At 46.4% G+C, this 230,686-nt stretch carries 187 protein-coding genes and 2 tRNA genes (1 of these 189 only partly in view); 94 read left to right on the forward strand and 95 right to left on the reverse strand.

What is annotated here, in order from left to right; translation table 11 throughout:
• The first annotated feature begins 124 nt into the window (after nt 1-124).
• Nucleotides 125-1,759 (forward strand): gliding motility-associated C-terminal domain-containing protein, encoded by a 1,635-nt coding sequence (locus MYF79_RS15840; protein WP_247814941.1) that lies wholly within the window; start codon nt 125-127, stop codon nt 1,757-1,759.
• Between the two features lie 183 nt (nt 1,760-1,942).
• Nucleotides 1,943-2,824, forward strand: coding sequence for an FkbM family methyltransferase (locus tag MYF79_RS15845; protein ID WP_247814942.1), 882 nt, complete (start codon nt 1,943-1,945; stop codon nt 2,822-2,824).
• A 68-nt stretch (nt 2,825-2,892) separates the two neighbouring features.
• Here the strand turns inward: MYF79_RS15845 and MYF79_RS15850 are convergent, their stop codons facing one another.
• Nucleotides 2,893-3,525, reverse strand: coding sequence for a class I SAM-dependent methyltransferase (locus tag MYF79_RS15850; RefSeq protein ID WP_247814943.1), 633 nt, complete (start codon nt 3,523-3,525; stop codon nt 2,893-2,895).
• A complete protein-coding gene (locus MYF79_RS15855) occupies nt 3,476-4,393 on the reverse strand; it encodes a polysaccharide deacetylase family protein (RefSeq protein WP_247814944.1) in 918 nt (305 codons plus the stop codon). Before MYF79_RS15855 ends, MYF79_RS15850 begins: the two co-directional genes overlap by 50 nt.
• Nucleotides 4,394-4,685: 292 nt before the next feature.
• Between MYF79_RS15855 and MYF79_RS15860 the strand changes: the two genes are divergently transcribed.
• Nucleotides 4,686-5,303 carry an acetyltransferase gene (locus MYF79_RS15860; RefSeq protein WP_247814945.1) on the forward strand — a complete coding sequence of 206 codons (618 nt, stop codon included), beginning with the start codon at nt 4,686-4,688 and terminating at the stop codon, nt 5,301-5,303.
• Nucleotides 5,304-5,420: 117 nt separating this feature from the next.
• Here MYF79_RS15860 and MYF79_RS15865 read toward each other — a convergent pair whose 3' ends face one another.
• Nucleotides 5,421-5,768, reverse strand: coding sequence for an SWIB/MDM2 domain-containing protein (locus MYF79_RS15865; protein WP_247814946.1), 348 nt, complete (start codon nt 5,766-5,768; stop codon nt 5,421-5,423).
• Between the two features lie 183 nt (nt 5,769-5,951).
• Between MYF79_RS15865 and MYF79_RS15870 the strand changes: the two genes are divergently transcribed.
• On the forward strand, nt 5,952-6,731 hold the full coding sequence (locus MYF79_RS15870; protein ID WP_247814947.1) for a ThuA domain-containing protein: 780 nt from the start codon (nt 5,952-5,954) through the stop codon (nt 6,729-6,731).
• 1,149 nt (nt 6,732-7,880) lie between these two features.
• Here MYF79_RS15870 and MYF79_RS15875 read toward each other — a convergent pair.
• The 4 genes from MYF79_RS15875 to MYF79_RS15890 form a co-directional block, all read right to left on the reverse strand.
• Nucleotides 7,881-8,573 carry a response regulator transcription factor gene (locus MYF79_RS15875; protein ID WP_247814948.1) on the reverse strand — a complete coding sequence of 231 codons (693 nt, stop codon included), beginning with the start codon at nt 8,571-8,573 and terminating at the stop codon, nt 7,881-7,883.
• A 317-nt stretch (nt 8,574-8,890) separates the two neighbouring features.
• Nucleotides 8,891-10,171 (reverse strand): nucleotide sugar dehydrogenase, encoded by a 1,281-nt coding sequence (locus tag MYF79_RS15880; protein ID WP_247814949.1) that lies wholly within the window; start codon nt 10,169-10,171, stop codon nt 8,891-8,893.
• 10 nt (nt 10,172-10,181) lie between these two features.
• Entirely contained in the window at nt 10,182-10,949 is a 768-nt protein-coding gene (locus MYF79_RS15885; RefSeq protein ID WP_247814950.1) for a tyrosine-protein phosphatase, read from the reverse strand.
• 24 nt (nt 10,950-10,973) lie between these two features.
• Nucleotides 10,974-11,453 (reverse strand): GAF domain-containing protein, encoded by a 480-nt coding sequence (locus MYF79_RS15890; protein ID WP_247814951.1) that lies wholly within the window; start codon nt 11,451-11,453, stop codon nt 10,974-10,976.
• A gap of 309 nt (nt 11,454-11,762) precedes the next feature.
• Here MYF79_RS15890 and idi point away from each other — a divergent pair, with 309 nt between their 5' ends.
• Together idi and MYF79_RS15900 are read left to right on the forward strand one after the other, a co-directional pair.
• Complete coding sequence (gene idi, locus MYF79_RS15895; protein ID WP_199656259.1) at nt 11,763-12,278, forward strand: isopentenyl-diphosphate Delta-isomerase; 516 nt, start codon at nt 11,763-11,765, stop codon at nt 12,276-12,278.
• Nucleotides 12,279-12,310: 32 nt separating this feature from the next.
• Nucleotides 12,311-13,276, forward strand: coding sequence for a (-)-gamma-cadinene synthase (locus MYF79_RS15900; RefSeq protein WP_247814952.1), 966 nt, complete (start codon nt 12,311-12,313; stop codon nt 13,274-13,276).
• Nucleotides 13,277-13,514: 238 nt separating this feature from the next.
• Here MYF79_RS15900 and MYF79_RS15905 read toward each other — a convergent pair whose 3' ends face one another.
• On the reverse strand, nt 13,515-14,552 hold the full coding sequence (locus MYF79_RS15905; protein WP_247814953.1) for a hypothetical protein: 1,038 nt from the start codon (nt 14,550-14,552) through the stop codon (nt 13,515-13,517).
• Between the two features lie 166 nt (nt 14,553-14,718).
• Here MYF79_RS15905 and MYF79_RS15910 point away from each other — a divergent pair, with 166 nt between their 5' ends.
• Nucleotides 14,719-16,410 carry a sodium/sugar symporter gene (locus tag MYF79_RS15910; protein WP_247814954.1) on the forward strand — a complete coding sequence of 564 codons (1,692 nt, stop codon included), beginning with the start codon at nt 14,719-14,721 and terminating at the stop codon, nt 16,408-16,410.
• 99 nt (nt 16,411-16,509) lie between these two features.
• On the opposite strand, the gene MYF79_RS15915 is transcribed toward MYF79_RS15910, so the two are convergent.
• Nucleotides 16,510-18,036 carry a S8 family peptidase gene (locus MYF79_RS15915; RefSeq protein ID WP_247814955.1) on the reverse strand — a complete coding sequence of 509 codons (1,527 nt, stop codon included), beginning with the start codon at nt 18,034-18,036 and terminating at the stop codon, nt 16,510-16,512.
• A gap of 335 nt (nt 18,037-18,371) precedes the next feature.
• Here MYF79_RS15915 and MYF79_RS15920 point away from each other — a divergent pair, with 335 nt between their 5' ends.
• Nucleotides 18,372-19,256: an inositol oxygenase gene (locus MYF79_RS15920; RefSeq protein ID WP_247814956.1), complete on the forward strand. Its 885-nt coding sequence runs from the start codon at nt 18,372-18,374 to the stop codon at nt 19,254-19,256.
• Nucleotides 19,257-19,331: 75 nt separating this feature from the next.
• On the opposite strand, the gene MYF79_RS15925 is transcribed toward MYF79_RS15920, so the two are convergent.
• Both MYF79_RS15925 and MYF79_RS15930 read right to left on the reverse strand, forming a co-directional pair.
• Nucleotides 19,332-22,262, reverse strand: a complete 2,931-nt coding sequence (locus tag MYF79_RS15925; RefSeq protein ID WP_247814957.1) for an FAD-binding and (Fe-S)-binding domain-containing protein — start codon at nt 22,260-22,262, stop codon at nt 19,332-19,334.
• Nucleotides 22,263-22,415: 153 nt separating this feature from the next.
• Nucleotides 22,416-23,324, reverse strand: coding sequence for a DUF72 domain-containing protein (locus MYF79_RS15930; protein ID WP_247814958.1), 909 nt, complete (start codon nt 23,322-23,324; stop codon nt 22,416-22,418).
• Between the two features lie 308 nt (nt 23,325-23,632).
• Here MYF79_RS15930 and MYF79_RS15935 point away from each other — a divergent pair, with 308 nt between their 5' ends.
• The 3 genes from MYF79_RS15935 (at nt 23,633) to bshC (ending at nt 28,307) form a co-directional block, all read left to right on the forward strand.
• Nucleotides 23,633-25,069, forward strand: a complete 1,437-nt coding sequence (locus MYF79_RS15935) for a glycogen synthase (protein WP_247814959.1) — start codon at nt 23,633-23,635, stop codon at nt 25,067-25,069.
• Between the two features lie 18 nt (nt 25,070-25,087).
• Nucleotides 25,088-26,362 (forward strand): glucose-1-phosphate adenylyltransferase, encoded by a 1,275-nt coding sequence (locus MYF79_RS15940; RefSeq protein ID WP_247814960.1) that lies wholly within the window; start codon nt 25,088-25,090, stop codon nt 26,360-26,362.
• A 349-nt stretch (nt 26,363-26,711) separates the two neighbouring features.
• On the forward strand, nt 26,712-28,307 hold the full coding sequence (gene bshC / locus MYF79_RS15945) for a bacillithiol biosynthesis cysteine-adding enzyme BshC (RefSeq protein ID WP_247814961.1): 1,596 nt from the start codon (nt 26,712-26,714) through the stop codon (nt 28,305-28,307).
• On the opposite strand, the gene MYF79_RS15950 is transcribed toward bshC, so the two are convergent.
• Complete coding sequence (locus MYF79_RS15950; RefSeq protein ID WP_247814962.1) at nt 28,291-30,531, reverse strand: FUSC family protein; 2,241 nt, start codon at nt 30,529-30,531, stop codon at nt 28,291-28,293. The genes bshC and MYF79_RS15950 overlap by 17 nt on opposite strands.
• 380 nt (nt 30,532-30,911) lie before the next feature.
• On the opposite strand from MYF79_RS15950, the gene smc reads away from it, so the two are divergent.
• Together smc and MYF79_RS15960 are read left to right on the forward strand one after the other, a co-directional pair.
• Entirely contained in the window at nt 30,912-34,442 is a 3,531-nt protein-coding gene (gene smc, locus MYF79_RS15955) for a chromosome segregation protein SMC (protein WP_247814963.1), read from the forward strand.
• A 39-nt stretch (nt 34,443-34,481) separates the two neighbouring features.
• On the forward strand, nt 34,482-34,880 hold the full coding sequence (locus tag MYF79_RS15960) for a DUF4259 domain-containing protein (RefSeq protein ID WP_199656272.1): 399 nt from the start codon (nt 34,482-34,484) through the stop codon (nt 34,878-34,880).
• Between the two features lie 87 nt (nt 34,881-34,967).
• On the opposite strand, the gene MYF79_RS15965 is transcribed toward MYF79_RS15960, so the two are convergent.
• Nucleotides 34,968-36,230, reverse strand: a complete 1,263-nt coding sequence (locus MYF79_RS15965) for a NupC/NupG family nucleoside CNT transporter (RefSeq protein ID WP_247814964.1) — start codon at nt 36,228-36,230, stop codon at nt 34,968-34,970.
• Nucleotides 36,231-36,318: 88 nt separating this feature from the next.
• Between MYF79_RS15965 and MYF79_RS15970 the strand changes: the two genes are divergently transcribed.
• Complete coding sequence (locus MYF79_RS15970) at nt 36,319-38,598, forward strand: c-type cytochrome (RefSeq protein WP_247814965.1); 2,280 nt, start codon at nt 36,319-36,321, stop codon at nt 38,596-38,598.
• A 30-nt stretch (nt 38,599-38,628) separates the two neighbouring features.
• On the opposite strand, the gene MYF79_RS15975 is transcribed toward MYF79_RS15970, so the two are convergent.
• The 4 genes from MYF79_RS15975 to MYF79_RS15990 all read right to left on the reverse strand — a co-directional run bounded on the left by MYF79_RS15975 (nt 38,629) and on the right by MYF79_RS15990 (nt 44,189).
• Nucleotides 38,629-40,035 carry a sigma-54-dependent transcriptional regulator gene (locus tag MYF79_RS15975; protein ID WP_247814966.1) on the reverse strand — a complete coding sequence of 469 codons (1,407 nt, stop codon included), beginning with the start codon at nt 40,033-40,035 and terminating at the stop codon, nt 38,629-38,631.
• Between the two features lie 293 nt (nt 40,036-40,328).
• The gene (locus MYF79_RS15980; RefSeq protein ID WP_247814967.1) at nt 40,329-40,856 is read right to left on the reverse strand and encodes a DUF192 domain-containing protein; all 528 of its coding nucleotides are present in this window, start codon (nt 40,854-40,856) and stop codon (nt 40,329-40,331) included.
• 10 nt (nt 40,857-40,866) lie between these two features.
• Nucleotides 40,867-42,048 carry an aminofutalosine synthase MqnE gene (gene mqnE, locus MYF79_RS15985; RefSeq protein WP_199656277.1) on the reverse strand — a complete coding sequence of 394 codons (1,182 nt, stop codon included), beginning with the start codon at nt 42,046-42,048 and terminating at the stop codon, nt 40,867-40,869.
• 5 nt (nt 42,049-42,053) lie between these two features.
• The gene (locus MYF79_RS15990) at nt 42,054-44,189 is read right to left on the reverse strand and encodes a M43 family zinc metalloprotease (RefSeq protein ID WP_247814968.1); all 2,136 of its coding nucleotides are present in this window, start codon (nt 44,187-44,189) and stop codon (nt 42,054-42,056) included.
• A 269-nt stretch (nt 44,190-44,458) separates the two neighbouring features.
• Between MYF79_RS15990 and MYF79_RS15995 the strand changes: the two genes are divergently transcribed.
• The gene (locus MYF79_RS15995; RefSeq protein WP_247814969.1) at nt 44,459-47,569 is read left to right on the forward strand and encodes a gliding motility-associated C-terminal domain-containing protein; all 3,111 of its coding nucleotides are present in this window, start codon (nt 44,459-44,461) and stop codon (nt 47,567-47,569) included.
• Between the two features lie 190 nt (nt 47,570-47,759).
• On the opposite strand, the gene trxA is transcribed toward MYF79_RS15995, so the two are convergent.
• Nucleotides 47,760-48,077: a thioredoxin gene (gene trxA, locus MYF79_RS16000; RefSeq protein WP_110051685.1), complete on the reverse strand. Its 318-nt coding sequence runs from the start codon at nt 48,075-48,077 to the stop codon at nt 47,760-47,762.
• Nucleotides 48,078-48,247: 170 nt separating this feature from the next.
• A complete protein-coding gene (dnaE, locus tag MYF79_RS16005) occupies nt 48,248-51,892 on the reverse strand; it encodes a DNA polymerase III subunit alpha (protein WP_247814970.1) in 3,645 nt (1,214 codons plus the stop codon).
• A gap of 102 nt (nt 51,893-51,994) precedes the next feature.
• Here dnaE and MYF79_RS16010 point away from each other — a divergent pair, with 102 nt between their 5' ends.
• From MYF79_RS16010 to MYF79_RS16030, 5 genes are all read left to right on the forward strand, one after another.
• Nucleotides 51,995-52,873 (forward strand): hypothetical protein, encoded by an 879-nt coding sequence (locus MYF79_RS16010; RefSeq protein WP_247814971.1) that lies wholly within the window; start codon nt 51,995-51,997, stop codon nt 52,871-52,873.
• A 294-nt stretch (nt 52,874-53,167) separates the two neighbouring features.
• Nucleotides 53,168-54,034, forward strand: a complete 867-nt coding sequence (locus MYF79_RS16015; protein ID WP_247814972.1) for a hypothetical protein — start codon at nt 53,168-53,170, stop codon at nt 54,032-54,034.
• 408 nt (nt 54,035-54,442) lie between these two features.
• Nucleotides 54,443-55,084: a C40 family peptidase gene (locus MYF79_RS16020; protein ID WP_247814973.1), complete on the forward strand. Its 642-nt coding sequence runs from the start codon at nt 54,443-54,445 to the stop codon at nt 55,082-55,084.
• Nucleotides 55,085-55,158: 74 nt separating this feature from the next.
• A complete protein-coding gene (locus MYF79_RS16025) occupies nt 55,159-56,043 on the forward strand; it encodes a glycosyltransferase family 2 protein (RefSeq protein ID WP_247814974.1) in 885 nt (294 codons plus the stop codon).
• Nucleotides 56,044-56,054: 11 nt separating this feature from the next.
• Nucleotides 56,055-56,855, forward strand: coding sequence for a glycosyltransferase family 2 protein (locus MYF79_RS16030; protein ID WP_247814975.1), 801 nt, complete (start codon nt 56,055-56,057; stop codon nt 56,853-56,855).
• Here the strand turns inward: MYF79_RS16030 and MYF79_RS16035 are convergent, their stop codons facing one another.
• Complete coding sequence (locus MYF79_RS16035) at nt 56,856-58,352, reverse strand: oligosaccharide flippase family protein (protein WP_247814976.1); 1,497 nt, start codon at nt 58,350-58,352, stop codon at nt 56,856-56,858.
• A 117-nt stretch (nt 58,353-58,469) separates the two neighbouring features.
• Between MYF79_RS16035 and MYF79_RS16040 the strand changes: the two genes are divergently transcribed.
• The gene (locus MYF79_RS16040; protein ID WP_247814977.1) at nt 58,470-59,474 is read left to right on the forward strand and encodes a glycosyltransferase family 2 protein; all 1,005 of its coding nucleotides are present in this window, start codon (nt 58,470-58,472) and stop codon (nt 59,472-59,474) included.
• A gap of 35 nt (nt 59,475-59,509) precedes the next feature.
• Here the strand turns inward: MYF79_RS16040 and MYF79_RS16045 are convergent, their stop codons facing one another.
• Complete coding sequence (locus tag MYF79_RS16045; RefSeq protein WP_247814978.1) at nt 59,510-60,445, reverse strand: glycosyltransferase; 936 nt, start codon at nt 60,443-60,445, stop codon at nt 59,510-59,512.
• A 73-nt stretch (nt 60,446-60,518) separates the two neighbouring features.
• Here MYF79_RS16045 and MYF79_RS16050 point away from each other — a divergent pair, with 73 nt between their 5' ends.
• The gene (locus tag MYF79_RS16050) at nt 60,519-60,800 is read left to right on the forward strand and encodes a hypothetical protein (protein ID WP_247814979.1); all 282 of its coding nucleotides are present in this window, start codon (nt 60,519-60,521) and stop codon (nt 60,798-60,800) included.
• A complete protein-coding gene (locus MYF79_RS16055) occupies nt 60,801-61,583 on the forward strand; it encodes a queuosine precursor transporter (protein ID WP_247814980.1) in 783 nt (260 codons plus the stop codon).
• Nucleotides 61,584-61,593: 10 nt separating this feature from the next.
• Here MYF79_RS16055 and MYF79_RS16060 read toward each other — a convergent pair whose 3' ends face one another.
• From MYF79_RS16060 to MYF79_RS16075, 4 genes are all read right to left on the reverse strand, one after another.
• Entirely contained in the window at nt 61,594-62,037 is a 444-nt protein-coding gene (locus MYF79_RS16060; RefSeq protein WP_247814981.1) for an NUDIX hydrolase, read from the reverse strand.
• 3 nt (nt 62,038-62,040) lie between these two features.
• The gene (locus tag MYF79_RS16065) at nt 62,041-62,979 is read right to left on the reverse strand and encodes a magnesium transporter CorA family protein (protein WP_199656292.1); all 939 of its coding nucleotides are present in this window, start codon (nt 62,977-62,979) and stop codon (nt 62,041-62,043) included.
• 27 nt (nt 62,980-63,006) lie between these two features.
• Nucleotides 63,007-63,792, reverse strand: a complete 786-nt coding sequence (gene dapF, locus MYF79_RS16070) for a diaminopimelate epimerase (RefSeq protein WP_247814982.1) — start codon at nt 63,790-63,792, stop codon at nt 63,007-63,009.
• A gap of 137 nt (nt 63,793-63,929) precedes the next feature.
• Nucleotides 63,930-64,808: a nucleoside phosphorylase gene (locus MYF79_RS16075; protein WP_247814983.1), complete on the reverse strand. Its 879-nt coding sequence runs from the start codon at nt 64,806-64,808 to the stop codon at nt 63,930-63,932.
• A gap of 93 nt (nt 64,809-64,901) precedes the next feature.
• Between MYF79_RS16075 and MYF79_RS16080 the strand changes: the two genes are divergently transcribed.
• The 5 genes from MYF79_RS16080 (at nt 64,902) to MYF79_RS16100 (ending at nt 70,419) form a co-directional block, all read left to right on the forward strand.
• Nucleotides 64,902-64,972: transfer RNA gene (locus MYF79_RS16080), tRNA-Cys, on the forward strand.
• A 290-nt stretch (nt 64,973-65,262) separates the two neighbouring features.
• On the forward strand, nt 65,263-65,703 hold the full coding sequence (locus tag MYF79_RS16085) for a hypothetical protein (protein ID WP_247814984.1): 441 nt from the start codon (nt 65,263-65,265) through the stop codon (nt 65,701-65,703).
• The gene (locus MYF79_RS16090; RefSeq protein WP_247814985.1) at nt 65,703-66,005 is read left to right on the forward strand and encodes a hypothetical protein; all 303 of its coding nucleotides are present in this window, start codon (nt 65,703-65,705) and stop codon (nt 66,003-66,005) included. Before MYF79_RS16085 ends, MYF79_RS16090 begins: the two co-directional genes overlap by 1 nt.
• A gap of 192 nt (nt 66,006-66,197) precedes the next feature.
• Nucleotides 66,198-68,627 (forward strand): ABC transporter permease, encoded by a 2,430-nt coding sequence (locus MYF79_RS16095; RefSeq protein ID WP_247814986.1) that lies wholly within the window; start codon nt 66,198-66,200, stop codon nt 68,625-68,627.
• Between the two features lie 238 nt (nt 68,628-68,865).
• The gene (locus MYF79_RS16100; protein ID WP_247814987.1) at nt 68,866-70,419 is read left to right on the forward strand and encodes an MFS transporter; all 1,554 of its coding nucleotides are present in this window, start codon (nt 68,866-68,868) and stop codon (nt 70,417-70,419) included.
• Here MYF79_RS16100 and MYF79_RS16105 read toward each other — a convergent pair.
• Entirely contained in the window at nt 70,394-70,579 is a 186-nt protein-coding gene (locus MYF79_RS16105) for a hypothetical protein (protein ID WP_247814988.1), read from the reverse strand. The genes MYF79_RS16100 and MYF79_RS16105 overlap by 26 nt on opposite strands.
• Nucleotides 70,580-71,173: 594 nt before the next feature.
• On the opposite strand from MYF79_RS16105, the gene MYF79_RS16110 reads away from it, so the two are divergent.
• A complete protein-coding gene (locus tag MYF79_RS16110; protein ID WP_247814989.1) occupies nt 71,174-73,741 on the forward strand; it encodes a BamA/TamA family outer membrane protein in 2,568 nt (855 codons plus the stop codon).
• Nucleotides 73,742-73,907: 166 nt separating this feature from the next.
• Here MYF79_RS16110 and MYF79_RS16115 read toward each other — a convergent pair whose 3' ends face one another.
• The 3 genes from MYF79_RS16115 to MYF79_RS16125 form a co-directional block, all read right to left on the reverse strand.
• A complete protein-coding gene (locus tag MYF79_RS16115) occupies nt 73,908-74,705 on the reverse strand; it encodes a hypothetical protein (protein ID WP_247814990.1) in 798 nt (265 codons plus the stop codon).
• 458 nt (nt 74,706-75,163) lie between these two features.
• On the reverse strand, nt 75,164-75,739 hold the full coding sequence (locus MYF79_RS16120) for a GNAT family N-acetyltransferase (protein WP_247814991.1): 576 nt from the start codon (nt 75,737-75,739) through the stop codon (nt 75,164-75,166).
• Between the two features lie 197 nt (nt 75,740-75,936).
• Nucleotides 75,937-76,662: a DUF92 domain-containing protein gene (locus MYF79_RS16125; protein WP_247814992.1), complete on the reverse strand. Its 726-nt coding sequence runs from the start codon at nt 76,660-76,662 to the stop codon at nt 75,937-75,939.
• Between the two features lie 534 nt (nt 76,663-77,196).
• Between MYF79_RS16125 and MYF79_RS16130 the strand changes: the two genes are divergently transcribed.
• The 9 genes from MYF79_RS16130 (at nt 77,197) to MYF79_RS16170 (ending at nt 88,303) form a co-directional block, all read left to right on the forward strand.
• Nucleotides 77,197-78,597, forward strand: coding sequence for a hypothetical protein (locus tag MYF79_RS16130; RefSeq protein ID WP_247814993.1), 1,401 nt, complete (start codon nt 77,197-77,199; stop codon nt 78,595-78,597).
• A gap of 20 nt (nt 78,598-78,617) precedes the next feature.
• Nucleotides 78,618-79,601: a hypothetical protein gene (locus MYF79_RS16135; protein WP_247814994.1), complete on the forward strand. Its 984-nt coding sequence runs from the start codon at nt 78,618-78,620 to the stop codon at nt 79,599-79,601.
• Between the two features lie 42 nt (nt 79,602-79,643).
• Entirely contained in the window at nt 79,644-80,648 is a 1,005-nt protein-coding gene (locus MYF79_RS16140) for a hypothetical protein (RefSeq protein WP_247814995.1), read from the forward strand.
• Between the two features lie 140 nt (nt 80,649-80,788).
• On the forward strand, nt 80,789-81,469 hold the full coding sequence (locus MYF79_RS16145) for an RHS repeat domain-containing protein (protein WP_247814996.1): 681 nt from the start codon (nt 80,789-80,791) through the stop codon (nt 81,467-81,469).
• 10 nt (nt 81,470-81,479) lie between these two features.
• Entirely contained in the window at nt 81,480-84,827 is a 3,348-nt protein-coding gene (locus tag MYF79_RS16150) for a DUF6443 domain-containing protein (RefSeq protein ID WP_247814997.1), read from the forward strand.
• Between the two features lie 5 nt (nt 84,828-84,832).
• Complete coding sequence (locus MYF79_RS16155) at nt 84,833-85,909, forward strand: RHS repeat-associated core domain-containing protein (RefSeq protein WP_247814998.1); 1,077 nt, start codon at nt 84,833-84,835, stop codon at nt 85,907-85,909.
• The gene (locus MYF79_RS16160; protein WP_247814999.1) at nt 85,900-86,373 is read left to right on the forward strand and encodes an SMI1/KNR4 family protein; all 474 of its coding nucleotides are present in this window, start codon (nt 85,900-85,902) and stop codon (nt 86,371-86,373) included. Before MYF79_RS16155 ends, MYF79_RS16160 begins: the two co-directional genes overlap by 10 nt.
• A gap of 314 nt (nt 86,374-86,687) precedes the next feature.
• Nucleotides 86,688-87,257 (forward strand): TetR/AcrR family transcriptional regulator, encoded by a 570-nt coding sequence (locus MYF79_RS16165; RefSeq protein WP_247815000.1) that lies wholly within the window; start codon nt 86,688-86,690, stop codon nt 87,255-87,257.
• Between the two features lie 158 nt (nt 87,258-87,415).
• On the forward strand, nt 87,416-88,303 hold the full coding sequence (locus tag MYF79_RS16170; RefSeq protein ID WP_247815001.1) for an SDR family NAD(P)-dependent oxidoreductase: 888 nt from the start codon (nt 87,416-87,418) through the stop codon (nt 88,301-88,303).
• Nucleotides 88,304-88,514: 211 nt separating this feature from the next.
• On the opposite strand, the gene MYF79_RS16175 is transcribed toward MYF79_RS16170, so the two are convergent.
• The 3 genes from MYF79_RS16175 to MYF79_RS16185 all read right to left on the reverse strand — a co-directional run bounded on the left by MYF79_RS16175 (nt 88,515) and on the right by MYF79_RS16185 (nt 90,839).
• Nucleotides 88,515-89,123 (reverse strand): DUF416 family protein, encoded by a 609-nt coding sequence (locus MYF79_RS16175; protein ID WP_247815002.1) that lies wholly within the window; start codon nt 89,121-89,123, stop codon nt 88,515-88,517.
• Between the two features lie 84 nt (nt 89,124-89,207).
• A complete protein-coding gene (locus MYF79_RS16180) occupies nt 89,208-89,897 on the reverse strand; it encodes an enhanced serine sensitivity protein SseB C-terminal domain-containing protein (RefSeq protein WP_247815003.1) in 690 nt (229 codons plus the stop codon).
• Nucleotides 89,898-90,005: 108 nt separating this feature from the next.
• Nucleotides 90,006-90,839 carry an AraC family transcriptional regulator gene (locus MYF79_RS16185; protein WP_247815004.1) on the reverse strand — a complete coding sequence of 278 codons (834 nt, stop codon included), beginning with the start codon at nt 90,837-90,839 and terminating at the stop codon, nt 90,006-90,008.
• 85 nt (nt 90,840-90,924) lie between these two features.
• Here MYF79_RS16185 and MYF79_RS16190 point away from each other — a divergent pair, with 85 nt between their 5' ends.
• The 9 genes from MYF79_RS16190 to MYF79_RS16230 all read left to right on the forward strand — a co-directional run bounded on the left by MYF79_RS16190 (nt 90,925) and on the right by MYF79_RS16230 (nt 102,388).
• Complete coding sequence (locus tag MYF79_RS16190; protein ID WP_247815005.1) at nt 90,925-91,983, forward strand: SDR family oxidoreductase; 1,059 nt, start codon at nt 90,925-90,927, stop codon at nt 91,981-91,983.
• Between the two features lie 25 nt (nt 91,984-92,008).
• The gene (locus MYF79_RS16195; RefSeq protein ID WP_247815006.1) at nt 92,009-92,911 is read left to right on the forward strand and encodes a helix-turn-helix transcriptional regulator; all 903 of its coding nucleotides are present in this window, start codon (nt 92,009-92,011) and stop codon (nt 92,909-92,911) included.
• 48 nt (nt 92,912-92,959) lie between these two features.
• Complete coding sequence (locus MYF79_RS16200; RefSeq protein ID WP_247815007.1) at nt 92,960-93,394, forward strand: ester cyclase; 435 nt, start codon at nt 92,960-92,962, stop codon at nt 93,392-93,394.
• Nucleotides 93,395-93,660: 266 nt separating this feature from the next.
• Nucleotides 93,661-94,167: a GNAT family N-acetyltransferase gene (locus MYF79_RS16205; protein WP_247815008.1), complete on the forward strand. Its 507-nt coding sequence runs from the start codon at nt 93,661-93,663 to the stop codon at nt 94,165-94,167.
• Nucleotides 94,168-94,472: 305 nt separating this feature from the next.
• Nucleotides 94,473-95,036: an RNA polymerase sigma factor gene (locus MYF79_RS16210; protein WP_247815009.1), complete on the forward strand. Its 564-nt coding sequence runs from the start codon at nt 94,473-94,475 to the stop codon at nt 95,034-95,036.
• A gap of 90 nt (nt 95,037-95,126) precedes the next feature.
• Nucleotides 95,127-96,173, forward strand: coding sequence for a FecR family protein (locus MYF79_RS16215; protein WP_247815010.1), 1,047 nt, complete (start codon nt 95,127-95,129; stop codon nt 96,171-96,173).
• Between the two features lie 115 nt (nt 96,174-96,288).
• The gene (locus MYF79_RS16220) at nt 96,289-99,546 is read left to right on the forward strand and encodes a SusC/RagA family TonB-linked outer membrane protein (protein WP_247815011.1); all 3,258 of its coding nucleotides are present in this window, start codon (nt 96,289-96,291) and stop codon (nt 99,544-99,546) included.
• Between the two features lie 20 nt (nt 99,547-99,566).
• On the forward strand, nt 99,567-101,327 hold the full coding sequence (locus MYF79_RS16225; protein ID WP_247815012.1) for a RagB/SusD family nutrient uptake outer membrane protein: 1,761 nt from the start codon (nt 99,567-99,569) through the stop codon (nt 101,325-101,327).
• 143 nt (nt 101,328-101,470) lie between these two features.
• Nucleotides 101,471-102,388 (forward strand): metallophosphoesterase family protein, encoded by a 918-nt coding sequence (locus MYF79_RS16230; protein ID WP_247815013.1) that lies wholly within the window; start codon nt 101,471-101,473, stop codon nt 102,386-102,388.
• A 292-nt stretch (nt 102,389-102,680) separates the two neighbouring features.
• Here MYF79_RS16230 and MYF79_RS16235 read toward each other — a convergent pair whose 3' ends face one another.
• From MYF79_RS16235 to MYF79_RS16245, 3 genes are all read right to left on the reverse strand, one after another.
• Nucleotides 102,681-103,982: a Gfo/Idh/MocA family protein gene (locus tag MYF79_RS16235; protein ID WP_199656327.1), complete on the reverse strand. Its 1,302-nt coding sequence runs from the start codon at nt 103,980-103,982 to the stop codon at nt 102,681-102,683.
• 150 nt (nt 103,983-104,132) lie between these two features.
• The gene (locus tag MYF79_RS16240; protein ID WP_247815014.1) at nt 104,133-105,632 is read right to left on the reverse strand and encodes a sigma 54-interacting transcriptional regulator; all 1,500 of its coding nucleotides are present in this window, start codon (nt 105,630-105,632) and stop codon (nt 104,133-104,135) included.
• 42 nt (nt 105,633-105,674) lie between these two features.
• The gene (locus tag MYF79_RS16245; RefSeq protein ID WP_247815015.1) at nt 105,675-106,775 is read right to left on the reverse strand and encodes a vWA domain-containing protein; all 1,101 of its coding nucleotides are present in this window, start codon (nt 106,773-106,775) and stop codon (nt 105,675-105,677) included.
• Nucleotides 106,776-107,082: 307 nt separating this feature from the next.
• Here MYF79_RS16245 and MYF79_RS16250 point away from each other — a divergent pair, with 307 nt between their 5' ends.
• Together MYF79_RS16250 and MYF79_RS16255 are read left to right on the forward strand one after the other, a co-directional pair.
• Nucleotides 107,083-107,934, forward strand: coding sequence for a sugar phosphate isomerase/epimerase family protein (locus MYF79_RS16250; protein WP_247815016.1), 852 nt, complete (start codon nt 107,083-107,085; stop codon nt 107,932-107,934).
• A gap of 330 nt (nt 107,935-108,264) precedes the next feature.
• Nucleotides 108,265-109,020 carry a DUF2310 family Zn-ribbon-containing protein gene (locus MYF79_RS16255; RefSeq protein ID WP_247815017.1) on the forward strand — a complete coding sequence of 252 codons (756 nt, stop codon included), beginning with the start codon at nt 108,265-108,267 and terminating at the stop codon, nt 109,018-109,020.
• A gap of 826 nt (nt 109,021-109,846) precedes the next feature.
• Here the strand turns inward: MYF79_RS16255 and MYF79_RS16260 are convergent.
• The 3 genes from MYF79_RS16260 to MYF79_RS16270 all read right to left on the reverse strand — a co-directional run bounded on the left by MYF79_RS16260 (nt 109,847) and on the right by MYF79_RS16270 (nt 115,145).
• On the reverse strand, nt 109,847-113,068 hold the full coding sequence (locus MYF79_RS16260) for a DUF2723 domain-containing protein (protein WP_247815018.1): 3,222 nt from the start codon (nt 113,066-113,068) through the stop codon (nt 109,847-109,849).
• A 187-nt stretch (nt 113,069-113,255) separates the two neighbouring features.
• Entirely contained in the window at nt 113,256-114,077 is an 822-nt protein-coding gene (locus MYF79_RS16265; RefSeq protein ID WP_247815019.1) for an S-adenosyl-l-methionine hydroxide adenosyltransferase family protein, read from the reverse strand.
• A 267-nt stretch (nt 114,078-114,344) separates the two neighbouring features.
• Nucleotides 114,345-115,145 carry an SDR family oxidoreductase gene (locus MYF79_RS16270; RefSeq protein ID WP_247815020.1) on the reverse strand — a complete coding sequence of 267 codons (801 nt, stop codon included), beginning with the start codon at nt 115,143-115,145 and terminating at the stop codon, nt 114,345-114,347.
• Nucleotides 115,146-115,302: 157 nt separating this feature from the next.
• On the opposite strand from MYF79_RS16270, the gene MYF79_RS16275 reads away from it, so the two are divergent.
• A tRNA-Lys gene (locus MYF79_RS16275) sits at nt 115,303-115,375 on the forward strand.
• A 157-nt stretch (nt 115,376-115,532) separates the two neighbouring features.
• On the opposite strand, the gene MYF79_RS16280 is transcribed toward MYF79_RS16275, so the two are convergent.
• From MYF79_RS16280 to MYF79_RS16290, 3 genes are all read right to left on the reverse strand, one after another.
• On the reverse strand, nt 115,533-116,294 hold the full coding sequence (locus MYF79_RS16280) for a hypothetical protein (protein WP_247815021.1): 762 nt from the start codon (nt 116,292-116,294) through the stop codon (nt 115,533-115,535).
• A gap of 81 nt (nt 116,295-116,375) precedes the next feature.
• A complete protein-coding gene (locus MYF79_RS16285; RefSeq protein WP_247815022.1) occupies nt 116,376-116,750 on the reverse strand; it encodes a hypothetical protein in 375 nt (124 codons plus the stop codon).
• A gap of 89 nt (nt 116,751-116,839) precedes the next feature.
• Nucleotides 116,840-117,709 (reverse strand): DUF5677 domain-containing protein, encoded by an 870-nt coding sequence (locus MYF79_RS16290; RefSeq protein ID WP_247815023.1) that lies wholly within the window; start codon nt 117,707-117,709, stop codon nt 116,840-116,842.
• Nucleotides 117,710-117,817: 108 nt separating this feature from the next.
• Between MYF79_RS16290 and MYF79_RS16295 the strand changes: the two genes are divergently transcribed.
• The 7 genes from MYF79_RS16295 (at nt 117,818) to MYF79_RS16325 (ending at nt 122,102) form a co-directional block, all read left to right on the forward strand.
• A complete protein-coding gene (locus tag MYF79_RS16295) occupies nt 117,818-118,255 on the forward strand; it encodes a hypothetical protein (RefSeq protein WP_247815024.1) in 438 nt (145 codons plus the stop codon).
• On the forward strand, nt 118,252-118,668 hold the full coding sequence (locus tag MYF79_RS16300; protein ID WP_247815025.1) for a hypothetical protein: 417 nt from the start codon (nt 118,252-118,254) through the stop codon (nt 118,666-118,668). Before MYF79_RS16295 ends, MYF79_RS16300 begins: the two co-directional genes overlap by 4 nt.
• A gap of 78 nt (nt 118,669-118,746) precedes the next feature.
• Nucleotides 118,747-119,466, forward strand: coding sequence for a hypothetical protein (locus MYF79_RS16305; protein WP_247815026.1), 720 nt, complete (start codon nt 118,747-118,749; stop codon nt 119,464-119,466).
• 99 nt (nt 119,467-119,565) lie between these two features.
• A complete protein-coding gene (locus MYF79_RS16310) occupies nt 119,566-119,904 on the forward strand; it encodes a helix-turn-helix domain-containing protein (RefSeq protein WP_247815027.1) in 339 nt (112 codons plus the stop codon).
• Nucleotides 119,905-120,339: 435 nt separating this feature from the next.
• On the forward strand, nt 120,340-120,702 hold the full coding sequence (locus MYF79_RS16315) for a plasmid mobilization protein (RefSeq protein ID WP_247815028.1): 363 nt from the start codon (nt 120,340-120,342) through the stop codon (nt 120,700-120,702).
• Nucleotides 120,692-121,465: a relaxase/mobilization nuclease domain-containing protein gene (locus tag MYF79_RS16320; RefSeq protein ID WP_247815029.1), complete on the forward strand. Its 774-nt coding sequence runs from the start codon at nt 120,692-120,694 to the stop codon at nt 121,463-121,465. Before MYF79_RS16315 ends, MYF79_RS16320 begins: the two co-directional genes overlap by 11 nt.
• A 37-nt stretch (nt 121,466-121,502) precedes the next feature.
• Complete coding sequence (locus MYF79_RS16325; protein WP_247815030.1) at nt 121,503-122,102, forward strand: hypothetical protein; 600 nt, start codon at nt 121,503-121,505, stop codon at nt 122,100-122,102.
• 142 nt (nt 122,103-122,244) lie between these two features.
• On the opposite strand, the gene MYF79_RS16330 is transcribed toward MYF79_RS16325, so the two are convergent.
• Nucleotides 122,245-123,039 carry a hypothetical protein gene (locus MYF79_RS16330; RefSeq protein ID WP_247815031.1) on the reverse strand — a complete coding sequence of 265 codons (795 nt, stop codon included), beginning with the start codon at nt 123,037-123,039 and terminating at the stop codon, nt 122,245-122,247.
• 155 nt (nt 123,040-123,194) lie between these two features.
• Complete coding sequence (locus MYF79_RS16335) at nt 123,195-123,614, reverse strand: helix-turn-helix domain-containing protein (RefSeq protein WP_247815032.1); 420 nt, start codon at nt 123,612-123,614, stop codon at nt 123,195-123,197.
• Nucleotides 123,615-123,796: 182 nt separating this feature from the next.
• Between MYF79_RS16335 and MYF79_RS16340 the strand changes: the two genes are divergently transcribed.
• Entirely contained in the window at nt 123,797-124,279 is a 483-nt protein-coding gene (locus MYF79_RS16340; protein ID WP_247815033.1) for a hypothetical protein, read from the forward strand.
• 11 nt (nt 124,280-124,290) lie between these two features.
• Nucleotides 124,291-124,953 carry a hypothetical protein gene (locus MYF79_RS16345; protein WP_247815034.1) on the forward strand — a complete coding sequence of 221 codons (663 nt, stop codon included), beginning with the start codon at nt 124,291-124,293 and terminating at the stop codon, nt 124,951-124,953.
• Nucleotides 124,954-125,081: 128 nt separating this feature from the next.
• On the opposite strand, the gene MYF79_RS16350 is transcribed toward MYF79_RS16345, so the two are convergent.
• Nucleotides 125,082-126,191 (reverse strand): tyrosine-type recombinase/integrase, encoded by a 1,110-nt coding sequence (locus MYF79_RS16350; RefSeq protein WP_247815035.1) that lies wholly within the window; start codon nt 126,189-126,191, stop codon nt 125,082-125,084.
• A gap of 533 nt (nt 126,192-126,724) precedes the next feature.
• Here MYF79_RS16350 and MYF79_RS16355 point away from each other — a divergent pair.
• From MYF79_RS16355 to MYF79_RS16365, 3 genes are all read left to right on the forward strand, one after another.
• Nucleotides 126,725-127,681, forward strand: coding sequence for a hypothetical protein (locus MYF79_RS16355; RefSeq protein WP_247815036.1), 957 nt, complete (start codon nt 126,725-126,727; stop codon nt 127,679-127,681).
• A gap of 145 nt (nt 127,682-127,826) precedes the next feature.
• Nucleotides 127,827-128,186: a hypothetical protein gene (locus MYF79_RS16360; protein WP_247815037.1), complete on the forward strand. Its 360-nt coding sequence runs from the start codon at nt 127,827-127,829 to the stop codon at nt 128,184-128,186.
• Nucleotides 128,187-128,548: 362 nt separating this feature from the next.
• On the forward strand, nt 128,549-128,968 hold the full coding sequence (locus tag MYF79_RS16365; RefSeq protein ID WP_247815038.1) for a hypothetical protein: 420 nt from the start codon (nt 128,549-128,551) through the stop codon (nt 128,966-128,968).
• Between the two features lie 290 nt (nt 128,969-129,258).
• On the opposite strand, the gene MYF79_RS16370 is transcribed toward MYF79_RS16365, so the two are convergent.
• Complete coding sequence (locus MYF79_RS16370; protein ID WP_247815039.1) at nt 129,259-131,085, reverse strand: T9SS type A sorting domain-containing protein; 1,827 nt, start codon at nt 131,083-131,085, stop codon at nt 129,259-129,261.
• Nucleotides 131,086-131,602: 517 nt separating this feature from the next.
• Here MYF79_RS16370 and MYF79_RS16375 point away from each other — a divergent pair.
• Entirely contained in the window at nt 131,603-132,976 is a 1,374-nt protein-coding gene (locus tag MYF79_RS16375) for a beta-lactamase family protein (RefSeq protein WP_247815040.1), read from the forward strand.
• Between the two features lie 74 nt (nt 132,977-133,050).
• Here MYF79_RS16375 and MYF79_RS16380 read toward each other — a convergent pair whose 3' ends face one another.
• The 6 genes from MYF79_RS16380 to MYF79_RS16405 form a co-directional block, all read right to left on the reverse strand.
• Complete coding sequence (locus tag MYF79_RS16380) at nt 133,051-134,025, reverse strand: hypothetical protein (RefSeq protein WP_247815041.1); 975 nt, start codon at nt 134,023-134,025, stop codon at nt 133,051-133,053.
• A 367-nt stretch (nt 134,026-134,392) separates the two neighbouring features.
• Nucleotides 134,393-135,208, reverse strand: coding sequence for a CPBP family intramembrane glutamic endopeptidase (locus MYF79_RS16385; RefSeq protein WP_247815042.1), 816 nt, complete (start codon nt 135,206-135,208; stop codon nt 134,393-134,395).
• Nucleotides 135,209-135,355: 147 nt separating this feature from the next.
• The gene (locus MYF79_RS16390; RefSeq protein ID WP_247815043.1) at nt 135,356-136,279 is read right to left on the reverse strand and encodes a hypothetical protein; all 924 of its coding nucleotides are present in this window, start codon (nt 136,277-136,279) and stop codon (nt 135,356-135,358) included.
• A 56-nt stretch (nt 136,280-136,335) separates the two neighbouring features.
• Nucleotides 136,336-136,875: an NUDIX hydrolase gene (locus tag MYF79_RS16395; RefSeq protein WP_247815044.1), complete on the reverse strand. Its 540-nt coding sequence runs from the start codon at nt 136,873-136,875 to the stop codon at nt 136,336-136,338.
• A gap of 95 nt (nt 136,876-136,970) precedes the next feature.
• Complete coding sequence (locus MYF79_RS16400) at nt 136,971-137,411, reverse strand: hypothetical protein (RefSeq protein ID WP_247815045.1); 441 nt, start codon at nt 137,409-137,411, stop codon at nt 136,971-136,973.
• A 260-nt stretch (nt 137,412-137,671) separates the two neighbouring features.
• The gene (locus MYF79_RS16405) at nt 137,672-138,046 is read right to left on the reverse strand and encodes a hypothetical protein (protein ID WP_247815046.1); all 375 of its coding nucleotides are present in this window, start codon (nt 138,044-138,046) and stop codon (nt 137,672-137,674) included.
• A 314-nt stretch (nt 138,047-138,360) separates the two neighbouring features.
• On the opposite strand from MYF79_RS16405, the gene MYF79_RS16410 reads away from it, so the two are divergent.
• Complete coding sequence (locus MYF79_RS16410) at nt 138,361-138,684, forward strand: cupin domain-containing protein (protein ID WP_247815047.1); 324 nt, start codon at nt 138,361-138,363, stop codon at nt 138,682-138,684.
• A 4-nt stretch (nt 138,685-138,688) separates the two neighbouring features.
• Here the strand turns inward: MYF79_RS16410 and MYF79_RS16415 are convergent, their stop codons facing one another.
• Nucleotides 138,689-139,243 (reverse strand): GNAT family N-acetyltransferase, encoded by a 555-nt coding sequence (locus MYF79_RS16415; RefSeq protein ID WP_247815048.1) that lies wholly within the window; start codon nt 139,241-139,243, stop codon nt 138,689-138,691.
• 40 nt (nt 139,244-139,283) lie between these two features.
• Nucleotides 139,284-140,348 carry an alpha/beta hydrolase gene (locus MYF79_RS16420; protein ID WP_247815049.1) on the reverse strand — a complete coding sequence of 355 codons (1,065 nt, stop codon included), beginning with the start codon at nt 140,346-140,348 and terminating at the stop codon, nt 139,284-139,286.
• A gap of 148 nt (nt 140,349-140,496) precedes the next feature.
• On the opposite strand from MYF79_RS16420, the gene MYF79_RS16425 reads away from it, so the two are divergent.
• A complete protein-coding gene (locus MYF79_RS16425; RefSeq protein ID WP_247815050.1) occupies nt 140,497-140,790 on the forward strand; it encodes a helix-hairpin-helix domain-containing protein in 294 nt (97 codons plus the stop codon).
• A gap of 23 nt (nt 140,791-140,813) precedes the next feature.
• Here the strand turns inward: MYF79_RS16425 and MYF79_RS16430 are convergent, their stop codons facing one another.
• The gene (locus tag MYF79_RS16430) at nt 140,814-142,880 is read right to left on the reverse strand and encodes a hypothetical protein (RefSeq protein WP_247815051.1); all 2,067 of its coding nucleotides are present in this window, start codon (nt 142,878-142,880) and stop codon (nt 140,814-140,816) included.
• A gap of 199 nt (nt 142,881-143,079) precedes the next feature.
• Here MYF79_RS16430 and MYF79_RS16435 point away from each other — a divergent pair, with 199 nt between their 5' ends.
• The gene (locus tag MYF79_RS16435; protein ID WP_247815052.1) at nt 143,080-143,976 is read left to right on the forward strand and encodes an NAD(P)-dependent oxidoreductase; all 897 of its coding nucleotides are present in this window, start codon (nt 143,080-143,082) and stop codon (nt 143,974-143,976) included.
• A gap of 31 nt (nt 143,977-144,007) precedes the next feature.
• On the opposite strand, the gene MYF79_RS16440 is transcribed toward MYF79_RS16435, so the two are convergent.
• From MYF79_RS16440 to MYF79_RS16450, 3 genes are all read right to left on the reverse strand, one after another.
• Nucleotides 144,008-144,388 carry a winged helix-turn-helix transcriptional regulator gene (locus MYF79_RS16440; RefSeq protein ID WP_247815053.1) on the reverse strand — a complete coding sequence of 127 codons (381 nt, stop codon included), beginning with the start codon at nt 144,386-144,388 and terminating at the stop codon, nt 144,008-144,010.
• A gap of 233 nt (nt 144,389-144,621) precedes the next feature.
• Nucleotides 144,622-145,188, reverse strand: coding sequence for a thioredoxin family protein (locus tag MYF79_RS16445; protein WP_247815054.1), 567 nt, complete (start codon nt 145,186-145,188; stop codon nt 144,622-144,624).
• Between the two features lie 319 nt (nt 145,189-145,507).
• Complete coding sequence (locus tag MYF79_RS16450; RefSeq protein ID WP_247815055.1) at nt 145,508-146,704, reverse strand: serine hydrolase domain-containing protein; 1,197 nt, start codon at nt 146,702-146,704, stop codon at nt 145,508-145,510.
• A 670-nt stretch (nt 146,705-147,374) separates the two neighbouring features.
• Between MYF79_RS16450 and MYF79_RS16455 the strand changes: the two genes are divergently transcribed.
• The 4 genes from MYF79_RS16455 to MYF79_RS16470 are packed head-to-tail and all read left to right on the forward strand — an operon-like array spanning nt 147,375 to nt 149,206.
• Nucleotides 147,375-147,698 carry an ArsR/SmtB family transcription factor gene (locus MYF79_RS16455; protein ID WP_247815056.1) on the forward strand — a complete coding sequence of 108 codons (324 nt, stop codon included), beginning with the start codon at nt 147,375-147,377 and terminating at the stop codon, nt 147,696-147,698.
• Between the two features lie 6 nt (nt 147,699-147,704).
• Nucleotides 147,705-148,172, forward strand: coding sequence for an SRPBCC domain-containing protein (locus MYF79_RS16460; RefSeq protein WP_247815057.1), 468 nt, complete (start codon nt 147,705-147,707; stop codon nt 148,170-148,172).
• A 5-nt stretch (nt 148,173-148,177) separates the two neighbouring features.
• On the forward strand, nt 148,178-148,579 hold the full coding sequence (locus MYF79_RS16465; RefSeq protein WP_247815058.1) for a DoxX family protein: 402 nt from the start codon (nt 148,178-148,180) through the stop codon (nt 148,577-148,579).
• Between the two features lie 51 nt (nt 148,580-148,630).
• Complete coding sequence (locus MYF79_RS16470; protein WP_247815059.1) at nt 148,631-149,206, forward strand: DUF4256 domain-containing protein; 576 nt, start codon at nt 148,631-148,633, stop codon at nt 149,204-149,206.
• 69 nt (nt 149,207-149,275) lie between these two features.
• Here the strand turns inward: MYF79_RS16470 and katG are convergent, their stop codons facing one another.
• Nucleotides 149,276-151,549, reverse strand: coding sequence for a catalase/peroxidase HPI (katG, locus tag MYF79_RS16475; RefSeq protein ID WP_317233117.1), 2,274 nt, complete (start codon nt 151,547-151,549; stop codon nt 149,276-149,278).
• Between the two features lie 291 nt (nt 151,550-151,840).
• Entirely contained in the window at nt 151,841-153,157 is a 1,317-nt protein-coding gene (locus tag MYF79_RS16480; RefSeq protein WP_247815060.1) for a sulfatase-like hydrolase/transferase, read from the reverse strand.
• Nucleotides 153,158-153,655: 498 nt separating this feature from the next.
• Between MYF79_RS16480 and MYF79_RS16485 the strand changes: the two genes are divergently transcribed.
• Complete coding sequence (locus MYF79_RS16485) at nt 153,656-154,141, forward strand: hypothetical protein (protein WP_247815061.1); 486 nt, start codon at nt 153,656-153,658, stop codon at nt 154,139-154,141.
• 73 nt (nt 154,142-154,214) lie between these two features.
• Here MYF79_RS16485 and MYF79_RS16490 read toward each other — a convergent pair whose 3' ends face one another.
• Nucleotides 154,215-156,683 (reverse strand): hypothetical protein, encoded by a 2,469-nt coding sequence (locus MYF79_RS16490; RefSeq protein WP_247815062.1) that lies wholly within the window; start codon nt 156,681-156,683, stop codon nt 154,215-154,217.
• 44 nt (nt 156,684-156,727) lie between these two features.
• The gene (locus MYF79_RS16495) at nt 156,728-157,651 is read right to left on the reverse strand and encodes an SMP-30/gluconolactonase/LRE family protein (RefSeq protein ID WP_247815063.1); all 924 of its coding nucleotides are present in this window, start codon (nt 157,649-157,651) and stop codon (nt 156,728-156,730) included.
• 219 nt (nt 157,652-157,870) lie between these two features.
• Between MYF79_RS16495 and MYF79_RS16500 the strand changes: the two genes are divergently transcribed.
• From MYF79_RS16500 to MYF79_RS16515, 4 genes are all read left to right on the forward strand, one after another.
• Nucleotides 157,871-158,293: a DUF6010 family protein gene (locus tag MYF79_RS16500; RefSeq protein ID WP_247815064.1), complete on the forward strand. Its 423-nt coding sequence runs from the start codon at nt 157,871-157,873 to the stop codon at nt 158,291-158,293.
• A gap of 85 nt (nt 158,294-158,378) precedes the next feature.
• On the forward strand, nt 158,379-158,906 hold the full coding sequence (locus tag MYF79_RS16505) for a GNAT family N-acetyltransferase (protein WP_247815065.1): 528 nt from the start codon (nt 158,379-158,381) through the stop codon (nt 158,904-158,906).
• A 180-nt stretch (nt 158,907-159,086) separates the two neighbouring features.
• A complete protein-coding gene (locus MYF79_RS16510; protein ID WP_247815066.1) occupies nt 159,087-161,099 on the forward strand; it encodes a serine hydrolase in 2,013 nt (670 codons plus the stop codon).
• A 54-nt stretch (nt 161,100-161,153) separates the two neighbouring features.
• The gene (locus MYF79_RS16515; protein ID WP_247815067.1) at nt 161,154-161,999 is read left to right on the forward strand and encodes a VOC family protein; all 846 of its coding nucleotides are present in this window, start codon (nt 161,154-161,156) and stop codon (nt 161,997-161,999) included.
• 113 nt (nt 162,000-162,112) lie between these two features.
• On the opposite strand, the gene MYF79_RS16520 is transcribed toward MYF79_RS16515, so the two are convergent.
• The 3 genes from MYF79_RS16520 to MYF79_RS16530 all read right to left on the reverse strand — a co-directional run bounded on the left by MYF79_RS16520 (nt 162,113) and on the right by MYF79_RS16530 (nt 164,474).
• The gene (locus MYF79_RS16520; RefSeq protein ID WP_247815068.1) at nt 162,113-163,195 is read right to left on the reverse strand and encodes a DUF2652 domain-containing protein; all 1,083 of its coding nucleotides are present in this window, start codon (nt 163,193-163,195) and stop codon (nt 162,113-162,115) included.
• A gap of 144 nt (nt 163,196-163,339) precedes the next feature.
• Nucleotides 163,340-163,930 carry a hypothetical protein gene (locus MYF79_RS16525; RefSeq protein WP_247815069.1) on the reverse strand — a complete coding sequence of 197 codons (591 nt, stop codon included), beginning with the start codon at nt 163,928-163,930 and terminating at the stop codon, nt 163,340-163,342.
• Between the two features lie 97 nt (nt 163,931-164,027).
• The gene (locus tag MYF79_RS16530) at nt 164,028-164,474 is read right to left on the reverse strand and encodes a YqgE/AlgH family protein (RefSeq protein ID WP_247815070.1); all 447 of its coding nucleotides are present in this window, start codon (nt 164,472-164,474) and stop codon (nt 164,028-164,030) included.
• 90 nt (nt 164,475-164,564) lie between these two features.
• Between MYF79_RS16530 and MYF79_RS16535 the strand changes: the two genes are divergently transcribed.
• The 4 genes from MYF79_RS16535 (at nt 164,565) to MYF79_RS16550 (ending at nt 166,066) form a co-directional block, all read left to right on the forward strand.
• Complete coding sequence (locus tag MYF79_RS16535) at nt 164,565-164,729, forward strand: hypothetical protein (RefSeq protein ID WP_247815071.1); 165 nt, start codon at nt 164,565-164,567, stop codon at nt 164,727-164,729.
• Between the two features lie 72 nt (nt 164,730-164,801).
• The gene (locus tag MYF79_RS16540; RefSeq protein WP_247815072.1) at nt 164,802-164,966 is read left to right on the forward strand and encodes a hypothetical protein; all 165 of its coding nucleotides are present in this window, start codon (nt 164,802-164,804) and stop codon (nt 164,964-164,966) included.
• A gap of 121 nt (nt 164,967-165,087) precedes the next feature.
• Nucleotides 165,088-165,519, forward strand: coding sequence for a hypothetical protein (locus tag MYF79_RS16545; protein ID WP_247815073.1), 432 nt, complete (start codon nt 165,088-165,090; stop codon nt 165,517-165,519).
• 157 nt (nt 165,520-165,676) lie between these two features.
• A complete protein-coding gene (locus MYF79_RS16550; protein WP_247815074.1) occupies nt 165,677-166,066 on the forward strand; it encodes a GreA/GreB family elongation factor in 390 nt (129 codons plus the stop codon).
• Nucleotides 166,067-166,078: 12 nt separating this feature from the next.
• On the opposite strand, the gene MYF79_RS16555 is transcribed toward MYF79_RS16550, so the two are convergent.
• The 6 genes from MYF79_RS16555 to MYF79_RS16580 all read right to left on the reverse strand — a co-directional run bounded on the left by MYF79_RS16555 (nt 166,079) and on the right by MYF79_RS16580 (nt 175,055).
• Nucleotides 166,079-167,464 carry an efflux transporter outer membrane subunit gene (locus MYF79_RS16555; RefSeq protein ID WP_247815075.1) on the reverse strand — a complete coding sequence of 462 codons (1,386 nt, stop codon included), beginning with the start codon at nt 167,462-167,464 and terminating at the stop codon, nt 166,079-166,081.
• A complete protein-coding gene (locus tag MYF79_RS16560) occupies nt 167,461-170,574 on the reverse strand; it encodes an efflux RND transporter permease subunit (protein WP_247815076.1) in 3,114 nt (1,037 codons plus the stop codon). Before MYF79_RS16560 ends, MYF79_RS16555 begins: the two co-directional genes overlap by 4 nt.
• A gap of 25 nt (nt 170,575-170,599) precedes the next feature.
• Nucleotides 170,600-171,709 carry an efflux RND transporter periplasmic adaptor subunit gene (locus MYF79_RS16565; RefSeq protein ID WP_247808765.1) on the reverse strand — a complete coding sequence of 370 codons (1,110 nt, stop codon included), beginning with the start codon at nt 171,707-171,709 and terminating at the stop codon, nt 170,600-170,602.
• 180 nt (nt 171,710-171,889) lie between these two features.
• A complete protein-coding gene (locus MYF79_RS16570) occupies nt 171,890-172,381 on the reverse strand; it encodes a hypothetical protein (RefSeq protein WP_247808766.1) in 492 nt (163 codons plus the stop codon).
• 482 nt (nt 172,382-172,863) lie between these two features.
• A complete protein-coding gene (locus MYF79_RS16575; RefSeq protein ID WP_247808767.1) occupies nt 172,864-173,682 on the reverse strand; it encodes a helix-turn-helix domain-containing protein in 819 nt (272 codons plus the stop codon).
• A 356-nt stretch (nt 173,683-174,038) separates the two neighbouring features.
• On the reverse strand, nt 174,039-175,055 hold the full coding sequence (locus MYF79_RS16580) for an SDR family NAD(P)-dependent oxidoreductase (protein ID WP_247808768.1): 1,017 nt from the start codon (nt 175,053-175,055) through the stop codon (nt 174,039-174,041).
• Nucleotides 175,056-175,586: 531 nt separating this feature from the next.
• Here MYF79_RS16580 and MYF79_RS16585 point away from each other — a divergent pair.
• A complete protein-coding gene (locus MYF79_RS16585; protein ID WP_247808769.1) occupies nt 175,587-177,914 on the forward strand; it encodes a T9SS type A sorting domain-containing protein in 2,328 nt (775 codons plus the stop codon).
• 69 nt (nt 177,915-177,983) lie between these two features.
• Here MYF79_RS16585 and MYF79_RS16590 read toward each other — a convergent pair whose 3' ends face one another.
• The 8 genes from MYF79_RS16590 to MYF79_RS16625 form a co-directional block, all read right to left on the reverse strand.
• Nucleotides 177,984-180,173, reverse strand: a complete 2,190-nt coding sequence (locus tag MYF79_RS16590) for a peptidase domain-containing ABC transporter (protein ID WP_247808770.1) — start codon at nt 180,171-180,173, stop codon at nt 177,984-177,986.
• Nucleotides 180,167-181,045 (reverse strand): hypothetical protein, encoded by an 879-nt coding sequence (locus MYF79_RS16595; RefSeq protein ID WP_247808771.1) that lies wholly within the window; start codon nt 181,043-181,045, stop codon nt 180,167-180,169. Before MYF79_RS16595 ends, MYF79_RS16590 begins: the two co-directional genes overlap by 7 nt.
• Before the next feature lie 3 nt (nt 181,046-181,048).
• Nucleotides 181,049-181,930, reverse strand: a complete 882-nt coding sequence (locus MYF79_RS16600) for a hypothetical protein (RefSeq protein ID WP_247808772.1) — start codon at nt 181,928-181,930, stop codon at nt 181,049-181,051.
• 23 nt (nt 181,931-181,953) lie between these two features.
• Nucleotides 181,954-182,838: a hypothetical protein gene (locus MYF79_RS16605; protein WP_247808773.1), complete on the reverse strand. Its 885-nt coding sequence runs from the start codon at nt 182,836-182,838 to the stop codon at nt 181,954-181,956.
• Between the two features lie 3 nt (nt 182,839-182,841).
• Nucleotides 182,842-183,684, reverse strand: coding sequence for a hypothetical protein (locus tag MYF79_RS16610; RefSeq protein ID WP_247808774.1), 843 nt, complete (start codon nt 183,682-183,684; stop codon nt 182,842-182,844).
• Nucleotides 183,681-184,934: a radical SAM protein gene (locus MYF79_RS16615; RefSeq protein WP_247808775.1), complete on the reverse strand. Its 1,254-nt coding sequence runs from the start codon at nt 184,932-184,934 to the stop codon at nt 183,681-183,683. Before MYF79_RS16615 ends, MYF79_RS16610 begins: the two co-directional genes overlap by 4 nt.
• A gap of 67 nt (nt 184,935-185,001) precedes the next feature.
• A complete protein-coding gene (locus MYF79_RS16620; protein WP_199656399.1) occupies nt 185,002-185,211 on the reverse strand; it encodes a hypothetical protein in 210 nt (69 codons plus the stop codon).
• A gap of 133 nt (nt 185,212-185,344) precedes the next feature.
• Nucleotides 185,345-187,753, reverse strand: coding sequence for an outer membrane beta-barrel protein (locus MYF79_RS16625; RefSeq protein WP_247808776.1), 2,409 nt, complete (start codon nt 187,751-187,753; stop codon nt 185,345-185,347).
• Between the two features lie 227 nt (nt 187,754-187,980).
• Here MYF79_RS16625 and MYF79_RS16630 point away from each other — a divergent pair, with 227 nt between their 5' ends.
• Nucleotides 187,981-188,547: a dihydrofolate reductase family protein gene (locus MYF79_RS16630; protein ID WP_247808777.1), complete on the forward strand. Its 567-nt coding sequence runs from the start codon at nt 187,981-187,983 to the stop codon at nt 188,545-188,547.
• 204 nt (nt 188,548-188,751) lie between these two features.
• Here the strand turns inward: MYF79_RS16630 and MYF79_RS16635 are convergent, their stop codons facing one another.
• On the reverse strand, nt 188,752-189,999 hold the full coding sequence (locus MYF79_RS16635) for a hypothetical protein (protein WP_247808778.1): 1,248 nt from the start codon (nt 189,997-189,999) through the stop codon (nt 188,752-188,754).
• Between the two features lie 410 nt (nt 190,000-190,409).
• Between MYF79_RS16635 and MYF79_RS16640 the strand changes: the two genes are divergently transcribed.
• Nucleotides 190,410-191,804 (forward strand): right-handed parallel beta-helix repeat-containing protein, encoded by a 1,395-nt coding sequence (locus MYF79_RS16640; protein WP_247808779.1) that lies wholly within the window; start codon nt 190,410-190,412, stop codon nt 191,802-191,804.
• Nucleotides 191,805-191,912: 108 nt separating this feature from the next.
• Nucleotides 191,913-192,278 (forward strand): VOC family protein, encoded by a 366-nt coding sequence (locus MYF79_RS16645; protein ID WP_247808780.1) that lies wholly within the window; start codon nt 191,913-191,915, stop codon nt 192,276-192,278.
• 54 nt (nt 192,279-192,332) lie between these two features.
• Here MYF79_RS16645 and MYF79_RS16650 read toward each other — a convergent pair whose 3' ends face one another.
• From MYF79_RS16650 to MYF79_RS16710, 13 genes are all read right to left on the reverse strand, one after another.
• Nucleotides 192,333-192,749: a VOC family protein gene (locus tag MYF79_RS16650; RefSeq protein WP_247808781.1), complete on the reverse strand. Its 417-nt coding sequence runs from the start codon at nt 192,747-192,749 to the stop codon at nt 192,333-192,335.
• A 76-nt stretch (nt 192,750-192,825) separates the two neighbouring features.
• On the reverse strand, nt 192,826-193,398 hold the full coding sequence (locus MYF79_RS16655; RefSeq protein ID WP_247808782.1) for a Crp/Fnr family transcriptional regulator: 573 nt from the start codon (nt 193,396-193,398) through the stop codon (nt 192,826-192,828).
• An 8-nt stretch (nt 193,399-193,406) separates the two neighbouring features.
• Nucleotides 193,407-194,537: a serine hydrolase domain-containing protein gene (locus MYF79_RS16660; protein ID WP_247808783.1), complete on the reverse strand. Its 1,131-nt coding sequence runs from the start codon at nt 194,535-194,537 to the stop codon at nt 193,407-193,409.
• Nucleotides 194,538-194,583: 46 nt separating this feature from the next.
• A complete protein-coding gene (locus MYF79_RS16665; protein WP_247808784.1) occupies nt 194,584-194,838 on the reverse strand; it encodes a winged helix-turn-helix transcriptional regulator in 255 nt (84 codons plus the stop codon).
• A gap of 99 nt (nt 194,839-194,937) precedes the next feature.
• On the reverse strand, nt 194,938-197,172 hold the full coding sequence (locus MYF79_RS16670) for an alpha-N-acetylglucosaminidase (protein ID WP_247808785.1): 2,235 nt from the start codon (nt 197,170-197,172) through the stop codon (nt 194,938-194,940).
• 149 nt (nt 197,173-197,321) lie between these two features.
• Nucleotides 197,322-198,941: a RagB/SusD family nutrient uptake outer membrane protein gene (locus tag MYF79_RS16675; RefSeq protein WP_247808786.1), complete on the reverse strand. Its 1,620-nt coding sequence runs from the start codon at nt 198,939-198,941 to the stop codon at nt 197,322-197,324.
• Nucleotides 198,942-198,964: 23 nt separating this feature from the next.
• Nucleotides 198,965-202,234 (reverse strand): TonB-dependent receptor, encoded by a 3,270-nt coding sequence (locus MYF79_RS16680; RefSeq protein ID WP_247808787.1) that lies wholly within the window; start codon nt 202,232-202,234, stop codon nt 198,965-198,967.
• A gap of 310 nt (nt 202,235-202,544) precedes the next feature.
• Nucleotides 202,545-203,711 carry a FecR family protein gene (locus MYF79_RS16685; protein WP_247808788.1) on the reverse strand — a complete coding sequence of 389 codons (1,167 nt, stop codon included), beginning with the start codon at nt 203,709-203,711 and terminating at the stop codon, nt 202,545-202,547.
• Nucleotides 203,712-203,778: 67 nt separating this feature from the next.
• Nucleotides 203,779-204,342 (reverse strand): RNA polymerase sigma-70 factor, encoded by a 564-nt coding sequence (locus tag MYF79_RS16690; RefSeq protein WP_247808789.1) that lies wholly within the window; start codon nt 204,340-204,342, stop codon nt 203,779-203,781.
• Between the two features lie 105 nt (nt 204,343-204,447).
• Nucleotides 204,448-205,275: an AraC family transcriptional regulator gene (locus MYF79_RS16695; protein WP_247808790.1), complete on the reverse strand. Its 828-nt coding sequence runs from the start codon at nt 205,273-205,275 to the stop codon at nt 204,448-204,450.
• A 70-nt stretch (nt 205,276-205,345) separates the two neighbouring features.
• On the reverse strand, nt 205,346-206,371 hold the full coding sequence (locus tag MYF79_RS16700) for an SDR family NAD(P)-dependent oxidoreductase (protein WP_247808791.1): 1,026 nt from the start codon (nt 206,369-206,371) through the stop codon (nt 205,346-205,348).
• 120 nt (nt 206,372-206,491) lie between these two features.
• Nucleotides 206,492-206,719 carry a helix-turn-helix domain-containing protein gene (locus MYF79_RS16705; RefSeq protein WP_247808792.1) on the reverse strand — a complete coding sequence of 76 codons (228 nt, stop codon included), beginning with the start codon at nt 206,717-206,719 and terminating at the stop codon, nt 206,492-206,494.
• A 2-nt stretch (nt 206,720-206,721) separates the two neighbouring features.
• A complete protein-coding gene (locus tag MYF79_RS16710) occupies nt 206,722-207,261 on the reverse strand; it encodes a hypothetical protein (RefSeq protein ID WP_247808793.1) in 540 nt (179 codons plus the stop codon).
• A gap of 248 nt (nt 207,262-207,509) precedes the next feature.
• Between MYF79_RS16710 and MYF79_RS16715 the strand changes: the two genes are divergently transcribed.
• Complete coding sequence (locus MYF79_RS16715; RefSeq protein WP_247808794.1) at nt 207,510-208,223, forward strand: SMUG2 DNA glycosylase family protein; 714 nt, start codon at nt 207,510-207,512, stop codon at nt 208,221-208,223.
• A gap of 135 nt (nt 208,224-208,358) precedes the next feature.
• Here MYF79_RS16715 and MYF79_RS16720 read toward each other — a convergent pair whose 3' ends face one another.
• The 3 genes from MYF79_RS16720 to MYF79_RS16730 form a co-directional block, all read right to left on the reverse strand.
• The gene (locus MYF79_RS16720; RefSeq protein WP_247808795.1) at nt 208,359-208,739 is read right to left on the reverse strand and encodes a hypothetical protein; all 381 of its coding nucleotides are present in this window, start codon (nt 208,737-208,739) and stop codon (nt 208,359-208,361) included.
• 4 nt (nt 208,740-208,743) lie between these two features.
• Complete coding sequence (locus tag MYF79_RS16725) at nt 208,744-209,013, reverse strand: hypothetical protein (RefSeq protein WP_410688237.1); 270 nt, start codon at nt 209,011-209,013, stop codon at nt 208,744-208,746.
• Nucleotides 209,014-209,453: 440 nt separating this feature from the next.
• Nucleotides 209,454-210,377, reverse strand: a complete 924-nt coding sequence (locus MYF79_RS16730; RefSeq protein WP_247808797.1) for an alpha/beta fold hydrolase — start codon at nt 210,375-210,377, stop codon at nt 209,454-209,456.
• Between the two features lie 696 nt (nt 210,378-211,073).
• Between MYF79_RS16730 and MYF79_RS16735 the strand changes: the two genes are divergently transcribed.
• The 10 genes from MYF79_RS16735 to MYF79_RS16780 form a co-directional block, all read left to right on the forward strand.
• A complete protein-coding gene (locus tag MYF79_RS16735) occupies nt 211,074-214,190 on the forward strand; it encodes a SusC/RagA family TonB-linked outer membrane protein (protein ID WP_247808798.1) in 3,117 nt (1,038 codons plus the stop codon).
• A gap of 46 nt (nt 214,191-214,236) precedes the next feature.
• A complete protein-coding gene (locus tag MYF79_RS16740; RefSeq protein WP_247808799.1) occupies nt 214,237-215,697 on the forward strand; it encodes a RagB/SusD family nutrient uptake outer membrane protein in 1,461 nt (486 codons plus the stop codon).
• 30 nt (nt 215,698-215,727) lie between these two features.
• Nucleotides 215,728-217,566: a sulfatase-like hydrolase/transferase gene (locus MYF79_RS16745; RefSeq protein WP_247808800.1), complete on the forward strand. Its 1,839-nt coding sequence runs from the start codon at nt 215,728-215,730 to the stop codon at nt 217,564-217,566.
• A 142-nt stretch (nt 217,567-217,708) separates the two neighbouring features.
• On the forward strand, nt 217,709-217,870 hold the full coding sequence (locus MYF79_RS16750; RefSeq protein ID WP_247808801.1) for a hypothetical protein: 162 nt from the start codon (nt 217,709-217,711) through the stop codon (nt 217,868-217,870).
• 46 nt (nt 217,871-217,916) lie between these two features.
• Nucleotides 217,917-218,834, forward strand: a complete 918-nt coding sequence (locus MYF79_RS16755; protein WP_247808802.1) for a sterol desaturase family protein — start codon at nt 217,917-217,919, stop codon at nt 218,832-218,834.
• Between the two features lie 99 nt (nt 218,835-218,933).
• Entirely contained in the window at nt 218,934-222,893 is a 3,960-nt protein-coding gene (locus tag MYF79_RS16760; protein WP_247808803.1) for a two-component regulator propeller domain-containing protein, read from the forward strand.
• A 133-nt stretch (nt 222,894-223,026) separates the two neighbouring features.
• Entirely contained in the window at nt 223,027-226,131 is a 3,105-nt protein-coding gene (locus MYF79_RS16765; RefSeq protein WP_247808804.1) for a SusC/RagA family TonB-linked outer membrane protein, read from the forward strand.
• Between the two features lie 18 nt (nt 226,132-226,149).
• Nucleotides 226,150-227,823, forward strand: coding sequence for a RagB/SusD family nutrient uptake outer membrane protein (locus tag MYF79_RS16770; protein ID WP_247808805.1), 1,674 nt, complete (start codon nt 226,150-226,152; stop codon nt 227,821-227,823).
• A 2-nt stretch (nt 227,824-227,825) separates the two neighbouring features.
• The gene (locus tag MYF79_RS16775; protein ID WP_247808806.1) at nt 227,826-229,304 is read left to right on the forward strand and encodes a glycoside hydrolase family 30 protein; all 1,479 of its coding nucleotides are present in this window, start codon (nt 227,826-227,828) and stop codon (nt 229,302-229,304) included.
• Between the two features lie 13 nt (nt 229,305-229,317).
• On the forward strand, nt 229,318-230,686 hold the 5' portion of the coding sequence (locus MYF79_RS16780; RefSeq protein WP_247808807.1) for a glycoside hydrolase family 35 protein. 458 nt of this gene lie beyond the right edge of the window; the window shows 1,369 of its 1,827 coding nt (coding positions 1-1,369); it begins with the start codon at nt 229,318-229,320; its stop codon lies beyond the right edge, outside the window.

Below are 230,686 nucleotides of genomic sequence, written 5' to 3' on the forward strand. Positions count from 1 at the left end.
TATTTAATAGTCTGAGGGGATACTTGTATAATAATTTTTATATATTTGATTGAGACAATTATTCCAGACTAATTAATCGTTCTTACCACGCATTGCGGTAGTAAGAGACCTATCCTATGAACCTATGAAAGTTTTTGTCCGTTTGTCCCGGCAATGGAGCACCGTGTGCAGACGCTGTTCATTCCTTGTTGGAGGAAAAAGAATAACCCGTACCGGCCTGCAATTTCTCTGTTGTCTGTTTATTGCCGGAGTATCGGCCCATTCTGCTACTGCGCAGGATATACCACTGACCAATCCTTCGCTGGAAGATAAGCCAAAGGATAATAAAGCACCTAAAGGCTGGCTGATTGCCGCACAGACGCCGGATGTACAGCCCGGTATGTATAAGGTCTTCGTGCCACCTACCGATGGTAATTCATATGTCGGCCTTCACAGCGGGCCCGGATACCTGGAAGGTATTGCGCAGGAACTGGCAACAGTGATGCGGGGAGGGCGATCTTACACAATGTCATTAGATCTTGCTTACTACGCCGCTTATGTTTACAGGGGATGTTATGGGAACGTATCTGTTTACGGCGGTAATACCCCTTCAGATACAGCTGAGCTGTTATGGAATTCCGGCGATTTCTATCATACCGGCTGGCAACGTTATGCTGTTAGCCTGAACCCATCGGCCGATTATAAATACCTGTCCATCTATGCCACGGTATCTACCGCACCATGTACCAGTAAATATGGGGTAGTGGCATTGATAGATAATCTGTCTCCACAGCTGAGCGAGGCGCCACAGATCAGTATTGCAGCAACAAATACCTGCAAGGGTGGTAATACAGGAAATATATCTGTAAATGTAACTGCAGGAACGGCACCCTTTACATATCAGTGGCTGCCGGGCGGTGAAACAGGCAGCCGGCTGTCGCACCTTGCCGCAGGGGATTACCAGGTAACGGTAACGGCAGCAAACGGTTTGAAGGTATCAGGAAAGGTGAGCATAGGCGAGTCTGACCTGGAGAGTGCTTTTACGGTGACCGGCGCACTATGTAATGGCGATGATCAGAACCTTTTGCAGATCCATACAACAGGCGGACAGCCACCCTATCGTTATTATCTGAACAATGCTGATCAGGGCGTCAGTACACCTCTATTTTATCATCTGCGGGCAGGCAATTATACGGTAAAAGTGGAAGACGGGAACGGTTGTTATAACAAGCTGGAAAACATCCGCGTTACTGAGCCGCCTGCACTTTCCCTGCAGCAGGTTTCAATAAAGAACACCAGCTGTGGGAATGTGCAGGATGGCCGGATCATACTGATGGCGGAAGGAGGAACACCTCCCTATTTATATAGTATTCCGGCAAAACATATCACCCAGGCCGACAGCATACTGCAACAGCTGGAAGCAGGCTGGTACAGGTTTGCCGTATCCGATAGTCATGGATGTACTGTTGAAGGACAGGCTGGTATTGAGATGGAGTCGAGGGATTGTGCTGTGTATATTCCCACTGCTTTCAGTCCGAACAGGGACGGCATCAATGACGTGTTCCGTGCGAAGGTAAATGATGCTGTAACGGAATTCAGGCTGGCTGTGTACGGGCGTTGGGGGAATCTTGTATTTGAAACGAATGACCCCGATACAGGCTGGGATGGTGCACAGAAAGGGACCTTTCTGCCGGTAGGCAGTTATGTATGGATGCTGACATATACTGATAGCAGGAAGCAAGGGATAAAACAGCAGGGCACACTTGTATTGATCAGGTAATAGCAGAAGGGATTGTTACTGAGTTGGAAAAAATTTTCCGGTTCGGAAATTTATCGTAGTTTAAAGACGGAATGCAGTTTTTCTGAGAGAATGAAGGATTACTATCCTGAGAAATAAACCACACGAGAGGATTGTTATATTTTGTCTTTTTACCCCGTTTAATTCCATATTAGAACCAATCCCATGAGTCTTCTTAACACACTGAAGTTTCTGACGAACCATCCGTTAAGTTCAGATCGCAAGTTCCAGACCATCTGCCGTTTTGTTGGCTGGCAGATATCGTCAAGGCTGATGCCATATCCTGTTATTTACCCCTTCACTGTAAAATCGAAACTGATTGTACAAAAGGGAATGTCCGGGGCTACAGGCAATTTATATTGTGGTCTTCATGAATTCCACGACATGGCCTTCTTACTGCATTTACTGCGGCCGGGCGACCTGTTTGTGGATGTAGGCGCAAATGTAGGCGGATATACAGTGCTGGCTTCCGGCCACGTGGAAGCAGAGACGATAGCCATTGAGCCGGCTCCTGCAACGTATGCAAAGTTGCAGGCGAATATCCGCATTAATGATATGGCAGACAGGGTGCATGCATTAAATATAGCATTGGGATCTGCTGCAGGAGTAGTGAATTTTACCACTTCGCTCGATACTACCAATCATGTGGTAGTAGGAGAAGAAGCAGCCGACACAGTAGAGATCAGCATAGACACGCTGGATAATGTCCTGGAAGATCAATCGCCCATCCTGTTAAAGATCGATGTGGAGGGCTTTGAAACGGAAGTGCTGAAAGGTGCAAAAAAAATATTGCAGCAGCAAAGCCTGAAGGCTATTATTATTGAATTGAACGGGTTGAGCGAGCGCTATGGCGTGGAGAACAGGAAGAACCATGAAGCCTTGCTGGGATATGGTTTTCTGCCTTACACGTATGATCCGTTTAAAAAAGCGCTGCAGAAATGCGCAAGCTTCGGTGATTTTAATACAATATACATCAGGGATATCGATTTTGTAAAGAACAGGTTAGTAACTGCAGATAAGGTCTATCTCAGGAATCAGGCCATCTGATACGCTGAGGCAATAGTATTGAAGCCCGCACGGTAATTACCGTGCGGGCTTTATCATGATCAACAGCTTTATTTTTTCCTGGCAACGGTTACCCAACCTCCGCTGGTAGGTATTATTTCAATGTGTTTGATGTTGCAGCTGGCGTGCAGGTCGCGTATACTTTTTTCACTGTAATGATAAACAGAACAGGTGTAGCGATACCGGCGCAGCACCATTCTGAGCCCATTGCTGGGCCATGATATCACAAATGCCTTGTTGGTAACAGCGGCCATTTTTTTGATAAATGAGCGGGCATCTTCAATATAATCGAATACGCCTGCCGCTACTGATACATCGAAGGTACGGTTGTCCAGATTGTGTTTCATGAAATCGCCTTCGATGAATTTGCAACGATCGGCAACACCTTCTGCGGCTGCATTTTTTCTTGCATATTCATTCATCGATTCTGCGAAATCAATTCCTAACAGGAAAGAAGCATCTGAGTTCTTTAACCAGGTAACACTATTCACCCCCGGTCCCGAGCCTATGTCCAATATGGTAGGTCGATTGTACTCCTGGATCGTTTTTAAAGCCACTGCCGTACGGGTGTAAACCGCCTGCCTGAATAGTTTGTCGAAGAGCGAGGGTTTCTTGTAGTAATTGGCAAATAAGTCACTGCGGACATCCCAATACTGTTGGGCTGTGTGTATGTTTCTTGACATTCTCAGCTTTTTTTAAACAGGTAATGAAATTATAACTTTGAAGTAAAGCGTTTATTTTCGGTCTGATGGAATTTCTGAACAGGTTCCAGCGCATGTTTGCAATGAAGGTTCTGGTTTTGGAGTAGCTGGTGCCTGGGGGATAGTTCTCACTGCAATTGATATACTCTGTGTCAAATTCGTAGGGATGCATGTACAACATTACATTCTGTTGCCGCTTGCTTAGGTCCCTGAAAACACGATCTAAATAAAACTTGGGAAGGAGTCGCATATAACCACCCCCCGCTACCGGTATTTTCTTCTGCTTCCAGTCTATTACCGTCAGTGGAAGTTCAACCAGCGATCTGCCGTTAGGTAATTCGTACAGCATATCGCTTGTATTGAAATTGGCGATGCCATACCGCCTGAGCTTCATGGGAAAGATACTGCTGTCATAGATAAGTCCCATTTCAGACAATATTTCCAGCACATACAGGTTGCTTTCATCAATTGAAAAATAAGGCGCCCTGTACCCGTGTATGGGGGCGCCAATAATGTCTGTTATAAGATTATAGGAATCTGACAGGTCTTTGTGGGCTTCCTTTCTGCTGAGGCGGCGCATGTTTACGTGGTGCTGGCCGTGCATGGCAATTTCGTGTCCCTGACTGGCGATCTTCATAACGAGATCGGGACGGTATTGCGCCAGCATGCCCAGTATAAAGAAAGTCGCCTTTTGATTGGTCTCTGATAAAGTGTCGAGAATAATATTGGTTTGCCTGTCGATCGTTTTAAGTGGTTGTGTAATGAGCGAGCAATAGTCTCTGCATAAAATCTGACCGAAATCCTCCCAGTCGATGGAGAGCGTGAATGTGGGTGTACAGCTGTCTTTCATAAATATTTTGAGGTTAGGTGGAATTATAAATATGTCCTGCTGAATTCAGGATATGGTAAATGATGGTGGTGGTAGCGTTTGGTTTTTAGATGTTAGTGTCCTTAATACGGCGCTGATAATTCACATAAAGGCTGATGCTTGCAAAGGAAATTTTTTTTTCTTAGAAAATGGTTAATGCCATGTTAATGAGTGAAAGAGAAAAGTGCAAATTTTTTGGGAAAGGTTTTATTCAATATATTTAAACACGCTGCCTTTATGGCAAGGCAGGCAGACGTTTAAAACAGCGATGAGCATGCATAACCCAAAAATTTTTATTCGAGGAGCCGGTAGCCAGGCAAAAGTGATCCTGGAAATACTGGAAGTACTAAAACAGGAATGCGCCGGCATATTTGATGACAACCCTGATATAAAGGAAGTACTGGGTTACCCGGTATTAGGCAGGTGGGATCCTTCGATGATAAGTGAAGATGCCAGAATGATCTTAGCCGTAGGTAGCAACATGATCCGGAAAAAAATGGCAGAAACAATGGGATGTGAGTGGATCAGTGCTGTTCATCCTTCCGCTAACATTTCGACGCGTTGCACCATTGATCCCGGAACGGTGATAATGGCCGGCGTAAGTATCAATACCTGTGCAACTATCGGCAGTCATGCGATCATCAATACCAATGCATCTGTTGACCATGATTGCAGGGTGGGTGACTTTGTGCATATATCTCCCAATGCGGCCTTAGCGGGACATGTTACTGTGGGAGAGGGCACACATATCGGTATAGGCTCATCCATCAAACAGGGGGTGAAGATCGGCAAGTGGTCGGTGATAGGCGCCGGAACTGTTGTAATAAGAGATGTGCCTGACAATGTGGTAGTAGTCGGTAATCCTGGCAGGATCTTAAAAAACAATGTATAGCGCGGAGGGTACAAACAACACATTACTATTGATAGGTTGTTACCTGCACTGCAGTGTAAGTAACAACCCATCAAAACAACAAGGAACCCTCGTATTAATCAGATAAGGGGTTGACAATTATTTCACGTGTTGATTCATCTCTTTAGCCAGTTCAAACATAGAGATCTGGCTCTTGCCGTTAAAGACCTTCTTCAGCTTGTCATCAGCATTGATCATGCGTTTGTTCTTGGCGTCCTGCAAATTATGCTCCTTGATATAATCCCAGATCTTCTTCGTCATTTCAGTTCTGGGCAGCGGATCGCTGCCAATAACAGCTGCTAACTCCGGACTTGGCGTCAATGGCGCTTTGAGTCCTTTGCCTCCGGCGTCCTTGGCTGGTTTCTTAGCCGCAGACTCCTTAGCCGGAGCTGTTTTTGTAGTACTTTTTGCTGCTTGCTTTGCTGTTGTTTGTTTTGAAGTAGGCATTTGTAAACCTTTTTTATGATTGTAATAATCAAGGCAACCCCAAATACTATGCCCCAATTGCAGGGATACGAGGCAGATCCCCGAAGGGAATAGCCGGAAACAGCCGGGGAACCATATTGCGCAGGTATAGCATTATTGGGAGGGATGTGTTATTTTGTAAAGATCACATTCATCACAATAACCATGTTTCAACGTATTTTCAGGAACTTCATCCGCTTCATTCCCATTATGGCAGGCCTGTGCACCCTGCTGGCCATGCAACCTGTCAGGCCCCGTTTCCGCGTACTGGCCCTGGCGGAGAACGGCGGGCATCACATCGCCTATTCCAGGACAGCGAAAGTTTGGCTGGACAAACTGGCGGCCGACAGCGGTTTTGCTGTTGATTACATTGACAATACCGATAAGATAGACAGCGTTTTCCTGGCGCAATATCAGCTGTTCATCCAGCTGGACTATCCTCCCTATGCCTGGAAACCGGCAGCAGTAAAAGCATTTGAGGAATATATATCTGAAGGGAAAGGTGGCTGGATAGGGTTCCATCATGCTACATTGCTGGGTGAGTTTGACGGATATGGTTTATGGCCCTGGTTTTATGACTTTATGGGGAAGATCCGCTTTAAGGACTACATCGCAGGTTTTGCGTCAGGGGATGTGCATGTTGAGGATGCTGCACATCCGGTACTGAAAGGCGTACCGGCGGTATTTAATGTAAAGACGGAAGAATGGTATACCTACGACAGGAGCCCGCGTCCCGATGTACATGTACTGGCCAGTGTGGACGAAAGCTCGTATAAACCTGCCTCTGGAAAGAAAATGGGCGACCATCCGGTTATATGGACAAATACGGCGTATAAGGCCCGGAACGTCTATATTTTCATGGGGCATTCGCCGGATCTGTTTGAGAACAAGGCCTATCTTACTTTATTCCGCAATGCCATTTTCTGGGCAGCTGCAAAGCCGTAAAGATTCGGGAAAACGTCATTTACAGCCGGAAAGACCGGCATTGCATGGTAGTGAGGCGGCAGTATTGAGAGCATACAACAGCTTTTAGGCTCCATAATGCCCGTTGTTCTGTCAGCGTATTGTAAGTTTTTACGGTTTTCCGGATATTATTTACGCAAAAGCGATGATTGCCCTGCGCTGAAAAATCAAACTAAGAATGTATTGACGATTGCGGGAACCGTTAGTGTTTAAAAAGGCCGGAAGAGAAAATATGCTGTAAATCTGGTAAAAAACTATCATGCATATTCACGCAGTCCTTTGACAGGGATTTCCGCTATCCAACAAACGTGTCACCCCGTAGAATGAAGATGGTGCAAGAATAAATTTTCGTTAACCAAGGATTAACAACTTTCTAATTAACAAAGTCTTAATATTGCATTAACAATCCTTGTGAGGGTAGCCCCAGTTACCAGATACCAAAGGGATTCGATAACTGGGGTTAACAAACAATGGATGAAAGACCGGCTTTCCATTCATGGTTGGCCGTTTTTTTTTGTACCTATATCCCCAGTCGATTTTGTGGTGAAGTAGACCGCAGATATATCGGACTCCGAGCCGTGGTTTTATACCAGATTACAAACGCCGGACATCGGAATTATAACGCCGGTCTCACCGGGTTACAAACACCCCGGGGTTGCACCCCGGGCTACAAACACGCAGCTCCTGACGGAGCTGATCAAAGCGACGGAGCTTAATATTCCTCTGCATAAAAACGAGTGTTCATTGAACGCTCGTTTTTTTTGTCGTTATATACTGTCTTATTTGCCTGATAGGAAGCGTCTGACCTTATTTCATTGTTTATGGACGTCGGTTGAAAGACCGGGGAACGGTTGTATCATTTGCCCCGTCAGGGGCAGCGTGTTTATAGCCCCGGGTTTTTAACCCGGGGTACGATTGACCCGTGGGGCGCATTGACCCCGTGGGTACGGTCGAACGCGGGGTACGATTTAACCCGGGGGTACGATTTAACCCGTGAACGATTGACCCGTGGGTACAATTTAAACCGTGGTACGCATCGAATCCGTGGGTATGATTGAACCCTTGGGACGCATCGAACCGCAAACCCATTAAACGGGCATCACATCTTTAAATCATATTTCTCGCAGGAAATTACCGGGTATGTGTTCCTCCGTAACCGATCGCAAATTTGACAAGGGCGTTAGGACCTGAGAGCTGTAGCTTTTTGGTGATATTATGCCTGTGATTATCCACGGTGCGGACACTGATGCATTTAAAGGAAGCAATGTCCCTGCTGCTCATGCCCTTGGCTATCATGTCCAGGATTTTGGCTTCTGTCTTACTCAATCGTTCATTGATCACAGTACCCCTGCCATCAGCGTGAATAGGGGGGATTATTGTTTCTTTAACGGGGCCGAGGGTTTCCCTGATGTGATGATATCTGCTCAGGCGGGATTGAACGCTTTTCAGTAATTCTTCACCGCTGAAAGGATATACCAGGTAGTCGTCTGCACCCAGGTTCATGCCTTTTCTGACATTGGGCGTGACATTGAGCCGGTTAAAGAGAATGAAGGGCAGATGTTTCAGACTGGGATCATCCCGGAGGGTAATCAGGAACTGATAACCGGAAGTATCGGTTACCAATACATCACACAGGATCAGATCTGGTCGTTGTTTGTTCGTCAGTTGGACGCCTTCTGCAACGGTGTTGGCCGTTATCACATCATAAATTGGCATTAACTGCTGACGGAATTTGCGCAAAATAGCTGCGTCTCCTGTTACCAACAGGATTTTCGATGGGGGGGCCTCATGTGTACCAGAGGCTGCTGGGTAAGGTGTATTCATGGTACATGGTTTATCCCCGGGTAAAACGACATTGCTGGCCATTCTCCGGGAATGCTTTATTAGGTTAATGACTCGTCTTCTAATGGTTTAAAAAATTGGCTAGCCCTTTAAGCCTTGCATGATAAGGTCGAATAGTAATAATAACAATCTGTCGAAGGCTTTGGAAAAAAGATACGGGATTTTTTAGGTCCCTGATAAAAGCAGCGGGACGTAAGTAAAGTTAAACAAATCTTTTTACAACTGATTGATTTAGTATATAAAAAAGGCAATACCACCCAGATATTGCCTTTTTTTATTGTGTGATGACTGCAGCCCCATTACAATCTTGCGTCAACAAGATCGCGGTCTATACAGGCTTTTGTATCAAAAATGACTGCATTGTTGCGGGCATGTTTTTTAAAATCAAATTCCAGGAATTCCCGGTGCGCTACTGCTATGACTATCCCGTCATACACTTCGTCTCCGCGTAATTTCGTTGTAACGGGTATGCCATATTCCTCTTTTACTTCCTCCGGATCGGCCCACGGATCGTATACAGTAATGTCCAGCCCGTACTGTTTCAGTTCATGATAGATATCTACCACACGGGTATTCCGTACATCGGGACAATTTTCCTTAAAGGTAATGCCCATGATCAGCGCTTTGGCGCCTTTGATCTTATGGTCTTTTTCGATCATCAGCTTAACTATCTTATTGGCCACGAAATAACCCATCTGATCGTTGACCCTTCTGCCAGACAGGATCACCTGCGGATGGTAGCCCAGTGATTCCGCTTTATGCGCCAGGTAGTAAGGATCCACGCCTATGCAATGCCCGCCCACCAAGCCTGGTTTATAACGCAGGAAATTCCATTTGGTGGCCGCCGCTTCTATTACATCGTTGGTGTCAATACCAATACGGTCGAAGATCAGGGCCAGTTCGTTCACAAAGGAGATATTGATATCGCGCTGCGCATTTTCTATCGCTTTGGAAGCTTCCGCCACTTTGATGCTGGGTGCCTTATGTGTGCCTGCCGTTATGATAGACGCGTAAAGCTGGTCAATACGCCCGGCTATTTCCGGTGTGGAGCCGCTGGTCACCTTTTTGATCCTGGTCAGTGTATTGACCTTATCGCCCGGGTTAATACGCTCAGGAGAATAGCCTACGAAGAAATCTTTGTTATAGCGCAGCCCGGACGATCTTTCCAGTACCGGCACACAATCTTCTTCTGTACAGCCGGGGTAAACGGTAGATTCATAGATCACTATATCGCCAGGCTTGAGGATGCTGCCCAGCATAGCAGAGGCGGCCAGGAGGAAAGTGAGGTCTGGCGACTTAAACTCGTCAATGGGCGTAGGGACGGTAACGATAAATACCTGGTATTGCTGCAGTTCGCTCTTATCGGAAGAAAAGCGTAGCCCTGTAGTGCTATGGGCCTGCGTGCCTTGCTGAATGACGGCTTTCAGGTCTTCTATATTGGCTTCACGGGTTTTGTCCTGACCATTGCTGAGTTCCTTTACCCGGGTCTCGTTGATATCAAATCCCAGCACCTTGTATTGTTTGGCAAACTCAATGGCCAGCGGCAGGCCAACGTAGCCAAGACCAATAACTGCTATCATGTATAGGAAATTATTTTATAGCCTGGGAGCTTTTCGTGAGCGTATTGTTTTTAAACGGATAGGTTTCCAGCAGTTTCACCAGCTTCTTGTCTTTGGCAATGGCTCTGATTGCCTGAAGATGCTTCTCATGGTGAAGATCTGTACCGATGAAGTCAACCAGCTGGTTGTCTATCAGCCACTCAGCTGCTTTCTGGATATGTTTGCCATAATAACCGGCAAGCGACAGGAGGTTGACCTGCAGGTAGCAGCCCCGTTGTTTAAAGGTCATGTACTCATCCGTTTGCTGGTGGTAATAGTTATAGCGTTCAGGATGGGCCAGTACAGGGCGGTAACCTTGTGCCGATAGTTCAAACAGCCATTGATGCAGCTGGGGCGGTGCGCACATGAAAGAGATTTCTACCAGCAACAGCTCTCCGCTAAGGGTCAGCAGGCGGGAGGAATTCATCAGCTCCTCGAAATATTCATCCATGTAGTACTCTGCCGCATGGTGATAGCTTACCGGGCAACCTTTGGCCTTCAGGGCTTCCTTCACATCATGGAAAGGAGCCGCCAGGGTTTCTGCGGAGTTCGGATAGCGGTCTATAATGATGTGTGGAGTGGTAATCACTTTCTGAATACCCAGTTCATGTAATGCTTCAATGAACTGGACAGCCGTCTCCACATCCTGCACGCCATCGTCTACACCTGGTACCAGGTGTGAATGGATATCGGTCTCAATTCCTGCCAGGAATGGAATATTTGCAGTAGCGTTATCAGCTTTTTTACGGAAAAAGAACATAATCAGTGGATCTGGTCTGTGAAGTTACACTTCAAAGTTGAGGGATGCTACTATCTCTTCCAGGAAAACCCGGTCAGTTTCATCAAAATGGTCAAGGTGCTCGCTGTCCACATCCAGCACGCCAATTACCTGGCCATTACGGATGATGGGAACAACGATCTCTGATCTTGACAGGCTGCTGCAGGCAATGTGCCCCGGAAAAGCTTCTACATCAGGCACAACCAGGGTACGGGCTTCTGCCCAGCTGGTGCCGCATACACCACGTCCTTTTTTAATACGTGTGCAGGCTACCGGGCCCTGGAAGGGGCCTAATACCAGCTCATCGCCTTTTACGAGGTAAAATCCTACCCAGAACCAGCCAAACTGCTCTTTCAACGCAGCTACCGTATTGGCCAGGTTGGCCACCAGGTCAGGTTCACCGCTTACCAATGCATCTATCTGCGGAATGATAGACTTGTATTCTGCTGTTTTGTCTCCTTTTATTATACTCAGATCTTCTGCCATAGATGCAAATATAGTGAAACTTGAAAGGAGCTATGCAAGGGGGCTGCAGCAGTAAGATAAAATGAACAAACGCAAAAGATAAAATGAACAAATAAATGCGTAATTTGAAGTTATAAGTTTTAACCCGCCGCTGCCTTCAGCAATATCCCTATTGAAAATCCAGCAACCAGAATTTAAGAGTCACCTTAAAAGACACCTGTTATGATGAGCATCCACTCCCCACCGGGCGACGCTATGTTGCTGCTCTAAGTGTACTTATGCCAACCGGAATTCGTTTACATAAATTATGAACCATATATTTGTCATTGTATGAAAGCACAGGTTATATTGGTGAATGAGCTGGATCAGGAAACAGGATTGATGGAGAAAATGGAGGCACACGAGAAAGGATTGCTTCACAGAGCTTTTTCCGTGTTTATTTTGAATGATCAGGGTGACATGCTGTTACAACAGCGGGCGCTCGATAAGTATCATTCCGGCGGTTTATGGACAAATGCCTGCTGTAGTCATCCGTTGCCCGGCGAAACCGTGGAAGCCGCAGCCCATCGGCGTCTTTCAGAAGAAATGGGATTTGACTGTCCCTTACGGGAACTATTCCAATTTACTTATCGCACAGAATTTGACAATGGTCTTATTGAACATGAATACGACCATGTATGGGCAGGCACTTACAACGGTGCTATTAACCCAGCCCCCGAAGAGGTGCATGCATATCAATATTTATCCGTAAACGAAATTATCAGGTTAATGGCAGAGGTGCCGGAGCAATTCACCAGCTGGTTCAGGCTGGCTTTTCCGAGAGTTATTGATCAATTAAGGGTCTGATGGCCCTATTCACCTCTTAACCATTTTTTACTATGCCAACGATCACCTTGCCACGGATAGCCTATCCGTTCCCCTCTTCTATTAACCAATTTGTAACAGCAGCTCACGAACAGAACCGCCAATGGGTACAATCCTTCGGATTCATTACAAGCCCCGAAGCCCTCGGCCGGTTCGACAGATCACGCTTCGCCTGGCTTGCCGCCCGCGCCTTTCCAAATGCCAACTTTCATGAACTGTGCATCATTGCCAACTTCAATACCTGGTTGTTCATGCTGGACGACCAGTGCGACGAAGCACAACTGGGCAGGAAAGCGATTTCCCTGGAACAGGTTACAGACGGCTTCATGAACATTCTGAAACATAACACACCTATTGACACAATTCTGGGCAGGAGTTTTACCGACATATGGGATCGTATGCAGGCCATTGGAGACACTGCATGGCAGGCAAGATTTATCCGCAGTATGGAGGAGTACTTTACATCCTGCCATTGGGAAGCAGGCAACAGGGCCGCTGGTGTTACGCCTACCGTTGCAGAATACGTCACCATGCGCCCTTACACCGGAGCATTGTTCGCTGATGTGGAGGCCATAGAGATCATCGAAAAAGTATATCTGCCAGCCCACATCCTGCAGCATTTTATCGTACAACGTCTTGTACTGGCCTGCAACAACATTGTGTGCTGGGCCAACGACATCTTCTCCTGCGCGAAGGAAGCCCGGCAGGGAGATGTACACAACCTTGTTTTAGTACTCAGGCACGAACGTAATATCACTTTACAGGAAGCCGTAGATGAAACTGTGCGCATGCACAATGAAGAAGTAAAACTGTTTACTGCCCTCGAAAAATTGCTGCCTTCCTTTGGCGCTGAAATGGATAAGGAACTGGAAAGATTCCTGTCTGTACTGCGTTCCTGGATTACAGCCAATTATGACTGGAGCTTCCATGATACCGGCAGGTACCAGGTGAGAGAGGTCGAAGTGCTGGCAGAGAAATAGATTGCTATCACATTCCCGTTTCAACATGTGGCCCTGGGTTTTCACCCGGGGCTGCAAATACGGGATTCCCATAATAATACCTGGTATATACTATGATAGCATCGGGCTATTTGCAGCATTGAGATCATAAAGTGGTTTCCAAACATCTTGTTACCCTGCACCAGGTGACATGGGACCTGTAATTGTAACCGGGCCGCATGGCTATAGATAGCGCATGTTGTGCCTCCCGGGTCGTCTTTCAGCCCTGGCTCCTCGCTTTTCTCATTCTCTTTTCCAGCAGTTTACCGATCCACCAGAAAGACAAGGCCAGGATAGTGAAGAAGACGCCTTTATGCGTGCGGTCCCAGAGGTATTCAAAATACCGTGTATACAGGTCCAGCAGCAGAAATAAGACCGCCATATCCCTGATCATGGCATCATGTTTTTTTATACCCCAGATCAGCACCAGCACGCACAATACGGTGAATGCCGCCACCCACCAGAGTAACTGTACCTGCCTTACCTGCTGCCATTGCTCCCAGGACGCAGCGTTGCCGAAAATAGAGATCATCCAGCCGGAAAGCAGTAATAGGAGCCAGCTTCCCGTCCAGGTAATATCTCTTACCTGCTTGTATAAACGATTGTTGCGGAACAATTGGTGAAGGCCGGTCATGAGCAATGCCAGCAATATGGTCCGGCAGGGAAGGTTCATGCCCAGGAAATAGTCGCCCGCCGACAAATAATAGGTCAGTTTTACATAAGCAGGTATCAGGCATATCAGCGTGGCCGTCCAGAGCAGGCGGGAGGACAACAGGATGCCCAGCACGCCGTAGGTAGCGGTAGCCAGCAGCCAGAATACGCCATAGTTGCCGTTCAGATATAGTAATGTTTTTCCCAGGTATACGACGCTGACGCCGACACTGAGCACCGGCAATAACCAGAATAGCTCCCTGTTCAGGGAATATTCCGGATGCTTATGCTGGCGGCGGTAGCCATGAAAGCAAAGGAATATGGTCAATGCTGCGAAAAGGGTGGAGATAATACCATCGGTAAGGGAAAACTTCAGGCGCAGGACCTCTATCCACTTTTCGTCCAGCACCAGGGACCCGAAGGCCATCAGGGCGCAGGAAATGGCTGCAATGAAGATATATAGGGTCACCACCTGCCAGTCGCCCTCCCTGATCCGCCAGGTCTCTTTCAGCCTGCCAGCCTGCTCGGGCGTGATCAGCGATTCGGATTCCCATTGACGGATAGCCTTCTGCAAAAGGTGCGCTTCCTTTTTGTCTACTTCTAACATACGGGTAAATATATACAAAAATAGTCCACCGGTTCGGGGGCATAATATCATTTATACAGGCAGACTATTGAAATAATGCTTATTTGAGTATCTTGCCCCGTTTTAAATACTATCTAACTTAATGCCACGGTCTGCAGGGAATTATCTGCGCCTTTAATTTCCAGATATGAATCAATTGACTGATACACATCACTTAAAGTACTGGGATTACCTGGTATTCCTGATCTATTTTGTTATTGTGGCCGGCTATGGTTACTATATCTACCAGCGTAAGCGGTCAAAAACAGCCAGTACGAAAGACTTTTTCCTGGCAGAGGGCTCTCTTACCTGGTGGGCGATAGGCGCCTCCCTGATCGCATCCAATATTTCGGCAGAACACTTTATAGGACAGTCGGGCTCGGGGTTTGCCCTCGGACTGGCCATTTCCACCTATGAATGGATGGCTGCCGCCACGCTTATCATTGTGGCGGTATTTTTTATTCCGGTGTATCTGAAGAATAAGATCTATACCATGCCACAGTTCCTGTTGGAGCGTTATAACTCCACTGTGAGTACAATTATGGCCATTTTCTGGCTGCTGGTATATGTATTTGTGAACCTCACATCCATCATTTACCTGGGAGCACTGGCCATTACAGCTATTTCTGGCATACCATTCCTCTGGTGCATAGTCGGCCTGTCTGTTTTTGCCGTGATAGTAACCCTGGGAGGCATGAAGGTGATCGGGTATACGGATGTGATACAGGTATTTGTGCTGATCGTCGGCGGACTGGCCACTACTTATCTGGCTTTACGCATGGTATCCACTCATTTCGGATATGGTGAGGACATCCTGAAAGGATTGTCGCTGGTGCGTGAAAAGGCAGATTCACATTTCCATATGATCTTCTCAAAAGAACATAATTATTATAAAGACCTGCCCGGGCTGTCTGTGCTGATAGGAGGGATGTGGATCAATAACCTGAACTACTGGGGATGTAACCAGTATATCATCCAGCGGGCTTTGGGTGCTGATCTCAAAACAGCCCGCAGCGGTATCCTGTTTGCAGCGTTCCTGAAACTGCTGGTACCTGTGATAGCCGTATTGCCGGGTATTACGGCTTATGTACTGTTCCAGGAGGGTGTGTTTAACCAGGAGCTCCGCGATGCAGCAGGAGTGATAAAACCGGATCAGGCTTATCCGACCTTAATGAACCTGTTGCCGGAAGGCCTGAAAGGATTGGCCTTTGCAGCCTTGACAGCAGCGATCGTAGCCTCGCTGGCAGGCAAGGCAAACAGTATCTCTACTATTTTCTCACTGGATATCTATCACCGTTATTTCAATAAAGAAGCCACTGAAAAGCAACTGGTGAGAGTGGGCCGTATCACGGTGATCGTGGCCATGGTGATAGCCAGCCTGGTGGCTCCGGCCCTGACAACGCTGGACCAGGCCTACCAGTTCATACAGGACTATGTAGGCTTTATTTCTCCCGGCGTACTTGCCATCTTCTTACTGGGCTTCTTCTGGAAACGGGCCACCTCAAAAGCTGCGCTGACGGCAGCAGTGCTGACAATACCATTGTCGACCGTACTGAAATTCCTGCCTTTATGGGTAGATCTGTCCCCCCTGTACAACCTGGGACTGGCAGTGCCGAATGAAAAAGGCGTCTATGAAATCCCGTTCCTCGACCGTATGACCATAGTGTTTGTGGTGCTGGTGGCATTGATGGTTATCATCACACTGACAGACAGCAATAGCAAATTGCAGAAACGTGTGATAGAGATTGACAGGTCATTGTTCAAGAGCTCTCCTGCCTTTATTGCCGGAAGTGTGATCATCATGGGAGTACTGGCAGCTTTGTATACTGTATTCTGGTAGTCGTTAAACAGATCGTAGTTTATAAAAAAGGCGTTTTGGTACACTTACCAGAACGCCTTTTTTATAAGGAGATTGGTCTTAATTAACAACTACAGTTTTTTAATAATCCACCGCCTTCCCCGCATTCACCTGCCCGTAACCGAAATAGGCATCTTTACCTGAACTGCCATAATCATCAGCAGATCGTCTGAGAATAGCATCTACGATCAGGGCATTGGTTCCCGGATGTTTACCATATATCAGGGCTATGAAAGCTGCGGCATGGGCGGTTGCCAGTGCAGAACCGTAGGCCCAGGAATCGTAATACACTTCAGTATCAGGCACCCAGAAGCCGACATTGTAGATATAATTGAACAGGTATTCCCAATTGCCAAAACCTTCCACTTCCGCAACAGCGGTTGGATCTGTCAGCGGACCATAATTGCCGCCGGGCGCACCGAAGCGGATGTACGACCTTCCATAATTGCTGAAGGAGGACGGTACGTATAAAGTGGTGTCCTGGTTAAAGCCCCAGCCATTAGGTCCGTTGGAGCCAATGCAAAGTACACCCAATGCAGCAGCGGGGTAGATAGTAAAATTCTTCTCCACATCAAAATTGTAGGGGTGTTGCGGATTATCGCCCGCCGGGGCTACCAGCGTAGCGCCCATCAGGTTTGCATAGAGTGTAGCCCGTGTTAGTGCAATAACGAGGTCACGGACATCGCGGTTGTATTCCACTACATAGTCATCACCGGGATAGTTGGGCGTACCGTTATCATCAGTGTAGGTCTTACGAGGCAGTTTACCGGCAACGTTCATCTCGATCACTTTCGCACCACGATTCACGGCGTAAAAAATGCCATCTATCAAACTGCTCCAGGGGGCTTCATGGGTCATATCAGAGATCACTTTGATCAGTATGAGCTGGGTCTGGGGAGCGATGCCCACCACCCGTTTGCCATCGTGGGCTGCTGCAATGATACCTGCAGAAGCAGTTCCCTGGCTGAAATATTCTCTTTGTCCCTGGGGAGCGAATGGCTCTATTGTTTCATCAGGAATAAAGTTGTGGGTATCGACAATCTGGCTCATGATCTCGGGTTCGCGTATCAGGAAACCGCCGTCCAGTATAGCTACTTTTGCGCCATTGCCAAAATAGCCCTTGGCCCATGCCTGGTGGGCCTTTACGGATTGAAGGTCCCATTGCAGCACTCCATACGGGTCTCCTGAAGGCACACCGATGGCTTTTGCCGCCGTATTGCGGATGGCAGGAGACAGGTCGGCCCGTACCGCTTTGACAGGCACTTCCCAGTTAGTGGAAATGTCTATCACTACGGATTGTACGCCAGCAATCTTCCGGGCCTTTGCCGGAAATGAAGGATCGGGTGTTTGTACATGAATAAGGCCCAGTTCCGGAATGATGTTTTTTACCTTGTACCCTGCGGCCTGCAGTTTTTCCAGTTTATCAGTAATGGGATCGAGTTGCTTTCCTTCTTCAGCAATGACAATAAAGCATCTGTCCTGCTGTTTGACGGGAACAGCTGTCTTCTCCTGCACAGGAAGATCTTTCACCTCTTTTTGGCAGGCGCTGACAACGAATAATGCCACCATCAGGATGACAACAATTGGCAATAGCGGCTTGTTTCTCATGGTAGTTCAATTGAATGGTAAATGAATGGTAAAGAATGAGGATAGATAATGAAATGTTGGGCTGGTAAGTTGCTGTATGGATCGATGTTATGCTACCGGGGTAATTTTCGCTCAATATTATTGAGAATAAATCAATAAACCTAGTTTACTATATGACGATAATGTTTCCTTTTAACTTTCTACTGAATTGAGTAGTGGTATCCGGATTCGCCCAGCTACTTCGCGGTAGAAAAGCAACCCATATTTCCCCCACATATTATTTGCGGAAATCGATTGAAATTCGTAATTTGTATGTGCAGACTAGCTATTATTCTCCAACATTCAATCCACGAATTATGAACTCGAACAACTTTTCCGGTGAAGAATTAAATCCCTTGCAGAGCATAGAGCAATGGGAAGACGATGTGGTATTGCGCTATCCCGAGCCAGGGCTGGCGGAAACAGCCAAATCGAAAGAGGAATACAGGAATTATGACAATCCCGGCAGGGACACAGTACGCGAGTTCTACCGCTTGAATCATAAGTACCAGACTTATGACTTCGTGCAGGAAAAGAAAAAAGAATTCCTGGCTTTCAGCAGAAAGGAAATGCCTGTATGGGGGGCGATGGAGTTCCTGAACACACTCGTGGATGATTCTGATCCCGATATTGAACTAGACCAGTTGCAGCACCTGTTGCAGACGGCGGAGGCGATCAGGGCCGATGGTCATCCTGACTGGTTCGTGCTGACCGGCTTTATTCACGATATGGGCAAGGTGCTTTGCCTGTTTGGTGAACCGCAATGGGCAGTAGTGGGAGATACCTTCCCGGTAGGTTGCCAGCACTCTGATAAAATAGTATATCCTGAATTCTTTGCTGACAATCCTGACGCAAAGGATGAACGTTATAATACAAAGTACGGTGTATATAGTCCCAACTGCGGATTGAACGAAGTAGACATGTCATGGGGACATGATGAATATCTTTACCAGATGGTGAAAGATCATATGCCTGAACCAGCATTATACATGATCCGCTACCACTCTTTCTATGCACAGCATCGCGAAAACGCTTATGCGCATCTGATGAATGAGCATGACCATGCCATGTTTGAATGGGTAAAGAAATTCAATCCGTACGATCTCTACTCAAAGAGTCCAAAACCTCCGGTTATAAGCGAATTAAAGCCATACTATGAGGATCTTATAGCAAAGTATTTACCTGCTACGATCAGGTTGTAAATTGCCATTTGTGTTTAAAAACGGAAAGGCAGACCTGTTATGGGTCTGCCTTTTATTGTTTGTGATAATGTTCAGTTAAGTCAAAGCATCATACAGGATCTCTACAGGGTGCATAGATTTGCGGCCGGTACCGTCTTTAACCTGGTGCCTGCAACTGGTGCCCGGTGCTGCAATGATCGTTTCCTCTGCAGCATTACGTACCGCGGGGAACAATACCAGCTCACCGATCTGCATGGACAGCTCATAATGCTCTTTCTCATATCCGAAAGAACCGGCCATACCGCAACAGCCGGAAGGAATGATCTCCACGGAATAGTTGGCAGGTAATGAGAGGATATTTTTACTGTGCAGTGGTGTGGACAATGCCTTTTGCTGACAATGACCATGCAGTTTGATCTGCCTTTTTTCGCTGGTAAAGAGCGTTGCAGGTATATTGCCGGCAGCGGCTTCCTTACTCAGGAATTCGTCTATCAGGAATACGTTGGGCGAAAGTTTTTTTGCCTTTTCACGCAGTTCCTCCCTCACCAGGTCAGGATATTCATCCCTGAAACTGAGAATAGCAGATGGTTCTACACCCAACAAAGGCACATCGTTGCCGATCAGCTCACTAAAGATGCGAACGTTTTCTTCCGCAAAGTTGCGGGCTTTGCGCAGCAATCCTTTTGACATCCAGGCGCGGGCGCTTTCAGGATGTTCGGTCATCTGTACATCATAGCCCAGTCGGTGCAACAGTTTAACGGCTTTGATACCGATATGCGTATCGTTGAAATTGGTGAACTCATCGCAGAAGAGATAAACCTTTTTCTTAACGGCGGATATTGGCGTCTTTTCGCGGGGCCACTGTTTCTTAAACCAGCTTCTGAGCGTGGTGGACTGCAACTCCGGCAGGGAGCGTTTCAGCGCGAAGCCGGAAGTTTTCTTAATCAGCTTGCCTGTAAGCGGCGTATTCACCATCCAGTTATAAATGCCCGGTGCTATAGTGGCAAGGCCATTCAGGCGGGTGAAATTACTGATCAGTTTTGCCCGGAACGGAACGCCGTTGGCATCGTGATAATGCTGGAGGAATTCCATTTTCAGCTTGGCCATGTCCACGTTGGAAGGACATTCTGATTTACAGCCTTTACAAGCCAGGCAGAGGTCCAGTACTTCGTAGATCTCTTTATGATCGAAACGGTTCTCTTTATTGGAATGTGTCAGGAACTCACGCAGGATGTTTGCCCTGGCACGTGTCGTATCTTTTTCGTTGCGGGTAGCCATATAGCTGGGGCACATGGTACCGCCGCTTTTCTCGGTCTTACGGCAGTCGCCCGAGCCATTACATTGCTCCGCATGCTGGAGGATGGTCTGCTGCGGGAAGTGGAACACGGTCTTCAGCTGAGGGGCTTTCTGTCCGGGCTCATACCGCAGCATGCTGTTCATGCTGGGGGTATCAACGATCTTATTGGGATTGAAGATGTTTTCCGGGTCCCAGGTATATTTCAGCTCACGTAAGAGGGCATAGTTTTTCTCCCCGATCATCTGGCGGATGAATTCACCACGCAGGCGGCCGTCGCCATGTTCTCCGCTGAGTGAGCCTTTATATTTCTTTACAAGGGTGGCTATTTCTTCTGCGATCTTCCTGAACAGGAGATTACCTTCCGGCGTTTTCAGGTTGATGATAGGGCGGAGGTGTATCTCACCGCTGCCGGCATGCGCATAGTGAACGCTGTAGAGGCCATATTGCTTCAGGATCTCGTTAAAATCGCGGATATAGGCCGGGAGGTCATAGATGTCGATAGCGGTGTCTTCGATCACGGGAACGGCCTTTTCGTCGCCTGGCAGGTTACTGAGCAATCCCAGGCCGGCTTTACGCAGCGTCCAGATCTTTTTGGTGTCGTCGCCAAACAGCAGGGGGAAGTGATATCCCAGTCCGGCTGCCTGCAATTCTGCAGTGAGGCGGTTGGCCACTTCGGTGATGGCATCCCGGTTGTCGCGGCAGAACTCCACTACGAGGATGGCACCGGGGTCGCCTTGTACGAAGAAGCGGTTTTTGCTCTGTTCAATATTGTCTTTGGTACATTCCAGGATGTAGTGGTCGATCAGTTCACTGGCGCTGGGTTTATATTGCATGGCAATAATATTGGCGCGCAGGGATTCATCGATGCTGTTGAAATGTATGCAGAGCAACCCGGTTTCTTTGGGTGGCAGTGGAGATATGTTCAGTTTGATCTCTGTCAGGAAGGCCAGGGTACCTTCAGAACCGGCAATCAGTTTACAGAAGTTGAAGTCTTCTTTACCCGCAGTGAAGGGCGCTGTTTCCAGCAACAGGTCGATGGCATACCCCGTGTTACGGCGGGTAATGCTGGGTTTGGGAAATTCCCGGCGGATCTCTTCCTGGTTGCTGTGGTTGCCCAGCAGGGTACGGATCTGCCGGTATACGGTCGTTTCCAGGCGGCCGTCGTTCTTTTCGCAGCGGGCATGGAACTCGTCTGTTGAAATGGTATTGAAGACCACGTCCGACCCATCGCTGAGGATGGCCTTTACTTCCAGAAGGTGTTCACGGGTACTGCCGTACACGACGGAGTTGGAACCGCAGGAGTTATTGCCGACCATTCCCCCGATCATCGCCCTGTTGGCGGTAGAGGTTTCTGGTCCGAAGTAGAAGCCATAGGGTTTGAGGAACATGTTCAGCTCGTCTCTGATAACGCCTGGCTGCACCCTTACCCAATGTTCTTCTGTATTGATTTCCAATATTTTAGTGAAAGTTCTTGAAACATCTACTATAATCCCGTTTCCAACTACCTGTCCTGCGAGAGAGGTACCGGCAGTACGGGGAATGAGCGAGGTTTTATTGGCGCGGGCGAAGGCGATCAATGTTTTGATATCCTGTTCATTTGCCGGAATCGCCACGGCCAGTGGCATTTCACGGTAGGCTGATGCATCGGTGGCGTATAGGGTACGCATGGTGTCATCGTCATATAGTGTACCCGTCAGATCACGGGCCAATCCCCTAAGCTTATCTCGCATATTATTAAACTTCCCTTTTCAGAGAGTAAAATTAATATTTAGAAAATTGGGACACAACTACAATTCGAATTAAGTTCCATTGCCGCCGCGCGCCGGCTGCAGGAAAAACCGGCTATTCTTTGCCTGACTATCGTCTTCGACGCGTCGGTCGCATCAGAACAAGCTATTCTGCTGTGCAATGAAGGTCGGTTTCTGTAATTGTATACCGCATACCTCCTTGAACTTGTCCACCAGGTAGACGGTCAGCTCGGGCGAATAGGCCTCGTCATGCATGTGCATGAAGAAATACAGCTCTTTCAGGCCATGTTGCAGCCAGTAGTGCATACGGTTCACCCAGTCGTCGATGCGGACATAGTCGGTCGGGTGCAGGCTGTTGCCCACAAAGCGGATAAAAGCTTTCGGAATGGGCATGTGCATGTGCGCACAATCGCGCCGGCCGGAAGTATCGGTGATGATAGCGCCTACATTGAGTTTATGCAGGGTGCTGAATAGTTCCTCTCTTGTGGTGGCGTCGCTGAACCAATCAGGGTGACGTACCTCGAGGAAGAACTGCAGGTCTTTCGGCAGGCTTTCCAGGTAACGGAACAGGTTGTCCTTTCTTTTTGGAGAATATTTATCGCTTACCTGCAGAAAGATAGGTCCCAGGTGCTCGCCAAAGGCAAGAATACCTTCCAGGAAGGAGGTAGTCTGGAGGCTGGCATCTATGAGGTTGCTGTAATGACTGATAGACTGCGGCACTTTGGGGCAGAACTTAAAATCTTTGCCCCGGGCACGAATATCCCATTTTTCGATAGCGTCAGGGCCATAGATCTTATAATGAGTGGCGTTGAGTTCAATGCTGTTGTAATGATGTACATATTCATCCAGGAAATTGGCCTCCTTGGTGCCTTTGGGATAGATCTTGCCGATCCATTCCTTGCGGCCCCATTTAGCACAACCCAGGTAGATCTTCGGTTGCTTAACTGGGTTTCCCCTGAGGGCTATTTTATTAAAGGCCGGTTCTGCCGGCAGTTTGAAATCTATTTCATCCAGCAGGGCCGGATCAACACGACCAAAATCCATAGTGAAGTGAATCTTTCTCCGAAGGTAATGCATTATGCTTTTATATGCAGTATTCCGCATTCCGGGGCCTGCCTGCCCCATATGAGGGAAGAATGGGACAATAACAGGAGCCTAACTGTAACGGGGGGATTAAAAAAACGCCTGTTCAAATATGACGTTATATAAAGAGATTGGTTTAAATTACGCCACACTTCAGGATTTAAATCAGCAGCGTATTGCAGGACGGGCGCACTTAAATAAAGTTTGGAGAATCCTTTGTAATATGCTTTTTCCAAGGTAATTTAAAAGAACAGTTATAATCGTTTAGCATGGAGATTTTACACGTTAGCGCGGAGTGCTACCCTGTAGCCAAGGTAGGAGGTTTGGCAGATGTGGTTGGGGCATTGCCCAAGTACCAGTTCCAGGCAGGGCATATAGCCAAGGTGGTGATGCCTGCATACAATACCCGTTTCTTTCACACACACGAATTCGAGCTGGTACACCAGGGAGGTTGCTGGTTAGGACACAATTGGTACCACTTCAATGTATGGAGGGAGGTAACCAACCTGCTTGGATTTGACCTGTACATGATCGATATCCCAGGGCTGCTGGACACAGAAAGAGTATACGGTTATTACAATGATACAGAACGTTTTCTCGCCTTCCAGGTAGCCGTACTTGACTGGCTGAATGAATGGCAGCATCAGCCGGATGTTGTGCATGTGCACGATCATCACACCGGATTGATCCCATTCATGATGACCCACGCCTACAAGTATGAGCGTTTAAGGAATATAGCTACTGTTTTAACGATACATAATGCGCAATACCAGGGACAGTTTGGCTGGGACAGGTTGTACCAGTTGCCGGGCTTCGACCTCTGGAAAGCCGGATTGCTGGGCTGGGATGGCGCCATTAACCCACTTGCCGCAGCTATAAAATGCGCCTGGCGGTTCACCACGGTATCGCCCAGTTACCTCGAAGAATTGTATAACGGTGCCAACGGCCTGGAGAATTTACTGAACTATGAAAGGGGGAAAGCTGTTGGTATATTGAACGGTATAGATACTGTAGTATGGGACCCCGCTACAGACCCTATGTTACCAGTCAACTATGACAAGCAGACATTCATAGAAGGAAAGCGCGACCTAAAGCAACAATTATGTGCGCAATTCAACCTCAATCCGGAACTCCCGCTGATATCCTTTATTGGCCGTCTCGTAGGGGAAAAAGGTGCAGATCTGCTGCCGGAAATCATTGGCAGATCTATCTATGAGCAGAAACAACAGGTGAATTTTCTCTTGTTGGGAAGTGGAGACCCACATGTGGAATGGTCATTGCAACAAACAAGAATATACACCGAAGCCAATTTTAATGTGCAGTTTGGATATGACGAGGCACTGTCACATAGAATATACGCAGGCAGTGACTTTTTGCTGATGCCAAGCAGGGTGGAACCATGCGGATTGAACCAGATGTATGCATTGCGTTACGGTACAGTTCCCATTGTTCGTAGTGTAGGAGGATTAAAAGATACTGTGACAGACTTCGGTGACCCCAACGGATTTGGCATCCGTTTTATACATGCAGCGGCATGGGATGCCTGTCTCGCAGTAGGTAGAGCTGTTGAGCTATATGAAGACACTGCAAAATTGCATGATATCTGCGAAACCATTATGCAGCTTGACCATTCGTGGGACACTGCGGCAGCGGAATACCTGCAATTATACAGCTCAATAGTACATAAACCAGCACCCAAAAACTGAAACAAAGAATCGTAATATATGTCTAACGCAGTTATCTCCCTTATCTTAGGCGGCGGCTCCGGTACCCGCTTGTATCCTCTTACGCGCAAGCGATCAAAGCCTGCCGTACCTGTTGCCGGTAAATACCGCCTGGTGGATATTCCCATTTCGAATTGTCTGAACGCAGATATGAACCGTATTTTCGTGCTGACCCAGTTCAACTCTGCGTCGCTGAATAAGCACATCAAAAATACCTACCATTTCAGCCACTTCAGCAAGGCATTTGTAGATATCCTGGCTGCGGAACAAACGCCCGACAACCCAACCTGGTACCAGGGTACTGCCGACGCTGTGCGCCAGTGCCTTCACCATATTGACAACTACGAATTTGAATATGTGCTCATCCTTTCGGGCGACCAGCTCTACCAGATGGATTTCCGCGAAATGCTCCAGCATCACATAGAAAGCCAGGCAGAAGTTTCTATTGCCACCATACCGGTGAATGCAAAGGATGCGTCTGACTTCGGTATCCTGAAAACGGATGATAAGGGGATGATCACTTCTTTTACAGAAAAGCCCAAACAGGATGTATTGTCTCCCTGGGCCTCGCCGGTAAGCGAGGAAATGCAGCAGGAAGGCAGGGTCTACCTGGCCAGCATGGGTATCTACATATTCAGCCGTCAAACGCTATACGACCTGCTGAATGGCCAGGAAGCAGCCACCGATTTCGGTAAGGAGCTGATCCCTTATGCTATCAATGCCGATATGAAAGTAGTGAGCTATCAGTATACCGGTTACTGGACAGATATCGGTAATATCAGCTCTTTCTGGGAAGCCAATCTCGGCCTGACGGATGAGATACCAAAATTCAACCTCTTCGATGAATCCCAGATCATCTATTCCCGCGCGCGTATGCTGCCGCCTGCAAAGATCTCAGGTACCCTGAAGAATACCGTCATCTCCGATGGTAGTATCATTCTGGACAGTCACCTGGAACGCTGTGTTGTCGGTATCAGGACCCGCATTGGCCGGAACTCCGTTATTACCAACAGCTATGTGATGGGAAGTGATTTCTACCAGACGCTGGAAGACCTGGAAAAGGCCCAGGCCAAAGGGCATCCGCCAATGGGAATAGGAGATAACTGCCGTATCAATAATGCCATTATAGACAAGAACTGTAGTATCGGGAATAACGTGTCGATCAATGTGAGTGGCAATGTGCTGCCCGATGGCGACCATGAGCTGTACGCTGTGAAGGATGGTATTGTGGTGATCAAGAACGGCATGGTATTGCCGGATGGATTTGTGATCTAGCATAACGATGTATATAAAATAAAAAGCCTCCGGGAGTTACTTCCCGGGGGCTTTTATATTTAGCAGTGTCGCATGATTCAGCATGAGATGTCCGTCAACGCCTTTCTGAATGTTGAACGGGCCTTGTCAGGTGAATACAGGTCAGCGCGGGATTAAATACTGTCAGGGGCACCGAGAGCTGAAGGTTCGTCGTTTCTATCTGAACTTATGTTGTATCTGCAACTAATCAGGCCCTTATCTTTTCATGACGTTTTCCGCTCCTTCCATATTTTAACCATTCGTAATTCGTAATTGATGATTCGTGATTCATTCCCTACCTTCGTGCATCAAAAGAATCAGCGCTTAGCGTATGGAGCAACCTGTAAGTCATATCCCGTATGGTAAAACCGGGTATTTCAATCAATTGGTAATAGATTTTCTGGCCGAGCATCCTAATCTCCGACCTTTTTATAAATATTCTCCAGTACATCCTGATTTTGAGGCAGTTATACAGGCGAAAAAGCTTTTCCCACAACAGCGGGAAGTCCTGGTAGCAGCCCTGCAGGAACAATACGAGGGGCTGGACATTACTGATAGTGTTCGCAACAATATCAGCAGCCTGCTGGACCAGCAAACCTTCACCATCACCACTGCACACCAGCCGAACATCTTCACCGGTTATTTATACTTCGCTTATAAGATATTGCAAACCATTAAGTTAGCTAGTCAGCTCAGGTCGCAATATCCGCAGTACAATTTCGTGCCCGTTTACTACATGGGCAGCGAAGATGCTGACCTGGATGAACTGGGCCACATCTATATCGACGGTAAGAACATCGCCTGGCCAACCGACCAGCAGGGAGCTGTCGGACGGATGCAACCGGAAGGTTTTGAGGAATTGATCGAAAAGGTGAAAGCTGCATTGGGCTATGGCGAATATGCTGAAGAACTGATAACGCTGTTGAAGAAGGCCTACCTGGGCCATGCAAATATCCAGGATGCCACCCTTTACCTGGTCAATGAATTGTTTGGCCGCTATGGACTGGTGGTACTGGTACCGGACAATCCGAAGCTGAAAAAACTCTTTGTACCCGTTATGAGGGACGAGTTATTCCATCAGCATTCCTACCGGATCGTTAACGAAACAATTGAACAACTCTCCCAACATCATAAAGTACAGGCCAACCCGAGGGAAATAAACCTGTTCTATCTCACAGCAACGTCCCGCGAACGTATTGTACAGGTGGGGGATGTCTGGAAGGTATTACACCTGCCGGTCGAATTCACTGCCGCCAGCCTGGAGAAAGAGCTGGAGGAACATCCTGAGAGGTTCAGCCCCAATGTGATACTGCGCGGCATGTTGCAGGAAACGATCCTGCCTAATATTGCTTTCATTGGCGGTGGCGGAGAAATTGCCTACTGGCTGGAGCTACAACAGTTATTTAACCATTACAGGGTGCCGTTCCCTGCACTGATACTACGTAATTCCTTCCTGCTGACGGATGCGGCCTCACAGGAGCGCCTGCGGAAGCTGGGACTGGCCGTTACCGATCTTTTTGAAGATACAGAGGAACTGGTGAACAGGTTCGTAAAAGAACATACCAATGCGGCACTGGTACTGAAAGATGAGTACGCAGCAGTAGAGAAACTGTTTGATGAGCTGGCAGAGAAGGCGAGGGAAATTGATGTGACCCTGGTGGCTGCAGTAGCGGCAGAGCGTACCCGGGCTGTAAAATCCATCGGAAAGCTGGAGCATAAGTTCCTGAAGGCAGAGAAGAAGAAATTCGGCTGGCAGACGGAGCAGATCCGTAACCTGAAGGCGAGATTGTTCCCGGCCAATTCTCTGCAGGAGCGGAAGGAGAACTTTATGCCCTGGTACATACACCAGGGGCCGGCCTTCTTCGATGTAGTGCTGGAGCATATTGATCCGCTCTGCGACCAGTTCGGTATTATTTATCAGCAATAGTCTTATCGATCGTCTTCTTCATATCTTTCAACAGGGAAAGCATGGCGTGCAGCTGGTCGCGCACCATCTTCGTTTCCAGCATTTCTTCCCGGACAGGCGTCTCGCCCTTGCCCTGGTTGATCTCTTCCTGTCGCCGCTGGTAGAGGTTTTCCAGTTCCACATCCAGCGTCTCGAAGGCTTCGAGGCTGGCCGGTAGCTGGGCCGATTGCCAGGCCGGGTCTTCCAGCAGTTTTAAGATGCAGTCAAAATGCTGGTGCATCTGCTGGTTGATCAGTTTATATTCCGGCTTGGGGAAATGAACGCCATGCAACAGTCCATAATTGGCCAATGCGGCAATATGCGACATCATAGAATGGCTCAGTACCACGAAATGGTAGATCTCCGAGCCATGTATCTGTTTACTTTTAGGTTCAGACAACATCCGCTGAAACGCTGACATCAGGTTGGCCGCACTCACATTGGTATCCTTTCTTGCCAGTTTATAATCATTCATGATAAATTCCTGCCCGGTGTACAGGCGCATTACCTGGTCGAGGTAACGGGCATTGTCCTGCACCATTTTCGTCATATAGTTCGGCAGGTAGTTATGCTCCCAGCTGGGCCACAGCAGGAGGCTTGCCAGGAAGGCGATACTGACGCCTATAAAGGTGTCCAGCACACGCAGCTCTGCGTTCTGCAGGTGAGCAGGATGCAGGAAGTGCAGGAGGAAAATGACAAAAGGCGTTACAAAAAATACACTGAGCGTATACTGATGCGTCATGAAGCTATAGGCGCCCAGGATGCAGATCAGCATGAGGATGAAGATGATGGTGGGATTGCTGGTCAGGAACAATACGCCTGCGGCGAATAATGCCCCGGTAATGGTGCCGATAATACGCTGATAGCTCCGGGTCTTACTGATACCGAAGCCCGGCTTCAGGATGACCACGATGGTGAGCAGTACCCAATATACCCTGTCCAGGTGGAACACCTGTCCCAGGAGATAGCCGGTCACGGCGGCGATGCTGACGCGCAGTGCATGCCTGAAGATGTGCGACTGGAAGGTCAGGTTGTTCAGCAGGGTTTCCAGGTCATAACGGTTGCGGGTAGTGAAACTGGAGAGCTGTATGCGCGGATCGATGATCTCATCTTTCACCCTTTCCAGCCTGGTGAGCCGGTGCAGATTGTAGATACGCTGGGTCATATCCTGGAGATTGTGCAGGATGTTGGTCAGCGTAATAAGCTTTGTGCGTTCTTTGAAGGTCGGCAGGGCTCTCCGGATATCTGCGATAGCATGTTGTACTTTTTCTATCTCGTAACGGAGATTGGTCTTGGGAAGGGAGCGCTGGCCGGCGGCAACAGCGGTGCCGATCAGTTGTAACTCAGCCGCAAACCGGAGGATCAGGGTGTGGAATTTTTCCAGTATCTCCATGTCGCCGAAATCTTTATGCAGCGCCTGGTAATCTGTCTGAGACGCCATGATCTGTTCCTGGAGGTCTACAATATCCAGGAAAATGAGTACCATGCTTTTATTGATGCTGGTAGAGCCCTGCTGGGAGGAACGGCGTTTCAGGAGCAGCTCGCGCACGGCCTCCTGTTTTTCGCTCACCACCACCTGCTGGGCCAATACCGATTTATAGATCTCATCAAAGTCCTTGTCAGCGCCCTTTTCGTAAAAACCTGCTCTTTCTTCCAGGTAGCGGGCGGTTTCCATGATACATTCCGACAGCATCTGCTGTACGCTCAGGTAGGGACGGATCTGCCAGAGCAGGAGGGCGAGAAAGCCGTACCAGACGCTTCCCCCGAGGATAAGCAGGCAATGGATAATGGCCTCCCGGGGGCCAACAGGCGTTTCCCCCAGTATGGACACCATCACCAGCAGACAGGCGATGCCGATATTACCTCCCCGGTTACCATATACCAGCAGCATGCCGTTGGCGAAGCAACAGGCCAGTATCCAGCCGGTCATCAGGATGGGGTAGGGCGCAATGAGGCTGGTGCCGACCGCAGTAAAGAATATAAATGCAATAGCGGTCAGGATGCCGTTCCGTTTGTGGAGTGCAGTACCCGGAACATCTGAAAGGGCGGTAGCCAGTGCACCAAGCGATACCACTATACCCATTGGCAGGTCGCCCATCATGGAGAATGCTACAGAAGGCACTACCACACTAATGGTAGTACGTAATCCTGTACTGAAATGATAGCTGTAAATGAAATTCCTGACTTCCTGAACCCAATGCCGCATCTGGAAAATTTAATATATGCAAAGTTATTTAAATCGCTGATAAGCAAAAAGAATGCTGGTTTGGGCGTATGGCTTCCGCTGTTCACGATATGCCGGCTAAATATAATACTACAGCAGCAAACCGCTGATCAATCATTCTATGCAATTTATACACAACTGTGTATAATTAAATTCTAACCGGGACATGGTTGTCTGATAAATTACTGTTTTCTTTGGAAAAATAAAGCTAAGAAGCCTGGATTAAGATACTGATTATCAGAAAAAGGAGATAAATAGTCTGGTAAAAATGCATTATTATGGTATGATTAGGCAAATCCTGGTCATAAATCAGAGAAATCATAGTTATCTTTGACGGCTTAAAAAAACAAAGCAAAGCAATTGTGCGTTTAAAGACATTAGAAATCAAAGGCTTCAAAAGTTTTGCTGACAAAACCGTATTACACTTCGATGAGGGGGTAACCGGGGTCATTGGCCCCAACGGATGTGGCAAAAGTAATATCATTGACTCTATCCGCTGGGTGATCGGGGAGCATAAGATCAGTAACCTGCGTTCTGAGAATCAGTCAGGGCTGGTGTTTAATGGCTCCAAAACACGTTCTGCCAGTGGTATGGCCGAAGTGAGCCTCACGTTCGAGAACACCCGCAATGTATTGCCAACCGAGTTCACTACTGTTACCATTACCCGCAAGTTTTACAAGAACGGTGATAGCGAATACCGTCTGAATGATGTGGCCTGCCGCCTGAAAGATATCCATAACCTGTTTATGGATACCGGTGTCAGTACCGATTCTTATGCTATCATTGAGCTTGGGATGGTGGACGACATTATCAAGGATAAAGAGAACAGCCGCCGTCGCATGCTGGAACAGGCTGCCGGTATTTCCATCTATAAAACGCGTAAGAAGGAAGCCAAATCCAAGCTGGATGCTACGGAGGGAGACCTGAACCGTATTGAGGACCTGCTGTTTGAGATCAATAACAACTTAAAGACCCTGGAATCCCAGGCACGTAAGGCCGAACGCTTTTACGAGGTGAAGAAAGAATACCGCGAGATCAGTATCGAACTGGCCAAAGCCGCCCTGGAGGGATTCAATGTCACTTTTAAAGAACTGACAGACGAACAGCAGGCGGAAAGTGATAAGAAGATGGCCCTGGAAACGGAGATCTCCTCTGCAGAAGCCAGTGTGGAAGAAGATAAACTGCATTTTGTGGCCAAGGAAAGAGAACTGCAGGTGCTGCAGAAATCTTTCAACGAACTCGTATCCACCATCCGTACGAAGGAAAACGATAAGAACCTCGCCAGCCAGCAGCTTACCTACCTGAAAGAGCGCGAACGCAATATCAGCCAGTTCCTCAGTAACGCCGAAGGGCAGTTACAGGGCCTGACAGATTCCATCGCTTTCACCGAAACACAGGTGGAAGAAGAACAGGAAGCGTTTGAAAGCCTGCAGGACCAGCTGGAAGGATTGCAGGAGATGATGGACGAGAAGAAGGAAGCCTTCAACCAGAAAAAGTTGTCGCTCGAAACCCTGCGCCGTGACCAGCAACAATGGCAGCGGCAACAGTTCGAAGCAGAAAAGAAAGTGGCGGTAGCCGATACTTCCGTACAGAACCTGCAACGCAGTATACAACAGTTACAGGACGAAAAAGCCGCCCGTCAGCTGCAGATCACACAACTGGAAGAAGAGAAAGTGGCGCTCCAGGAAACGCTGCAGGACCAGAAAGCAGACCTGGAAGATATGATCGCTTTCCAGGAAGAGACCAAGGGAAAGATCCTGGCCACCCAGGGAGAAATAGAAGGACTGCGCGATAAGCTGGTAGACGAGAACCGTGCGCTGGACCAGAAGAAGAATGAATACGACCTGTTAAAATCCCTCGTGGACAGCCTGGAAGGTTATCCTGAAAGTATCAAGTTCCTCAAGAAAAATACAGAGTGGAATAATAGTGCTCCTATCCTGAGCGATATTTTCTTCTGTAAGGAAGAATATCGTACCTGTGTGGAGAATCTGCTTGAACCTTATCTTAACTACTATGTTGTAAATAATGCAGCAGAAGCAGTGCAGGCCATCCGTTTACTGGATGATAACAAGAAAGGTAAAGCAAACTTTTTTATCTTGGATCAGTTCCACCAGCAGGGTGGAAGCCTGTTCACCCCTCCGGGCGCCATTCCGGCCCTGCAGGTGGTAGAACTGGAAGAACGTTACAAGGGACTGGGCAACTACCTGCTGGGTAAAGTATTCATTACCGACGATATCAGCAACCTGGAGTTCAGCCAGCTGGCAGACCAGGATATACTGGTGATAGAAAAAAGCGGCAGGATGAACCGCGGCAGGTATAGTTTCAGCGGCGGTTCCGTAGGACTGTTCGAAGGAAAGAAACTGGGACGTGCCAAGAACCTGGAGAAACTGGATGAAGAGATCAGGGCGCTGGAAGATGTAGTGGCTAACCTGCGTCAGCAGATCCAGGAGAAACATAACCAGGTATTGGGTTATAACAGTCAGCTGAATGAGAACAATATCAATACCGCCCGCGAGAAGATCAACCAGTTGAATAACCAGGTGTTCGGATTGCAGAACCGTATTGAGAACTTCCGTCACCTGGTGGAATCGGGCGAAAAACGCCTGCTGGAAATGCAGGATTCCCTGGCAGCGAACCAGGAAAGTATTTCCGGTGTAAAGGAAGAACTGGATGACCTGAATGATAAGGTGCACGCTTTGCACGATAGCATTGTGGCAGCAGAACGGGCAGCAACAGAGGCAGAGCAACAGTTCAACCAGGCCAACGTACAGTTCAACAACCAGAACCTGCAGCACACGCGCCAGCAGAGTAAGGTGCAGGCCCTGAAGCAGGAACTGGAATTCAAGCGTAAACAATTATCAGATCTGCATACGCAGATCACCAGCAATAAATCTCAGCTGGAAGATGCAGTAGCAAATATTGCCGCTGCGGAAGACAAGCTGGGAGCCGCAGAAGACGGATTGATAGACCTGTTCCGCCGTAAAGAGGAAGAAGAGAAGGAGCTGAATGAGAAAGACCAGGAATATTATAATTTCCGTAACCAGTTGCAGGAGAAAGAAAGCAGTCTGCGTGCGCGCCAGCGTGCCAAAGAACAGCTGGAACAGGCGCTGACGGTGATCAAGGACAAGGTGAACGAACTGAAATTGCAGCTGGCCTCCATGAAGGAAAGGTTGAGCGTAGAGTTCAAAGTGAACCTGGACGAGATCATTGACGAGCAGCGTAGTTCAGCACTGCCGGTAGATGAATTGCAGGCAGGCGCCGAGCGACTGAAGAAGCGTCTTGAAAATATGGGGGAGATCAACCCCACAGCGATCGAGGCCTACCAGGAAATGAAGAAACGTTATGAGTTTATACTGGAGCAGAAGAATGACCTGGTAACCGCGAAAGAGTCGCTGATGGCAACGATCCAGGAAGTGGAGGCAACAGCTAACCAGAAATTCCTGGATACCTTCAACCAGGTGAAGGAAAACTTCGTACGTGTATTTAAGGCATTGTTCACCGAAGAAGACCAGTGTGATATGATATTGAACGATCCTGAAAACCTGGCAGATACCGGTATAGAGATCATTGCCAAACCGAAGGGTAAGCGTCCGGCAGCCATTACACAGCTGAGTGGAGGTGAAAAGACACTGACGGCAACAGCCTTATTGTTTGCCATTTACCTGATCAAACCAGCGCCATTCTGTATCCTCGATGAGGTGGACGCGCCGCTGGATGATGCCAACGTAGGTAAATTCACCAATATGATCCGTAAGTTCTCAGACAATTCGCAGTTCATTATTGTAACGCACAATAAGCAAACAATGGCGGCTGTGGATGTGATCTACGGGGTTACCATGCAGGAGCCTGGAGTGAGTAAGCTTGTACCGGTGGATTTCAGGAGTCTTAACTAAGTTAATCATCAATAAAGCAAACCAAAAAAACTACATATCATGGGCACATGGGGTACCAGAAACTTCGAAAATGATGGCTCGCAAGACTGGGTATTTGAAATGATGGACAACAAAGATGGCGGCATGGTAGCCGACACATTGCAGTTCACGCTTAACAAAGATGGCGTATTGGATATATCCGAATGCGAAGACGCCTTGGCTGCAGCAGAAGTAGTAGCTGCGCTGGCTGGTAAAGCAAGTGAAGATTTTCCGGAAGATCCGCTGGATAACCTGGATTCACTGCAATTGCTGGCTACACCAGCACTCCGTAAACTGGCTGCTAATGTTGTTGAAAAGATCAGGACTGCATCCGAAATGAAAGATGTAAGAACTGAAGAAGGACAGCTGGATAGCTGGGACGGCGTACTGGCCGATCTGATAAAGAGATTAGGTCACTGATCAATACTATAAAAGAGCTCCGCCTTATCATCAACCCTGTATGGGAAGATGATAAGGCGGATTTTGTTAGTATTCGTTTGTGCCTACTTAAATCAGTATTCCGGCAATGGTTGCTGATAAATAAGATGCCAGCGTTCCGCAGAAGAGCGCCTTTAAACCCAGGCTGGCAAGATCGCCGCGCCTTTCCGGTGCAAGCACGCCGATACCGCCTATCTGCATACCTACACTACTGAAATTAGCAAAGCCACAGATCGCGATACTCACGATCAGTAATCCCTTTTGTGTTAACACAGGCACTGTCTTATCGGTGAGGTTCTTGAAGGCGATAAATTCATTGATACTGAGCTTTTGTCCCAGCAGGGTAGCCACGCTGTTCACATCCTGCTCAGGTACGCCCATTGACCAGGCAACAGGGTAGAAAAGCTTTCCGAAGATCCAGTTTAAGCTCAGTGCAAAATCCAGGTGCAGCAACTGACCTATTTTTAGTAATCCCCAGTCCAGGAAAGCGATCAGCGCCACAAATCCGATGATCATAGCGATCACGTTCATGGCTATTTTAAAGCCATCGCCTGCTCCATGGGTGATGGCGTCGATCACATTCACATACTGGCTTTTCACTTCCAGTTTTACCTTTCCCATGGTCTGGGATTCTTCTGTTTCCGGAAAGACGATCTTGGAGATCACCAGTGCGCCCGGGGCGGCCATCAGGCTGGCTGTGATCAGCATAGGAGCGATGTCCATACCTGCTGCTTTGCCCATGTTGGAATAAACAACCAGGATACCCCCGGCTATACAGGCAAGGCTTCCGCTCATAGACGCCAGCAGTTCACTCTTGGTCATATAGGGCAGATAAGGACGGATCATTACCTGCGCCTCGATCTGGCCTACAAATGCACTGGCCACATTACTCAATGCTTCCGCACCGCTCACCCGCATAATAAAGTTCATAGCCCTGGCAATGACCGCTACAATGCGCTGCATCACGCCAAAGTGATACAGGATAGCTACAAGTGCACACACCAATATGATCGCAGCCGTGATATTGAACGCAAATACGAAGCCGCCGGTCAGGTAATTCCCTATTGTGCCGGGCGATTTTTCCACCGCTATGCCGCCGTACACGAATGCGGCGCCCTGACGGGCAAAATCTTCCAGCTTGCCCATAGCCTTGCCAATACCCTGGAAGAAGCGGAAAACAAACCCTACTTTAAAAATGAGTAATGCAATGAGTATCTGCAGGCCCATGCCGCTGACTACCAGGCGGATGTTGATCTTTTTTCTGTTGTTGGAAACCAGGTATGCCAGTCCCAGGATAAGGATAATCCCGAAGATTCCTTGGAAACGTCCCATAAGCGCGTTAAAATGGTATAAAAAACGAAGATAATTCCAAATTCCTAATTTAATTTATATTTTGGGCTTAACAATCGATTTACAAGAAATGCGTTACAGGTTTTATCTTTTAGGGATCGGCTTCTGCCTGGCAGCATGTAACAATGGCGACAACACGAAGTCGTCAAATGCATCAGACTCACTGGCTATCCGTCAGCAATACGCTGTCTCGCCGGTGCTGGATGCAACAACCGCTATCTCGCATATGGAAGTGGAGAAAGGCCTGGAAGTGCAGCTGGTAGCGGCAGAACCATTGGTAACGGTGCCGGTGGCCATGACATTTGACGAAAAAGGACGTATGTGGGTTGTGGAGATGACCGGTTATATGCCTGACACCGTTGGTACGGGAGAAGATGTCCCTAACGGAAAGATCGTGATCCTGGAGGATACAGACCACAACGGGGTAGCCGACAAACGCGAAGTGTTCATGGACTCGCTGGTACTGCCCAGAGCTATCTGCCTGGTCGAAAACGGGATCCTGGTAGCCGAACCACCTAAGCTGTGGTTTGTAGAGATCAACAATGACAAACCCGGCAAACGCACGCTGGTAGACGATAAATATACCGAAGGCGGCAATGTGGAGCACCAGCCCAACGGTTTGCTGCGGGCCATGGATAACTGGATCTACAACGCAAAATCAGATAAACGCTACCGTAAAATGGGTGGCAGGTGGCTGAAAGAACAAACACATTTCCGCGGCCAGTGGGGAATTACACAGGACAACTACGGCCGTCTCTTTTACAATAATAACTCAGAAAATGTGCTGGGCGATTACTTCCCGCCAGGACTGGGCGCCCATAACCAGCAACAGAAGAATGTAGCGGGTTACGACGAGAAGATCGTGCCCGATACGCGCGTATATCCCATCCGGGCTACTACCGGCGTGAACAGGGGATACATGAAAGGCGTGCTGAACGACAGCCTCCGCCTGCGCAATATGACAGCTGCCTGCGGTCCCCTGGTGTACAGAGGAGCGCTACTGAGTAAGGAGTACGATAACAATATTTTTGTGGCGGAGCCCTCCGGCAACCTCATTAAAAGGAACCTGGTAAAAGACAGCGGTTATATCGTGAAAGGGCAGCAGGCCTATCCCGATCATGAATTCCTGGCCAGTACAGACGAGCGTTTCAGGCCGGTAAGCCTCTATGATGGTCCTGATGGCGCGCTCTATATAGTGGACATGTACAGGGGAATTATCCAGCATAAAACCTACCTGACGCCCTATCTTAAAAAAGAGATCAGCAGCCGTAACCTGACCAATCCGCTGAACTGCGGGCGTATATATCGCGTAGTGCCTGCCGGGACTAAACCATCGCCGGTATTACCAGAAAATGAGCCAGGTAAACTACTGGCCTTACTGGATCATCCGAATGGCTGGGTAAGGGACAAGGCGCAACAAATGATCATCGATCATCACTATACTTCACTGGCGCCGGCACTGAAGGAACGCCTGCACCGGAAAGATAGTCTCAACGGACAGATCCATGCCTTGTGGACGCTGGAAGGCCTGGGCGCATTACAGCTGGCAGATGTGATGGTAATGCTTCATCACCCCAACCCATATGCCCAGGCAGAAGGCCTGGCAGCCCTGCCGGCAGTGCTTACTGCCACCAATGGCGGGGAAGTGCTGAAGCAACTGGCGGGCATGGAGCAGAATGTCTTTCTGGCGCCTTACGTTGCCTTATTGCTGCCTGCCTTTCCTCCACAATTGCAGCAGGCGGTAGATATGCTGCAAACGCAGCTGGTAGAAAAGTATGCCAACGATCCATATGTAGCGGATGCTATCATCAGCCGGATGGCAGGTAAGGAAACGGCTTTATTGCAACAGCTGGCTGCATGGAATCCGGATACGACATTGGTGCTGCACAAACATCTGAAAACTGTATTGAAAGATATTGAGAACCGTAAGAAGGCCAGTATGGATGAGGGCTTGCAGAAGACCTATCCAAGAGGAACGGTGTTATTTAAAACAGTTTGTCAGACCTGCCACGGAGCAGACGGGGACGGTATACAATCACTGGCGCCACCGTTGAACCAGTCGGAGATCGTAACGGGAGACAAACATCGCCTGGCAGCCATCGTGCTGTTCGGACTAACAGGGCCCGTGAATGTTGCAGGCAAACAATATAAAGCGCCGGAAATAAGCGGCGATATGCCCGGAATTGGCAGCAATGACGAGTTCTCCGATAAGGACATTGCGGAGGTCCTCAGCTTTATCCGTGGCGCCTGGAGCAATCATGCCGCTAAAGTGACGGAAAAAGATATCCAGGACGTCAGGAAGCAATATAAAGGAAGGCAGAAGTCATTTACCATGGAAGAGCTGAAATAAGCGGACAACAGCATGCCGATGCTTTGCTGCTTACAGCAGTATATTCAGTGTGTGCAGTTTGTTGTAAAGCGTTTTACGGTCTATGTTCATCAACCTGGCGGCCTGCGATTTATTGAAGCGGACCTGTTGCAGCACATCCAGTATTTTCTGGTATTCTGCCTGGCGGGTTACATTCTTCAGATTCTCCTCAGTGCCGGGGATAGCTGACATTGCCAGTTCCCGGGATACAGGATGTAATTCCTCCGGGAGCGATTCCATATTGATAGGAGCTTTCTCTGTTGACAACAGGCAGATGCGTCGCATCACATTTTTAAGTTCCCGGATATTTCCCGGCCAGGGATAATTGTAAAAGGCAGCAAGCACTTCATCAGACAAAGGACCGCATTCTCTTTCCAGCTCGTCTTCGACGGCCTGTTTGAACGTAGATACAAACAAGGGCAGATCTTCCCGGCGTTCACGCAAAGGAGGTACATTGATGGTGAATTCGTTCAACCGGTAATAGAGATCGTCCCGGAACCTGCCTTGCAGAACGGCCTGCTGCAGATCTTCATTAGACGCTACAATGATGCGGATGTCTACATGTACTTCCCTGGCACTGCCCACCGGGCGTACTACTCTCTCCTGAATGGTTCGTAGTAAGGCTGTTTGTACTTCATAGGAAAGATTCCCTATTTCATCAAGGAACAATGTGCCTCCGTCCGCTTCCTGGAACGCCCCGATCCTTGCCTGGATGGCGCCGGTGAAAGCTCCTTTTTCATGCCCGAACAGCTCACTGCTGGCCAGCTCGCGCGAGAGGCTGCCACAGTCAATGGCCACCAGGGGTTTATCTTTCCGTCTGCTCTGGCTATGTATCAGTTGCGCCACAGATTCTTTGCCTGTGCCGGTCTCGCCAAGAATGATAACACTATAATCAGTAGGTGCGATCAGTTTGATCTGCGTATGCAGTTCCTTCGAAGTATTGCCGTTGCCATAAACAAACTGACTGAGCTGCCCCCTGTGAGATACATAAGTAGAAACAGGATCGGCTGTCAGATGCATGGCTGGTGGTAATTGTTCCTTTGACAATACAGCCTGATGGAGCAATGCCTTCTGCACCAGCAGAATGGCCTGTGAAGCATTTAATGGTTTAACAACATAGTCGTAAATGCCTTGTTTGATCAGTTGAATGGCTATCCGCACATCCGGATAACCGGTCATAACGATGATGCTGGTGGCAGGGCTCATTTCCCTGATCCTGAGCGACAGAATACTGCCATCTATCTCTTTATCTTTGAGACGATAATCGCAGAAGATCACATCATAACTTTTTTCTTTAATCATCTTCAGCGCCATGGTGCCGGAAACGCTATGATCTACCTTGTATCCTTCTTTGGTAAGGATGGTGGTAAGCAATGTGCAGATATGGATTTCGTCGTCGACAATCAGGATAGTTTTCACATGTTAAGATTAAGAGGTGAGTAAATTAGTTTCCTAATGACACGAACACTACGACTTGACCTTTAAAATAAATGATTGTTGGCAGCAGGGGATAAATAGAAAACGAAGTAAGGTACTTTCAATATTCAGACTGCAAAAGGAGTAGACAGTTTAATTTCCTATATGCAGATATTTACAAGCACATAAATGCTATGTCTGGCATAAAGGTATCGAATTAATGAATGCAAGCAAAAAATAAAGACCGTTCCACCGAGGATGGAACGGTCTTTATTTTTTATAGTAATATCAATATCCTATTTTATTTCCTTATAGCTGATTCTATCACCATATGCGATATGATACTTATCGCAGAATCCCGCATTCACTTCAAGCACGAACTGTGCTTTTTTGAAGGAGGGCAGGCTTTCTTCCGAAAGCGGAGTGGTATATTTCTGAACAGATACGATCTCTTTCTTTTCATCGATATATATGATGTCGAGAGAAATGTAGGTGTTCTTCATCCAGAATGACTGCTCCTCTGCATGAGGAAAGATAAAGAGCATACCCTGTGTGTCCTTCATGGATTTACGGTCCATCAGGCCCTGCGCTCTTTCCTGGTCATTGGTAGCCAGTTCAATATCGATCTGGCGGAGCGTATCATTGTTGACCTTACTGAGAAAATAAAGAACGCCTTCCTTTTTGAACTGCGGTTCTTTATCAGCAGTGATGGTGGCAGCTGTTTCAGAAGATGAAATGTTGCTGACCTGGCTGCGGTTGTTGTGACATCCGGCAATATAAAGACAGAGTCCAGCATTGAATAACAACCATCTGCTAGCAGACATAAATGTGATTTTAACGTGCCATCAATTCTTCCTCTGAAAATACAACATCAGTATAATCTTTGATCTCATTGTAAACCGTATCCCTTTCCACCGGTCTTCTGCCGGCCTGTTTGATCAGCATGGCCAGCTGGGCGGTGTTCATGGATGGGTTCTGTTCTTCCGAACCTGCCATGGAATAGATCTTGGTGGTATCATCAATGGTACCGTCCAAATCGTTTACCCCAAAGGAAAGTGTCAGTTGTGCTGTATTTCTGCCCAGCATAGGCCAGTAAGCCTTCAGATGGGGGAAGTTGTCCATGTAAAGACGGGCAACCGCGTACAGTCTGAGGTCTTCCACAACAGAAGTCTCCGGTATATGCGCCATCTCGTTGTCCTTATTGCGGAACTTCAGCGGGATGAAGGTATTGAAACCTTTGGTTTCATCCTGAAGGCTGCGCAGGCGTTCCATGTGGTCAATACGATGCCAGAACTGTTCCAGGTGGCCGTACAGCATGGTTGCATTGGTATGCATACCCAGCAGGTGTGCTGTTTTATGAATGTGCAGCCAGCCATCTGCATCTACCTTATCATGGCAGATCTGGGCACGGATGTCGGGATGGAATATTTCAGCGCCACCGCCCGGCATGGATTGCAGTCCTGCCTCATGCAGGATGCGCATACCTTCCTCCACGGAAACCTTTGCTTTGCGGAACATATAATCCAGCTCCACAGCGGTAAATCCCTTCAGGTGAAGGTCGGGTCTGTGTGCCCTTATTTTCTGCAGCAGCTCCACAAAGAAGTCGAGGTTCATTTTAGGATGCACGCCGCCTACAATATGTACTTCGGTAACGGGTTGGCCATCATACTTCTTAACGATGTCCAGCATCTGGTCAATGCTTAATTCCCAGCCTTCCTCACGATTTTTGTACAAACGGGAGTAAGAACAGAATTTGCAGGTAAAAACGCAAACATTGGTTGGCTCTATATGGAAATTCCGATTGAAATAGGTTTTATCACCATGCATACGCACTCTCACCGCATTGGCCAGGGCGCCCAGGTATCCCAGTTCTCCTTTCTCAAATAAAAGCAGGCCCTCTTCGGGTGTCAGCCTTTCTGCTGACAATACCTTTTCACCAATGGTTTTCAACCCTTTATCCAATCTTGTATCTTGCAGTAATGTTGCTACGGCAGGATGATCATTTCTGGTCGTCATCTCGCTTAATTCACTTTAGTTATCTTAATAGTCTTGACGTTATTCCTGTATATTAATTTTACAAAATAAATACCATTTGGCTCATTTACCAAATCAAAGATAAAACGGTTGCTACTGTTGACGGACGAGCCGGGTTGTTTGGTGACGAGCTGTCCTAAAGTATTGTAGATCGCGATGTAATCCAGATCTTTAGGCGTCTCCAGGAAGGTGATGAACAGCTGGTTCACCACCGGCACCGGCCCGACTACAAGACCTTTCTCCTTTAGATACGGAAGAGTATTCTTCGTTACGATATTGATATTATCCAGGTAGATATTGTTTTCCGCATTGCTGATGTTCCGGAATACCACCCTGAACTGGCCTTTTTTAATGATCGGGGTCAGGTTCACAGAATCCCGGCGCCATTCGGCCGCGGTTGGTATGAACTCGGTGGTTACAGGCTGTTTGCGGGTCAGGAATGAGGCGCCACCCTTTTTATAGAGGCTGTCCAGGGTCTTACCGCAGTCGGAAGTGGTAAAGATCTGGAGACTGTCCCATACCGTATTCGAACCATTTACGCTGGAGAAGGCGGCCGCAGCCACGTCGAAGAACAGGAACACCGAATCATGCCCTGCCGGGTTGAAGGTCGGGCTCAGAATGTCGTCAATAGCATCGTTGGTATTGTACGCCAGGTTATGCATCACGATAGACTTTGTGCCTGAACTGGCCGCGTCGGAAGTGATCTCCCAGGTATAACTATCGTCATAATTCTTTATTTCCCAGCCTGTTGGAGGGAAGGTGCTGCTTTCAAAGCCTTCCGTATAGGGGAAGCTCGCGTCAGGATAATACTGGAAGGTGGTCCAGGCAGTATCGTTTGTCGGATCGTCATCGGCAATACCATTAGGAGACAACGTATAGGCCTTCAGAATATGCGCACCATCTTCCGAGGTACTGGAATCCAGTTGTACGGTAGTCGTTTTCAGTGCTGTCAGACTGCCCGTCCAGTTATAGGTTCTGAGCCCGCCACCGTCCACAGTGTAATTGATCTTTACAGCAGTAAGTGTATTCTTACCCTGGTTTTTCAATACAACGGAAGGAGCGATATAAGGTTCACAGATCTGTCCGAAAGGCGAAGTAACACTCAGCACCTGTGCATCGTTATCCAGAAGGTTCAGCGGTACGCAACCGTTGGACGACAGTAGGGACGCCCTGTCTTCGCTCAATGTCAGGCGCATTCTGTCTACCTGGTCGGAGGTAAACAGCAGCATACATGCATCATCCGAATAATCCATGAAATTATTGAACATGATGCCGGGTGAATCGACAGAGCAGGCGTCGGTAAGCGGGAACCTGGGGCAATTGTAGGTGTAGGTGCCTTGTAAAGGCGTATCGTCAATGCCATCGTCTACCGCACAGGCAGATTCATCGCCCCAGATGTGACGCAGGGAAAAATAGTGGCCTACTTCGTGTACGGTAGTACGTCCCATATTGAAGGGGGCTACGGCGCTGCCTGTAGTGCCAAACCCTGTGTAGGTGATCACTACGCCTTGTTCATTGGCCGGATAACCGTCAGGGAAGGTGGCAATACCCAGGTAATTGTCAGAGAGGCTGCAAACCCAGATATTGAGGTAATTACTGCTGTTCCATGCATCGGCCCCGCCACTGGCAACATGTTTTACTGCGGACGCAGAATTGGATACACTAAAAGAGGTCCGGGTGGTGGTAACGCGTTCGATCCCGTTAGTGGGATTGTCGTCCGGCGTACGCTGCGCCAGGCAGAATTGTATCTGGGCATCGCCAATACGCGGTTTCCATGCATTCGGAACACTGGATATATCGGAAGCGCTGGCGCTGTAATCACGGTTTAATGCGTCTATCTGCGACTGTACCTGCTCGTCTGTTACCAGGCTGGGATTTTTCAGCACGATATGTACTACTACAGGGATGGTCACGGTAGGATAGACGGTTTTCATCTGCGCCCTTGACTGCTTAATGGTACGGGTCATTTCCTGGAGGCGGGCCTCCTTTCTTTCACGGATCTTCTGAAATGCCGGGTTGGACGCAATGAGTTGTTGCATAGCCTCTTCCGTACCGCACTTACGTTGGGCAAAGGCAGGTATAACATAGAGGCTGACCAGGATAAAAAGGGTAAAATTGCGCAATGTTCTAGTTTGAATGTTAAAATACAGCTTGTCCTGTTATTTTTCCAGGAAAAGTTACAACCTTATAGCTATAATGCAGGTAGTGAATCTGCGAAAAGCGATATTCTCCGGTTAAATTATGATTCTTTCATATTATAATCATTTCGTAAATTGCCGCCTGTTTTATTTGGGACAATGCAATAAGTAAACGCATTTTGTGACAATTTCTTACACCAGTAATCGAACCCTTACCCTTTAAACAGGTTCATCCCGGTTTATCCAGGTTATCTATGAGAGCATTCTTACTGTCAGGCTGTATTTTAGTTATCTCGTTATTAAGTATGCCGGTACTGGCGCAACAGGCCAGTTTTACAGCACCGGATACGGTTTGTGTGAATGAACAGGTAAATGTGACCAATACTTCCACCGGCGGAAGTTCCTATTATTGGAACTTTTGCGCAGGTAACCTGTTCCAGGACCCCGCGGGCGTTAACCTTGGTAATCCGGGCAACGCTTTCAGCATCCCGACATTCCTGGATATGGCGAAGGAAGGGAACGACTATTACGTATTCGTTACTAATAATAGCCGTTCTATTGTACGTATGTACTTCGGCAATAGCCTGCTGAATACACCAGTTGTTACTAACCTTGGCAATGTAGGCGGCAATCTGCCGCCACAGACAGAGGGCTTACAGATCATACAGGATGCAGATGGCTGGCATATCATCGTTGTTGGTGGAGGGTTGGTCAGCAGTCCCGAGATCGCAAAACTGGACTTTGGCTCAAGCCTGAACAATACGCCCACCTGTACGAACTGGGGCAATATCGGTACCCTTGCCTTTCCCGTGGATCTGTACATGTTCCAGGACGGAGGTACCTGGCATGGGCTCACAGTCAATGCCGACAACAGCACGGTTACCCGTTTTGATTTCGGTACTTCCTTTAACAGTCCGCCAACAGGAACCAACCTGGGGAACCTGGGCAATCTGAATTTTCCCACCGGCATTTATACCGTGAAGGATAACGGTAACTGGTATGTGTTCATTACCAATGGCAACAACAATACTATTACCCGCCTTGATTTCGGCAATTCATTGCTGAATACACCAGTAGCCACCAATATGGGCAATCCCGGCGGCCTCCTGAATGTTCCCCGCGATATCAGCATCGTAAGGGATTGTGGTGGCATATTCGGTGTTGTGGTCAATGGAGATGGAAATGACGTGCTGAAACTGGAGTTTGAAGGTGGTAGTATCACTGGCAATATTACAGCAACATCATATGGTAATGTTGGCGGTCTTGATTATCCGCATTCATTGTCTACCGTCTTTAGAATAAAGGACGACCTGTACACCTTTGTGGCCAGTGCCCGGAACAGTACTGTTGCCCGGCTGAAATTCAGCAGCTGTACCAACAGTAGTATACCATCATCCACACTGGTTAATCCACCGTCCTTCACTTACGATAAACCAGGTACATATACCGTCAATATGATCATGGACGAAGGACTTCCGAGTCAGCAAACCACCTGCCGGAACATTGTGGTGGTAGCGCCTCCCGTGGTAGACCTCGGCCCGGATGTTACTACCTGTAATGGTTTGCCGGTATTACTGAACGCTGGTCCCGGCTTCAGTTCTTACAAATGGTCTGACAACAGTGGCGGCAATACCCTCACAGTTAATACAAGTGGTACCTATAGCGTCGTAGTAACGAATGGCGGAAGCTGTACGGCTACGGATAATGTGTTGGTGAATATAAGTCCGGCAATGGACGCCACGTTCAATACTACCATGATCGATTGCCGGAACAGTACGGGCAGCATTGTGGTGAGCCCCAGCGGTGGCACTCCGCCATTCACCTATACACTGAATGGGACAGACAAAGGAGCACAGAACAATTTTACCCAACTGATAGCAGGTACATATACCATTGATATAAAGGATAACCTGGGTTGTAGTATCAGCAGACAGGTAACCATCAATACAATGCCGCCCCCCGTGGTAGACCTGGGATTGGATGTGACCACCTGTAATGGTACGCCGGTCCTTTTGAATGCCGGAGCAGGGTTCAGCGCCTATAAATGGTCTGACAACAGTACGGGCAATAGTCTTGTTGTAAATACCAGCGGTACTTACAGCGTGGAAGTAACAGACGTTAACGGTTGCATAGCAACGGATGATGTAGTTGTCAATATCAGCCCCGTATTGGATGCTACGTTCAATATAACAATGATCGACTGCCGGAACCAGACAGGGAGCATTGTAGTGACGGCCAGCGGAGGTATTGCACCGTTCACGTATACACTGAATGGTATAGACAGGGGATCACAAAACAGTTTCACACAGCTGATTGCAGGTACTTATACGATCGGCATAAAAGATAACCTGGGTTGTACAATCACAAGGCAGGCACAGGTCGGTGTAGATCAGGCCAACATGATCGATTTTTCCGCGGCTGCGCAATCGCCCAGTTGTGACGGTGTTGCCGATGGAGCGATACGAATGACGGTGGTATCAGGACAGCCGCCTTTTGAATTTGCGATTGATAATCAGCCATACCGGGCTGCTACCACCTTCAATAATCTTGGCGCGGGCACTTATAAGATCTATGGCCGTAACAACTATTGCCTGGATAGTACCACTATCACACTCACAGCTCCTACTGCCATTGACCTGGCAATCACACCTATTGATGAAACCTGCACCAGGGGCAACGGAGAGCTGACCATAAATGCAAATGGAGGGGCTACACCATATACCTACGCCGTCAATGGCGTACCAACATCATTTACGCATCTGACGGGGCTCTCAGCAGGCAACTATAATGTTATGGTAACTGATGCCAATGGGTGCCTTAGCAGCAGCGATGCAGAACTGAAGGATATTGATATACCTGCAGTAACCATCACCAACAACGATACAACTATCAGCCTGGGTGACCAGGTGCAGTTGCACGCCATCAATGCACCGGACTACGCCTGGACGCCTGTGGAAGGATTGAGCTGTGTGGATTGCGCGTCGCCCGTTGCTCAGCCGATGCAGCGGACCACATATGTAGTAACTACTGTTACAGGTCTTAACTGTATAAAAGAAGACAGGGTAACGATCTATGTGGATACCCGGCGATACCTGTTCGTTCCTACCGCCTTTACGCCTAACAAAGACGGAGTGAACGATGTATTACGGGTAAGGGCAGGAGGTGTAGCTGTTTTCAGAATGTCTGTCTACAATCGCTGGGGGAATCTGATCTTTAGCTCGAGCGATCTCCGTAAAGGCTGGGACGGTACTTACCAAAAGGAACTGCAGCCAAATGGAGTTTTTGTGTATATGATCGAGTATGCCTATTATGGAGCGGAAGATAAATTGTATTTACAGAAAGGAACAGTAACCCTGATCAGGTAACGTGAACACCGGTAAACTCATGGGGGAAAAACGGGAAACAATATGCCGTAGACTCCGTCAGGAGTCCCGGTGTTTGTAGCATTCACAACAGGACATTTGTAACTCCCTGAACCACTGAAACACATTGCTCCCAATAACAAAGCCGGCCCGTCTGAGACGAGCCGGCTTCTTTTATGATGTCTTTACTCTATTAGAGGTTGGACTGGATCTTCTTTTCCAGAACAGATCTTGGAGCAGCACCTACCTGTTTGTCAACTACCTGACCATCTTTGATGAACAGGATAGCAGGAATGCTGGTGATACCGTAGTTGATAGACAACTGAGGGTTCTGGTCTACGTTTACTTTACCCACGTTAACCTTACCCGCATAGTCTTTTGAGAGTTCCTCGATTACCGGACCGATAGCGCGACAAGGACCACACCACTCTGCCCAGAAGTCAATTACACTCAATTTATCGGAGCTCAATACTTCCGTCTGGAAGTTCGAATCTGTGAATTCTAATGCCATGATATTTAAAGTTTATGAAATTATATTAATCAAAGTTCCTGAATAAATTTATAAATGCAAATATATACATTCAATTTTCAAACCGGATGCAAATTACTGCTTTTTTGACAGCCGGTATTCTTTTGTAAAAGGCGCCGTTTGACCATGCAAATTAGTGCATTTTAAGACCCTTACTTATTGATTGTATCTATATACACATCGATATCTGGTTGTTTAGACAAGAAGTGCGCCAGTTCATCGTTCATCTCAATATGTTTATTGAAAGTATGCAGCTTGACCGTCATTTGATCATCACGATCAATGAGTTGCAGGAAGAGCTCACTGGCGCCCGGATATTTGGCAATATTGTCTACCAGGAAGTCTACCAGCTCCCGGGTGATGAATTTAGGCATGGTAACGAGGGTCACCTTCTTGGTATGCGTTTTCTTCACCTCCTGTAACAGCTGTATACCGTTTACCTTGAACTCGTATTCCGCATCATTGAAGCGCTTGGCCTTGAAACCACCGTTAATAAACAGGCAGAGGCCCGTTTTGAGGTAGGGGGCGAAACGGATGAAGTCTTCACTCCACAGGGCAAATTCAAACTTGCCTGTGTAATCTTCGATCGTCATTATGCCAAACTGGCGGTTATTCCGGGATATCCTTTCCTGCGCGCCCGTCACATAGACAGCCAGGCGGAAATTACGTTCACGGCCGGCGCGGGCGTTACCTGGCGTTACCAGGTCGGCCTGGTATTCAACCAGTTCCTGTACCGTATTCATATGGTAGTGCCGGCTTTCGAAACGGTAATCGTCCAGCGGATGGCCGGAGATATAGATACCGGTCACCTCACGTTCGTTGTTCAGTTTCAGGATAAGCGGCCATGGATCGCAGGGTGGGATCTTGGGCGGTTCAATGTCGGGCATATCTTCCGCACCAAAGAGGCTGCTCATGGAAGTGGCTGCTCCGGCAGATACCTGCTGACCGAATTTCACGATCTTGTCCAGGCCGGTAGTAGTATCATTTTCAGGTTTATGGAAGTACTGGGCACGGTGCAGTTCGGGGAAACAGTCAAAGGCGCCCGACATGGCCAGGGCCTCCAGCGATTTCTTGTTCACCGCACGCTGGTTCACACGTTTGATCATCTCAAAGATGTTCTTGTATGCACCTCCCTTTTGTCTTTCTTCCAGGATATTTTCCACCGCAGCTTCACCCACACCTTTCAGACCAGCCAGGCCAAAACGGATCGCGCCCTGTTTGTTCACCGCGAAACCTTTGAAAGACTCGTTCACATCCGGCGGCAATACGTCTATTCCCATGCGTTTTGCCTCTTCCATGAAGAAGGTGATCTTTTCAATGTTGCTGGCGTTGTTCAGTACCGCCGCCATATATTCCGCAGGGTAGTGGGCTTTCAGGTAAGCGGTCTGGTAGGCCACGAAGGCATAACAGGTGGAGTGGGATTTGTTGAACGCGTAGGACGCAAATGCTTCCCAGTCTGTCCATACTTTATCGCATACTTTCAGGTCGTGCCCGTTGGCCGCACAACCCTCCATGAATTGTTTCTTCATTTTGTCCAGTACGGCCTTCTGCTTCTTACCCATGGCTTTACGGAGTACGTCCGCATCTCCTTTGGAGAAGTTGGCCAGTTTCTGGCTCAGTAGCATTACCTGCTCCTGGTATACCGTAATACCGTAGGTATCGTTCAGGTATTCCTCCATTTCGGGCAGGTCGTATACGGTTTCTTCCAGCCCGTGTTTACGACGGATGAACAATGGAATGTACTCCAGCGGTCCCGGACGGTACAGGGCGTTCATCGCAATAAGGTCGTCAAAACGGTCAGGTTTCAGCTCGCGGAGGTATTTCTGCATACCGGCAGACTCGAACTGGAACGTGGCGTTGGTTTCGCCTTTCTGGTACAGTTCATATGTTTTGGCGTCATCCAGCGGGATGTCGTCAATACTGATCTCTATCCCGTGATTGGCCTTGATGAGTTCCAGAGCGCCCTTGATGATGGTGAGGGTCTTCAGACCCAGGAAGTCCATCTTGATTACACCGGCGCTCTCAATGATACTACCTTCAAACTGCGTTACCAGCAGGTCGGAGTCTTTGGCGGTAGATACCGGGATCAGGTCGTAGAGGTCTTTCGGTGCAATGATGATACCTGCCGCATGGATACCCGTATTACGTACGGATCCTTCCAGTACGCAGGCCTCTCTGAGCACTTCTCCCTGCAGGTCCTGTCCTTTGATCAGCTCGCGCAGGCGCTTCACGTTTTCCAGGTCTTCAGGGCCCAGGCCCTCTTTTTCGGCCAGGCTCTTTTCCCCTTCATCGATCGGAGCGTTGAATATACGGTCCAGCTGGATGCCGGGCTTATCGGGCACCATTTTGGCCAGCATGTTGGATTCTGCCAGCGGCAGGTCCATTACACGGGCCACGTCCTTGATACTCATCTTGGCGGCCATGGTACCGTAGGTAATGATCTGGGCTACCTGGTTCTTACCATATTTCTGCACCACATAGTCAATTACCTTCTGGCGGCCCTCATCGTCGAAGTCCGTATCAATATCGGGCATGCTCTTACGTTCCGGGTTCAGGAAACGCTCGAACAGGAGATTATACTTGATAGGGTCAATATTCGTGATCCCTATACAGTACGCCACCGCAGAACCGGCAGCAGATCCACGGCCGGGGCCGATGAATACCCCCAGGTCACGTCCGGCCTTGATAAAGTCGGATACGATCAGGAAGTAACCCGCGAATCCCATGTTCTCAATTACCTGCAGTTCGAAGTTCAGACGTTCTTCTACTTCAGGTGTAACTTCCGTATACTTTTTGTGGGCGCCTTCCATAGTGAGGTGACGCAGGTACTGGTCCTGTGTCAGGAAAGGCGGTGGAATAGGGAAGTTGGGCAGGAGGATATCCCGCTTCAGGTCCAGCAGTTCCACTTTATCCACGATCTCGTTGGTATTATCTATCGCCTGTGGCAGATCATGGAAGAGTGCGCTCATCTCTTCGGTTGTCTTGAAATAGAACTGGTCGTTATAGAAAGCGAAACGTCTGTTCTTCATCGACACGTCATCGTCAGAGAAATCCTTCATGGTAGGCGTGCTCTTTTTCTCGCCTGTGTTGATACAGAGCAGGATGTCGTGCGCATTGGCGTCGGCCTGGTCCACATAGTGGGAGTCGTTGGACGCAATGATCTTTACATTATGCTTGGCGGCAAACTTGATGAGGGATTCATTCACTTTCTCCTGTTCGGGAATACCATGGCGTTGTAATTCAACATAATAGTCCTCACCGAAAATGTCCAGCCACCATTTGAATTCTTCTTCACCCGCTTCTTCACCCTTTTTCAGGATCGCCCTGGGCACGGAAGCACCCAGACAGCAGGTAGTGGCAATAAGCCCCTTATGATACTGGAGGATCAGTTCTTTGTCAATACGGGGATATTTACCGTACAGGCCTTCCATATAGCCCAGTGAGCATAATTTGATGAGGTTACGGTAACCTTCATCATTTTTGGCCAGCAGCACCTGGTGATTACGGATATCTTTTTCCTCACGGGTAAAGGCGCGTTTGAAGCGATTTTCCACCACGTAGAACTCGCAGCCAACTATCGGTTTTACCTTGAGCCTTTTATCCTTCGGATCTTCCGGATTCAGCTTGTTGTTATAAGCTTCAGCCACAAACTGGAACACGCCGAACATGTTACCATGGTCCGTGATGGCCAGGGCCGGCTGATTGCTGGCCATAGCTTTCTTGTACAATGATTTGATGTCTGCTGCACCATCCAGCAGAGAATACTGTGTATGAACGTGTAAGTGGGAAAAGATCATTTGGCAAAATTCCGACTCTTCCGCCAGAATATGAATAAAAGGTTATGAAAATTTATGCACACTACTCAATTTAATATTGAGTACATTCTATATATTTGCTATATGAATAAGCTATTTTCCCTTCTATCCCTATGTGCAGTCGCCTTTTTGGCCACCACATCCACATCATGCGAAACGGACGAGAATCCGAAACCCATAGATACCGTTAAAATTCCCGTTGATACTATCGTATTAAGCGAGAAAGGAAAGATACTGACAGATACGATCTGGAGGTATTATGAGTATTACAAGAATTTCCAGACCTCCGGTTCTACGCTGATCTGGAAATCCAACCGTTCAGTGAACACACTGGACCTGCACCTGAACAAGGTAAAGTTCAATAAGGATGGTTCCTACTGGGAGATCACCGAAAAGGGAGACTCACTGAAAGGTACCTGGCATTTCACCAACAATGAAACGCAGATCGTGGTGAACAGTACCACTACCTTTACATCAGACATCCGTGTACTGACTGCAAACCAGTTCGAATGGGAAGTGGTGAATGGTACTACCTACGGTGTAATGATGAAACGTTTCCCCGAGTCAGACAAGACTAAAACAGTGACCCAGTTGCTGACAGGAAAGAAATGGAAGTATGAAACATATTTCTATAACTTCTCACTGGCATCTGCAGACCTGGTATGGCGCATCGGTAAACCAAACAATACCTTCACTGCAGTTGATCAGCTGACGGTGGAGTACAAAGCTGACGGTACCACTGTTGAAACTTATAAGAACGGTACAGTTGTAAACGGTACATGGCATCTGAACGCAGAAGGTACGCGTATTATAGTAACGCCTGACGGTGGCATCAGCTTTGAAGCTGATATCAAAGTGCTGAACGCGAATCGCTTCGAATGGAATCGTGTGGACCAGAATTATTACTATTATGGTGAGCAGATCCCTGCCGACAGTTCAATCGGCAGCGCTTCCCGCTACTAATAGACAAACACTTATATACAATGGCCTGGCTGAAAGAGATACTGTCTTCCGGCCAGGCCATCGTCATTCCTGCATATTCGTATGCCTGTTGCCGTTAACACCTCTGTCGTGCGTTATTTGCTGTGTAGAGACCCTGCAAACGCAATGTCATAGCGTCTCAAAAAGATCATTATCACGGAATAGCCTAAATGATGTTTTTCTAATACAAAAAAATATTTAATGAGTAGAAAAGCAGCATCTTTGTGCTGATAAAACATTTGTTAACTTATTCATTTTTCAATTACCCTTTACATTATGAGAATTGTTAGTAAAACCCTGCTGCTTGCGGCAAGCGTGGCCCTGTACCTTACATCCTGCAAAAAGACGGAAACACCCACAGAAAAACTACCATTAAATGCAGTAGGCCTTGTTGACAGCACAAGCACAGACAGCCTGATCGCACGTAGAACAAAATTGCTGACAGACAGTACCTGGCGGTACTATGAGTATTTCGTGAATTATTCCCAGGATTCTGCAAAGCTGGTATTTAAGCGTGGTAAAGCCGCAAATACTATCAACCTGAACCTGAACCAGACAAAATTCAATACAGACGGCACCTGTCGTGAGATCACCGAAACAGGTCAGCAACTGAATGGTACCTGGGCACTGTTGAACAACGGTACACAGATACGGGTAACAAACTCCTATGGTACATTTACCTCAAACATTAAGGAACTGACTGCCAACAATTTCGAATGGCAATCAGTTGACGGTGCTACCTATGGCGTAGAGATGTCTGTGTTCCCAACTACCGATTATTCCAGGACTGCTACTGCCAAGATCACCGGCAGAACATGGAAATACCTGGCGTACTTCACTAATTATCCTTTAGCTTCTGCCAACCTGGCGTACCGTTCCAACAGGACTTATAATCCTATCCTGAACCTGAGCCTGAACAGGATCAATTTTTACACCGATGGTACTTACAAAGAGGTTTCCGAAACCGGAGCTGTTTCCTATGGTACCTGGTACCTGTCTAACAATGATACCAGGATCACTGTACAGCAGAATGGTAACTATCCTGCGTTTACCGCATTGATCACTGTACTGACAAGCGACAGGTTCGAATGGAATCGTCTGGACAATAATTACTACTACTACGGTGAGCAGGTAGCACTGTAACATAAGAGCCATATAAAATCTTTTCAGGGCCGGCCGGGGAACAAGTGTTTCCCACCGGCCCTGCATCTTTTAGATACAAGCAACACTGAACAACTCCAGGATGATCCGCCGGCCTCTGAACCTTTTTACGATGATGAACAAGCACCGTGATCATCTGCCAGCCGCTAAGCTTTTTACGATCTCAGCACCAGTGAGCATGTACCGTCATCATCCTCCGGCCTTAAACCTTTTACGGCGCCGGCATTACTGAATAAACAGCGGGATCATCTGCCGACCGCTGATGGCCTCCAGCTAAATCCTGTCTGTTGCAAGCGATATCTCATTAGTAATCATTACAACTGAACATGTTAAAAACATTTATTATAAATATTATTAGTAAATTAGTCCCGATTTAACCAACGGGCGCTTATGATCGGCAACAAAAGTATTTTATGGATGATGGCTATGTTTTGCGTGTTGGGACTCGCTGCCTGCTCTTCCACAAAACAGGGAACAACAAAAAGAACGGGCAGTAATGGGCGTGGCAATGTGGAATTCCTGGACGGTCTATCCATTAATGGAAATAATTATACGGCCAAAAGTAAAAGCACATTGAAATTCACCGCTTCAAGTCCGTCGATAGAAAATGCGCCGCTCTGGCAGTTCAAATATGCCCAATTGCTGGACGTTCGTGTAGAAAGCGTGTTGAATACCAACCTCTTTGCATTTATTGAAGAATGGTGGGGAACGCCTTATGTATACGGCGGCAAAAACAGGAATGGCGTAGATTGTTCCGGTTTTGCCAATAACCTGCTGGTAGGGGTTTTCCGCCTGAATAGCTCAGGTAGCTCAGCGCAATTATATGAAAAGGCCCGAAAATTGAGTAGATCAGAAATGAGGGAAGGTGACCTGGTTTTTTTCAAAACTGATGGAAAATCAATCTCTCATGTGGGTGTATACCTGAATAATAATAAATTTGTGCACGCTTCAACAAGCCTCGGTGTCACCATCAGTGATCTTAGCGAGACTTATTGGGCAAGATATTATGCCGGGAGTGGCAGAATAGAGTAAACCGGAAAAAGAGAAAAGATTTCATGAGTAGTCCTGCAGTTTCAATATGTATACCGGCATATAAGCAACCCGAGATGCTGAAACGCTGTCTAGACAGCATCCGCCAACAGACATTTACCGATATAGAAGTGATCGTAACGGACGATAGTCCGGGCGACGAAGTGGAGCGCCTCATCGATAGCTATAAAGACATTCTTCCCATCCGTTATAAACATAATCGTCCTTCACTCGGTACGCCGGAAAACTGGAACGAGGCCATCCGCCAGGCAGGAGGGAAGTACATTAAACTCATCCATCACGACGACTGGCTGGCAAGGCCCGACGCATTGCAAAAGCTGTATGATGCGCTGGAAGCCGCACCCGGGAGCGATTTTGCCTACGCAAGAGCGCTGCTGGTGTATGATGACGGCAAAGAATGGCTGCTTCCCATGAAGATTGAACACTTAGACCGTGTGCGCCGGGAACCTGAATATGTGATGGTTGTAAAACCGATCTCCACGCCCAGTGTTACGCTGTTCAGGCATAAATTCATGTACGACAACCGCATGAAGTGGATGGTGGACATTGATGGTTATATCCAGGAGCTTTACCGGAATCCTGCCATCGTATGCGTAAATGAACCACTCGTGAAAGTAGGTATCCATGCCGATCAGGTGACGCAGGAATGCGAAGACAATAAGGAAGTAGATGTGAAGGAACATATCCAGCTGCTGGATAAGCTGCGCCCCGGAACATTGAGAAAGTGGTTATATTATGATTATTTCTGGCGATTATTACGGCGCTACAATATTCGCAGCGGCGCGGAACTGACCGCCCTGGCAAAGGGTTTCCCGGTACATCCTGCACTTTACCGCATGGCTGCCTTCCAGTCAAAACTGCCGGCTTCTTTGTGGACAAAGGGCATTATTTCAAAAACTGGCATGTTTCTTTGTTATCTGACATCACTATTAAAAAAATAATCTGATCCATAATGTTGAATGAGCTGATCTCTGTCGTAATTCCGTGTTATAATGATGGCGCCTACCTGCATGAAGCAATTGCTTCTATCCGCAGGCAGGATTATCCCAATTATGAGATCATTGTGGTCAATGACGGCTCTACTGATGCAGCTACTTTAAAAGTGCTGGATGAAGTGGTGGCCCCGGATGTGCAGGTGCTGCACAAAGAGAACGGCAGGATGGCCTCCGCAAGGAACTATGGTATCAGGCATGCAAAAGGAAAGATCATTGCTGCATTGGATTCGGACGACTACTTTGGCGATACCTTTTTTAAGAAAGCAGTGGCCATACTGGATGCCAACAAGGAAGTAGGTGTTGTGACCTCCTATATCCAGTTGTTTGGCGCTGAAAAGCTGGTATCCAAACCAAGGGGCGGAACAGCGGTTAATTTTCTTTTCGGCAATCAATGCCCCGCATGTGCCATATACAGAAGAGAATGCTGGGAAGATATCGGCGGCTTCGATGAGGCTATGAAACTGGGATATGAGGACTGGGAGTTTTATATCCGCGTAACCCGCCAGGGATGGAAGATAGAAGTGATCCCCGAAAGACTGCTGTTCTACAGGCAAACAAAGAAATCGACCTACCGTAATGATACCCGCCCGAATGTAGTGGAACTGGTGGATTACATTGTCAACAAACACCAGGATTGGTACCTGGATATGATCAAACAACTGATCGTACGTCGCGAGGTGATCTATACTGAAAGCAGGATCTCCTATCAGAACATTTTTAAAATGCTGAAGAACAGGCTGCTGGGCAAGTATAAATAGTTATCGTCTTCCTATCTTGCTGCCAACAAGCGAGATGCCTTTTTTATACAGGATGGTAATATCTTCTGAGAGGTTCAGCCTGATCACCAAAAATCCGTAAATGCTGCCAAATACCAATGTCCGGACAATCATATTCAGGAGAGGTACAGAGATATTGATCAGCCGGCTTACAATAAAGTACAGCGAAAGCGTCAGTATAACTGAATACAGCGTTTTCCTGGTAAACGGCTGCATATTATAGTTCTTCAGCAGGAAGATGTAACGGATGCCATTGTAGATAGTCAGGGATATCAGCTGTGCAACACCTGCTCCCATAATACCATATGTTTTTACAAAATAATAGTTCAGCGGCAATGTTAAGGCCAGCAGAATAAGGTGCGACTGCAATTCGAAACGCCAGCGGGGAGACGTGGAGATCACCTGCGAGTTTAATCCCGTGCCGAGTTCAATGATCTTCGTAATGCCTAATATAAGTACCAGCGGTTTTCCCTCATGGTAGATGGCCGGCAGGTTGAGGAAATCAAAGGCATCGTCCAGGTTCAGCCAGATCATAGAGAATATAAAGGAAGAAAAGATCAGCAGATTGATTGACGATTTCGTGTAGACATTGGCAATGTTGGCCATATCATTGTCCTTCCACGATTGAGCGATGATAGGCACTCCTATACTGATCATACTTCTTTGAGGTACATCTATTACCGTACAGATATAAGTAGCCAGTGTAAACACGGCGGCGAATTCCAGCCCCTTGAAACTCGAGATGAGAATAGAATCAATGGTCAGGCTGATGATGGTGATCACATTGCTCGCAAAGATAAATGCGGTAAAACGCAGCATCTGTTTGCCCAGGTCTTTGGTGACCTGGCTGGGAAGTCTGCCCAGGGGTAATTGTTTCTTATACCAGAAGTAAAAGAATAATCCGGAGAATGTTACAGCATATGTACATGCGAAGAAGTTCATGAAGGTATGGAAGCGGATCAGGCCGAAGATGAAGGCCAGCACTATAACAGAGTGAAACACGCGGAATACGACCTCCTTCATGAAGTTGGAAAGAATGGTCTTATGCTGGTTCCATGCATGCACTTCCATGATCTGGAAGCCCAGGAAAAAAAAGACAAGCGGGTAGCTGATATAGAAATATTCCACCAGCAAAGGCGATTTGCCCGAGAACTTGCGGATGATCAGCGGTTCCAGGAAGTAGGAAGCTGCAAATACGATCAGTACGCCTATGCCTCCCAGGGTGAAAGCAAGGGTGAGCAGATCCATTTTCTTTTGCGGCAGTGCTTTATAATAGGGATAATAGCGGGCTACCAGGGTCGGAATGCCCAGGCAGGCAACGCTGGTCATCAGGGTGGAGATCTCGAAAAGGGTACGGGTAAGGCCATTTTCTGCGGGCGCGAAGTATTTTGTCATCAGGTAGATGTTGATCGCACCCAGAATGAATCCAAAATATGTATAAAGCGAAGAAATGAGGCTCTTGGTCCTTACAACACCCATATAACACTAGTCTGTTTGACCCACTAAGATATTTATATTTTTAGATTAAGGACAGCTTTCATATAATATTGCCGCATATTTTTTATCTTGGGCGCTTACTTTATTTTCACCCTGCATATGGATTTGTCTGTCATCATTGTGAACTATAAGAGCAGCCGTCTCATACTGGATTGTATCAGCACCATTGTGGCAGAGACAACCGCTATCAGCTATGAGGTGATTGTAGTGGATAATGCTTCGGGCGATAACAGCGAGCAACTGATCACATATGCCTTCCCCTTTGTACAGTTCCTGCAGATGGGCTATAATGCAGGGTTTTCCCGCGCCAACAATATGGGTTTACGTGCTGCGAAAGGCGATTACCTTTTACTGCTGAACCCTGATACACTGATCCTCGATCATGCCCTGGACCGCTGCGTACAACGGTTTGCTGAAAGCAAACTGGTGGCCTGTGGTGTACAGCAATTAAATGCAGATCGCACACTGCAGATATCGGGCAACTACTTCATGAAGGGCGGGCTTAATCACCTGCTACCCTTACCTTACTGGGGAAAAGTGATCCGCTGGATAGGTTATCAGCTGAAAACCAAGGTGCCTAATGTACAGGAAGCCAGTACGGAACACCTTGTAGACTGGATCAGCGGTGCTTTCCTCATGGTGAAACGTAGTTCGCTCGAAAAGGCAGGATATATGGATGAGGATTTCTTCCTGTATGCGGAAGAAGTGGAGTGGTGCAGCCGCCTGCGTAAACTGGGTCCCCTGGCTATTTTTGGCGATATCAATATCATACATTTACAGGGAGAAACCACCGGCGATGTATTCGGTTCTGAAGAAAAGGGATATTACGGATTGTATGACAGGAAAGGATTACAGCTGATGTTGTCCAATCATGTAAGGGTGCGTAAGCAGTTTGGTGTGCTGTGGTATTTTATACTCCTGCTCAACTATTCATTCGCCGTGCCGGTATTTTTCTTCGGCAGCATACTGGAGAATCTTTTCAAAGGACGTAATCCTTTTAAATATATGCCACTGGTCTGGGGGCTTGCGAAAAACGTCTTCCGCCTGTGGGTAATGACACCGACAATTGTTAGGAACAAGCCGCATTTCTATAAGGTGTTGTGATGCTGCCGGTGATAGTGTAATGTGTCAATTAGCATTTACGAATGCACTTCCTGCTTATGCACAGGCTCCCAATATCCTTTCAGGACATCGATCCTGAACTGTATTACCGGCCATGATTTGGCAGGTTTTCCCTGCAGCAGGTAATAGCCGCCGATCACCACAGAGGCGCCCAGTTTAAACAGGTATTCCAGGCTTTTCTTATGCACCGCCATGCCGCCTTTGGCTACCATCCGCACTTTTTCTCCACGCCCAATACCGGACGCGACACGGTACATATATTCTGATGTCAGTTTTTTTACCTCTACCACGTGGTGTACGACTACGGAAGGATCGTAATAAATGATCCCGCCTCTTTCTATCAGCTTGTAAAAAAATTCCTTGCCTTCACCACCTACGCGCAGGGTGCCTTTCACTCCCGGCAGACTGGTGTTAAAACCACCCACGGCAAAGAAGTCGTCGCGGCGCACTATCATATTGGATTCCAATGGATAGCGGCCGTTGTCGAAAGGTTTGGCAACAGGGCTGTAGTCGAAATTGCCCACCAGTGAAGAAACGTAATGGGACATCCATTTCGGTTCTGACGGAATATAGCGGGGAATGATACGGCCTCCGAGGCCTGTAGCATCCGGATGCTGTTCGAAGAAGGTGATGATATTCTGCAGATAACCCGGCATGGCCACCGCATCGTCATCCATGCAGCAGATCAGGGCGCCGCTGGATCTTTCTGCACCGGTGTTCCGCGCATAGGAAGCTCCCTGGCGGGTTTCCAGGTAATAATACAGTTGCATGTCAGGATGTTCGGCGATATATGCCTTTACCTTGGCGGCGGTATTGTCTTTACTGTTATTATCCACCACGATCACTTCATAGCGTTGTTTATCAATATCCTGTTTATACAGACTATCGATGGCCTCAATGATATAGGCTTCTCTGTTATACGAACATATGACTATTGATATTGCTATTTGCATGAATCAGTTTCCTTTTTAATTAAATTCCACACAGGGAAAGCAAAATAACTGTAATTTATCCGAAATTTCAATAATGGGGCGCTTACGATTCTTTTTAAAGGTGGCATTTATCTGTAACATCTGTTTCCTGTTGGCAGAGGCGTCGTATTATATTGACTTTAAGGGCACTACGCCCGAGATGTTGAGATACATACTATTGATGGGCATCGTGGTCTCTTTTCCGCTGAACCTGCTCGTATTGTTCGTGGCCGCTATTATGTTGTACCGGCGTAAAATAACCTGGGCAGCGCTTCCTCCTTACGTATTTATTGTGAATGCTATAATTTTAATCATGCAATTTATTTTCCTATTCTAAATGGTACACAACATTCTAAAAGACAGACCAACTAAACTTTTCATCTTCTTTTGCAGCTTTTTCGTTGCCAATGCGCTGATAGCAGAATGTATCGGCGGGAAGATCTTTTCGCTGGAGAAACTGTTCGGGCTACCCGTACATACCTTCACGGTGTTTGGTCAAAGCGGACTATCCTTTAACCTTACCTGCGGGGTGTTATTATGGCCCCTTGAGTTTGTGATGACAGACATCGTTAATGAGTATTATGGGCCGAAAGCAGTAAAACGGATCTCTTACATTGCGGTGGCTTTGATCAGCTATGCATTCATCATGTTCTACGTAGCGCTGTCCGTGCCGCCGGCCGATTTCTGGATCGGCACCGGTGCAGACAAAGGTATTCCGAATATGCAGGCTGCTTTCGGAGGGATCTTTGGCCAGGGTATGTGGATCATTATTGGTAGCATCACGGCATTCCTGGTAAGCCAGCTGATAGACGTAACGGTGTTCCATCGCATTAAGCGTGCTACGGGCGAAAAACATGTATGGCTGAGGGCAACCGGATCAACGGTGGTGTCCCAGCTGGTAGACAGTTTTATCGTATTGTATATTGCCTTTAAGCTGGGGAATAACTGGAGCTGGCAGCTGGTACTGGCTGTATGCCTGGTGAACTATGCCTATAAATTCACCGTAGCCATATTGCTGACGCCTGTGCTCTACCTCATCGAGGGACGTATAGAAAGTTATCTGGGTAAGGAGACCGCGGCCCGTATGAAAGCAGCCGCAATGGGCAAGGCCGCCGAATAATACATTAGTTTTAGTAGCGCAACTTCACAATATCTGCCACTACTTTATCAATGGGAAGGGTCACTGCTTCGGCGGAAAACTCTTCCCAGTTGATCCACCTGGCGCCTTCCACATCTGTTTTATCTTCCGGGATAGGAAAGTCAAAAGGCTTATCCAGCACAGAGAAATTGACTTCCGATAGTGCTCTTACGAGATAGTAAATAGAGATGATCTGGGAATTGTCACCAAAAGCAGAAAGCTGGAAGAAATCGGTGGTATAGATGTGTTCTATGACTTCCACTTCAAGTCCCAGTTCTTCCTGGAATTCACGCACCACACATTGCAGGGTGCCTTCTCCGAATTCGAGTCCGCCGCCGGGGAACTTGGTATAATATCCGCCACGGATATATTCATCGGTAACGAGCACCTGTTTCTGCTCATTCATCATGATACCGTATACGCGAACATTAAACATTGTTTAAAACCATTTCTTCTTCATAAAATACCAGCTCATGATCACGGAGATCACGATCGAGAGTATGACCGGAATATAGAATGCGTGTGCCGAATGGGCAAACGGTATTTCTACGTTCATACCATAGATACTGGCTACCAATACGGGGAAGGTCAGAACGATGGTAATGGACGTCAGGCGTTTCATGACCAGGTTCAGGTTGTTGGAGATGATGCTGGCAAAGGCATCCATTGAGCTGCTGAGGATGTTGGTATAGACATTGGCCATTTCCAGCGCTTGTGACGTGTCTACGATCAGGTCATGCAGGAATTCCTTCTCGTCTTCATTCAATCCCAGGAAATTGGTGCGCTCAATCTTCATGAGCAGCAGTTCATTACTGCGGAGGGCAGTCAGGAAATACACCAGGCTTTTCTGGATCCGCATGATGTAAAGTAACTCCTCGTTACGGTTACTGTCATACAGTTTCTGCTCCAGGATATTCCTGCGCTGGTTGATCTCTTTCAGGTAATCCAGGAAGTTCATGGTCACTTTTTCGAAGATCTTCAGCACCATCATATTCCTTTTTTCAGGATGACGGTTATGGAAAGTATTCAGGAAGCGGTTGATGGCTGCGTTGTCGAATGAGTTGACAGTCAGGATCTGGTTGTGCGTAAGAATAATCACAATGGGGATCGTGATGTAATAGGCATCGCTTTCATTGATGGAATTATTCTCAGTAGGCGTTTTGATAACGATCAGCTTTACATTATCCTCCAGTTCGTAACGTGACTTCTCATCGATATCGAGTGAGTCGGTAAGGAAGTCCAGGGGAATATCCAGTTCTTCTGACAGTTGTTCAAATTCAGACTGTTTCAGGGGCGGGGTAATATTCACCCATGCCCCATTTTCAGGACTTGATATTTCTACCGTACGCGCATCTATATTTTTGAAATATTGGATCATCCGGCCGCAAAGGTAGATTAATTAAAGTTACGGTAATGTGATATTTCCCTCAAAAACAAGGGTTGCAGGTCCGCAGAGCCAGATATTATTGTAGGACCTTTCGCCGGTTTTAGTAAAACGTACTTCCAGGTTTCCGCCCAATGTCTGTACGGGTATAACATATTCTTTTTCTTCCGGGCCTGCCGTCATCAGGGCAGCAGCAGTGACGCCGGTACCGCAGGAATAGGTCTCATCTTCCACACCGCGTTCATAGGTACGGACGAAGATGCCTTTATCGAGTGGCTGAACAAAGTTGACGTTGGTGCCTTCTTTCGCAAAGCGATCGTTATAGCGGATCTGTTTTCCTTCGGTGTAAACATCTACTGCCTGTACATCTTCCACAAACTTCACGAAGTGAGGAGAGCCGGTGTTGAGATAGGAATAGAGGGAGCCTAATTCCACACCATTTACGTCCTGCATTTTCAGGTTCACCCAGTTATCTCCTTTGAGCGTAGCTTCATGAGGCCCATCTACCGCCAGGAAGCTGAGTTTTTCGCTGTTGAGCCCCATTTTACGGGCAAAGGCTACCAGACAGCGGCCACCATTACCACACATACTGCTTTCGCGGCCGTCAGCGTTGTAATATTTCATGCCGAAATCATAACCTTCCTGTGTGTTGAGAAGCATCAGTCCATCCGCCCCGATACCGAAACGGCGGTCGCACAGAAAATGTACCTGTTCTTCCGTCAAAAAGTTATACTCGCCTTTCCGGTTGTCCATGATCACAAAATCATTGCCGGTTCCCTGGTATTTGTAGAAATGAATTGCTGACATAATGCGCAAAAGTAAGTCATTTAAATGACAGTCAATAGCCCATACGCAACAGGCCCGGGTCTTCATTACCAGGGCCTGTTGATTGACATGGTCAACTGTTGATAGCTGACGCAGTCAAATGTAAGGAGGGCTGATTATCAGATCTTTTCAATGATGGCCAAAGACTGTTTGATGAGGTTCTCCACCACCAGTGCGCCATCTTTGGTAAATTCCTGCCTGATGCGGTTGGCCACGATAGCGCTGATGGAGAGACAATCATGTCCCAGTACGCGGCCAAGGCCATAGATACCGGCCGTCTCCATCTCGAAGTTGGAAATGTAATGATTGTTGTGACGGAAAGCGGTAAGCTGTTCCAGTAACTGGGGGTGGGAGAGCGGTCCTCTCAGTGCACGTCCCTGGGGCGCATAGAATCCGGGGCAGGTGATGGTGATACCACTGATATATCCCTGGGTAAAACGCATTGCGAGGTCATTAGCCGCACTTAGCAGGTACGGATTAGCACTGCCGGGGCGCAGGTGCACCTGTTGGCTGAAAGCGTTCAGGAGGTCTTTCTCCTGCGGCGTATTTTCAAATTCATACCAGGGCAGCAGGTTGTCGAGCCCTACGCCATGAGAAGAAACCACGAAGCTGTCTACCGGCACATTTTCCTGCAGGGCGCCGGAGGTACCCAGGCGGATGATCTGCAGCCGGGTAAGGGCGGGTTTTATGGTGCGGGAGCTGAAATCAATATTCACCAGTGCGTCCAGTTCGTTGAGCACGATGTCGATGTTATCAGTTCCGATACCGGTAGACACGACAGTGAGTCTTTTTTGTCCGATATATCCGGTGTGGGTCACAAATTCTCTGTGCTGATGGGTACTTTCTGTACGATCGAAATGTTTGCTAACTTCGGGTACGCGATCGGGGTCGCCAACCGTGATAATAGTCGTGGCAAGCTCTTCCGGCCTGACATCCAGATGATATACAGCGCCCCGGCCATTTAATATCAGTTCAGATTCTGCAATACGTTTATTCATGGTTATCTGATAAAATTGTGAAATAAGATTTGGCAAATATCTAAAATTTACTACTTTTGCAATCCCATCGAACGGATGGGGACACAAAAATAAGGTTTCGTGGCCGAGTGGCTAGGCTGAGCTCTGCAAAAGCTCCTACAGCGGTTCGAATCCGCTCGAAACCTCGGAAAGGACTACAGAAATGTAGTCCTTTTTTTGTTTTGGGCTAATGGAAAATTGCATAATGAGCACATGCGCATCCTGGAAGCTGCCTGGCGACTATATTGTTAACCGCTATATCTTACCTGATAAAAAAGCGTCTCTTGTAAGCGTATCCCTGCTGATATTCTTTTTTTGAAAATGTGGTTGATAAAAGAGTGAACAGCGCGAGGAGAGAAATTAAGGAATGAACAAAATGAACTGAAATATCCCGAAAGGTGCTTCGTACATTCGTTGCTGTAAAAAATTACGCATTATGTTGAACATTGCAAATGATCGCTCCCTGCCTATTATGCAGCCAACGGCCCTGAGGGCAAAAGCTGAAACCGATCTCGTTAACACCGATCAGAAGAAGGGTAAAAACAAAGTAAGTAAAGTTGTTGCATTAAACAAAAAACAATCAGTTATGGCATCGTATTCTCCCAACACTATTATTTCCGCGCATAGGACATATTTGCTCTATGCTCCTTTGTCTTCTACACTGAGCCAGGAAGAAGGCTACTTTATGATTGAGAATGAGATGTTAGGGATAGTCGCTACCGGTAGAACCGAAGCAGAGGCCGGGAACGACTTTGCGCAGGAGTTTGATTTTATCTACCAGCGGTATAATGAATTACCCGACACTCAGTTATCCGAGAGAATCAAACGGATCAAATCACTGTTGAATACTATCGTTAAAGCAGTAAATTCTAAATAATGGCAGCGCTACAAGCACAGAAGACAATCAGCAACCTTTTAAGTAAAGGGTTCGTAAAGGCCGCCGGCGATCATCAGTATCTGGAGTTCTGGCACAATGGCAAGTATGTTCTGCAGACCTTTTGTAGTCATAATGGTGAGGATATAAATGACCACCTGATAGCAAAAATGAGGAAGCAGTGTCATCTCGGGAAAGATGATTTCCTTGATCTGGCCAATTGTCCCTTATCAGAAGAAGCATATGTAAAAAAGCTGATCGATAGCGGCACTATAGCTGCCACTGATCTGTTGAGCAGAAGCTAATATCAATTAGCCGCGCAAATTGTTTACCCCTCTTGATATTTCTCTCTTCAACATGCCCCATGTCCAATAATGAACATTTCGGTTTCAAAACTGAACGGATTTGCAAGTTTTGTTGTTGTTAACTATTTCATTTGTAATTAGTTAATAACTGGCATTCCATTAGTTTTAATAAATGATTCAACTAATGCCTTTATGATTAGAAACTTCCTCAAAATTGCATTCCGCAATCTGGCGAAAAATAAAACATTCAGTGCAATCAATATTATTGGTCTGGCAATAGGCACGCTTTGCTGCATCTACATTGTGATGTATGTTTCTGATCAGTATAGCTACGATAAACATCATAACAGGGCAGGAGATATCTACCGGGTTAATTCCTGGACTTCGGGAAACGGGAATGAAAGCAATAATGCTACCGGCTCACCGCCTGTTGCTCCTGCAATGAAGAACGACTTTGCAGAAGTAGAGCAGTATACCCGTCTTGTACCTACGGACCGACTGGGCGCAAAACAGCACCTGTTATCATACCGGCAGAAAAGTGTCTATGAGAAGAACGCCGTCTACGTTGATTCCACGTTCTTTGAAGTTTTCAATTATCATTTTGTATATGGAAATGGCAGCGACGCATTGAAAGAGCCTAATGCTGTCGTTTTGTTAAAACCTGCCGCTGAGAAATTATTTGGTCAGGAGAACCCTGTAGGTAAGCTTATACAGGTCGATAATGCTTATGGGAAACAAAGTTTGAAAGTTACCGGCGTCATAGATGAAAGCCTGGGCAAATCACACATACAGGCTAATATGTTCATGTCAATGAACAGTGGCGGTATGGGAAGTTTTACATACACCAGCACTGCCTGGGCTGCTTACAACTACGCGCTTTCTTATATAAGGCTCAGGCCCAATGCCAATGTTGCCGCATTGGAGAAAAAGCTGCCGGCTTTTTTAGCGAAGTACGGCGCTGAACAGCTGAAGGAAATGGGCATGCAGAAGCGATTGACCTTACAGCCAGTAAGCTCCATACATACCACTCTTGGCTACAGGAATGAATTGAGTAAAACAGTAGACAGCTCTTTTTTGAATATGCTGTTACTCATCGCAGCCCTTGTTCAGATCATCGCATGTATTAACTTCATGAACCTGTCGACCGCACGCGCATCCCGCCGTGCAAAGGAAGTAGGTGTAAGAAAGGTGATCGGCGCCAGGGTAAATGACCTGGTTAAACAATTCCTCTGCGAGTCCATGATGCTCTCCATGCTTGGATTATTGGCGGCCTTGCCCGCGTTGGTGCTTGCACTGCCTTACCTGAACCGGCTGACGGGGGCAGATATCAGCTTGTCTTTTCTTACCAGTTATAAATTCTGGCTTTTGCTGGCAGGTACGGGCATATTCACCGGATTGCTGGCAGGCAGCTATCCTGCATTTTATCTTTCAGCGTTTATGCCCATAAGAGTACTCAAGGGTAATTTCAGGAGCCATTTGTCCTCGGTGGGTATACGACGTTCCCTGGTGGTATTCCAGTTCGCTTTATCTGTAATATTTATCTCTGCCATTATTGTCATTTATAGCCAACTGAATTATATCAAAAATAAAGACCTCGGGTTCGAAAAAGCACAGAAGATCGTTTTCAGCTTTTATACGGATGACATAAAAAGTAAAATTCCTGCTTTTTCCAACGACCTGCGACAGCTCGCGGGGATCGATGCTGTGAGTCAGGCGGATAATTTTCCCAGTCAGCTGGTAAGCCATGACTGGCCTTATTTCCTGGAAGGCAGTAACGGCGCCGCGGGGGCGGATGTACAGTTTATATGGACTGATCAGCATTATGCAAAAGCTTTGGGTATCAGGCTGGCAGGCGGTCGGGACTTCCGGGCAAACGATTCGGGTAAAGTGCTTATCAACGAAGCCTTTGCCAGGAAACTGGGTTTAGATCCTTCATCCGCGCCGGGCAAGCGTTTATATCCGCAGGAAGACGGTGGTCCGGTAAGCTTTGTGGAAATAGCAGGCGTGATGAAAGACTTCAATTACAATTCCCTCCATAACGATGTAAAGCCTTTAATGCTGCGGTATAATCCGGCACTCGCTACAGACGATATCATCGTCAGCGCCAACACTACCGATTATAAGGGACTCCTCGAAAAGATCGGGCTGATATGGCAGCGGCAATTTCCCGCGGTTCCTTTTGAATATGCGTTCATCGATGAAGAGGTGCAGAAACTATATGAAACGGAGCTGACCCTGTCCGGCATCATCAATTCCTTTACTGCCATCGCTATCTTCATTTCCTGCCTGGGTTTGTTTGGCCTGGCTGCCTTTAATGCAGAGCAGAGAAGCAAGGAGATCGGTATCCGGAAAGTATTAGGGGCAAGCTTGCTTGGCATAAGCACTTTGTTATCGAAAGACTTCCTGAAGCTGGTTGGTATCGCCTTCGTCGTTGCTACCCCTATAGCCTGGTGGGCCACAGATAGATGGCTGGATGCTTTTTCTTACCGTATCACACCGAGTTGGTGGATGTTTGCACTTGCCGGAAGCCTGGCAATGCTCATCACCTTGTGCACTGTGGGTATTCAGGCCTTTAAAGCGGCAGTGGCTAATCCTGTAAAGAGCCTGAAGATGGATGGATAATGAGTACAGTCGTATAACACAGCAGTTACCAATCCTATATAGAGTCTGAAGACGGAAGGGTAATGAGTCCAGCCGCATAACACTGCAGTTACCAATCTTATTAAGAGCTTAAAGACAGATGGATAATGAGTATAGCCGCATAGCACTGTAATCACTAACCCTATTAAGAGCCTGACGGATGGGGGATGCCTGAAAACGGGGTGAGGTTATGCGTCCTTTTTTGTCCTAACTTTCCTGCATGGCAACAGTCTCTCTCTCCAGTGCGGCCGGCAAATGGATCATGGTATCGACCATCATGGCCTCGGCGATGGCGTTTATTGATGGTACGGCCCTGAACGTGGTCCTGCCCGCTATTCAGAAAAGCATGCATGCTTCCGGCACAGACCTGTTCTGGCTGCTGAACGCATACCTGTTAATGCTGGCGTCGCTGATGTTGATCGGCGGTTCGCTGGGAGATAAGTTAGGTCGTAAAAAGATCTTTATTACCGGCATTCTCATATTCATCATAGGCTCGACCGCCTGTGGAATGGCGGGCAACGTTACCCTGCTGATCCTTTTCAGGCTCGTACAAGGTGTTGGTGGCGCATTGATGATACCCGGCAGCCTCTCACTGATATCCTCTTCTATAAATGAAGACGAACGGGGTAAAGCTATAGGCACATGGTCGGCTTTTACCACCGTCGTAACCATCGGCGGACCCATACTGGGCGGTGCACTGGCCGACGCCGGCTACTGGCGGTATATCTTCTTCATTAATGTGCCTATAGGCGTGGTAGCAGTGCTCATCCTCTGGCGAAAAGTAAAGGAAAGTATTGCAAATGATGATGATAAAACACTGGACTTCCCGGGCGCGGCAGCGATTGCACTGGGATTGGCCGCGATTACCTTTGGTTTCCTGCGCATCCCGGAGATCGGCTTTTACAACTGGCAGGTGCTGGCCTCATTAAGTGCAGGGCCATTACTACTCACCGCCTTCATCTTCATAGAAAAGAAAAGCAGGCACCCGATGATGCCGCTGTCCTTGTTCAGGAACCTGACATTTTCCGGCGCCAATCTGTTGACACTCTTTCTTTACGCGGGTTTAGGAGCCGGCATGTTGTTTCTTTCCCTTAATCTTGTCCAGGCACAGGGATACGATCAACTCCAGTCAGGACTTACCTTCCTGCCATTTACCATCCTGATGGTGTTTGTAGCCCGCTTTGCAGGTACCCTGGCCGATAAGTATGGCCCGAAGTTGCTACTGACCATTGGTCCGGCAATAGCAGGAGCAGGGCTGCTGATGTTATCTTTCGTCGGACAAACACCCGGACCATCCGCCTATTTCAGCACTTTCTTTCCCGGCATTCTGGTTTTCGGGCTTGGGATGTCTTTTACCGTCGCTCCCCTTACGGCAACGGTCATGGGCGCTGTGAGCGATCAGTTCTCCGGAACAGCTTCCGGTATCAACAACGCTTTGTCGCGCATTGCAGGGGTATTTGCCAACGCCATCTTTGGGGCATTGGCGGTCCTGTTTTTCTCTAGTGCACTGAAACAGGAACTATCTGCCCTGCCCTTGAATGCTACCGGTAAACAGGCGGTTATGCAACAGGCAAATGAACTGGGAAATGCAAAAGCTCCCTCCTCACTCCATGATGCAGATAAAGAAAAAGTAACCCGTCTGTATCATAACAGCTTTATATCAGCATATCAGAAGATCCTCCGCATATCGGGTTTCCTGGGCTTCCTCGGGGCGCTCATGTCTGTTCTTTTTATCCGGAATAATGCTGTCAGGGCCGGCCCTGTACCGGAATAGAGAACACTGTTCCGCATCCCCCGTTTTGGGATATTCGTTTGCCATTCACCTGGTCAAAACCCTGGGCTACAAACACGGAATCACGGATACCAAGGTTAAAACCATGGGCTACAAACATGGAATCACGGATACCCAGGGTCACCCCCTGGGCTATAAACATGGAATCACGGAATACCCAGGGTTAAAACCCTGGGCTACAAACATGGAATCACGGGATACCCAGGGTTAAAACCCTGGGCTATAAACATGGAATCACGGGATACCCAGGGTTAAAACCCTGGGCTACAAACAAGAGGACTCCTGACGGAGTCCAACGCTCTTCGGGAGCTTAATTTGTTGCCGGATCCCGCGCAGGTGATGATACCGCCTCCGGGGCGATAATCTTGCTTATACCTTTGCCTGCACATCATTGGTGAACAATGTCCGCTAAAAAACCGAATCAGTATAAGAACGAGTAGCAAAAGAGCGAGCCGCAAAGGAACAAACGGCAAAGGAACAAACAGCGAAAGAACAGGCAGGGAAGAACAATGTATCTCTTATACATGTTTTGCATAAGACGGACTTTAATGCTGGTTACGCGGCAGAATCTTTTAAATATATTTTTGCGCCTTCTTGGAGGAGTCATTTTCATTTTCGTATTTTTCATGTTTCTTCTGAAGGTTATCCGGTAGCACGGCATAAACATTGATATTTAAAGGGCAGGCTGGGGCAGCTACGTTATCCAGATAACTAATCAATCCGACAAAACAACCGCATGGGCCTAAACAGACTTTTTACTACCCTGGCAATCCTGGTAATTTCCACGGCGCAGGCACAAACACCTGCCCGCGATAGCATTACCGTAGCTATTTCTCCCGCTTATGATAGTGTAAGTGGCCTGCACCGTATGTTGTTCGGGGAGAGTTACCGCAAGCTGTGGGCCGCTCCCGTAAAGATGAAGGTGTTCTACCTGGAAAAGGAAAAGGGAGGGCTGGCCATCGAACAAAGGGGCGGCGGACTGCAAACCAAGTCTTTAAGGCTGAAAGACCCCAGCGGACAGGAATGGGTGTTGCGTACCATTCAGAAATATCCGGAAAGGGGGCTTCCCAAAAATCTGAGGGCCACCATTGCCAAAGATATCCTGCAGGACCAGGTGGTGACCGCGCATCCTTATTCCTCTCTAACCGTTCCGCCACTGGCGGAGGCCCTGGGCATACCACATGCCAATCCACAGATCGTATATATACCCGATGACCCTGCGTTGGGCGAATACCGTAAGGACTTTGCCAATGCCGTATTCCTGTTTGAGGAAAGGGAGCCGGAAGACGCCAGCCGTACCGACAATACAGAAAAGACACAGCGCAAGCTGGAAGAGGACAATGATGTGCATCTTAATCAACAGATCGTGCTGAGGGCCAGACTGCTGGATATGTTACTGGGCGACTGGGACCGCCATGAAGATCAGTGGCGCTGGGAACGGGAAAAAAATAAGAAGAAAGTGACCTATACACCGGTACCCCGCGACAGGGACCAGGTGTACTACAATACCACCGGTCTGTTTCCCTGGATCATTTCCCATCAATGGCTGAAATCCAAGTTCCAGGGTTACCATGACCATATCAGGGATATCAAGGGCTTTAACTACAACGCCCGTTTTTTCGACCGGTATTTCCTGAATGGGTTGAGCGAGGACGACTGGCGGGAACAGGTGCATTATGTGCAGGCGACGCTGACAGACAGTCTTATCCGTGAGTCAGTGAAGCTTATGCCGGACACCATTTTCAGGTTGTCGGGCGAGCGGATCGTCAGCGCCTTTATTGCCCGCAGGAACAAACTGGAAAAGGAAGCGATCAGTTATTATAAATTCCTGTCTATCTACGTGGACGTACCAGCTTCGGACAAACAGGAACTGCTGGACATCCGGCGACAGCCACAGGGGAAAGTGGACGTGTCTATCTACAAAGTGAAAAAGGACGGTACTACAGATGACCTCTTGTATAAACGCTTATTCGATCCGGCAGTGACTAAAGAAATACGGCTGTATGGCCTTGATGGGCATGATGTTTTCCGGGTAAGTGGTAGTGAAGGTTCTCCTATTCGTATACGGATGATAGGCGGGAGCGGAGTGGATAGCTTTTCAGTGGCAGATGAGGTGCCACGTAAAGGAAGGTTATATGTGTACGACCGCTCTGACGAAGAAAATCATATACCACCGAAAGGCGACGCAAAGATCAGAACGGCTGCCGATACAGTTGTCAACAGTTATGATAAACGCAGTTTCCTGTTTGACAGGTTGGGCCCCTTATTCTCTGTGCAGTACAACCCTGATCAGGGGCTGATGTTCCGTGCCAATATGATGTATGAGAAGCAGGGTTTCCGCAAAAAACCTTATGCGCAGCAGCATCAGCTCATTGTGAGTTATGTGACCGGCAGGCAGGCATTCCTGTTGCAATACCTGGCAGACTTCAAGCAGCTGATTGGAAAAAATGACCTGCGTATCAATATCCTTTCCCGCGGGCCCCATAACCTGAGTAATTTCTTCGGTTTGGGGAATGAATCCGTGTTTGTGAATGAAGATGATAAACAGATCTCGTACTACCGTAACCGCTACGACCTGGTGAATGGCGATGTAAGGTTATACCGTAGTATCGGCTACCATATGACGGTGAGCGGAGGTATAGCAGGACAGTTCTATACCAGCCGTGAAGCCAACAATAGTCACAAATTCCTGGGAACATACAATACTGCTTTCCCGGGAGAAAGGGTATTTGATGACCGCATTTATGCCGGCCTGGTTACAGCTATCGAGGCAGATACCCGTAACCCGGGTATGATGCCGCGTAAGGGGATCAACTGGCATACAGAGTTGACCGGCATGCAACAGACGAACAGGGAACATAAGAGATATGGCAAACTGACGTCTGACTTTAGCTTTTATGTTCCCCTGATCGGCGATTCCACGCTGGTGATGGCCAATCGTATAGCTGCAGGTACCACTTTTGGCGATCCTGCCTATTTCCAGATGATGTCTATTGGCGGTACACAGGTCCTTCGTGGTTTTCATACCAACCGCTTCGTCGGAAAGACCGCTGTGTATCACAACTTTGAACTGCGCCTGAAATTATTTGACTTCACCTCTTACCTGCTGCCGGGAAGTGTAGGGCTGATCGGTTTTAATGACCTGGGCCGCGTATGGATGCCTAATGAATCTTCCGCCAGATGGCACGATGGTTATGGCGGCGGCATTTATATCATACCGATGGAACTGTTCCTGATACAGGCAGCGGTGGGCGTCTCCGAAGAGGGCGCACTGCCGTATATTACAGCCGGTTTCAGGTTTTAGGGCGCTGTGTTTCATTATGCCTGCGTTCCCATAGTGTATCCTTTATTCCGGCCTTATTTTCCTGTTGCCAACATACTTCAGCCATGTACATACTTAATCCGCCCGATCGCTGCATTCGGCGACCGGCGTACCTGCTATGTCGATGATATAACTGCCCGGGTTTTTACTAGCCTGTAATCAGGATCTTTCCGCAGCCGGCATATTTTTTTACCCGCTCTATCACTGCATCGGAAATCAGTGTGCCCATTTCAATACCTATGGATACTACCAGGATGTCATCGGCCTCCAGTTTTTGAGGTGTATCCGGCTGCAATACGATGGTTTCGCCTTTATAGGTCTGTGCCGCCAATCGCCAGGCCGTAGTGAAGGGTTGATTGATCAGCATGGGAATGTTGGCTGGCGTCTTACTATCAGTACCCCATCCATCGGAGATTATTCCTATCGAAAGCACGATCCTGTACATGGGATACTGCCAGGGCAATGACAGGTTAATGCCTGGTATCAGCTCCGGGAGTTGAATGGTAGCAGTGGCAGTGTCCCGTTCTATGGTACAATAGATGGGAGGCTTTACCACATTGTTGAAGGGATACCGTCTGTTGAGATTAAATCCGTCCAGCAGATGATGGTATGCGGAAAACCGCATCACTCTGGTACCAAGCGCCCCTTCGGCGTCGAACCTCATAATAGACCTGCATAATGCATTCAGCGGAGGCGTGAAATTATAGTCTGCCAGGTGCCGGATATGAAATATTGCCTGGCGGATGGCACAACCTCCTTTTGCTGCGCCTCCAAATTCATCATTGTTGAGACGGGTCAGCGCAAAGTTCGGCGATTTCTGGATCTGTTTCCTGGTAGCGCCACCTTTGGTGCGCGCAATGATCTTGTCGGAATCTTTTCGTTTGTAGAAGCTGAACATCCCTAAACTTCCGGTGATGTCGAGCAGCTTGTTGTTGATAATGGCCATAAGGGAATTAACAGTTTTTTAAATGGTTATAATTAAGGGATTACCTGAGTTAACATGCTTTAAGCATACTGCTAAATTAAGGAATTCCCACTTATAACTCATCAATAAACTATTATCAACCCATATATAACCCATATATAATCCATACCTCTTAAATATGGCTTATATATGGGTTATATATGGATCATATATGGCTTATATATGGGTTATATATGGGTTATCTCCGGAAATGCACTATGGTAGGAAATTTACAAAGACTGCAGGAAATAAGTACTGTGTAAAGAACTGTCTGACTGTTTCTTAACGTATTTAAATGGATTGGTATGTGTTGTTTTCAGGCATAAAAAATCCCGTAAACAAGTCAACCTGGTTTACGGGATTTTTTATAAAAGGAGGAATCATTTAGCAGCAAACGGTATCGTAAGCCGGAGATTAAGGCGATCAGTGAACGCGTTTTATCATGCCTCTCCGTCTGACCGCAGGAGGGAGAACATTAGCATATCATAGTGCTTATCATCCCAATAATGCCATTGTCTGAGCATACCTTCCTGTTTGAAGCCCACCCTATGCAGCACTTCTATGGAGGGGCCATTGCCATCCATTACTTCAGCCTCAATACGGTTGATATCCAGCGCGAAAAATCCGAAGCTGATAACTGCATACAGGGCTTCAGCAATAATGTCTTTATTCCAGTGAGAAAAATCCAGGTCGTAACCGATATTGGCCCGGTGTTTTTTGGTGAAGTGGTTGAACCCAACGGTGCCAATGATCCCGTTGTTGTCGTTAAGCTGGATACCCCATCTGATGCCTGTTTTTGACTTGAAGCGTTCACGGAAATAATCGATAAGCCGCTGGCAGTCGTTTTCATCTTCCGGAGGAAGGAGGTTATAGTATTGGCTGACCTGTTTATCGCACAATATTTTAAACAGGTCGTTGGTATGTTTCTCTGTGATCTGGACAAGTTCCAGGTGTGGGGTGCGCATGGCGGGGAACTTATCGAATACTGTGGTTTTATGTTCAGTAAACGTGGACATGATAAAGCTGTTTGGTGTGAGGATGCTTGCTCATAATGAATTTAACGAAAAAAAAGATAAGTTGAGCTATAGCAGCCCCATCTTAGGAAAGCAATATGGTTGTCCTTTTGAGGATACATGTTAGCGCCGGTATCCTGTTCAGTTTCCCCGGGGAACAGGCATTTGAAGTATATGAACAATAGTTGTCAGCGGCTTTGTCAATGGCACACAAGCGCATAACACGCTCCTGCGAAAATAGCGGCGAACAATGTATTCAGGAAGTTCACTGAATCATTCCCAATACGTTTATCGCGTTCCAGTGTTGCGCCAAGTACAGAGTCAAGGAGATTGCCTAAGATACCCGCCAGCAGGATGATAATTCCCATTTTATCAAAGCCGCCATACAGCAGTGCCATGAGGCCTGCGCCTGCAGCGCCGATCAGTGTTCCCTCCAGGCTGACAACGCCATCAAGGCCTTTAGGTTCTTTTTTGAAACTCCGGATATTGTAGAAATTGCGGCCGTATACCATGCCCAGTTCAGAAGACAGCGTATCGGCAAGGGCAGAGGCAAGACTGGCGGCCACCATTAACACGTAAAGTGGCAGATGAGAGGGATCGAGGATGGCAATGAAAGATACAATACCGGCTACTCCTCCATTGGCAAATACCTGGCTCGCCTTCCGGCTTTCAGGATGTATGCCTTCGGGCGTTATCTTCGCCTTCAGCTCTTTCCGGTGGGAGGTGGCCCAGACGCCCAGAATAAAGAACAGCAGAAGCGAAAGCAGGCCGGTCCAGCCGGTACCGAGAAAGGTGGCGGCGCCGATGATACCCGCCAGCAGGGCACCGGGAATCGTTAATTTTTTTTTCCTGATACAGATGAACATAATACCGCCTAATATCAGCAGCATGAGCAGCTCAGTGGCGCCCAGGGGAAGTGTCGTCATAGGGGTGTAAAGCTAAATAAATAATTCGTGCGGATATTAGTGAATGAGCTTTCTTGTTATTTAGCGGACAAGATGGCTCGCGTTGTTAGAATATGGTTGTCTATGTAAAACTTATGTGCTGTCTCTGGAAGTGTATCGTACAATGGCGCGAGCGGCATTTCTTAATTTACATTATTGTCGGGAAAATGTATCTTGCTTGTCTTGCGGCTCTTGTTTCCTGCATCGAATTCAGTAAGTCTTAAAGGACTGGTGTGTTTTTTTTGCAGCGGTTTTTACAAATCATCCCAGCGCATATACGATGCGTAGCCCTTGTCTTTCTTTGTGATGGGATCAGCTTTGTGATTTACAATAAGCGTACAACGAATGTGGTATGAAATTTATCAAATCGTTTCATGACCTTTGCCGCAGTTGAAATTTGATGTTGCCCAAAAACTTGTTTTATAAATTTATACTTTGTTCGAGCATATTCACAAATCTCAATTTAGATCTTAGCCTATAAATATGAATAGTTGGATTGTTATAAGTCTTCTTATAATGAATCTGCATCATCCTGTTGATACCTATCGTACTGATACGACTGTTACAGCCCGGGATAGCAGTTCTATGAAAGCACCAGCATTACCTGCGAAATATTTGTCTGAGGTAAAACATAAATCAATGCGCGTAGAGCAGCAGGTGAATAAGCGTGCTGACAAAGCCCTGAGCCGTTTACTCAGGCAGGAAAAGAAAATGAAGGCCCGCCTGTGGAAGGTAGACTCTGTGGCTGCAGGTAATATTTTCTCCAAATCTATCGACAGCTTGGGCAGCCTGAAGGCGGGACTCAAAAACAAGGTTAGCGGTAAACTACCGCTGGGCAACGGTTATCTCGATTCACTGGGCAGTTCCTTAAAGTTCCTGGAGGGCAAAGGCGATCTGCTAGGTGCGTCCAAAGGTAAGCTGGCTGGCGTTACCGGCAATATTGAATCGCTGCAGGGAAAACTGCAACAGGCGGAACAGATCAAGGCGTATATCCGTGAGCATAAAAAGCAGTTGAAGGAACAGTTATCACATTACGCCGGTTTTACCAAAGATCTGCAGAAGATCAATAAAGAGGCGTATTACTATGGTCAGCAGATCAACGAGTACAAATCTGTACTGAAAGATAAAAAGAAAGCAGAGGCGAAGGCAATGGAATTGCTGAAGAAGATGCCCGCCTATAATGATTTTCTCCGCAAAAACTCTCAGATAGCCGGTTTATTTAACCTTGGAACTGCGGGGAACAGTACTGCCCAGAGCCTGGAAGGCCTGCAAACCCGTACACAGGTGGAGCAGCTGATACAACAGCGACTGGGGAATGATCCCAGCGCGAGACAAGCGGTAAGTCAGCAGATGGACCAGGCCAGGTCACAGTTGAATGAATTGAAAAATAAGTTCCCGGATCTGGATAATGCGGGGGATATGCCTGACTTCAAGCCGAACCCTATGAAGACAAAGAGTTTTATTCAACGCCTGGAGTTCGGTGGGAATATCCAGTTCCAGAAATCCAGCCGTTATTTTCCGACAACCAGTGATATAGCCGGCCAGGTAGGGTATAAGTTCCATAAGAACGGGACGGCCGGTATTGGTGCGTCTTATAAACTGGGAATGGGCACCGGATGGAACGATATCGCGATCAGTCACCAGGGAGTTGGATTACGGTCTTTCGTAGACTGGAAACTGAAAGGGACCTTTTTCGTGAACGGCGGCTTTGAGCAGAACCATGTATCGACCATTGCTCATGCGGATCAGTTGAAGAACTGGAGTGGCTGGCAGGGGAGTGCTTTGCTGGGGATCAGTAAGAAGTATAAGGTGAGTGCGAAAATGAAGGGGAATATTATGGTGTTGTACGATTTTATGGCAAAGGGGAATATGCCGTCGACAAGTCCGGTTAAGCTGAGACTGGGATATAATTTTTAGAGAAAATATGTAATCAGAATATGAGAAATTTTTTTAAAGCAGGAATCATTCTTTTTAGCATTGCAGGCATTTTGAGCGTTACGTTTGTAAACAGCGCAAGAGCGCAGGTTTCAGGTACTATTACAGTAAACGGAGATATTGACAAATATTATCCGGTGACATTCAAGGATGGTGCAGCCCCTTCTGATCTGGCCACAGAATTGGAAATAGGCAGGTCGAATGTTCATCAGGACAGCTCATGGCGTGGATCTTTGATCGCAAAGTTCAGGTACCATGTCAACAACTGGGGAATGGGATCAGAATTTATAGACGCGGATCTCAGAGAGGCTAATAGCCACGTATCTGCTTATAGCTCTTTTATTGCCGGCTGGACAGATGCATCTTTCGGTAATAATTCTGCAAATATAATCATCTGGCTGCGGGGTAAAACGACATACAAATACTATTCTAATTACGCCGTTGCACCAGTTGTTTATGATGGTGTGCAGAATCCTGCTACCTATACGCCTGTTGCGGGAGGAACAATATATAGTGTAAGGTCGGCTGTAGATAATATTATAAACATGTATGGGATGACCTATGGTAACATTGCATACTTCAATGGTGTTGGTACCAATTATTTCGGTGGTAATCTTGGTATTGGCACAAGGAATACGGGTACGAGCAAATTAGCGGTGGAAGGCACTATAGCCGCCAGGAGGGTCAAGGTTACGGCGGCGACAACGTGGCCGGACTTTGTATTTGACGCCGGATATAAATTGCCGTCGCTGCAGGAAGTGGAAGCGTATGTAAAAGCGAATAAGCATCTTCCAAATGTACCATCGGCGGTTGAAGTGGCGAAGGACGGGCAGGATGTTGGAGAGATGAATAAGATCCTGTTGCAGAAGATAGAGGAGCTGACCTTGCATTTGATAGAGCAGGAGAAACAGAATATCGCACAACAAAAGCAGATTAAATTGTTGACTGAAGATGTTGAAAGGCTGCGGGAAAAGGTTGATCGCTAATTTTTAAGAATAGGTTATAATTTAAAATAGAAGAGTACAAGAATGAAAAAACTGGTAAAAGGCGCTGGTATATTTGGGGGGCTAATGTGCATTTTAGCTGTGAAGACAGCAACTGCGCAAAATGAATATATTCAAGTTAATCCCACACAGGCGCAGACAGCCAATTTCTGGATAACTGGATTGGGGAAATTGGGCAATGGCATTGTATTGCCGAAAGAAGGATCAGATGCTATACTACTGGGGCTTCGTTTTACGAATTTAGCAGAAACAAGAGGGGCCAATATGCAGTTAACCGGAGGCCCCAATCCGGGGCTGGCTACATGGATACATGATGGAACCAGTTGGGTGGAAAGAATGAGAATAACGGCTACCGGTTATGTTGGAATTGGAGTTAATGCGCAGGCGCCTGCCAAAAGATTAGATATCGCCGATACCTCTACCGTCGTTTACAGTCCCATTGGTACCGGAGCGCTGCCATATGGGGGCATTTTGCAGATCAACAACAATTCAGCTGTGGATGGTTCTGGCGCGCATTTTTTGATGACTGCAGTAAACGCCAGTGGTTATAGAAATGCGGCATATATAGGTATTACATCTAACAAGGGGACAGCACCGGCACCGGATATTGTTTTTGGTCAGCGGATATCCGGGGGCGCCTGGGGAGAAGCGATGAGGATCAGGGCGAACGGCAGCGTTGCAATTGGTACGATTGATCCGGGTACGAGTAAACTGGCGGTCGAAGGAACGATAACCGCAAGGAGAATTAAAGTTACACAAGCGACAACATGGCCAGACTTTGTATTTGATGCGGAATATAAGCTGCCGCCATTGCATGAAGTTGAGGCCTATGTAAAGGTGAATAAGCATCTTCCGGGTGTACCATCGGCTGTTGAAGTGGCGAAGGATGGACAGGATGTTGGTGAGATGAATAAGATCCTTTTGCAGAAGATAGAAGAGTTAACCTTGCATCTGATTGAGCAGGAGAAAAAAATTGCAGCGCAGCAGGAGCAGATTAATCTGCTGATTGGAAAAGAGGCTAAAAATTGATTTCTGAATAATAGTTATACGCCGTTGTTTTTTTACCCTGAATTTTTTGAAGTTAAATATAATAGTTGCCAGTGTTGTAATAACTGGTACAGCCGGAGCTTGCGATAGCTTATTAGGAATATGATAAATACGGAAACATTTTGCAATTGGCGGAGCGGAGCGGGATTACAAGTAGTTATGGTTGGAGTGCAGATAATTCATATCCTGTATCTCAGACAATCGGAGCGGGGAGTACTTCCGTATTGTATGATGGATTTGAAGATGCTGGCAGCAGGGCGGGTGTTGTCCGTGATAATGGACAGGCGAGAACCGGACGCTATGCAGGAATGATCACAAATGCAGGTAATTATGTTAATCAGCGTTGGATGAGCGTATCCTTCTCAGTGGCAATGAAATTTAAGTATTCCGGTTGGATGTATAGCAACGGTCCCGGTGCGACGATTAATCTGTTGATGAAAAGGGGGGGAGAGACTGGCGCATATTCATATATTGATAATATATCCATTTCCCAGTCAGGTAAATGGATATATGTTGAGAAGGAGTATTTAGTACCGGCAGACGTTAAGAGTATGAGTATAAGATTAGATAATAAAGGAACCGGAAAAGTGTGGTTCGATGATATCAAGCTGCGGCCTTCTATTTCTCAGATGAACAGTTTTACTTATCTCCCTTTAATTGGTTTAACCAGCAAGACGGATGATCAGAATCATACATTGAAATATGAGTATGATGGCCTGGGTAGATTGAAGATAATCAGAGACCAGGATGGAAATGTCCTGAAGCAAATTGATTACCAGTATCAGGCGCCGCTCACGAAATAACATTGTACCTATGAATTTTATAAAATATACGTTATATATAAGTGCATTGGCTGCAACTTCTGTTATTGCGGAGGGAGCCTTTGCTCAAACCAACAAACCGGGAGGAACACGCAGTACGGCAACGGCGGTTGCAGTTCCTTCGGCATATACTAATACGTCCCTTAACTATATCAGGACATGGGAACCCGATATGCCGCTGACAGATACAGCTGCCGTTATCTCTGCAGTTAGAAAGGTAAGGGAAGTGAAACAAACCACTCAGTATTTTGATGGTCTTGGCCGTCCGATACAGACAGTTTCAAAGGGAATCAGCAGTGGTGGAAAAGACCTCGTAGCGCCGGTGATATACGATAATTATGGGAGAGAACAATATAAATACCTTCCATATGTGCAGCAGTCGGGTAATTTGAGTGATGGTAAATTTAAAACTGACCCTTTTAATTCCCAGAAGGTATTTTACCAGAATGGTGTACTTAACCCAGGGGTGACAGGTGAGAATATTTACTACAGTCAGCAGGAGTTCGAGCAGTCGCCGCTTAACAGACCGCTTAAAAGCTATGCAGCAGGTAATAGTTGGGCTAATCGTCCGGTCGAGACACAGTATCTTGTCAATTCGGCGTCCGATTCGGTCAGGTCATGGAATATAGGGGCAGGTTTACCTACAAGTACCAGTACTTATGGTGCTGGACAGTTACAAAAGAATGTGACTATCGACGAACAAGGAGGCCAGGTAATTGAGTTTAAGGACAAGCAGGGCCAGATAGTATTAAGGAAAGTACAGATAGCAAATACACCCGGGGCTGCACACGTAGGTTGGCTGTGTACGTATTATGTGTATGACGATCTTGGGAATCTCCGTTTTGTGATACCACCCTTGGCTGTGGACGCTATCAAAGGCCAATGGACAATAAGTACGGCAGTCGCTAATGAGTTGTGTTTCCAGTATCAATATGATGGGCGGCAGCGTGTTGTGGTAAAAAAGATTCCAGGGGCAGGCGGTGTATTTATGGTGTATGATGTAAGGGACCGGCTTGTATTCACTCAGGACTCAGTTCAACGGGCAAAATCGCCTATGGAATGGCTGGCTACGTTCTATGATGACCTGAACCGTCCTACCATGACGGCTATTTACCAGGGAACTGCTACAAGAGACACCATGCAGGCAAGGATGAACAGAGCCTCAGCGGCACAGGTTATTTCTTATGCAGCACCAGCAGAGGCGAATCTGGCCTTGTATAATCATGATGGAAGTCCTTTGTATACGGCTACTAACAGCATTACCATGCTCGATGAGTTTGATACAGGAAGCGGTGGAGAAACTGAAGCTAAAGTTGATCCTGCTGCAGCGGGGGATACTACCGTGATTACAGCTACGAATCCATTGCCTAATATATCTGCCTCGGCACTGACGCCTCTGACATATACTTTTTATGATAATTATAATTATTCCGGTAAGCTGTCTTTTACTGGAACAGATATAGGCAAGCTATTAGCCGCGGATACGCTTTATCCCGAAAAGTTACCAGTAAGTAATATGACCACTGGCTTGGTGACGGGCAGCAAAGTAAGGGTATTGGGAACTAATAAGTGGTTAACGACAACGACTTATTACAATGATAAAGGCCGAGCCATTCAGGTGATAAGTGAGAATAACCTCGGAGGAAAAGATATAGTGACAACACTATACAATTTCAAAGGGGCGATTCTGGCAACTTACCTCCGCCATCAGAATCCCAAAAGCATTACACCGCAAAGCACCTTGCTGACAAATATGAGTTATGATCAGGGCGGGAGGTTAATTTCGATCAGGAAACGGTTGAATGATAATATCAGCCAGGAAAGGCTTATAGCGGCAAATAGTTACGATGAATTAGGACAATTGAAGCTTAAACGTCTGGGAGTAACATCTTCCGGAAGTGTACTCGACAGCCTGAATTACACTTACAATATCCGTGGCTGGATGAAGGGCATCAACAAGAACTTTGTGAACAGCGGGAATAGCGCTTCGAACTGGTTTGGACAGGAGTTGAGTTACGACTATGGGTTTGATTCCAGCCAGTATAACGGGAATATTTCCGGTGTTAAATGGAAAACCCGTGCAGATAGTGCCTGGGCATACGGTTATAGCTATGACAAGGCCAACCGCCTGACAGGAGCTTACTTTACCCAGAAAAATGGCGGTAGCTGGGCACAGGATAAGAAAGATTTCAGCGTCAGCAATCTGACCTATGACGCCAATGGGAATATCAAATCCATGTGGCAGAAGGGTATGATTGGGACAAAGATAGATACAATAGACCGTCTGGCTTATGCATATTTAGCTAACAGCAACAAACTTGCAGCGGTGGCAGATCCTAATCCAGCAAAAACAGCTTCAGCTAAACTGGGGGATTTTATTGACGGGACTAACAGTGGTAACGATTACTTCTACGACGGGAATGGTAATATGGTGGCTGATTCGAATAAGCATATCAGTTCCATTGTGTATAATCACCTGAATCTTCCTGCTATAATTACCATTGCAGGTAAAGGAACCATTACTTATCAGTATGACGCCACGGGGAATAAACTGTCCAAGACTGTTTTAGATAATACTGTCAGTCCTTCGAGAACAACAGTGACAGATTATGCGGGCGTATTTGTATACAAGCAGGACAGCATCGAGTTGATCAGTCATGAAGAAGGGCGTATTCGTCCGGTATACAAAACGGGTGATTCTATCCGTTATGCGTATGACTATTTCGAGAAGGATCACCTGGGAAATGTTCGGACTGTTCTGACCGATCAGACTGATTTTACTATGTATACGGCCACTATGGAAACAGCAGTGGCAGCTCAGGAAGTCGCATTATTCAGTAATGTGGAAGAGACGCGTGCAGAGAAGCCTTCTGGCTATCCGGAAGACAAGACAACTGAGGAGAACAAGTTTGTAGCGAAGTTGAATGCCAAGTCAGGGGGTAAGAAGATTGGTCCTTCATTGGTGTTGCGGGTAATGGTAGGTGACACCGTTCAAATTCATGCAAAGGCGTTTTATAAGTCCCAGGGGCCTAATGATAATAAGGAGAAGGCTCCTGTGGAGGATATGATTGCAGGCCTGGTGCAGGCTTTTGGTGGCTCCGCAGGCGAAAATGGATCGCATGCATCGGAGGCAATTTCTGACAAAACTCCTTTCAACGCGGATTTTTATAACAATAATTATCAACGTTTAAAGGAGAAGGCTCAGGACAATGGACAGCGAAACCGGCCGAAGGCTTATTTAAACTTTGTTTTATTCGATGATGATTTTAAATTAGTGGAGTATAATAGTGGGATAAGGCAGGTAAAGGAGAGGCCGGATGAGCTGCAGGATTGGGTGTAGAGAAGATGGCTGTTGAAAAAAGTGGCTTTCTGTATGTGTATACCAGTAATGAGAGCCAGCAGGATGTGTTCTTTGATAATGTAGTTTTGGGAGTGAATAGCGGGCCGTTGCTGGAGGAAACGCATTATTATCCGTATGGGTTGACGATGGCGGGGATATCTTCCAATGCACTGTTGGGGAGTAGCTATCCGGAGAACCGGATCAAGTATAATGGGAATGAACTTCAAAATAAAGAGTTCGCAGACGGTAGCGGCTTGGGGTGGTATGATTACGGTGCGAGGATGTATGATCAACAGATAGGAAGGTGGCATGTAATTGATCCCATGAGTGAAAATTCTCCTGAAATAACGCCGTTCCGTTATGCCTACAATAATCCGATTAGTTATATAGATATTTTAGGTTTAACAGAAGGGTGGTATAATGACGAGGATAATAATATAGTTTACGATGCCAATGTCAATAGTCAACAAGATCTGAATAATAGTGCGACTACTGGAACTTATTTAGGGCAGGAAGGATATGCGGTTGATGAATCTTCAGGCCAGGTTAATCATTATAATAGTGACGGTACGATTACACAAGGTCCAATTACTTTACCTGAAGTAACGGTTAGTCCCGGACTAAAAAATGGTTTTCCAGCGGAAATGTATGCAATGGCCGGCCGCGATTACTATAAGGGGAGCCATACGGCGTTCCAGGATGCAATAAAGAGCCAAGACCGGTCATTTAAGTTTATCAATAATTACTTTTCTCCATTAGTAACAAGCGTCGTAGCAGGAGGATTTGAAGGAATTGCAGCCGGCGGTATAACTCCAGCCATAAAACTTACATCGGGTCAGATGGGAAAGATAATTGGGTGGGGTGAAGGTCAACAAGCGGTACAACAGACAATCAATGTGACACAGAATCTAACTAAGGCTCAAGTTAGAAGAATGGCTAGGCAAGGATTACTTAAGGAATGGGTAGAGGACCAATTGGTAAAATATACTCAATCAATAGCGAAAGGTGGGGATAAACTTAAGAATACTCAACTTTTACATCGAAAAGAGTTAATGGAAAAAATACTTAGTTTATGGGATTAGAAATATTGAAATCAAATATTAACAGGTTAATAGATTATTGGAAAGAACAAGGGCTTGCGATTACCCCAAATTCATTGCGTAGTATTGATGCGTTTGAGTCTAAAAAACACATTCACTTGCCAGATGACTTCAAAGAGTATTTTTCCATGGTGAATGGGATGTCTTCTTACTATCCTAATGACATAGATAACGAGGGATTTTTATTTTATCCTTTAGAGGAGCTTGTGACTCTACAGGAAGAATTTTCCACGGAGGTTGTTGTTGATTGTAATAGTTGCATTTTAATATTTGCTGAATATATGCACAAAAGTTGGTGGTATGGGATACGGTTGAATAATATAAGTGGAACTTACGAGATTGGTATTATTCCTGATAAAGAAAGGTTTAAGTCAATTACCACATCATTGTCCACTTTTATTGATCTATATCTTCAGAATGCATCTGCGCTTTATCAATATGAATAATAAATAAAGCTATGCAGTAAAGCCGCAGAGAATGCCAGCGGCTAAGGGCATAGTATAGATATTTAGATATGAGGTCGCGGGTAAAGAGTATACATGTAGCGGTGGTTGGGATAAGCCCCCTGCAACCTGGCGAAGGGCGATTCCATTGCGCTTAAATATGCACTTGATGAAGAGCTAGTGATTACAGAATTGGACAATCAATATTAAACACATTAGAAAGATTCATTTGATGAACACGCAACAATAGGGTTCAAATTAAATTTGGAAACCTACCTACAAGTAGGTATATTTGCCTTATCAAAGCGCACTTTACGATGAACACAGCACAAAACACCAGAGACAAAATAATAGAACTTGGCAGGGATTATATGCAAAGGATTGGTTACCATTCCTTTAATTATAAGCAGATCTCTTTGGAGCTGAACATTAAAAACGCTTCCATTCACCATTACTTCCCATCTAAGGAAGACCTTGGTCTGGCGGTAATAGAAAAAGACCGCCAGGACTTCATCTTTCTTACGCAAAAGGTCAGGAAGGCAAAGGCAATGGATAAACTGGAGGCCTTAATATCCAGTTATCAATATTATTTTGAACAGGGCAAAAAGCTTTGTGTCATCAGCACTTTCAGCACATCATTTAACGAGATTACAGAAAGAATGCAGTTAGCTGTGTCACAGTATGCAGAGCTGGTAACGGCCTGGTTGGTGGCTACGCTGAAAGAAGGGCTGGAATCAGGTGAGTTTTCCTTTAAAGAGCCGGTGGACGAACTGGCTGAGGTTTGGATGGCTACGATGCCAGGCGCGTTGCTGGTGGGCCGTACAGGAGGGAAAACGGTTTTTGATAAAGTGATCAACTCACTGAGGCAAACGGTTAAATCCTCATGAGGGATTTTTTTTGACCATAATACCTACCTGTATGTAGGTAGTTGTAAATATCGACGCCTTTTATGGGAAAGGCTTTTTTTAGGCACTTTAATCTTACCTGTATGTAGGTAGATGATCTGATAATAAAATCAAATATTCAACTAACAATTAGACCAACAATGAAACACATTATTTTAACCGGCAGCGCCAGTGGATTCGGACTGAAAGCAGTAAAAACACTCGCATTACAAGGACATACAGTATACGCTACCATGCGTAATGTAAAATGGTTATCCGGTGCGAACGCCAAAGTGGCCAAGGAATTGAAAGAATGGGCTACAGAGAACAACGCAAAGGTAGAAGTCGTGGAAATGGACGTTGCAAGTACTGCTTCTGTGAACAGCGCGGTTGCCGAAATAGCGAAAAAATCGGGCGGAAGAATTGATGTGCTCATCAACAACGCGGGTGTTACCTACTATGGATTGGGAGAAGCCCTGACCATTGAACAAACAGAACAAATGTACCAGGTAAACACACTGGGGCCCGAACGTACGATGAAGGCAGTATTGCCATATATGCATGCGCAGAAAGATGGGCTGATCATCAACGTAACCAGTGTGCAGAGCAGGAACCTTATCCCAAGCCTCAGTACTTACAATGGTACAAAAGCAGCCCTGGACGCTGTGTCAGTAGGATATCACTATGAGCTGAAGTCGGCAGGTATCGATGTGGTGACCATCCAGCCGGGCGCTTATCAGACTACTGATATTACCAATAAGAGCATCGTCGGAAAAAATGAAGTCGTGCAGGCGCAATATGGTGACGATGCAATGGCATTCAAACGCGCATTGCTGCAATACTTTGTGCCGACTCCAGAAAGCGGTGATCCGCAGGAAGTGGCTGATGCCATGCTGAAACTGGTGGAACAGCCTAAAGGGGAAAGACCACTCTGGACTATCGTCGGTGGCGGACCAATGGCGGAGAAATTCCAGGCAATGAATCAGGCTATCAAAGAGATTGTTGAGTTTAACATCAACATTTTGCCACAGCTCTTTCCTGCGCAGTAAGTGAGATGCCCGGAAGGAGAATGAGGGTTCACCGGCGATAACCGGTAAGCCATCATTCAAGGTGAATTGTCGCGGTGTACTACGGTACACTTCTGACAAAGCAAATAGCTGAAGTTTTATTCCCGATAAGCAAAGATCATTAGAAAGACCGACAACAAGTAAGCCCTTTCCCATAACAGGAAAGGGCTTTTCTGCCGGCGCAATAATATCCTTACTGCTGAGGAATACCCAGCATCTCCAGGTTCAGTAATGTTACAAACTCAGACCTGAAATTGGCAGCTTTCCCGTTTTTCAATGCCTGAATAGCTTCCCTTTGTCTCGTTATTTCATGTTGATACAAGGGATGGCTTTCGATATCTTCTTCAGATGGATACACATCATTACCATGCTCTGCGCTATACTGTGTACTGATCAGGATATCCAAAGTATTCCTGATGATGTCTGCAGTGTCCATCGCTGCTATTGTCGGTTCTGTCGCCAATCCGCAGATGGCCATCCACACGCCCGTGGCCGCATTCTGTGCGGCAGAGGCCAGGGTTGTGCGCCAGGCGGATTCAAAGATATCCATGAAATTGTCCAGGTCGGGGATCTGATTTTTGGCAGCCTCTTCCAGCTGATCGACCGTAGTATCTTTTAGTTGACCGGCTACCAGTAACCAGGCCTTATCAAATATGTCTGAAGTAATACTGATGTCTCCACCGAATTCTTTGGCGTAAATATTCCTGAAGCTTAACCACAGGGTTTCCGCACCTGCAAGGCTAAACCTGGAAACATCATTGGGATTCAGTTCGGAAAGGAGTTCTTCCAGATCTTCTATCATGTGCTGTATGCTACCGGTTTATCACTTTACCTGTTGAATTAACCATTAACGGCAAAGACGGGTAGCGGCTGCAAGATAGCACTTTTACACACGTAGTTCCACTTCGAAAGGTGTACCGGGGTTCAGTATAAAGAATTGCTCCCGGCGCAGCATTTTCAGGATCATCTCAAAGGGAAGCTGCACTGCCAGCCGTCCTGTGGACACCTGGCTGATCCCGCTTTTGGCGATCATGTCCTGGTTACTGAACAAGGGAATAAATTCACCTGTATCCCTCACATAGGTAGTGAAGGTGAAGCGGTCGGTCGATTGCTCATATTCATGAGCAAGTGTGAAAATACTCGATGCTTTAAGCGTTTCTATCAGCTCTTGTTTATATTTCTTTACATCGAACCATTGCTTCATAACCTTTTGCTGCAACAAGGCGGAATTGTCTTTATGATAAAAGGGGGGATTATGCTGGCTCACATATTCCAGCATATCACTGCTGCGCGTTGATGAAGCATACTGAATGTCGGTATCGCTCATATGCACCGACTTGATCATCCCAATACGATTTGATATGAGCTCGGCTTCACCTTCATGATCTACCGCCAGGCACAGGTGATACTGCTTTATATCGCTATTGTAGGCAAAGCCGAAATAAGCAGCCGTAACTTCCGGTTGCGTACTGAAATAACTTACCAGGTCGTCTACAAAGTTGCTGTCGCCGGCCGGCGATGGCACAGGCCCAATGGCTGTTGAGGGTTTTTTGCTGAAGCGATCAAAAAGTTTCATAGGATGAAGGATTTTAGAATAGTTGGCTGACACCTATATGCTGTCAGTCATAGCTCGAACAAGTCATAAGACAAATATAATATTTTTATATACATAGACAAAGGAGAGTTATTTCTCCCTGTATTCGGATGGATTTATGCCGTGATGCCCCTTAAAAAACTTATTGAAATGACTCAGATCGGTAAAGCCGAGTTCTTCGCTGATCTCCTTTAAGGATAAGGAACTGTACTTCAGCCTGTTTTCAATAATATGCAGCTTATACTGCTGGATATAGTCACGTAATGAAACCTGCATCTGCTCTTTAAAGAAGGCGCCTAAATGTTTCTTCGAAAATCCGAAGAATGCCGCCAGGTGTTCCTGTCTCGTATAGCTCACGTCATAGATATGCTGGTGGATATAATGTACGATCTGTGTGATCTTTTCCTGCTGTTTGACCGGCGCATCTGCTGATGGATGCATGTTACGCCGGATGATGGACATGACAGTCTGTAACAGAAAGAAAATTGTCTCACTGGTTTCATTGGTAGTTTCCTGCCATTCGGTTACCAGTAAACGGAGCAGGGCATCAATTTTATCCGCGTCAGCAGCAGATCTGAGAATGGGTAACTGTTGCCGGCGACTGCACAACAGCAGTTCATCCATGTTCCTGTTCCAGTGATGTTCCGCAGGAAGATGGCCTACCTGTGTGATATAGGCACTGGTGAACTTGATGAAGGTAAATGTAGTAGGACTGCTTATTTCAAAACTGTGATAATCCGCCGGGTGAAGTAAGAATACCGCTCCGCCGGTGTAAGGATATTTTATGCCTGACAGGCAGTGAAAGCCTTTACCCTCGTGTATAAAGATCAGTTCAAAATGATTATGGTTATGCAAAGGATGTGGCCATTCTCCACAGGTGAAATGAGAGACCTTTAAAAATTCATGTTGAACATATCGCTGCATATAGCGCAAAATACAAATAATCCCAACCAATGTACAAATGCCAGCCTGACTCACGCTGCTAATTTTGAGACATAGAACCGACTGTATGAACGAACAACGCAAAGTAGCACTTATTGCAGGCGCACATGGCGTCATTGGCAGGAGCCTGGCAGCACATCTGGCCACATTGAACGACTGGGAGATTATCGGATTGTCAAGACGGGGAGGAAACGCGGATGGGCGTATACGATATATTGCGGTCGACCTGCAGGACAGGAAGGATACTTATGACAAGCTGCATCATCTCACGAATGTCACCCATATTTTCTATGCCGCATATGTAGATGCCCCCACCTGGGCCGCACTGGTGCCGCCTAACCTGGCAATGCTGAGAAACCTTGTGGAGGTAGTGGAACCAGTAGCCGGTAAGCTGCAGCATATCAGCCTGATGCAGGGCTATAAGGTATATGGGGCGCACCTGGGACCCTTCAAAACGCCTGCAAGAGAATCAGACGCCGGGCATATGCCACCGGAATTCAATGTAGACCAGCAGGATTTCCTGGAACAGCAGCAGGCGGGTAAACAGTGGACCTGGTCAGCATTACGTCCTTCAGTGGTGGGTGGATTCGCATTGGGAAATCCCATGAACCTGGCCCTGGCAATTGCCGTATATGCGGTTATTTCGAAGGAATTGGGCCTGCCATTACGTTTCCCCGGTAAACCAGGTGCTTACGATAAATTGCTGGAGATGACAGATGCAGGTCTGCTGGCCAGGGCAACCACCTGGGCTGCAACGGCAGAAAAGGCGGCAAATGAGGCCTTTAATATTGTGAATGGAGACTTGTTTCGCTGGAATGAGATGTGGCCGGAAATAGCCTCGTATTTCGATTTAAAGGTGGCTCCGCCCTTACCCATGTCCCTGGAGGTGATCATGGCGGATAAAGCCCCATTGTGGGAAAAGATGAAGCAGCAATACGGGCTGGCGGATGTCAGTTATGAGGAGTTGTCTTCCTGGCGTTTTGCCGACTTCGTGTTCAGCTGGGACTACGATATGTTTGCAGATGGTTCCAAAGCACGCAGGGCTGGTTTCCATGAGTACATAGAAACAAAGGAAATGTTCTTCCGGATCTTTGACGATTTCAGGAAACGTGGCATCATCCCGTAAGCATTTTTTTGTGATCTTTGCAGGAATGCAAGTCATCAATCTTCCCCAGGACCTGAACCCGGCGCAATACCGGGAAGAGGACCACATCCTCATCAGACCTTTTACTTCCCTTTGCAAGACGAAGAAGAACAGGGTCATCCTGCACAGGAATATGATCCACCTGTTGATCGAAGGCCGTAAGACGGTAATTTACGGCGGACAATCCACCACTGTCAATGACGACGCTTTCCTGTTCCTCGCAGCGGGGAGCTGCCTGACCACCAGCGTCTTGTCTGACAAGGGCGATTACCAGGCCATCCTGCTTTATTTCAGCGATCATGCCTTATTGGATTTCTATATGAAGTATGATCGCCTGGTGCAGCAGCACCGGCAGGGGAAACAGTTACAGGAAGCATCGTTCATCACTTTTGAGAAGGATGTCTTCCTGCGTAACTATATAGAATCCCTGCGACTGATGCTGCAACTGGGACAGCCATTGCCGCAGGAAGTCTGTATACTCAAGTTCGAAGAACTGCTGTTTTACCTCTTACAAACAGCACCGGATACCCTGCTGCAGTTTAAAGTCAATAATACCGGCAGCATGCAGGATTTCGAGATACGGAAAGCTGTGGAGGGCAATATTACCCGCCCGGTAACGGTAGAGGAACTGGCCTTTCTGTGCAGTATGAGCCTGTCTACCTTCAAACGTCGTTTTACAAAGATCTATGGCACATCTCCCCAGCGATGGCTGCTGGAACAGAAGATGCAGGTAGCCGCCCGCCTGCTGATGGACCGGCAGAACAAACCAGGGGATGTATACGATAAAGTAGGCTATGAAAGCCATTCCAGCTTTACCAAATCATTTCGCCAGGTATTTGGCGTGACGCCTTCTGCCTACCAGGAACAAAATATGAACGTCCAGGTACAAAGGCTGAACGCGCAGGACTAACACGTCCCTTACCGCACTACCTAATTTTGCTGTATAAAATCACAGATCATGACAGCAACAATTGAACAGAACAAGGCCATAGTAAGACGTTTCAACAAGGAGATCATTGAGGAAGGCAATCAGGAGAGCTTCCGTGAAATAGTAGATCCGGCATTCATCAATCACACTGCAGCTAAAGGAATGGACAAAGGCCCTGCTGGCCTGATCCACACGTTTGAGAACATACTGCGACCCGCATTTTCTGATCTGAAAGTAACCATTCATGAACAGGTGGGAGAGGGCGACAAAGTAACCACCCGCAAGACGATCAGCGGTATACATACCGGTAGCTTTATGGGGGTACCTGCTACGCATCAGCCTGTAATGATCCAGGTAATGGATATGGTTACCATAAAGGACGGAAAGTACTATGAACACTGGGGTGTGAATACAATGATGGCCCTGGCGGCGGAACTGAAAGCACTACATACAGGTGGTAAATAGGACTTAAAGTATTTCTTTCAACAGCTGTGCTTTTTAAGTAAAATTCCTTATATTTGTTTCCCCCCTAAGAAAACAGGGAGGTGAGCAGTAAGGCTGAATTAGTGAAGTTGTGAATGCTGACAATGAGTTAATTTAAAAATTATATCGTTTACAGTAAGAGTTCAGGACAGGGACTACGTAAAACAAACATATTTCCAATCCGGAACAAGAAAAAGCCTTCTGATGCTCAGGAGGCTTTTGTGTTTTATATACTAAAATGATGCGGTATGTTAGAAATTGTAGAAGTAAAAAAAGATGATCTGAAGTTACTGGAGCAGGTAAAAGCACTCTTTCGCGAGTATGCCAACTGGTTGAGTGTAGATCTTAGTTTTCAACGGTTCGAAGAAGAACTGAGCAGTTTACCTGAGCCGTCTTATGTTGCGCCTGAAGGTGCGTTGTTTCTCGCGCTGGTAGATGGGCAACCGGCAGGCTGTGTAGGTGTACGCAGTTTTGAAAACTCCACCTGCGAAATGAAGCGACTTTTTGTACGTGATGCTTTTAAGGGTCATGGCGTTGGCAGGGCATTGGCCGCCAGGGCTATAGAAGCAGGCAGGGAGCTGGGTTATAAACGTATGTTGCTTGATACCCTTGCTCACATGCGTCCGGCCATAGAATTGTATACGAGCCTGGGTTTCCAGCCCATCGCTGCATATTACGACAATCCGATCAGTGATGCCGTATACCTGTCCATGATGCTGGAACAGGAAAATGAAAATGCCGGAACAGCTATCTGAATGCCGCTGTGTTGACTTTCTTTGTGCTGTTGCCAGGCGCCTGATTAGAATATTGATAATTTGTACTGAAAGATGTCAAACATCTTGTGTGCAATTTATGGTGCGAATGCGCGATCTTTCCTCATTACATATATTTTTCCTCAACCCCGGATTACTACTGATAATAACAGGATGTTGCCCCATATTAAGAGACGCGAAGTGTGGCTTTGGCGTGGGGCTTCCGTATGAGAATTAATAAGAAGGTAATATATCCCGCATTTACATAATTATAACTTTGCCTGGTCCCATGATGTAAGGGATGAGTCATGAACCATACAATTGAAGTACAGCGTCTCCGACAGGGCAATGAGAAAGCCTTTGTTGAAATGTACCATTATTTTAAGGGCAAGGTCTTTAACTTTTTAGTGAAGAAAGTCCGCGATGCCGAAGTGGCCAAAGAGCTGACGCAACAATGTTTTATCCGTATCTACCAATACCGCGAAAGCCTGTCAGACGAGCACCCGCTGGAAAAACAGGTGTTCATCACCGCCAGGTCAGTATTACTGAACTATCTCAGGATGGAAGACAGGAAGAAAGCGCGGGAGCTGCAATATACACAGCAGCAATTCCCCGAAGGAGAATCCACCACCTCCGTTACAGGTAACTTTGAGACAAATGATCTCCTGGAAAAGATATTGCTGCATTTATCTCCTGTCCGTAAGCAGGTAGTACTTTTGAAACTACACAGGGGCTTGTCCAACAAAGAAATTGCAGCAGAGCTGTCTATCTCCGTAAAGACAGTTGAAAATCACATCACAAAGGCACATCACCACATGCGGGAGATCGCTGCCGGTCATTTCCTTTTATTACTATTCCTGCTTCGTTTGTAAGCATCCTTTGTTAAGGAATTGTTACCGGTAGGGGCATACATCCCTTGGCGGTGTACATATATACGATACACAAGAAAATTAGTGCAGTGCATGAAGCCTGATAAAGCATTGATAGAAAAATTTAATAACGGCCACTGTACGCCGGAAGAGGTGAAGGCAGTAATGAACTGGTTGCTGGTAAATGAAGAGGATGAGGATGCGGGGGCTGAATGGGAAAAGGCTTGCTGGAAAGGAACTTATCCCGAAGAATATAGTAAAGAGATGTTGTCTTATATCCAGGCGAATACTTTTGGAGAAAAGGCGAGGACCAGAAGACTACCCTGGAGCAGTATAGCTGTAGCTGCCAGCATATTGCTTGTAACGGGTATGTTCCTCTGGCAATATTTTCTGCATCGGCCGGGTAAAAAAGCGCCTGGTATTGCCTTGCAGCAGGGCGTGCATTCGGAAGCGGGCGAATCCTGGCTGGTATACCAGGCAGTTAAGCAGCCGCTTTATTTAAGACTACCCGACGGCTCGGCGGTGCGACTGTTTCCCGGAGCAGAGATCCGTTTCGATTCAGCGGCCTATAATGTAAATAGTCGTGCGATCTTCCTGAACGGAAAGGCGGAATTTGATGTAGCGGCTGTAGCCGGAAAGCCATTCAGTGCTACTGCCAGTGGGTTTACCACTACTGCGCTCGGCACCAGGTTCCTGGTAGCTGCGGGGAAGGATAAGCAAGTGCTCGTGCATTTATATTCAGGTAAGGTAGTGGTAAGGAAGACAGAGAAGCAGCAGTATGCGATGACTGATGTATACCTGTCGCCCGGCGATGAATGGCGATATTACCAGGATACACATAGACATATGCTAAGTCATGCGGGAGAGAAGAATACTATACCACAGCAGCATGTCAATTCGGGAACGATACAGGTGAATGAAGACAATGTCGTGTTTGAGAATACACCTTTACATGAGGTGATCGATTTTCTGCAACAGCAATATCATGTCACGATCAGCTATCAGCCGGAGGACTTTAAGGACGTTTATTTTTCAGGGAAGATACTTCCCGGAGATTCCCTGAAGATGGTACTGGGCAATATTGCAAGGGTCAATGAACTGACGCTGGCAGCCGAAGATGGTGTGTTCATCATCCGGTAAATTTCAACATACTTATTCCAAAGTTCTTCATAAGAGAACAGTTGTTATCTGCATAGGCAATATGCAGATACGGGGAAGCTATATCTGTAGTAAAATAATTAAATCTTGATCAAAAATGGGAAAAGCAAAAACGCTGTTCAGGGGCATCTCATGCCTGCTGCTCATGATGCTTATGAAACAGGAGATCCGGGCGCAGGAGGGAAGCTCTGACGTACATGGCACTGTAGTCAGCACCAAGGGAACTGCATTGCCCGGCGTGACCGTACAGGCAGTAGAAAAGGGCGCCGGCACAAAGTTCAACACGCTTACCGATGCCAATGGCGACTTTGTATTCAAAAGATTTAAAGTGGGCAGTCAGTATGATTTCCAATTTACCATGGTGGGGTATGAGAAAGGAGAATATCCGGGTTTTACAGTAAAGAATAATGGTAAAAACGTATTGCTGATACGTCTTAACGAGAAGAGTATCGGATTGGGGGATGTTGTGGTAGTGGGGTATGGTACCCAGAAGAAGGTAAACCTTACCGGCGCTGTGAGCCAGGTAAGCGGTGATGTGTTTGCTGACCGGCCGGTGAGCAGTCCTGCACAGGCCTTACAAGGCGCGGTACCTAACCTGAACATCAATTTCGGGGACGGACATCCGGGAAGCACCGGTACTTTCAATATACGCGGGTATGCATCTATCCAGAATACCAGTGGTTCTCCGCTGATCCTGATAGATGGTGCTCCGGGTAATATCGATATGCTCAATCCGCAGGATATAGAAAGTCTTTCTGTACTGAAAGATGCGGCTTCCTCCGCGATATACGGTTCCAGGGCTGCTTTCGGGGTGATCCTTATTACGACAAAGAAGGCAAAGAAAGGAAAATTGAATATGAACTACGGCGCCAGCTACAGTCTGCAGAACATGACCACCCGTTCCGATTTTATTACGGACGGTTTTACACAGGACTCCCTCGTGGATGCTGCATTCTCCCGCAATGTCGGCAACAGCTATACGGGTTTTAATGCAGATGATTATGCTGAGCTGAAACGCAGGCAGACCGACAAATCATTGCCCTCTGTGGTATTGCAGAACCGTAACGGGCAGCCGCAATATGTTTATTACGGCAGCACCGACTGGTGGCATTTCCTGTTCAGGAAAAGTCAGCCGGGTATGGAGCATCACTTTAATATGACGGGAGGTAATGATAAGGTAGATTTCATGATGTCGGGAAGGTATTATCAGCAGAAAGGCATGTACCAAACCTATCTGCGGCAGGATGTCTACAATGCTTATAACTTCCGTGCGAAGATCAATGCACATGTAACAGACTGGCTGACTATCTACAGTAATACCCAGTTCGGCGCTAACGACTATACATGGCCGGGTTATGGCGCTAATCTGACGGGACTGTACAATCACGCTATGGCGTCTTATGTGCCTAAAAATCCGGACGGGACCTTCACCTTCCGTACCAATCTCAATAACTATGGTGCATATGAGTATGCAGACCTGCAACACAGGAAGTCGCACGGTGGGAATAAAAAATACAACCTGACGAACATGGTAGGTTTTGAAACACATTTCCATGGCGGATTCTCGCTGGCAGGTAACTATACCTATGAACTGGCGCCTTCTTCAGATTATCAGCGTAATACACTCATTCCCTGGTCAGTAAATCCGGGTATCATCAATACAGCGGGTTACGATCAGTATAATGAAAATACCTACCTCGACCAGCACCATTCGGTGAACCTGTTTGGTACCTATGAGAAAAGCATTGGCAAGCACAATCTGAAGGTGACCGCAGGTTATAACCAGGAGCTGCAGAAGTATAAAGTGAATATGGGCATGCGTACCAATCTGCTCTCGGAAGACCTGAACCAGATAGACCTGGGCACGGGCGCACAACAGTCAGGTGGTAATGCCCGTGAATGGGCCTTGCTGGGATATTTTGCCCGTGTGAACTATGATTATAAAAGCAAATACCTGCTGGAATTGAATGGCCGGTATGATGGCAGTTCCCGCTTCCCGAAAGATGAACGTTTTGGTTTCTTCCCTTCTGTTTCCGGCGGATGGAGAGTGAGTGAGGAACCGTTTTTCGAGGGGGCCAGAAATATATTGCCCGAGCTGAAGTTAAGGGCCTCCTATGGTTCACTGGGAAACCAGGATGTGGGTAGTGGCAACCTGTATCCGTACATTCCTGTAATGAGCAGCGGCTTGTCTAAATGGATCGTGGGAGGCAACCAGGCACAATATCTGGGCGCTCCGGATCCTGTTACACCTCATTTTACATGGGAGAAATCGGCCTCACTGGACGGTGGCATTGATGCGGCATTCTTCAGAAATAAGCTACAGATCAGTTATGACTGGTATCGCCGTACCACTACCGACATGCTGATACCCGGTAAAACAATGCCGGGTGTATTTGGAGCGCCTTCTCCAACACAGAATGCGGGCGACCTGGTGACGAAAGGTTTTGATCTCTCTGTGAAATGGCAGGATAATGGAAAGCTCGCCGGCAAGCCGTTTACGTATAATGTAGGTTTTGTACTTTCTGATTACAAAGCGAAGATCACCCGGTTTGATAACCCCAACAAATTACTCAGCAATTTCTATGAAGGACAGCAACTGGGAGAAATGTGGGGATACAGCATTGATGGCTATTTCAAGTCGGAAGATGAGGCGAAGAACTGGACTGTGAACCAGGACTATGTGGACAGGGATCAGCGTGTGACCTCTCCCGGCGAATGGAGCAAACTGCATGCCGGTGATATGAAGTTCATCGACCTGAATGGCGACAACGTGATCAATGATGGAAAGAACACCTTGGCGGAGCATGGCGACCTGCGCAAGATCGGTAATTCATTACCCCGCTATTCTTTTGGTATCACAGCCGGATTTAACTGGAACAATTTCGACCTGTCGGCCTTCTTCCAGGGCATAGGCAAACAGAACTGGTATCCGGATGTGGAAGCCGCGAAATTCTGGGGAGTATATGGCAGGCCTTATACCTCTTTCCTGCCGAAGGATTTTGTCAGCAAAGTATGGAGCCCTGAAAACCCCAATGCTTATTTCCCATTGCTGAGAGGATATGCTGCCTACCCCGGTGGAGAGCTGGCGGTGAAGAATGACAAATATCTGCAGGACCTTGCGTATGTCCGTTTGAAGAACCTGACAGTAGGCTATAACCTGCCAGCCGCACTGGTGAAGCGCTGGAAGATACAACGCCTCCGTGTATACTTTACCGGTCAGAACCTGTTCACTTTTACGAAGATGGACAATAAATATATAGACCCTGAACAGGTGGGGCCTTACAGCAGTGATATCGGCGGAAGGAACTATCCGTTTTTCAGACAATATACTTTCGGTTTTGACACCACTTTCTAAATGCTAAACTGTTTAACGCAATGAAAAGAATATTAGGGTTTGTAGCAGCTGGCCTGATAATATTATCGGGGTGTTCAGATTTTCTTGACAGGGAGCCGCTTTCCCAGATCTCGCCTGTGAACGGCTTCAATTCGGAAAGCGAGTTAAGATTGTATGTGCGTTCTTTCTACGATAAGATGCTGCCCAATGCAGATAATGAAGATAACGGTTTTACCAGCCTGTATACAGAGACGGCCAATAACATAGTTGTGAACAGCTTGTCGCCACAGATAGCAGGCAATCGTACAGTGCCTGTAGCCGGCGGTGGCTGGGACTGGACGGACCTGCGTAACGTGAATTATTTCCTGCAGAACTATATGCGGGGCAATCTTGATACCACTATCACCTATAAGTATGTAGCTGTAGCAAAATTCTTCCGCGCCTATTTCTATTTCAGTATGGTAGCACGCTTTGGCGATGTGCCCTGGTATTCCCGGCCTATTGAAGCCGATGATACCGCCAGTCTGAATAAGAAAAGAGACCCGCGTACACTCGTGATGGATTCTGTGGTGAATGACATTGATTTTGCCATTGCGCATCTGGGTGCTGGAAAAGATGTAGCGGAAGTAACGAAATGGACGGCGCTGGCATTAAAGTCACGCATCTGTTTATTTGAAGGAACTTTCAGGAAATATCATAAGGAGTTTGAATTGAAGGATGCAGACCGCTTCCTGCAAATAGCTGCTGATGCGGCGGGAGAAGTGATCAGGGGAGGGGCTTATGCTATTTATAAAAGTTCCCCCGATAATGCTTACAGGGATCTGTTCTCTTCACTGAGCGTCGTTCCGGAAGAGATCATCCTGGCCAGGCAATACAGCGCCAACCTGCAGATCTTCCATAATGTGAATTATTATACCACTGCGCCCTCTTTCGGTAAACCGGGACTGGAGAAAAGCCTGGTGAACAGTTACCTGATGAAGGATGGTTCCAGGTTTACTGACAGGCCGGGATACGACAAGATGCAGTTCTTCGAAGAGATGCAGAACAGGGACCCACGATTGGGGCAGACGGTGCGTGCGCCGGGATATAAACGTATTGATGGCAATACGGTGCTGCCTCCTTCCTATGCAGGTACTGTAACAGGGTATCAGCTGACTAAGTTTGTCACAGCAGCAGCGAATGATGCATTGGGCAAATCGCCCAATCCGCTGCCAGTGTTCCGGTATGCAGAGGTACTGCTCAACTATGCCGAGGCAAAAGCAGAATTGGGGACCATTACACAGGCAGATCTCGACCAGTCTGTTAAACTTTTAAGAGACAGGGTTGGAATGCCTGCTATGGACCTTGCAGCCGCAAATGCGGCTCCTGATCATTACCTGGCAGGACAGTATACGCAGGTGAGTGGGACGAATAAGGGTATTATACTCGAAATACGCAGGGAAAGGAGGATTGAACTGGTGATGGAAGGATTTATGTGGAATGACCTGATGCGCTGGAAGGAGGGACATCTGCTGGCGATACAGTTTAAGGGCGCTTATTTCCTCGGGGCGGGCAACTATGACCTGGATGGCGACGGCACCCCGGATCTGGCCATCTATACCGGTACTCCGCCTGCGATTCCGAATATCCAGTTGTTGAAACTGGGAACCGATGTGGTGCTGGAGAATGGCGCATCTGGTGGCAATATTATCATCAATGGCGCCATTCCGAAAACCTTCCGTGAAGACAGGGATTACCTGTTTCCGATACCGGCACAGGAGCTCCTGTTAAATCGGGCCTTGCAGCAGAATCCTAACTGGTAAGATATCCCATAGCGTTGCAGAACGAACATATTGTTAAATCTGTTGCAGGCGCTGATATTCGTGTAACAATATTATTATTTTAACCCTTGCTATCCGTACCTGTTCAGGGCACGGATAGCATTTTATTGTCAAAAAGAATGTTTATGCAAAGAAGATCATTGTTCAAAAAGCTCGGCGGATTGTTGTTGGCTCCGGCTATTCCATTTGGCACGATTGCAGCGGCTCCCCGTATCGATAAGCCTGTATTACGGATCGCACATCTGACGGATGTACATCTGTATGACAGGTTGGAGGCCCCTGATCATTTCAGAAAATGCCTGCACCATGTACAATTGCAGGAGCCTAAGGTGGATATGATCCTTAACGGGGGAGATATCGTATTTGATATGAACAAAGAAAATCTGTCCGCTATTGATGCGCAATGGAAACTGCTCCATACTATTATGAAGAGCGAGTGCAGCCTGCCTGTATATTATACACTGGGCAACCATGATATCTGGTGGCATGAGAATAGCAGAGGAGCGGCCGCATATGGTAAGAAATACTCCATGGACCAGCTACAGCTGGCATTGCCCTATTACAGTTTTGTGAAAGCCGGCTGGAAGTTCATTGTGTTGGATAGTGTACACCTGGATATTGATGATACCTGGTATATTGGTAAACTGGGAGAAGAGCAGATGCATTGGCTGGAAAAGGAATTGCAATCGACAGATCCATCAATGCCGGTATGTGTGCTGTCACATATTCCCATCCTGACGGCAACGTTGATGGTGGAAGATAATGTTGTGAACCGCTGGCAGATGCTGGGAGGGGATATGCATACGGATGTAGCGAAGATCGTCCGCCTGTTCTACCAGCACCCCAATGTGAAGTTGTGTTTAAGCGGGCATATTCATCTGAAAGATAAAGTTGTGTACAATAATGTGACCTACCTGTGTAACGGAGCGGTAAGCGGGGCCTGGTGGAATGGCAACAACCGGGAGACAGCGCCGGGCTATGGATTGATAGAATTGTTCGCCAATGGCGATTTTACAGAAAAATACGTTAATTACCAGGTATAGTGAAGAGCCGTTTTATAGGAAGTATACCGGTTATCGTACATAGTCAGGGAGAAGGTTGTTGCGGGAAGTCCATAAAACCGGATGTAGCGGGAAGACATTTTGCGGAGAAATATATCAACCGCTATGTATACAATAAGTCCTGGGAAAAGCCTGTCAACTGACAGGTGTAGTGAAGGCAGGTTTTCGCAGAAGCGTACGTTACGCTATCTGTGAGGGGATGTTTTGCAAGAGAGAAAGTCATATGAAAAAAGGGTGTCCAGTTTTTCTGAACACCCTTTTTCCTGTTTATACATTAAGCTTTCGGGAGCTTGTAACCATTGTGATATTCTGCAGCGAGGAACTTATTGGCGGCTGTATCATCGAATTGTTCTTTGGCGCCATTCCAGTTTAGTTTCCTGCCTGTTTTATAGGCGATATTTCCCAGCTGGGCCACCCTTGCTACATGCGCACCCGCCTGGATAGGGGTGTTAAGGTCTTCCAGTTTACGGGACTTGATCACATCGAGGAAATTGATGGCGTGTTTGTCCAGGCCATTGTCTACGGATTTAGTACGGGGTACTGCTTCCATCTTTCCTTTTTCAGGGATCACCTCCCAGCCACCACGGTCGAGTACCAGTGTACCGTTGTTGCCGATGAAGGCAATGCCATGATCACGGCCATAAGGGCCACCGTCGATGCCGATAGCGTGTTCCCACTGAATATTGAAACCATCGAACTGGTATACCGTCGTGAGTGTATCTGGTGTTTCAGCAGCATCGTCAGGATAAGCGAATTTACCGCCTGCAGCCATAACAGATACAGGGTGCTGCGCTTTCATACCGAGGAGGGCATAGTCCAGCAGGTGAACGCCCCAGTCGGTCATCAGGCCGCCCGCATAATCCCAGTACCAGCGGAAGTTAAAGTGGAAGCGGTTAGGATTGAAAGGTCTCTTTTCAGCAGGGCCGAGCCAGGCTGCGTAGTCTACGCCAGCAGGCGGATTGCCGTCTGGTTGTTTGGGAATGGAATGCATCCAGCCCATATATGCCCAGGCCTTTACCAGGCGCACCTGGCCAAGCTTCCCGGAATGTACGAAAGCTACCGCGTCTTTAAAATGTTGCTGGCTGCGTTGCCACTGGCCTACCTGTACTACCCGTTTGGTGCGTTCCTGGGCGGCTACCATGGCGTTGATCTCGGCAATGGAGTTCCCGATAGGTTTTTCCACGTATACGTCCTTTCCGGCAGATACAGCGTCTGTCATCTGAAGGCAATGCCAGTGGTCCGGCGTACCGATGATGACAGCATCGATCGTTTTATCTTCCAGCAGCTTGCGGTAATCGCTGTAGGTAGCCACTTTCTGACCTTTCTGCGCCAGTTCCCCGGCCCTTTTATCCAGCACGTTCTTATCGACATCACATAAGGCTACGCATTGTGCATAAGGGTTCTTCAGGATGGCGGTGAGGTCTGCCCATCCCATGCCGTTGATACCGATAGCTGCAACATTAATCTTGTCACTGGGGGCAACAGCGCGTAAAGAGGCGGGTAACGCGCTGACCAATCCGGCTCCTGCCATCAATGTGGAGGCAGAGCGGATAAAGTGTCTTCTTGAGTTGTTCATAACTGTGAGTTGATATAGTGTTTTTCAATGAGCGCGGAGCATGAAATGCAAAACGCGGAATACTGAAAGATAGCTACTTCAATTGTAAGATGCAAGCCCCAATTTAAGCAAATATCGTCCGGTATTCCGCGGTGTATTACGGAAGTATGTTTAGAATTCTTCGTTCTCTTCTTCAGTGCTGTTACCGAAGTTCATCATGGTACCCAGCAGATCGCTGAAGCGGGTCTCATTTTCCACTACCTTTTTACTGATCAGGGAGTAGGAGGCCAGGCCATGCAACACAAATTCCATCAGCAGTAATTGTTCCTTGGCATTTGCATGCGGGAATTTGCCCTTTATAAGCTCTTTAAGGCCTTCTACCTTCAGCAGGGAGGTCTCATATTGCTTATCGTTCACATCCTGCAACAGCTGCACCGCATTGCCTTTATCGAACCATTGTATCACCGCCCTGTAAGGATTCTCTCCGGCAGCGCTCTGTTTACGTTTTTTGAAGGAATCAGGGTTAGGGAAGTATTGGGAGAAGACGCTGCGGATAGATTTATCCAACAGGTTAACTGCTACCTGCAGCGGACCTTCCTGTTCACCTTCGTATACCAGTTCGATCTTACCTGTGATGGCGGGAATAATACCCTGCAGGTCAGCTATACGAACGTAGGTGCTCTTTTCCTTGTTAATGATAGCCCTGCGTTCGCCGGCGCTCACTGCATTCTCGTAAGCGGCAATGGTGAGACGGGCGGAAACGCCGCTTTTCTTGTCGACATATTCGCTGTTACGGGCTTCAAAGGCTACCTGTTCGATCAGGCGTTTGATCATATCGCTGATGTGTATATGCTGCTGATCGTCATGCACATTGGCTTCCTGTTCAGTGATAAGCAGGGAGTTTTCTATGCTCTTCGGATAGTGGGTGATGATCTGGCTTTCTATACGGTCTTTCAGCGGCGTAACGATAGAGCCACGGTTGGTATAGTCTTCCGGGTTGGCAGTGAACACAAACAGGATATCCAGCGGCATACGTACTTTGAAACCGCGGATCTGGATATCGCCTTCCTGCAGTATGTTGAAAAGTGATACCTGGATACGGGCCTGCAGATCGGGCAATTCGTTGATCACGAAGATACCCCTGTTGGAACGGGGAATGATACCGAAGTGGATCACTCTTTCGTCTGCATAGTTCAGCTTCATATTCGCCGCTTTGATAGGATCGATATCGCCCACCAGGTCGGCAACGGAAACATCGGGCGTAGCCAGTTTTTCACTATAGCGCTGTTCGCGGGAAACCCAGGAGATCGGCGTAGCGTCGCCCAGCTCAGAGACCATGTCGCGGGCATAGCGTGACAGTGGTTCAAAAGGGCTGTCGTTGACCTCGGAACCTTCTACGATGGGAATGTATTCATCCAGCAGGGAAACCATCTGCCGGGCCATACGTGTCTTAGCCTGCCCGCGGAGACCGAGGAACAGGATATTATGACGGGAGAGCAGGGCTCTTTCTGTATCAGGAATGACGGTATCTTCATAGCCTATGATACCCGGGAATGCATTTTCTTTATTCTGAAGTTTGCGGATCAGGTTTTGTCGGATCTCTTCTTTAACAGATTTGGGTTTATATCCACTCTTCTTTAATTCACCTAACGTACTAATATTAATATTCATGTTGTATTAATGGATTATCGATGATATGATGCTGCGATGCTCTCAGAGCATTTTTCTTTTTCCATTCTCGAAGTCGAAGAACAGGAATTGTCCCAGTTTATCCAGACCGGAGAAGAAGGCTTTCCCGTTGTTGGTTTCTGTAAACTCTGTTACGAATTTTTGCAACCACGGGTCGGTAGCTACCATAAATGTAGTGATTGGAATCTTTAATTTCTTGCACTGAGCAGCGAGATTGAGTGTGCGGTTGAGGATCTTGCGGTCCAGGCCGAAACTGTTCTTATAATACTCTTTCCCGTTCTTGAGGCAGGTGGGCTTACCGTCGGTGATCATAAAGATCTGTTTGTTCGGATTGCGCCTGCGGCGGAGGATATCCATTGCCAGTTCAAGTCCAGCTACGGTATTGGTGTGGAAAGGGCCCACCTGGAGATAGGGAAGATCCTTGATCTCTATCTGCCAGGCATCGTTGCCAAACACAATGATATCGAGCGTGTCTTTCGGATAGCGGGTGGTGATCAGTTCACTGAGCGCCATGGCTACCTTTTTGGCCGGTGTGATACGGTCTTCGCCATAGAGGATCATAGAGTGGGAGATATCGATCATCAGTGCGGTAGACGTCTGTGTTTTGAAGTCTGTTTCCTGGATCTCAAGATCATCCTGCTGTATGGAAAAGCTGTCAATGCCGTGATTGATCTGCGCGTTGCGGATGGAAGCGGTCATATCGATCTGCTCCAGTGCATCGCCGAATTGGAATGGACGGGTGTCTGCGTTCAGCTCGTCTCCCTGGCCTGATTTGCGGGTATTGTGATTACCAACCTGGCTGGATTTTTTAAGTTTACCGAAGATCTCTTCCAGCGCGCGTTTGCGGATGTTCTGTTCGGTCTTGCCGGTTATCTGGATGGTTCCGTTCTCTTCATTTTCGCGGATGTATCCTTTGTCCTTCAGCTCCTGTATAAAATCTCCGATGCCATAATCCTCATTCGTAAGTTGGTACTCTTTGTCCAGTTCGGTCAGCCATTGCAGTGCCTCACTAACATCTCCGCTGGTATACGTCAGCAGTTGCGTGAATACATCCAGTAGCTTCTCAAAGGGCGATTTTCCCTGCTGCTCATCGGGTTCAAATTTGGAAAAATGTATGCCTCTCATAATAATTCTAAAATTAGCGAATTTAGTTGGATGATGTGAGCATATAGTCCACAGACGGCAATCTGAGGGAAATGTAACGAAAAATATCGATAGAATATAAGCTATTATGCATGTGTTATATTTTAATGTGTGTGTGGATGTTGATTTTTGGGCCGTATTGAGTTGTTTTGCAGCGGTTATTTACCGGGAAACTGATCCCTTTACTGGTAGTATAATGACCGGTTAACCATCATAGTTTGTTTTCTTCATGGAAAGCTGTTATTTTTCGCGAAGGTCTTTACTGATTATCAAATTAAAACTATAGCAGATGATTAAAAAATTGAGCAGCGTGCTGTTACTGGCTGGTATGCTGGCTGGTACGACGATGACATCCACGTTAAGTTTTGCGCAGGGGAAAGCAGATAAACTGGGTTGGAAACTGGGTGCACAGGCATATACTTTCAACCGTTTCACCCTGGCACAGGCGCTGGACAAAATGGACAGTGTCGGTGTACAATACGTTGAATGCTACAATGGTCAGACCATTGGCAACGGCATTGAAGGCAAATTTGACTGGAGAATGGATGCTGCAAAGCAGGCACAGGTAAAAGCGCTGCTGAAAGAAAAGAAGAAGAAACTGGTGGCTTATGGTGTGGTATCGCCTGCCAGCGAACAGGAATGGCAGGAGGTATTCCAGTTTGCGAAGGCAATGGGCATCCAGGTGATCACTGCAGAGCCTAAGCGCGAACATTGGGACGCAATTTCCCGTCTCTGTGACAAGTATCAGATCAAAGTAGCCATTCACGATCATCCCAAACCAAGTCATTACTGGCATCCGGACAGCGTACTGGTTGCTATCAAAGGCCGGAGCAAACTATTTGGCGCCTGCGCTGACATTGGTCACTGGGTACGTTCCGGTATGGAGCCCGTGGAGTGTATTAAACAGCTGAAAGGACATGTATTGCATCTGCACTTTAAGGACCTGAACGAGAAATCGCCTGAAGCACACGATGTTATCTGGGGAAATGGCGTCTGCAACATGCCGGCTGTACTGGCAGAGCTGAAAGCGCAGCACTTCAGGGGTATGTTCTCTGTGGAGTACGAATACAACTGGGATAACAGCGTGCCTGACGTGAAAGAGTGTGTGAAGTTCTGGTGGCAGGAAGTAGGTAAATTATAATAGTGTATTATGTTTGATAGGAACTCCCGCGAAAGCGGGAGTTTTTTATTTTTAATATATTCTTATGCTAACCCTTATCAAAGGAGATTTGTTTTAATAAATTTAGAAAGGCGACCCCGTCCTTCTCAAAACAGGGGAGGTGCACATCATGCCATGGCGGTTGACAATGATAATTATGGACGATCTCCCCGCTTAATTACAAACCGGAGTGGATGGATAATTGATATAAGCCCCGAACGATTTTCCGGAATTGAAATATTTTATTATATTTAATGTAATCCCTGTTTCAGGCAGCCTTTCTATTGGCTGTCATTTACTTAATTCTGTCCTATGTTCATCTATCAAATCCTTTTTCAAAAAGCCGAATGGCCGAAGCCGGATATGGAATCATTCCTGCATGACGCCGATTTTTTCGTCAGGTCTTTACGTTCCAATGGCCAGCTGGTATCCCAGAATGACGTTTTTGTGTTCCAGGAAGGCAGGGTTGGGCTGCATGTCCAATGTCTCCGGAAAGACTCCCTGGATGAGCGGTTTAACAGCGATTATGTCAACCAGTGGACTTCCGTTCTCATGGACCGTTATAACGTAAGCATTTCCTATGAATATGTTGGCGAACACCTGGTGGCGGTTCCAACAGCGGATGTCAACTCATCGAGCTCGCTGATATTGTATTGGGGTGGGGCTTCGCCCATCAGATCGGGTGATAACTTCGGGCAAATACCCTTATATCACTTCCCTTATACGAATACACGGCAGCGGAGTTATGAGGATATAAATTCGTGGTCAAGGAGCTATGAGGAGATTGACGGACTCTGGTTCAGAGGGTCAATGGGGGAAAAGAGGTTCAATCACTATCTGTCTGATATTAAGAGCCCGCTCACAAAGCAGGGAAGGAGTATCTGTAACAGGTTGGAAGCGCTGACGGGGAAACCCAGTTATTACTACCTGTTTAACTATGATAGTAAGAAAATGGAGCAAAGCTGTCCCTCCTGTGGCGGACATTGGCAGCTGGAAAGTAAACTGCTGGAGAAGTTTGATCTGAAATGTGATCATTGCAGGCTGGTGTCTGAAAGGGTGAAGGAGTAAGATTATTTGACGGGCAAACGATGTTGTATACCCGATAAAATATTCATGCAGCATTGGCGATTGAAAATTCCGGCAGATCCGCGGATTGGAAACGGGGACAAATCCCCGGGTTCAAGACGGGGTGCAAATCGCGGGTTGAAGAATGGGATACAGATCCGCGGTTGAAAATGGGGGTCAAATTCGCGGTTGAAAATGCGGTACCACAAATTCGTTGGTTGAAATGGGCACAACAAATCCCCCGGGTTTTCAACCCGGGGCTACAAACACGTGACTCCTACGGAGTCGCATCGCAATGCCCCAAATGTATTGTAAGGTTTATTTTTCCCAGTGAGCCAATTGACACCAGGCTCCGTAGGAGTTACGTGTTTGTAGCCCGGGGTGATAACCCCGGGGACAATGACCAGAATGCCCCGTGATAATGATCGGCCCCCGAACAATGAATGGAATCCCCGGTGATCATGATGGGCGCCCGGGGACAATGACCAGAATGCCTCGTGATAATGATCGGCCCCCGAACAATGAATGGAATCCCCGGTGATCATGATGGGCGCACGGACAATGACCAGAATGCCCCGTGATAATGATCGGCCCCCGAACAATGAATGGAATCCCCGGTGATCATGATGGGCGCCCGGGCAATGACCAGAATGCCCCGTGATCGGCCCCGGAATAATGATCAGAATCCCCCGTGATCATTATAGACGCCCAGCGCGGCCATGGAATAATAACCGGCATACCGGGCGTTGAATGGATCATCCATCTATGACAAATAAAAACGGGGCGCTTCACTATGAAGCGCCCCGTTTTTATAAGATATCTATGCTTTTTATCGCGGAGAATCAACTGCCTGACTCTGGGAATCAACCTCAAATTGGTTGTTTTCCAGGCCTTGCTGGCGGCGTTCAGGATGAGTGAAATCTTCCTTCATACGCTGCAGCAGGGAAATAAACTGTTCAGACATGTCCGTATCACGCTTGAGACCATCCTGTTTGGACAGTGGCAGTGAGCGGAAATACTGTATCTGTTGTGTACAATCCTTGATGATCTTCTGGGAGATCTCATCTGCTTTCTTGAAATCGCCTGCCAGGTAGTATGCATATACGGTCTGCATAGAGCTATAGTTATGCATCTGGCCCGGAGTGGTCATTGCGTATGGGAAATTGCTTTCAAACAGGTTCTTGTCAGCCTTGTTAAGAACAGCCAGTGCAGAATCTTTCTTTCCTTCCAGTGCAAGGGCTGTACCCAGTCTGGTGTAGGAGTTCCTGATGTATTGCAGCAATTTACGGTTAGGCTCGTCGAAGTAAGTACCGTTTACATTTGCGCCACCGAAAGCGAACTTGGTCATCAGGTTCTCGTACATGGCCGGAATGTTTACATTCTTCTCTGCACCCATCGGATCATTGCTTTCTTCTTTTCTCATCGGTACCAGGCGGTAGGTCAGACCATCCATGCGGAGGTAGTCATTCAGACCGAGGTCGGTAGGGCTGGTAAAGTAGATCGGACGTTTCCAGTCGTTGGCAGCGATGATATCGTATACTGCCAGGTCGTTTTTCAGCAGGTAAGTTTTATTGATCTGGAAAGGCAGCTGGGGCAGCACTCTGGCGCTGTCATGGATATCGACAGTACCGTTTTTGATCGCTTCAGCTACGTTTACAGGTATAAAGAGCTTTTTAGCCGGGAGGTAGTTGATCTGGGAACCATCTGTAGTAGACAGTTTCGCACGTGGATCATCTGATCCCATAAAGCCCATTACTTCTTTCAGGTTGTAGAATTTATCCTGTGGGAAGTTACCGCCGTCGTAGTATTGGATGTAGTTACGATTTTCACCCTGGTATTTGTCAGGTGTCCAGTTCATTGGAACAGCAGGACTCTCGTTCACCCTATGGCGTTGCTGATCGATATACCAGTCAACACCGAGGAGGCTGAGGTTGATCACACGGACGTCAGGACGGATGCCTTCTACTTCCTGTGCATACCACAGCGGGTAAGTATCGTTATCGCCTACGGTGAAGAGGATGGCTTCTTTAGCGCAGGAGTTCAGATAGTCGGCAGCTACGTCGCGTGCGATAGTTTTGGTAGAACGGTCGTGATCGTCCCATTCCTGGAAGCCCATCAGTACCGGAACAGCCAGCAGGCACACAACAGTTGCCACGGGCGCTGAGATAGCTGATTTGGTTTTAGTTTTCAGGAACTGGTAGATGGACAGTACGCCCAGACCGATCCAGATCGCAAACGCATAGAAGGAACCAACGTATGCGTAGTCACGTTCACGTGGCTGGTTACCGGCCTGGTTGAGGTACAGGACGATAGCGAAACCAGTGAAGAAGAACAGCAGACCTGCTACGAGGGCATCTCTGCGGTGGTTGTTGTAATGATAAATGAATCCGATCAGGCCCAGGATGAAGGGCAGCAGGAACAGCGTGTTATGCGCCTTGTTATTTTTCAGGCTGTCTGGCATTGCAGACTGATCGCCATAAAATATGTTATCGATAAAAGAGATACCAGTGATGAAGTTACCGTCGCGGACGTTACCATAACCTTGTGTATCGTTTTGTCTGCCGGAGAAGTTCCACATAAAATAGCGGAGGTACATGAAGCCTACCTGATATTTTACGAAGAAGCGTACGTTATCGGCAAAGGAAGGTTTTTGTCCATCAGCGAGACCGAGGAAATCGCGATAGTAATCTGCGTGTCCCTGATCGTTGCTGGCATCCCATACACGTGGGAAGAGCATTTTATCTTCCGGAGCGTAAACAGGTACCTGTTTCTTACCTGCGATCAGGTATTTGTCTTTACCACGGGCGTAGATATTGCCTGCATCTTCGTAGCTGGTAGGACGGGCGGTAAATACCTGTCCGTAGATCAGCGGGAAGTCGCCATACTGTTCACGACCCAGGTAACCTACCAGGGATATCGGGTTGTCCACATTGTACATATCCACAGATGGATTAGCGGTAGAGCGTACCATGGTGGTGATGTATGTGGAGTAACCTAATAAGAGGAAGAGGATGGAGTAAATGGTCACCTTAGTAAAGTGGTGGAAGTTACCGGTGTTTACGTTGGTGCCAAATTGCTTCATGAAGTAAGGTATTGCTACGATAGCTGCAGCAACGATGATCTTCAGGATCTTTATTCCTGTACCTGTAGCATCGTTAAAGGAAGGAATCACGATAACGGAGGCTACCAGGATCAGTGGCGCATAGAAGCCGAATTTAGGATTTTTCAGACCATACAGCAGTATAGCAGCCAGTACTATGAAATAGAAGGCGAAACCGGTGTAGAAAGGAAGACCGAGAGAGTTTACAAAGAAAACGTCCATCAGTCCGGAAGCTTTGATCGTATCCTGGATAACGAACTTCTGTACCATACCGGTAAGGGCACAACCGATGATAAACGCCCAGAAAGTACCTACCGGGGTAACTTTGTAGCGTTTAAAGTAGTATACCATTACGATAGCCGGTATCGTCAGGAGGTTCAGGAGGTGGACACCGATAGAGAGACCCATCATAAAGGCGATGAATACGATCCAGCGGTCGGCGTATGCTTCATCTGATTCGTGTTCCCATTTCAAGATAGCCCAGAAAACGATCGCGGTGAAGAGGGAAGACATAGCGTATACCTCACCTTCCACAGCAGAGAACCAGAAAGAGTCGGAGAATGTGTAAGCAAGAGCACCTACAGCGCCTGCACCCATGATAGCGATCATTTGTTCGCGGGAGATAGGCTCTCCGTTTTTCACCATCAGGCGGCGGGCAAAGTGGGTAATGGTCCAGAAGAGGAACAGAATGGTAAAACCACTGGACAGGGCGGACATGAAGTTCACACCCAGGGCTGCCTGTGAAGGGGACAGCGGGATAGTGAACAATCTACCTAACAGCACAAATAAAGGAGCTCCAGGAGGGTGCGGAACCTGTACCTTGTAGGCACTGGAAATGAATTCGCCGCAGTCCCACAGGCTGCCGGTGGCCTCCATAGTCATAATGTAGACAGTGCAGGCAATGATACAGATAACCCAACCTACAATGTTGTTGGTCCTTTTAAAATTCATAAGGATGTTTTAGGTCCGACAAAAATAGAAAAAGTGGCAAATTATGATAATTAGCGATAACAGTTTTAACTTTTTCTTTAATAAGTAAAATTTTTTGTAGATGGAGGGGGAAAATGCGGGTCAGGATAGTAATTGATTAACAGGAATTAGTGAAGAAGCGGGGAAAAGGAGGGAGCTTCGGCTGGTTTTAGCCGAAGATGATGCGAACGGTCTGGTAGAAGGACAGTTTCTGGTATCCGGAGGTTAGCTGATCGCGGGTAAAGCCCTGCAAACCAAAGAGGCCGGCAGCGTTTCCTTTATTGATAGCTATTTCCAGATAGCCGGCGGCGTTGAAGAGGGCCAGTTTATGCCCTTCCGGTACGTCGGCATAGGTTTCACAAAGTTGTGTAATCACCTCGTCACGGCGGAAATAGATGGAGAATGGCCTGTTCTGGCGGTGTTCATCAAACTGCTGACGGGTAATATTCACGACTACGTTTTCGAAGTTGTCGATATGAATGATCTGTCCGTCGATATAATCCTGCCCTGTCATCGGCTGGAGGTTATTCTTGATGATGTATCCGGAGGCTGGTTCGCCCAGTTCGGTCAGCGATTTACCGTTCTGTAATTCCCTGTAGGCTTCAGCAAAGCGTTGGAGAATAGAGAAGGTATCCCTTGGCTGTGTCTTATGTAAAGGGAGCTTAATGACCTTTGCCGGCGTTCCGCCTGCAATCATAGTAATCAGTCCGTTATCGGCACAGGCTATATATTGTCCGTTGTGTTCCGCCAGCAGTACGTGATCTACTTTACGGTCGAAGAGATTAATCAGTACAATATGGAATGTGCGTGGCGGATAATATGAAAAGGAGCTCTTACAAATGTAAGTTGCCTGTGGCAGATTAAACGGAGAAATCTGATGAGTGATGTCCATAACAGGAGCACCAGGACAGTGTTGCCACAGCTGCCCTTTGATGGCGCCTACCAGGTAGTCCTGCAAGCCTATATCTGATGTTAATGTTATTACGGACATGTTTACTAATAAATACCAATTACCCAAAAAGAATGCCATTGGGGCATTGGCGTTGTTTTGTAATGCAAAGAAATATAAAATCTGCATGTAGCTGTGACTAAACAGCCAATTACTTGTTCAGATGTGAATAACTATAAAAGGGCCGGGGTCGGGGCTTTGGGGCGCTTATAAGCAAAAAAAAATAGAATAAAAAGTAAAAGATTTAAGTTAAGCTGTTCTTGCTAATCGCCTTGTAATCAGCCATTGGCGCAGAACAGCTTAACATCATTATTTAAGCGGCGAACCCGGTTCTTTTTTAAAATGATTATATACTATTCCATCGAGCAGTCCGGGAAACAGTTTGCTAAGCAATACTGTTAACTTTCCCTGGCCGGTAAGTACAAGTGTGCGTTTCCGTTTGGCGACCGCTTTCAGCACAGCATCAGCTACTGTTTCAGCGCTCATCAGCTTTGCTTCATCTAATGGTGTTTCTGCCTGGCTGCGTCCTTCTTCGTTTAAGGCTGTATTACGTATGTTGGAACTGGTGAAGCCGGGGCATACCCACATTACGTTGATGCCTGTATGCAGATTTTCGGTACGTAGTGATTCCAGGAAGCCCTGCATAGCGAACTTAGATGAGGAGTATCCGGTACGGCCGGGCAAGCCTCTGTAACCTGCTATAGAAGATACACCTACAACTGTCCCTTTGTTCGCCAATATAGAAGGTAATGCATATTTTGTACAATAAACGGTCCCCCAGAAGTTAATGTCCATCACCTGTTTCAGGACATTGAGGTCTACATCGCGGAATAAGGCACGCATAGAGATCCCTGCATTATTGATGAGGATATCTATTTTACCCAAACGGGCGATGACCTGTTCAACGAAGTTTTTACAGTCTTCTTCCTTACTTACATCGGCAGCATAGGTATAGAGATTGCCGGAAGCCAGTTCTTTTTCGAGCGTCTGCAGTGTTTCGGGCTTTCTGCCACAAACGGCTACTTTGGCGCCTTCACGGAGAAATGCTATTGTCAGCGCTTTGCCTATTCCGGAAGTGCCTCCGGTGATAACTACGACCTTATCTTGCATTATGATTTTTTTTCAAATGCAAAAATAGGGCTAATTGGGATATGATGTTTTATTTTGTCTGTGGCGGGTTTTGTGAAATTGTTTGAAAAAAAGTTGTCAAAAAGTTGGAATGAATAAAATATTTTATACCTTTGCAATCCCAATCACAAAAAGGGATGATTCCGTAGCTCAGTTGGTAGAGCAATACACTTTTAATGTATGGGTCCTGGGTTCGAGTCCCAGCGGGATCACAGACAATTTTCAAAACCTGCGCTAGTCGCAGGTTTTTCTTTTTTAGTTGACTGTTTAGTCGAGTTCCGATTGTATAACCCCGATTTCTTTCCTGTACTTTATACAGGTTAATCAGCTTTTACTAAGATAAGAAATATTCGTTTCGTTTTTTCTTGATTAAGGCTTGATGATTATTTGAACTTCAAATTCTGGTTCCTGTTTATTTAGATCATTTTCTAATCCCTTGGGGTTGGTTATTCTTTCATCGGGGTCGTAAGTAAAACAAATTAATTTTTTGCAGTCTGGGTGAGCTTTGTATCTTTCCTTGTCCTCTATTAGTTGTTTCCCGAGTTCTTTGTCACCAAGACCTTTTCTCGTTTTTTTTACTTCAATTACTATCTTTTCCTCTTTTAAAAGAAAGTCCATTCTTGAGGAACCACCGGCATAACTTGGGGTCCATTCTTCATTTCTGATATCTGAAAAGTGTAACCTCAAAAGAGCATGTAGCAAATCTTGTACGTCGTATTCATCGTCGATATCGATCGTAGCTCTGTTATTGTATCTATTTCTTAGTTGCTTGACTACTAAATGAAATTTGTTGAAGAGATTGGCTAATTCCACTTCTTTGTTCCTATTAATATTGATCTGCTTAGGGCTTATTCTTAAACACGATTTTAAAGCTGAAAGAACAATATTTCTTTCTTCTTCAAAAGTATCTGCAAGATTTCCATCTAGTTTTTTTCTGTTAAAGTGTGCGAATACTCCCCATGGGGAACTATCCTTTCCGTAATTATTCGCTAGAAAATCTTCAACAGTGGCAATCCACGTTTGCATTTCAATGCTTGGTCTGCTATATGTACCATGCTCAACACGATAACAGTTGTTTTGAAAAGTATAACTATGGCCTTCTTTGATTAGGTCATTGATTTTTTCCGTCATAATTATTTAGAAAATTGTGTCTAATGTTTACTTTGTATGTTAAGTGACTTTTGACTGACCTTAATACTCCCAAGCTTTTCTCTACATATCAAGGAACCCGTCTGGCATGACGCTTTGTATCAATCGGGATAACTCATTTTCTCTTTTAGTCCAGTATTTGGTTTCAAGATTAATTGATATTGCATTAAATCGAAAAATATCACCATTCGGATTAGGGTAAGAATCCCCCATTAAATCACCAAATTCACCAGATTCACCAGATTGAGTATAGGTTATCAACGAAGCTGTTTCAGACACATTCGCTGTTTCCTCCTGAAAGCTGATCTTTTCGCGCATTGTTAATTCTATCAGATATTCACCTTTCGGTAAGTTTTTTATTCTTACAAACTTGTTGTTTATGCCTAAAATAGTTGTGTTTTTCCAATTATTGAGGGCATCTTTTAATTCTTGTTTCATAGAGTAACTTTTAATGAAGATAAGTCAAAAAAAAGGATGATTTTCATTTCTGAAATTGTCAATATACCGATCTTGAAGTTTAGGCATACCTATTCGAATCCAGTTCTATACGTGGCTCTAATTTCCTGCGAAGGAGGCTCAAGGTTCAAATGATAAAACGTTATCAATTCGGGCCAGTCCAAATCCTTATAAACTTTTTCTAAAGAGTCTAATACTTCACTAACAACATTGGGCAACTTTAATGTCGGAGAAAATGCCTTTGTTTGCTTGATGAATAGATAACTAGAGTAAAAAAAAGTGAAAGTAAAATAATGTTTGTAATCATGCTGATACGAGAAATTGGGCCTTAAAGTTTCATTTTCCATATCTATTTCTCCCCATCCTGTTGATAATAAAGTGAAAATATCGAAATGAACCGCTTTGGAAGTTGCGTGATATAAAAATCGATATAGGTCAGCTAATCCTGTTAACTCTGCCATTTGGAATACTGTGGGCAACTTGGCTTCCTGCAAGACAAGTCCTGAATTTCTATAGACGGCTAAAATGTTCTCAAAACTAGTATTATAAATTAGTGGAGGAATAATTTGTTTGGGGTTGTATTTGTCGAAGAAATCTTTTTGTGCCTTCGATGATTTTTTCATTTCATCGAATCTTTTTTTAGCCAAAATATAGTTTTGAACTTCTATACTTTGATCCATGATATAAGATAAAGTTATTAGGTCTTCACATATCCCCCTTAACATAGGTAACTGAAAAAAAGCGTGCTGCAAATCTCTCAATTGGCACAGATAAATCATGAAGTCGTATGTTTTTACATATGCACTTTTTATTAGCTCGCTTAAGTTTATATCCGTAGGCTTCATTGGTGTACCTTGACGAATTATATTTATTTGAGATTCGAATGCTTTGTAAATTTTTTCTGTCTCCTTGACAAAATTTGGTCTACTATCTTCTAGCATCTTCTTGTTAGTTGGGGATTAATTAATTATTTTCACTATAAGTAATTGCAGTGATAAATTACTGAATTTATTTATAGGAAAGTTTTTTTATCAAACAAAATTTAGTTGATGTCCCCAACAATACAGGTTGCAATAATTTCCGCTGCGGGTAGTTTAATTGCCGTGGCTATTACTTTTATTTTGAACAAACGCGCTGAAAGGAGAGATTCTCTGCACTTGCGGATATTGAATCATTACAAAGAGCTATTATCTGCTATTTCGGACTTAGCAGTTGATGATGTAGACAAAGAAGAAGCTAACAAACAATTTGCAAAGGCAGTTAATACAATAGCCCTTGTAGCTCCTCAGTATGTCATAGACGCCCTAATGGAATATCATAAAGAAATTGCGCCTTCCAATCAAAATAGAACATTGGCCAATCATGATAACAAATTACGGATATTGGTTTTAGCAATCAGAAGAAATCTAGGACTGCCATTTAAAGATAATCCTGACACATTTAATTTTCATTTAATTGGGTCAAAGTCGCCTAAATATATTCCATGATCTACCAAAATATTATCTCCGCACTTGGGCTGATTGGTCTGGGCGCTATACTTAAAAGCATTATTGATTCTCTTTTAAAGGCAAAAGAGCTTCAGCGACAAAAGCAAAATGACTTTAAAGAGGTTCGATATAAAGCTGTTATTCTTCTAATGCACGGCATGTTAGATTTTGAGAAAAGCCGACCTGAATTTGAAAAACACGGTAGGCAATTCAATACTATTACAGACTTGCTTGAAGAGATTAAAATCGAAAGAAATAATATGATTTTATATGCTTCGGATAAAGTGATCCTTGCAATAACCGAGTTTATTAACCAATCAACGGAAGAGAATTATTTTAGGGTAGCATTTGCAATGAGAAAAGACTTGTACGGATTGAATACAAGGTTATTGCCAAGTGACTTAAATATGTAAGCCTGTTCTTATTCTTATCATGTATTTCCTTGTCATAAATATTTGTATATTTATATAAGTATATAAAATGATTGTGATATGAAGAGTTTGAAATTGAAGCAGTTGAAATCATTTTTCACCTTTGACCTCCCCGTGAATTATAGTTACATTTATTCCCGCTTTTGCAAAACGCATAAGGGACAGCGTGACATTTACGCTAGTTGGCCCGCAGAAGCAACACGCCGCCAGTTGATTAATGAGTATTGGAATAATGCACTTTGGCATTATTTGCTTTTGGTTGTTGTAGCCGCTGTTATTGTTTGGTTTTACAATGGCCAATTGAATGGTATGTATATGCTTGTCGGCGTGACGTTGGGGATAGCGGCGTATCTGCCATTGTATTTCATTCTTTATCGGCCCATCTTTACCGGTGATTTTTTGCCAAAACTGGAAACGGTGATAGCAGCGTATGAAGGCCGTGAACGTGCATGGCTGGAAAAGTGTAAACAAGACCAGTTAACAAACCGTGCTTTGGTACTTTTTTTCTACGCATTTGACAAAGCGAGCAAAGCCAACTACCTAACCCCCAGTGATAAATGTGCAGACCTGTTGCACAAAATTTTTGGGTCCAGCCCTGATGGAATCAAAAAAGCACTTGACCTGATCTTTAAGAAGGATAAAAGAGCCAAATTGGAACATCGCCATCTTGTAGAAGTGGGCAAAAGTTTTGAAGAAGCCTATGTTATTTTAGAAGCAATGCAGTTTGATGAGGGTATCCAACGGCTAAAGCAGTTGGAGCAACAATTTCAAAGGCCGTAATATCATAAGGCCAAACCTTTCCTTTTTCCGCGAGACAAGTATACTTAGCCTGTTTTCTTCTTCCTGAGCAACCATATTTGCCGTCTAAATCGGTATAATATGGAAAAGAGAGAAAGAAATGTGCAGACAGCAGCGCCAATGTTGTTTCCGATTGAACCGGAGCAGTTTTGGCAGATATTGCGTGTATTGGTGCGTGAAGAAGTCAGCCAACTGGACAGGCAGCCGGTACGATCCCCCGCGTATGATACCCCCGGCCTCACCTATAAGCCCCTCTTTAAAATTGGAGAGGTCTGTCAGCTATTTCAGGTTACAAAGCCTACTATTTATGATTGGATTAAACATGGCAAGCTAAAGCCTTACAAAATCCGGTCAAGGGTCTATTTTCTTTGGAATGACATACAGCAATTATTGCAGCCCGGACAGCAACCAAAACAATGACAGGGAGCGTTGCTGCCGTCGCGGAGATTGGGCAGGGCCGCTCCACGCAGGCCTTAGTCCGCGAAGATCGAACGGGCCACCTTTGGCACCCGTTCACGGAGAATGTACAGGCGGCGTTGCCACCTGCACGCGGAGATCGGGCAGGCTGCTCCACGCAGGCCCTCCCGCGAAGATTGAACAGGCCGCCTTCAGGCATCCTGTTCGCGGACTCGAACGGATCTTCGCTCCGTTAGCAAGCGGTGTTTTTGCTGCGCAAAAACCGCTTGCCCCTCGCTCCCGATGGTCGCAAGGGGGAGGTGCGGAGATCTTAGCGTAGAATGACGGGCAGCTACGCTACCCGTCTGCGGAGAAAGTCCAGGCAGCGTTGCCACCTGGACGAGAAGATCGGGCAGGGCAGCAAAGCTGCCAGCCCTCAATGATTAAAACGTAGGAGATATGGAACAGACGCAGGAAAAGAAGAAGGGTAAAGGCGGCAGGCCGCCTAAAGCAATAAGGAAGGAAATCTGCACAGGCGTGCGGTTTACCAAGACAGAATACTTTATTGTGAGAGAAAAGGCCATCAAAGCAGGGCTGCGCTACACTGTGTACGTCCGTCAAATGGCATTGTTCGGCGGCGTTATAGCCCGTTTAAGTAACGATGAACGGACATATATCAAACAATTGATCGGTATGGCAAATAATATCAACCAGGTGTCAAAACAGGCACATAAAGAGGGTATGTTGAATGCGATGCTACTTTTTGAAAGCTACCGTAAACAGATTGACCGTCTTTTAAACCGGTTAAGACGTGATAAGTAAAGTAATAACCGGTAAAACCTTTTATGGCTGCTGCCGCTACGTTTGTGCAGATGAACAGCGGGCGGAAATACTGGAAGCAGAAGGGGTAAGAGATTACAGCTACAGGCATATGGGTAATGATTTTGAAATGAGCAGACAGCAGTTACCAGATAAGCGAAAGGCTGTTTTTCATGGCATTCTTAGCTTTTATCCTGGAGAACAGTTAACTAATGAAGTGTTGACGCAGATAGGACGGGAATACCTCGAAAAGCTAGGCATAACTAACACCCAATATGTGATAACAAAGCATACGGATACCAATCATTTGCACATGCATATCATCGCTAATTTGGTTAACAACCAGGGAAGGGCAATCCGTGATAACTGGATAGGGTTACGCGGGAAAAAGGCCGCGCAACAGCTTACGCAAAAATATCAGCTTATTCCAGCCATCGAAAAGAAAATAACTCTTACCAATCTGGAAGCCCTTAATTATGAAGAAACGGTCCGTTATGAAATTTTCCAGGCGATAGAAACAGTATTGTCCCACTGTAAAACCTTACTGGCGCTGGAAAAGGAACTGATTAAAAAAGGGATAGAAGTACAGTATAAGTACAAAGGGAATACCCAACAATTACAGGGCATTAGTTTCAAAAAAGGTTCGTATGCTTTTAAAGGCAGCAACATTGACCGCAAATACTCTTTAGCAGGCTTACAAAAGGCAATGCAGCAGGATATAACGAAGGCGTATAGACAATCAAACAGGGGCGGATTACGCCTGTAACAGTAAACTTATTTAAGAACGAATTAAACTATGTATTATGAATGAGTTGTTATTGCAAACAATTGTTGATAAGTTAAATAAAGTTGATGAAGGCATCCGGCAAATAAATAGCGCAACGCCGCAAATGCCGGACTACACAGAACAGTTAAAGAGTGTCGGTACTTCCTTAGAGCAGATAAAGGCAGATGTAACAGGAATGCCTGAGCGGATAAAATTCCCCACAACAGCCATTTATAAGCTATCAGAATATCTTCAAATAAATAACGATCTGCTGAAACGTCCACCTATAAGGGAGGTCAAGCATCATCATCATGTAAATGCGGGAGTGATCGTTTCCGCTTGCCTGTTTCTGCTCCTTGCTTTAGTGTGTGTGTGGCTATTCAACACGCGCTCAATGCTGCAGGCTTATACAGCTAGAGATATAAAATATCGTTATATACAGCTACAGGCGGGAAAACAACTACGACCGTTCTTGTCCGAAATAGATAGCCTGTATCGTGCACACCCGCAAGTCTTTCGAGATAGCGTTGAACAATGGGAGGAACAAAGACAGCAGATCGCATCTATGTTGGTAGAAGCACAGGAAAAGGAGGAAGAAGCAATTCGGCTAAGGAAGAAGGCCGGAAAAATCCGGTAATATCTATTTGTCCGGGGGAGGCGCTGCCGCCGCGCCATCCCCCGCACCCCCTCCCGGCGGGAGTTTCAAACAATGGTGCGATTGTGTTTTGCTGTTAATAAAGACATCAGTAACTAGAATATCTACTACCAGCCATGCGATACTAACCGCGTATTATGAATTCTATAAATTTCTCGCCAAATTCGGTAATTGTCATGTAAACAAAAGGGCTACCACCTACAGTTGCGCCTGTATAGTTATCTGCAAGCAATCCCTTTGACAGTAATATTTGTTTCTGATATAAAAAGGCATCTTCATCCATATTGTAATACGACGCTGCATTTATAGCGTTTAGCGCGTCAATTTCTGCTTTTATTTTTTTTATTTCAAGATCAGTGTCTAAGCGTTGCTGATTGACAAAATCGAAGTTATTCGCTAGTCCCTTTTCTTTTAAGGTAGATTCGGCTACCGTTTTCCCGTTTAATATTGGTAAATCGTATTCCAGTCTACGCAATTTCGTATTTTTATCAACAAAATTTCTTCTTAGAATCTTGTGCTGCTTTAGTATTATTATTGCAGGGTCGCTCAAGTCATTAGCTAAACCCAAGAATATCTCTGCTTCATCAATTTCCATACTCGGATTTTCAATAAAGTTTAGCAAGATATCTCGAAACCTATTATGCTTTTCGGCTGATTTAGTGGAAACAACGCGTCTGATTACGGCTTCAAACAAATCATCAAAGTCTTCATTATTTAAGTCAGGATTGGCCTCAATGTTGTTGCTAGTAAGGTATTCTGCAAATTGAGAGATGAAATTATTGAATCGTTCCTGTTTAATTCTACTACGAAATTCGATGTATTCATTAAGGAACCCACCACCTGGAGTAACGGAGAGTATAGATTTTAACAATGTTAAGCCAGCTTCTTTGGCAACTAATTTATCTTCTAGTTTGAACATGTGAAAAAGTATTTATATAAATGACGACTAGTACCGATTGAAAAATGAGAAAATGTAGTATATCGTTTGGCCCACAACTTTGCCGATCCCATAGGATACAAGAAAGCCACTGTCTCTAAAACAGTGGCTTTCTTGTATTTGATCGTTATAGTATTTTATTTTCCACCCTTCTTTTCATTCAACAATCTTTCCAGTATTTCTATTTTTTCTCGCTCACTTTTCAACAGCTCTTTATAAAGCTGCTCATTCTTCTCCATAGCATCGACCCATTTTTCAAATGGGTTGATAGTGCATTTATAGTATTGTGCGTATGCAACAGATTCATCCGAAAATGTATTTGAGATAATGTTTACTGCTGCTTCTTCACTAAAGTTCCTTATGGCTTCAGGTGACACCTTTAATATTTTTGCAACTTGATCTAAAATATCAGATTCAATTTTCTCTTTTCCTTCAAGCAAGGAAATTTTCTTTTGCGTCCAATCATCACCTAGATCAGCCGCCATCGCTTCTTGGGTTATGTTCAACATTTCCCGGAATCGCTTGATATTCCGGCCTTCATGGATGCTTTTGTTCATAGTAGTAATGCTCATTTAACAAATATAAGATTTTTCTACTGCTAAAATATGCCTTGATCCTGGATAATTTACCATGTAAAATACTTGATTATCCCCATAAACTATGCTAATAACGAATTGATTATGATTTTATCACATCTGATCTTGCATCCATCTTTAAATAACTTTCAAAATTTAATTCTATGGAAGAAATAGAAAAGATTCGCCTAAATCCGCCATTTAATGAAGATGAGTGGTTAAGGCTGGTTTTCCTACTTAGCGACACGCAAAATTGGCTGAATGAACTGGTCAATGCTGCCATGTTCAGCGTACCCATAAAAGACAGGAAAAAATTATTCCGTAAGTCTTATTATATCACTGTAGGGGCGCTTACTCATATTATGGAAAGGCATTATTTTAAAATTCCGAGACACCCGAATGTCAGTAAATTCACTATTCCAGTAGTTGAAATATTGGCCTTACTTCGGGATGCCAACATAGAGCCGGTTGAACAGGTTACCGGCACCATTTACCTTAAAAGGGTGATTGACACCGGAAAAATAATAGGTCACGACTTTAACCAACTACCCACGAGCCTTTTGACCGTTTTGACAGATAGCGGAGGGCGCATCCTTACTGCCTTTCCCGGTTGCATGAAGTCACAAACCAGTATTTCTAACTTATAAATCTGCCGTTTATGTTTTTCAACAGTCCCCGCCCGTGGGATAATCTCCCCCTGCGCTTGTCAGTCGAGGAAATACGAGACCCTCACGAAGCCATACACGAATATTTTTCATCATATGACATGCCCGGGGCAAGGCAGATCATAAACCAATGGTTTGGTTCAACGAGTAAGAAAAGGCCAAGCAAAATATCGCCATCGGGACTTCAGTTTTTTTATGATAGGACGGAATCATTCATTGAAGCAGCTTTTTTGGTGGCACAATTAGACAACCGGGAGAGAAAGGGGATTATTGTTCCCTGTAATGATGAAGAAATTGACGTGATGAATCCCATCTTGTTTTGTGCATGGATTAAAGGGATAGAAGGGAAAACAATATCCGCCCGCGAAGCATGGGACACATTCCCTAGAAATCTTTCTTATAAAGAGTTTTTAAACCCTTATTTGGCTTTTGAAAAGTTTTTTTCTTTTCTCACATTGGGTGAATGGCGGGAAGCGCTTCGCGAGTTGCTTGGTATGGGTATGTCTCGTAGAACCTTCCTAGATGAAACAATAGATTTTGATCTGCTGGGTATAAAGAAACGTCTTGAAAAATTGCTCGAAGCCGGTCACCTGATTGATGTTCGGGAATATCGTCAAGTATTTTATGATAGTATAACTGGTAAAGACAGAGAGTAAAGTCTGGAGAGGGGATTAGACGAAAAAGGGTGTTTGAAATTTCCAACACCCTTTTGTTTTTTTTATTAATCCATTTGTTTGCCCACCCCGACAGGAGTGGTGCGGCGCCAGCGCCACCCCCTCATTGGCTACCCTACATTTTGTAACGCGGCAGCGGATATACCTATATCGCCTCTTTTTTCCCATATTTCCCTGATCTTTTGACCTGCCTCCTCAGGGGTAATCCTGATATACCTGTAAAAATCACGGTGGTTTTTATGGCCGCTTATCTTCATTATCAGATCTACGGGAGTTCCAGCCAAAAATTCATTGGTACAAAAGGAACGGCGACAGGTATGGGAGGTTATCCATGCGTATTTGGGTTTTACCTGTACTATGTCTTTATTGCCTTTTTTATGAGAGAATTTAATTAACTCGCTAATACCCGCCAGTTGTGCCACTTCTTTGATATGACGGTTAAATTCAGGATTGCTCACAATCGGAATCTGGCGTTTAAAGCACCTGATTAGTATTTCCTCAGCCGTATCCCTTAATGGTATAACAACCCAATGATCTGATTTTTCCTGCTTCTTATATAATGCCCCTTTCCGCACGTCCTCTGGCTGGATGGACGAAAAATCGGAGAATCTTAACCCGGTCAGGCAGCCGAGAACAAACAAATCCCTGTATTTAACCAGGTGCGGGTGTTCGGAAAGATCTGTTTGATATATCCGGGCGATTTCTGCCCATGTCAGGTACACCGCGTCCGCTTCTTCGTCCAGTATTTTGAAATCGGATAAATCTATAGGGGGGATGATCTTACGGCGCATCCTATCCCGCAAGAATATGCGTAGTTGTTTAATGGTTTTCCCTACAGTGGAGGTCTTTACTCCCTGTATTGGCTCCCTCTTGCCGTTAATTACTTCCGATCTACGGCGCTGCACATAGTTGTAAGTCAGGAAGTTAACTAAGCCTTCATAGAGGTTAAAATCGAAAGAATCAAATGTGATGGGGATTCCCCGATGCTCCTGGAAGGCTGTCATATGGTCTTTCATGTTCTTATACACGTTCAGCATACCCGCCGAAACCTTATCTCGCTTGCATTTGATATAGTCCTCTATTTGAAAAATCAGGTCAAGGTTGGTTTTTGAGTTGAGGGCGGCCGCCTGTTGGGTTTTTTCTTCCAGTGTGGCCGTATCAAATGCCGGGTGAAAGGTTTTCTTTACAAATGCAGGTATGTCCCAAACTTTCTTTTTCACCGCATGGGTGATAATGTCGCTTGCCTTTCGTAATAGGGCCGCCAGTTGGCCGTTTAGGTCGTCCGCAGCTCCATATATGGCGGGGATGTCGGGGGTAATACGGTGGAACTTCCGGTTCCAGTATTTAGGGGGAACGGCGATTTCCGTGTTCAGGAGGACGGTTTTATCCCCGCAGTATTGGATAAAGATAATACAAGTACTATCTTTGCGCACTTTGCCCTTTGGGCAGATTAGTTTGATTGGTAACAGCATACTTAAAAAATTTTAGTCGAGTTTTTAGTCGAGTTCAATGCTGTTAACCGTTATAAAGGTAGGACTTTGAAAAATTGGTCGGTGTTATAAAATATTGAAAATCAACTGATAAAAGTAAGGCTAAGTAAAGTTGTGTAAGGCTTTTCCTGACTTCTGTAATCCCAGCGGGATCACCAGACGCGACTTCTCTTTGAGGTCGCGTTTTTTCTTTCGCTTAAGTGCCTGACACTTTTACCCGCTACGCTCATTTTTGTATCTTAGCTGACAAGTCTTCTCTTCTGATGAAATATTTTTTACTTTGTTGTTGCTTGCTGTTGCAAGTCGTTACGAAAGCGCAATTGCTATACCCCTACAAGGATACGGTTCATAGATACACAATAGGTATTCCTGAAAAATGGAGATATTGGATCAGGAATGATGGTACTCCTATCAAGCTACTGGTTTACGGTATCGACAAAGATTCTACAAAGCGAATTGCAGACAATTTCAATTTGTCTGTCATTGACCAGCCAGGTATAGATGTTGACAGCGCATTTCAGCTGGTGGCTTATTTCACTTCCCAGACACGCCTGCAGGTGCAGGATACTGGTAGTTACATGGTCAATGGAAAAAGAATGTTATGGTTTGATGATGTTCATTTAAGTGAGAGCCGAAAGGATACACTTTGTGCAAGTGACTTTGTAGTATACCACGATAGTAAAGTTTATGTGATCACCTGTACGACCACCCCATCACGTATGTCAAACTCCAGGGAATTGTTTCACCGGGTAGCACAGACATTCAAAGTAGCACTTCCGCCAATGTATGAGACATTGAAAATAGATTTCCCTACAGATAGAAAATGGAAGATCCAGAGTGAAACTGATGATTCAACTATGCACTTCATGCAGGTCCTACCTACCAATGAAACAGCAGAACACTGGACTAACGTTATAAATTTTATAACATTTAAAGGAAGGATAGCACAAAGTGTTGATGAAACACTTTTGAGCTATAAAGCTCAGATAAAGGAGGGAGATAAGGGCGCCAAATTTACTCAATTGTCGAAAGGTGACAATTGGGTGTTGTTTAAGGTTGAGAGTAACCATCCTCCGGCAGCAGCCACATTGTACTATGTCTTGCAGACCAATTCAGCTGTGCATACGGTCAGTATCACAGTTTCCCAACCTACTTTATCAGATGACATAGCAAAAGAATGGGCAGATATCTTCCGGAAGGGGAAATTAGTGACGGAATAACATATGAAGTGCCTATGGCAAGCATATTAAGACCTGCCGCACCTCTTATTGCAATATACACAGAGGTAGTGTCGGAGTCAGTTCCCGCAGGGCATGACCCAAATAGTTAATCGCTATGGACCATTTAGATAAATGATGTTATATTATGAGGAGATTGTTTTTTTATATTTTTGTAATTGTCTTATTGTTTGGCTGCGTTGATAAGCGAAGTAAAAAGGAATTTAATACTAGCTTTAAGACGTGTGATAGCCTTTACATTGAGTTGTATAGAGTGTATGGCAGTGGGGCGCTTGGTGGAGATTTATTGTCCGCATATCTTACAGATTCGACAAGTTTTAGAAAGTATCTGGGCACGTTTGATGATGCAGATGGTGGGTATTATTGTGAGTGTAAAGGTGATTTAATCGTTGTTGGTAAGGTGTCTAAAAAAGACCCTTATTTTAAGACAAGGCAAGTTGGTTCTTTTAGCTTGAGTGAGCTTAAGAAGAAAGGGGAATATGAATAGCCCGCTTAACTTGTTTGAGATGATTTAGCTTTCGTTAGTTAAGAAAAAGCCGCTTAATTCTCTGGATTTAAGTGGCTTTAAATTTCATTGATTTCTTCCGTGACCTCAGGTATTGGAAACTCGAACCCAATTGTTGATGATTTAACTAAGATTTGCCTCCTTTAAACCTAAATGGAACAACATAATATGATAAAAGTTTGAGGAAACTTTTGGGTTGTTGGATGTAAACGTATGTACAGAAATGAAGTCAGGGAATAAAACCGTAAATTTTTCTGTCTGGTTTAGAATAGGCGGGTTTTGAAGAAAAAAATATTAATAATATTACCTGACTGCCTGGTCAATCGGAGCTATTTCAATTAAACATGAAGTACACTGTTATAATTTTCTTCACCCTATCAGTATTGATGAACATTGGCTGCTCTTACGATGGTAATGTTCAAACTACAGTTACACAATTACCGAAGAAAGAAGGTGATTCGGCAGTTTATATAAAAAAAACAACGTGGGGATTTTCAGGTGATGAACGTACAGTTGTTATATCCAATAATCCGGCGGAAGAGTTATCTCCAGAGCCCTCAAGTGAATATGTTTATGAAGGTCTTTTTACTATGTTTTATAAAACGGTACAAGATACTCTCTACGTTTATACACCTATAGTTGTGACTGTTCCTAAACGCTTTAAATCGATTTATGTCGTTGTTCAAAAGCAACTTAGTAATCCTGAAATGATGGAATTGCTTGATAGCGGAAATTACAAGAAGCTAAACTTGGTCGAGCTTTAGCGGATCAAGTTTAGCTTTTTGAGATGGTTTAAAAAAGTTGTTTTATAGTTTATTAAAGAGCAACGAATTGGATCATACGCCTGGCTGTTTTTTTATAAGATAGATCGCTCAAAGGATATGGTGGAAATTTACAAGGCTGACAGATTGGTATAATTGATTGTCCGCGTGTAATCATATCGGCAAGGAACGCTGCTGATATTTGTAAAAGGAAGGTACCGTTGTGAAGTAAGCAAAAAAGTGTATATTTTTTGCGCTTCACAAAGGTACCTTCTTTTATTATCAGGCGATCCCTAGTTTTTCAATATCTTAAAGATCTCGTGTTTACTATTATCCCCCACTTCTATAAAATATAAGCCGGATGGGAGGCCATCCAATGACAACATTTTCCTGCTGTTGTCAGTGATCTCCATAGTTTTCAGCAGTCGCATATCGCTACCAAACACTTTGGCTAACACTTTAGAGGTGATAGGTTTGCTGTATTTTATAAAGACATAATTGCTGGCCGGGTTGGGATAGACACTCACAGTTTCTGAGCTGGCTACCGATGCGAGTTTGTTGAGTGCTATAGTTGATGCGGTTGTCTTTTGTTCTATCACGCCGCTGTTAAGTGCATCATATGGGTTGACTTTGAACTGACCGCAAAGCAGTTTGGGAAATACTTTCTGGAACAGGATATATTTTTCTGCGTAAGGTTTGAAGGAAAGTGCTATCGGCGATGCCGTCAGTTGTTTAGGACTGAGGTTGATGATGTTTACCGGCGGCTGGTGTAATTTGATACATTGCTGGCTGGTACTACTGAGGTCGCGGAGAAGTACATTGGTGAATGCACTGGGATTGCCGGTGCTATTGATGATGTAGTTGGCATTGGCCAGTATCGCGAACTTGTCTTTACCGGCAGCTTTTATTTCGAGGCCATATCTTTCTGTGTAGCTGGCCGTCTGTGGAAAGGTGCTGAATTCCACGAGTCCCAGTGAACCTGGCACGTAACGCAGTTGCAGGTAGAACACTTCTTTGCTTACGGCAGTGTAATAACTGGTAGTGAAGCCTGTGAGATACAGGATGTAGTTTTCGTTGCCCAGGTTGCGGATAACAAGGTCGTTGGATTCTTCTGTACCGCTGTCGCCAACATGGAAGGCGCCTATGATGGCGCCGCTTTCCCTTACGTCAAGTATTAGTACCTGCCTGTTAGGTGCGCCTGTAGGGGCTGTAACATCTGTGAAACCGGAGATGAAGAAGGCGTCGTTGCCTGCAATGCTGGTACGTTTTACGATCTTGGTGCCGGCAGACTCAGTGGTGGCGCCGAGATAGGCGAAACCAATAACAGGAGTACCGGTAGGCTGAAGACGAAGGAAAAGTACCTGGCGGGGGCCACCAAAGCCGCTGGTGCACAGCTCCACGTAGCCCGTCAGTATGATATTGTTATCGGTGGCTTCTGTCAGGGCCAGTGCATTAGCGTTGCAGGTGAAGTTGGTGGAGTACTGGTAATTCCATACGATGGCGCCGGCGCTGGTGAGGCGTGTTGCCAGTATGTTGATCTGTTGACCTGCCGGCGTGGGACTATAGCGACCCGCAATGATCACGTCGCCGTTAACAGCTTCAATAAGATCATTGTACTCAATAAGTGTGTTGGCGTTGGCGGTGCTAACCGCGGAAAAGTGTAGCTTTTGTACCCATACAGGGTTCAGTTGCTGGTCCAGGCGGATGAGTATTGGTGTGGAGTACACAGGGATGCCATTGATCAGGTTAGGGGACTGGATCACGTAGCCTAGCAGATAGTAACCTTTACCGCTTTTCATGCGGATGATTTTCTTTGGCAGCAGCGAAGGTAATAGCTTGCCTGGTTGTGGTACCACATGTTCGGAAATGAAGTTGCCGTTGGCATCAAATTGGTCGAGCGACAAAGAGCTTTTCGTGGAATCCTGGTACACGTTGGCGCTCCATAACAGAAAGGCTTGTGGGGCAGTTGATACGAATGGCGTGTCTACGACGAAACTTGTTGCTTTGTAGTGGAATTGCAATGCGAAAGTGTTGTAGTACTGTTGATCCGCATTTTGTGCCTGGATAGTGCTCAAACCAATAAGCCAGGCAATAATAGCCAGGTATAAATGTTTGTTCATGGGGGAATGTTTTAAGTTAACAAAAGGGTTATTGTTATTGGGGTGACAGAATATCAGTGAAAAGATAAGGACACCGGCCTGTAACGGACATGCAGTCGATGGGACTGTTCGGATAAATTTCCAGGAAAAGTATAGAGAATGCTGTAACAATGATGCAGTTTGTTATGATTGCTTATGCCCCGGGGATTTTTACCGTTGGTATTCCATTAATTAATGTGACTTTTCGGATTTGGTACCGGGGAGATATGGACAGATGAAATGACAAATATGGATTATGGTAAATATCCATTGATCATCTGCCGTTCTTTGCTTTTTTGATGTTGAATAAGGCTCTCAAACTTCCTAATACTTATTATAGAATAAATTCTATATTTATGACCCTTACCTCAACACTTTTCGAATGAAATTTAGAAGATTAACGCGTTTTTCCTTTTTACCACTTTGTTTAATAACAGCATTCGCCGGAGCCCAATCTCTTTCGGCCTCTGATAGCATAGATGTCTTTGTAAAAAACAAAATGCAGCAGCGTCATATTCCTGCTTTGCAATTAGCTATTGTACGGGACGGCGCAATCGTCAAAAACACAACTTATGGCATTGCCAATCTTGAATATGATATCAGGGCGACTGATCAAACGATCTTTTCTATCAATTCCATTACCAAAGCTTTTGTGGGGGTCGCCGTTATGCAATTGGCTGAAGAGAATAAGCTGAAAATTACAGATCCGCTATCGCGTTATCTGGATAGCCTACCTGATACCTGGAAGAGTATAACCTTGCAGCAGGTACTGACCCATATTTCCGGATTGCCTGATATCATGGATGAGGAAGAGCAGGTCATGGGACATGGAGATGAACAGGAAGCCATGCAAAAAGTAAAGACATTGCCGGTTGAGTTTAAACCGGGTGAGAAGTTCCGGTATAACCAGACAGGTTATGTATTGCTGGGACAAATAATCACGAAATTGAGTGGCATGCATTTTACACGGTTTATAGAGGAAAGGCAATTTAAGCCTGCCGGCATGGTGCTGACCCGTTTTGGCGATTCATATGATGTAATACCCAATTATGCTGGTGCATATACGATGACGAGGCAGGTAGGAAGCCGCTTCATTAGAAACAGTGTACCGGGAAACAGCTATATGCAGTTCCCTGTATTTTTCAGAACCGCTGCAGGTATACAATCCACGGCTACGGAGATGGCTAACTGGGTGATAGCCCTGAAAGCCGGGAAATTACTAAAACAATCGTCCAGTATTGATCTCTTGTGGACACCGGCAATACTTAATAACGGGAAAACTGGCGGTTTTAATATCTTAACAAACGGATATGCATTGGGTTGGCCAACAGTAACCAGGGAGGAACATCCTGCTGTTGCTCCTGTAGGCGGCGGACGATCTGCGCTGTTCGTGTATCTGAAGGATGACCTTTCCATTATAGTACTGACAAATCTGATGGGAAGCAATCCTGATCAGTTTATTGATGAAATAGCAGGCTATTATATCCCGGATATGCATGAGTCGAATGGTTTCGGATTGTCACCAAATCTAAAGAAACTGAGAGCAGGACTGTTGATGGAGGGTTTTGACAAGGCTGGCGCCATCGCAGCTCGTTTGAAAAAGCAGGATCCGGCGTTTCAACTGGATGAAAATGAATTGAATAAATGGGGCTATCAACTCTTCGCTCAGAAGAACATCACAGCTGCACTGGCGATTTTCAGGCTGAACGTAACGCTGTACCCTCAGAGCGCAAATACCTACGATAGCCTCGCAGAGGCGCTGGAGGCTGCAGAACAGACTTCAGAAGCCCTTGCGAACTATAGAAAAGTGATCGCATTGGCACCACAGAATAAGCACGCTGCCGCGAGGATACAGGCCCTGTCAGCCAAATAGATATTGAATAAAGTGAAAACTGAACACAGAAAGGCTATCAAAGTAGCCTTTCTGTGTAACAGGCCCAATGCTTCTTATCTGATCACCATCCCGTTTATTTTCCCCATTATATCACTCAACATTACCGGCTTTTCGTTTTTCCAATATGTGGCGATACCGTCAAGATATCCTGCCAGATAGATGTCGTTACCCGCGAGGGCAATGGTCTTTACCCCGGCGCCAGCTGTTTCTTTCCCACTGGTTAGTTTGACGGCTTTCCCATTCTTCCAGCAAACAATGATATTAGCTCCTGCTTCATCCCGGTCAATACCAGCTACATATACGTTATCACCGGATACAGCTATAGCGTTCGCCCTGCAACCATCCGGAAGGATTACAGGCGCGCCGTTTTTCCAATACATGGCAACTTCTTTCCCCGCTGCATTGACTGTAAAACCCGCCACATAAACACCATTTCCGGATATGGCAATAGCATTGGCCTCCGCATTGCTTCTGCCGTCTGTCAACGCTGCTGCCTGTCCATTTTTCCAGCAGGTGGCAATATATAGCCCTTCTTCATTGGCCTGGTAACCGGCTATATAAACATCATTTCCGCTGACAGCGATAGCCGATAATTGAGTGTTCTCTCCATAGGAGGTGGCTTTCCCATTCTTCCAATACACAGCCTGCCTGCCATCATTTCCGATTATATGTACATCCGGACCGGATACGCTAATAGCAACTGCTTTTGCTGATGTTTGTCCATCCGTAAGAGTGATTGGCAGCCTGTTTTTCCAGTAAGTGGCAACAGGTTCACCTGCTGCGTTATATTGGTAACCGGCAATATATTCATCATTGCCGGATACCGTAATTGCTGACGCCCCGGCCTCTGCTTTACCATCTGTCAACTGGATTATTTCCCCGTTTTTCCAATAAGTAAGGCCTGGTCTTTTACCGGAATAGTCATCATATACCAATAGCAGTGAAGGCGGGGACTGCGCCTTAATAGTGGTGGTAGCAATCAATAATAATAACAGTGGGCCAGCGAATTGGTTAAGCTTTGTGATCATTTACTTTTTTTTTTGTTCAGATTCATTAAACGAAAGGAATGCCTCAAAGATATGTGCCGGTCCAGGTTTTCGTATTTTTAAAACAACTACACACTTACTACATTCACATTGTGATGTGTCTACAAAACGTCTACATATCCAGGTTACTACAATTCTTCCGCGGCCCACTCCGCCATTATTGGTCGGAAGGCAAGGAGTCGAACCTGAACGAAATGGTGAGATGTTACTCAGCATGAATATCGACCGTCAAGATTCATCGGGTAGATGGAGAATATTATAGCGTTTCGACCTCTGTCAGTGATGAGAAATATTAAGGTGAGACATCGGAGAACAGCGCGAAAGAAGTTGGACATGCATGTTTGGCTAACTACTGCCTTATTCTTTCCGACCTGGATAAGTTATTGGGCTTGAAAATGATGATAATGGCGATGCCCCATATTGTAATCAGCATACCCATATAATTGGTGATATTTTTATCGGCAAAGTCGGCCAGAAATGCAATGTCAATCGTTGAATGAAAAACAGCACAGGCAAAAAGACTGGCTCTTGAGGAATTGTACAGCCAGGCTAGTAATACACTACCTGTAAGCAGGCTAAACACCCATCCGAAAATGCCAGCTACGTCCATACTTGTATAACCCGGGCGATACAGAAAAAGCGGCCAATGCCAAACGGCCCAAAATAACGTCAATATAAGGCTGGCCCATAAAGCATTATACCTGGCCTGCAGGCGGGGTAAGGCAAAGCCTCTCCAACCCACTTCTTCACCAAATCCAAAGAAAAGCAGGTTGTATAACAGGAAGCTGAGAAAGCTGTATTCCGGGAACTCCTTTGCTTTCAATAGGGCTGACAGATTAATGGGCGTATGATCGAGTAAGTTGCTGATAATTGAAGCTATAGCGGCCAGTATGATAGGGCTTATTAAAGCAATTAAAAGATAGGATAAGGGTTTTACTTTGAAAATTTGTCTAAACAGCTTTTCAATGCCTTGCTTTCCTTCAAAAATAGCACTGGTAATGAATGATGCGATAAGCGGCCCGAGTCCACCGATGCCATGATGGAACGGCAACACCGGCAGACCTTTGATGCCAAAAGCATGGGCATACAGTGGCAGCCATATGATCCAGCTGATAAGATATGCTAAGGTAAAATAAACAACCAAAGGGGATACCTGATTCTTCATGGGGGATTAAATTTCAGTATAAGTTGCTAATTTTCATATAATACTCAGGGTATATTGTCTCTGCTATAAGTCGCTTTGACGTAGTAAGTTTGTGAAGGTAGCTGCTATGTCATATGCCGGGTGATTCCGTCCTGATGCTCCCTTCAGTTAACTATTGTTTTTATCGTTTTTTAGTTTGGATATTTCGTTTATTCCTGCCTTGTCGCCCAGCCACGTAAAGCATTTTTCCAGGTCGGCTATTACTTCCTGTGTAATATATTTTAAATGCTTTTTTCTGTTTTTCTTAAATTCAAATGAACATAAAAGCCGGCCAAGCCCTTTTCTGGTTTTATAGTTCCTGTCAGATAGTATGTACGTTTCAATAATATCCTTTATTTCAAATGTGCAAAGTATCTTTTTCGGTAGTTCCTCGTAACTGGGATAGGCTGTCCAGAAATTATCGGTTTTACCGAATGTTTGAAGCAACGCAATAATCTGTTTTCGCTTGTCCGGAATTTCCAGATTTAAATCACTTATGAGCGAGGGATAATAGTCCTCGTCCAAGCCATTGATTTGCTCCCGGTATTTACGGAAGCATTTTGGAGCCACCTCAAGCCATTTCCTTTCCGCAACACGGTCTGGCTCCATGTTTCTTTTTGCTTCGATTCGTTCTGCCAGTGGTGCTGTGAATCCCTGCTCTGCAAGAAAGGTTAGCAGGTTATCGATTTTTGCAAGTTCGGCATCGCCATTCCATTTATAGTAACGAATAGAAACGCCATGATGAAACCCGATGGTGGCTTTAAGATTATTATGGCTATATAACTCAATGGCATATGTACCTAAGCACATACAGTAAAAACCGGTCTTCTTTTCATTGATTTCCATTAGCTGGTGAAACATCCGGACTTTATCAGCCTGGTTAATAGTTAACAGCACATTGTTATACATAGCTTTGTCTTCGTATACGCCTCCGTCTTTGATGATAACCATGTCCACATCAGCAAACAGCTCTTTTAAACCGTCATTCGAAGGTTTAGGAAGCTTGTTTCGTTCTTCCCAGGGTTTTCTGTTTGTATAATCCAGTATTGGCATAGTAGTACATTAAGATAGCGGCCAAAAATACTCTTTTATTTGACGATAATTCCGGCTTAGTTCATCCTGTAGAAACCGGATATCGTTTCATACTTCCAGCCTTGTGACGGATACAGCCGGAATGCACCGCCCCAAACAGCCTGGGGGTCGGATAGCACCTGCTTAATGATTGCCCTGGAATTCGGATAAGCGACAGCTTCAAGGCCAGCTGGGACAGGAAACCATTTTACCTCGTTGGGTCCTGCCCCCGGCTCAGGTTTCCCGGTGTCCAATTTTGCGGTGTAGTAACTGAAGATCGCGGGATATTTCCGATCATTCATGTAATAAGTAAAAAGTCCCGCCAGTTTGGGTTGCTTGATATTGATCCCAAGCCGGGCTGCGAGATCATTCAGGAATTCATTAATAGGCTTAACCACGGCACTATCGCCATATTCGGCGCCCGGAACTTCCCAGTTGCCTTTCCATTTAATCAGAAGGAATTCATTACGCTCATTGGTGATCAATAGCTTAAATCTGTTAGTTACTGTTGGCGCCTCCTGGGACTTTACACTGACACAGGCTAACAGGAGAAATAGTATGAGTGTGATTTTTTTCATTTATAGGTCGATATTTTAACGTTATTTCTGAGATCTGTTGGGTGTGGTCTCTTCCTGCCATTGGGATTAACAGGATCCAGCATCAGATTATAAAGCTAAATAAAAATAAAGGCGATGCAAAGTCCCATGAGTACGAGCCAGAACAATACCATGGATGTTCTTGACGGGCTTATGTAAAATTTTGATTTTTTGCCTTCATTATTTAACAGGCTTTCCCATCCCAGGTAACCAAACTCCGTTTTAAGCACTTTGGATTCGTAGCAATTTTCGATGTACTTACTTATTTTATTAAGCTGAAGATGTTGAGCGGACGCGCGTAGTCCAAAAAGAAACACTGCTGTAAATGGTAATACTTTCAAAATGCTATAATATCCCTTAATTGCCTCATGGGGTACAACAAGGAAAGAGCAAATAGCGACTGCGCTGACAACAGCGTAACGGGCCAGCTGATTTATTTCATCCTGGATAGTTGCAATCTCCTTTGAAAGGCGATCATATTCCATCCTGGCGATTTCCTGGGCGAGATTATTATTCATAGGGGAATCTTTTACCAGGAATTTACGAAAAAATATACAGGGTAATACTATTATAGAGTAATCTGGATCAGGAAAACTACTTCGGCTTCATCGCCCTGATCTCCCATTTTCCGTTTAGAGCGTCGCTATGAGCGCAATCAATATTAAACCGGATTTTTGTCAGTAGTGGCAGGAAACAAGGCCGCCGGGAGCCAACTACTTCGAAGAGTAGGCAAGGGAACAAGCCGGCGACGGCCAGGCTTGTTCCCTTGATTGATTTGTTAACCGCGTACAATAGAAGACTCTTTAACAACCTGCCATTTTCCGGATAGATATTCCCAGATTACAGTTAAGAACTTTCGACTTGGTTTTCCATTAAGCTCTAATTCGCGGGTGATGACCACCATTCCCATATTTCCATCGCATACCGCGTAATGATATTCGGTCTTGGTGGAAAGCGGTGCAATATTCGCATGCTTGTTTCCCTCGACAAACCCCACGAGCTGTTCTTTGTTCATGGTTTCCACTGCGCCTTCCTTATCCACATTAACGATCAGGAATTTATCTGCATAAACTTCCTTAACGTATGGCACATCAAAATGCGTCGCATGATAAATGAGATCTTTGGTTAGTTCAATTAATTCCTGGCTGTCCATTTTTTAACTTTTTAATGATTATTATGCTTTTGTATTTCGCAAGAGATACACCGGCAATAGCCGGGACCTGTTGCTGCTTTGATGTCAACGAATGCACGAAGAATTGCAACACCTGTGCCGGTGAGTAAATAATTATTAATCAGTTGTTTATAGCACTGCTGAGGAGGAATGTCCACTGAATGTCGCCAAGGCTTCGGTTAGATCGCGAAATAAAGTGAAGCGATTGTCTGGCAGTTGACACTAATGGCTTAAATTAAATTAATGGTTAATCCGGTACATTTATATAACTTTTCGCTGCAAAACGAACCGTTAACATGATAAATTTAGACGATATCACCGCCCGGCAGATTATACCTGGTTTTTCAGCAAAATTTGTTCACACGCCTTCTATGACGCTAAGTTACTGGGATGTAAAAAAAGGAGCAGTGCTTCCAAATCACAAGCATGTGCACGAGCAGGTAACACAGGTAGAAGAAGGGGAATTTGAATTAACGATCGAGGGTCAAACAAAGGTCTATACTAAAGGAATGGTAGCGCTTATACCTTCATGGGCAGAGCATAGTGGTGTAGCGCTTACAGATTGTAAGATATTTGATATTTTCACTCCTGTGAGGGAGGATTATAAAGCGATACAGTGAGGTGTTATACCAGCCTTTCCAGCATATAGACATACTCCAGGCCATCTGATTCATCAAGCACTTCATCTACTTTTATAAAGCCAAGAGACTGGATAAGTGTAAGAGATGGGAGGTTCTCCGGCGAAACCGAAGCAATGAAACGGCGCGTGGAGAAGCAGTCCGCGGCCCAGTTAATGATGTCAAAGATCGCCTCACGCGCATATCCTTTTCTTCTGTGGTTTGAAAAGATCTGGTATCCAAGTTCTACCGCTCCTTTCATATACTGTTTGTCTGCATAAGGAGATGGGCTGTTGTGAAAGCGTATCAAACCAATCATTTTCATTTCACTTTTCAGAATGATCGCTCTGGATGCCCATGGTTCATAAGCGGGATTCTCCTGCAGGCGGAGGCTGTCGTTTTGAAGACTGCAAAGGTCGTCAAAGAATTCCTCCGGAATAGCAGCGTCTAAAAGATCCTGAGCGACTGCAAGGCGGTTGTTAAGACAGGCATTAGTCACCTCGTTCCCGAATAGCCGGAGTATCAGGCGTGAAGTAACGATATCATTTAAAGGCTCAGGCATAATCTTGGTTTTACTGTATGCAAGAAGTTACAGGCGGCTGCTATTTAAATGCTAAATTCTCCGAAAAGAATCCCAGCATTTTCTTGCTGATCCTTTCAGCAACACGGTTAATATGGTCGCCCTCATAGATTTCAAAGGAATGTTTGATGCCATATTTGTTTAATTCGCTATCCAGTGTCCTGATGCTCTCTGCAATGTTTGTATCTTTTGTCCCTGCATCAAAGCCAATAGCGGTTAGTTTTTTAATATTGAAGATATATTGGTCAAGGTTATTCAATGGTCTGTTGGCATCCCATTTTTGCAAAACCATTGGCTGCAGTTTCCCGTCCTTTACGGGCAGGTCAATATAGAAAGGAGGATTGGCCGGATTGGGAGACCAGGCCGCTGCTGAAGCAAAGAGCGCCTTTGTAAAGAAATCAGCTTTTTGCATTTCTTCCGTCGTTTTAATGCTGTCTGCACGCAAAAAAGGTGCTGGTACAGATTCAGCGGAAAGAGGAGAGGAATTCAGGCAGCAGGGGCTTAACAAATATATTGTAGAAAATACATCCGGATTCTTTTCTCCGATCCGCAATGCCCCGTACCCCCCCATAGAATGACCACACAAACCACGGCCTTCTTTTTTTGCAATGGTGCGATAGTGGCTGTCGATATAAGTTACCAGCTCTTTTGCCACAAAGTCTTCCCAGTTACCCGTTGTGATGGAATTGGAATACATACTTCCCTGGAAAATGGTATAGGCATCCGGTGTAACGACAATCATTTCGTGAGCTGCATCACTGGCAAAGACGGTGTCTAAAATAGGCGGCAACACCATCCAGTGCTTCGTAAATCCATAAAATTTTGCATCGTTGTCGGTATAGCCATGCAGGAAATAGACAACGGGATACCGTTTTGTTGAATTGGTGTGATAGCCTGGAGGTAAGTACACTGACACATAGCGATCGGCGCTGTCGCCGCTTAGGTTCCCTTCCAGCAATTTTCCGTGTACCTTTATTCGTTTAACTGTGCCTTTAGCTATTTGTTTTTGCTGGCTACATGCCTGTCCTGAGAACAACAGCAATGAAAAGATAAGAATAGTCGTGAAATGGAACCTGTATTTTTTCATGACAGTAATTTAAAAATCCCTGGTTTAAGATAAGTAAAAAGGTTGATAAGAAGAATTCCGGTACCTGATGCAACAGAGAACCGGTGACCGGATGTATGAATCTGCGCTTCAAATTGTATACTTTTGACCTAAATAATGCTCATGTTACATGACAAAGCAGGAAACGATAAAAGACCTTAGCCAGATTCCAGGTGTTGGTAAATCTTTGGCTACTGATCTTTGGAATATTGGTATTACAAGGGTATCTGACCTCAAAGGAAAAGATCCTGAATTGCTTTATGACCTTTCAAATCGTTTCGCGGGTACGGTACAGGACCGATGTGTGTTGTATGTTTTCAGATGTGCAGTATATTACGCTGATACACCGAAAGAACACCATGAGGCAGAAAAATTGAAATGGTGGAATTGGAAAGACAAAATGCCGGACAGGGCCCGTCGGTAAGGTCGCAGCCAGATCGAAGCACGTCATCGCAACCAGAAGGTCTGACTGAATGCGCCATTCGCTGCTACATCCCATGCCTCCACACGTACCCATTTTCTACCGCTTAGCTTAGTGGAAAAACGGAAGCTTTTTTCTCCGAATGCTTCTGTGTTGGTCAGTGACATGCTTTCGCGGTATACTTTTTTACCATCTCCGGAAATGATCTCAACGAAATTCATGGGGAAGGTCCATTGGAGTTTCAGGTCGATAGTAGCAATACCTGTGGCGGGAAGCTGTAAACTATCTCCGGAAATATGACCGTTGATCTTCAGAAGTGGTATTAAAACCTCGCCGGTGCTGGCGAAGAACCGTCCGCGTTGCATAGCATCCAGAACAGGAAGCCAACTGCCCTTGTAAGATGGTAGTTTATCCAGCATGAGATAGTTAACGTTCATGTGTGCATACATCTCGTTATGCTGTGTGATGCTAAACAGGTCTGCTTCAGATATGACAGTCTTTTTCGTTCCCCAGTTGTTCATGTCATCCATGAGATCAAGCACTCTCTTACCGAGCCGGGGTTGGGAAAGATCTGCGGGCATCGCCTTCCATGCGGCTCCCATAAAGCGATCGGATAAAAAGAAGGGCTCATGCCTGTAGCTATCAGGCGTGTTAACCGATCCTTTCGTCCTGGGGTGTGCCGTCCATGCAAGTCCCCGTTCATCTTCGAGCAATTTCAGCATCTCCTCTTTATTGCCTATATGATAGACTTTCCCATAACCGGATCTTTCCTCCACGTAGGACTGACCAGGTTTACGGGACATTACCCAGTACACCGGCCGCGGAAAAAGATCCAGCCAGTGGCCACCAAAAAATTCATTTGGTTCCTCGCCAGGCAATAATAGAAATTTGTCGTCCGACTGTTTTTCGCATAATTCAAAAAGCGCTTTTAACTGCGGCAGACGTTTTTCATCCGGCCCACGGGGATCAGCAGTGTAATGGAATTCCGCCAGGTGTACAATGTTTACGCCAAGGTCTTTAAATACTTTCACAAACCCGGGATGCTCCGGCACTGGCTTTCCGGCCATCATCACGTTCATTACAAACTCGTTATGAAAGTGACTGGACATTGTTCTGAATCCAGGTAATTCAGCATAGCGGTCATTATGCGTAAATGCTTTCATCGCCGTAAATGCAGCCTTTTCATTGTTGCTGAGCAGGCAGAAGAAATTGAGGCGCTGTTGGGTACCGGGAGGAGCATTGAACCAGGGCACAAAGCGTTTATCCCCTTCCAGTTCCTGGCGGATGCCCAGGCCATAGCCATTAATCATCTGCCGGTATTGATTGCCGTACCAGGTGAAATTAAGATTGAATGCTTCATCCAGGGGATAGAAATACTGATGTGGCGGGGGAAAGACCACTATAGTGCCTTGTTTTCCCGATGCTGCGATCGCTCTGTATTTTACTGCCAGGCGATGTGCCGTATCGCCGGAGGCTACCTGTGCCTGTTGAAGGCTGTCTCCCGTATTCATCCACGAAATATGCTGCCAGTCTGCCTTCATACTTACCAGACCGGCATCGAAGAGAATAGCTTTGGCTGGCGCTGCAGTAGTGATTACTGCAGCAATGTTGAGCAGCGGGCTTCCATTGTAGAACGTCACTTCCAGCATACCAGAAAAGGTCTCTGCCGTAATAGGGCCTATGCTGGCAATTGTACGGCTGCCTTCGCTTCTTACTGACACTGATGTTTTTTTAAGTATCAGTGGATAGCTTTGATGTGGTTTAGTTGGTACCTTATCAAAAAAAATATTCCATCCATTCTGCGATACCAGATCCCTTTTCCCGACAGTTAACAGAAATGCGGGATCTATATCCGCTGTAATTTGTTGCTGGCCTAATGTGATCGTTTTGAAAAGTGGCCGGGAAGGAGAGAGGTCGAATACTACCCTGCCTTTAAGCGAACTACCAGCCGGCCAGCTGATCTCCAGCGATTGGTCCTGTTGTGTGACCACCGCGCCGTTTACCTGCTTATAGCCTGTCAGGTCTGCTTTTACCTGTGCAAAGCCAAAAACGGTCATGCATAAAGGAATAAAGGTTAATATGAGGATTTTCATGCAGTGGAATTTATGTTCTCAATATAAGGCATCGATGACTTATGTGCAAGCATAAGAAGCGGTTTACGCTTGTGGGTGTAAGATGATGTATTGTTTTATAAGCGCCCAGGGATAAATTTTTCAGCCACGGGAATCTTTTTTCCCGTATTGCCGGCGGTGACTGGCAACAGTAATTTGCGGGCATATTAAAACCATTCAAATGACAGGAATAACAAATAGTAAGGACAAGAAGATAACTGTGGTCGGACTGGGGTCCATGGGGGCTGCCATTGCCCGTGCATTGATCACGAAGGGATACGAAGTGACTGTGTGGAACCGCGATACAGCAAAAGCGGCCGCGCTGACGACGGAAGGCGCCATAGTGGCGACGGATATTGTGGCCGCTATAACAGCCAGCCCCCTGATCGTAATTTGCGTATCGGATTACAAAGCCACCAAAAAGATATTTGACACAGCGGGTGCAGTCACAGCATTGAGCGGCCGTACACTAGTGCAATTGAGCACGGGCACCCCGAAAGAGGCACGTGAACTGCATGCATGGGCGCAACAACAGGGTGCACTGGCCCTGAACGGCGATATACTGGCCTGGCCAAGACAGATAGGCGGGAGTGAGGCGACTATTATGATATCCGGTCCCTCAGCGGCTTTTCAGCTACATGAAACTGCTTTACGATCGCTGGCAGGTACATTTAGTTACCTGGGGGAAGAACCTGGAGCTTCGGCAGTATTCTTTTCAGCGGTAATGGCCTACCTGGCCGGCAACTGGATAGGCTTTTGCCATGGAGCATTGATATGTGAGCATGAAGGTGTGCCTGTAGATACATTCGGTACATTGATAGCCAATATCTCGCCTATATTAGCCGCAGAATCGCGCCACATGGGAGAAGTGATACAGCATAACCGTTTTGCCGATCCCGAGAGTACGGTAAAAACAACCACTGAGGACCTTCATTTGCTGGTACAGCATTCAGAAGAAGCCGGCATCAGTACAGAACTGCCAAGGTTTGCTGCCAATATCTTTCAGCGTACAGTAGATGCGGGCTATGGGGGAGAGGAACACGCTGCTATCATTAAGGTACTGAGAAAGCATGGATGATAAAACCGGGCCGGGCCTTCCGCATATTGACCTATTGCGGAAGGAACCGGCAGGTACCGGGCTGATAAGTGTCAATATTGCGCTGAATATATTCTTTATTCAAATTGCCCCAGGTTTCCAGGGTTGCAAGCACGGGTAACAGGCTCTCACCAATATCTGTAAATTTGTATTCCACCCTGGCAGGACTTTCAGCATACACTTCCTTGTAAAGAATGCCATATTCCTCCAGCTCTTTCAGATGCATGTTAATGATCCTCGGTGCTACTTCCTGCATTTCACGATGAATGGCGCTAGGTCGCGCAACACCACGCCTGATGCAGTCCATTATCCATGCCTTCCATTTCCCGCCAATCACTTTAAGCGCTACTGCCAAACCGCAATCAAGTAATTCTGGTATTTTCCTTTCGTACATGAGAAAAATTTCGTCAAAGGTAAAACATGTGACCGAAGCAGCAGACAGGGAAAATTTTTTCCCCGGGGCGTGTAATTTTCAGTTGGAGAGCTATCGCCGTGCCACAATGTTGTCAGTATTATCTGAAGAAATGCCAAATTTTTTTAGGATGAAGGGCATCATTGGTATATCTCGCGAATGAGAGTGGAATGCAACTGACGCTTGTAGGCAGGGAGCGGACAGCCTTCTATTGGTCAGGATATATCATTTAAGGCTTCCAGCAATTCATGCTGAAGACTTCTGCCTTTATCATCATTATACCATTTCTGCAGCCGCAGTTTAATTTCCTCCATGTCCCGTTCGTCTCCTTTCATCTGTTCAAACAGTTCCTGATTTTCCTGGGGCCTTGGTCCCCATACCGTCAGATCCTTGTCTTCACTGTTACGTATGATCAGCTTTGGAATAGATTTGGATTTGTTGGCGCCGGTCAGATAATTGTTGATAAGGTAAGGCTCAGCATCACGCAATTGTATATCCAGCGTAATGAGAGGGTTCATCTGGCTGAGTTTATGAATAAAGGGTAAAATGTGAGCAGCATCTCCACACCAGGGCTCTGTGATCAATATCCAGTTTTGCGGATGCTTTATCTGCATGACCGTATTTATAAGATCTGCATTCAGCTCTCCGGTTTTCAGCCAGCGCTGCTGACGGGTCCAGTTCAGTTTAGCATAGTTCATATACGCCGGGTTATCGTACGGCGCAACAGTGATATCTCCGTTTAAAATAGATTGAAAATACTGTTCGTAGTTTGCAAAGTCCATTTTTAGCTGTTTTGAATTGTTATTGGTGCAAACGAAGATCGCTTAAACTAAAGAATCAAAAGGGTAAATTCAGGGGAATTATCAGTATATTTTAAAGTCATTCTCCGATAGCAATCCATGAAACATGACAGTTTGAATGTTCTCCTCAAATCTATAACATATTTTCCTGGCAGCCTTGGATATTTTAAGGCAAATTCCAGTCGATCAGCAAGACCAGCGGGGTTAATTTGAAAGATTGGCGATATTGTCAGGGAGATAGGCTGGTCTTGCTTTTGAAAGTCTTATTGCATGATAGTGTATGTTAGGTGGTCAATTAATGTTATTGCGCATCCAAAGCCGCTGCCTCATATATTGCTCCGACAATCCGGGCTATTCCATCGGAGGGCGAATTTTGGAAAGTGATCACGCCTGTTTTATTCGCCGGATTAAAGAACAGAAAAGTTTGAATACCCGGATCAAGGCCGGAATGTCCCCATAATTTTACCTTGCCATGTTTGGTTTCGAAGTCAGAAGTACGCCAGGTCAGGCCCTGGGCATTATTCCCTTCCAACTGCAGGGTGAACATTTTATCAATTGTTTCTTTCTTCAGGATCCGTTTACCGTTTAATTCTCCGCCATTGAGGAGGGCGGTAAGATAATGGGATAAATCCCGTACACTGGTCCGGACAAGACCGTCAGAATAATTGGGAAAACTATACAAACATACGGGAATGTAGGTCCCCTCTTTAAACTCAGATTCGTTGGGAAACAGCCTGGCATAGGCGAGATATTCCTTTCTGTTCTCCGCTGTGATGAAGGCATAGGGCCTGATATAGTTGCCCGTATCCACCTCCCTTAGCATCCACCCGGTTTTATTCATCTCCAGGGGCTGAAAGATATTCTTCTTACAATATACATTAAAGGGTTGCTTCGCTACTTTCTCAACAATCAATCCAAGTAACCCGAATGCGACATTGGAGTATTGACGTTTATCGCCCGGCGCCCAGGTGCCAAAGCTATCCCCATTATTGTACGAGGTTCCATCAGAGAGCAGGGCACTATGGATCCAGTCGTCCAGTGACAAGGCAGGGTCTCCGCAGTTATAACTCTCCCCATAGGCCTTGCCGTCAATGATAGACGAGGTATGTGTCATTATCTGGAATACGGTGATTGGTTTGTCAGGGTATTTCGGATTCCTGATACTGAAGCCGAGGTAACTGCTGACGTCAGCATTCAGGTCAATCAGACCTTTCTCCCAAAGCTGCATGGCTGCGATAGTAGTAAATGTCTTTGACACGGAGCCGATGTTCATTATACCGTCGATGCTCATCGCTTTGTTATTGGCGATATCAGCTTGTCCGTAGGCGTTGGACCAGATCATTTTCCCTTCTTTCACTACACAGGTAGCAAAGCCAGGAACATGCATAGCTGCCATGAATTTTTTTATGGACGCATTGACTGAATCATAACCTGACTGCGCTTTTACCTGTGTGGCACAACAGGCTACGATCAGGAAACAGGTGAAAAGTTTTCTCATATACAATAATGTTGCTACCGGGGCCCAAACGCTGTGCCATGTATACAAGTGTCTTAATATCAAAGATTTATTTTGTTGTCTGGCACGGTAAATGTTCGGTTGTGAACAGTTATTGTATGTATCGGGACAGTTGCGAATGCAGTGAATAGATTGTTACATTGTATTTTCTCCTTTAGCATGATGCTGACCTCCATGGTATCACCCTCCTGGTTTCTTCTATTAAACGCAGGATTTGCTCCTGTTACCCGCCAGCGTATAAGTACCCGGGGGCTGGTTATATATAGCAAAGTTCCTTTGTTACCTTTGGATGCACCTTCGTTCCGATAGGCTTTCGATAGGCTTTGAGATAGCTTTAGCTTGCGTTCATCTTACGTTAAGTAACGTAAAATCAACGTAAGATAAAGCCTATCGAAAGCCTATCGGAAGCCTATCGGAAGCTTGTCGCAAGCGCTCGTCTTATCTTTGGCCACGCTGCAACAATAACCGCCAGCAAGGCAATGCGAACGATCCCTGGCCTGCTGTCATATCTACCGGTTAACGAGCCGCCCTGACGAACTGATGCAGTTATCATCCTCAAAATCAATCGTATTTACTTTTTTTAGAAAAATTCCCTTTAAAAATTTGTGTAGTTAAATAGCTACATATATATTTGTAGTCAAATAGCTACATAATGAATCTGAGAAGAGATGTATTCCAGGCGATAGCTGACCCGACAAGGAGGGCCATATTGCTGTTACTTGTTTCCCAGTCAATGACTGCAGGCGCAATAGCAGCAAACTTTGATACCGCAAGACCGACAGTTTCAAAACACCTGCAGATACTTACCGAGTGTGAATTACTTGAGCAAGAGCAGAATGGCAGGGAAATTTACTATCACATTAACGCAAAAAAAATGAAAGAAGTAGCAGACTTTATCGAACCATTCCGCCAGATGTGGGATGACAGGTTTAACAAGCTGGAAGCTATAATGAAAAAATACAAATCCGATAAATGAAATAATATGGAGAGAAAAACAAAAGTTAACGCCGAAGAAGGAAAGCACGACCTGATGGTAACCAGGGAGTTTGATCTGCCATTGGAATTGCTTTTCAAAGCACATGCAGAGCCAGAGATCATCGAACAATGGATGGGAACGAATGTGGTGAAATTTGAAGGTAGAAAGCATGGCAGCTGGCAGTATCAAACAAAAGACCCTCAGGGCAACGTAGTATTTCAGGCCAATGGAACGTTCCACGAGTTTAGCCCCAACCAGAGAATTACAAGGACATTTGAAATGGAGAATGCCTCCTTTGGTGTTCAGCTCGAGTTCCTGGAATTTATAAAGCTCACTGACGATACCAGCAAGCTCAATATGCATATTGTATACAGGTCAGTGGAGGACAGGAATAAAATGTTGCAACTGCCATTTTCCCAGGGCTTAAACATGGCGCATAACCGTTTAGAAAGTATTGTAAGCAAATTAAAATAAGACGCATGACAAAAAGAAATAAGATCATTTATTGGATTGCCACTGCCTGGCTTGCATTGGGTATGTTATCGACCGGCATCGTACAGCTATTCAAAGTGAAATCAGAAACAGATTTTCTGGCACATTTGGGTTATCCCGACTACTTCCCGACAATACTGGGGACCTGGAAGCTTTTGGGCGCTGTGGCTGTGCTGATTCCCCGGTTTCCTTTGATAAAGGAATGGGCTTATGCCGGCTTTTTCTTTGCCATGTCAGGAGCAATATTTTCGCATATCGCAGCAGGTAATCCTATAAACGAAATATTTCCTTCCCTGCTACTGCTTGCGTTGACGCTGATATCATGGTATTTCAGACCTGCGGAAAGGAGATTGGTTCCGCTTGGTAAAATAACGATAACGAGAATGTAAAAACAGTTACACATTAAGTTAAGCCCCAAAGTGGCAGTAATCATTACAACTATGGCAAATAAAACTATTTCAAAGAAAGGCTTGCCTGCAGCACAGCGGCAAGAGTTACTCGGCGTATTGAAGACCCGTTTTGAAAAGAACATGGGGCGCCATAAAGGACTTGAATGGGCGGACGTACAGGCAAGGCTAGAGGCTAACGCCGAAAAGCTGTGGTCACTCAATGAAATGGAAACAACCGGTGGTGAACCGGATGTTGTAGGCCACGATAAGAAGACGGGTGAATACATTTTTTATGATTGCTCCGCTGAAAGCCCTAAAGGTCGCAGAAGTCTTTGCTACGATGATGAAGCGCTGGAAGAGAGAAAAGAAGCAAAGCCCGATGGTAGTGCTGTTGGAATGGCGGAAAGCATGGGGATAGCACTTTTAACAGAAGAAGAATATCGTAAGCTGCAGGAATTGGGAAAGTTTGATCTGAAAACCTCCAGCTGGGTGCTGACGCCTGCCTACATCAGGAAGCTTGGTGGCGCTGTTTTTTGCGATCGTCGTTACGACACGGTTTTCCTGTATCATAATGGCGCCATCTCTTACTATGCTGCCAGGGGATTTCGTGGTTCTTTGAGGGTTTAAAAGAGCGGTTTAAAAAAATAAAGCCGCCATTAAAAGGCGGCTTCATTTTTTATTCGCTGGGTCTTAGCATTATACAAGATCAAACCTGTCCAGGTTCATCACCTTGTTCCAGGCTGCCACAAAGTCTTTCACAAATTTAGCCTGCGCATCTGCACTGCCGTATACTTCTGCTATAGCTCTGAGTTCTGAGTTAGAGCCGAATACGAGATCTGCACGTGTGCCGGTCCATTTAATGTTGCCGGTAGCACGGTCGCTGCCCTCATACAATTCTCGGTCTGCCGACACAGCTTTCCATGCGGTGCTCATGTCGAGCAGGTTGATAAAGAAGTCGTTGGTGAGCTGGCCCGGACGCGATGTGAAAACGCCGTGTTTAGAACCATCAAAATTAGTATTCAGTACACGCATACCGCCTACCAGTACTGTTAACTCAGGCGCTGTAAGTGTAAGCAGATGTGCTTTATCTATCAGCAACTCTTCCGTAGATACGGGCAGTTTTGACTTGCGGTAGTTACGGAAGCCGTCAGCAATGGGTTCGAGATAGCCTACTGATTCAACGTCAGTTTGTTCCTGTGAAGCATCCATACGGCCAGGTGTAAAAGGTACAGTGACGGTGTGGCCTGCATCTTTCGCCGCCTTTTCGATACCGGCGGCGCCGGCCAGTACGATCAGATCGGCCAGGGAAACTTTCTTACCGGCTGTTTGTGCACCGTTGAATTCTTTTTGAATATTCTCGAGTACCCCCAAGACTTTTTGCAACTGTGTAGGATTATTTACTGCCCAGTATCTTTGAGGAGCCAGGCGAATGCGGGCGCCATTTGCACCACCGCGTTTGTCGGATCCGCGGAAAGTGGAAGCAGCAGCCCATGCTGTAGATACCAATTCCGATACACTTAATCCGGAGGCCAGTACTTTTGCCTTCAGGGTAGCAATATCGTTTTCATCTATCAATACGTGGTTTACTGCAGGGATAGGATCTTGCCAGATCAGCTCTTCCTGTGGTACATCAGGACCGAGGTAGCGGGCGCGGGGCCCCATATCGCGGTGGGTCAATTTAAACCATGCACGGGCAAATGCGTCTGCAAATGCATCCGGGTTTTCCAGGAAGTGCCTGGATATTTTTTCATAAACCGGATCGAACCTTAAAGAGAGGTCAGTGGTAAGCATGGTAGGTAAACGCTTTTTCGAGCCATCATGCGCATCAGGAATAATGCTCTCCGCATTTTTAGCCACCCACTGGTGAGCGCCCGCGGGGCTTTTAGTCAATTCCCATTCAAAGCCGAAGAGGTTCTCGAAGAAGTTATTGCTCCAACGGGTTGGCGTTTTCGTCCATGTTACTTCAAGTCCACTGGTAATGGTGTCTGCACCTTTACCGGAACCATAGCTGTTACGCCAGCCAAGGCCCTGCAATTCCAGGTCAGAAGCCTCCGGTTCTTTGCCCACATGGGTGGCAGGAGCTGCACCGTGGGTTTTACCGAAGCTGTGTCCACCAGCTATGAGGGCAACTGTTTCTTCATCGTTCATAGCCATGCGGCCAAAAGTATCGCGGATATCTTTAGCGGCTGCAATAGGGTCAGGATTACCGTCAGGACCTTCAGGATTCACATAGATCAGACCCATTTGTACAGCAGCAAGCGGTTTTTCCAGGTTGCGGGTATGGATATCACCATCAGCATCGTCGTCGGAAACCAGTACACCATGATTTTCCACTACGCCGGGCGAACCATGCGCATATCGTATGTCGCCGCCCAGCCAGGTGTTTTCAGCACCCCAGTATACATCTTCATTTGGCTCCCATACATCTGCACGTCCGCCGGCAAATCCAAAGGTCTTAAAGCCCATTGATTCCAGCGCCACGTTGCCGGTCAGGATCATCAGGTCTGCCCAGGATATTTTACGGCCATACTTCTGTTTGATAGGCCAGAGCAACCTCCGCGCTTTATCGAGACTTACGTTGTCGGGCCAGCTGTTAAGCGGAGCAAAACGTTGCTGACCTTCGCCTCCGCCGCCACGGCCGTCGAATACGCGATAGGTACCCGCACTATGCCAGGCCATACGGATGAATAAAGGACCATAATGCCCAAAGTCTGCAGGCCACCAATCCTGTGAATCTGTCATCAGTGCATGCAGGTCTTTCTTTACGGCTTCCAGGTCGAGGCTTTTAAAAGCTTCGGCATAGTTAAAATCTTCATCCATCGGGTTTGACAAAGGAGAGTGCTGACGCAGTATATTCAGCTTTAGCTGGTTGGGCCACCAGTCACGGTTCCTGGTGCCACCACCGCCAACATTCTGCTTCATACTGCCGTTATGAAACGGGCATTTACTGATATCCTTTTCGTTTTCCATTTTTGTGAGTTTATGAAGTTAAATGAACAGTTTCTTACACCTGGTATTGTGTATAGGACGGTAAAAGTATGATTTTGAAGATATAATTAAAATCAATTGATTTTATGATTTAATAGTTAAAATCTATTGCCTTTTATCTGTGCCCGGTTGTGGTACGTGTAAACATCATATTTATAAAAGGGCATTCGTCTTCAGGTAAGGAGAGATAAACGCGGACAGGGTACGGTATATTTCGGTATTTTCCCCCATATGTTTACATACGGGGGAAAGTAAACAAGTCTTTTGCTTTGTCTAATTTACGGGATATTGATCTAATAGCGTTGTGAGCTTTACTACTATTTCAGGATGTTCCGCGGAAAGGTTGACTCTTTCTGCAGGATCATAATTAAGATTAAATAATTCAATAAGGGGTCGTGCACCGGTTTTCGTTCTTCTCAGTTTCCAGGGGCCCTGGCGTACTACTTCCGGGATGTTATTGTGGACATAATAGATCTCCCGGTGGGTATCCGGCGCATTACGGGTAAGGACCCCGGCTACAGATTGCCCATCCAGCACGGTGTGGGCGGGCAATGGACAATGTACCCATTCTGCCAGTGTGGGCAGCACATCCAGGCAGGTCATGGCTGCCCCGGTCGATACACCTTTTAGTGTATGGTTCTTCCAGTAAACTATAAAAGGCACCCGTACACCGCCTTCATAGGTGGTGGCTTTGCTGCCCCTGAACACTCCTGCATAACCGGTGTGATAGGACGTTGTAACACTGTCGTCAGCCATACGGGAAGGATAGTCATTCCAGGGCCCGTTATCGCTGGAGAACATAAAGATGGTGTTCTCTGCCTGGCCCTGTTGTTCCAGTACTTTCCATATAGCGGCCAGCCCCGCATCCATGTCGGCAATTACAGCCCCGAGTTCTCCTCCGTTTTCCATACTGCTATTCTTCCTGTGTGCTGCGAAATATACCGGCAGGTGGGGCATATTGTGCGAGAGGTACAAAAAGAAGGGCTGATCCTTCTTTTGCTGCCTTATGAATTGTATGGCTTCCCTCGTGTATAACTGTACCAGGGAACTGTCGTCTGGCCGTATAACAGCAGGTGTGTTGTTTCTGTACAGTTTCATAGTCGTGTCACTCTTGACATATGGAGGGCGATAGTCATGGCTGTACAACAGCCCGAAATAGGAATCAAAGCCCTGGTTCACGGGCAGGTTGGCCTGATGGTCGCCCAGATGCCATTTGCCCACCATAGCAGTTTTGTAACCTGCAGCCCTGAGCATTTCTGCAATCGTTATTTCAGATGCCGGTAGTCCTAAGGGGGAACCAGGCGCCAATGGTAAAGGAATATTAGGCCTTGTGCAATACCTTCCTGTGAGCAGAGAGGCCCTTGAAGGAGAACAGGTCGGGCTGGTAACGACATAATTGGTCGCCCTTACACCCATCGCGGCCATCCGGTCTAAAAAAGGTGTTTTAATAACAGGGTTACCATAGCAGGACAAATCTGCATAGCCCAGGTCATCTGTCAGCACAAAAATGATATTCGGCCGGTGCTGGGAAAAGAGTTTATCGTTGTAAAGGAGGAGGACCAGGAAGAGCAGGAAACCTGTTAAACGCATGGGTATTCATTTAATGGTAAAAAGTCGCTTACTAAGATAATACCTCTGGCTAATTATTTCGGTCTTTTTTGTACGCTTCACCAGCACCTCTCCGGCTTACTGGAGACCGGCGCCAGGTTTCCTTGTGGCTAAGATATTTATCGGTGACAATTTGCAAAGAAACCTACATAGCGACCGAATATCAGCTCTGATATACAAGCATCATTATTCCAGCGGGAATACGGATGGATCATGTTAAATTGTATAGAAAGATTAATGAAGCGGCGAAAATATATAAGATCCGCGCGATCCCGGCCAGCTTTCTGCCGGACCCCAAGATAAGTTCATTGCGCGCCATCTGAGGAAAAGGCTTTACTGGATAAGCTGGCGGAGATTTCAAAGGAACTGTAGCGGGAGGGGAATAAGAAGAACCCTATTCCGTTTTTTACAATTTTAAAGTTGAGCCCTATGCTACTTTTACATCATCAACAACAAAATTGTTTTATTAAAATCTGAACCATGAAACGGAATGCTTTTATACGTGTAGCTGTTCTTCACCCGGTGTTGCATCTGAAAAGAATTGTCCTGATAGCATCAATGATCCTCTGTTCACAGTTACCTTTGCTTGCCGCCCCCGATGAAGCGCTGTTAAAGCTTTTTCATCGCTCCTTTCCCGAAGCAGAATATATCAGGTGGACGGAAGATGGAGATTTTAACGTTGTTTGCTTTGTACAGAACGAAAGCCAGTACAGGATATGGTACGATAAACAAGGCACGCTGATCTATTCACTACGGTATTGTGGTGAGAATGAATTGCCTTTAACAGTGCTCAGAGCTGTAAAGAAAAAGTATCGCGACAGGCATATTGAAGGCGTTACAGAAGTGACCAACAGATCCGGGGTGTGTTATGAACTGTTGCTCAGCGATGGAGAGAAATGGTATACCGTTACCAGCACAAGCTCCGGTAACGTAGCGTTGAAGTCTTCTATGAAGAAACAGCTGTAATGCCATCTTAAAAGAGAACGGTGACTACATCCTGCAGGCACCGTTCTTTATTAAGATGATAATAGTGAGCTCATTACTCATCCTCCGGCATAATGATATGACTTCCTGCTGAAATTGTCTCGTACTTTTCACACCAATTGATCCAGTGATCCAGTTCAGGGTGGATCGGTTGTATATTGTCTTCCCCACGGAAAATGTAAGAAGAGCCGGCCTGAGTGCTAAGCCTGCTTTGCAGTCTTTCTATCCAGTTCTGCCAGAACACAACATCTCCACGTTCATTGTATATATAATCCCATAAGGCTTCCTGCTGCTCCCGGTAGGACTGCAGCCTCAGCGGATTTTCATCTCCGGCAGTCGCGAGCAGTTCTGCGGCGATCTCCTTCAGGGCATTTTCTTCTTCTTCGTCTACTGACATGAAGTACTTCGGATAAATGCCTAAGGGATGCATCAGGTTGTTAAAGATGCCAAGATCGTTGATATGCATACCTGCAATAACGAATGAACCGATCCCTGCATCGAGGCGCAGCATCGCCCCTTCACGGGAGGCAAGGGTCTCATTCAGTTCAATCATGAAATCCCGGTCAATAGGTTGGGTATTGTAGCGCTCAGGGATCTGGTAGGTAACGCCCCAGTTATAATTGGTGATGGTGTCCAGTTCAGCTGTCCTTTCAGCCAGTGGTTTACTCCGGGTGATCTCCTGTGCGAGTTCCCATTGTATGAGCCCATCTAATAAAGCGGCAGCCGGCGCCCATGAGGGATACGTAGCAAGACCACGGTGTTCGCTGTCTTCCCGGTATCTGGCGAAGATGTAGGCAAAGGGATAAGCGGCGGCATATAGCACTCTTCTGCAGATCGTAATAGCATATGCCTGGAATGTTGTTTCCTCCTGGCCGTTCCGGAACATCCAGACCAGTTTCCACAGCTCTTCCTGGTTGATGTTTTGTACGTATTTGTTATTCCAGCGTACCTTGCGTTTGATGATCGTATTGATGAGCGAAAAGTGCGCCAGTACATCGGCTGCTGCAGTTGATGCCGGTATCCAGTCTTCACCCTCTTTTATCATCGTGGCAATGGTCTCTTCATCGGAAATGTACCAGCAGTAATGCCTGTCTTTATCAATATTGATCGCAATGACCGATGGAGGGCTTGCGTTGCCATCAGCGTCTATTTCTCCGCCTCTGTTCAGTGTAATATGCCAGTCGTCTTCTGTAAAGGAAACAGTGTAGTTATCCGGCCCCAGGAGTGGCCCACTTATTATCGTTGTAAGGTCCTCTTTTGTGATCGCTGTATGGTGTGCCTGTGGCTTCAGCAACGGAATACCCTCACGGATAGTACTATAGAGGAGGAAGCCTTCTTCTTCGTCGAAAAGCTCGTCTACCAGCTTTTCCCTTATCAGCTCATTATCTTCCTGTTCATTCAATTTCAGCACTTTCACTGCTGCATGTTCTTCGAAGTAAAAGTCGTAATCGTCCGAGATCACAAGGGGGCACCATACATAAGAAGTGCCATATAGTTCACCGTGATTGTACACGCCCATCAGCATCTCTTCAACGGCGATGTAGCCATTTATATAGATGATTTGTCCGCCGACACATACATTTTTCGCTTTCAGGTTTCCCAGTACGATGAGAGAGCAGGCTCCATCTGTATTTTCATTGATGATACTGCCTTTTACATGAAGATCTCCCAGCACTACAATACTCATGTATTCTTCTTTATCCAGGTCCAGTTCATCCAATACAGTGGTACCATCATAGAGCATGAACCTGTCATCCGGCAGTCCGGGATCGCGTTTTTCTGCAAAAGCAAATGGGTAATCTTCGTATTTACACTTCAGATGTTGTATTAGTGGCTTTATCTCTTCCCATGAAGTAATTTTCGCCTCGGGATTATCGAATGCCGATATATTCCCCAGCTTCTCCCTGAACACAGGCCTTCCATCCTTCAGCATATGCAGCAATCGTTCATCGCCGGCAAAAAGGTACTCGTCTTCATCCAGCAGTTCACCCGCAACGGCTGGTAACAGGATATGCCGCCAGTTGGTATAATCGGCGGCTTTTATCTGCCATCCGCGGCAAAAAGTGGCAGCATTGATCCTGCCCTTAATGGATGCGCCATGGTTGTCTATGATGAGGAGCGGGGCATTCAGATCGCCCTGGATCTCAATTATGCCATGGTTGTAATAGGCGAGCATGGCGTCTGTTACCGTTAGGTCCCCATCTACGATAATCTCCGCACATCCTGCCGCCAGGGTCTTACAGTTGAGTGAGCCGTGTACGATGAGAAAAGCGGAGCAGGTGTCAATCTCAAAATCAATTATTGGGGCATTCACGGTGAGGTTGCCATTTACGATGATGCCTGCCGTCTTTTTTTCATGGAAGAGATCATGCAGGTCCACATATTCGTTAATGAGGGTATCTCCGTCGTAAACTCTGACAATAAGTGAAGCGGCATCATCTTCAAACATGTCAAAATCAGTAGCAAGTGGGGTTACCAAGTCCTGGTCTATAGCGTCCCTTAGTGATAGTGTCTTAAAGTTCACGGTATAAGTTGTTAATCCGGAACGAAGGTAGTCAGAAAATATCTTTACTCAACGCCCTTCACGTTCATATCAATGGTATAGATCGCCTCAGAGGCTGTTATGAATAACTTATTCCTGTTTTTACCCCCAAAGGCAACATTAGCTGTCCAGCCTTCCGGAACAGGGATATGCGCTATTTGTATGCCCTGGCGGTTGAATATGGTAACGCCTCGCCCGGTAAGATACACATTGCCCTGGTTGTCGGTAGTCATGCCATCGGAGCCCATATGTGCAAAGAGTGCTGCCTTGCTTAAGGAGCCGTCTTTATTGATAGCATAGCGGTAAGTTTTGTTAGCCTGAATGTCTGATACATACAGGTATTTACCGTCAGCGGTACCGGCAATCCCATTGGGGCGCTGCAGCGTGTCTACAAGGGGTATCACTTTTTTGCTGCCATGTAACAATACATATACTTTTTCTCCTGCTATTTCCGGCTTTGTTCTGCTCCACCAGCTGCGTTGATAGTAGGGATCTGTAAAATAGATATCCCCTTTGGGCGATACCCACAGATCATTGGGACCGTTCAGTTTCTTACCATCGAGATCATTTATCAGTACGGTTACCTTTTTATGCGCATCGATCTTCCACAGCTGGTTTTGCTCGTCTGCACAGGAATATAGGTTCCCTTTTTTATCGATGTACAGGCCGTTTGACCTGCCCGCACTATCCATGTAAACGGAGAGGTGCCCGTCGGTACTGTATTTCCAGATCTTATTATTAGGTTGATCTGTAAAATAGATATTCCCCTGCCTGTCGGCTGCCGGGCCTTCTGTGAAAGAAAAATTCCTGGCAATCAGCTGAGGTGTTGCACCTTCGGCTACCACACCCGTGTCGCATAGCGTACGATGATTTCCTGCGAAGGAGGGGATATTTGCTGTGAGCAGGTAAAAAGAAAATACAAAGGCAATAGCGGCTCTGACTGACATCATAACGTTGTTTTTGATAGCAGGAAGATAAGGAAAATACTTAAGGTCTTTCTATAAAAGGCACCTTGACTGGCGGATACTGAGTGTAAGAGGCACAATGTCTTATGAAATGCAACCGGAACATCGGTAGAAAAGAAGATTGAAAGATCCTGCAAGCTGCCCGTTATATCCTAACAGCCGCTTTGTCCAACACTGAACTTTGCGGTCTGAAACATTAAATACATGACAGCAGGATTTTCCATTACCGTAGCTATTGGCGCTACCACTATAGCAGCTATCTATATGACCGTTTTTTCTTTCGTTAAAGAGCCGCTGAGGCAGAAAATAAACGCCTTGATCATTGCCGGCGCAGGCGGGGTCTATTGGAGCAGTGGCCTGGGCTTTTATGAGTTTCCCCTGGGTATTATCATGATCTTTCTGGCTTACAAGGGACTGAAAAATTATAAATACCTGGCACTCGGATGGATTGTCCATACTATCTATGACCTGTTACATCATTATTACGGTAATCCCATTATACCGATGGCGCCTGCATCCTCGGCGGGTTGCGCCATCTGCGACCCCATATTGGCCATATGGCTCTATTTCAATGCACCGTCTGTATTCCACCTGTTCCCGTCACGCCGGCGTCATCATGTGAGCTGATCTTGCCGGTGGGAATACTGCTGGGTCATGGTAGAACGATGGCGTAATGACTTGCATATTTTTGCCGGAAAGTGTATTTTAAGGCATGCAAGAAGCTTACGAAGTTTTTACAATATCGCCCGTTACTGCAACAGATATTCCAACCGTAACACAGCTTATCAACAGTGCTTACAGAGGCGAAGCCGGCAGCAAAAGCTGGACATCCGAAGGGCACCTGGTAGAAGGGGAGAGGACCACAGAAGAAGGTTTACTGGAACTTATCAGCCGGCCGGGTGTGACCATATTTAAGTGTTGCGACAAGCAGTTGGCTATACTGGGTAGTGTATTACTGGAAGAAAAGGATGATACACTATACCTTGGCATGCTGTCGGTCTTACCGGGTGTGCAGACAAGCGGTATAGGCAGCCGTTTGATACAATACAGCGAAACCTTCGCCAGGGAACGTGGGTATCGATCTATTACCATTACCGTGATCGACAAACGGGAGGAACTGCTGGCCTGGTACCGGCGTAAGGGTTTTGTACCCACCGGTAACCGGATACCTTTTTCAAATAAGTCTTCCGCTCCAAGATCTTCGTTTTTCCTGATGGAACTGAGAAAAGACCTCGTATAGGAGATGATCAGGCGCAGCACCCGGTACTTCCTTCAACAGGAAAGGTATCGGGCGGCCAGGTGATCGAAATACGGCCAGGGAGCGGTATACATGCAACTTTTTTGCAGCTGAAGTGTCCTTAGATAACAACGTTACTTTCGTTCAACGGAACCACACACTTTACCTCTAAAATTGTTGAACATGTCAATTTCATCTCTTAAAGCAATATGCATCGCTGTATTATGCATCCATTGCTGCCTGCACTCAATGGCTCATAACGGGAGTGTGGCATTTGCTTATCCGCTGGGTAAGATCACTGTTGACGGAGATCTTTCTGACTGGCCGAAAGATGCAACCAGGTATATGATCGCCATGCATCTTTCGGATACCAAACCCAAAGATGATGCTGATTTCTCGGGGTTCTTCCAATTGGGTTACCGCCTGGATGACCAGTCCTTATATGTGGCATTTACGGTAAGGGACGATGACTTTATGGAAGATACATCCGAAAATGTAAAATGGAATACGCAGGATGGACTTGAGGTGAGCATCGATGCCCGCCATTTGCTGACGGGTTCGGGAGTGGCCTCATTTATGTACAGTAAGAAACTCCGCAATACAAATAACGCCTTCTATGACCCTTTTGCCAGTGCAGCATCCTGGAATATTGTGGAGGTTGCCATGACGCGGAAGGGAGATATGCGCTTCTATGAATGGCGCATTCGCCTGGGAAATGAATTGTCTGCCGGGAAGTCCATGGGATTTGACTTTCATGTATTCGACAGGGATCAGGACGGCAGTTTTTCCTGGTCGGCCTGGGGAAAAGGAGGCGCCAAATATATGAATCCAAACAGCCTCGGCGATATTATCTTTTTGCCCAATGATGCAAAATTGTCTACTGTGTCTGGTAAAATGAGTTGGGACAAACATACAGCTGCTAAGTTGCCTGGCCAGGTACGGCTGAGGTCTGTGGATAATCCAAAATTATGGACAGCCGCAGCAATAGATAGCCTGGGCAATTACTCCATAACAGTTCCTGCCGGGAAATATGAGCTCTTATTTTCTGACCGTTATTATCAATCTGATGACAAGCTATATGCCGTAGCCTATAAGACGCCTCTTACTTTTGTAGCCAAACCCGGGCAAAAAACAGTAGCGCCTGATATTGTTCTTCCCCTGGCGCCGGTGCCCGACCTGATTCCCGATAAAGGTGTACTGTTTGATTTTACTGCTGATAATCCCGGGAAGGTAGATAGCTTTATTGAGGCTTATCGCGATTACTATGGGATACCCGGCGTTTCGCTTGCTTTGATCAGGGATGGGAAGCTGATATATCATAAAACATATGGGGTCACTAACGCTATGACAGGGGCAAGGGTGAATGACAGTACACTGTTTGAAGCTGCTTCAATTACAAAGCCTGTGTTTGCCTTAGCTGTAGAAAAGTTGGCTGAACGTGGGGTGATTGATCTCGACAAGCCTTTATACCAATATCTTCCCTACAAGGACATAGAATACGATGACCGCTACAAGCTGATCACTGCAAGACATGTACTGACACATCGCACCGGCTTCCCCAATTGGCGTGATGGTAAACTGGTCATTAAATTTACGCCCGGAACAGCGTTTGGTTATTCCGGGGAAGGCTTTGAATACCTCAAAATGGTAGTGGAAAAGATCACGGGTAAGAGTGTAGAGCAAGTGTTGCAGGAAGAAGTGATACAGCCTGTCGGACTATACCATACATTCTTCTCAAAGAATGATTCCCTGCAGCGGATGGTGGCATATGGCCACTTTGATGGAAGGCCCAGTAACAACGACCTGCCGGAAAAACCAGGTATGGCTTATTCCATGCATACGGAAGCGCAGATCTTTACACGGTTTATGTTGTATCTGTTGGAACAGCAGGGGCTTAAACCAGAGACTTACAATATGATCATGTCAAAGCAATCGGAATATGATTTTACAAATTGGACGCACAAGCCCAAGGTGCCTACATATATGGGTATGAGCCTTGAAATAAGGGAAACGCCTTTCGGTAAAACGTTTGGCCATGGCGGTAATAACGGGGATTTCAAATGCCGGTTTGAAGTTTATAAGGACCTGAAGATGGGATATGCCATTTTCACCAACTCAAACACATCTGATGCATTACTGGAGAACATTCATTCGTTCCTGGTAGAAGGGAAGGATAAAGACATAGCAAAAGAATGAAGAAATTTTATTGTCATTGAGTAATTGGTTAAATTGGAAGGAAAATAATGCATCATGAAAGCTTCATCCAACACCAATATCTTTCCTTGTATATGGTTTGACGGGAAGGCCAGCGAGGCATTTAATTTTTATGTTTCGGTTTTTCCCAATTCAAAGATCACAGACGAGAACCCGATCGTTGTCAAAGCCCTGCTGGATGGCACAGAACTGATGGGCCTGAACGGAGGGCCTATATACAAGCCCAACCCGGCTATTTCCTTCATGTGGATCTCTAACGACAAAGTAGCGATTGCGCAGGTATGGGAGAAACTGACCCGGGAAGGCAACATATTAATGCAGTTGGACAGCTACCCCTGGAGTGCGAGTTATGGCTGGGCGGTAGACAAGTATGGCGTCAGCTGGCAATTGTATTATGGGCCGGACGACTGGAAATATAATAAGCTCGTGCCCACGCTGATGTTTTGCGGGGCTCAGCAGGGCCGGTGTCAGCAGGCGCTTGATTTCTACGAAAAAACGTTTCCGTCCTATAAAAATGAGGGACTCCTTCGTTACTCAGAAGGAGAGATGACAGGGCAGATCCAGCATACGCAATTTACCGTCAACGGTCATTTGCTGATGGCGATGGATAGCGGTGTGCCTCAGCAGTTCACATTTACGGAAGGGGTTTCCCTGGTGCTGGAGTGTGATGATCAGCAAACTATAGACTATTACTGGGATACCTTTACAAAAAGCGGGGAAGAAAGCATGTGTGGTTGGTGTAAAGACCCTTTCGGCGTAAGCTGGCAGGTAGTACCCAAAAATATAGGCCAGTTGCTGTTTAATTCTTCAAATCCGCAGAAATCGCAGGAAGCACTCATGCAAATGCGGAAGATAGAAATAGCAGAGCTGCAGCAACCCTAGCAATACATTCCTCATAACAGGCGAAAACAAGCCCTTTATTTGCCCGAAATACTTTTCCCGGCCGTCAGGCAGGGAGAAGTATTTCGGGCTTTATATGCCCTGACAGGCCGTTGTCAGAATTCCAGCGGCAGTACCATCTTCTTCACAATAGGTTCCAGGTTTTCGAGCGACTGGCGAAGGCTGTTCTGCAGATTATTTTTCTCTAAAAGATTAAACAACAGCTGTCGTACCGGATTTTTAGGGATGTAGACATCCAGTATCAGGCGGGAGCGGCCATCGGGCGCTTTTTCAATAGTGTAATAGGTCGAGCTTTTCCGCTTTTCGTCCGTCTCACTGAATAATATCTTCTCTTCAGGGTTATAGGAAAAGCTGCTTGTAAACATCATTATTTTCTGACCATTCTCCATTACATGCTGGTGGCGGCTGCCTACGCCCGGCAGAAAATGCTCCACCTCATTGACTTCTTTTAAACCTACCTGCCATTGGTGGCGAAACTCGAAATGAACGACAGTAAAGCAAAGCGTTTTAATGTCGACGTCGTAATCTTTAAATGCAGACACTACTTTTACCTTATCCGAGAGCTCCAGCTGTGGGTCGGGCTCAGGTGGCAGCTCTTTTCGTAACTGGCCTAACTGCGTGTAGTGGAAGGGTATTTCACCCGTTTCGGTCTGCTTGGCGCTGGTATCCCACTTCATCCATGCAGCCAGTCCGGCGGGAGGTGTATCCTGCAGCAGGTTATCTGTTACCAGCCAGTATTCATGCTGGTTAATATCGTTTTTCAGAAGCTGGTGAGCAACGATCACATCTTTTCCTATCAGCTTGCTGAAGTTCTTTACGTTATAGGTCGTGAACTCACCGTAGTGGGTGATGATCTTCAGGGTAAGGTCCACCGCAGATACGCATGCCCTGCATTGGCATATTTTTCGGTGGTCGTATGCATTCAGATGCCGGTGGAATTCGCAGAACATTTTTTCCACCTGTTTATATAATGCTTCCAGTTCCAGTGGGGCCCCGAATTTATAGAACAGAATAGCGTCTCCTTCGATCTCAGAGATTTCAAGACCGGTATTATTGGCATTAATCAAGACCTCCAGCAACTGTTGTATGATATGCCGGCTATGATCGATCTCTATTTCGTTCACAAAACGGGTAAAGCCACTTATATCCGGAATAAAAAGCAGCCCTTTATTCTCCATGTCCTGTTTTTTTCTAAAGTTAGTAAAAAAGTCCTGTAGCGGTTCGAACGGCTTAAGATAGTAGATGTGCAGCATCTGCAACAATGCAAAGAGGCGCACCCGGCTTCCGGATGTGCCTCTTTATATGAATAGCAAATATCTGTTTTATTGAAGCTGGACGTGGTACACGATGTAGCCTTTGGCATAGTTCGCAGGGTCATGCTGTACATAGACCTTGAGCGGCGTCCGGGGACCGGCGGTGTTGATCATTTGTAAGCCCTTTTCGACCGCTTTGCCGAGATCTGCCTGCACAGAAGCATCGGCGGGCTTAAGCTGGTAATCGAGGTAGGAATAACCGGCGGCATCTTTTCTTAGAAAGAAAGCATCTCCGTCGCCGATCCATCCAAACAGAGGCAATGCGAAAGTATCCGTTCCCTGGTATTTTTCCCTGGCAAGTGTTTTTATATAATCAAACGTGTAAGAAGGGTAATCCGCCCAACCCGATGGCGTAGCCACCACTTTTGCCTTAACTATGTACACATAGCCCTTTTCGCGTTCGTCGAAATTTTTCAAATAGGTATGAAGCGACTCATCTCTTTTGGCATTTATGGATATCCGTTGGTCTCCGGCTGTTGTGTAATGATCAAGAAAGAGCTCTACTACCTGGCCATCTTTAGGTTTTGAAGGGTTAAAGTCATCTTTGGAACAGGCTACAAAAAGGAAAGCAAGGGAAAGGAGGAGATAAAAATGTTTCATGATACAGCGGTGATATAGTTGATCAAATGGATGTTTGCAGGTAAAACGTCCATTGGGAGGCAAAAGTTACAGCTGCAGGACATCCAGCGCATCATGATCAGAAAAGGGCGGCCTGGCTTTCCTGTATGAGCTCCCAGCTTCCTTCCGCAATCTCCGCTTCAAGTTCCTCGTCATCCCAGCCGCAATAGCCGATAAATATCCTGATATCCTTTTCTGTGATAGTATTGTCGTTAATGTATTGCATAGCAGCCTTAAAATCGCCCCCCAGGTGGATATGAGCTGTTACCGGATCGCCTCCTTTTATCAGGTCGGGGCGCTGATGTATAAAATACAGGTGCTCCTGATCCACAGGGCCACCTTCATACAGGGGGAAGGGAGCACAGTTGCTGAACTCCACCAGTTCATTGATCCGCCTTGGAAAAAGCCTGTTCGTAACGAAGCCCATGGCGCCTTTTTCGTTGTGCTCGGTAATGAAAATAACGGTCTGCTCAAAAAAGGTATCATCGAGGAGTGATGTACTGCGTAAAAATGTACCTGCGTTCATAAAGTGAAGTTAGGACAATGCTGACAGAATTAACGAACTATTAGGTATTTGATGTCAGGTATTACAAATTTATTTAGTAAGTTTGACTAAATGATCCGGAAGAGTTCCCATATTAACAATACAGATGCTGTCAGGTACGTAATACCTGATATCAGCAACTGCTTTACCTGGTCATTCCCGGAATTTATCCCCTTTTGTGTAGACCTGTACTACTTCTCCAACTTTAAAGACTTTAACAGGTTTGCCCAGGCCTGATTGCTCCAATAGCCTGGGATATTGTATTCAATCTTATTTACTGTTAGTACTTAACGTGTAAAAGTTATTGCCATGTACCGGAAACAACGGGTTTCAGCTGGCAGAGCTGTCGCGCTGTTGGCGCTATTGAGCGCCATTTCAGTGGAGCGGGGCCTGATCGCCAGTCCTAAATGGTATTTTATATTATGCATCACTGCCCCGGTAATGCTGTTGTACGGCTTTGCCCGGAACAGGTGATGATACCGTGTTGTAAAAAATTATCATGTCACTGGCAGATGTGTTTATCCTGCTCTCAGCAGCTGCTTTTTTATGTTATTGCTTGCTGACAGCTATTCGAAACAGACAAAAACAAAGAAAGATGAAAAGATTGCTTGATTATTTCAGCAGGCTTGGATCAAAATATAACCTCTCCTTCTCAAGCCAGGAAGTGTTGAGGAACTGTATCATTGGCCTGGATGGAGTACAGAGAAAACTACTGGTATTGAACGGTATCAATAACGGCGTGCTTACAGAGCAGGTCATAGATCTGAACGAGGTCACCAACTGTTCCGTAAAAAAACAATATGGCCATATCCAGGTAAATGGCCTGAGAAAGCGGAGGCTGGAACAATATCTTGAGAAGATGACCTTACATTTTAAGTTCCTGCTGGACAAGCCACCTGCGGATGTCCAGTTCTTTAAACAGGCAGAAGACAATATCAGCGAACTCTCGGAACTGGAGAATAAAGCCGAGAAATGGAAGGTGATCCTGTCCAAGATGTTGCCGGTATCGCTGAAGAAGAGCGCCTGACAATGCCGGTGATCAATGGGATGGTGCCGTCGGTTCGCAATACAAACGTTGCCGTTGCGAGCGGGTTGTTAGCCAGTGGTGCCGTCTGGCATCTATCAGCATTCTATTGCGCCCGGGGTACACTGATCCCCCAATTATCAATGTTAAATCAAAACGTATGAAAATGAAAAAAGAACAATTAGTGATAAAGAAAGAGGATTTCGATATCCTTACAACATACATCAGAAATGGAGGACACCGCCAGTCAATTGACAGAAGTCGTGTAACAGAACTGGAAACCGAACTGAAAAAAGCAAAGCTGGTGCCCAGGGAGAATTTTCCTGATACCGTAGTGGGACTTAATTCTACTGCTGTTGTCAAGGATATGGAGACACAACGTATACTGGCGGTTACGATCGTTACGCCCGACAAGGCAGACATCAGCCAGAACAAGATATCCGTACTTGCGCCTATCGGTACCGCCTTACTGGGATTTCAGAAAGGGAAGCAGATCAGCTGGCAGGTGCCGGCAGGAGAAAAGAAACTGTTGATACTGGATGTTTTTTAAACACATGCCAGTTTATCGCCAGCCACCTCCTAATGCACGGTAGAGAGATACGATTGCCAATAATTGTTGCTCACGGTCGCTCACCTTGTTCAGTTGAGCGATCAGCAGATTTTGCTGTGCCGTCAATACTTCTGTGTAATTAGCGAAACCATAGCGTACGAGTTCCTGTGTGTATTCTACTGACTTCCGCAGGTTCTCCAGCTGCAGGTTCCTGTCTGCTGCTTTTTGCCCTGCCATCTGGTAAGAATATATGGCATTGGAGACGTCTTCTCCCGCTGTCAGTACGGTATTTTTAAAATTTAAGGCTGCCTGCTGCTGTTGCTCACGGGCGGCACGCAGCCTTGCTTTATTGACGCCCTGGTTAAAAACAGGCTGGCTTAAACCAGCCGTCAGGTTACTGAGCCAGGAACCCACTCCCCAGAAAGAACTCATGCTCGCATACCCTGCAGATGCACTCAATGTCAGTGAAGGATAGAAATAAGTGCGGGCAACATTCGTTAATTCAAAGTAGTAACGCAGGTTATGCTCTGCTGCTTCTACATCCGGCCTGTTGGCGAGCAGTTGTGCCGGCACGCCTGTTTGCAGCAGTGTAACAGGATGCTGGCTGTCGAGAGTGGTCCTGCTCACCGGTCCCGGAACATTCCCCAGTAACAGGTTCAGTTGGTTCTCCGTTTCCCGGATAGACCGTTTCAGGTCGGGAATAGTAACCGATACAGCATATTTGCTCGCTTCACTCTGTACAATTGCCGCTCCGGTCACAGTGTTGGCAGTTTTCAGCTCTTTCATGATATCTACCGTTTTCTGCCAGTTCTTTACGCTTTCCTGTGTAATAGCGAGTTGCTGGTCCAGCGCCAGCAAGGTATAATAACTGCTGGCAATACCTGCTACCAGCGAGGTCTGTATGGCGCGGGCATTTGCTTCGGCCTGCAGCAGATTGGCAAGACTGGCCCGTTTGGCGCTTTTCAGTTTTCCCCAGATGTCGGCTTCCCAGCTGGCCGTTAGGGTTGTCTGATATAGGCTGTTTGTAACGGCTTTCCCGATGGACTGCGGATCAGACGATCCGGCAAAGGCAGCCGTTGGATCTGCGCTCAACGCCGGCAGGAACTGGAGCCTGCTTTGCTCATAAGCGGCTGCCGCCTGCCTGATACGGGAATAGGCGGCCTGGAGGTTCAGGTTTTGGTTGATTCCTGTACTGATCAGCTGTTGGAGCAGCGTATCTGTAAATATCTCTTTCCAATGCAGGCTGGCCATATTAGTGGTATCTGTTTCGTCATTATCCCTGTAAAGGCCTTTTACGGCAGTTTGCTGTGGTGTATACTGTTTCGTTACCGAGCAGGATGTGATACCCGCCATGACTATCACCGTAATAAGGATGTCGCGTGTGAAATGCCGTTTCATATTACTCGCTTTTTGCTGCTGATTTTCTCCTGCAAGGTCTGGAACAGGATAAACAGAACAGGTGTGATGAAGATCCCGAAAGTGGTGCCGATCAGCATACCACCTACCGCCCCTGTGCCTATCGAGCGGTTGCCGTTGGCGCCCGCTCCTGTGGCAAGCATCAGTGGAATAAGACCCAGGATAAACGCAAAGGAGGTCATCAGAATAGGTCTTAACCGCGCTTCTGCACCCTTTACGGCTGCTTCAACGATACCCATTCCGGACTTTCGCCTTTCAAGCGCATATTCCACTATCAGAATGGCATTCTTGGCCAGTAAACCTATCAGCATAATAAGTGTGATCTGTACATAGATGTTATTGCTGATACCAAAGAGATTGATGAACAGGAAGGTGCCTGCGATTCCGACGGGAATGGTCAGCAATATGGCAAAAGGCAGCAGGTAACTTTCATACTGTGCGCTGAGCAGCAGGAAGACGAACACAAGGCACAACAGGAATATAAATATCGTCTGACTGCCCCCCGTCAGTTCTTCTCTTGTAATGCCGGAATATTCGAAGCTATAACCCTGTGGAAGCGTTTCTGCCGCTACAGCCTGTATAGCGCTGATAGCCTGCCCTGAACTATAAGACGGATTAGGCGTGCCGTTTACGCTGATGGAATTGAACAGGTTAAAGCGGGTGATGGACTGTGGCCCATAGGTCTGTGTCAGTGTCACAAATTCCGTGATAGGCACCATTTGCCCGTCGTGCGTGCGTACGAACACTGCATTGAGGGTTTCCGGTGTTGTACGAAACTCGGGTGAGGCCTGTACCATTACCCTGTATTGCTGCCCGAACTCGTTGAAATTGGAAGCATAGATCCCGCCGTAATACCCCTGCATCGCTCCGGTAATATCTGTTACGTTCAAACCAGCTTCTTTCACTTTAGGCACGTTGATGGTCATGGTGTATTGCGGAAAATTAGGATTGAATGCTGTGGTAGCAAACTGTATCTCGGGGCGGTCGCCCAGTGCGGCAAGGAAGTCCTTACCTACTTTATAGAAGCTGGCGATGCTGCCTCCGGTCTTATCCTGCAGCTGAAAAGCAAATCCGTTCGTAGCGCCGAAACCCTGAATAGTAGGAGGGGCAAAGAACTTGATCTCTGCTTCTGTAATATCTGCCGTCCTGGTGAAGAGTTCTTTAATGATCGTCTGCACATTACGTTTCCTTTGTGACCAGGGAATAAGCCGCATTACCACCAATGCATAGTTATTACCATTGCCGGATAGTTGTCCGCGGCCGGTAACTGAGAGTACATTATTTACTTCGGGAATGGTTCTGGCAATTTGCTCCACCTTCCGCGCCACAGCATCTGTACGCTCAAGCGAGGCGTCCGGCGGGAGGGCTATATTACAGTTGATGGCTCCCAGGTCTTCATTGGGTACAAAACCCGTTGGCGTGCTTTTCGAAAGGAAATATAATATGACAATAAAGATGCCCAGCGTGGAAAGCGGTATCCATACCTTCTTTGCCAGAAAGGCAACAGACCTCCTGTAGCGGGCAGTCAGCAGCTCGAAGGAAGTATTGAACGCTGTATAGAACCGTTGCAGCATCCCTTTCTTCTTATGCTCTTCATGATGCGGTTTCAGGAATAAAGCACAGAGCGCCGGACTTAGAGTAAGCGCGTTGATAGCGGAAAGGACAATAGCGGTTGCCAATGTAAGGCCGAATTGTTTGTAGAATATACCTGAGGATCCCCCGATGAAACTTACAGGAATAAATACGGCAGACATTACCAGGGTAATGGAGATGATCGCTCCTGATATTTCGCTGAGTGCATCTGTGCTGGCTTTCTCCGCCGATTCATAGCCTTCGTCCAGTTTGGCGTGGACAGCCTCCACCACCACAATGGCGTCGTCAACCACAATCCCGATGGCCAGTATGATAGCAAAAAGTGTCAGCAGGTTGATGGTGAACCCAAACAGTTTCAGGAAGAAAAAAGTACCGATAATAGCTACCGGCACAGAAATAGCCGGTATCAATGTAGAACGGAAATCCTGGAGGAAGATAAATACGACGATAAATACAAGTATGAAGGCCTCTGCCAGCGTATGTAATACTTTGTCGATAGAGGCATTCAGAAAGTCATCTACATTTTGTAAAACCACGTACTTAAGACCGCTGGGAAAGCTTTTAGATGCATCATCCAGGGCTTTCAGTGTTTGCTGTATTACCTGATGGGCGTTGGAGCCAGCTACCTGTGCTACGTCTACAGAAACACCGGGATGTCCGTTCACGCGGCCCACGTTGAAATAACTCAATGCACCCAGTTCCACACGGGCAATGTCTTTCAGACGGAGGATGCGACCCCTCACGCTGGAACGTATCACAATATCTCCAAACTGTGCAGGATCGGTCAATGTACCCGGATAAGTGATCACATACTGGAAAGATTGTTTGCCCCGTTCGCCAAACTGCCCTGGTGCAGCCTGGATGTTCTGATCGGCCAGGGCCGCTGTGACATCGGAAGGTACCAGTCCATACGATGCCATGGCCTGGGTATTCAGCCAGATACGCATGGAATAGTCCATCACGCTGGGCGAGGAGGCATCGCCTACGCCCTGGATACGCTTGATAACCGGCAGCACATTAATAGATGCGTAATTCTGTATGAAGGTCTGGTCGAAAGCAGGGTTATCGCTATACAAGGCAAAGATCAGCAGGGTGCTGGTCTGCTTCTTCTGAACAGTAACACCTGCACGGGTTACTTCCTGTGGTAGCAGGGGAGTAGCGCGCGATACGGCATTCTGTACATTCACCGCCGCCATATTAGGATCGCTGCCTATCTTGAAGCTGATAGTGATATTGGCGCTGCCGTCATTGCCAGCGGTGGATGTGATATAATCCATATTTTCCACGCCATTGATCTGCTGTTCCAGCGGTACAATCACACTCTTCATTACAACATCCGCGTTTGCGCCGCTGTAGGTAGCCTGTACCTGTACGGTAGGAGGGGCGATGTCCGGATATTGTGATATCGGCAATGAGGTCAGCCCAAGTACCCCGAGTGTTACGATAATAATGGATATTACCGTGGATAATACCGGCCGTTCTATAAATCGCTTTAACATATCATTGTTTTAACAGGCAGGTTTATCATAATAAGGTGAATGCATCTGCTGCGCTGACAGGTTTCGGTTTTATGACCAGGCCTTCCCTTAAACTAGATATCCCGTCTGCAACGATTTTGTCGCCCGGCCTGATACCTGCGGTGACAACAAACGCCTGTCCTGCCGATGCTGTGGAAGTGATCTCGGCAGACCGTACTTTATTGCCTGCTTCCAGCACATACACAAACAATTTCCCCTGTATCTGGTAGGTGGCTTTCTGAGGAACGAGCAAGGCTGTATCGATCTTTTCCGGGATGCGTACAAGGGCGCTGCTACCGCTATGTACCAGGCCTGCCGGATTAGGAAAGGTAGCTCTCATATTCAATGCACCGGTCTGCGTATTGATCAGACCACTGGCCGTTTCTACCTTTCCTTTGTCCGGAAGCAGTGTTCCGTTGGCAAGCACTAATGTTACAGGAGGAAGCGTTGCCAGCTTTTCCTGCATGGTTCTCCCCTTGGATGCGGTAAAGAAGTCCAGCCCCTGTTTCTCATTGATGGAAAAGTAAGCATAGATCTTGCTGATATTGGATACGGTAGTTAAAGGGTTCGGTGTTGTACTGTTGATAAGACTACCTATCTTGTAAGGTAGTACGCCGATCACGCCATCGGCAGGGCTATAGATACACGTATAGCTCAGGTTCGTTTTCGCATTGCTTAATGCAGCCCTTGCCTGTGTAAGCGCTGCCTGCCTGGATTGCAGGGTGTATTGCGCCGCTTCTTCCGCGTATTTGCTGACAATATCTTTGTCTACAAGCGGTTTGACCTTGTTTAGCTCCATCTGTGCCGCATTCACATCTGCACGCGCTATTTCGATGTTGGCTTCCGCCGTTTTAACTTCCTGCTCATATTGCGGTGCATTGATGCGGAAAAGCAATTGCCCCTTCTTTACGGCTGCTCCCTCATCTACATAGATATCTTCCACATAGCCGTCAATCTTGGGACGTATTTCAATGTTCTGAATACCCTGGATAGTGGCTGGATAATCATTGTCTATTTCCGCCTGCTGATAAGCCATTTCAAGCACGGGGTACGTCTTTACATCATTTTTTGCAGGACTGCTTTTCTTATTGCCACAAGCCATAAGTTGAATCAGCATAATGCATGTCAGCAGCTTTATAGTTATTGGTTTACTTATACGCATATACATTGAGGTAATGATGTCTATTATTGGCAATTCCCGGTATCCCGCCGGGCATGGCATGGTTCCTGTTTACGAAGCGGCAAAACTATCAGCGGAATCTGTAATAATCCTGTAGGAATATCTCCGGTCAGGATATTAAAATTCCTGGTTGCTGAACAATTCCTTCTCCGGTACTTTTATAACAACGAAGGGATTGTTTGTTGCCTGATGACAACTATTACAGGTGTTGGTCATTAACAGGAAATGCTTTTGAAACAACTCTTTTCTCTGAGCCTTAATCGCGTCGTTTAAACTATCCAGTTCCGGGTAGATCATCTGCACGGCAGTTGCCTCCGGTGATCCTTTGTGAAACTTCTCCACTCTTTTGAATCCGCCCGATAACAGGTGTAGCTCATATGCCGCAAGCGTCCAGTTGTTATTAGTGCCGGCAAGCCACAATTTCAGGTGATGCGGCTGAACAATGCTGTTCATGATCTCTCCTGTGCCCGGTACATAGGCGGCATCCGCTTTTTCCTGTAAACTGTCGATACGGGCCAGTAATGCCTGCCTGTCTTTCTCTCCGGAGCTGCACGCTGCAATCAGCATAAATGGAATCGCTGTAAGTGTTGCTGTCAGTAGCCTCTTCATAAAATATACTATGTTGATGATCGCTTCGGCTTCGAAACTAATAGGCGTACGAGGATTCTCCCGGTGGTTTTCGCCGGAGAGGCAGGATGAATCGGTGAACAATGCCCGGTGACGTTTGAAATAGCCAGCCAGAATGCTTAATTAGTTTAAAACGGGACGGTATTGCCGAAAACAGAAATTGCTGAGGCAATGGATAAAGCTTGATATGGCGTGGCAACAGATGAGAAAAAATGAAGCAATATGCTTATTTTTTATTTGTGATAGGCGCTTATATCCGGAAGAGAGGGCGTCTATTGCTTATACAATGATGTTCAGTACACACCGGTTGTAATTGTCTTTTAATACTGGTGACGATAATTTATCTGTGCCCGTTGTGGCACAACACAGTTTTAGCTGTTGAGTGAATGCGAACACGCAGAGCCGTACTATCAGAATATTTGGGGTAAGCTCGAAACCGGCTGATGATCAGCGCCGACATCGTATCATTTTTTATCCAGTAATGCATTGGGCGGATACCCGAAGCGGCTTTTAAAGGCATATGAGAAATGGGACAGGTTTTCAAAGCCTACTTCTACATAAACGTCGATAGGTTTTCGGTGTTGTTCTGCTATCTGGTAATGCGCCAGGTCCAGCCGCTTTTCCGTTAGCCATTTCTGCGGAGTGGTATTGTAAGCCTTTTTAAAGTCCCGTCTGAATGTTGCCAGGCTGCGACCGGTGAGATAGCCAAACCTGTCCAGCGTCATGTTGAACATATAATGTCGCTCCATGAATTCGGTCAGACTGATCTTTCCCGGTTCTTCAAAATTGGCCAGTAACCCATCTACATCTTTGTCTATGGATCTTAAAATGCTGATCGCCTCCTCAATCTTAATAGCAGCGATATCGGGAGGAAGATGATCGCCCAGGTCAAAATAGGGAATAAGCGATGCGAGACAGCTTTCCAGCAGAGGGTGCTTTCTGAAGCGATACACTTTTTGCAGTGGTTGTACCCTTGTTGTATTAACGGCCTTATGCCTGGAATAGAAATCCTCCAGCCGCTCCCTGGTCAGGTGCATGGCTACAGCTTTATGTGGCAGGCCATTTTTGGGGTAATTGATAACCGTAGCCAGCTGGTTACGTGGTATCAGGAAGGTATCGCCTGCATTGAAAGTATAGGTGGCGTCGGCCTGTATGATTTTCGTTTCGCCCGAAATGAACCAGACCAGCATATGGTGCTCAAACATGACTTCCACTCTGAAAGACTTGCCTTTAAATTCAGACAGTTTAATATCAGGGGTGATATATTTTGTTTCAAATTCCATTGCGATAAATGATAAATCTACGAAAATAAAATGTGCAGGGCACATTACGGTTCCCGGGGATTGTCACCCCGGGCTACAAACACATGCGCTCCTGACGGAGCTAAAATGCTGCGGGTGCTAATGTTCATCCATTTCTGTTCCCGGGGTTTGTTTCCCCGGGCTGCAACCACATGTGCTCCTGATGGAGCTAAAATGCTGCGGATGCTAATGTTCATCCATTTCTGTTCCCGGGGTTTGTTTCCCCGGGCTGCAACCGCATGTGCTCCTGACCGGGTTGAATGCTGTTTCACAGGGTACACCCGGGAAACAGACAAAAGGCTTCACCGATGAGGAGCGCATGTGGTGGATGATCCGTATTAGTTTGCAGGAAATGAAATGCCTGTCATCTCTTCACTCAGCGTCCATAATCTTTGCGCATTGGCTGCATCAACTGCATATGGCTTTACGCCCCGCAACGATGTCGGATCATCGTAATTATGGATGATATTTCCTTCATCCAATTCCGCCACATCGGCATCTTCGCAATACACACCGCCAATGTCATTTAATTGCGGGCTGGTAGCACACCATACAGAAGTTGCCGCTCCCTGGTCTACAGTTTTGAGCCTGGCCGCCACTTCCGGATAAATGTTCCCGTTCTCGTCGTGCGTGCCCATTTGCTGGAATAAGGCCATAGGCGCTACGCGCCCCAGGTCGGTCCCCAGCACAGATCCGGGATGCAGGGAGAAGGCCCGTACACCGACACTTTTGCCACGATGGTCCAGTTCAACGGCAAAAAGATTGTTGGCGGTTTTGGATTGTCCATAGCCCTGCAGCGTTTCATACGCCCTTTCTTTGAAATTAGGATCTTCAAAGTTGAAGGGGGCCATCTGGTGCCCGAAGGAAGATACATTCACCACACGTGCACCATTTGCCTCCTTTAAGGCTGGCCAGAGCTTTGCAGTTAACTGAAAATGCCCCAGGTGATTGGTGGCCAGCTGGGATTCATATCCACGTTTATCGCGTTGCAGCGGTACCCACATGATGCCTGCATTGTTGATAAGGATATCAAGCTTTTTATATGCAGTAAGGAATGCTGCTGCAAATGCGTTGATAGATGCCGGATCCATGAGGTCCATAGGAGCCACTGTTACGTTACTGATGCCTTTTAAATTACTATTGGCCTTCTGTACATCACGTGCCGGTACTATTATAATAGCGCCTGCAGCTACCAGTGTTCTTACGGTTTCCAGTCCTATGCCTGCATAGCCGCCTGTAACGATCACGATTTTACCCGAAAGGTCAATTCCTTTTATAACATCATCAGTCGTTGATGTAGCGTTGAATCCTGAATGGAGCGCCTGTTGTAATGCTCCGTTGTAGTTGTCTTTCATTTTCTAAAATTTTACAAGACAAAACTAAACACATCAACAGCAAGTCGCTTTGTTTAAAACGTCAAACTACTTTGTTTAATGCGTCAATTTTAGGAAGACGGACAGGTAGGAACTGGCTCGTAAATAAGAGCGGGACTGGCCCGGTAATCACCAATTGAAAACGATATTTTATATATAGTGTCTTGATGACACCATTGGATAAAATATTATCTGAAAAAGTTAAAATATGGATATCCATATTTTGGTGGCTATGCTATTTTTATACCGTGCAGAAGTATGGTGTAATGAGCATCAGGAACCATATTATTAAAACTCAAAAGAACCATTCGCGGTATAGAAAAAGTGATACAACCCAGCTATGGCGCTCTATTCTGCTATAGTTTTATTTTCATGCTGATGATTAATGCGAGAACCTATGAAGCAGTGAATTGAGTGCCCGCTTTTGGGATAACTGTGAATTGAAAAACCCGTCGATGGTGATCTTAATAACGATCCAGGCTATCCTTTTTTCACCATTTAAAAGAACACACGATGCTAAAATTTACATGGACATCGCTACTGTTGTTATTCGGTTGTGCGGTCGCATATTCACAAACGAATATTGCCCCACAGGCCACTTCAACAACATCGTATGTTTCCCCCTGGGAAACAATTACGGCGTTAAATGACAATTACACGCCGGCCAATTCGAACGACAAAAGCCATGGCGCCTATGGTAACTGGGACAACCCCAATTCCATTCAATGGGTACAGTATGACTGGTCACAGACCTACGCTGTTACATCTGCGCAGGTATACTGGTTTGACGATGCCGGTGGCGTGCTGACGCCTACTACCGCATATCTGGAATACTGGAATGGCACTGCGTGGATACAACTGGCCAATGTACCTTTACAGAAGAATGCATTTAATACAGTGTCATTCACCGCAGTGGACGTGACAAAGCTCCGCCTGTCGATGCGTAACACTTCCCAGTCAACAGGTATTCTCGAATGGCGGGTGTACGGTACAGCGGTAACAACGCCGCCACCTACAGGCGGCGACAGCAGCAACTACACCTGGCCGGCATACTCGCCTACCATCAGCTACGACTTCCGGACTGAATATCCTAATCTGGCTGAACCAGCACAGGTGCTGAACGATTGTCCGCAGGTAGTTGGCACCCAGTCGTCCGGCTGGTGGACATTCCGCTGGGGACCAAAGAAACGCGCTATGATCACTTCCGCTGCTATTACGCCAATGCTGGCCCGTTTAAACAGTGAATTCAAATACTTCCGCGATACAATGGGCTGGCCTGCTGACCTGAGGGCAAGAAGCGGTTATAAGAGCGCCGTATACCTCTATGGTTCTGGTCTTTGTACCGACCAGGCAGATAGTACAGAGCAGGGTGGTTGGCAGAGTGGTATTTACTACAATGGTAAGAACTGGCCGATCATTCTTGCGTCTTACTATCCTGTATACGCATTTGATCCTGCATATAAAGGCAGCGATGGCGAATACCAGAGAAGCGCCATGGTACATGAAGGTATTCATGCTACCCTGGCAGACCTGCCTGGTGTGAAGAATTCCGCATGGTTCCATGAAGGCGGTAACGTGTGGTTCCAGCAAACAGCTGATGCACGCAGGTCGAACAACTACAGCTCCATGGGCTTCCTGAACGGTACGGATTTTATTGCGCCCTTCATGCCGATCGAATGTTATTCAGGCTGGCTGCAGGATGGTAGTTTCGGCGGACCATCAGCTGAAGGCGTGAACATGTATAACAGTTCCGGCCAGCAGCTTTGTACATGGCGCAGATTTCTGGGAGGGCACCAGTACAGCTCATCATTCCCTACTTTCCTGGGCAATACGCTGGGCGACAATGCTGTTCCATGGATATGGCGTTATGCATCTTCCAGGGTGCTGGAAGGCATTGCAAGCGGCATCGGCGCCGCCCAGATGCGCAGACTGATCACCGAATACAGGGCTAAACAGGCGATGGTTGATTTTGGTAAATGGAAGAGAGCTGTGGTGCAGTTACTCAATGATAATTTCGGTAGCTCTATCGGTGCTGAGTGGCAACCTTCCTGGTTAAATCCTGCTCCGTGGACGGCTACACCTTATGCTAAGACAACCAACACCAACGGCGTACTGAGACCTGATACTACCACATTGCCTGGTTGGTCTGGTGCTAACCAGATCCCTTTAACGGTGACCGGCAATACTGTTACTGTTAATTTTCAGCCTATCGGTGCCAATATGACCTGCCAGCTGGCTTACTGGACAGCGAATGGTACGCCGGTGTACAGCCAGTATGTTTCCAGCGGCAATGTTACGCTGAAATTGATGGCTGCTCCGGCTAACAATGTGGTGATCGCCATCATTACCAACACGGACTATATCTATTCCGGTGAAGCTACCAGAAAAGCGAAGTTCGACTACCGCCTGCAGCTGGTTACCGGTGTTACCGGCGCTGCAAGCGTGAACACAAAATGGTATACTGCTGCGCTGCTTTCCAGTGCCAGGACCAGCGACGCTCTTACTGAGGCGAAATCAGGTATAGACTGGTCTTTGTATTGCAACCAGCCATTCCATGGACAGGCAAGGCCGGAAGAGTACAAAGTTGCTTATGCTCATCCTGAGTTCCAGGTATATCCTAACCCGTCTGTAACTAACAATAGTGTGCAGATCCGCTTCTCCAATGCCAAAGCGGAAAGAAGCATTATCACTGTGTATAGCCTGACTGGTGAACTCATACTGCAGAAAATGACTACAGGAACCAACTATACAATTGAACCTAAAGCATTGAAACCAGGCGTATACCTGGTAAAGATCGCGAATACGGTGCTCAACTCCACACAGAAGCTTGTGGTGCTTTAAGTGAATTGATCTGTAAAAATGATAAGGGCCGCCATTTGTGCGGCCTTTGTCTTTTGTATGTGGGATAACTCACACACCCAGTTCCAGCTGGTTCTTTACCAGCTCAAAATACTTCCCGCGGTTCTTTGTCAACCCGGCATGTGAACCTACCTCCACAATCTCGCCTTTTTCCAGCACCACGATCTGCGCGGCATTCTTTACGGTACTCAGGCGGTGTGCAATGACCACCACTGTTTTCCCTTCGAAGAAACGTTCCAGGTTGTCCATGATCGCCCTTTCATTGTTGGAGTCGAGTGCATTGGTAGCTTCATCGAAAAAGATGATCCGGGGATTGTTATACACTGCCCGTGCAATGAATAGGCGCTGCTTTTGTCCGCCACTCAGTTCTACGCCAATACTGCCAAGTAATGTATTGTGCTGCTGCGGCAGGGAGTCGACAAATTCATCAAGACAGGCAATCTGCAGCGCCCTGCGCACCTTTGTGACATCAATATCCCTGTCTGTCATCGCGATATTTTGCGCAATGGAAGCACTGTAAATGTAACCGTCCTGCATCACTACACCACATTGCCTTCTGAGATCGTCGGTGTTGATCTTTTGCAGGTCGATGTCGTCGACCCGTATATGCCCATGCTGAGGGGCATAAAAGCCCAGGAGAAGCTTCATCAGGGTGGTCTTGCCGCTGCCGCTGGTGCCTACTATGGCAGTGATCTTCCCTTTGGGAATAGAGAGATTGATATTGCGGAGCACATAGTTATTGTGAACGCCTGCATATTTGAAGGAAAGGTCGGTTATTTCAAATCCTTCACTGAACCCTGGAGGGAAGTTCAATTTTTCTTCATCGTTTTCGTTGGCCTTTAGCTGTATCTCATTCAGCCTTTCGAATGAAGTCCTGGCATCCTGATAGTCCTGGAAGAAGTTCATTACCTCCTGCAATGGAATGGTCAGTTGTCCGATGATGTAGCTAATACTGAGCATCACACCGAAAGATATTTTATCGTTGATCACCCAGTAAGCGCAGAGGAAAGTAATAAAGATGTTCTTCAGCTGGTTGATCGTGTTGATCCCGTTCTGTTGAAGATGGGATAATTTAAGATTGCCCAGCTTGAATTCATACAGTTTGTTTTGCAACTCGCTCCATTGAGATACCCTGACAGCCTGTGCATTATTTAGTTTGATCTCCGTCATGCCTGAAATAAGATCGTTCAGATAGTGGCGCTCTTCAATGGCCAGCCCGAAACGGCGGTAATCCAGTTCCTTCCGCTTGCCAAGGAACAGGAAGAACCAGGTAAAAGAAAGGAAGGTGAAAGCGATAAAACTGAACACAATGTATTTGTCAAAGAACAGCATCTGCACTACATACGAGATCAGCAGCGCTGCTGAGAAGATAAAGGTCACCAGTTTTGTAGAAAGGAAGGTTTCTACTCTTTCATGGTCGTCTATACGCTGATAGATATCCGCATGATTCTTTGTATCGAAAAATGATACAGGCAGCCGCAGCAGCTTGACAAGGAACTCGGAGATAATGCTGATACTCAGCTTTGTGCTGAGCTTTGCCTGGATCAGGTTCCTGATATAATTGGTGAACGTAAGGCTGCCGAACAACATGAACTGGAACAGGAGCATCTTCCAGATAATATGAATGTTTTTTTCCTGTACGCCATGATCCGTCATGTACTGTATCGTTCTGGGGATCAGTAGTGAGAGGAGACTGGCTACCAAAATGATCAGGAACAGGATAGCCGTTTTTGCCGCATGGGGTTTCATGAATTGCAGGAACTGCCGGGAGATATTCCTGGTATGAGCCGGGGTGCTCACCGTATTATTCTTCCCTTCCGGATCAGGTTCTACGAAAAGGGCAATGCCTTTTTCCCCTCTGCCCAGCCAGGACTGTATAAATTCCTCACGCGATAGTGTAGCGAGGCCATACCCGGGATCGGCAACGGTGTATCTCCCGTCCCTGATGGCATAAAGTACCACGTAGTGGTTTTCGCGCCAGTGTAAGATGCAGGGGAAGGGTTGGGATGCATTCAGGTATTCGTCTGTCGTTTTCAGCACCAGGGCTTTTAAACCGGTTTGTTCAGCAGCGAAGACAATATCGCCGATATTGGTGCCGAGCCGTGAGGTATTGCACCAGTCGCGCAGCACAAATATATTCGTCTCAATACGGTAGTACTCAGCGATCATTTTTAAACAGGCAGGTCCGCAGTCCATCGAATCCAGCTGTTTCTGAAAGGGGTAATGTTTAAAGTTCAGCATCTGAATGTTCCAAAATAAACCATGTTGATATCTAAGGCCGTATTCCCTAAGGTGGAGCCGTCATGAAAACAGTTATCAGTCGGCGCAATGTAAAACTGGTAAGGCTGTTGAATGAATTTAATGACGGGGTAGTCGGGGAAATGTTTGAAGAAGTGCGCAGATACATTGTAGATGTTCACCTGCTGCTCTTTCACGTCAATCTTTTCCGATAGCATATTGAGTGCCTGGATCATTGTCAGGTTCACAAAGTAGAAGATCCGCGATTGATTGCCGAGGTTAATGGTAATGCGGTTGCCTGCCTTATGGGTGGTGTGCAGGGTCATAAACTGTGTACCATCATTATGCAGTCCTATATACCTTTTCTCGGGAACAGTAAAGTTTTCCCTTAGTCGCGTAATATCGCAGGCTACCATTTCAAGGTTGGGCAGATTGGCGGCTATGCAGTGAAAATGGAAAGGCTTATTGTCTGCAACTGTGCTCAGGAATTCCTGCATCTTTGTATTGAGCTGTTGGACGGTTTCCGGATGATCCCTGAACTTTTGCATCACTTCCTCCCTGTTTTTCGACTGCTCCAGCCCCAGCCGCCGGATAATGTACTGGAGCTCTGCCGGAATATAACCGGTAAATATTGTATTGTGGTCCTTACGGTCCGTTTTAGCGCGGATGATGGCAGATTCCTGCGTGTTCATTTTCCGCCAGTCCTTCTTCGGCAGATAGGCGTCCTCTTCAAACAGCGGAGTAAAATGCCAGTCCTGGAAGTCTACCTTCGCCAGGGTCTGCTCTTTATAAGATGAGGTGCCCGAGTTGATAAAAACGGCATCATATCCTTCCGGTAAGAGGCTGTATAATCTTATGCCTTGTTTCAGACGCATACATTAATATTGAAAGTTGCCAAAATAAACCATAGTGACATCCAGCGTAGAGCTGCCCAGTGTTGAGCCATCATGGAAACAGTTATCGGTTGGAGCAATATAGAACTGGTAAGGTTGCTGACGGATCTTTAAAACCGGATAATCGGGGTAATGCTGGAAGAAGAAGCGGCCAATATTAGCGATGTTGACATTGTGCTCCACTATATCTATTTTCTTCTTCAGCATGTTGATAGCCTGTACCATAGAGAGGTTTACAAACAGGAATGACCTGCTTTCCTCTCCGATATTGATGGAGATCCTGTTGCCGGCTTTATTGGCAGTATAGATGGTCATATCTTTTGTACCATCATTGTGCATGCCCATATACCTGATATCCTGCGGTTTGTAGCCCGCCGGCAGTTTGGTGGTATTACAGGCCACCAGCTCAATATTGGGGAAGTTGATGCCGATACAATGGAATTTGAACGGCTGTTTATTGGCCAGTGGTTGTAAGAATGCATTGAGCTGTTCACTGAGCGCTTTGGTCTTTTCCGGGCTTGCCGCCAGTTTTTCCATTACTTCATCCCTGTTCGCAGCTCCGGCTAAAGAGAGCGACTGGAATTGTTCTTTGAGCTTTCCCGGAATATCGCCCAGGTAGACGGTATTGTAATCATTACGGCGACCGTTTGCCTGCAGGCACCTGATCTCCGCATCATTCAATGCCCGCCAGTCCCTTTTGATGACATACGCGTCATCATTATATCGGGGTACATAGTTAAAGCCCTGGAAGCTGACAGCTGGCGCTGTTTGTGTCGCATGGTGAACTGTTCCTGAATTGATGCTGATGGCATCATAGTTTTCAGGCAGCTGGTTATAGATAGTGATCCCTTTTTTTAATTGTGTCATGTTTAACAGGTTTGAAGGGTGTGTCAGGGCTGGCAACGGAACATGCCGAAATAGACCAGGATGATGTCCAGCGACTTCATGCCCAGCGTGGATCCGTCATGGAAACAATTATCCGTCGGGGCAATGTAGTACTGGTATGGATGCTGTGTGATCTTCACCACGGGATAATCAGGGAAATATCTGAAGAAATATTCCGCAATGTTGATGATGTCTATCTTATGATTGTTCACATCCATTACCTGCTTCAGCTTATTCAGCGCCTGTACCATAGTGAGGTTCAGGAAGAGGAAGGAGCGGGGTTCTGCACCAAGATTGATCGTCAGCCTGTTCCCGAGTTTATGCAACTGGTAGGGAGACACATACGCCGTACCATCGTTATGGATGCCCATATACTTCTTATCCTGCTCCTTGTAACCTGCCGGCATGACGGTAGTGTCGCAGGCTGTTACTTCAAGATCGGGCAGATTGGTGCCAAGGTAATGGAACCTGAATGGATACCCATTGGATTTGCCCTGGAGGAACTGATCAGTCAATCTGTTGATTTCGGTAGTCAGCGCGGGATTGTCCCTGAATGCTGCAAAGACATCCTCCCTGTTTCTGCACTGCTCCAGGTGCAACTGTTCGAACAGCGATCGCAGGTCGTCCGGGATATCTCCCAGGCAGATCGTTTTGCCAATATCATGTTTACCCACGGGCTTTAGTATATTTATTTCTGTACTGTCCAGCGGCCGCCAGTTCCGCTTTGGCAGGAATGCGCCTTCTTCAAAGTCAGGCACGAAGGAAAGCCCTTCGTAATTGACCGCCTGTTTGTCCTGGCCGGCATGATGTAATACTCCTGTGTTGATGGAAACAGCACGATACCCATCAGCGGTCTGGCTATGTAAGCGTATGCCTTTGATCATTTTCATACACTAGTTGTTTAGGCTTACCTTGTCAAAAATGCCCGTGTAAACGATGGTTACATCTATTTCCCTGTTACCCAGTGTAGTGGCATCATGAAAGAAATTGTCCGTGGGCGCTATGTAATATTGATAAGGTTTGATCTCAATTTTAAGAGCCGGATAATCTGAATAGTGCTGAAAGAAATAATAGGCGATATTGTCGGGGTTCACTTCAGACACATCCATCTTTTCTCTCAACATATTTACCACCTGCCGCATAGAAAGGTTAATGAAAGCCAGCCAGCGGTTCTCTTTACTCAGGTTAATGGAAATGCGGTTGCCCGACCTATAGGCAGTATGTGGTGTAAAACGTTTACTCTGGTCGATATGTAAGCCGATATAGATGAACTGTTCATCAATATAATGACAGGTGATGGTTTCACGGTTAGGCATTGCCCTTGTAATACGGTGAAACTTATAATTCCTGCTGGCAGACAATGGGCGCAGGAATGCTTCCAGTTCTTCTGTTATCTGCTTTACGATGCTTTCATTCTCTTTGAGCGCCGGGTACACTTTGTCCAGTTCCTTCACCTGGTCAAGGCCAAGTGTTGCGAAAGAGCGCCTGAGCGTTTCCGGTATTTCTCCCACGTAGATGCTTTTGCTGAAATCTGTGCCGGCAGCAGTATTGCTTACTAATAATTTTGATTCGGCCGGCTGCAGATGTCTCCATTCATGTCTGGGAATATATGAGCCGGGATGGTAATAAAGCCCGGTGTCTGCTGTGGCAGGGATGGTGCCGGCGTTAATATACAACTGGTCATTAATGCCGGGCAGCTTGCTGTACAAGCCGATTCCTTTTTTTAGCTCCATCATGATAGTTGTTTAAATGAAGTTAATTTTTGTTGTACGTGCTTGTCAATCCTGTTGAGGGCAGGTCTTTTCAGCTCTTCCATTACTTCTTCGTAAGACATCTTCTCAACACCTATCTGTTCAACCGTTTCATGCGGAAGGCTTTCCAGAATATCGTTCTGCAGGAAACTGACCAGGCGGATAATATCTTTGCAGTAAATAGTGGGATTATCAAAGCCATTGGCCTCCGAAAACCTGTTGCCCAGGAAGCCGCCACCACAGATGTCGTAAACAGGGCAGTTCAGGCATTGCTCGCAAACCATTTCATGGGAGTTGTAGAAGAGCTCAAAAACATCGTCTCCGAAAAGATCTTCTATCTTTCCTGTATGTACATTGATATTGTTCCTTGTGATGCCCTCATAACAAGCCCTTAATGAATCAACCACCTCTATTCCGCCGTTGGTCTCTATGACGGCAACGCCATTGGTTTTCTTTCCTATGGCCTGGTTACCGATATGCTCATTGCCCATCAGCAGGGCGATGAGGTTCTCAAAAAGCCGGATGGCTGGTCTGCTCTTATCCTTTTTCCATAATACGAACAATGCGATGAGCCAGTCTGCATAAGGCGTATATTCTTCTTCGGATACTCTTTTAAGGTCAAATCCTCCCGGTAATTTGCTGTGATGACCATCGGGAAATAGAAGGTTCAGGTTCCTTACGCCCAGCTGTTTGATCTCCTCGTAAAATTCGGCGGGCGGTATATCCACGTTCAGGACCATCAGTATGCCGGTAAGGCCATTGTCTTTTCCCAGCCTCACAGCTTTTGCTACTTCTTCGTAGGAACCTTTCCCGTTATGAAATACCCTGTAACGGTCATGTTGTTGCCGCGGACCATCAAAGCTGATCCCTATCTTCACCTGGTACTCATTAAAGAAATGATACCAGTCGCTGTCCAGCTGTACGCCATTGGTTTGAATGGTATAGGAGAATTCGATATCAGGGCAGGTGCTGGTAAAGATCTCAATGCTTTCGCGGAAAAATTCTTTACTCAGCAGCAGGGGTTCACCTCCATGGAAGACGATCTGTACAAACCTTATATCTGCAGCGCTGCAGTATGACCGTAATCTGTCTGCCAGCGCGCTGATAGTATCGATAGACATGAACTTAGGCTGGTTCATATAGGTCTTGTCGCCCAGGTTATACATGTAACAGTACGAACAGTTGAGATTACACCGGCTGGCAATTTTGAGCACGAATGAGCTTATCTTTTTCATAGTAGAAACGGGGTTGAGTATAGATAGCCAATCTATCTGCTGATAGATTGGCTATACTGCCGGTTAATTAACCAATTGCCTGTAAGAAAGTATCGTGCTTATCGTAAGCAGATGCTCTTGAACGCAGATTGCTAACGGCAACAACAGGACAGTCAGCGCCTACGCCACCAAAAATAGCTTTGTAGAGGTCAAGCTGCTCGTTCTGTGAAGACTTCAGTGCTTCATCAATGATACTTTTCTGTTCGGGTTGTGGTGCGATCCTGGTTTTTTTCTTCATAAAATTTCAGGTTTAAAGAATAAAAAAATTGTGCCATCGGTAAGGACATGGCAATTGCCCTTTCATTTATCGGGATTGAAATGAAACTAAAGAAACGCCTGTAACAGCAGATGGATTCAGGGGTGTTGGTTAACTACATAATTCTTCCTTTTACGTCATCGTTTCCGGTGTCCCGGTCTCTTTTACTCTTTACTGTCGATTTGCCGAAATTATAGCTTACCGAAAGCGCTACACTGCGCGTATCGTGATAGTTCTTGTCGATGATCCGCAGACCGTCCAGCACAATGTTATATCTGTCCATATTGCTTTTGAACAGGTCCTGTGCGGACAGCACAATGTTGAAGCTTTGTATGGTCTTTCTCAGTCTGATCTCGGTTTCCAGCCTGTTGGAGATCCTGGTATTGACGATAGTTACCGGGAATGTGTTCTTTGCGATCACTGTACAGGAAAGCCCTTTTTTCTTTGAGATGCTAAAGGTCTGATTGGCGGAAAGGCTCACTACGAAAGATTCATTGTCTATATTGACACTGTCTGCATATTTTCCCCGGGAGATGACATATCCTGTCAATACGGAGCCGGACAGTGTCCACCAGGGAAGGAGCTTATTGTAATACACCATCGCGCCGGAATAACTGTATTTGTTACCGTAGTTTGTTTTCCTGTTGGCAATAATATTTCCTGAAGGATTGTAGGGCAATGCATAGAACTCGTCCAACAGCTGGCTGGCAGCTACCTGGAAGGTGTAAGTGCCTGTTTTTCCTTCCAGTGTATGACTGAGTTCCTGCCTGTAATATTTTGAGGGCTTCAGGAAGGGATTACCTTCGAAATAGGTCTGGTCTGTGGTATAAGTCCTGAAGGGGTTCACATCCCAGAAACCTGGCCGGGTGATCCTGCTGGATACGGCCAGTACATATGTCCTGTTTTTAGCTGTAGTGTATTTCAGAAATGCCGTAGGAAAGACATTGGTATAGTTCCTGTCTACAACTCTTGATCCGTTCAGCCATCCTTTGGCCACAGTATTCTCTACTCTCATCCCCAGCTGATAGCTCCATTGGGTATTTATTTCGCTGTTCCATATGGCATACAGGGAACTGATGTTCTCGTCATATTTGAACAGGTTACTCCTGGTGGGGTCATGTACCCAGGTGTAGTCCGGCGTCCAGTTTTCGAACACGAGATTATTATCGATCGATGACAGTGACACCTTTGCGCCCAGGTCGAGAGACGATTTTTTACCTATAGGCCATTCGAGATCCGCTTTTGCAGATTTGTTACTGATATTTTGTGGAGCAGAGCTCCTGAACCAGTCTGTTGTTAGAATGGATTTATAGGTGTCTATATCAAGTACTTCTGTTTTACTGAGCGATTTATTGCCGGACCTGTATTCCAGTATATCCAGGTCTACACTGAGCGTAGTACCTGTGGAATCGAGCTTTCCCTGGTAGTTGAGATTCAGTGAATATGTCTGGGAATTGAGATCGTCTTTGTTGCTGGTGAACCGGAGGGAATCTGCGTGCCCATAGTGGTCGCGACTATAGGCATCCCGTGTTTCCTTATGCCAGTCGCCGGAATAGTCGAACAACACACCTATCACGTTGTTACGATTGAGCTGATAATCCACACCCAGGTTGGCCCCGGGATACAATACCCGGAACTCGTTGGAAGCGTGAATGTTTCTTTGCACGAGACCATCACCGTCGCCGGCAGGGTAGTGGATGTTTTTATTAAAATCCGGTTTTCTTTTCCTGTTCCCTGCATAGAGATCAGTATAAATATTCCATTTCCCCTTGCGGTGATTGAGATATATGCTGGCGGCCTGTGAATTGACAGCGCTTTGTCTGGCGCTCAGCACGGAATTGCCGTTAAGGCCCTCTGCTTTATTCTTTTTGATGATGATGTTGATGATGCCTGCGCCACCTTCGGCGTCGTACTTGCTGGGTGGGGTGGTCATCACTTCGATGGCTTCAAGATTATCCGACGGAATGCTACTAAGGTAGTTTTTAAGTGCATTTCCGCTGAGTATTTTCTTTTTATTGTTGATGTAGACAATTGCGTTGGCTGTACCACTGATCTCGAGTGTACCATCGGAAGAAGCGTTGACCAGCGGTGTTTTTTCAAGGACGTCCCATATATTGTTGCCGAATACAAGATCAGTACCTGCTACGTTAAACCGCAGACGGTCAATGGTCCGTTCGAAGACAGGTTTTTGGGATCGTATCACCACTTCCGATAATGTTTGTATTTTGTCGTACGATATATGTAGTGTTGTGTCTTTGTGGATTGCGAGCGGTATAATAGTGTCCCTGAATGTGCCCGGGCGAACAAGCAGTTTATATTCCCCTGGTTTTATATTGGAGAGTAAATAATGACCCGTGCTGTCTGTAAGCGTATTATAAACAACGATCTTTCCCTGTTGCATGCTCACGGTGGCAAATGCCAGCGGGTTCCGGTTATTGTCAGTCACTTTGCCTTGAACTGAAACCTGCGCATAAGTGGAAATGAGTATGAGGGAAAAAATTATTGTGGCAGCGATCTTTAACATAATGCTATAGTTATTTCAAAGGGAATCAGCGCATTCCTGCTATCGGGGTAAAACCAAACTTTAATACCAAATTTCGAATGATTATTTAATTCGGGTATATAGAGTTCTCACAAACAAAGCGGGTTAATAAATTGCGTTATTTGTAATAGTAAGTTAATAGAAAAATAATAATAAAAAAAATTTTTAGACGAACCTGGCGGAAAAAAATAGTACATAAAGCATACAATATGAGAAAAGTGATCTTAAATCTTGCAGTAACGCTGGACGGCTTCATTGAAGGACCCAATGGCGAGATAGACTGGTGTATCACTGATGACGGACCAGGGTCGGAGGAGGGTATTACGTCGCATTTCAACGAGTTTCTGGCGCGGATCGATACGATCTTTTACGGGAGATTGAGTTACGATTTGTGGGGGCAATATCAACCTGCTGCTGATGCATCTTTAGCGGAAAAGAAACTATGGGAGAGCGTGCATAGTAAAAACAAGTATGTTTTTTCAACGCAACAGAATGAAAGCGACGATGCAGTATATATTACCTCGGATATTGCTGATAGGGTGAATGAATTGAAAGACCGACCCGGAAAGGATATCTGGCTTTATGGCGGCGCAAAGCTGATCACCACTTTTGTTAACCTGGGACTTGTTGATAATTATCTGCTGGCGATGCATCCTGTGATCCTGGGCGGAGGAAAGCCGCTCTTTTCGGATCTGAAAAGCAGGACAGATCTGAAACTCAGGCGGACTGTTACGTCGACATCTGGTGTGATCCTGCTTGATTATGAAAAATTATAAAGTGAAGGTTATTGAAAGCATGTTTTGGTCGGAGGATATTACGAATAGGTAACGGGCATATGACCAGCATTAACCCCCGATAGTCTTTCGATTCGATGAGCGGAATACCGGCGGTTAATGTCGGTCATATGCTGATCCTATGCAACTTATATGAGCTTAAATGAGGGTGCTGATTTTGCCCCGGAAGTTAGCCACGGTAATACCTCAGGTTCCGGCTTCTTCCCTTACCCAGTAACGGGGCTTGCTGATATGGCCCGAGCTGAGATCCCATATATAAGTACAGGCATCCAGTGTGCCCACTACCCAAACTTCCCATTCATTTTCGTTGAGGCGGCGTGCATAGCTATTTACACCGAATATGGCATTGTATTGCACTCGTCTCGCATAATCTTTTGCGCTTATTTCAAAGTAGGGAAGCGCTGCCATCTGAATGGCAGAGCCCCATTGATGTGGATGAAGGAGAGTAGCGGCATTGTAGGCGCTATCTCTGTAGGGTGTGATATCGTCCGCTATGGTAGTCAGCTCCCTGAAGCCTGTTAGTGCGGGTGGTGGTGGTGCCAGCGAGCGCAGCTCCTGTTCCCTTGCTGCCTTGTAACGCCTGCGATTGCTGCTGAGGAAGGCTGCCAGTTTTTCAGTTTGTTGTTGCCTGTGAACGTAAAGGAGATCATCGCTGCCATATCCCGAGGCTGGATAGCTGTTCCAGATCGACTGCAAAAGATCATCCATAAGTTGGACGGTTTCATCTGCTGGTTTTACGATGGAACGAGACCATATGATCTTCGTATATGCCGGATCATCCAGCTTAGTCCGGCTGGGCGCTGAGATAATTCCCCGTCTCAGATCATACCGGAAAGACACTGCCAGCGTACGGTCTGCCGCCCAAACCTGCCAGAGGTCGCCGGAAAGAAGCTGCGTATACACCTGCATGCCATACAGTCCTTTTGTACGGTAGTAACGAAGTGCGTGTTCCTGTAATGTAGAATCAGAAAATATGGCAGCGGCAAACATGGAGTTGGCGATCTGTGCAGTCATTGCAGGATCAAATGTTCTGAGAAGCGCCACTGAAAACAGATCAATGTTACCGGTCAGGCTGCCCGCATTGCGGAGGCTGGTGGTGTCCCAGTCAAGGGCCAGCAACGCCGCCGGAGGAGGCGCATATTGCGCAAACTTTGACATGCGTACTGCTGCATACTGATCGCCATTTGCCTGTGCGAACGAATTGAATGCTTTGATGAAAGGTGCATTGCGGAATTTTTCCGTACGTTGTACAATTTCGCTGTCGGGAAGGCTGTTCATCAGTGTTTCCAGGTCATACCATCCTTGCCGGTTCGTGTTGGTGAAAACGTCAATCTTCTTCAACAGTTCTTTTTCTTCTGTTGTTTTGACAGCCTGAGAATATACAAGGCCTGTGATCATGCTCAATATGATTGTCAGGCCGACACGTTTTGTCATAGTGCAGGGTTTCAGTGAACGAATAATTACCGTGTAATCGGCGACACAAGATAGTAAACAGTCGCTGAATTCATTGATGAGTTACTGTTACTGAATATATTTTGTTTAGTCAGCGGATATTTTTCGTTTTTGGTTTTTAAAATAATTCCTAACTTTGCATCGCAATAGAAGAAGAAATCAGCAATTACTTTGTCATGTAATGTTTAGCATCGGTTCAACATAACGATGCCTGCCAATGAAGCCCAACGGAAGAGCATAAGACATATCGGAGAGCATATTGAAAAACAGCGGAAGAATACCACAACGGATCGAATTTATTTACACACGTAATTAATCTGAATAATCACAACATTCGTGGACGGTTTGAGTGACCGTGCCCAAAATTTTAACCGTATCCTTTATTAGCAAACATGAAGAATCTTAACAACATTGTCCAATCAATGATTGGCGCAGCTGTACTTTTTCTCGCTGCAAGCTGCCAAAAAGAAGACATTTTAACGGAAAAGCTATCCACAGACAACAATCTGGCTGTTACCGCAACAACAGGAAGACAATTTACACTTGTTCCTGACGCATACGGACGCCTGTTGATCGACAACACGGCCAAAACCTACCAGCCAGGAGATGTCATCAACCTGAAAGGCTCATTTAAAGCGATCCAGGTAGTGAATCTCAGTGGAAGCGCCTCAGCGCCGATCATTATCCGCAACCTTGCTGGCAGCACAGTAACGATCGGCAATCCGTCATGGAATGGTGGCGCCTATAGCGTAGCATGTGTTTTCTGGAATAGCCATTATATCCGTTTCGGTGGACAGTCAGGACAGTCGCAGGTTATCATCAGTGGTTCAACCCAGGCTGCAAGAGAGGCTTATTATGATCTGCAGATCGGTAATAAGAGTGATAATATTGAAGTGTCCAATCTGACTATTCAGAACGGTGGTAATGGTATTGTAGCGAAAACAGATCCTGTCAGCGGCGATGCTACTACAGTGTATCCGAATACCACGATGAATAATCTGCTGATACATGACCTGGTGATCCGCAACACGGCAAATGAAGCGATGTATATCGGTCATACAGCTACCTACTGGGATCTCACTGCCAATGCGCCCTACTATGGAGCCACGTCCGCAATGACTACAAGTCATCAGTATGTGCAGCCTATTATGTGGAGGAACGTGAAGATTTATAACAATAAGGTAAAGGACATTGGCAAGGATGGTATACAGACCGCTGCTATCGACCGGTTGGAGGTTTACAACAATGAAGTGACCAACTGGGCAATGGAAAAAAATTCTGCACATAATGGCGGTATCCTGATCGGTGGACGCACCCTTAATACGAACACACACGACAACTATGTGCATGATGGCTGGGGCGAACTTTGTCAGTTTTATGGTTCAGGAGGAAGCGGTGTTACGCATATCATCCACAATAACCTGTTCAGGAATGGATCGCTTGATGGTGTGAGCATGAGAGGATATGCGAATGCGATCGTACAGTTCACCAACAATACCATTGCATATACAATGGGAAACAGCCTGCGTATCAATGGCAGCACTGGTCAGACAGGCGTGAACATCATTAATGGGAATGCCTTTATCAGACCGCACAATGCTGTATCTCCCATCTACGACAAATATTACATTTACCTGGAACAGAATGCTAAAGCACAGGAAGGAACCGGTGTACTGGTGAATGCGAAATTCCCCACCTGGGCATCTGCAAAAGTAGACGCAGCTAATTACTATCTGCCACTTCCGGGTTCGCTGATGGGAAGCGCAGGTTACAGGAAACTGTATTAATGATACCCTTTAATTAATCGATTCGTTATAATAAGGCCCGGGCAATTTGTCCGGGCTTTATTATATTTATATTCGGCCAGGTCCTGGCAATCAATAAAAAGTCAGATTATGAAACATAAAGCTGTATCTATCCGCCCATTTATCGGAGCGAAGAACTTCGAACAGTCCCGTAACTTTTACAGGGATCTGGGTTTTGAGGAAGGTGTTTTGTCGCCCGACATGTCCGTTTTCACAACCGGCGAACTGGCCTTTTACCTCCAGCGCGCATATGTACAGGACTGGATAGATAATTCTATGATCTTCCTGGAAGTGGAAGATGTAGAACATTTCTGGGAAGAGTTGCTGAAACTGGACCTGCCTGCCAAATACGAGGGCGTAAAGCTGACACCCATACGAACATATGATTGGGGGAAGGAGTGTTTTGTACACGACCCCTCAGGCATTCTCTGGCACTTCGGGCAGTTTTCCGATTAACACATGCCGGGAGAAACACGCTCTTTCCGTATGCCCCGCATGCGCCGACAGGGGCTATTTCTCTGCATGTAAACCAATCCTGTTTCCTTCTGTGTCTTCAATGACCGCAATCAGGCCCGCTCTGATCTGCATTTTAGGCACAACAATTTTGCCGCCGGCTCCTTCAACCCTGTTTAATACCAGATCAATCTCAGGATAGGCATTCAGATAAACTTTTGTGCCTTCGGCTGAGGGCTTTGCATGCTCCGATTTTGTTAATGCGCCGCTAACGCGTCCGGATGTCGCCTGAACAACGGAAGGATCGGATGGGAAGAAGGTTAACTCTTCATTTGTTTCGTCCAGGTGAAGCGTCTGCATCTGGATATCCAGGATGGTTTCGTAAAATGCTTTTGCCCTGGCAGAGTCCAGCACGGGAATTTCAAACCAGGTGATAACATTGGTTTCCGCGTCGATTTTTCTAAGTTTTGACATGTGTTTTACTTTTTTGCGATGAGCACAAAGTTCTGTACATCTCCACTTTCAACGCTGTGACGATCGTCACAAAATATCAGGACACCGCGCGGCGTTTCCTGATCCTGCTGAGCGTTTCTCTGGCCACTCCCAGGAACGACGAGAGTTGGGTCAGGGAAACCCTTTGCAACATATGGGGATGATGTTTTTCAATGTATGCCAGCCGCTCACTGGCGGAATATAGCTTGAAGAGCGAGGAGAACTCTTCCTGCTTGGAAGCGAATAAACGGATGCATAAACGTCCCAGGGTCTCTATTTCCGGAACCTTGGCAGCGGCCCGGAATAACTCGCCCTTATCGAAAACAATGGCGTTTAATGGCTCGCAGGCAATGATACTGAAGCCAGATCTTTTCCCGCTGCCAAAGCTGTTGATATTGGTGGCGATGTCATTCTCAAAAAAGAAGCCGGTATTTTTTTCGACGCCATCAATTACATGATAACTTCTGCAAAAGCCGGTGTCAATATAAAACAGGGCATTACACACCTGACCTTCCTGTAACAGGTACTCATTTTTCCTGAATTCCCGCCTGCTCAGCGCAGGCATCAATGCCGTCACGCCCTCAGCTGACAGTGGCATTAGTGTATTGAGATATCTCAGCAGGTTTTCCATGCGTACATTTATTTCTCTGCAGCAGGAACAATATAATCCCTCATAATGGCTGCACTATTTTTCTTTATGCTCCATTTATTATAGTTCCCTGCGGTAATAACGACCACCAGGTCGTGCTCCTTGTCAAAGATGATGCGTTGGTCACCATTACCGACACAGTTTACGGTGGTTATCGGCTTGTTGTCCACCTTATCTTCCCATATCCAGAACTGGTAGCCATAGGCGCCGCCGGGGTGCTTTACATGGGGCTGAAAAGAGGCTTTTACCCATTGGGCAGGAACGATCTGTTTGCCCTGCCATATGCCGTTGTTATTGTACAGCAACCCGAACTTCAGCAGGTCCCGGGAACGGAGGCGCAACCCTGATGCTGCGGCAGGCATGGTGGTGCCTGGATATTTTACCCATTCAAAAGTAGTAATACCTAAGGGTTTAAAGAGATATTCACGGGCAAACTGGTCCACCGGCATGCCGGTAGTGCGTTCAATGATCGCGGCCAGTAACTGCGTGGTTCCGCCATTGTATTTCCAGACCTGCCCTGCAGGCGCTTCCATCGGCTGGCTGAGCACATAGCCTACGGGATCAGGGCTCGAGATCATTCTTATTTCGCTGTTTTCCGGGTTATCGTAGGGGACGTCTTCGTTCCATACAAGGCCAGAGCTCATGGTAAGCAGGTGTTTAATAGTGAGCGCCGATTTCATGCCCGTATCCTGTGCGGCATAAGCGGGAAAGAAACTAAATACCTTTTGGTCAACACTTTTGATCTTGCCTTGTTGAATAGCGATCCCTACACAGGCAGACACGATACTTTTCGAGATGCTCCTGATATCATGCAGGCTGTCCCGCTCGTGTGGCACCATGCCCATGGAATTGCCCCAATGCTGATCTTCGCCAGGCCAGTAATGTTCGTATAACAGCTTGTTGTGCCGGCTAATCAGCAGACTGTGAATGTTGGGATAAGTATTTTTGCCAATCTCTTCAGCCAGCATATTTATCTTGTTCCCATCCATCTTTTCGTCTTTCAGTGCTGCAATGGAAATGCCGTCTGTCAGTTTCGCAGGACTATCATTTGTTGTTCCCCGCTGGGAGAACACTTGGGCGACGATCAATAGTAAAAGTAAGGTCGTAATGAGATTTTTCATGGATTAACTGCTGATGTTGAAATGAAATATAAGGCTTTTTCCCGGATTATGCATTGGCAGATGCTGCCGTGACCATCTCTCTGTGCCGGGTACCCCAGCGAACCATTGCGTCAATTACTTCCATCAATGATCTGCTGTATGGCGTGGCTGAATATTCGACCGTCACCGGCTTGGTATTACAAACCTTGCGGGTGATCAGGAGGTTCATTTCAAGTTCCTGCAACTCTTTTGAAAGTATTCTCGGAGAGATCTCCGCTTCACGTACCAGTTCTCCAAAACGAAAAAGTGGCGGAATTTGCACCCGGTGCACATTGAAGGTAAGTTACTCTTAATGTACACCAGTGCAGAATTCCGCCGTTGTAGAGGGATAGGATAGGTTGTTTTAATCTTTTTTAGCGGATCATTTATTTTGATATGCTTCTTCTATGACTGTTCTGTATTTATCATACAACCTCCGGGCAGTCTGTATACTGTTGCCCTGTGGGCTAACTGCGAATGCCTGCTGACGGTTGACCCACTGCCATTCCCAGGCGCGTATCTGTTTGTCGAAGGCGGCCAGGTCGGGCGTTGTCCCTGTTTGCAGGGAGTGCTGCAGTATTTGAAAGAATTGTTTCCAGCGGGGCTTGTAGAAATCGTTCAGCAAGCCGCTCCACTGGCGGTTGGCATATTCGTGCAGCGGACTGTTGGCATCGCCCCATAAGGTGATGAGATCACGTGCATTGTGTTCATACAGCGCTTTTTCTGCACTGGTAGCTCCCCAGCTACGGGCAGTAGACAGCCAGGGTCCAAGCATAAAATCTTTGCGGGTAGCTAATAAGTTATCCATATCGCTGATCAGCGCCAGGTACCGGCTGCTGTATGTGTTGAAGGCGGCATTGTCTTTTTCCCTGAAGGCACGCACCCAACGCTGTTGCAGAGGGAGTGCATAGTTTGCCAGTACCTGTCTGCTGATATCTACCAGGTCATAACAGAAACCGTCGGTGTTGATACCCGCGGCAGCAGCTTTGATGAAGAGGTCCCAGGCAGGTAGTAGTTCCAGCGGTGGGTAATTGAGGCGGGTACGTGTCCATTCGGCAGTGGAATCGAAAGTAGGGCGGCCGGTAATGATGGATTCCGCGCCGTCCCTGATAGCCTGACCGTTGTAGACAGTATGCTTCAGGATGTCCCAGGCTTTGACCAGGTCTGCATTTTCGCTACGATAGCGGTTACGGATATATTTGCGCAACCAGTCATCCAGCGGGACAGGCTGGGATTGCCAGGTATGTTCCATCATCAGCTCATACAGCACCGGGTTCTGTTCGATCGCTTCCATGGTAAGACCAATGCCAGCCATGTTACCTGAACTGGCATCATTCAATGCAAGTGCGGGACCTGAGGCGGCTCCTTCCATTCTTCCGAACAGGTTGACATTCCCACCGAAGTTGTTCAGCATATTCCAGATCCAGGGTTTGCCATAGAAGGCATCCGTTCTTTTCCATACCGGCTCAATTTCAGCGGCCAGGTCCAGCAGGATCATTTTATCGTTTGGTACGGCTTTTAGCAAAGCTTCCACCTGCGGGGCTTTCCAGAACTTCCTGTCGCTATAGAACAACCAGCCCTGCATGACCCATACAGCGGCAGTATCTGCCTGTTTCATGCCTTCATAGACCCTTGCGCTCAATCCGGAGAGGAAGGAAGGATCATCGGAGGGCGGTTCGTTTTCGTTGAACGTATCCGCAGAGTATAAATGATCAGTACCGTACAACTGTGTTTGCTTTTCCAGGAATTTTTTACCCAGCATGGCGAAAAGCGGATCAGCCGCATCCAGGATCTCCGTATCGGCAAAGCCGTTCTTCCAGTTGGTCGTTATCAGTTTTGCAGCAGGAAATCTCTTTTTGAAAGCTGTAGGCACATGGCCGGTAAAGGCGGGCAATACGGGCTTCATACCCAAAGCCCTTTCCCTTTGCAGGATCTTTACCTGTAAGGCATGATGGCTTTTCATCCAGCTAAGGGGCAGGGGACCGCCCCAGCCATCCAGGTTGCCCATCCAGAACCAGGCGAAATAGGCGGGGCCGCTGAAGAAGTCTTGTAACTCTGCATCAGTAAATCCCAGGTCTTTATATACAAGGTACCAGGTATACTCTTCTCCCGTGATCGCCAGCGGCATATTAATGCCATGCAATGCCATCCAGTCTATTTCTTTTTCCCAGCGTTCCCAGTTCCACCAGCTCATCGAATAATTGAACGTACAGTAATTCAGGTAGTAACGGTACTGATATGGTGAACGCCTTTGCACTTGTTGCGGTACAAGGGGCAGGCGATCGGGCAGACGCAGGTTGGTGCCGTTCCAGGTGATCTGGCAATGCGCGTATTCAGCCAGGTAATGGTACAGGGCTGAGGCAATGGCCACGCCGTTATTCCCTCTTAAAATGATCTTTCCCCCGTTGCTCTCTATCTCGAAGGAATCCCTGGCCGCTTTTGCCGGCAGACTTTCGACCTTGAACGCAGCTGCTTTGCCCGGCAGTATCCTGCCGATGAGTGCAGTGGCTTCCGCTTTGTTAAGCTGTGCAGCTGCATGAGTATAGCAGCAAAAGGACAGGAACAGGGCCATGTAATACCGGCGTTGGCGCGCTTTGGCTGGGAAAGAGATCTTCATTATCTGATGGTGAGGTGATATTGAAAAAAAATGATTGCGGGAGCGCCGGACGTATATCAGACGCATCCTGCGGTGAAATTAAATAACTGCGGATAAATTTACACCCGGTGTTGTTACGCCGGGTGTAAATTTTGTGTTGTACAATGCTTTTATTGCGGATATCCCGGGTTCTGGCTAAGCGCCGGGTTGAGCTGAAAGGCGGTAGTTGGAATAGGGAAAATGCGGTGATTGGGATCTGCATCCGTTTTGAATCCCCATTTTCCTTCATACTTGCCAAAGCGGATCACATCATTCCTGTGCCAGGATTCCCAGGCAAATTCACGGGCCCTTTCTGCATAGATGTCTTCGAGTGTGACAGCTGACCATGCCGGCGAAGTGCTGCGCTCTGCCCTCAGCTGGTTAACCAGTGAAAGTGCAGTCTGGCCCAGTGTGGATGCTCCGCCCCTTAATATAGCTTCCGCTTTCATCAGGAGAACATCTGAGTAACGGAAGAAGGGGATATCATTTTTCTGGTTCCTGTTCAGCGATGTAGCGTCCGGGAAGATCTTGGTGTTACGGTAACCCATGTTCCAGGCAATTTCGTCATTGCCCGCGTCAAAAGAAGCTACATCCTGGCGCAGGGTCACTTCCGGCTTCAGATCGATCTGATAGGTGAAAGGGGCCGAACCATCCGCACCGGTATAGAACTGATCATATCCCTTCTTTGTGGTAGTAACAGTAGCAGGTGTTACCCCATCGTCCAGGTATTGCAGGCCAGTGAGCCATTGTTTGTTCCTGATATCACCGGGATCGTTGAAATTGACATAGTATTCCGGCAGGGTACAGATTGCGCCATCTGGTGTAAAGGGAAGATGATACTTCTGTTGCGCAAGCCCTCTCGGAATATCATAGCGTGCATGCAGGTTCTGTGACCTGAAGGGCATGGTGTTTGCCCAGGAAGGATCAAAAGGTATAGCGAAAATGAACTCTTTCATCTGAGGCCCGTTATTGGGATAGAACATCTGCAGATATGTGTTTTTAGGTTCCAGCGCATATTGATTGGATTGTATCACATTATCGCAGGCTGCGATGCAGTCATTGTTCCTTTCGGTACCTGTGTATATTTGAGCATTCAGGTACATTTTTGCCAGTAGGGTATAAGCCATCCATTTATTGGCCCTGCCATATGTGGCTATAGGGTCAGTGCCAAGGTCAGGAATGCAGGCTTTGATTTCCTGTTCCACGAAAGTAAACACCTGTGCCCGGGGAACATTAGGTTTTGGACTAAAGTCGCCATTCACTGTATCAAGAGGTACATTACCATAATTGTCCATCATCATGAAATAAGCCAGCGCACGGATCATCCTGAGTTCTGCAATAGTTCTCTGTTTAAAAGCTCCCTCCGGAACATTTTTAGACAGTATCGACAGGGATTGGTTCGTTGTTCCTATGATCGTGGAAAGCCAGGTCCAGTTGCCGTTTACCAGGCCATTGTCTTTTGTCCAGGTGTGGTAGTGCAATTGCTGGAATTCTGCACCGTTGTACCAGTTGCCTCCCCTGGCAGGGAAGATGGCTTCATCGGTGGACAATGTCTGCAGAAAGAAGTATTCCACCGAAATGTTTCCTCTTAAAGCTACATAGGCCGGGCCTGAGGCTGCAACAAACTGTGCGCTGTCCCGCGGAAATACATCCGGCGTCAATTCAGTTGTGATGGGTACATCCAGTTTATAACAGGCGCCCAATACGCTCATCAGCAAAGGAATGCTTATATATTGAAGTAATTTTTTCATAATGAAGATTTTAACTTGTTCACTTACAGGGATATGTTCGCGCCGAATAAGAAAGTGCGTGTCTTAGGATAGAAGTTATTGTAATCTACCCCCGGTGCTATACCGCCCTGGTTCACTTCAGGGTCTACGCCGTGAAAGCCTGTAATAACAAAAAGATTGTTGGCAGTTACATATAATCTGAGTCCTTTGATATATGGTCCCAGGTTCTTGAAATTGTAGGAAAGGCTGGCATTGTCAAATCTCAGGTAGCTGCCGCTTTCTACAAAGCGGTCGGAATAGAGGTAGGCGTTAAAGTCAGCAGTACTTTCACTGGCCGCATCTTTCAGGATGTTGGTATATTGGGCAGTGGAAGGTCTGAACAGGTCTGCTCGTGTAGCATTGAATATCTTGTTGCCAAAAACACCTCTCAGGAAGATGCTCAGGTCCCACTGACGATAGTGGAAACTGTTGGCCCATCCCATCAGCAGTTTAGGTTGTGCATTGCCTATGTAGTGATAGTCTGTTCCTACTACCGGGGTGGTAGTCAGTTTGCCGTCGCCGCCCACATATTGTGAAACGCCATTGGCGTCCTTACCGGCATAGACCAGGGAGAAGAACTGTCCCAGTGGTTTACCTTCTTTCAGTATCTGTAAAGAGTGGCCCGACTGGCCGGCGCCTTCTGGGAAGGCCAGCAGTACGGAGTCGCCGCCCGCAAAGAGCGGGTTGCTCAGACTGGTGATCCTGTTCTGGTTGTGCGCAACATTCAGGCTGCTGGTCCAGCTGAAGTTTTTATTCTGTACCGGTGTGGCATTGATGCTCACTTCAATCCCTTTGTTTCGCATACTGCCGCCATTGGCAACAATAGTGCCTGTAGGAACAAGTATCGGGTCTACCCTGTAGGAGTAGATCATGCCGGTTGTCTTTTTGTTATACGCGTCTACTGAAACATTAAGTTTGCCCTTCAGGATGGCAAAGTCCACACCTATATTGGAAGTAGCCGTCTTTTCCCATTTCAGGTCAGGATTTGCTGCCTGTACAGGGCCGCTGGCTGCTATTGACATACCGTTATAGTAGTAGGTACCAAGGGTGCCCGAGATGAACCTGGATGTGTAGGCATTGAAGCCGGATGCGTTACCCGTTACGCCATAACTGGCTCTCAGCTTTACGTCTGTCAGAGCGGTGATGCCTTTCATGAAATTTTCCTCACTGAGGCGCCATGCAAGACCAACAGACGGGAAATAACCCCATTGATTGTTGGTACCGAACACGGAACTACCGTCTCTTCTTACAGATCCCTGCAGCAGATATTTATTACCGTAGTTATAGTTCAGACGGGCAAAGTTCGATATCAGCCTGTTCTCCTGGTAAACGCCATCAGGGCCAAATCCTACCTGGAAGCCTGATATGGCGTAAGGATTACTCAATGCCAGATTGTTATACCCGATATTGTCCACAGGGAAATTGCTGGTGGTGACCTGGAATCCGTCTCCTATTTTATTGTTTTGCCAGGAGTACCCCAGCACCATGTTGATGATATGACGTCCGAAGGTTTTATCCCATGTCAGGAAAGTTTCCAGCACTTTGGTGGTATTCTGGTAAGAATTCCTGGTGGCCTGTCCATTCTGGCCGAAGGTCTGAGGACTATGAAAACCCAATCCGGGATTGGGATTGTCATACATGCTGTTATAATTTGTCGTGAAATATTTGTTGTAGTATTCACCATGAGTAGAGGTGAACCCGATATAGGAAAGATTAAGATCGTAGGTAAATCCGAATGGCAGTTTCACCTGTGTGGTGAAGCTTCCTACAAGATTGTTGTATTTGGTGTTCATCTGGCTGTTATTCATCATTGCAACAGGGTTATAATAGCCCTGCGTAGTGAAGTTCTCAAACCAGGATCCGTCGGCATTTTTTATAGGCGAAACAGGCAGGTGCAGGGCTGATTGCAGCAGCACTACGTTACGGTACGGAATGTCGTCAGCACTGCTGTTGGAGTTCATCACATTCACGCCGAATTTCACCCTGTCGTTCAAGGCATATTGTTCCAGCTGCAGGCGGGCAATAACGCGTTCAAGATCGCTGTTCAGCAGGATACCTTCTTTTTTGGTGTAGTTCAGGCTTGCCACATAAGTGCTATGTTCTGAGCCGCCGCTCAGGGAAAGGTTGTGGTTATGCGATACGGCGGTCTTTCTTTGTATGGCTGCCTGCCAGTCGGTATTAGCGCCTTTGTCGTCGGCAGGGGAAAAGGACTGGCCATTCTTTGTAAGGAAACTGCGCAATTCTTCCGCAGTCATCATCTTCAGGTTGTTGGATACTTTTTCGATGCCAGCATATCCGCTGTATGACACCTGCAATTGCCCCTTTTTCCCCCTTTTGGTAGTTACCATGATCACGCCGTTGGCAGCACGGTTACCATAGATGGCGGTAGCAGCGGCATCTTTAAGTACATCTATAGAAGCAATATCGTCGGGCGCAATAACAGAGATATCAGCCCCCGGAATACCATCAATAACATAGAATGGCCCCTGTGAAGCATTCAGTGTGGAAGCGCCGCGCAGTACTACGGCCGCAACCGCATTCGGATCGCCGCTCGCAGATACGTTCAGGCCGGGTACTTTACCCTGCAACAACTGCCCTACATCGGTAATAGCGCCTTTGTTCAAATCGTCGGCTTTTACGGTGTTGACAGCGCTGATCAGGTTCTGGCGGGATTGTTTACCGTAGCCCACCACTACCACATCTCCCAGGCCAAGCGCGCCTGAGGAGAGGGTAACAGTAATGGTATTGCGTCCGTTCACCGGTATTTCCTGTGGCTGGAAGCCTATATAGCGGAACACCAGGACGGCATTGTCTGCCAGGCCGGATAACTGGTATTCTCCGTTAGTATTGGTTTGTGTGCCTTTGGAGGTACCTTTTACCTGCACGGACACGCCAGGCAGCGGATGTCCCTTTTCATCGGTCACCCTTCCGGAAACATTACCGGCGGGCGCTTCGTCAGGCATCACCATCAGCAGGTCTGATTGCCGGGGCTTTACCACTACTGTTTTATTTACGATCTCGTAGGTAAAGGGTTGTTTATTGAATATAAGGTCCAGCACATACCGCAGATCGCCATTCTCCACCTGCACACTTACCTTATGGGCATTTTTCAGCATACCTATCTTATAAAAGAACAGGTAGCCGGTTTTCTCTTTGATCTCCCGGAACACGTCCTCTAACGGCCGGTCTTTTGCGGATAAGCTCAGCTTTTGGGCGTAGCCGGCAGCGCTTACCTGCAAACAGGCGATTGTCATTAAAATAACGATCATTTTCATAACTAGGAGCATTTTGCGCATAGGGAATAGTCTCAGTTTTTCTACTATGCTGCGATGTTCAATTTTGGTTGGTGAAAGCCCGGGTACACCTATGGCTTTCACATAATCATACAATTGCATAGATTTGCAGTGTTTGGGTGTGAGTGATAATTGATCTTCAGCGGATTATTTATTGCCTGTATAGCTCAAACGTGGCAGGGGCGGGCTCAATCGCCCCTGTTTTATTACAGGTATACAGACAGGCGGATTCAAGGTGCATTATCCATACCTGCATTCAATTTTGGTTGATAAAAATGTTGTCTTTCCTTTATCAGGATCTTACCAGTATTTTATGTCCCTGTACGGTGAATTTAACCCCGCTGGCCTCCAGTATTTTCAGTACGGCCGTTATATCTGAGCTTCTGTCTATTTCCCCCTGGAAGCGGTCCTGTGGAATGCCATCCGGGTATACGATCTCCGCGTCGAACCAGCGGGCTACCTGTCGCATTACTTCTTCAATGGAGGCATTGTTGAAGCTGAACAGGCCATTCTTCCAGGCAATGACAGCATCCAGGTCGGCATGAACTACCTGTACCTTGCCTGCGTGATCCATTTTAGCCTGTTGTCCCGGTTTCAGCAACGCTTCTCCTGTGGTACTCTGTATTTTCACTGCCCCCTGTAATAGTGTGGTGTTTACAGACTGTTCATCGTTGTAGGCCATAATATTAAAATGTGTCCCCAATACCTTTACCTGCATGTCTCCGACCTTTACGCTAAAGGGACGGGATGGGTCGGTAGCTACCTCGAAATATGCTTCACCACTTAAAGTGACCTGCCGTTCCTTATCTGTAAAGGCAGCAGGAAAGGTGAGGCTGCTTGCAGCATTTAGCCATACCACTGTACCGTCGGCAAGCGTGATGTTATATTTGCCGCCACGGGGCACGGAAAGGGTATTGAAGACGGCAGGCGCATTGCCTGATTTTTCCTGTTCGCTGTTATAAACAAGCTGACCGTTATTCAGCTTAATGATCTTTGTGTTGTTCTGTTGTCCAAGGGCGCCGTTCTGTTCATCTTCGAGCGCTATGACATTGCCATTGGCCAGTGTTAGGGTGGCTTTGTTACCGCCGGGTTTGAGCTGGATATTGTTTTTAATATTGCCCGCAGCAAGTTGAGATGGCGCCTGTTTTTTGACGCTAAACCAGTAAATGCCGGCGGCAATGATCAGCAGAGCTACCGCCGCCGCTGCACGGAGGTACCGGGCTGGCATCCGGCGGTATAAAGAAAGAGGCCTTTTCTCTTCCATCCGTTCACTGATCTGTTGCAGCAGGTGTTCACGAAGTGCCTGGCGGGAATGCGCCGTTTCGTCGTTCCAGTCAATAGTTCCTTCAGGTACACTATTATACCATGCTTCAAACAAAGCCTTTTCTTCCTGGCTGATAGTTCCTTTCAACCATTTATCGGCAAGCCGGGATATCTGTTCTGATGTCAGATCGCTCATTGTAGGGCCTCTTTTATATATAGTCTTGGGATAAAAGCGGTTTCCCTTAGTGCACCAAAAAAAATTTTTACCAGAGGAAAAAGGAGTGGAGATGCTGAAGGGAGGTGCGCAGCGTTTTCAGCGCCTTGGAGATATGGGCTTCTACTGTCTTAATGGAAATATTAAGGGTGCTGGCTATCTGTTTTTCACTCATGCCTTTCTCCCTGCTCAGGCGAAATACCAGGCGGCATTTCTCGGGAAGGGTTTGTACGGTTTGCTCCAGCTCCTGGCGTAACTGCTGGTAGCTAAGCCATTGTTCTGTACTGGCATCGGCTTCATCGCATACCAATAGCGCGCTTTTTTCCTGTTCGTTTTTGCGTTTTGCTAAGAGTGTCAGTATTTTATATTTGAGTGCGGCGGATATATATGTATGGAAAGAATGTTCCAGAGAGATATTTTCTGCTCTTTTCCAGATGTCGAGGAAAACTTCCTGTACTACTTCCTGGGCATCTGCAGATGATTGAAGGCGCATGTAGGCAAGTGTAAGCAGCTTTTCCCAGTAACGCTCATATAAAGCGGTAAAAGCGGCAGCATCCTTGTTTAATTGGATCTGCTCCAGTAGTTCTTCATCACTGTGGGAATTTTTACGCATGACAATCTAAGATACGTAGCCGGTATAAATATACAAAAAGGCTGGATATTTGTCGTATATACAATAAAAAGGGATTAAGATAAAAAAGATGTTTAGCAGGCGTGATTAAGTAGTGCGAATTTTCTGCCTGTAACCTACAGCTTCTGTCGGCGAATAGCCAAAGTGCTTTTTGAAAGCAAAAGAGAAGTGTGAGAGGTTTTCGAATCCCACTTCGAGGTAGACATCTGCCGGTTTACGGTTTTTTTCACTGAGATAATAGTGTGCCAGTTCCAGTCTTTTCTGCGTGAGCCATCGTTGGGGGCTGATTTGAAACGCCTTTTTAAAATCTGTTTTAAACGTAGTCAGGCTGCGGCCCGTAAAGTAGGCGAATTTTTGCAGCGGCATGTTAAACATAAAGTTATTCTCCATGAACTCACACAGGTCGATCTTTCCAGGTTCGGAGAAATTTGCGAGACATCGGTCAATGCCGGTATCAAGTGTACGCAGAATGGTAATCGCTTCCTCTATTTTTACTGCTACTATCGGCGGGGGAACACCTTCTTCCATTTCAAAGTAAGGAAGGAGTGAGCCAAAAAAACTATCAAGTAATGGATGACGCTCATAATATCTGATGCCATGAGTTTGGTCAGATGTCGGTATGAGTTCATGGCGGGTATAATAGTCTTTCAAACGCTCTGTTCTCAGGCTGATAGTGACCGATCTGTAAGGTTGCCCATCTTTGGCATATTTGATGAATGTTGTCAGCTGGTTGCGCGGACAGAACCAGGTGTCGCCAGGCTTCAGGGTATGGGTTTGATTGGCAATAATAACCTTTACTTCCCCTGATATAAGGTGACCGAAAGTATGATCGCCGGAAAGTAACTCGTACTTGAAATATTTATCCCGGATGCAGGGCAGCATAATTTCCTGCGCAGAAGTCCAGTACGTTGACATAGTTGAAAGCTTTTGATATTACAAAAGAACGCACAAATTCTCATTGAGCATGTGCGTTCCTTTAATTGTGTTATTCCGCGGCGAATGCAATGCCGGTCAGGGCCTCACTGATTGACCAGAGCCTTTGTGCATTTTCTGCGTCAACGGCCTCCGGCGTTACGCCTTTTGTCATTACAAATTCCTCAGGATGGTATCCTTTCCATTCCTCGTCAAGCGGTGCTATGTCCGTGTCTTCACAATACACGCCGCCGATGTTTTCGAGTGTAGGACTGGTGGCACACCAAACGGTGGTAGATGCGCCTTCTCCCAGGGTTTTATAACCATTGTAAGGATCGTGGCGGAAATTACCTTCTTCGTCATATATCCCTAAAGCGGCTAAGGTTTCTCTGGATAGCTCCCTGCCGAGATCTGTGGCCGATATGGCGCCAGGGTGCAGAGAATAAGCCCTTACACCAGAAGCTTGCGCCCGTTTATCCAGTTCCACCGTAAACAGGATATTGGCTGCTTTTGCACGTGCATAAGCAACAGTGGGATCATAAGGCTGATGTTCAAAATTGGGATCTTCCAGGTCGACAGACGCCATATGATGCCCCCAGGAAGAGACATTGACAATGCGAGCGCTGCCGGCGCTTTTTAAAGCTGGCCATAATTGTGCGGTCAGCTGGAAATGCCCCAGGTGATTGGTAGAGAACTGTGACTCATAGCCACGTGCATCACGTCGTAAAGGTGTCCACATAATACCTGCGTTGTTGATCAGCAGATGCAAGTCTTTTTTCAGGGCCAGAAACCTTTCAGAAAAAACCTTGATCGAAGGAGCGTTCATCAGATCCATTTCCAGCACTGTCACATTGGATAAGCCACTGAGATTCTTCTCTGCCTTCCCGACAGTTCTGGCAGGTACATACACTTGCGCCCCTGCCGCAAGCAATGCCTTCACGGCTTCCAGTCCAATGCCTGAATAGCCGCCTGTAACAATAGCCGTTTTGCCGGTAAGATCTATACCTTTGATAACCTCAATAGCTGTTGATGCTGCGTCGAATCCTGAACCTATGGGATGCTGCAGGGCGCCATAGTAATTATTTGCTTTACTTTCCATAATAATGGTTTTGTTAAAGCAAAGTTCGGAAGCAGAGCGTCCGGCTGGTTTGTTCAGAAGACGAAATAAACTTTGTTGAAAAGGCGGTACGGGTGGCCTGATTGGTATAATTTTGCCTGATCATATTTGTCCCTGCTCTTGCTCTTCCCTTCTGTACTCAAGTATGTCGCCTGGTTGGCAATCCAGCACTTTGCAGATAGATTCGAGCGTCTCAAATCTTACGCCTTTTGCCTTTCCGTTCTTTAAAATTGATAAGTTCACATTGGTAAGGCCTACCTGCTTTGACAGTTCGTTCAGTGAGATCTTTCTCTTAGCCATCATCACATCAAGATTAACGATTATTGCCATAGCTAAATAAATGATTCGTTTTCCTTTTTAACTTGCAGGGCCTGCATAACAAATTGCCGGACACCCCACAATATCGCTCCCAGTAATAAATACATTGTTTGCGGTTCCTTTAACACCAACAATCGGGTAAAGAACCGGAACAACAGATTGGAAATACTCCATAAGGAGTTCCATTGTTCAATATGTAGTTCGTCAGTGTTTTCGCAGATCGTATTGATAAACCCTAAGAAAGCCAGGGACAGACAAGCAATGATAACGCTGTTTAATAAACGGATGCTGTCCTGCTCAAAATAGCCGGATCTTCGATATTTTTTATATAGTTTAAGCAGAAGCACACTTACCCATAAAAAGATAAGATTACTCGCAATCTTCGTAATAAACCACAACTGGGAATTTTTGACAGGAGGGGCGATGAAAGAATGATGGTCCGTCAGCGATGGAATAAACCACCTTACATAGTATATTATGGCCTGAGCTGATAACAACACAGCAGCCCATCCAATAAGGGCAATAAGAAGATCACCTCGTCGCAATGTTTTCATGGCTATTTTTTAAGCTAAGGTATAAAAAAATTAAAATAAAACGATAAAAATTTACTGTCATATTTAAATTGTCTATCCAGAATGGGGCAAGGCTTAATGCCGGATATTTAATCGATCGGCAAACGATAGGTCCTACCGGAGGCGAAGGTGTTTCGAAAAAACGCACTCTATACCCGCTTTCATGAGGTGGATATCGCGGAGGCAGATTATAGGGATTACTGTTGTATTTTTACTGCCCAAATCCAGTCATGAAGAAGAAAACGTTTGCCGACCACGTCATAGAATTTAATACGAACCTTCATTACACCGGCTCCCTGCCTCCGGGCATCAGGATCATGAACCCTTTCCGTGAGCAGCCACAGGTAATGGATATTATGCAACAATTTTATCGGAAGTACTATAACGATCATCACCGGCGCCGTATGATCATGGGGATCAATCCCGGCCGGCTGGGCTCCGGTGCAACCGGTATTCCCTTTACGGATACCAAAAGACTGACAGAAGTGCTCGGCATCAGCATAGAAGGGGTGAAGACACATGAACCTTCATCTGTGTACGTTTATGATGTGATCAGCGCCTATGGGGGCCCTATGGCTTTTTATCACGATTTCTATTTCGCATCCGTTTCTCCACTGGGATTTACTTCGGTAAAGCCGGATGGTTCCGAGATCAATTATAACTATTACGACAGTAAAGCCTTGACCAATGCGGTTTACGATTTTATGGTGAAGAGCATTCGTCAGCAACTGGAATTTGGGATAGATACCCGGGTTTGTTACTGTTTTGGCACCGGTAAGAATGCGGCCTTCCTGAAACAGCTGAACGAAAAAGAACGTTTCTTTGAAACTATTGTACCGCTCGAACATCCCCGGTTTATCATGCAGTACCGCCTTAAACGTAAAGAAGAGTATATCGGAAAATACCTGGAAGCTTTTGCCGCCTATAACGAAAAAGAGCATTAGTTTACGCAACCAATGCTCTGCTAAAAAACCACAAAGCCTCCTTCGTTTAGCTGTTTCTATGTCAAATTATTAATCAGACATTTACATTAACTCCAAACACTACTGCAGGAGGCTACGCTAAATCAGCACAAACTCTTAGGCCAGACCGATGCTTTGGTCTACTTCGGGTATGGAAAAGTTCCCCTTGGTGATTGGAAGTGAAGACCGCAAATCTGTTGCCTTATTACCTGCATTCCATTCAAACTCCGGATTCGCTACTGAAAGTAGCGAATCGGAAGATATGAAGGTAATGTCCTCATTTTCAAATAAGCGCTTAAAGTCCAGAGAAATTGGAATCCAATATTTGTCCAGTGCCTCGTTGTTGTAATATTCGTTTACTGGCGTCAACTCAACAACGTGGGTATTGATTACGTCATTATACGCATACTTTATTGCAATTGTTTTGAATGCGTTGGCTAAAAGTGCCAGTTTCTCCTTAATAAATTCAATGGATGCGCTATTTGATTTGTTAAACATAAAATTAGATTTTATTAACGAGTGAAATAATGCTGTTTGCTTTGTTAAAGGCGTCATACACCTCTTCCTGTATTATAAATTCATCCGAGTAGTCTGCTTTTTCTCTCAGATGCTTCAGTTCCGGATACTGTTTTTGAAACCATTTGTAATCCCTGAAATCACTGCTGGCTATTTCATTGCCAATTAACTTGAATGCCTGAATATGCGAGCTGATACCATTATGTTTACTCTTTGCAATGAACTCTGTTTTAATGATCTTTTTCTTTGTAAACAAGACGTGGAACATTGTTTGTAAACAGGAGTAAAAAGAACAATGTACGCTGCTGCAATATGTCTTTTTTTTGATCAGATATCTCGCTGAAAGGAGATTTTGATTCGATTTTTCTTTAAAGGATAGAATATTACTCATATATACACTAAATTTCAATAGATAAGAGATATGGTGAAATTATTTGCCCCTTAGGACATTAAAACAATGGCAAAGTGAATCTGCCACAATACTACACATTGTTTTCCGGACTACTTACACCCCACCATAAAATGAACAAAATGGCTTTTAAAAAATCCTACTGAAAAAAATGAACAATCATTAAAACTCCTTATCTGTTATAAGGCAAAGCGTTAATGGGCAAGGGATTGCCAGCTATGCCTGCACCAATAACAAAAAACAGCACAGACCTTCCGATCTGTGCTGTCTTTGTCTAAACCAACAAATTATTCTCCGAGAAAATCATTTACCTCTTGTACAAACTGCTCAGGGTATTGGAAGAATGCTGCATGTCCTGCATCCGGATAGATCACCAGCCTGTCATTCGGTATATGCTGTGACATATTGATCGCATTGACCACAGGTACAGGCTTGTCTTTCTGACCCTGTATATGAAGCACCGGTTGAGTAACGGCTTCCAGTTCCTTCAGTGCATCCGGATATGGTTGCGCCCATGCCAGAACCGCTGTCAGCTGGGCGGTATTGCTTTCCGCACTTACTGCACTGTCCCGGTCAATCGTACGTTTATGTACTCTCTCATAAGAAAGCTTGCCGGCAGCCCTGCTGGCGTCAGACGTTGTAAACCCGAAGTAAAGGTAGGACTCCAGCGGATTAAGACCAGCGCCGCCAACGAGTATGTCCGGCAGATTGGCCAGACCCTCACTACCTTTAGGACCAGTTCCGGTCAGTACCACCTTATTCACCAACGCCGGTTCAGTAAGTACTATCTGCTGCGTAATGAAACCTCCCATTGAAAATCCCATCAGGTTCACTTTACTATATCCCAGTACTTTTATAAATGCCACGGCTCCCTTGGCCATGTCTGCGATAGTAGCGGGTGTTTTTCCTGTGGATGCGCCAACTCCCTGGTTGTCGAAGATGATCACCCTGTACTTTTGCGCAAGCCCATTGGTAATTGCAGGATCCCAGTCATCCATTGTGCTGCCCAGGGGCGACAGCATAACCAGCGGCATACCGCCCTTGTCTCCCAGTACACGGTAGGCATATTTCGTATCGCCCGAGGTAACGAATTGTGTGGTGGCTGTCTGATGATAGTCGATAACAGTTTCCTGGCCATTACCTGGTGCATCGTCTTTCTTACAGGATACAATGCCTAATGCCAGCACGGCAAATAAAATAAGATGTTTCATAGCAATACTTGTTTTTTTAGTTTCCGGGTTTAGTTTTAATGCTGTCTGTGATTGACAGCGGCAAAACTATAGCCGTGTGCTCCGGAGGACAATAAACAAGTAGCTTAAGTGGACTAATTCTATCGCGAACAGGGCATATGCACGCCTGAACCAACAGTGTGAACATACCATATGAAAAACGCCTACTTATATGAGCAATAGACTGGGGATATGTAATAACGATATAAAATTTATTAGTACATTAATTTGGTGGACTAATAATTACTTTCTATTTTTGATTCGAAATAATAGCGTACTTCCCTGTAATATATTGCCAAATGACACAAAAGGGATCAACCAAATATCAAACAACAGACATCTGCAACAGTAAAACTGATTGCTGCTGTTGTTGTTGCTGAAGTACAACAAAACGCTAATCCTGGCCATATTTTCGCCCAAACTTCCACCTAACGCTCACGTCAGTAAAAGCATTCCCTGCATAGGGGATTGATATATTTATAAACTAAAAATTATGTTGTTGAACAATGCTATGTATGGTAAATAATCGGGGTGCACCTGTTGTATGCCTGTAATGGTATAAAAGTTAGCCGGCACTGCGGGAACAGTGCCGGCCTGACTAAACAAATCTCTGGATGTACTACTCTGCGAATGATCGCGGGGCGGTATCGTATTGTCTAATCACTAATCGCAAATTTAATGAAAAAAGTTCTCTTGCTTATCTCCTGGTTATCAGGAATAGCACCTGTAACGTTCTATGCTCAATCTCCCTCCGATCCTGTAATTAATTCTACACTCACCGGTATTGTACTTGACAGTAAAACGGCCAGCCCCATTATTGGCGCCTTAGTCAGAATTAAAGGCACCACCAACCAGGTGTTGACCGACGCGAAAGGAAATTTTCGGTTTAAAACAGGCCAGAAGCTGCCATACATTATAGAAGCCGTTTTCATAGGCTATAAAAAGCAGGAGATCCAGGCGGATGGTGCTCCGCTGAAGATCCTCCTGCAGGAAAATGAAAGTCAGTTGAATGAAGTCGTTGTGGTGGGATATGGCACACAGCGTAAAAGTGATATCACCGGATCGGTGGCCAGCGTTTCCAAGGTGTTACTGGCCCAACCTGCTGCTGCATTCGACAATCTGCTACAGGGCAGCGTACCGGGGGTTGCTGTAACACAGAGCTCCGGACAGCCTGGAAGCACCGCTACCATCCGCGTACGTGGTGGAAACTCTATCAGCTTCGGGAATGCGCCCTTATATGTGATAGACGGTTTTATTGTCTATAATAACAATGATTATGCAAATACAGGCGCTTCCAATGGTTCAGGCGTCAATGCACTCTCAACCATCAACCCCAGCGATATCGCTTCTATTGAAGTGTTGAAAGATGCTGCTGCAACCGCTATCTACGGCTCCCGCGGAGCAAATGGTGTGATCATCATCACTACTAAAAGAGGTCGCCGGGGCCACGATGAAGTGAGCTATAGCACATATGCCGGTACGCAGCAGGTAAGAAAAAAGCTGGACCTGCTGAATGCAAAACAGTGGGGTGAGCTCGTAAATGATATTAACGTGAGTACCGGAAGCGCTAAAACATACAATGAGGCTGATCTTGCCGCACTTGGTAAAGGTTCCGACTGGCAAAGCGCGGCGCTCAGGAAAAAAGCATTACAGAACCATGAACTTTCCTTTTCAGGAGGAGATGAGAAGTCGAGGTACCTTATTTCTGCCAACTACTTCGATCAGGGAGGTATTATCATCAATACGGGGTTTAAACGTTACTCAGGCCGTGTGAACTATGAACGTACGGTATCAGACAGGCTGAAACTCGCTACCAACATATTCGGTAGCCAGTCAATAGAGGACAAGTTATATGGCAATGCGTACAACAGCCTTAATTTCCAGAGTACAGCCTTTGCCAATCTGTTACAGGTATCACCGGTGGCGAAGATCCGGAATGAGGATGGCAGCTACAATACAAGCAGTCCCTATTCCTCCATTCCAACTAACCCGATCCAGGATTTTCAGTCTACGATCAATAAAACCTACCTGAGAAGGATATTAGCCAATACCTCACTGGAATATAAACTGCTGACAGAACTCACGCTGAAAGTAACAGGTGGGGCAGACCTCCTCAATACAAAACAGAATTATTATTCGCCCGGTTATGCCGGTTCACCCGGCGGCAGCGCTACGGGGTATGCCGCAGGGGGATACGCGTCTGTCGGTAATCTGAGCGCTACCACCTGGATCAATGAGAACACGCTGACCTACGATCATGCCTTCGGTGAAACACATTTCCTGAACGTACTGGCCGGGTATACCATGCAGCATCAGAAGGATGAATCGGCCGTGGCGAGTGCGCAGAAATTTCCCAATGACCTTACTTCCTTTAATAACCTGAACTATGCCAGTACGCCGGTATTATCTGTTTCCGACGGACATGAGTCTTCACTGAATTCCTACCTGGCCAGGGTGAATTATTCCTATCAGCACAAATACAATTTTACGCTGTCATTACGCGCCGATGGATCCTCCAGGCTGGGAGCAAACAATCGTTGGGGATATTTTCCCTCTATTGGCTTTTCCTGGAATGCGGGAAAGGAGGTGTTTGCTGAACGATGGGGCAGTACTGTCAGCGATCTGAAGCTCCGCCTGTCTGCCGGCAGAACAGGTAATTCTGAAGTACCGCCATATAGCTCACTCGCGGCACTGTCGCCAACAAACTATTATTTCAACGGAGCCCTGGTAACGGGCATCGCTCCCGTGCAGATCGCTAATCCCGACCTGAAATGGGAAACAACTACACAGTACAATGGCGGTATCGACTTTGGCCTGGTCAATAAACGTATCAATGTGTCGTTTGATGCCTATTATAAGAAGACGACAGACCTGCTCCTTAACGTTCCCTTCCCGCTGTATACAGGATATGCCAGCGTTTTACAAAATGTAGGCAGTGTAGAAAATAAGGGCTGGGAACTAAGTGTTACCTCCGACAATATCAAGGGAAAGGATTTTAACTGGAAATCAACATTGGTGCTGGCTGCCAACAGGAATAGAATAATAAACCTGGGTAATGGTACTGACTATTATTTCCCGCTGGCGCCTACCGGGTATGTTTCTCCGGTGATCGTAAAAGTAGGACTGCCTGTTGCAACCTTCTGGGGATATAACACTAATGGCCTGATCACAAAAGAAGATCTGCAGAAGGGCATACCTGTGCTGACAGGTGTTTCCCAGCAGGTGGGCGATACGAAGTATGTGGATACCAATGGAGATGGGTTGATCACTACGGCCGACAAGCATAATCTCGGTAGCGCACAACCGAAGCTGACATTCGGTTTCACCAATACCCTCAACTATAAGGCCTTCGACCTGTCATTTGTTTTCCAGGGCAGTTATGGCAACAAGATATTCAACTTCCTCCAGCAGAAACTGGAAATACCTACACTATCGCTGAATGCTTCGGCTGTATTGCTGGACCGCTACAGTGATGCTAATCCGGAGGGAAAAGTGGCCAGGGCAACCAATGCACCGGTAGCCCAGGTAACCGATCGTTATGTAGAGAATGGGTCCTTTGTAAAGCTCAAGAATCTTTCCCTGGGTTATAGTCTCCCGGGAGGCGTACTGGAGAAGATCCATGCGAAACAATTGCGGATCTACATAACAGCGCAGAACATACTGACATGGACCGATTATTCGGGTCTGGATCCTGAGGTGAACTTCTATGACAATGATAACACCAAGCAGGGAATTGACTATGGCGCCTACCCAAGCTCCAAAAGTTTCCTGGCCGGCTTAAGTGTTACATTCTGATAATTGCGCCTGCATAAAACAGTCCTGTTTTTTAATATTCAATACAATGACCAGATTATATCCGATGCTATTGATCGCCGGAGTGCTGATGGCCTCCTGCAATAAATTAGATGAATCGCCATCCTCTCTTATCACGGCTTCGCAGTTTTACAAAACACAGGCAGATGCCCTTGCTGCTGTATCTGCGATATACAGCACTTTGAACACAGACGCAGCGGGTGACTTTCCCATGTATGGCAGAAACCTGAACCTTTTAACAGGGAATGCAAGCGACGACCAGGTGTTCAGTCCGTCGAACACCAACACGGACGTACGTGCCTTAGGTACAGCCACCTATGTGGCGGCCAATGACCGGGTGAAGAAGAACTGGCAGCAGCATTATTTTGGGATCAGCCGGGCAAATATTGCGATTGACAATATTCCGTCAATCGACTTTGATACCACCACGAGGGCAAGGCTGGTGAGAGAAGCTAAGTTCCTGCGCGGATTGCTGTATTTCAATATTGTGCGTTTCTGGGGAGATGCACCGCTTATCCTGCATGATCCTTCTTCTATCGATGTAAATGCACAAAAGGTGAAACGGGCGCCGAAAGACAGTGTATATGCCCAGATCATTGCCGATCTGACAGCCGCTACACTGTTGCCAAAAACATATACAGGGGCAGATATCGGGCGTGCCACCAGCGGGGCTGCACACGCATTGCTGGCGAAGGTGTATGTGACCCGCAGGGAATGGAGTAAAGCGTTGGCCGAGATCAATGAAGTGACCAACGGTGGGTATGGCTATGCTTTATTCGAGAATTACCTGGATGCCTTTCAGCAGAAAACAAAGAATGGTAAGGAGCATATTTTCTCCGTACAGTTTGGAACAAACCTGGGCGCTAAGAATAGTACCCAGTCATTAAGCAGTGGCAATTTTTCTTCTTTTAATGCCGCTGTTTATCCGGGCGATCTTCCTGCCGACAGTACGCTGTTTCAACTATTTGCAGCAACGGACACACGCAGGGACGTTACATTTTTGACCCGCATTTACAACGCGGCTACAGGCAACTATGTCATCTTCAGTCCTGCCCGTTTTGCCAAGTTCATAGACTACTCGCTGACGCCGCTGACCAATCAGGCGCAGAGTGGCATTAACTTCCCTGTGATCAGGTATGCGGATATCCTGTTGCTGAAAGCAGAGGTGCTCAACGAATTGAACAGCGGCCCTACTGCAGATGCTTATGCGGCAATTAATGCCGTAAGAGGTCGCGCTAACGTGGGTGGACTGACCACAGGATTGAACCAGGCCGATTTCCGTGATTCCGTCTTCCTGGAAAGAAGGAAGGAATTTATACAGGAAGGAATGCGCTGGTTTGATCTGTCAAGAAGAGGTGGAAGTTATCTCTACGACGCCTTGAAGAAGATACCTGCAAAAACGGGAGCTGCATTAAAAGATACGCTTTTCCCAATCCCCCAGTCGGAGATAGACATTAACGGGGAGCTGACCAATAATCCCGGCTGGTAATTACATCATCATAAAAACTAATTACGCAACATGAAATTTCTCGTTTTAAGTGCATTAACATTAATGACCGGCTTTGCATTACGGGCACAGCAACCATACCAGGGTACAGTAGGTCGTACGCTGGCGGAATCAAAGGAGTGGTGGCCTGCACCAGCGAAACCTCCGGCTGGTTCTCCTAACGTTATCTGGATATTGCTGGACGATGTAGGCTTCGGCGCTACCAGTACTTTCGGCGGTGTGATCAGCACACCTACATTCGACAGCCTGGCCAATAACGGGCTGCGCTATACTAATTTTCATACAGCTGCTATCTGTGCGCCTACACGGGCGGCATTGATGACAGGCAGGAACCATCATGCAGTACATATGGGCGGCTTCGCGCATTACTTTTCATCTGCCGGTTTCCCGGGATATGACGGGCGGATACCTTCCAGCTCCGGAACAATTGCAGAGATCCTGAAAGAGAACGGATATAACACCTTTGCCGTAGGTAAATACGGGCTCACTCCGGATGAAGATACCTCTGACGCAGGGCCTTTTGACCGCTGGCCTTCCGGCAAAGGATTTGAACATTTCTTCGGCTTCCTGGGCTCCGCTACCGATCAATATAAACCGGCATTGGTGGAAGATAATGCAAACATCAAACCTGATGGCAGGCATCTCAGTGAGCAGATCACAGATAAGGCTATTAGCTACATTGCCAGGCAGAAGGCTGCTGCGCCCGATAAGCCTTTCTTCCTGTATTATGCGCCGGCGGCTACCCATTCTCCCCACCAGGTGGCTACAGAATGGAGCGACCGGTATAAGGGAAAATTTGACGATGGCTGGGATGCATTCAGAGAGAAAGTCTTCGCTAATCAGAAAAAGCTGGGCATCGTTCCTGCCAACGCAAAATTGCCGGAGAGAAACCCATATATACAGGCCTGGAACGAGCTGAAACCCGATCAGAAAAAACTGTATGCACGCTTTATGGAAGTGTACGCGGGTTACCTGACTTATACAGACTACCAGGTAAGCCGCGTGGTCAATTACCTGCGATCCATCAACCAGCTGGATAATACCTTAATCTTTGTTGTGATTGGTGACAATGGAGCAAGTAAAGAAGGCTCCCTGGAAGGAGTGGTGACAGATGCCCATTCTCCCAGGAGGAATAAGACGCTGTCACGCGATTCTGCGAGGTTATTCAATGAGGCACATATAGCGGAGATAGGTACGCCGGCATCCAGCGCCAATTATCCTTTAGGATGGGCGCAGGCTGCAAACACCCCGTTTAAGTACTGGAAACAGGATGCCAATTCAGAAGGAGGAACGCGGAACCCGCTGATCGTATTTTATCCTAAAGGGATCAAAGCCAAAGGTGAAATACGCACACAATATGGATATGTAACAGACCTCTTGCCTACGACCATTGAATTTTTAGGCATTCCTTTCCCTCAACAGATCAGGGGAATCAAACAGGACAGCCTGCATGGAACTTCCCTGGTCTATTCATTTACTGACGCTAATGCACCATCCCGGCATACGGAACAGTACTATTATATCTTCGGCTCCAGGGCTATTTACAAAGACGGATGGAAAGCAGGAGCAGCACATCATCCGAATTATGAAGACCTGAATGGTTTTTCAGACGCAGGCAAAGCTGTTACAAAAGACTTTGACAAGGATGTATGGGAACTCTATAACCTGAATGATGATTTCAATGAACGGGTAAACCTGGCAGATAAATATCCGGAGAAACTGGCTGAATTGAAACGCCTCTTCGAGCAGGATGCGAAGAAGTATAACATCTATCCGTTCATCGATTGGGATGATGTGTTCAAAGCAAGGCTGATCAACTCAAGGAAATTACTCACCGCTGCTCCTAAATGATTACCATATGATAGTACAGGATATTTTACTGCTGATCAGAAAGATCATTGTAGGCATAATCATTTTTTTGATACCCTTGTTTATTATCGCTGGCGCCTTGTGGCTGATCCAGCATTGGCTCTGACATGAAAATATAATCATCATGAAAACAGATAATATCACAAAGCAGCGAATTATCAGGGATGCGCTGATAAGTATTGTGCTGTATGCCTTGCCTGTATTGCTCATGTTGTTATCGTTCAGGATAAGCGGCGAAAAACCGTGGAAGCAACATCCGCAACCGGCTGTAAAAGCATCGAGATAACATTTTAATACCCGTGCCGGTGTACCGGTGCTTAAAACTTTATCTAATGTTACATTATATAGAACTGATCTTCACCAACCTGAATGGCTGGGGCCTGCCAGTGATCATGCTGATCATTGGCGTAGTTGAATTCTCCTTCGGACTATATGAGAACCACTGGACCAATAATGAAAGGATACTGGACATCGTATGTTTTGTGGTGCCCAGGATCGTTGTACGCCCGCTGATCGCTTACCTGGGTGTACTATTATTGCCCACGCTGCTGCCCGATGCAAAGAATATATTCGCCTGGGTACCTTTCTGGTGGGGATTTGCAATTATTGCGGTAGGAGATGACCTGACACAATACTGGTATCACCGCCTGCATCACCAGCTGCCCTGGTTATGGCGCTTCCATCGTACACACCATTCGGCTCCCTATATGGGCATGGCAATGGCCAGCAGGCAGAATATTATCTACACCATCTTCTTTTCACAGATCTATCTGACTACAACCCTGGTATACCTGGGACTTGGATACCCAGTCTTGTTTGTAACAGGCATCAAAGCCTTGATCACGACCGGGGCACATTCCAGTATCAAATGGGATAAACCCTTCTATACCATCCGCTGGCTAAAACCGGTTGGTTGGGTGATGGAAAGAGTAATATCTACGCCGGCTACCCATCATGCACATCATGCAGATAGCAGCGATGATGGCGTTGGATATTATAAAGGAAATTTTGGAAATATGTTCTTTATCTGGGATATCATATTCGGGACCGGGATCATCACCAGGCAGTATCCCAGCGGATATGGCATCAAACACTACAAGCAGGAGGAGTGGTACGCACAATTCCTCTGGCCTATATTTAAGTCCAGGCGGAAGGGCAGTGAACTGTCTGCCGGAGGCCCGATGGTAGGCGACAGTGTGCCGGTTACACCAGCAATATCAGCTTTACCGGTTACTGTTGCAGAAGCATAAATCTGAAGCCGGATAAAATAAGCGCTCCCGGGGGAATATCCTCCGGGAGCTTTTTTTAAAATAAAATCGCTATTTTAACCGCAAATTAGCGCTTACAGAATGCGGTGGACAATGTTGATATGGATGACCATTTCCGTAAATGGTCTCTTTGCTGCTGAACAACCTTTGCGGTATCTAAGTATAGAAAATGGGCTTTCCAATAATGCAGTCGTAAATGTTTACCAGGATTATAAAGGTTTCATGTGGTTTGGAACCTACGATGGACTGAACCGGTATGATGGTTACAAATTCAGGATCTACAGGAACAGGATAGGCGACAGTACTTCTCTTATAGATAACGGTATTTATACAATTGATGGTGATACCGATCATCGGTTATGGTTGGGCGGGCGAAAAGGGGTAAGCATTTTTGACCCGGTGAATGAGCACTTCTCCGTGGCCAGGAATGCAAGTACCGGCAAGCCTGTGGACGGGAATATCCATGTCATCAAAGCAGGGAATGATGGCATGGTACTCGTGGGCTCCGAGAGCAGGGGCTTATTGCTGTTCAACAGGCACGCGGCCGCAGGCCGCCAGATACCGGTGGATAATAACCTGAATTATGAAGTAACAGGCATAGACTTCAATGCAGACAAGACGGCGGCTTATATATTCGTCCAGGACCTGGGATTGTGTAAATATGATTGCGGTAAAGCCCTTATTACAGTCATCAGCCGGGAGCTGAAGCAGGCCAATTGCCTGAAGGTAGATAAAAATGGCGACCTCTGGATCGGGACAGATAAGGGACTTTTTAAATATAATGGTACTTACTCGGAAAATTATCTGAAAGAAAAAAGCAAGATCGTTAATCTCTGTTCAGACAGCCAGGGTACACTGTGGGCAGCTTCCGATGGTCATGGGATATTTGTGGTCAGGAATGGCGAAGCCAGGCATAGCGACTATACATTGAGCAGCAATGCCGTTTACTCCATCTGCGAAGACAGGGAAGGCCGTAAGTGGATCGGTACCCTTCGGGGAGGCGTTAATATTATTGATAACCGCCGTAATTTATTTGAACAACACTCCTTTAAGGGAAGTACGGTAGACAACTTCATTCTTTCTTTTTGCGAAGCAGACGGAAAGAATATATGGATAGGTACAGATGGCGGCGGACTGAAATACTGGAACCGCGAGAACAATACTGTTAAGAATTACAACTACGACCCGGGCAACAAACAGGCTATCAGCAGCAATTTTATTACCGGTATGCTGCAGGATTCCTATGGCAATCTGTGGATCGCTACCTGGTTTGGAGGCATCAACCGGTATAATAGAAACCGGGACGCCTTTGATCACTATGCCTGTTTTAATCCCTTTACCAAAGCTGCAGAGAACAATGTCTGGGTGATCTATGAAGATGCACAGAAACGATTGTGGGCCAGTACAACAAATAATGGTACCCTGTACACTTTTAACCGTCAGACCGACACTTTTGAGCTTTTCGACAGGTCGCTGGTAAATATTCAATGCCTGGCGGAAGACCACAAGGGAAACATGTGGGCTGGAAACTATTCCTCGCTGATCAAAGTAGACCGTAATCAGAAGCAGCACCGCATATTTCCGGTAGGGTATACCGTCCGCACTATCCATGAGGACCGGCGGGGAAACCTGTGGGTAGGTACCGAAGGAGGAGGCTTGTTGCTCTTCAATGCAACTACCGGTAAGTTCAGGCGTTTCTCCGAAGCGGAAGGGCTGCCGGGCAATACAGTGCTCCGTCTGCTGGAAGACGATAAAGGCGATCTCTGGATCAGTACCTTCAACGGCCTGACAAAGTTTGACCCGGTACGGTATACCTGCCGCAATTTCTCGCAGACAGACGGATTACAAAGTAACCAGTTCTCCTTTAATGCCGCCCTGCGACTGAGATCGGGGGAATTCCTTTTCGGAGGTATCAAGGGGTTCAACATCTTCCATCCCGATAGTATCTATGAGCGGAGTAACTTTTCGCCTGTTTTCCTGACAGCTATCCGCCTGAATAATGTTCCTGCCGCGCAGAATAGTGACTATATCTCGAAAAGGTCCCTGGAGAACATTGAGGAGATCACCGTCCCATATGATAAGGCGGCGGTTTCGCTGGACTTTGTAGCCCTGGAATATACCTCTCCCGATAAGATCGGGTACAGTTACCTGCTGGAAGGCTGGGATAAGGGCTGGAATGACGCCAGGGAATCCCGCACGGCCAATTACACCCACCTGCCGGAGGGGAATTACAATTTTATGATCAAGGTGACGAATGCTGACGGGAAGTGGGGAGATGAACGGCAATTGCTGCGGATCATTGTATTGCCTCCCTGGTACCGCACACCCTGGGCCTATGGCGTTTACATAGCGCTTATCATGGGGCTCATCTACCTTTATATACAATATAAGTCCCGCCAGGAAAGATTGCGATACGAGATCCGCCTGGCACACCTGGAAAGTGAAAAGGAAAAGGAGATCAACGAGAAGAAATTGTCCTTCTTCACGAATATTTCCCACGAATTCCGTACTCCGCTCACGCTGATCATCAATCCGCTGAAAGAGCTGAAAGACAACGAAAAGCTAGGGGTAGTATACAGGAACGCCCGGCGTTTACTAAGCCTGGTAGACCAGCTGTTATTATTCCGGAGGGCTGACAATGAGGAACTTAAAGTGACTAAGTTTGATATTACTTCATTATGCGAAGAGGTATTTCTCTGTTTTACCCAACAGGCCGAATCCAGGAATATCCGGTACCGGTTTCTGGCAGATAATAATGGTCCCCTGGAGATCTATGCCAATTACGAGCAGATAGAGATAGCCTTCTTCAATTTATTGTCAAACGCCTTTAAGTTTACCCCGGATGGGGGAGAGATCTCTTTCAGTATCCAGCTGACGGCAGGTGGCGTTGATATCGTCCTGAAGGATTCAGGAGCCGGTATCCCCGAGAGCATAGGGAATAGGATATTTGATAAGTTCCAGCATGGGGATAGTCATAGCTCAGGGTTTGGGATAGGGCTATACCTGGTGAAGAAATTCATTGAAAATCATAAAGGCAGTGTTTCCTATACCAGCAAGGTCAATGAGGGGACCACTTTCTTTGTTCACCTGAAAACGGGGACGGCGCATTTCGATACGGTGGCGCTGAAAGAAGAACCGGTTAAGAAATCGGCGATCCTCGATGAACTGATAGACGATGCGTACCGGAAACCGGAGCCCGAAAAACCAATAGCCCCGGCAGAAATGATCACAGAAAAGCGGTCCGTCCTGCTGATTGATGACAATGCCGAGATAAGGGAATACCTGCACCGGCTTTTCGCAGATAAATATATTGTCTATGAAGCGGAGAACGGGACCGAAGGATTTGTGGCTGTAGAAAAGTACATGCCCGACCTGGTGATCAGCGACATCCACATGGAGGGCATGAATGGTATTGAACTGTGCCGGAAGATCAAGGAGACAGATACGACCAGCCATATCCCGGTCATTCTGCTCACCTCCGCCTCCTCTTCCGAGGCGAAAATGGAAGGAATTGAAGGCGGCGCCGATGACTATATCACTAAGCCCTTCGATAGCGCCCTGCTGCTGGTAAAAGTCCAGACCATTATCAGGAACCGTAACCTGTTACAGCAATATTTCCAGGAAAACATCACCCTCAGAACCAGTTATGTAAAGGTGCCTGCCGAATACCAGGATTTTTTAAAGAGATGCATAGAAATAGTCGAAGCTAACCTGGGAAATGAAGATTTTACCATCAAGACATTCACCCAGGCTATCGGCATGAGCCATTCCAGCCTTTATAAGAAAGTAAAATCGATCTCCGGGCAGACAATCAATGCCTTTATCCGTTCCATCCGGCTCAGGAAAGCGGCCGTTTTAATGTTAAAGGAGAATTATACAGTCAACCAGGCTGCCTTTCAGGTAGGAATCGCTGATATTAAATATTTCAGGGAACAGTTTCACAAGCTATTTGGGATGAATCCTTCGGCTTATGTCAAAAAGTACAGGCATTCTTTCAACCAGGATCTGAACGTGGTGAAATCAGACAATTCTGCAGTCTGAAATATGAAAATACCCCCTTTTTTAAGCGATTTACCCCCTCTGCGGGTCCTTTTTATCCACCTAATTTAGTCACATAATTACCACGTAATCATAGTGCTACCAACTATCAATCAATTTTAAAGGAATGTACGTTATGAAAAAAAGTCTATCCACGGTAGTGAAATTAGTGTCACTACGACAGTTGCTGATGATCTTCCTTTTTTCCCTGTCCCTGATACCTGAATTAAGGGCGCAAAAGTTAAATATAACAGGGAAAGTGTCTGAAGGAAGTGGGGGTGTTCCGGGTGTAAGTGTTCGCATAAAAGGGACCAACCAGGGAACGCTGACAAATGAGGAGGGTAAATTTTCCCTGCCGGCGAGTATAGGAGATACGCTCGTTTTTAATCACGTCTCATATGTGACCCAGGCCATTGCCGTAAAAGGTAATTCCCCGGTAAATGTATCGCTTACTGCCGTGAGCCAGAATGTCAATGAAGTAGTAGTGGTGGGTTACGGTACCCAGAAAAAGGCTACCCTTACCGGTTCTATTTCAGTGGTAAAAGGCGCCGATATCGTAAAAAGCCCTCAGCCCAACGTGTCTAACGCGCTGGCTGGTCGCTTTTCCGGTGTGATCGCTAACAACAGGTCCGGTGAGCCCGGTTACGACGGTTCCAACATCAGCATCCGCGGACAGGCAACTACCGGTAATAATGATGTACTGGTAGTGGTAGATGGGGTGCCCGGACAGATCGGTGGTCTGGAAAGGCTGGATCCCAATGATATAGAAAGCATCAGCGTATTGAAAGATGCGTCTGCTGCGGTATATGGTAGCCGTGCAGCAAACGGGGTGATCCTGGTAACCACTAAAAGAGGTAAAACAGGTAAGCCTGTGATCTCTTACAGCTTCAACCAGGGATTTACCTCTCCAACCCGTCTGCCTAAAATGGCAGATGCGGCAACATATGCCACTATCAGGAACGAGATCCAGTACTATGCGCTGCCGGCAAATGGTATGAATCAGGTGTACTCTGCTGACCAGATACAGAAATTCAGGGATGGTTCCGATCCGCTGCATTATCCGAATACCGACTGGCAGAAAGAAACACTGAAGAATACCGCCCTGCAGAGCCAGCATAGCTTGTCTGTGAACGGAGGCGGTGAAAATGTAAGATACTATGTGTCCCTGGGCATGATCAAACAGGACGGTATCTATAAACATGGTGTAACAGATTATAACCAGTATAACTTCAGGTCAAATATTGACGCAGACGTTACCAAAAGACTGAAAGTAAGTCTCTATCTGTCAGGTCGCGAAGAAGACCGTATGTATCCGGTAACCGGTGCGGGAGATATCTTCCGTTCTATCTACCGTGCTTATCCGACAGTAGCAGCGCGTTATCCTAATGGCTTACCGACTTCCGGTATTGAGAACAATAACCCGATACTGCAGGCAACCGACATTGGTGGTACCAACAGAAATCCAACACAGGTGTTCAATGGTATCCTGAAAGGTAGCTATGCAATTCCTGGTGTAGACGGTCTTTCGCTTGACGGATTTGTCTCTATCGACAAATCATGGAGCTTCGGCAAATCGTTTGCTAAGCCTTACGCAGTATACGACTTTGTGGAAGCAACCAACACTTATAAGAAAACGGTGATCGGTGGGTCCAACCAAATGGCTACCCTGTCCGAAGGACAGTTGAACAAGGCGCTGATCACTTCCAACATCAAGCTGAATTATGCACGTAAGTTTGGCAAACATGATGTAAGCGCATTTATAGCGTACGAACAGAGTAAAACATCCCTGGATAGCCTCGGCGCCTACAGGATGAACTTTCCGACTACGCTGACACCTGAATTGTCACAGGGCGGTGCCGCTGCAACAGATAAAGATAACTCCGGTAAGAGCTACACCTTTACCAGAAAGAGCTATTTCGGCAGATTGGCCTATAACTACCAGGAAAAATATCTCCTGGAAGCACAGGCCCGTATTGATGGTTCTTCTACATTCCCGAAAGGCGAACAATATGGTTTCTTCCCATCTGTATCTGCGGGATGGCGCATGTCACAGGAAGAATGGTTTAAGTCTTCTGTGGGCTTTATCAATGACCTGAAACTACGTGCTTCATACGGTACACTGGGTAATGATAACGTGGGACTGTTCCAGTACTTCGACAACTATTCCCTGAGCAATCAATATGTGATCGGTTCTGTTATTCACTCTGGTATTGATCTGACCAAACTGGGTAACCCAAACATTACCTGGGAAGTAGCGAAGAAACTGGACGTGGGTTTCAATGCACAGGTCCTGAAGCACCTGTCAATGGAATTCATTTATTTCCAGCAAAAACGTAGCGACATTCTCACACCAAGGAATGCCTCTATTCCGCAGATATCAGGTATCGTAAATCCATACGGCTCCGATCCGCTGGTGCCTTCTGAAAATATCGGAAAGGTGAACAGCAATGGTATAGAAGCCACCTTGGGATATGACAACCGCACCGCCAGCGGCGTTGGTTATCATATCAGCACAAACTTTACCTATGCGAAGAACAAAGTGATTTTTATGGACGAAGCTGCAGGAACACTGGATTATCAGCGTAAAACCGGCAGGCCACTGAATACAGAACTGCTGTATAATGCGATAGGTATTTTCAGATCACAGGCAGACCTGGATAAGTATCCGCATGTAAAAGGCGCGCAGATCGGTGACCTGATCTACGAAGATTACAACAAGGACGGCAAGATCACTGCAGACGACCAGACAAGAATGCCTTATAGCAATATTCCCCAGATCACCTATGGTGCTGTATTGGGTGCTGATTACAAAGGCTTTGATGTGTCCGTGGTATTTGCAGGACAGTCACGTGTAAGCCAATATGTATTACCAGAGTCAGGTACTATCGGTAACTACTACAGCAGCTGGGCCGACAACCGTTGGAGCCCGTCAAATCCTAACGGAACATATCCCAGGGTAGACGAAAGAGCTTCTTCTTCAAACAACGGAGGGCTGTATAAAAACTCCTTCTGGCTGAATAATGCATCCTTCCTCCGTCTGAAGAACGTTGAGCTTGGCTATAATGTGAATGCAGGTATTTTGTCCCGTATGAATATCTCCGGCCTGAGAATATACGCCAGCGCTTTCAACCTGTTCACAATTACTAAGGTGAAAGATTATGACCCGGAAGGTACCAGTGGCAGCGGCCAGTTCTATCCGCAGCAACGTATCGTGAATGTGGGTGCGAATGTTAAGTTTTAATCCGTAAAAATTCCATCAATGAAAACTAGTAAGAATATATTATACACAATGCTTCTTGCCGGAGGAATATTTACCTCCTGTAAAAAGAATTACCTGGATATCGTACCTTCTGATAAGATCGCGGATGTGGCAGTATTGGCTGATTCCTCTTTGTTTGAGAACTATGTCATTAACCGTTACATGGGCGTGAAATTGCAGGATAAAGAAGCAGAGGGCACTCCTCCCGGCTTCGGAAGGGGTTTTGAGTATGCGATGTGGAGCTCTCTGACAGACGAATCCATATACAATAACGATGATAATACCTGGCTGATACAAAGAGGCCTGCTGGCGCCTGAAAATACCGGTATCGCCGGTACCCTCTGGGGCAGGAGCTACCGCAGTATCCGCGAATGTAACTATGGCCTGAACAACATTATGCAGGTGGGAATGAGCGAACAGTTAAGAAATAAGCTGAGAGGTGAACTGCATTTTATCAGGGCCTTCCGTTACCATGACCTTATCCGGAACTATGGCGGCGTTATTTTGATGGGCGATAAGGTGTATAATCTGGGCGATAACATGAGCGATCCCGCCCTTTATACCAAGTCCTCCCTGAAACAATGTATGGATTATGCAGTGGCCGAGCTGGATTCTGCTGCGCAGTACCTGCCTGCAGCTAATGATAACAACTGGCAATCCGGCAGGGCAACCAAAGGTGCAGCACTGGCATTAAAAGCACGTCTGTTGCTGTATGCAGCTAGTCCCCTGTATAACATAGGTAGCTGGGATGCAGCAGCAGCTGCTGCAAAGGCGGTGATGGACATGAACCAGTACTCAATTGCATCAGATTATGCTAAATTGTTCCTGACTCCCGGCAGCAACGAGATTATCTTCGCCAGACAATATGCAATAGGTGCACGTCACGTCTGCCTGGAAATTTCAAACGGTCCGAATGGTTACAATGGCTGGGGTGGAAATATACCGCTGCAGAATCTGGTGGATGCTTATGAAATGAAGAATGGTAAACCGATCACAGATGCCGCTTCCGGATATGATGCAACCAATCCTTATGCAAATCGTGATGCCCGTTTTTATGCCACCGTGCTTTATAATGGTGCTATTTACAGGAATGACACAGTTAAAGTGTATACGCCCGGTGGAAAAGACAGTAAAGATGGTCCTTCTAACTGGAACACTTCTAAAACCGGTTATTACCTGCGTAAATTCATGGATGACAATAATCCTATTGATAACCCATGGAACGTAGCCGGCTTACAGCCATGGATCTATCTCCGCTACGCAGAAGTGTTGCTGAACTATGCAGAAGCACAGAACGAAGCAGTAGGTCCGGATGCATCAGTATATGCTGCAGTGAACCAGGTAAGACAACGTGCAAGCGTTATGCAGCCACCGCTGGCAGCAGGCCTGTCTAAAGACCAGATGAGGGATGCGATCAGGAGAGAAAGACAGGTGGAACTGGCTTTTGAAGAACATCGCTTTTATGATGTACGCCGCTGGAAGATCGCTATGGAGACAGAGAACGTTCCTGCTTATGGCATAACAGTGGAATTGGATAGCAATAAAAAGCCTGTATACACCAGGAAAGTGGCATTGAGCAACCGTTCTTTCGCAGAAAAGAACTACTGGCTGCCTATTCCGAGAACAGAGATCCAGGCTTCTAATAACAAGCTGGAACAAACAAGCGGATATTAAGTATGAAATTGATCATTGTATCGGCATTGCTTTATACATGTATGCAAACCGCGGCGGGACAGACCGCCGCGGTGCATATAAGCATCGATCCGGATGTGACTTATCAGACGATTGACAATTTTGGCGCTTCAGATGCCTGGTCCACGCAATTCGTAGGCAACTGGCCGGCAGAGAAGAAGAACAGGATGGCAGACTGGCTGTTTAGCATAGACACTACTTCCGGCGGGCAGCCTAAGGGTATCGGATTATCTCTCTGGCGCTACAATATCGGTGCCGGCAGTACTGAACAGGGCGACAGCAGTGGCATTCCCGATGAATGGCACCGGGCTTCCAGGTGGCAGGCCCCATCAGGACAATACTGGTTCCTGCAGGCGGCAAAAGAAAGAAAGGTAAAGCAATTCCTGGCCTTCCTGAATAGCCCTCCTGTCAATCTGACCCTCACCGGCAAAGCATTTGCCCGGAAGGGAATTTCTAATATCAGTCCTGATAACTACGATGCTTTTGCCACCTATATAGCAGATGCGCTGGAAGGCGTACATAAGACCACCGGTATCCGTTTTGACTTCATCAGTCCTGTGAATGAACCGCAATGGGACTGGAGTGATAACAAACAGGAGGGATGCCCCTACAACAATGATCAGATCAGCGCGCTGACGAGAAGCCTGAGTAAAACGCTCATAGCCCGTAAGCTGCCTGTAAAAATAGTGATCGGTGAAGCCGGTCAGCTGAATTACCTGTTCGATGGAAGAGATAAGCCCGCAAAAGGAAAACAGATCACTGCCTTCTTTGACAGCAGTTCTCCCGAATACCTGGGAAACCTGCCAAATGTGGATCACAATATTTTAGGGCACAGCTATTTTACGACCTCACCCGCTAACATTGCGTTGAAGGTAAGGGAAGAAGTAGCAAAGGAGGTGAAGAAAGTAAATGGCCTGGGATTCTGGCAATCAGAATATTGCATACTGGGCGATAACGCCGGCGAGATCAATGGTCAAAAGAGAGATTATGGCATGGACGCAGCATTGTACCTGGCCCGTGTCATCCACTACGACCTTACCGTCGCGAATGCTGCAGCCTGGCATTTCTGGCTGGCAATATCTCCGTATGATTATAAGGATGGATTGATCTATATAGATAAGAACAAAGCCGACGGACAGTTCCACGACAGCAAAATGTTATGGACACTGGGTAACTACAGCCGCTTTGTAAGACCCGGAGCGAAAAGGATCAGTGCCGGCATAAGCGGAGACAGTACATTGCTGGTCTCTGCATATAAAAATACCGATCGTACGATCAGTATAGTGATCGTCAATAGTGCAAACGACAACAAACGTATTTCACTGAACCGTAAGAAGGGACAGCTCCGGAGGCTTCGCGCTTATGTGACTTCCGAGGCGGATAACCTGGTCCCTCTTGCTGTAAATAATAGCCTTACGATACCCGCCCGGGCTGTTGTTACGGTGACGGAAAGTATTAATTAATAAAAGACCAAGGATGAAAAGGATTGGCTTAATTGCTTTGCTGGCAGCACTGCTCAGTACGACTGCAGGCGCACAGCAAACGGGGAAACATACGTTCGAACTGGGAGATACTGCATTCCTGCTGGACGGTAAACCCTTCCTGATGATATCGGGCGAGATGCATTATCCCCGGGTGCCACGCGAATGCTGGCGCGAGAGAATGAAGATGGCGAAAGCAATGGGGTTGAATACCATTGGCACCTACGTATTCTGGAATGTACATGAGCCGGAGAAAGGACAGTATGATTTTTCAGGCAACAATGATATTGCCGCTTTTGTGAAAACAGCGCAGGAAGAAGGATTGTGGGTGGTTTTAAGGCCCAGCCCTTATGTATGTGCGGAGTGGGAATTTGGCGGATATCCATACTGGCTGCAGCAAATAAAGGGACTGACGGTGCGTAGCAAAGAGCCGCAGTACCTGCAGGCCTACCGGAATTATATCAAAGCCGTTGGTAAGCAGTTGTCGCCCTTACTGGTGAATCATGGCGGTAATATACTGATGGTGCAGATAGAGAATGAATACGGCTCTTATTCGAACGATAAAGACTATCTTGATATCAACCGCAAAATGTTCATAGAAGCGGGATTCGACGGTCTGCTATATACCTGCGATCCTGAACCTGCTATTAAAGACGGACACCTGCCAGGGTTGTTACCGGCTATTAATGGTGTAGATGATCCCGCGAAGGTGAAGAAGCTGATCAATGAGAATCATAATGGAAAAGGACCTTATTACATCGCTGAATGGTATCCTGCCTGGTTTGACTGGTGGGGAACGAAACATCATACCGTTCCCTATGAGAAGTACCTGGGAAAACTGGATAGCGTATTGTCGGCAGGCATCTCCATCAACATGTATATGTTCCATGGAGGCACCACCAGAGACTTCATGAATGGGGCTAACGCCAACGATCATTCGCCCTACGAACCGCAGATCAGTAGTTATGATTATGATGCGCCGCTCGACGAAGCGGGGAATGCTACCGAAAAGTTCAGGCAATTCCGTAACGTGATCGCCAAACATTTACCCGCCGGAACTGTATTGCCGGAAATACCTGCAGCAAGACCTGCGATTGCAATACCAGACATCCGGTTCACACGTTCAACACCATTGTTCAGCTTTTTACCGGCGCCTGTCAGCAGTGCAAGACCGCTCACTTTTGAAGATCTCGGACAGGCATATGGATGGGTACTGTACAGCACAACGCTGGACGGTAATAAGAAAGCCTTGTTAAAGCTGAAAGAGCTGAGAGATTATTGTATCGTGATGGTGAACGGTAAAAGAGTGGGAGTGCTGGACAGAAGATCCGGGTTGGATAGTGTAGAACTGCAATTGCCTGCAG

This window comes from Chitinophaga filiformis, from assembly GCF_023100805.1.
GTDB lineage: Bacteria > Bacteroidota > Bacteroidia > Chitinophagales > Chitinophagaceae > Chitinophaga > Chitinophaga filiformis_B.

Coding starts and splice junctions, on each gene's coding strand:
- MYF79_RS15840 (WP_247814941.1), top strand. CDS start 125: ATGAAAGTTTTTGTCCGTTTGTCCCGGCAATGGAGCACCGTGTGCAGA.
- MYF79_RS15845 (WP_247814942.1), top strand. CDS start 1,943: ATGAGTCTTCTTAACACACTGAAGTTTCTGACGAACCATCCGTTAAGT.
- MYF79_RS15850 (WP_247814943.1), bottom strand. CDS start 3,525: ATGTCAAGAAACATACACACAGCCCAACAGTATTGGGATGTCCGCAGT.
- MYF79_RS15855 (WP_247814944.1), bottom strand. CDS start 4,393: ATGAAAGACAGCTGTACACCCACATTCACGCTCTCCATCGACTGGGAG.
- MYF79_RS15860 (WP_247814945.1), top strand. CDS start 4,686: ATGCATAACCCAAAAATTTTTATTCGAGGAGCCGGTAGCCAGGCAAAA.
- MYF79_RS15865 (WP_247814946.1), bottom strand. CDS start 5,768: ATGCCTACTTCAAAACAAACAACAGCAAAGCAAGCAGCAAAAAGTACT.
- MYF79_RS15870 (WP_247814947.1), top strand. CDS start 5,952: ATGTTTCAACGTATTTTCAGGAACTTCATCCGCTTCATTCCCATTATG.
- MYF79_RS15875 (WP_247814948.1), bottom strand. CDS start 8,573: ATGAATACACCTTACCCAGCAGCCTCTGGTACACATGAGGCCCCCCCA.
- MYF79_RS15880 (WP_247814949.1), bottom strand. CDS start 10,171: ATGATAGCAGTTATTGGTCTTGGCTACGTTGGCCTGCCGCTGGCCATT.
- MYF79_RS15885 (WP_247814950.1), bottom strand. CDS start 10,949: ATGTTCTTTTTCCGTAAAAAAGCTGATAACGCTACTGCAAATATTCCA.
- MYF79_RS15890 (WP_247814951.1), bottom strand. CDS start 11,453: ATGGCAGAAGATCTGAGTATAATAAAAGGAGACAAAACAGCAGAATAC.
- idi (WP_199656259.1), top strand. CDS start 11,763: ATGAAAGCACAGGTTATATTGGTGAATGAGCTGGATCAGGAAACAGGA.
- MYF79_RS15900 (WP_247814952.1), top strand. CDS start 12,311: ATGCCAACGATCACCTTGCCACGGATAGCCTATCCGTTCCCCTCTTCT.
- MYF79_RS15905 (WP_247814953.1), bottom strand. CDS start 14,552: ATGTTAGAAGTAGACAAAAAGGAAGCGCACCTTTTGCAGAAGGCTATC.
- MYF79_RS15910 (WP_247814954.1), top strand. CDS start 14,719: ATGAATCAATTGACTGATACACATCACTTAAAGTACTGGGATTACCTG.
- MYF79_RS15915 (WP_247814955.1), bottom strand. CDS start 18,036: ATGAGAAACAAGCCGCTATTGCCAATTGTTGTCATCCTGATGGTGGCA.
- MYF79_RS15920 (WP_247814956.1), top strand. CDS start 18,372: ATGAACTCGAACAACTTTTCCGGTGAAGAATTAAATCCCTTGCAGAGC.
- MYF79_RS15925 (WP_247814957.1), bottom strand. CDS start 22,262: ATGCGAGATAAGCTTAGGGGATTGGCCCGTGATCTGACGGGTACACTA.
- MYF79_RS15930 (WP_247814958.1), bottom strand. CDS start 23,324: ATGGATTTTGGTCGTGTTGATCCGGCCCTGCTGGATGAAATAGATTTC.
- MYF79_RS15935 (WP_247814959.1), top strand. CDS start 23,633: ATGGAGATTTTACACGTTAGCGCGGAGTGCTACCCTGTAGCCAAGGTA.
- MYF79_RS15940 (WP_247814960.1), top strand. CDS start 25,088: ATGTCTAACGCAGTTATCTCCCTTATCTTAGGCGGCGGCTCCGGTACC.
- bshC (WP_247814961.1), top strand. CDS start 26,712: ATGGAGCAACCTGTAAGTCATATCCCGTATGGTAAAACCGGGTATTTC.
- MYF79_RS15950 (WP_247814962.1), bottom strand. CDS start 30,531: ATGCGGCATTGGGTTCAGGAAGTCAGGAATTTCATTTACAGCTATCAT.
- MYF79_RS15960 (WP_199656272.1), top strand. CDS start 34,482: ATGGGCACATGGGGTACCAGAAACTTCGAAAATGATGGCTCGCAAGAC.
- MYF79_RS15965 (WP_247814964.1), bottom strand. CDS start 36,230: ATGGGACGTTTCCAAGGAATCTTCGGGATTATCCTTATCCTGGGACTG.
- MYF79_RS15970 (WP_247814965.1), top strand. CDS start 36,319: ATGCGTTACAGGTTTTATCTTTTAGGGATCGGCTTCTGCCTGGCAGCA.
- MYF79_RS15980 (WP_247814967.1), bottom strand. CDS start 40,856: ATGTCTGCTAGCAGATGGTTGTTATTCAATGCTGGACTCTGTCTTTAT.
- mqnE (WP_199656277.1), bottom strand. CDS start 42,048: ATGACGACCAGAAATGATCATCCTGCCGTAGCAACATTACTGCAAGAT.
- MYF79_RS15995 (WP_247814969.1), top strand. CDS start 44,459: ATGAGAGCATTCTTACTGTCAGGCTGTATTTTAGTTATCTCGTTATTA.
- trxA (WP_110051685.1), bottom strand. CDS start 48,077: ATGGCATTAGAATTCACAGATTCGAACTTCCAGACGGAAGTATTGAGC.
- dnaE (WP_247814970.1), bottom strand. CDS start 51,892: ATGATCTTTTCCCACTTACACGTTCATACACAGTATTCTCTGCTGGAT.
- MYF79_RS16010 (WP_247814971.1), top strand. CDS start 51,995: ATGAATAAGCTATTTTCCCTTCTATCCCTATGTGCAGTCGCCTTTTTG.
- MYF79_RS16015 (WP_247814972.1), top strand. CDS start 53,168: ATGAGAATTGTTAGTAAAACCCTGCTGCTTGCGGCAAGCGTGGCCCTG.
- MYF79_RS16020 (WP_247814973.1), top strand. CDS start 54,443: ATGATCGGCAACAAAAGTATTTTATGGATGATGGCTATGTTTTGCGTG.
- MYF79_RS16025 (WP_247814974.1), top strand. CDS start 55,159: ATGCTGAAACGCTGTCTAGACAGCATCCGCCAACAGACATTTACCGAT.
- MYF79_RS16030 (WP_247814975.1), top strand. CDS start 56,055: ATGTTGAATGAGCTGATCTCTGTCGTAATTCCGTGTTATAATGATGGC.
- MYF79_RS16035 (WP_247814976.1), bottom strand. CDS start 58,352: ATGGGTGTTGTAAGGACCAAGAGCCTCATTTCTTCGCTTTATACATAT.
- MYF79_RS16040 (WP_247814977.1), top strand. CDS start 58,470: ATGGATTTGTCTGTCATCATTGTGAACTATAAGAGCAGCCGTCTCATA.
- MYF79_RS16045 (WP_247814978.1), bottom strand. CDS start 60,445: ATGCAAATAGCAATATCAATAGTCATATGTTCGTATAACAGAGAAGCC.
- MYF79_RS16050 (WP_247814979.1), top strand. CDS start 60,519: ATGGGGCGCTTACGATTCTTTTTAAAGGTGGCATTTATCTGTAACATC.
- MYF79_RS16055 (WP_247814980.1), top strand. CDS start 60,801: ATGGTACACAACATTCTAAAAGACAGACCAACTAAACTTTTCATCTTC.
- MYF79_RS16060 (WP_247814981.1), bottom strand. CDS start 62,037: ATGTTTAATGTTCGCGTATACGGTATCATGATGAATGAGCAGAAACAG.
- MYF79_RS16065 (WP_199656292.1), bottom strand. CDS start 62,979: ATGATCCAATATTTCAAAAATATAGATGCGCGTACGGTAGAAATATCA.
- dapF (WP_247814982.1), bottom strand. CDS start 63,792: ATGTCAGCAATTCATTTCTACAAATACCAGGGAACCGGCAATGATTTT.
- MYF79_RS16075 (WP_247814983.1), bottom strand. CDS start 64,808: ATGAATAAACGTATTGCAGAATCTGAACTGATATTAAATGGCCGGGGC.
- MYF79_RS16085 (WP_247814984.1), top strand. CDS start 65,263: ATGTTGAACATTGCAAATGATCGCTCCCTGCCTATTATGCAGCCAACG.
- MYF79_RS16090 (WP_247814985.1), top strand. CDS start 65,703: ATGGCAGCGCTACAAGCACAGAAGACAATCAGCAACCTTTTAAGTAAA.
- MYF79_RS16095 (WP_247814986.1), top strand. CDS start 66,198: ATGATTAGAAACTTCCTCAAAATTGCATTCCGCAATCTGGCGAAAAAT.
- MYF79_RS16100 (WP_247814987.1), top strand. CDS start 68,866: ATGGCAACAGTCTCTCTCTCCAGTGCGGCCGGCAAATGGATCATGGTA.
- MYF79_RS16105 (WP_247814988.1), bottom strand. CDS start 70,579: ATGTTTATAGCCCAGGGGGTGACCCTGGGTATCCGTGATTCCATGTTT.
- MYF79_RS16110 (WP_247814989.1), top strand. CDS start 71,174: ATGGGCCTAAACAGACTTTTTACTACCCTGGCAATCCTGGTAATTTCC.
- MYF79_RS16115 (WP_247814990.1), bottom strand. CDS start 74,705: ATGGCCATTATCAACAACAAGCTGCTCGACATCACCGGAAGTTTAGGG.
- MYF79_RS16120 (WP_247814991.1), bottom strand. CDS start 75,739: ATGTCCACGTTTACTGAACATAAAACCACAGTATTCGATAAGTTCCCC.
- MYF79_RS16125 (WP_247814992.1), bottom strand. CDS start 76,662: ATGACGACACTTCCCCTGGGCGCCACTGAGCTGCTCATGCTGCTGATA.
- MYF79_RS16130 (WP_247814993.1), top strand. CDS start 77,197: ATGAATCTGCATCATCCTGTTGATACCTATCGTACTGATACGACTGTT.
- MYF79_RS16135 (WP_247814994.1), top strand. CDS start 78,618: ATGAGAAATTTTTTTAAAGCAGGAATCATTCTTTTTAGCATTGCAGGC.
- MYF79_RS16140 (WP_247814995.1), top strand. CDS start 79,644: ATGAAAAAACTGGTAAAAGGCGCTGGTATATTTGGGGGGCTAATGTGC.
- MYF79_RS16150 (WP_247814997.1), top strand. CDS start 81,480: ATGAATTTTATAAAATATACGTTATATATAAGTGCATTGGCTGCAACT.
- MYF79_RS16155 (WP_247814998.1), top strand. CDS start 84,833: ATGGCTGTTGAAAAAAGTGGCTTTCTGTATGTGTATACCAGTAATGAG.
- MYF79_RS16160 (WP_247814999.1), top strand. CDS start 85,900: ATGGGATTAGAAATATTGAAATCAAATATTAACAGGTTAATAGATTAT.
- MYF79_RS16165 (WP_247815000.1), top strand. CDS start 86,688: ATGAACACAGCACAAAACACCAGAGACAAAATAATAGAACTTGGCAGG.
- MYF79_RS16170 (WP_247815001.1), top strand. CDS start 87,416: ATGAAACACATTATTTTAACCGGCAGCGCCAGTGGATTCGGACTGAAA.
- MYF79_RS16175 (WP_247815002.1), bottom strand. CDS start 89,123: ATGATAGAAGATCTGGAAGAACTCCTTTCCGAACTGAATCCCAATGAT.
- MYF79_RS16180 (WP_247815003.1), bottom strand. CDS start 89,897: ATGAAACTTTTTGATCGCTTCAGCAAAAAACCCTCAACAGCCATTGGG.
- MYF79_RS16185 (WP_247815004.1), bottom strand. CDS start 90,839: ATGCAGCGATATGTTCAACATGAATTTTTAAAGGTCTCTCATTTCACC.
- MYF79_RS16190 (WP_247815005.1), top strand. CDS start 90,925: ATGAACGAACAACGCAAAGTAGCACTTATTGCAGGCGCACATGGCGTC.
- MYF79_RS16195 (WP_247815006.1), top strand. CDS start 92,009: ATGCAAGTCATCAATCTTCCCCAGGACCTGAACCCGGCGCAATACCGG.
- MYF79_RS16200 (WP_247815007.1), top strand. CDS start 92,960: ATGACAGCAACAATTGAACAGAACAAGGCCATAGTAAGACGTTTCAAC.
- MYF79_RS16205 (WP_247815008.1), top strand. CDS start 93,661: ATGTTAGAAATTGTAGAAGTAAAAAAAGATGATCTGAAGTTACTGGAG.
- MYF79_RS16210 (WP_247815009.1), top strand. CDS start 94,473: ATGAACCATACAATTGAAGTACAGCGTCTCCGACAGGGCAATGAGAAA.
- MYF79_RS16215 (WP_247815010.1), top strand. CDS start 95,127: ATGAAGCCTGATAAAGCATTGATAGAAAAATTTAATAACGGCCACTGT.
- MYF79_RS16220 (WP_247815011.1), top strand. CDS start 96,289: ATGGGAAAAGCAAAAACGCTGTTCAGGGGCATCTCATGCCTGCTGCTC.
- MYF79_RS16225 (WP_247815012.1), top strand. CDS start 99,567: ATGAAAAGAATATTAGGGTTTGTAGCAGCTGGCCTGATAATATTATCG.
- MYF79_RS16230 (WP_247815013.1), top strand. CDS start 101,471: ATGCAAAGAAGATCATTGTTCAAAAAGCTCGGCGGATTGTTGTTGGCT.
- MYF79_RS16235 (WP_199656327.1), bottom strand. CDS start 103,982: ATGAACAACTCAAGAAGACACTTTATCCGCTCTGCCTCCACATTGATG.
- MYF79_RS16240 (WP_247815014.1), bottom strand. CDS start 105,632: ATGAATATTAATATTAGTACGTTAGGTGAATTAAAGAAGAGTGGATAT.
- MYF79_RS16245 (WP_247815015.1), bottom strand. CDS start 106,775: ATGAGAGGCATACATTTTTCCAAATTTGAACCCGATGAGCAGCAGGGA.
- MYF79_RS16250 (WP_247815016.1), top strand. CDS start 107,083: ATGATTAAAAAATTGAGCAGCGTGCTGTTACTGGCTGGTATGCTGGCT.
- MYF79_RS16255 (WP_247815017.1), top strand. CDS start 108,265: ATGTTCATCTATCAAATCCTTTTTCAAAAAGCCGAATGGCCGAAGCCG.
- MYF79_RS16260 (WP_247815018.1), bottom strand. CDS start 113,068: ATGAATTTTAAAAGGACCAACAACATTGTAGGTTGGGTTATCTGTATC.
- MYF79_RS16265 (WP_247815019.1), bottom strand. CDS start 114,077: ATGTCCGTAATAACATTAACATCAGATATAGGCTTGCAGGACTACCTG.
- MYF79_RS16270 (WP_247815020.1), bottom strand. CDS start 115,145: ATGCAAGATAAGGTCGTAGTTATCACCGGAGGCACTTCCGGAATAGGC.
- MYF79_RS16280 (WP_247815021.1), bottom strand. CDS start 116,294: ATGACGGAAAAAATCAATGACCTAATCAAAGAAGGCCATAGTTATACT.
- MYF79_RS16285 (WP_247815022.1), bottom strand. CDS start 116,750: ATGAAACAAGAATTAAAAGATGCCCTCAATAATTGGAAAAACACAACT.
- MYF79_RS16290 (WP_247815023.1), bottom strand. CDS start 117,709: ATGCTAGAAGATAGTAGACCAAATTTTGTCAAGGAGACAGAAAAAATT.
- MYF79_RS16295 (WP_247815024.1), top strand. CDS start 117,818: ATGTCCCCAACAATACAGGTTGCAATAATTTCCGCTGCGGGTAGTTTA.
- MYF79_RS16300 (WP_247815025.1), top strand. CDS start 118,252: ATGATCTACCAAAATATTATCTCCGCACTTGGGCTGATTGGTCTGGGC.
- MYF79_RS16305 (WP_247815026.1), top strand. CDS start 118,747: ATGAAGAGTTTGAAATTGAAGCAGTTGAAATCATTTTTCACCTTTGAC.
- MYF79_RS16310 (WP_247815027.1), top strand. CDS start 119,566: ATGGAAAAGAGAGAAAGAAATGTGCAGACAGCAGCGCCAATGTTGTTT.
- MYF79_RS16315 (WP_247815028.1), top strand. CDS start 120,340: ATGGAACAGACGCAGGAAAAGAAGAAGGGTAAAGGCGGCAGGCCGCCT.
- MYF79_RS16325 (WP_247815030.1), top strand. CDS start 121,503: ATGAATGAGTTGTTATTGCAAACAATTGTTGATAAGTTAAATAAAGTT.
- MYF79_RS16330 (WP_247815031.1), bottom strand. CDS start 123,039: ATGTTCAAACTAGAAGATAAATTAGTTGCCAAAGAAGCTGGCTTAACA.
- MYF79_RS16335 (WP_247815032.1), bottom strand. CDS start 123,614: ATGAACAAAAGCATCCATGAAGGCCGGAATATCAAGCGATTCCGGGAA.
- MYF79_RS16340 (WP_247815033.1), top strand. CDS start 123,797: ATGGAAGAAATAGAAAAGATTCGCCTAAATCCGCCATTTAATGAAGAT.
- MYF79_RS16345 (WP_247815034.1), top strand. CDS start 124,291: ATGTTTTTCAACAGTCCCCGCCCGTGGGATAATCTCCCCCTGCGCTTG.
- MYF79_RS16355 (WP_247815036.1), top strand. CDS start 126,725: ATGAAATATTTTTTACTTTGTTGTTGCTTGCTGTTGCAAGTCGTTACG.
- MYF79_RS16360 (WP_247815037.1), top strand. CDS start 127,827: ATGAGGAGATTGTTTTTTTATATTTTTGTAATTGTCTTATTGTTTGGC.
- MYF79_RS16365 (WP_247815038.1), top strand. CDS start 128,549: ATGAAGTACACTGTTATAATTTTCTTCACCCTATCAGTATTGATGAAC.
- MYF79_RS16370 (WP_247815039.1), bottom strand. CDS start 131,085: ATGAACAAACATTTATACCTGGCTATTATTGCCTGGCTTATTGGTTTG.
- MYF79_RS16375 (WP_247815040.1), top strand. CDS start 131,603: ATGCAGCAGCGTCATATTCCTGCTTTGCAATTAGCTATTGTACGGGAC.
- MYF79_RS16380 (WP_247815041.1), bottom strand. CDS start 134,025: ATGATCACAAAGCTTAACCAATTCGCTGGCCCACTGTTATTATTATTG.
- MYF79_RS16385 (WP_247815042.1), bottom strand. CDS start 135,208: ATGAAGAATCAGGTATCCCCTTTGGTTGTTTATTTTACCTTAGCATAT.
- MYF79_RS16390 (WP_247815043.1), bottom strand. CDS start 136,279: ATGCCAATACTGGATTATACAAACAGAAAACCCTGGGAAGAACGAAAC.
- MYF79_RS16395 (WP_247815044.1), bottom strand. CDS start 136,875: ATGAAAAAAATCACACTCATACTATTTCTCCTGTTAGCCTGTGTCAGT.
- MYF79_RS16400 (WP_247815045.1), bottom strand. CDS start 137,411: ATGAATAATAATCTCGCCCAGGAAATCGCCAGGATGGAATATGATCGC.
- MYF79_RS16405 (WP_247815046.1), bottom strand. CDS start 138,046: ATGGACAGCCAGGAATTAATTGAACTAACCAAAGATCTCATTTATCAT.
- MYF79_RS16410 (WP_247815047.1), top strand. CDS start 138,361: ATGATAAATTTAGACGATATCACCGCCCGGCAGATTATACCTGGTTTT.
- MYF79_RS16415 (WP_247815048.1), bottom strand. CDS start 139,243: ATGCCTGAGCCTTTAAATGATATCGTTACTTCACGCCTGATACTCCGG.
- MYF79_RS16420 (WP_247815049.1), bottom strand. CDS start 140,348: ATGAAAAAATACAGGTTCCATTTCACGACTATTCTTATCTTTTCATTG.
- MYF79_RS16425 (WP_247815050.1), top strand. CDS start 140,497: ATGACAAAGCAGGAAACGATAAAAGACCTTAGCCAGATTCCAGGTGTT.
- MYF79_RS16430 (WP_247815051.1), bottom strand. CDS start 142,880: ATGAAAATCCTCATATTAACCTTTATTCCTTTATGCATGACCGTTTTT.
- MYF79_RS16435 (WP_247815052.1), top strand. CDS start 143,080: ATGACAGGAATAACAAATAGTAAGGACAAGAAGATAACTGTGGTCGGA.
- MYF79_RS16440 (WP_247815053.1), bottom strand. CDS start 144,388: ATGTACGAAAGGAAAATACCAGAATTACTTGATTGCGGTTTGGCAGTA.
- MYF79_RS16445 (WP_247815054.1), bottom strand. CDS start 145,188: ATGGACTTTGCAAACTACGAACAGTATTTTCAATCTATTTTAAACGGA.
- MYF79_RS16450 (WP_247815055.1), bottom strand. CDS start 146,704: ATGAGAAAACTTTTCACCTGTTTCCTGATCGTAGCCTGTTGTGCCACA.
- MYF79_RS16455 (WP_247815056.1), top strand. CDS start 147,375: ATGAATCTGAGAAGAGATGTATTCCAGGCGATAGCTGACCCGACAAGG.
- MYF79_RS16460 (WP_247815057.1), top strand. CDS start 147,705: ATGGAGAGAAAAACAAAAGTTAACGCCGAAGAAGGAAAGCACGACCTG.
- MYF79_RS16465 (WP_247815058.1), top strand. CDS start 148,178: ATGACAAAAAGAAATAAGATCATTTATTGGATTGCCACTGCCTGGCTT.
- MYF79_RS16470 (WP_247815059.1), top strand. CDS start 148,631: ATGGCAAATAAAACTATTTCAAAGAAAGGCTTGCCTGCAGCACAGCGG.
- katG (WP_317233117.1), bottom strand. CDS start 151,549: ATGGAAAACGAAAAGGATATCAGTAAATGCCCGTTTCATAACGGCAGT.
- MYF79_RS16480 (WP_247815060.1), bottom strand. CDS start 153,157: ATGCGTTTAACAGGTTTCCTGCTCTTCCTGGTCCTCCTCCTTTACAAC.
- MYF79_RS16485 (WP_247815061.1), top strand. CDS start 153,656: ATGAAACGGAATGCTTTTATACGTGTAGCTGTTCTTCACCCGGTGTTG.
- MYF79_RS16495 (WP_247815063.1), bottom strand. CDS start 157,651: ATGATGTCAGTCAGAGCCGCTATTGCCTTTGTATTTTCTTTTTACCTG.
- MYF79_RS16500 (WP_247815064.1), top strand. CDS start 157,871: ATGACAGCAGGATTTTCCATTACCGTAGCTATTGGCGCTACCACTATA.
- MYF79_RS16505 (WP_247815065.1), top strand. CDS start 158,379: ATGCAAGAAGCTTACGAAGTTTTTACAATATCGCCCGTTACTGCAACA.
- MYF79_RS16510 (WP_247815066.1), top strand. CDS start 159,087: ATGTCAATTTCATCTCTTAAAGCAATATGCATCGCTGTATTATGCATC.
- MYF79_RS16515 (WP_247815067.1), top strand. CDS start 161,154: ATGAAAGCTTCATCCAACACCAATATCTTTCCTTGTATATGGTTTGAC.
- MYF79_RS16520 (WP_247815068.1), bottom strand. CDS start 163,195: ATGGAGAATAAAGGGCTGCTTTTTATTCCGGATATAAGTGGCTTTACC.
- MYF79_RS16525 (WP_247815069.1), bottom strand. CDS start 163,930: ATGAAACATTTTTATCTCCTCCTTTCCCTTGCTTTCCTTTTTGTAGCC.
- MYF79_RS16530 (WP_247815070.1), bottom strand. CDS start 164,474: ATGAACGCAGGTACATTTTTACGCAGTACATCACTCCTCGATGATACC.
- MYF79_RS16535 (WP_247815071.1), top strand. CDS start 164,565: ATGATCCGGAAGAGTTCCCATATTAACAATACAGATGCTGTCAGGTAC.
- MYF79_RS16540 (WP_247815072.1), top strand. CDS start 164,802: ATGTACCGGAAACAACGGGTTTCAGCTGGCAGAGCTGTCGCGCTGTTG.
- MYF79_RS16545 (WP_247815073.1), top strand. CDS start 165,088: ATGAAAAGATTGCTTGATTATTTCAGCAGGCTTGGATCAAAATATAAC.
- MYF79_RS16550 (WP_247815074.1), top strand. CDS start 165,677: ATGAAAATGAAAAAAGAACAATTAGTGATAAAGAAAGAGGATTTCGAT.
- MYF79_RS16555 (WP_247815075.1), bottom strand. CDS start 167,464: ATGAAACGGCATTTCACACGCGACATCCTTATTACGGTGATAGTCATG.
- MYF79_RS16560 (WP_247815076.1), bottom strand. CDS start 170,574: ATGTTAAAGCGATTTATAGAACGGCCGGTATTATCCACGGTAATATCC.
- MYF79_RS16565 (WP_247808765.1), bottom strand. CDS start 171,709: ATGCTGATTCAACTTATGGCTTGTGGCAATAAGAAAAGCAGTCCTGCA.
- MYF79_RS16570 (WP_247808766.1), bottom strand. CDS start 172,381: ATGAAGAGGCTACTGACAGCAACACTTACAGCGATTCCATTTATGCTG.
- MYF79_RS16575 (WP_247808767.1), bottom strand. CDS start 173,682: ATGGAATTTGAAACAAAATATATCACCCCTGATATTAAACTGTCTGAA.
- MYF79_RS16580 (WP_247808768.1), bottom strand. CDS start 175,055: ATGAAAGACAACTACAACGGAGCATTACAACAGGCGCTCCATTCAGGA.
- MYF79_RS16585 (WP_247808769.1), top strand. CDS start 175,587: ATGCTAAAATTTACATGGACATCGCTACTGTTGTTATTCGGTTGTGCG.
- MYF79_RS16590 (WP_247808770.1), bottom strand. CDS start 180,173: ATGCTGAACTTTAAACATTACCCCTTTCAGAAACAGCTGGATTCGATG.
- MYF79_RS16595 (WP_247808771.1), bottom strand. CDS start 181,045: ATGCGTCTGAAACAAGGCATAAGATTATACAGCCTCTTACCGGAAGGA.
- MYF79_RS16600 (WP_247808772.1), bottom strand. CDS start 181,930: ATGACACAATTAAAAAAAGGGATCACTATCTATAACCAGCTGCCTGAA.
- MYF79_RS16605 (WP_247808773.1), bottom strand. CDS start 182,838: ATGAAAATGATCAAAGGCATACGCTTACATAGCCAGACCGCTGATGGG.
- MYF79_RS16610 (WP_247808774.1), bottom strand. CDS start 183,684: ATGATGGAGCTAAAAAAAGGAATCGGCTTGTACAGCAAGCTGCCCGGC.
- MYF79_RS16615 (WP_247808775.1), bottom strand. CDS start 184,934: ATGAAAAAGATAAGCTCATTCGTGCTCAAAATTGCCAGCCGGTGTAAT.
- MYF79_RS16620 (WP_199656399.1), bottom strand. CDS start 185,211: ATGAAGAAAAAAACCAGGATCGCACCACAACCCGAACAGAAAAGTATC.
- MYF79_RS16625 (WP_247808776.1), bottom strand. CDS start 187,753: ATGTTAAAGATCGCTGCCACAATAATTTTTTCCCTCATACTCATTTCC.
- MYF79_RS16630 (WP_247808777.1), top strand. CDS start 187,981: ATGAGAAAAGTGATCTTAAATCTTGCAGTAACGCTGGACGGCTTCATT.
- MYF79_RS16635 (WP_247808778.1), bottom strand. CDS start 189,999: ATGACAAAACGTGTCGGCCTGACAATCATATTGAGCATGATCACAGGC.
- MYF79_RS16640 (WP_247808779.1), top strand. CDS start 190,410: ATGAAGAATCTTAACAACATTGTCCAATCAATGATTGGCGCAGCTGTA.
- MYF79_RS16645 (WP_247808780.1), top strand. CDS start 191,913: ATGAAACATAAAGCTGTATCTATCCGCCCATTTATCGGAGCGAAGAAC.
- MYF79_RS16650 (WP_247808781.1), bottom strand. CDS start 192,749: ATGTCAAAACTTAGAAAAATCGACGCGGAAACCAATGTTATCACCTGG.
- MYF79_RS16655 (WP_247808782.1), bottom strand. CDS start 193,398: ATGGAAAACCTGCTGAGATATCTCAATACACTAATGCCACTGTCAGCT.
- MYF79_RS16660 (WP_247808783.1), bottom strand. CDS start 194,537: ATGAAAAATCTCATTACGACCTTACTTTTACTATTGATCGTCGCCCAA.
- MYF79_RS16670 (WP_247808785.1), bottom strand. CDS start 197,172: ATGAAGATCTCTTTCCCAGCCAAAGCGCGCCAACGCCGGTATTACATG.
- MYF79_RS16675 (WP_247808786.1), bottom strand. CDS start 198,941: ATGAAAAAATTACTTCAATATATAAGCATTCCTTTGCTGATGAGCGTA.
- MYF79_RS16680 (WP_247808787.1), bottom strand. CDS start 202,234: ATGAAAATGATCGTTATTTTAATGACAATCGCCTGTTTGCAGGTAAGC.
- MYF79_RS16685 (WP_247808788.1), bottom strand. CDS start 203,711: ATGAGCGATCTGACATCAGAACAGATATCCCGGCTTGCCGATAAATGG.
- MYF79_RS16690 (WP_247808789.1), bottom strand. CDS start 204,342: ATGCGTAAAAATTCCCACAGTGATGAAGAACTACTGGAGCAGATCCAA.
- MYF79_RS16695 (WP_247808790.1), bottom strand. CDS start 205,275: ATGTCAACGTACTGGACTTCTGCGCAGGAAATTATGCTGCCCTGCATC.
- MYF79_RS16700 (WP_247808791.1), bottom strand. CDS start 206,371: ATGGAAAGTAAAGCAAATAATTACTATGGCGCCCTGCAGCATCCCATA.
- MYF79_RS16705 (WP_247808792.1), bottom strand. CDS start 206,719: ATGGCAATAATCGTTAATCTTGATGTGATGATGGCTAAGAGAAAGATC.
- MYF79_RS16710 (WP_247808793.1), bottom strand. CDS start 207,261: ATGAAAACATTGCGACGAGGTGATCTTCTTATTGCCCTTATTGGATGG.
- MYF79_RS16715 (WP_247808794.1), top strand. CDS start 207,510: ATGAAGAAGAAAACGTTTGCCGACCACGTCATAGAATTTAATACGAAC.
- MYF79_RS16720 (WP_247808795.1), bottom strand. CDS start 208,739: ATGTTTAACAAATCAAATAGCGCATCCATTGAATTTATTAAGGAGAAA.
- MYF79_RS16730 (WP_247808797.1), bottom strand. CDS start 210,377: ATGAAACATCTTATTTTATTTGCCGTGCTGGCATTAGGCATTGTATCC.
- MYF79_RS16735 (WP_247808798.1), top strand. CDS start 211,074: ATGAAAAAAGTTCTCTTGCTTATCTCCTGGTTATCAGGAATAGCACCT.
- MYF79_RS16740 (WP_247808799.1), top strand. CDS start 214,237: ATGACCAGATTATATCCGATGCTATTGATCGCCGGAGTGCTGATGGCC.
- MYF79_RS16745 (WP_247808800.1), top strand. CDS start 215,728: ATGAAATTTCTCGTTTTAAGTGCATTAACATTAATGACCGGCTTTGCA.
- MYF79_RS16750 (WP_247808801.1), top strand. CDS start 217,709: ATGAAAACAGATAATATCACAAAGCAGCGAATTATCAGGGATGCGCTG.
- MYF79_RS16755 (WP_247808802.1), top strand. CDS start 217,917: ATGTTACATTATATAGAACTGATCTTCACCAACCTGAATGGCTGGGGC.
- MYF79_RS16760 (WP_247808803.1), top strand. CDS start 218,934: ATGCGGTGGACAATGTTGATATGGATGACCATTTCCGTAAATGGTCTC.
- MYF79_RS16765 (WP_247808804.1), top strand. CDS start 223,027: ATGAAAAAAAGTCTATCCACGGTAGTGAAATTAGTGTCACTACGACAG.
- MYF79_RS16770 (WP_247808805.1), top strand. CDS start 226,150: ATGAAAACTAGTAAGAATATATTATACACAATGCTTCTTGCCGGAGGA.
- MYF79_RS16775 (WP_247808806.1), top strand. CDS start 227,826: ATGAAATTGATCATTGTATCGGCATTGCTTTATACATGTATGCAAACC.